The sequence below is a fragment of the Pararhizobium sp. genome, from assembly GCF_965279435.1.
GTDB lineage: Bacteria > Pseudomonadota > Alphaproteobacteria > Rhizobiales > Rhizobiaceae > Pararhizobium.
In genome coordinates this window covers 1,933,119-2,158,476 of sequence record NZ_CBDIHY010000003.1, presented here as the reverse complement: position 1 = coordinate 2,158,476, position 225,358 = coordinate 1,933,119, and the positions used below count along the sequence as shown (strand labels likewise).

Here is a 225,358-nt window from a genome sequence, read left to right as displayed (position 1 = left end):
TGGTGGTTCCCGCCAATGGCGGCGTGATCAATCCGGCGGTTCTGGCCGCCGCGCGCATGGCCGGCGTCGAGGAAATCTACCGCATCGGCGGCGCCCAGGCGATCGCGGCCCTTGCCTATGGCACGGCATCGATTGCGCCGGTTGCCAAGATCATGGGGCCGGGCAATGCCTATGTCGCCGCCGCCAAGCGCCAGGTTTTCGGCGCTGTCGGTATCGACATGATCGCGGGACCTTCGGAAGTGCTTGTTATCGCCGATCGCGACAATGATCCGAACTGGATCGCCGCCGATCTCCTCGCTCAGGCCGAACACGATGTCGGCGCGCAGTCCATCCTGATTACCGACGACGCGGCCTTTGCCGCTGCGGTCGAGGCGGCGGTCGAGCGCCAGCTGCGAACGCTTCCCCGGGCTGAAACGGCCAGCGCCAGCTGGCGCGACTTTGGCGCCGTCATCCTTGTGCCTGATTTTGACGCGGCCGTGCCGCTCGCCAACCGGATTGCAGCCGAGCATCTGGAGCTCGCTCTTGCCGATGCCGATGCGATGATCCCAAAAATCCGCAACGCCGGCGCCATTTTCGTCGGCCGCCACACGCCGGAAGTCATCGGCGATTATGTCGGCGGCTCCAACCATGTGCTGCCGACGGCACGCTCGGCGCGGTTCTCTTCCGGCCTCGGCGTGCTCGACTATATGAAGCGCACATCGATCCTGCGCCTTGGCGCCGACCAGCTGCGCGATCTCGGACCGGCTGCTATCGCACTTGCCCGGTCTGAAGGTCTTGAAGCCCATGCGCGCTCGGTTGCCATCCGCCTCAATCTCGGGGGCGAGGGATGACATCCAGCCACCGTCTCTGTGATGTCGTGCTGGATGAGACCATCGGCCGCTCGACGCCCGATGTTGAGCATGAACGCGCGGTGGCGATCTTCGACCTGATCGAGGAGAATTTTTTCGAGCCGGCCGGTCATATCGGCGGCCCCTATCAGCTCAAGCTGTCACTGGTTGATGCCAAGCTCGTCTTTGTCGTCACCACAGAGTCAGGCGCCGGGGTTGCCACCCATATCCTGTCGCTGACGCCGTTCCGGCGGATCGTGAAGGATTATTTCATGATCTGCGAAAGCTATTACGAGGCCATCCGTTCCTCGACGCCAAGCCAGATCGAGGCGATCGACATGGGACGGCGCGGCATTCACAATGAGGGCTCGCAGACGCTGATGGACCGGCTGTCGGGCAAGATCAAGCTCGATTTCGATACGGCGCGGCGTCTGTTCACGCTTGTTTGTGTGCTCTACTGGCGGGGATGACGGTGACGATCGCTGCTTCCCCCAACGAGCCGCAGCGGAGCGCGAAATCGCCGGGTTCGGTGCTGTTCATGTGCGGGATGAATGCGATCCGCTCGCCGATGGCCGAGGTTCTGGCCAAGGCGATGCTGCCGCCCGGCACCTATGTTGCCTCTGCCGGCGTCCGGCCGGGAGAGCGCGATCCCTTCGTCGATGTGGTGCTGGAAGAGATCGGGCTGACGGCCGGACGCCACCAGCCGCATACGCTGGACGAACTGGAAGATGATTATTTCGACCTGATCATCACGCTGGCGCCGGAGGCGCATCATGCGGCACTGGAGCTGACGCGGTCGATGGCAATCGATGTTGTTTACTGGCCGACGCCGGACCCGACGGTCGCCACCGGCACGCGCGAACAGATCATTTCGGCCTATCGCGAGGTTCGAAATCACATTGCCAACCTGCTCAAGCATCGTTTGCTTGGACAAATGCCGGACAAGATGGCATAGGGCACATGCAAAACCGGAAAATGAGCTCGCTGCTGTTCACAAAACAGCGGCGATTGTGTAGTTTCCGCCAAATTTTTAAAAGGTGCGATACGCGCCTCTATCGAAGCACAGAAAGAAATACCCTACATGGCGAAAGAAGAAGTCCTCGAATTCCCGGGCGTCGTTACCGAATTGCTGCCCAATGCAACGTTCCGCGTCCAGCTCGAAAACCAGCATGAAATCATTGCCCATACGGCTGGCCGCATGCGCAAGAACCGCATTCGCGTTCTCGCCGGCGACAAGGTGCTTGTCGAAATGACGCCGTACGACCTGACCAAGGGCCGTATCACCTATCGCTTCAAGTAAGCGCATTGCGGCCCTTGCGCCGCAAAACTCAAGATCGATGGCCCTGTTGCGATGGCATTGACACATAAGCTGATCCTGGCCTCCGGTTCGCCGCGGCGTGTCGAACTGCTCGCGCAGGCGGGCATCGAGCCCGCGCGCCTGATGCCGATGGATCTCGACGAGACGCCGAAGCGCACCGAGCATCCGCGCTCGCTTGCCTGGCGGCTGTCTGCCGAAAAGGCGAGAGCGGCACTTGCTGCCATCAAGGGCGAACCCGGCTGGGAGGGAAGCTATATCCTTGCCGCTGATACCGTCGTCTCCGTCGGTCGACGCATCCTGGGAAAGCCCGAACTGGTCAGCGAAGCCTCAAGCGCGCTGCATCTTCTGTCCGGCCGCAGCCACCGCGTCTATACCGGCGTTTGCCTGATCACGCCGGACAAGACGGTGCGCCAGAAGGTCATCGATACCAAGGTTCGCTTCAAGCGCCTCTCCAGCCACGACATCGACAGCTACCTGGCCTCGGGCCAGTGGCGCGGCAAGGCGGGCGCCTACGGCATCCAGGGCATCGCTGGCAGCTTTGTCGTCAAGCTGGTGGGTTCCTACACCAATGTCGTCGGCCTGCCGCTCTATGAGACCGTCAGCCTGCTTTCAGGCGAAGGCTATGACGTGCATGACAGCTGGATGAAGGGCTAAAAGGCCATGAGCTCAGACGAAACCAAGAGCGCCTCGAACGTGGCGCCGTTGCGCAAGGCAGTGACCTGCCCCGAGTGCAGGCGCCCGTCGCACCGTGAACATTACCCGTTCTGCTCCGACCGTTGCCGTAATGTCGATCTCAACAGATGGCTGACCGGCTCCTACGCGATTCCAGTGGCCGATGATGAATCGAAAGCCGACGGCGAGGATTGAGAACGGTCGGATTTCGCGGGATATCCGTTGTTTTTCAATTATTTGCACCAAATGATATTTTCCTGTCGAAAAAACGTCATTTGGTGCTGGACACCGTCGAACAAGATGTTATAACCCCGCTCGCTTCCGGGGCGCAACCAACCGCCCCACGGTTCTTAAAAAGGAACCACCGCCGCAAGGCAGGATGCCCGGATAGCTCAGTTGGTAGAGCAGCGGATTGAAAATCCGCGTGTCGGTGGTTCAAATCCGCCTCCGGGCACCATTTTTCCTCCTGGTGAACTGGTCCTTCTTAGTCAGAACCAAGCGCGGGGCTTAGCGCTACCCGTGCCTTGACTCTCACTCGAAAATAGAACATATAGTGAACATATGGAACTGTGCAGGCCGGTAGGCGTTGTGCTTTTGCTTGGCAAGCTCACTCCACCGGATAACCGTTGAGGCAAGACATGAGCCATGTTGATGAGATTACGGCGCGGACGCAGGCAGTGCTGGCACGCTCGAGGGCGTTCCGGGAACGGTCTCAGGCCATGCGGGAAGAGCACAGGGCATTGATCGAGCGCGCCTCGATCAAGTCGGGTCAGCTTCATTTCGTCTTTCCCGTCTCAAACCCGGACAGGCCGAAGCACTAAGACTCTTGCCCGAGGGTTGGCACCGCCTCCCAAGCGGCAAGCGTCGCCCCTACGACATGCAGGCGTGATCGTCATACCTCCTCTGCCAAGAGGCCCCTCGCCGTTCTTGCTGCCCGGTGCAGGCGGTGCGGACGAGACCGCCGATTGATTGCATTGATATTGATTGCGCTTCGGTACCGGTCTACTTAAGGCCGTATTGAAATGAAGCATTGAGTTCCGATAATGGCAATTTCCGATTTGATCCTGCAACTCCAGAACGCCAAGGAACCCAGCAAGGAACTCGATATCTCCATCGGGATCGTCATGGGTTACAAGCGTCATGTGAAGGCAGACAAGGAGAATGGCAGCGAACAGGAACGAAACGTCGTTTGGCTCTACCCCAACAATGGCGACGAGAGCAGCCTGCCTGCTTTTACTGCCGGGCTTGATGACGCCTATCTTCTCGCGCAAAGCCTTGCGCCGGGTTGTGTTGGCGGCGTCAGTTGGGATTCACAAGGTGGAACCGCCAAGATCGACGACGGCCCGTATTTCACGGCCCATACACCTGCCATTGCACTTTGCATTGCCGCGCTTAGCGTCAAGCTGAAGAAGGTCCCTGAGGCCAAATGAACCGACCGGCCTTGAAGGCGCTTCCAGGGCTGGGAAAGAAACGAAACACCGGCCAAACTTGAAAGCACCACCGATCACATTACGTGCTCTCAATAGACGCCCTTGCGGAGTAGGCTCGATGAAATCTCTCTTTTTTCTCAGTGCAGCCTTGCTGATGCTGGCCTCGTGCACAACGCCGGATGTGGAGCCGATCCCCGGCAGCATCACCTATGGCGGCCAACCCCGCACGAAACTGACGAAATCGCCGGTCGGCAGCGTCGTGCACAATTCGTTCCGCACCCTGACCGGGGTAGCCTATGAGACCTATACGATCCAGCCGGACCGCTCGTTGAAGCTCATCCGGCGTGAGATTCGCAGCGACATTTTCGATGAAAATTGAAGCCCGTCCACTGCCTTAGGAGGCAGAGGTAACCCGTGGGGACCGCGCCACCAGCCGTGCGTAGTCAATCGCCGACAGCATGTTGACGTGATTGGCCTTGCCGGTGCCGGCAATATCGAACGCCGTACCGTGATCAACGGATACCCGGTCGATCGGCAACCCGAGGGAGACGTTGACCGCAGTCTCGAAGGCAACCAGCTTGATCGGGATATGTCCTTGATCGTGATATTGCGCCACGACGAGATCAAAGGCGCCGCCATAGGCGCGGGCATAGACCGTATCTGCGGAGATCGGGCCGACCACATCGATACCCTTGGCTCGCGCCAGCTCGACCGCCGGTACCAGGAATTTCGTGTCTTCATCGCCGAACAGACCGCCCTCGCCGCAGTGCGGATTGATGCCGGCGACCGCGATACGGGCCTTGTGGCCGAGACGCAGGAAATGCCGGTGCCCTGCCTCGATCGTTGCCAGCACCCGCTCGACAGTCGCCCGCTCGATGGCGGTGCGCAGCGAGACGTGCGTGGAGACGTGGATGGTGTTCAGTCGCTCGGACGCCAAAAGCATGAAGGAGCTTTTCGATCCGGTCAGATGGGCGAGAAGGCCGGTATGGCCGTCGAAATGATGACCGGCGAGGTTCATCGCTTCCTTGTTGATCGGTGCCGTGACGATACAATCGACTGCGCCTGACAGCGCCAGTTCGACCGCGCGCTTGATATAGCGCACCGAGGCATCACCGGCGACCGGGCTCACCTTGCCGATCTCCGGCAGCTTTCCATCGATTACAACCTCATCGACAGCGATGGCGCCTGCGGCGGGGGTTGCAGAAAAATGCAATTCCGTTCCCGTCACCCCGTTTGCCCGCTCCAGCGCCTCGATATTGCCGACGACGATGAAGTTCGCCCGGTCGGCTTCCGGCAGGGACGCCAGCGCCTTGACGATGACTTCCGGGCCGACGCCTGCCGGATCTCCCAGCGTGACGGCTACGCGCGATGTGCTCATGTTCAGTCCTCCGTGCGGCGCTCGGGCCGTTCCTGCACTGCGGCTCTCCCGTGGCAGGATAGTTCCAATCAATAGGCGGCTTGATAGATCGAAAGAATGTCGGCACGCTCAAGATCGCGCGGATTGTTGTCGAGCAGGCGGCGGATGGCAAAGGCATCATCGGCCATGATACCGAGATCCGTCTCGGGCACGCCCAAGGCCGAGAGCCGCATCTCGATGCCGAGCCCGGCGCAGAAACCGAATGCCGCATCGAAGACCGAGGCCTGATCGGCGCCGGCTTGCAGATCCAGCGCCGCGATCACTATCGCCGTCTTTTCTGCGGCCGACGGCGTGTTGAACGCCAGCACATGCGGAAAGATCAAGGCATTGGCGGCGCCATGCGCCACATGCCAGCGCGTGCCAAGCGGATAGGCAAGCGCGTGGCCACCGGCGGTATTGACCGGGCCGAGGCAAAAGCCGCCATACAGAGACGCGAGCGACAGGCCGGCCCGCGCCTCAGCGTCCGAACCATCAGCCACGGCCCGGGCAAGATAACGCCCGACCAGACGTACGCCCTCGATCGCGTAGAGGTCGATCATCGGGTGTGCCTTGCGATTGGTAAAAGCCTCGACACAATGGGCCATGGCATCGACGCCGGTTGCGGCAGTCGTCGCGGCAGGTACGGTGAAGGTGAGGCTCGGATCTATGACGGCGATGTCGGCAAGCATATGGATGCTTTCCACCGCCAGCTTTGCCTGCGTTGCCGGGTCGGTGACCAAGGCGCGAATACCGGCCTCGCTGCCGGTCCCGGACGTGGTCGGCACCTGCGCCAGCCCAACGCGGCGGCGCGAGGCCACTTTACCGGCACCAACGACGTCGCGCAGTGTTTGCGTAGAGCCGGACAGCACCGAAACCAGCTTGGCCAGGTCCATGGCGCTACCGCCGCCGAAGCCAACGATCAGATCGGCCTGCGCCGCATCGGCTGCTGCCAGCACAAGATCAAGATTGTCCGCATCGGGCTCGGGCTTTACCTGTGAAAAAACGGCGACATTCCCCGGCAACTCAAGGATGTCGACGCGGGATGCATTGAAGGCATCCGACACAACGAGAATGCGTCCAAACCCTCGGTCCCCAGCCCATTTTCCAAGTCTACCGGCCACACCGACGCCAAACTCGATGATATCCGGACGGATGATCGTGATGGGTGCGCTCAAGCTGGTCATGGACATGTCCTCGTTGTTTTCGTTGCCGCATCCATTGAAGATCGCAACCAACATGTAAATTTGTTATATAAAACTACCATTCTTGGCAAGCACCAAGGCGTACCGAAGCCATGTTTTATCGCCGCTCACCCTCACATCCGTGTTCTGAAATACAATAAATATCTGTTTCTGTTGATTAAATTTAGAACTTTTCCGGGCTTTTAGTCTCTCTCAAAAAATCGGGACCGAGAAGGAGCCTTGTTAAAAACCGAGAAGATATCTTGTAAATAATCCTAAAATTCCCGCGCCAATCAGGATTGGACTGACAAACGAACCCATATCCATTCGTTTTCTGTTCGGTTGGCGCCCGATTTTCACAGTTGTAAAAATTACTGCTTCGCCAGCAGCGGCGACAAGCGCTACTCGAGCACGCAGGACGGCCTAAAAACCGTATCCGGGCTCCACCGCACATATTTGATCGCCCGGCGATAATAGGTGTAGGCGATATGGAGCGCGCCATCCGGCCCTTCGACGATTGAAGGGTAGGAGTATTCGCGGTTGAGGGCATCCTTGGAATTGTTGGTGAGGCAATAGCCGTCGCCGGTTTCCAAATGAACGGGAACACCAAAGGTCTCTCCAGCATCACCGGAAAAGACAAGACTCATCGGTGCACGAGGCACACCCCAGATCGCCTTCGGCCTGCCATCGGCTGCAGATACCGTTTCCGCTGGCACGGCCTGCGCCTCCTCCTCCGCCTCGATCTCGTCATAGAGGGAAAGGCGCCGATCGCTGGATGCCAGAACATTGGAATGATTGTAGACGATTGCGATCCGGCCATCCTTGAGGCCGGCCGCCTGGATCGATGAATTGTTGTTGGGCAACGCTGTTTCCACCGGCGCGCTCCAGGTAAGGCCATCGTCATCGGAACGGCTGCGCAGGATCTGCGTGGCAAAGCGATTGCGGAAGAAGGCCACCATACGCCCATCGCCACGCGGGAGGATATTCATATGAACGGCCCCGATACTCCCGGGCAGATCGACCATATCCCAGCTGGATCCGGCATTACGCGAGATCAGAACGGCGGCCGTATCGGCGTCACCTGTCCAGCGCTGGCCAGGCACGCCAATGCAGCGGAACACCGGCAGCAGCCAGTCGCCCCTGGCGTTGACGACGATCGGCTGGCGCACGAATGTGCCAGGGCTATCGCAGAGGATTTCAACGGGGCCGAATGTGCGCCCGCCATCAGCGGAGATCCGCCGCTTGACGATCGCGCCGTCCTGGTTTCCCGAAGTCTGCGAGGTAAAGATCAGCCAGACATTGCCATCCGGCGCTGTGAACATCAGTGGGTTCTGCTCGGACTCCTGCGGATCGTCTGACATTTTTTCCGCATCCGACCACTGGGCGGACCCGGCAGGCAGCCGCGACATGTAGATCGAGATGTCACCCATGCCCTCCATCGTGCCGCCAAACCAGACACAGGTCAGCGTGCCATCGGCAAGGAAAGCCAGATTGGCGGCGTGGTTCTGCACACAGGGCGACGGCAGGAAGGCATCAAAACGATAGCCCCCCTCGCCGCCCGGTCCAACCAAGCCATTCATAAGCGGCGGAATTTGCTCAGGTTTCAGGCCGGAACCGGATGTCATGATCCACCCCCCCCTTATGGCAATTGCGCAAACTTGACGGCGAGATCCGCTTGATCCGCAGCGCTCAGCGCCATCAGCGGCGGACGCGGGCGCGCCCAGGCGGCACTGCCGTTCTTCAGGCCAACCATTGCCTTGATCGTTGGGATCTGGACGTAGGAGTTGGACAGCGAGCGATAGGCATTGATGCGCGCCTGCGCCGTTTCGACATCGGCGGCACGGGCCGGATCATTGGCATGGTCATAGACGGTGCGCAGGGAGTTTGCGACCAGATTGGAGGTCGCGGTAATGCAGCCCGCCCCACCGGCCTTGATCAGCGGCAAGAGCAGCGGATCGGCACCTGCAAGCACGGAAAAACCCGGGAATGCGGCAAGAAGCGCCTCCATATTGGCGAAATCACCAGCCGAATCCTTGATACCGACCACCGTATCCGGGAAGGCCTGGATCAACCGGCCGATCAACGGCAAGCTTAGCAGAACGCCGGACACCTGGGGAATGTGATAGAGCACGACCTGCAGCCGGTCGTCGGCAATTGTCTCGATGATCCGCGCATAGGCGGCAAACAGCCCCTCGTCCGATACGCCCTTGTAATAGAAGGGCGGCAGCATGACGACGCTGTTAACACCGAGGGACAGCGCATGCCGTGTCAGCTCGATCGTCTCGGGAATGGCGGCAACGCCGGTACCCGGCATCAGCTGATCGCCGGATATGCCTGCCTTCAGCGCTGCCTCAAGGATATCGCGGCGCTCGGCGGACGAAAACGAATTGGCTTCACCGGTCGTACCCAGCAGCGCCACGCCGTGGCACCCTTCACTCAGAAGCCGCTGGCAATGGGCGGTGAAAAGGCCAAGATCAGGCGTGTCGTCAGCATTGAGCGGCGTCGTGGCGGCGCTATAGACGCCGGTAATCCTGTGAATCGTCATTTTTGCAAATTCCTCCGCGACCGTCCTGCCATCCCGTGGCTGCAGCCCTCCCGCTTTTTCCTCAACTATAACAACTTGTCAAGAAAAAATCCGCGTTGAAAATTTCAACAGAAAATTATCACATTGAAAAATATGAATTTTATTTATGAATCGCCATAAGAACCGAATATGACCAAGAATTAATGTTGACATATTTACAATAACGATCCAGTGTCCGGCCTCATCATGGCGCGGCAAGCTGTCCTGAACCGGCAGAAGGAGGGCGCGATGACAGCATCTATTGGAGGATCAGATGTCTAATCAAAACAATGAAGCCGGCGCGTCACAGCCGCAGATCACTCGCCGTAACGCCTTGAAACTCGGCCTTGGCACCAGCGTGGCGCTCGGCCTGTTCGGCCTGAACGCCCGCATCGTCATGGCTCAGGAAGGCCAGGTGCTCAAGGTCGCGCATCCGGCCTTCAACCAGGATTGGTCGCCACTGCGCGGCGGCGGTCCTCCGTATCGCTGGAATTCCGCCTGGTGGGCATCGCCGATGTATTTCGATAGCAAGGGCGATTTGCACCCTTACGTCTTTACAAGCTGGGAACCGGCCGCCGACAACAAGACCTGGACCTTCAAGATCGACCCGAAGGCCGTGTTCTCGGACGGCAGCAAGATCACAGCCGAGGACATCAAGGGCTCCTGGAACGTCTCGGCCATGCCGAACACCAAGAACCAGCGCGCCGACCAGGTGCTGAGCAAGGTCGCGGGCTATGCCGAAGTCGGCGCCGGCAAGTCCAAGGAAATTTCCGGCATCGCCACGCCGGACGAAGGTACGGTCGTCGTCACCCTGACAGAAGCCGATCCGATCTTCTTCATGCGGCTTGGCAACCATATCGCGCCGATCACCAAAGCCTCGCAGTCGCGCGGTGAAGATGGCGAGGAAGTCGCCGACTGGTACATGCCGACCAATGACGCCGTCTATTCCGGTCCGTTCAAGCTGACCAGCATCGATCTCGATGCCGGCAAGCTGGTGTTCGAGCCCAATGAAAACTTCTTCGGCCCGAAGCCGAAACTGGCCCGCATCGAGATCGACTCGATCGAGGACAACGTTACCGCGACATCGCTGCTGAAGTCAGGCGAATACAATGCCCATACGGAACTCGTCACCTCGACCATCATTCGGGACCTTGGCGCCAGCTTCGCCGAAGGCCCGCTGATCCCGACCAGCCAGCATTTCTGGTTCAATTCGGCGCGCGCACCGATGGATGATCCGAAGGTTCGCCAGGCGCTGATCATGGCCGTCGATCGCGAAGGCCTGATGAAGGCTTCGTTCCCGGATGGTCCGCACAAGAAGACCGACCAAGTCATCAACTCCGTCCCCGGCGCCGACACGTCCGGCTTCGAGCCCTACCCTTACGATCCGGGAGGCGCCAAGAAGCTTCTCGCTGAATCGACCTATGGTGGCCCGGAACGCCTGCCCAAGCTTCTCTTCGTCGGCATTTCCGGCCCGGCCATTGAGGCTGCCGCCCAGTTCATCGCCGAACAGTGGCGCCAGAACCTCGGCATTACCGCCGTCGATATGAAGCCGCAGCAGGATGCCTATGCAGGCCCCGACCAGAACGCGGTGCAGATCTTCCGCGACGACGTCGGCACCCGCGTTCCCGATGCGGTGTCCTATCTCGCCGGTTCCATCGCCTCGACCTCGTCGAATGCGCAGAACAAGCTTGGCGGTTACAAGAACGACAAGGTCGATAGCCTGCTGGCAGAGGCCGCCACCAAGTCTGTGGATGATCCGCAGCGTGTGGCACTGGCGCTCGAAGCCCAGAAGGCCTTCCGCGAGGACTGGAGCTTCATCCCCTGGTACGCCCAGGCGATGTCACGCTGGGCGACTGACAAGGTCACCGGCATCGACAAGAACCTCGACTGGCAGGTTGTAGCCCCCTGGGACATTTCCATCGCTTAAGGCAATTTCCACAACCGACATCTGCTGTGCGGAGGCGGAAACCGCTTCCGCACAGATTGCCATTGCTGGAGTATGATTGCGGATCTTTGCCGCAGGGCAAAGCTCGAAGCATCATCTTCTGAAACCAAGGGTGGGAGACTGCCATGCTGCGTTACATCGCGACCCGTTTCGTCGTCTGGGTCCCCTCCGTCCTTCTTGTCATGCTCGGCGTCTATGCGCTGGCCTATTTCGGTGCCGGCGATCCGATCAAGCTGATCTTTCTGCGCGCGCCCGGAGACGTCGCCTATAATCCCGAACGCATCGAGGCGATCCGCGAAAGTGCTGGCCTCAACCGGCCGTTCCTTGTCCAGTTCGGCAGCTATATCTGGAACCTTCTGCATGGCAATTTCGGCAATTCTCTGAGCTCCGGACGTTCCGTCTGGGCAATGATTTCAGCCGCCGCCCCCGTTTCCTTCAAGCTCGCGCTCTGTTCCGTCATTCTCACCGCCGTCGTCGCCATTCCGCTCGGGCTGATCGCGGCACTTAACCAGAATACCCGCACCGACTATGCCATCCTCGGCTCGGCGCTGTTTCTCTGGGCGATCCCGGCTTATGTCGCCGGCCCGATGCTGATGGTGATGCTGATCATGATCTTGCCCGGTTCGGCCGTGCCCTATGGCTGGGGCGGCATCTTTGATGTGCGGATCATATTGCCGCTGCTTGTTCTCTCTTTCCAGCCGATCGCGCTGATCGTGCGCCAGACCCGCGCTGCCGTGATCGAGGTGCTGTCTGAAGATTTCGTCCGCACGGCCCGTGCCAAGGGCGTTCCGGAAGTCGTCGTCGCGCTGCGCCATATCCTGCGCCCGGTGCTGACCCCCGTTGTCACCCAGCTTGGCCTGATCATGATCACCATCGTCAACGGGGCGATCTTCGTCGAGCTGGTTTTCGGCCTGCCCGGCCTTGGCCGCCTCACCGTTCAGGCGCTGACCAATACCGATTACCCCGTCATCCTCGCCATCACGCTGATCGGCTCGTTCCTGGTGATGATCTCCAACCTTTTGGTCGATGTGCTCTATCCGCTGCTCGATCCCCGCGCCAACGATACAAGAAGGAGCCGCTGACCATGTCCGTCGTTCCCATGACCAGCACCCCCATCGAGATCGAACCACCCGTCAGCCTCTGGCGTGACGCCTGGCACCGGCTGCGGCGCAACAAGCTTGCGGTCTTCGGCCTCGTTGTCGTCGTCATCCTGGCCTTCGCGGCAATCTTCGGGCCGTATCTGACCCCTTACGACTTTCTCAGCCAGGATCTGAATTCGCGCAATATCGCCCCGTCTTTGTCGCACCTGTTCGGCACCGACGATCTCGGCCGCGATGTCTTCAGCCGGGTCGTCTACGGCACGCGCACCGCATTCCTCGTCGCCATCGTCGTCACTTTCATTGCCGTCCTGATCGGCGTCACGCTCGGCGCCCTCGCTGGCTTCTTCGGCGGCTGGCTCGACCGGATCGTCATGTGGCTGACCGACATGACCATGTCGATCCCCAACCTTCTGCTCGTTGTCGTCATTAATGCCTCGCTGAAATCGCCGATCACCAGCTGGATGGAGAGCCGCTATCTGGCGACGCTCAATCCGGTCTATCGCGAAACCATCTGGGTCGACTTCCTACTGGTCTTCGGTTCGATGGCGCTGATCTCCTGGCCGCCCTATGCCCGCCTCGTCCGTGCGCAGGTGCTGTCGATCCGGTCGCGGCCTTATATCACCGCCGCCCAGGCGCTGGGGCTGACCAACCGCATCATCCTGATGCGCTATGTCGTGCCGAATGCGCTCGGCCCGCTGATCGTCGCGGTGAGCGCCGGGCTCGGCACTGCAATGGTACTGGAAAGCGCGTTCTCCTTCCTTGGCGTCGGGGTCAATCCACCGACCCCCAGCTGGGGCAACATGATCTCCGATGGCCTGCGCGTCTGGCAGCATTATCCGCATCTGCTCGCCGCACCCGCCGCCGTCCTTGGCCTCGCCTCTGTCGCCTTCTCGTTTCTCGGCGACGGGCTCAACGACGCCCTCAATCCGCGCGGAGCAAAATGATGCTGGCCAATTCACAACCATCGGCCAGGACCGGCGAGCGCCTGCTCGACGTCAAGGGCCTGACCATAGAGATCGAAACCCGCAATGGTCCCGCGACCATCGTCGATGGCATCGATCTGCATGTGAACAAAGGCGAGACCCTTGGCATCGTCGGCGAATCCGGCTGCGGCAAGAGCCTGACCATGCTGAGCATGATGCGGCTTTTGCCCAACAAGATCCGGGTCACCAAGGGCGAGGCGAATTTTGCCGGACGCGACTTGCAGAAAATGTCGAATTCCGAACTGCGCAAGGTGCGCGGCGGTGAGGTCGGCTTTATTTTCCAGGACCCGATGACCTCGCTCAACCCGGTGATGCGCATTGGCCAGCAACTGGCCGAACCGCTGATCTATCATCGTGGCATGTCGAAGGCCGATGCGCGCAAGCGGGCCGGCGAACTCTTGAAGCTGGTCGGTATTCCCGGCGCCGAGGATCGTCTCGATGCCTACCCACACGAACTCTCCGGCGGCATGCGCCAGCGCGTGATGATAGCCATCGGCCTGGCTTGCAATCCGCAACTTTTGATCGCCGACGAGCCGACCACGGCGCTCGACGTGACGATCCAGGCGCAGATCGTCGATCTGGTGAAGGACCTGCGCGACAAGCTCGGCATGTCCGTCGTCTGGATCACCCATGACCTGGCGCTGATTGCCGGTCTCGTTGACCGCATCAACGTGCTCTATGCCGGCACTGTTGTCGAGGATGCGCCGGTGGATGCGCTGTTTGCCAATCCGAGCCATCCCTATACGCAAGGGTTACTCGCCTCGATCCCGAAACTCTCCGACGAACGCTCGACGCGCCTCAGTTCGATCGGCGGCACCCCGCCGGAGCCCGGCCGCCGGCCAAAAGGCTGTCCGTTTGCGCCGCGCTGTCCGCTCGCGGAGGCGATCTGTCATGAGCGTATACCGACACTGGAAGGCCTGAGCCAAGGCGGAGTGCACCGCGTCGCCTGCTTCGTCGCCCAAAGAAAACTGGAGGCTGCGTGATGGCTGCCCAACCCTTGATGCGCATCGAACATCTGGTGAAGCATTTCCACGTCCGGCTCGGCGCCTTTGGCGAACGCGCCGCCACCGTGCATGCACTCGACGATGTCAATTTCGACATTTTCGAAGGCGAGACGCTGAGCCTCGTTGGCGAATCCGGTTGCGGCAAGTCCACCACCGGCTTCACCCTGCTCAACTTGCATCGGGCCACCGAGGGCAAGGTGATCTATCAGGGCAAGAATATCGTCGAGCTCGACGAAAAGGCGATGCGGCCCTACCGCCGCCAATTGCAGATCGTTTTCCAGGATCCCTATTCGACGCTCAACCCACGCATGACGATCGGCGAAGCCGTCGGCGAACCGATCCTGTTTCACAAGCTTGCGACCAAGGCCGAACTGAAGAACCGGATCGCCACACTGCTGGCCGATGTCGGCCTGCCGCCACGTTTTGCCTCCCGCTATCCACACGAACTATCCGGCGGCCAGCGCCAGCGCGTGGCGATTGCCCGCGCTCTTGCCTGCCAGCCCAAATTCATCGTCTGCGACGAGGCGATCTCGGCGCTCGACGTTTCCGTGCAGGCGCAGATCATCAATCTGTTGCTCGACCTGCAGCAGAAATACGGACTGACCTATCTGTTCATCGCCCATGACCTTGCGGTGGTTCGCCATATCAGCGACCGCGTCGGCGTCATGTATCTCGGACGCCTTGCCGAGCTTGCAACCCGTGAGGAGCTGTTCGAGCACCCGCTGCATCCCTACACCAAGGCGCTGCTCTCAGCCGTGCCTGAGGCCGACCCCGCGCATGAGCGCAGCCGCAAGCGGCAGGTCCTGCAGGGCGATGTGCCAAGCCCGCTATCGCCGCCCGCCGGGTGCCGTTTCCATACCCGCTGCCCGATCGCCATGGACGTTTGCGGCAAGGTGGTGCCGGAATGGCGCGAAGCCCGCCCGGGCCACATGGTTGCCTGTCATGCCGTGACGGAGGGCCTGCCCGGATGACGCTGCTCGTCGCCATCATTGCCGACGACCTGACGGGCGCGCTCGATACCGGCACGCCCTTTGTCGAGGCAGGCTTGAAGGTGGCAGTGGCAATCGACGTCGAAGCCGTGAGCGAGGCGCTCCAGCTCAACCCGGATGTCATCGTGATCAACACAGCATCACGGGCGCTGCCTGCTGATGAGGCGGCGCAGAAGATGCGGGCGGCGATTGGCTCGCTGGGTTCAACCAAGCCGCTTATTCTCTTCAAAAAAATCGATTCGCGGTTGAAGGGCAATGTCGCTGCAGAAAGTATTGCGCTTGCCGGGATGTCCGGCCGCAACCGGATCATTGTGGCACCCGCCATCCCGGATCAACAGCGCTTCACCATCGATGGCGCTGTCACAGGCCGGGGTGTCGAGATACCACTGCCGATCCGCACCCTGTTTCCCACAAACGCTTTGGCGATCGATGTTTACGATGCCAACACCGATGCCGAACTGGACGATTTGGTTCGACAAACCGACTGGTCCACCATGGTCTTCGTTGGCGCGCGCGGCCTTGGCAGCGCCTTTGCCCGCTCGCTGACAAGACCGGCTACCCTTCGCCCCCCGTTCCCGCCACCCACGGACACCCTGTTCGCCTTCGGGTCGCGCGATCCCATTACATCGGCCCAGATCGAACATCTCGCCAAACACCGGCAACTTGTGGCGATCGCCGATGCCCCGGCCGGCGAATTGTCGGCGAGGATCCATGGGCTTCCTGCGGTGGCCAGGTGCTCCGGCGAGCAGACATCGAACCCCGACCACGTCGTTTCCCGCTTTGCCGACGGCATTCGGCAGGTGGTCGAGCAGACTCACCCTGACATGCTGATGATGGGCGGCGGCGACACGGCGCTGGCGATCTTGAAAGCGCTCGGCGCCAGTGTGCTGATTCCCTCCGGCGAGATCGAGGCGGGCATTCCGTGGTTTCAAATCGAAACCCAGGACAGGCGGGTAATCTGCTGTGCAGTCAAATCGGGGGGCTTCGGTAGTATCGATTCTTTGCTAAAACTCGTGCCCGAGAATCTGCTAAGTGAAACAACGTCCCACAGGACAAGGATCGAAAAACAGGCGTGGTAAAAAAAATGGCGCAGGATGCCCCCGCAATCGAAGAGCCCGGCCCAAACGCCAAACCAGAGCGCGTCAAATCCGTGCGGCTGGTTGATCGCGTCTTCGACCAGCTACGCGAGCGCATCCGCTCCGGCAACTATCCGCCGGACTCTCGCCTGCCCGGCGAACATGAACTGGCATCGATCATGGGCGTTTCCCGTCCGATCGTGCGCGATGCGCTGGGGCGTTTGCGCGAGGAAGGCATGGTCTATTCGCGCCAAGGGGCCGGCACCTTTGTCAGCGCCCAGGCATCGCCCGCCACGCATCTTGCCTATTCGCCGGTCAAGACCATTGCCGATATCCAGCGCTGCTACGAGTTTCGCCTGACGATCGAGCCGGTCGCCGCCTTCTTTGCCGCCCAGCGCCGCGACGATGCCGCTATCCAGAAGATCGCCGCCGCCCTTGCCGACCTGCGCGAGGCAACCAGCCATCAACTGCACCGCACCGATGCCGATTTCGTTTTCCACAGAAGCGTCACCGAGGCCGCCAACAATCATTACTACACCGCCTCCATTGAAGCGCTGAAGCCCCACATCGCCGTCGGCATGCACCTGCACGGCCTGTCACTGATGGGGCCACGGCTCGGACTGGAAAAAGTCTTCGAAGAACACAACGCCATCTATCAGGCCATCGCCGATGGCCGCGCCGACGATGCGCAGAAAGCCATGCGCCTCCACCTCGAAGGCTCCCGTAACCGCCTGTTCGAAGACCGGGTGCTCGATCTCTCCTTCTGACCGAGCAGAGAAAACGTAATAGGTCAAAAAATGAAAAAACCAGCGCTCTGCTCGAGCGCTGGTTTTTTCATTGTGCGGATAGTGCTCCGTAGAGAGCAATCAGTTTTCGAGATCTTGAATATCCTGCGCGACATTCGTCACGCCATTTGCAATGCCGATTGGTCTAGCCACGAATGCCATGAATTTCGAAAGGTCGACGGACGGATGGCGGGATGCGTAGATCACGTCGCGGCTCTTGACCGGGAATGTCTGTCCAACAATCAAGCTATCCGGCTGGGTCATGTTGAGACGGTAAACGATCGGATAACGCCCAACGCTGTCCGGAGCCATGCCCTTGCGTAACATGGCATTGAACCGTTCGGTGCCCAGAAGGCTCATGACGACGTCCGGCTCTTCGTAGCGGAAGACAAAATAACCCTTGGCATCGATAGTGGTGTCATTACCGCCACCGGCAAGCGCCACAGCTTCGAGCAGATTAAGTTCGCTGGCGCCGAATTCGACACGTTTATTGATCTTGGTCGAACCGAGAACCGTAAACGTGCGGGGCTCGCGCGTCACGAAAATCTGGTCGCCGGGCTGGACCCGAACATTTTCCGACGGATTTTCGATGATCGACTTCAACAGTGCCGTACCGGTCTTCTTGCCACGGACCAATGTCACGTAGGTTTCGTAAGGCTGAGCAACCGGGCCGCCCGCCTTGGCAATGACTTCGTTAATCGTCTCGCTGACCAGGCTCAAAGGCACGACGGACGCGCGGCCGACCGCACCTGACACGGTGACGTTGCGCGATGCTGTCGACAAGCTGGTGACAATTACATCGGGTTCGACGGCCTTCTTCACAAGAGCAGCGAGAATTGTCTCGCGGGCCTGCTCCAGAGTCTTCCCTGCGAACTGGACCGGACCGACATACGGGATCGTCGCCATGCCATTCGGCTGCACGACCAGGTCCATATTCGTCTGCTTCGAATCTGTTGTAGAAAACAAGCCGTCACTGCCAGCTTCGAAGATCGTCACTTTGAGTGCGTCGCCAACACCGATAACGACGCGGCCAACGCCCCCGCCGATACCGAAGCGGCGATTGAGTGCCGTTGCCACATAGTCGGAAACGAGGCGTGCCGAACGGGCATCCACGTCGACAATGTCATAAGCGACCGTGTTTTGCCGGCCGATTTCCTGCGCCGAAAGGCCGGCATCCTTGGTAATTGCGGAAGAAAGGGGACCTTCGCCCGGAACTGCCTGACATCCCGTGAGAAGGGCGCAAACCAGGATTGCATTCAAACGGTTCAATTAACGCACTCCGAAATCGACCCTATTTTGGTATTTGTATTACCAAAGGTGCCGCTGCATTCTAATAATCGGAATTCCGATTGCCCTTGAAAAGCACAATCGTTGTCCCACAACAAGCCATTCACGGTCACATCCGCTTAAATAATTCGCAGTGCGCCTTTCTGGCAATAGGTTCTCCACAATGGGTTACGGCCTGTCGTTATAATTGTCTTGGGCCGCACAGTACCCCGTGTATGTTCCCACAAAAGGGTTGAAACCTCGTGAAGATGACTTAAAAAAGATGCTAATATAGCCGAAACCCAAAGAATGCCGAAATGATCCACGGATCAGGGGAAGAAGTTCAGGTTGCTTTTTCGTGTATCAAGTGCAATCAGCAAGATCATTCACAGCAGTTCAGAGCGTTCGATATAATATGACAGTTGAAATCATAGGGCGCGCATGTCTCGCCCCTGGCGCGAATTCGCCGCAGGCGTTGTTTCGAATCTTGCGCCAGGGCAAATGCACGGTCACGCGTATTCCATCTGATCGCTGGGACCTTGCACGCTTTTGGCACCCTGTCATCGGCAACCCAGGCAAGACCTACTCCTTTGCCGCCGGAGTGCTTGATAGTATCTATGATTTCGACCCGGCAGCCTTCGGCATGTCGCAGCGCGAAGCCATGCACATGGACCCGCAGCAGCGGGTTTTGTTGCAACTGGCCTGGCGCGCGCTGGAAGATGCCAACATTTCCGTCCCGTCGCTGCATGGTGAAAATGTCGGCGTTTATATCGGTGCGTCCAGCCTCGACCACGCCAATCTGACCGTGGAAGATCCCGCTGCCGCCGGTCCTTATTTCATGACTGGAAACACGCTTTCTATCGTTTCCAACCGTATTTCCCATATTTTCGGCTTGAGCGGCCCGAGCATGACGGTCGATACCGCCTGTTCGTCGTCCTTGGTTGCGCTCGATCAGGCGATGCGCGCGCTGAACGCGGGTGAAATCGATACGGCGATCGTCGGCGGCATCAATGTCCTTGCCCACCCGCTGCCGTTTGTCGGCTTTGCGCAGGCGCGCATGTTGTCGCCGGAAGGGCTCTGCCGCGCTTATGATAATGACGGCGCCGGTTATGTCCGCGCCGAAGGTGGTGTGGTGTTCGTTCTGCGCCGTTCCGACCGGGCACGGCAGGAAAAAGACCGCAGCTACGCCAAGATTGTTGCGACCGGCGTCAATTCTGCCGGACGCACCAACGGCATTTCGCTGCCGTCGCGAGAAGCACAGGCCAATCTCCTGCGCGCCATCTACGAAGGCAACAATATCGATTCCAACCAGGTTGCCTTCGTCGAAGGCCATGGAACGGGCACCAAGGTCGGCGACCCCTCCGAAGTCTGGTCGATCGGTACGGTGATCGGCGCCAACCGGCGGGCGCCGGTACCGATCGGCTCGATCAAATCGAATATCGGCCATACGGAGCCGGCATCCGGTCTGTTCGGCATGCTCAAGGCCGTCATGGCACTTGAAAACAACTATCTGCCAGCGTCTCTGCACTTCGACACGCCAAACGAAAACATCGATTTCGACGGTCTGAACGTTCGCGTGACCGGCAACCCGATTGAACTGCTGCGCGGCAAGCGCGCGCGCCTGGCAGGCATCAACTCCTTTGGCTTTGGCGGCGCCAATGCCCACGTCGTGATCAGCGATCCAGACCCTATTCAGGACGAACGCAGCCGTAACAACGCCACCGGCCATGTTTTCATGGCAAGCGCCCATACGGTGGGCAGCCTTGAGGAATTGCTGAAGTCGTATAAATCGACATTCGCCAAGACCTCCAAGGATGAAGCCCGGGCCGTCATTGCCGCGTCCGGTGCTAACCGTACGCAGATGCGCCACCGTTTCGCGGCGCGCAGCGACCATCCTGAAGACATTATTCGGGCTATTGCCAGCCACCTTGAAAAGCCGGCATCCGATATCGGCGAGACCGGCGAAGCGGTGACGAAGGATGCAAAGGTTGCGTTCGTCTTCTCCGGTAACGGCTCGCAATGGGCCGGCATGGGTGTCGAGGCCTTCCGCGAAAACCTGCATTTCCGCCAGTGTTTCACCTCGGTGAGTGCTCTGTTCAAGTTCCATTCGGACATCGTGCTGACGGATCTGCTGACAGATCCGGATCTGGACAGGAAGCTGTCCGACACCAAGTACGCCCAGCCGCTCTTGTTTGCGGTCCAGGCGGCGCTGTCGGATTCGCTTGTCGCCATGGGCATCAAGCCCACGGCCGTGTTCGGTCATTCGGTCGGTGAAATCGCTGCGGCTTATGCCGCCGGTGCTCTATCGCTGGTGGATGCTGTTTCGATCGTTGCCAAACGCTCGCTGCACCAGGATCTCCTGGCCGGTCAGGGCACGATGGCCGCCGCCATGCTCGGTGAAGATGCGGCAAATGCTTTTGCCAAGTCGCGCGGTCTTGAGCAAATCTGCGTTGCCGCTATCAACGCGCATAACTCCGTAACGATTTCCGGCCCTGCACACGAGGTTTCCGCCTTCCGCGATGCCGCCCGCAAGGCGAAGATCCCCGTCCAGATTCTCGACATCAACTATCCGTTCCACCACCCGATCATCGATCGGGCCAAGAAGGCCTTCCTCGCCGATATCCCGGATATTGCGCCGCGCAAAACGGAGCTTGCCTACCTGTCCACCGTCACCGGTGCGCGCATGGATGGCACGCAGCTCGATCCCGACTACTGGTGGAAGAACGTTCGCGAACCGGTCCGCTTCCAAGCTGCGACTGAGGCAGCCATTGAGCTCGGCTGCAGCCTGTTCATTGAAATCTCACCGCGGCCAATCCTCTCGTCCTACATCAAGGAAACGGTCAAGCAAGCATCAATTCCCGGTACGGTCGTTGCGACCTTGCTGCGCGACGGCGGTGAAAAGGGCCAGGATCCGATCTCCCGCGCAATGTCGCGTGCGATTGCCCATGGCGCGGCCTTCGACGAAGCGCGACTGTTTGGCAAGCGCAACGCGTTTGTCCGCCTTCCGAACCTGCCGTTCGAACAGACCGAACTGCGCCCGGCATCTACGAGTGACGCCACCGACCTGTTCGGCCGCGGCTCGAAAACTCCCTATACGCTGGCTGGCTGGCGGGCTGATCTTAATAGCGGCAGCTGGAAGAACCATATCGACGCGCATCTGTTTCCCGATCTGGCGGAGCATATCGTCGATGGCAAGGCTATCCTGCCGGGCAGTGGTTTCATCGAGATCGCCATTTCGGCTGCGCAGCAATACTATGGCACCACAGAAGTCGATATCACCAATCTGGAGATCGTGCGGCCGCTGGAGCTTGCCGACAACCGGATGATGGAACTGTCGACCATCCTGTCGCCGGAAACCGGCGATATCGAAATCCGCTCTCGTGAGCGTCTTTCCGAAGACGACTGGGCTGTGCATGCGGTCGCACGAAGCCGCAAGCCGATCCCGTCCGACGAGATTGCCTCCGGGAACGCCTTTGCCAACCTGGAAAAAACGGCCACTGTAACGCCTGCGAAAGCCTACGAGACTGCCCGTCAATTCGGCCTGGATTACGGTCCGCGCTTCCAGTTGATGGTAAGGGCCGTCTCCTATGGCGACCGTTTCATCGACGTCGAGCTGAAAGAGCCCGAGAAGACCGGGAACCCCTTTGTCACTTACAGCCTCAATCCGATTTCCGTGGATGCAACCTTCCATGGAATGGTCGCGCTGTTTGACCGCTTTACCGGTGATGCCGGCGGGGCACCCTATATTCCGGTGCGCTTCGGCTCAGTTCGCCTCACGAATTCCGGCCTGACCGTCAAGCGGGCCGTGGTCGAAATCGAGCGCATCAGCCCAAATTCGATCAAGGCAAAGTTCCGTTTCTTCGGCAAGGCAGGCGAACTCATCGCAGCATTCGACGACTGCCGCTTCCGCCGGACCTATCTGCGCCAGCACAAGACACTGGACATGCTGTCCTTCCACTACGAAGCCGTGTCTTCCGACCGTGCTGCGCCGCTTGCGGCATTGGAGCGATCGAAGACACTGCCGCTGCCGTTGCTTCCCGCAATGGAAGAGAACGGCATCGACAACACGACACTGCTGTTCAACGCGGCAATCTACCGCGCTTGCCACGAAATAGCACTTAAGCTCGGCAAGGACACGGCCAAGGTCGATACACGGTCGCTACCCGGCGATTTTGCATTCCGCTGCTTCCTGGCCAACTGTCTCTATGTCCTTGAAGACGCAGGCCTGTGCGACCACAAGGCCGGCAGCTGGAAGATTGCCGAAGAATACTCGTTACCTCCGGTCGGCGATATCCTCAAGGAGCTTTACGGCGAATGCTCGGAGCGCGCCGTTGAGGCGGTGCTGATCAACAACTCCTACGCTGAGGCGCTTGACAGGATCGACGACCTTTTTGCCTCCGAACTATCGGGCAACGAGGTTGAAGCGCTGAGCAAACAGCAAAGCTTCATCAGCGATGCGACGCTTGACCACCAGACCGTTCACTCCCAATCCACCCGCCAACGCATGGATCTGGTTCTGGCGGCGGTCGAAAAGGCCCTGACCAGCGAAAATGGCAAAACCGACCTGCGGATTGTCGAGGCGGGCACTGTCTCTGCCGGTTTCACCCGCAAGCTGGCAACTTTGGCTGCAAAATACAGTGCCAGCCTGATCGTTGTCGAACCACGCGAAAATGCCCAGCGCAATCTCGAAATCGCCTTCGAGGAAGACGCACATGTCCGTGTTCTGAAGAAGGACACTTTCTCAACCCTTCCCGCTTTCGATCTCGTTGTCAGTGCTTCGGACACGATTTTTACACTGATCGATGAAGATGGCGCCATCCGCAATGCCCTGCGCGTCTGCCTGCAGGAAAATGGGGCACTTATCGCTGCCACCAATGCACCGACAGTGTTCAGCGATTTTGCTTTCGGATTGACCGAGAGCTGGTTCGCCCGCACACAGGCCGTCGAGTTCCCCATTGGCAAGCTGGCAACGGTGACGCAATGGCAGAAAGATCTGACCGATCTGGGCTTGCGCAATATCACCGTTGAAGATCGCGAGCTATCGCACGGAAACATCATTACCGTCGAAGCGCAAGGTGGTCAGTTTACCGACGCCACCCAGGCTACTGATACGCAGCCGGGAGAGGTTGCAAGGCCGGTACTCGTTCTGCATGAAGGCAGTGTTTCAAGCCTGCAGAACAAACTGCCTTCGGGCAAGGATGCCATTCAGGCGCCTCTTATCCAGGTACAATTGACGGGTGATTTTGAGGCCGACAAGCGTAAGATCGCCGAGGCGATCGAGGGATTGAACGAGAAGCCGGTACGGGCGGTCTATCTGTCATCCCCGACAACAGCGGATCGTAGTCAGGATTCGGCTGCTCTGCAAAATCGCGTTCTGTCGCTCAGTGCCTTTGCCGAAGCGCTTCGCCAGCATTATGCCCATGCGGAGCCTGCAGCCGATCAACGTCCCTGCCTCGTGATCGCGGCTCAAGGTGGTGCACCTGTCACGCTGAGCACGCGCGACAAGGATGTGTCCGGCTCTAGCGTCAACAGTGGCCTGTGGGCATTCGCCCGCGTGCTGCAGAACGAATATGACTTCCTCGATATCCATTCGCTTGATTTCACTGGCCCCAAGGCCAGCGTCGGTAATCAGCTTGCCGCTGCGATCTCGATGCTTGGCGATGCCAGCGGAAACCGCGAATGGCTGCTTGACGGAAAGAGCGGTATCCTTTCGGAGATCCGTGCCGTCCCCGGTCCGGTCGACCAAAGCTTGCGCAAGACGATCGATTTCAAGGCTGCAACGATCCGCCAGCGTGTCAGTTCGCAGGTCGGCAGCATTGCCTGGGAGCAGTCCGAAATCCCGCAGGCAGGCCCGAACGATGTCGTCGTTGCGGTTGCTGCAACCGGTCTGAACTTCCGCGACGTGATGTGGGCGATGGGACTTCTGCCGGAAGAAGCGCTCGAAGACGGCTTTGCCGGAGCAACGATCGGCATGGAGCTTTCCGGCCATGTTGTTGCCATCGGCAACGGCGTCAAGGATCTTTCGGTTGGCGATGCTGTCATGGCGATCGCGCCTGCAGCCTTTTCCACCCATGTTGTCGTTTCACGCTCGGGTGTCGCCCGACTGCCGGAAACCGTCAGCCCCGTTGCGGCAGCGACCGTTCCGGTTGCCTTCCTCACCGCCTATTACGCAATGATCGAGCTTGGCCGCATCCGGGCAGGCGAAACGATCCTGATCCACGGCGCGGCCGGAGGTGTCGGCCTTGCCGCTCTGCAGGTTGCCAAACTTGCCGGGGCGAAGGTCATCGCCACGGCGGGAACGCGCGAAAAGCGCCGCTTCCTGAAAATGCTCGGCGCCGATCACGTCTTTGATTCGCGTTCGCTGGCCTTCGTCAACGACATCCTCGGCGTCACCGGCGGCGAAGGCGTCGATCTGGTGCTCAATTCGCTGTTTGCCGAAGCCATGGAACAGAGCCTGTCGTTGGTAAAGCCATTCGGCCGCTTCCTCGAACTGGGCAAGCGCGACTACTATGCGGACAGCAAAATCGGCCTTCGGCCATTCCGCCGCAACATCAGCTATTTCGGCATCGATGCCGACCAGCTGCTGGTCAATGCGCCTGATTTGACGAAGCGGATTTTCACCGAAATCGGTGCGCTGTTCGAAGAGGGCAAGCTGGTGCCGCTGCCCTACCGTGCTTTCGGGTTCGACGAGATTGGCAATGCCTTCCGCCTGATGCAGAACGCCGGCCATATCGGCAAGATCGTCGTACTGCCGCCCGTTGCAGGACGCGATGAGGTTTCCAACCGGCCGGCTGGCCGCATGTCGGTCGATAGCCTCGGCGTTCATCTGGTCGTTGGCGGTATCGGCGGGTTTGGTCTCGCCGCTGCCAACTGGATGGTCGAAAAGGGCGCACGCAACATCGCGCTTGCTACCCGGCGCGGCATTGCCGATATCGAGACCCTCGAAGTGATCAAGCGCTGGGAGAACATGGGCGTTTCGGCGACCATTCATGCCTGCGACGTGACCGACGAGGCCGCTGCGGATGCTTTGTTGAAAACACTTCGCCAGATTGGTCCCCTGAAGACCGTTGTTCACGCTGCGATGGTTCTCGATGATGCACTGATCAACAATCTCAACCGCGAACGCAACCGTCCGGTTATCGACGTGAAAGCGCAAGGGGCAGCCGTTCTCGACCGCTTGACACGCACGGACGCGCTTGAACACTTCATCATGTTCTCATCGGCAACGACATTGGTCGGCAATCCAGGCCAGGCCAACTACGTGGCTGCCAACGGCTATCTCGAAGGTCTTGCCCGCGCACGGCGGCTTGAAGGATTGCCGGGACTGGCCATCGGCTTTGGCGCGATCGCCGACAAGGGCTATCTGGCGCAAAACACCGACGTCAACGATCTGCTCTCCAAGCGTATCGGCAAGACGGCGCTGAAGGCTCAATCCGCCCTTAACCAGGTCGAGAGCTATATCCGCTCCGATCCGGGCACGGTGGATGCCGCCGTGGCAATGATCTCCGAACTTGATTGGGCAGCGGCGCGCAATCTGCCGGTTGTGCGCAACGCCCTGTTTAAGGTCATCCTGCGAACGGCTGACCAGCACACCGCAGGCAGCGATGGCACGACCATGGATCTCGTGGCGATGATCGAAGGAAAGTCGCCACAGGAAGCCGAAGACATTCTCTATGATCTGGTGGCCAGCGAGATTGCCGCTATCCTGCGCGTGTCGAAGGATACGATCTCACGCAACAAGATTCTCAAGGAAATCGGCCTCGATAGCTTAATGGCCGTGGAACTGGGGATCAGCTTCCAGCAAAATACCGGCTTCGACATGCCGCTGAGTGGCGTCGCCGATAATACGACCGTCGGCGATGTAGCGCGCAAGCTTTATGACAAAGTCAGCAAGCGGGATCAGGGCAGCAGCGAAGACAGCGAGCCAGCCGACAACAAGATCGTCAACGAGCTCACCCAGCGCCATGCCGGCAACGGTGTGGAGAAGGCAGTCGGCCAATGAGCGATAACGAGGAACATAACAGCGTCTCGAAGATGAACAGCAGCCTGAAGGAAAACCTTCTGGACAAGATGCGCAATGCGCATCAGTCGTCCGAACGCAACCGCATGGCTCGTTCCGAACGCGACGTTCCTCCCCCGGTCAGGCGCAAGCAGACGCGGTTCGAGGATTTGCCTGAATACAAGCAGGTGCAGACGCAGAAGATGGCCAGTGAGCAGCTGGGCATCGACAACCCGTTCTACCGCGCGCACCAGACCGCCGCCGGTGCAACGACGGTGATCGACGGACGCAAGCTGATCAACTTCGCGTCCTATGATTATCTCGGTCTCAACCGGCATCCGCATGTTCTGGCCCAGGCTCGCGACACCATCAACACTTTCGGCATCTCGGCATCGGCCAGCCGCCTCGTGGCGGGAGAACGTCCGGCGCACGCAGAACTGGAAGAACGCATTGCCGCCTTCTATGGCGTCGAAGCGTCCGTCTGTTTCGTCAGCGGCTACCTCACCAATGTCGCAGCAATCAGCTGCCTGATGGGGCCGAAGGACCTCGTCGTGCACGACGAGTTCATCCACAACAGTGCGCTTGCCGGCATCAAGCTCTCCGGCGCCACCCGGCGCCTGTTCAAGCACAATGACGCGAACGATCTGGAACATGTGCTGCGCACGGTTGCAGGCGACTACCGCCGTATCCTGGTGATCGTCGAGGGCGTCTACTCGATGGATGGTGATATCGCCAACCTTCCGGCCATCGTGAAGCTGAAGACCGAATACGGCTTCTGGCTGATGGTTGATGAGGCCCATTCACTCGGCATTCTCGGCAAGCGCGGCAAAGGCACGTTCGAATATTTTGGCATCGATCCGCGCCAGGTCGACATCTGGATGGGAACGCTCTCCAAGACGACATCGAGCTGCGGCGGCTATATCGCCGGTAGCGGCGCTCTGGCGGCTGTGCTGAAGGCAACCGCAGGCGGCTTCGTCTACAGTGTCGGCCTTGCACCTGTTCTGACCGCATCGGCGATCGCCAGCCTCGATATTCTGGAAGGCGAGCCGGAACGCGTCGCCGCCTTGAGGCGCAATGGTGCCCTCTTCCTCAAGCTTGCGCAGGAAGCTGGCCTCGACACGGGTCTGAGCGCGGGCTTTTCCGTAGTTCCGGTTCTGGTCGGCGATTCACTGCGGGCAGTGCAACTGTCGAACGATCTTCTTGCCGCCGGCATCAACGCACTGCCGATCATCCATCCGGCAGTTCCGGAAGGCATGGCGCGTTTGCGTTTCTTCATCACCAGCGAACATACCGAAGAACAGATCCGCCAGACCGTGGCGATGACGGCTGAGAAGCTCAAGGATCTCACCGAGCGGAATTTCGGTCTTGCATCGATCGATGTCCAGCAGATGATGAAGATGCTCGCCTCCCGATAACGCGCTCCAGAAACGGCTAGGCAACATCCATGAACCGAACCGGTCTTGCGGCATGACTCATGTGATCATTACCGGCGGCTCAAGTGGTATCGGTCTGGCGCTGGCGCGCATCTACGCCGTACGCGGCGCACGCCTATCGCTTCTGGCACGCTCCATGCCTGCGCTTGAGGAAGCGCAAGCAGAACTTGCAAGAGATCATGGCGAGAAATCCATCCGTATCGAAAGTGCCGACGTCGGCGACGAAGATCAGGCATTGGCGGCAATCCGCAGATGCGAGGATGCCTTCGGCCCCTGTGACATCCTGATCACGTCTGCGGGGATCGTCGAGCCCGGACGGTTCGAAATTCTGTCCTCAGCCGCCTTCAACCGTCAGCTTCAGACAAACCTGTTCGGCAGCGTCCATGCGGTACGCGCCGTCTATGCGGCCATGAAAGAACGGCGCTCCGGTAGGATCATGCTGGTATCGTCCGGTGCGGGCTTGATCGGTATCTATGGTTACACGGCCTATTGCGCCTCGAAGTTCGCCCTGCATGGGTTTGCCGATGCTCTCCGCTCGGAAGCAAAGCCGCATGGTGTCAGTGTTTCCGTCTGTTTCCCGCCGGATACCGAAACGCCGCAGTTTTCCCGCGAATTGGAACATCGGCCGCTGGAAGCAACGGTGATCATGGGGCGTGTTGCGCCTTGGTCCTCCGCGACTGTTGCGCTCCGGATCGCACGCGCCATCGACAAAGGCCAATTCGAGGTGTTTTTCGGCTGGACGCTGTGGGCGCTGGGGCGTTTCGGCACGGCAGTAAAGCCGGTTCTCAACTGGTGGTTCGACAGAGGTATTCAACGGATCGGCGGCGGCGCTGAACGGCCATAGTTGCTTGTATCCGCTGCGAATAGGATTTAAGTGTCGCTGTGTCGCGGCGGTGCATGACGCGTCGGCGACCGATGAAAGATCGAAGGTATCCGTTTGGCGTTGACGTCGCTCCACATGCACTACCATCCGCTAACGCTAACCTTTTTCTGCTACGCGCTGGCCTGTGCTGTCATCCTCTACACGGATAAATTTGCCCTGCCTGCACGCGAGCGCCGCAGACATCGGCCACCATCCAGCCGCCGGCGGACCGCCGTCGATCTCCTGTCACGGCTGCCGATTATCGCACTCGTGTTCGCGGGCTTCTTCTCGATCTCTTGGCGCCCTCTTTATGCCAGCGCCGGCACGATGAGCTTCTTCGTCATCTTCACCGGCATATCCCGGGCCAAATACAAGTTCATTCGCGAACCTTTGGTCTTTTCAGACATTGCCCTCGTCGCCGACGTCTTCAAGTATAAATCGATCTTCTACGCAAACTCGCTCAACATCGTGTTCTGGCTCGTCGCCTTCCTGTACGTCTTCGGCGTCTCGGCGCTATACATGTATTTCGAGCCCAGCGTCCTGCCCGCCAGCCACAAGCTCCTCTGGATCATCCTGGTGATCCTGATCGCGGATCTGCCCTGGATTTTGCTGTTCTATGGCCCGGTGAACAGGCCGGTCGCCGATTTCGTGCAACACCTTGTCGGCAAGCCGAACGTCAAGGTCAGCACCATCCGTTTCGGAACGTTCGCGTCCGTCATTTTCCATTTCATCCTCTGGCTCGGCCGCCGGCGCGAGAAGATTGTTGCCGAGTTGCAAGAACGCTTCTTCGCCGCCGTCCAGGACCTGATCGGTCACGATGCCGACAACAAGGCGCCGCTGGTCATTGTCTGGCAGTCGGAATCCTTCATCGACATGCGCCATTGCGGCGTAGACAGCGTCAAGCTGCCGACTATCGACAGGCTGCAGAAACTTGCTGTGCAATGGGGCCGCCTCGCCACAGTCTTCGAGGGCGGCTATACGCTGCGCACCGAGTTCGCCGTGTTGAGTGGCCTTGTCCCCGACGACCTGCATATCGATGCAAGCTATCCCTACCTCCGGGCGAGCCACTATACCGATGTGGTCTGGCCGACGAAGCTGAAGAATGCGGGCTGGAGCACGCATTTCATGCACCCTTATGACCGGACATTCTTCCTTCGCCATAAAGCCATGCCGCAGCTTGGCTTTGAAAAAATGACCATGCTCGACGAGTTCGACCATGATCCCGTCCGCGATGGTCCCTATGTCTCGGATGCAGCTCTGACCCGTAAGGTCATTGCTGACGTGGAAAGCCAAGCGGACGACAAGGGTAGTTTTCTGTTCGTCGCATCAATGGCCAACCATGGGCCGTGGGAGCCCAATCGCGTCGAAGGAATGGCCGATCCTGTCGCGATCTATCTCGAAATTCTGCAGCAATCCGACAAGGCACTGGGTGAACTTGTCGACCATTTGAACAGGCTCGATCGCCCCGTGTGGCTGGTTTTCTATGGAGACCATGCGCCCTTGCTGAAATCCTTCGCCGACCCTTTCCCCGACCCCCGAACCGATTACTTCATCGTGCCATTGGCGGACGCGCGCAAACCGCAGAATGCTCCGTCGTTTCCGCGTAATGTTGAACCCTGGAACCTGCTGGAAGCCATGTTGAAACATGCCAATCTGCAAAAGGATGATCTGCGATAGTGCCGGCGCCATTCTTCAAGGACCTGTGACGATGGCTTTGCCAGAAGCGCCGGAACGGCGCGTCTTCCTTTTTCTGCAAGGGCCATCCTCGCCGATCTTTGCCAAGATCGCCGACCGCCTGGAAGCCAAAGGCCATCACTGCCTGCGGATCAACCTCAATCCGGGCGATCAGATCTTCTGGCGCCGCAAGGGCGGGTACAATTACAGGGGTCGAGGCGGAGACGCTTGGCGCGACTATGTTGCCTCTTTCATGGATCGGCATGCGGTCACCGATCTCGTTCTGCTGGGCGAGGAGCGGCCCTACCATCTCATTGCGCTCAAGGCTGCCAAAGAGCGCGACATAGCGGTATCGGTCGTTGAAATGGGTTATCTGAGACCGGACTGGTTGACGCTTGAACGCAATGGAATGTCGTCCAATTCGCATTTCCCCAATGATCCGCAGCAGATCATCGACGCGGCCCGTACCCTTCCCGAACCGGACTGGACGAGACGCTATACGCAAAGTTTTACCGTCGAGGCGGCCTACGACCTTCTTTACAATTTACCGAACGTTTTCCTGTGGTTTCTCTTTCCACACTACCGCCGCCATGCATTGTTTCATCCTCTGGCAGAATATGCCGGTTGGATTATGCGGCTGGCGGGGAGCCGGAAAAGAGCATTGGCGGCAACAACACTCGTCGAACACGCGCTTGCCGACGAAGCCACGTTTTTCGTTTTCCCTTTGCAATTGCAAACCGATTTCCAATTGCGGGCACATTCCCCTTACAACGATCAGCGTGAGGCCATCACCGAGGTGATCACCTCCTTCGCCACTCACGCCCCTCGCACAGCCCGTCTCGTGATCAAAGTGCATCCTCTCGATAACGGGCTCATCGATTGGAAAGCTTATATTGAGGCACTGGCAACTGGGCTTAACATCGATGAGCGTGTCCAGTTCCTCGATGGTGGTGACCTGAATGCGCTGCTGGCAAAGACCACCGGTGTCGTCACCATCAACTCGACTGTCGGGCTTCATGCCTTACAGCTGGGCAAACCCGTGAAAGTGCTGGGAACCGCCGTATTCGACATTGCCGATCTCAGCGACCAAAGTGCGCTTGATCAGTTTTGGGGAGCGCCAACAACTCCGCACGAACCGATCCGCGCAGCCTTTTTCCGTCTGCTTGCGGCGGCAATCCAGGTTCGGGGCAATTTCTACTCGTCTGCCGGCACCGACGCCGGTGCGGAGGCGATTGCGGAAAGATTACACAACCAGTCGATCAATCAACCCGGCGGCTTCATCGATCCACCGCCGCGCCGGAAGCCAGAAAAAATCAGTCTTCGTCTTCACTAACCGGTTCGGCGACACGCCAGGCGTCCATTTCTTCCTGCGACCAACGGTGTTTGCGGCCCCGGCTCCATGTGACATCACGCTTGACGACCGTTGCGGGCGTTCCAGCGAGCACAACGCCGCTTTCGCTGAACGCCTTGTTCACAAAGGATTTGGCCCCGACGATACAATCTTCCGGAATGACCGTTCCCTTGTTCAGAATGGCTCCCAGGCCAACCCAGACATGGTCGCCGATCACGATAGAGGCAGCACGATTAAGCCGCCGTCCATCCCTTCGCCGGATCAGCGCATGTGCGTCACTGGTGCGCACCTCGATCCCACGGGAAAACATACATCCGCGCCCGATGGTAATATCGCAGCGCTCCAGACAGAGGACATAGACAGATTCGAACGTGGTTCCCTCTCCTACAGTCACCGTCTGATTGGATCCCTTGACGATGAACTCGCCTGCCAGACGGCAATTATCGCCGATCAGTATCCGGTTGCCCTGCCCACGGACGGTTATATGCCCCGTGAAAGAGGATGATTTGGGTAATTCAATCCGGTTCTGGCTGCCATACAGGCGCACTGTCGCCGTCAAACGCCCTTTCGCATCGACGACATTATTATGCCCCCAATCGAGCTGAATGGCGAAGGGCTTGAAGAAACGGATGCGTGGCAAAGACTTGATAAACCGGCAGGCCTTCGAAAGAAAAAACATTATTGTTTACCGCGCAAGCCTCATCCGGGCCGGAGTTCACGTACCATCGAAACAAACGTTGATGGCTCAGCGCCCAGACAAGTAACCAGAAAACCGAAACCAGGCAAGAAAGCCTCCCGGCTTGAGGTGATTCTCGATATCAAACGGAGCTTAGGTACGGTCACGAATGTTATAATAGCCCATGACAAAAACTGCCCATGCGAAGAGCAGGCCCAGTCCCACCAAGAATGAATTCATGAAGCGTGCCGGGTATTGTGCCAATTGCGAAAGCGTCGGCTCTATGAAGACGGCAAGGTATCGCTGCTTGTTGTTCGCATCGATACGCGCCTTTTCGAGGCTGCCGAGGGATACCGTATAGGCACGCTCGGCAAATTGGCGTTCCGTTTCCAGACTTTCGTATTTTTGAATCCGGCCGGCGACGTCGCCGTTGGCCTCCAAGGATTGTCCGTCCGCATTGCCACTGCCAAGGCGCTGACGCTCGGATGCGAGCTGCTCCTCGACGCTGGCAATACGGGCTTTAAGCACACGCATGCGCGGCGTATCATCGCTCATTTGTGTTTTCGCGGTTGCAAGATCGGCGTTCATCTGAACCAATTGGGACTCAAGCCCCCCGATCAGTTGAGCTGCCAGTCTAGCCCCCTCCACAGGGTCGACCTCTTGGGAAACATCGCGATATTGCCGTACAGCCACCTGCGCCTTGGCGAGACGGGTCTCTGCCAAATGCACTTCCCCCTGCGCGGCTTTAAGAACACCATCACGGGCCGACCCAGAAAGATCGTTGATCAATGTCTCACTTTGTTGAATAACGAATTTGGCAATCGCTTGCGATTGTTGAGGATCGAATGCTTTGACCTGCAATTGCATGATGCCCGACGCGTGATCGAAATTTATGTCAATCATCTTGCGCCAATATTCGAGTTTACTTTCCAATGGAAGGCCGGGTGCCATTCCGTAGAAGTAGTCCAGGCCTCGGGCTGCGTAGATTTTTTCGAGATCAAATTTTTTCTCGACTTCCGCCAGCATTCTTTCGCTACGCGCAAAGTCCATTAGGATGTAGCTATCGGAGAGCGTATTGCCCGTCGATGCCTGTGAAAACATCCCAAGAATATCAGGCGCACCGGCCGCCTCAATGCTGCGGACAGAAAACGACGCCGAACTATGATACTGATCGGAGGCAACGAAAATCATATAGATTGACGCCAGTGCCGCAGGGATTGCAACAAAAGCCAAAAAACTGCCTATGATCATGGCGTGACGCAGTCGAAGCGATCTCAGCCAAGTCTGCTTCTTGGCTTGCTGGGTTATAATCCTGTGAAGCTTGTTTGGAGCTTTTGCTTTTAGCTTAGGCACAAGCACACGATCATCGTTGCCAAGCAGTCCTTCAAGCAAGTGCACGCTTTTCGACTTGACGACATCGGTACTCTTCAGCTGATCCACAGCGCCATCCTTTTGCGCAGCACCTGGAGCCGCATTTCTGATGATCGCCATCTACAATTCCCTCATATTACCGTCGTGGGCGCTGATCGCGTCCTCAATATCATCATAATAGGTTAATTTGCCATTTTCCATAACCACCCCGCAATCACAATAGGCGCGAATGGTGGATGTGCTGTGCGAGACCATGATCACATCAGAATCCTGAAGCCTGCTCTCGAAAACGACCTGGCACTTCTTTTTGAAGTTTGTATCTCCGACAGCGGTAATTTCGTCCACGAGATAATAGTCGAAATTGACACCCATACTCAATCCAAAAGCAAGACGGGCCTTCATCCCGGAGGAATAGGTCCCAACCGGTGCCTTGAAAAATTGCCCCAGATCGGCAAATTCCTCGACGTAGGCGATCAATTCACGCGTGTCGACCCCATAGATACGCGCCACGAAGCGAACATTCTGTTCGCCGGTCATGGTACCTTGAAAGCTCCCCTGAAACCCGAGCGGCCAGGAGATCTTGCCCTTGCGAATGATCCTGCCGCTATCCAACCGGATCGTACCCGCAATCAAGCGGAGCAACGTGGATTTTCCTGCACCATTGCGCCCGAGCAGACCAATGCTCTTTCCCCTTTGCAAAACAAGGGAAGCACCATTGATAATCGGCTTTTTGATACCTTTGGTACGCGCGAACTTGGTCGCCTGCTCAAGCCTGATCATTGGTCATTTCTCAACAATGCGGACGATGATGTGAATAGGACCATTCCAATAAACAATGTCAAAAATGCGAAGGTATAAACATAAGGCATATCAAGTCCCGCTGCTCTGTACTCGCTGTAGAATCCGACCCGAAACTGCATGACCACATGAACAAGGGGATTGAAGAGCACGATCTCCCGGTAGGGGTGCGGGATAGCGTCGGGAAGGAAGAAGACGCCGGAAATCAGGAACAGAGGCCGATTGACAATACTGAATACCTGCTCATAGAGTGCATATTTCAGAAACATGACGTTGTTGATCAACCCCATGCCAAGCCCCAGCATGCTTGCCAAAAAAATTGCTTCGATGATGGCTGGCCAGGTCAACTCCGGAGGCGTGCGCATCCAGACGACAATTGCCCCGAGAACGACGACGCCCACGAGCACCGTCGTGCCGAGCTGAAGGAAATAGCGGGCAATCATGGTATCTATAGGGGCCACGCTTGGATAGCTGAGCAAGGATCTATTTGCCTTGACCGCACCATTCAAATAGGTCGCCATCGCCTGATAGAATTGAAACCCGATGTAGCCGGTCGCGAAAAAAAGCGGGAAGCTCACTCCGAGAGCAGGCGCACGGGCAATTGCCTGAAATATAATTGTCATCAGGAACACATGCGCTGCAGGATCGAGCATTGCCCAGACATACCCCCCCGGTTTGCTGCCGAACCGCGCGTCCATTTCACGAATGAGCAAGGCAGAAACGACCCGCATATGTGTTACGACATGTTCCAAATCCGGCTGCTTTCCTAACCACAGGATGCGTGAGTAACGATCATGGCGACTCACATCCCGGCACGCCGTGTGGCTTACCCGACTAGCTCTTACTCTCTTGAAGCCAATTTTCAAGTTGGCGAACAATTATAGCCGCTGCCGATAAACCACATTCGTCCGTAACCACAGCTATCCAAATGGATAAACTATGCGCCCGATAAGCCTAAACATCGGGCTGGACAACTCCCGGAAGAACATGATTGGATCCTGCCGGAATATCATTGCATCATGACTGTTGCCGATCTTGGAGATGATCAGCGCCAGAGGCGGCGTTATCAGATGTCTCCAGCCGAGGACGCCGTAAGGGCCCCACGCCTGCCACTGCGGACCAGACGCTTCCCACGACGGCTCAGCTTCCCTAGCCGTCGCGAAGTGCCGTGATATTCCATCTACCGTTTCTTCAAACGACAAGCTCTTCCCGCTCTGGGGATCATAGTATCGTGGATAAAGCAGATAGGCACCAGCAAACAAGGCTTCGATGCTGAGCGCCCGGCCGCGCCGCTCGTTCGGCTGGCGATCATCCGTCAGTCCCCAGCCGGCATAGAATGGACATCCATAGGTGGTGACTTTCAGACCCCGAAGCAAAGCTTCAAAACCGGCCAGCGACGTGATCGTATAGACATGATCGATCGTCTCAAACGCTTGGCTCATGGAAAGAGGCTGCGTAATGATCTGGCAGAGATCACGAACATCCTGAGGATCGGATTGTGCCAGACGAACCCGGTTGAGAATATCCGGATGCGGTTTGTAGATGATCTGTGCGCCTGGGTTCTCCCTGGCTGCCAATCGCACCAGGTCATTGTTGGTCACCGGCGAGAGGGAACCGAACTGAATGGACGCGTCATCCTCGACCTGGCCGATGACCAGGATGCGCTTGCCGGATTTCGGGCCGTAGAGACGATCGAGATCGGCCCTGGTGTCACTGTTGTATTTACTGACGCCCGTTTCAAGCAGGAAACGAATGCCCGCCGATGCGCGCGCCAGAAGCTCCGGCGCACCATCGAAATCATAGCTGCACAGCAGTCGCTCCAGATCGGACGGTTCGCGGCAATCGAAATAAGCCGTGCCCTGGTCAAGCGCCAGAGACAACGGCGGTGTGCGGCTGGCATTGGCTGCGACCGAACGAATGAAGCCATCTTCTATGTAGAAGACTGGAATATCATGCTGTGACGCAAAGGATTTAAGCTTTTTTGGCGCCCGCAAGCTCCAGACAAAAATCTCCGGATTGTCATCGCGAAGGATGCGCGCCGCCCAATCCTCGAAATCGGTTTCGCGCGCGTACATCGGAACGAACACAAACGTGCGGTCCGGAAAATACCGCCGGAAAATTTCCTGCTTCCAGCCGTGAATGTGGAAGGCATAAGTCGTAATCATCTTGATCGGCCCAGAGGCAAAAGACGCCGCCTCGCCTGACGGCCGCTTTGGATGCGCGCTCAGGGACTGTTGCTGCTCAGACAAGGATATCAGCTCGCAAGGCCATTTTCGAACTCCATCTCTTAAAGGAGCAGGATCAATACCATCGACGATACAATGGCTGAAACCCTGCCCACCAAGACCATGCCTTCAATTTAAGCGACGCCGGCACGCAACAGGTCGTGGATATGCAGTATCCCGCTCGGAATACCGTTATCATCGACCAGGAATAGCACAGTCACTTTCTGTGCCTGCATGATTTCCATGGCAGCGCTGGCCAACACGCTCCCCTTGATGACCCGCGGACTGTGCGACATGACCGTATCGACCGTTTCGACCAGCAGATCGTGCGACATATGGCGGCGCAAGTCGCCATCGGTGATGACGCCAGCGAGTTTGCCGGCCTCGTCGGTAATTCCGACGACGCCAAAGCCCTTCGATGACATTTGGATAACCGCGTCGCCCATCGGGCTGCCGAGCGGCAATAGCGGGATCGCATCGCCGTCATGCGCCAGTTCCTGAACGAGAAGCAGTTGCGAACCGAGCTTGCCACCGGGGTGGAATGTCTTGAAGTCCTGCGCAGAAAACCCACGCCGCTCGAGAAGTGCGATCGCCAGGGCATCGCCGACAGCCAGCTGCAGCATCGCCGAGGTTGTGGGCGCCAGTCCATGCGGGCAGGCTTCCTGCACCTTCGGCAAAGTGATGGCGACAGTGGAATTGCGCGCCAGCAGGCTTTCGGCATTGGACGTGACCGAGACGACCGGAACATTGAACCGCTTGGCATAGGCCAGCATGTTTCCAAGCTCGACGGTTTCTCCCGACCAGGACAACAGGATGAGCAGATCCTCGGACGTGATCATGCCGAGATCGCCATGGCTGGCTTCGGTCGGATGCACGAAATAGGCCGATGTCCCGGTGGATGCCATGGTCGCAGCAATCTTGCGGCCGATATGGCCACTCTTGCCGACGCCGGAAACCACCACGCGGCCCCGGCCGCCGGCGATCAGTTCAACCGCATCAACCAGGTTGCGCGCGAGGGCTTGATCCGCAGCAAATTGGGCTGCAAATGCGTTGATGCCGTCAACTGCCGTGGCGATCGACCGCCTCAGCGATTCAATGACAATTCCCTCTTGCGGAGGGTTCGTATCGACTTGCCTGAGACCCATGAGTGACACTCCAAAACCAAAACAAGGCATCCGGTTATAACCAGGGCGCCCTTAGATCAAATCAAAATGGCCGATCTCGCCCCTCGCCGGCAAAGCAGGCACAACCGCCAAGCCCGGCACTGTAGGAAGAGTGACAGCCGGATCAGCTTGCGCGCTGCGCGACGATCTCGTCTTCGCCGGCAATCATATGGCCAGGATTGCTGACGAACGCTTCCAGCGTCATCGTGTCGAGAATGTCGGCGATGGCATCGCGGACCGTCGTCATCGACCGGCGAACTTCGCAGGTATCCGGATCGTTGCAATCGTCACAGACTTCATATGCCGTACGGCTGGCACAGCGGATCGGCGCCAGGGGGCCGTCCAGCGTACGTACAACCTGACCGATGCGGATTTCGGATGCGGGCCGCGACAGCGAATAACCACCGCCAGGCCCTTTCTTCGAGCGCAGGATACCGGCATTGCGCAGCTCCAGCAGAATCGTATCGAGAAACTTCTTCGGGATATTGTTCCGGCTAGCAATCTCGGTGATGAAAGCTGTTTCACCCGGATCAAGACGCGCCAGATCAACCAGCGCCTTCAATCCGTATTTACCCTTTTTGGTCAGCATCGCAGTTCGCTCTTTGAACAAACAGGCCCTGAAAAGTGCGCCTGTCTGCTGATTGCCATCACGTAACCCGGCATATCACATGGGAAGCCGTGCCAATATACCGATTTAGGGAAAAGATGGCCAAACTGCGGTTTTCATACTTATTTGTGGCTTACGCGACAGCATAGACCGGAGATATGTCCTGAACCCGCAACACCGGCCTGCGGACAGCCTGTGTCGATATCAACTGACGCACCGCAGCCCTCGCTTCGTCGGCCGAACGGAAGTGCCGCGAATCAAGATCCCAGACATGATATTTAACGGCGACAAACTTCAGCCGGCCTGCGTCCGGAACGACGACACCGACAGCTTCTCCACCAAATTCTATAACCTGCTTGCTCATGGGATAGTACTCCTGCCGCGCCGTGGCGCGGATCATTCAAATCGTGCAATATTCAAGGAAAAGACGGCGTAGAATTCACATTCGCCAGAAAGTGCGAATGCAAAGGTCTTTCATTGTGCGACAATAGGAATGCGTGCCTCGGAAAGCGGCGATGCGGGCATTGTCAGACATGGCTCTCTCCTTCGGCAAGGCCCGGTGAATGCTCCCCGGGCGCGTTACAGGTCTCCGCTCCGGCTTCTGCCATCAGCGAACAACCACAAGATAGGATAGACCACAAATTTAGTCAATTAAATTTGTCTACCCGCGCAAAATAATACTACTTAGTTCATCATTTCAGTCGAATGCAGCAAGGCTTATTCGCAAAAACAGATACCGTAGAATGAAAAACTACTTTTCGGTAACAAACCGAATCGTCTTCACGGGTATTACGTAGGCGCATCATGAGACGAAAAAAGGGCAGCCGAAGCTGCCCTTTCGATTTTTCTCCATAGGACCCGGTCTCAGCTCTTGGCGAGCTCGGTCCCCGGTGCACGGGTTGCCTCGCGGTCCTTCCACCAGCGGCTGAGGAACAGCAGGATAGGGCCGCCGATATAGATCGACGAGGTCGTTGCGACGATAACGCCGAAGATCATCGGCCAGGCAAAGCTCTTCACCGCATCGCCACCCCAGATCGCCATTGGCACCAACGAAAACGCCGTGGCCATCGAGGTGAAGATGCATCGTGCCAGCACCTGGTTGATCGACATGTCGATCAGGTCGGAGAACGGCATCGACTTGTACTTGCGCAGGTTTTCTCGCATGCGGTCATAGACCACCACCTTGTCGTTCACCGAATAGCCGATCATCGTCAAAAGTGCAGCGATGGCCGTCAGATTGAAGTCGATGCCGGTCAGCGCGAAGAAGCCGATCGTCTTGGTGATGTCGAGAAGCAGCACAGCAATGGCGCCGACGGCAAAGTGCCATTCGAACCGCCACCAGATGTAGAACAGGATCGCCAGCATCGCGAGAACGACGGCCAGGAAGCCGGACCGGGCCAGTTCAGCCGAGATCGTCGGGCCGACGACTTCGGTCCGTTCGAAGCTCACATCCGGAATGACCTGGACCACGCCTTCCTTGATCTTGTTCAAGGCAACGGTCTGCTCCTGTTCGCTACCCGGCTGACGCTGGACGCGAATCAGCACCGACTGGTTCTGACCGAACTCCTGTAGCGCCACTTCGCCGAGGCTCAGCCCTTCCAGTTCCTCGCGCAGCTTGGGCAGGTCGAGCACGGATTTCGAGGTCGCCTCCACCTGGATACCGCCGGCAAAATCGATGCCGTAGTTGAGGCCCGGATGGAAGAACAGAACCACCGAGCTGACCGACAGGAAGGCCGACATGCCGATGGCGATGAAGCGGCCCTTCATGAAGGAGATCTTCGGAATATGCGGCACGCCGCCGAACAGCGACGGGATCTCCAGCTTCTTCATCTTGCGGCGGACGACAACCTCACGCATCGCCAGGCGGACGATGGTGATCGAGGTGAACATCGAGATGACGATACCGAGCATCATGGTGATCGCGAAACCGCGGACCGGACCGGTGCCGAACATGAACAACAGGATGGTGCCGGACAGGGTGGTGACGTTACTGTCGATGATGGTCGCATAGGCCTTGCTGAAGCCGATATCGAGCGCCTTCATCGCCCCTGCCCCGCCTTCGGTTTCCTCCCGGATACGGGCGTTGATCAGAATATTGGCATCCACTGCCATACCGATACCGAGAATGATACCGGCGATACCGGGCAGCGTCAGTGTCGAGCCAAGCATGCCGAGCACACCGATGGTGAGGATGGTGTGCAGAAGAAGGCCGAGATTGGCGATCATGCCCCAGGCGCCGTAGAGCACGACCATGAGCACGACGACGAGGGCAAAGCCGGCAAGACCGGTATAGATGCCCATGCGGATGGAGTCGGAACCGAGATTCGGGCCGACGGAGCGCTCTTCGATGATGGTCAGCGGTGCCGGCAGGGCGCCGGAGCGCAGCAGTGCGGAAAGAACGGTTGCTTCCTGAGCGGTGAAGTTGCCGCTGATCTGGCCTTGCCCGCCGGGGATCGGTTCGTTAATGCGCGGCGCCGTCAGAACCTTGCCGTCCAGAACGATGGCGAAAGGCAGGCCGACATTGTCGCGGGTGATTTCAGCGAACTGACGGGCACCCTGGCTATCGAAGGTAAAGGAAACGATCGGTTCGTTGGTCTGCTGGTTGAAGCCGGCCTTGGCGTCGGCGAGACGTTCGCCGGAAATCGCCACACGGCTTTCGACGGCGTATTTAGCACCGTCATTTGTGCCCGGCAGGATATCAACGCCGCGTGGCGGCGTGGTCGTGTTCGGATCAACCGAGGTATCGACCATGTGGAAGCTCATCTGCGCGGTCGAGCCAAGCAGCTGACGCAGGCGCGTCGGGTCCTGCAGGCCTGGCAGCTGGACCAGAATACGGTCGGAACCGACGCGCTGGATCAGCGGTTCGGCAACGCCGACCTGGTCGACGCGGCGGCGGATGATTTCAAGGCTCTGATCGACGGCAGCCGTCATGCGCTCGCTGAGACCAGCCTCCGTGAGCTTGACGGTGATGGTGTCATCTGCGGTGGAGACTTCGATATCGGACGTTGCAGCGCCGAAACCGAGGGTGCCGGCAGGGACCGCCAGTTCCTGGATCTTCGGCATGACCTTGTCGCGATCGGCCTGATCGGGGATCTTGACGGCGATGGAATCGCCAGCGATGCGCGCCGAGGATGTCGGGATCCGCTCCGCGCGAAGCGCGCCGCGGATATCGTCGAGAAGCGTGTTGAGGCGCGCCTGGCGCAGGCCGGCTGCATCGACCTCCAGAACCAGGTGGGAACCACCCTTCAGGTCAAGGCCGAGCGTGACCGGCTTGACTGGCAGGTAGGAAGCATATTGCTGCTGGACGGATGCCGGCAGTATGTTGGGCAGCGCCGCGAGTATCCCAAAAAGGGTAATCGCGACATAGGCCAGAACGGCCCATTTCGAAGTGCGCATGTTGAGGTTCCATTATAGCCCGCGCCCATCCGGCAGAGCCTGGGACGGCGGGTGTGATGCGTCAAGGAAAGTTGCGCCGAGGCGCAAAAGGCTGCCAAAGGCAGTCTCAGGCGTCAAACGCCGGGGGTCCGCGAGCGCGGGTCGTGTAACCCTTCACTCCCGTTATCGCAGCATGCAAAGAGCCGATGGATGGCATGCTGCCGTAAGAAATTGACGCGACGAGAACGGGAACCGGCAGCAAGAATGGCCCCGGCCCGCCCGGAGAAGACTTGCCGTCGTTGCGATCAGCCAGGAAACGCAGATCGGCAACCGGAAAAGCGCGAACCACATGACGCGCCAGTGTCGTGTCGGAGGTGCCGCCTTCCGGGGCAGCGACGTTTCCGGCGCTTGCCTCCGTCAGAAACCGCGACGAAAACCCTTGCGCCGAGGCGACGAACTGCATGGCAAGTGCCGCCGCCAGAATCCATAGCACGGCAAAAAGCTTGCCTGCCTGGTTCCGGTCGATGCTGTTGCCGTTCATGCCCATCGAGGACATTGTCCTTCCCGTTGGCGCGCTGTTTTCACAGCAAATCGCCGAACTGCACGCCGATTCAGCGTGCAAGCGGGCCTAAAAACCATCGCCCGCCGCCAAAGTCAAATCTTACCATCACACGGCGCCGTTGAACATCCTCGAGACCGTAGCGCTTATGCCGTGACGCCAGCCGTCCGCGTCTGATGGATCTCGATCAGCGAAGGACCGCCGCGTTTGCGCGCGTCTGCCAGTGCTGCCGCCAGCTCCCCCACCTTTGACAACCGCACAGCCGGTACGCCATAGGCGCCGGCAGCGAGCAGGAAATCCGGGGCAGACGGTTTTACGCCCTCCGGGGTAATCCCGGACTCGACCATGAAGCTCTCGATTTCCTGGTAACCGTCATTGTTCCAGACGACGAAGATGACATTGGCGTTGATGTCGGCGGCCGACCCCAGTTCGGCCAGCGAAAACTGGATGCCGCCATCGCCAACAAGGCAGATGACCGGCTTGTCCGGATCGGCGACAGCCGCACCGACAGCCGCCGGTGGCGCATAGCCTAGCGCACCGAAACCGGTCGCTGAGTTGAACCAGCTCTTTGCCCGTGGCGCATCGCAATAGAGGTTGCCGGCATAGACGGCCTGGGTGCTGTCCCCGACGATGACGCAATCGGGCAGCGCCTGATAGATCGCATCGATCACGGCGATTTCGGCCCGCATCTTTGCCGTCAGCTCGGCCATGGCCGACTTGCGCGTTGCTGCCGCACGCTCTGCGCCCCGTGCCGCCGGTTTTGCGGTGAGGAAGACGAGAATGCCGGATATCGCCGCCTTGGCACCCGACAGAATGGACAGAGCCGCATGCGGTCCACGCGCCAGCTGGGCTGCGTCGATATCGGTGCGAATGAGGTTTCCAAGGATCGGAAACCCGCCATCGGCATACATGTCATAGTCGGTCTGGCCCATTTCCGTGCCGAGCGCGATGACCAGATCGGCATCGGAAATCAGCGAACGCACGGCCTTGAGACTGGGACTTGCGGGAACCCTGAGCGGATGACCGGCGAGCATGCCGCGCGCATTGACGGTCATGACAACCGGCGCGCCGATACGTTCGGCCAGCTCCTGGATTTCTGCTTCCGCAGTGATCGCGCCGCCGCCGCAGATGATCACCGGGCGCTGTGCGTCACCGCAGAGGATGGCGGCCTTCTGCAATGTCTCGGCATCGGCCCTTGGCCGCGTTGCCGTGGCCTTCCGGAGCGGGGGTGCCGCGATGCGGGCCGTCATCACATCCGTCGGGATCTCGATATGCACCGGCCCCGGCCTGCCGGACGTGAGGATGGCAAAGGCGCGCTCGACCACGGGTCCGAGGTCGGCCGGGTTGAGTAGCGTCTGCGAATAGAGCGCCAGCGTCTTGATCATGCCGTGCTGGTCCGGCAACTCGTGCAGCAGACCACGGCCGTGACCCAGCGAATCGCGCCGGTTGACGCCGGAGATCACCAGCATCGGGATCGAATCCTGCCGGGCCTGCGCCATCGCCGTGATCGTATTGGTGAGCCCCGGCCCGGTGATGACCAGCGCCACACCCGGCTTGCCGCTGACGCGGGCATAACCGTCGGCCATGAAGCCTGCACCCTGTTCGTGGCGCGGCGTCACGTGGCGGATCTTTGAGGCAGCAAGGCCACGGTAAAGTTCGACCGTATGCACGCCGGGAATGCCGAACACGACCTCGACGCCATTGGCTTCGAGCAGGTCGACCAAGACTTCACCGACGGTTTTCAAGGCTTCACTCATGCCCGGCGCTCCTTCGGCGTCAGAAGCCGGATCGCCAGCTTGGTGATGCGGGCGCAGGCTTCCTGAATGACCGTGTCCGGTACCGTCAGGCTGACGCGCACGAAGGAGGTCGCTTCATTGCCGAACGAAGCGCCCGGCATCACCGCAACATGCTCCTGCTCCAACAGCATCCAGGCAAAGGCTTCGCCCGTCAGGCCAGTACCGCGCACGTCGATCAGCGTGAACATGCCGGCTTCCGGCGGCAGCGGCACAATGCCCGGCACATTCGACAGTCCCTCGACGATCAGGTCGGCGCGGGTCTTGTAGGCTGCGCGCATGGCGGCTGACGTGCCGATATCATGGGTCAGTGCATAGGCCGTCATATCGGCAATGAAAGGCTGGACGCCGAACAGCATGGTCTCAGACACCGGCAACAGGCGGCTGGCGAATTCGGCAGGACCGACAGCCCAGCCGCTGCGGAAGCCGGGGGCGGCGTGCGACTTGGAGATCGACGAGACAACGATCGTGCGTTCGGCCAGTTCCGGATCGTCAAAGGGCGAGGCAAAGGGGCCGTTGAAGATCAGTTCCTCATAGACCTCGTCGCAGACAATCCAGAGATCGTGCTTGCGGCAGATGTCGCCGATGGCCTTGATCTCGTCTGCCGTCAGCACGGCACCGGTCGGGTTGTGCGGCGTGTTGAGCAGCAGCACCCGGCATTTCGGCGTAATCGCCTTCTCGAGATCAGCGGCCTGCATGTGAAACCCGTGTTCCGGCTTCAACGGCACGGTAACGCGATGCGCACCGGTCGACTGGATGACCCCATCATAGGTGGCATAGAGCGGATCGCCGACCAAAACGCCGTCACCGGCCTCGACCAGCCCCAGCATGACGGAGAACAGCGCCGTCTGGGTTCCGGGGAAACAAAGGACGTTCTCGGCTGTCACATCCGGGCGGCGCTTGGCGTAGCGGGCGGTCAGCGCGTTGACCACCGAAGGCTCGCCACGGCCATTGGAATAGCGGTAGCGCCCGGCATTCATCGCCCGTTGCGCCTCGGCAATCAGCGAGGGATCGGCCGGCATGTCCGGTTCACCGATGGTCAGTTGGATGACCTCCGTTCCGCTTGCCTGCATCTGCCGCGCGCGGATGTGCAGCGCCCATTTTTCCGATCCGAGATCGGCCAGACGGTCGGTGATCGATGAATAGCGCATAGGGGTCTCCTACCCTCAGTCAGAATATTGCGGCATCCTTGCCGCGCTCAGCTGCTATGAAGCGGCCACGTGTTCGTCCCTGCCGAACGGCAATCCCAACAGGGCCTCGCTCGCCGACACTGCGATTGCCACAAGCTCGGCTTCTTCGAAAAGCTCGCCCGCAAGGCAAGCCTCCAGCCACAGCCCGTCTATCATGCCATTGATGGCAATCGCATGGCGGCGGCAATCCGCTTCTCCTGAAGGCCTGCCTTGCGCCTTCAGAAAGTCGCCGATCAAGCCCTGCAAATCATTGCGGAAACCGAGATAACCTTCGCGGTGGATCGCCGCAAGCTCCGGATCGAGCCGGACCTGGCTGATGAACGACGCCCAGAGCGACAGGCTGCGGTCATTGGCGACCGGTGCCGTCAGGTTGAGCGTGATGAACCGCCTCAGCCGGGTCCCCGGATCGCCGGAAACATCGGATGCCTTGGCGGCGAAGGTGGCGAGAACCGAGCGATAGGCCTCCTCCACCATCTGGTCCTTGGACGCGAAGTAATGCCGCACGAGGCCGGCGGTGACGCCGGCCCGGATGGCAATCTGGCGGACGGTCGCACCGCGCAGGCCAAGCTCGGCAATCGTGTCGAGGGTCGCCTCGATCAGCTCCTGCCGCCGCTCCCCCTCCGGCGCGCGGTGGAACGTCCGGCGGTTCATGTGGCTCGCCGCAGGACCGGCCGGGTCAGGCAGGTCGGGCCGCCTTCGCAGGCGATGCACAGCGCGTCGGCCTCGAAGGTCTCGACCTTGCAGCCCGCCGCTTCCATCGCCGCCTTGGTCTTGGGGAAACCCGCAACCATGATGACTTCGTTCGGCCGGACCGGCAGAACATTGAGGCTGAGGCCGTTGCTGGCGTGGAACTCGTCGGCCGGCGCCTCGATCAGGGTAATGCCCCACTCCTTCAGCAGCTGGTAGAAGGACGCCGGCAACAGCGGCGCGAAGACAAGCGCCAGATCGCGCGACAGCGGGCTCATCACCGACATCAGATGCAGGCAGGCCTCCTCGCCATGCCAGAGCGGCAAGTCATAACCCAGTACCGTGATGCCGTGCGGATCAAGCATCTCTGTGAGCTGGGAGATACCGTCTTCATTGGTGCGGACGCCGCGGCCGACGACCAGCGTTTCGGCGTCGAGCCAGATACAATCTCCGCCCTCAACGGTGCCCGGCGCAACGATGCGACCAAGGATCGGGATACCGGCTGCCTTGTAGGCGGCTTCATGCAGCGCCGTTTCCTTTTCGCGCAGCGGCTTGCCCATGCGCAGAAGGATGGCACCGTGGTCGGACATCAGCGACGGATCATGGGTGAACATGGCGTCGGCAAGCCCGTCGCCCTTGTCTTCCAGCCAGAGGATTTCGGCACCGGACTTTTCCACCAGGCGCGCAAATTCCTTATACTGATGCACTGCCTTTTCACCATCGAAGGTTGGCCCATAGTGCCATTTCGCAGGATCGGCGGTGGCAAGGCTGGCGCCCGGCCGGCGCATCAGCACGCGTGTCAGATTGGCCGACATCTCTTGCGAACCATAAGCCGTCATCATCTACTCCTGTTGGAAAATTGTTCATTTGGCGGGGCTGCCAAAAAAAGCAGCGTCGAAATTATTATACGGTTGAATAATTTCTACACAAGTGCCACGATGCGTTTCATGGAACAGCGTGACAGGCAAAAATGCCGCACGACAGACAAACAGGGGAACTGTTTTCATGCGTTCAGATTTGGCGACCTGTCTCGACAGGACTGACTTTTCATGACGAAACCAGCCCAGGCGATTGCGGTCACAAACCTCCACAAACGTTTCGGGCCGCTTGAAGTGCTCAAGGGCGTTTCACTGACCGCGAATGAAGGCGATGTGATCGCCATCATCGGCGGCAGCGGTTCGGGAAAATCGACCTTCCTGCGTTGTATCAACATGCTGGAACTGCCGACCTCCGGTTCGGTCACGGTGCATGGCGAAACCATCGCCATGAAAAAAGACGGTCACGGCGGCCTGATGCCTTCGGACCGCAAACAGGTGCAGCGCCTGCGCACCCAGCTCGGCATGGTGTTCCAGAGCTTCAATCTCTGGCAGCACATGACCATTCTCCAGAACGTCATCGAAGTTCCGATCCATGTTCTCGGCAAATCCAAGGACGAGGCCACCGTCATCGGCGAGGCGCTTTTGCGCCGCGTCGGCCTGTTCGAGAAACGCGACGCCTATCCGGCCTTCCTGTCCGGCGGCCAGCAGCAGCGCGCAGCGATTGCACGGGCCTTGGCGATCCAGCCTTTGGTCATGCTGTTCGATGAGCCGACCTCGGCGCTCGATCCGCAGCTGGTCGGCGAAGTGCTGACCGTCATCGCCGATCTTGCCAAAGAAAAACGCACGATGATCCTCGTCACCCACGAGATGAAATTTGCCCGCAACGTCGCCAATCACATTGTCTTCCTGGCCGAGGGCGTCATCGACGAACAGGGAACGCCGGACGAGATCTTTGGCAATCCGAAGTCTGAACGCCTGAAGAAATTCATCAGCTCCATCCACTAAAATTAAAAACCACGAAAACCAAAAAAGGGAACAGCATGAAAAAGACGCTCAAAACCATCGCCTTCTCGCTTGCTCTGGGCATTGTTGCCGCCGGTGCCGTTGCGGCCGAGCCCCTCAAGGTCGGCTTCGCGGCCGAGCCCTATCCGCCCTTCACTTCGCCGGACGCCTCGGGCAACTGGGAAGGCTGGGAAGTGGAGTTCGAGAAAGCTATCTGTGCTGAAGCCAAGCTTGAGTGCGTGATCACGCCGGTCGCCTGGGACGGTATCATTCCGGCACTGACCTCCAAGAAGATCGACATGATCATCGGATCGATGTCGATCACCGAGGAACGCCTGAAAACCATCGATTTTTCCGACAAATATTACAACACCCCGACCGGCGTTATCGGTCCGAAGAGCGAAACCTTCGAAGCCACCCCGGAAGGCCTGAAGGGCAAGACGATCGGCGTTCAGGTGTCGACCATCCATCAGGTCTATGCCAACAAGTATTTCGGTGAAAACGGCGCGACCGTGAAGGAATACCAGACGCAGGACGAGGCCAACAACGACCTCGCCGCCGGCCGTCTCGACGCGGTGCAGGCCGACAGCATCGCACTCGGCGCGTTCCTGAAGAGCGACCAGGGCAAGGAATGCTGCGACCTGAAGGGCATGGTCAAGGATGACCCGGCCATCCTCGGCGCCGGCGTCGGCATCGGCATCCGCAAGGGTGAGGACGAGCTGAAGGGCAAGCTGAACGCCGCCATCAAGGCCATCCGCGCCAACGGCACCTACGACACGTTCTCGAAGAAATATTTCGACTTCGACGTCTACGGCCAGTGATGATCTAACCGCCTGCGGAGGGCTCGCCCCCTCTGTCGGCGACGCCGACATCTCCCCCACAAGGGGGGAGATTGACCCCAACTATTGCGCCTCCCTGACATTGCAGCCGGTGCGTGAAAAGAATGATCTCCCCCCTGAGGGGGAGATGTCACGCAGTGACAGAGGGGGGTGATGCCGCAGACGCAGAGCCCCCCGGTAAAGAGGACCCATGGCCGATCCTGTATCCTTCATAAACTGGAGCCTTCTGGCACTTGAGCCGCCCGGCTGGGGTGGCGTGCTGTTGCGCGGCCTTTTGAATTCAATCCAGATCGCCATCGGCGGCTATGCCTTCGGCCTGCTGCTCGGCATCGGCGGCGCATGCGGCAAGCTCTATGGCGGCCCGATCACCCGCGACCTGATGGAATGCTACACGACCATCGTGCGCGCCGTACCGGAACTGGTTCTGATCCTGCTTCTCTATTACGCGGGCACCGACGCACTCAATTACGTCCTCGGCCTTGTGGGCATCGGCCAGGTCGATATCAGCGGGCTGGTTGCCGGTATCTTCGTCATCGGCGTCGTGCAGGGCGCCTATACGACCGAGGTGCTGCGCGGCGCGATCAAGGCCGTACCGGCGGGCCAGATCGAGGCGGCGCGCGCCTATGGCATGTCTCCCTACAAGGTGATGACGCGGGTGACCCTGCCTGCCATGCTGCCCTACGCCATTCCCGGCCTTTCCAATCTCTGGCTGATTGCCACCAAGGACACAGCCCTTCTCGCCGTCGTCGGCTTCTCCGAACTGACGCTGGTCACCCGCCAGGCGGCCGGATCCACCAAGGCCTATCTGCTGTTCTTCTGTGCCGCAGGCGTTCTCTATCTGATGCTGACGCTTGTTTCGGATGTCATCATCAGGATCATCGAACGCCGGGCCCGGCGTGGCTTTGTGGAGCAGTCATGAGCGAGACGCCCACCACCGACATTACCACCCATGCTATGGCGATCACACCGGAAGACCTGCCGACGGCTGCGAGCTTCTTCAAGCCGCACCGCATCGTTCTGTTGGCGATAGCCGCCGGGCTCGTCTTCTGCATCGTCTGGTTCATGCGCTGGGACTGGATACCGCAATATCTGCCGCGGCTCGGCTACGGCATCATGATCACGCTGGCGATGCTGTTCAGCACGTCGATCCTCGGCTTTCTTCTGGCTGTTCCGCTTGGCCTCGTCCAAGTGACAGGCCCCTGGCCGCTGAAGGCGCTGGCGAAAGGCTTCTGCACGGTTGTTCGCGGTACGCCGCTGCTGCTGCAGCTCTGGCTTCTCTATTACGGACTTGGCTCGCTGTTTCCGCAGTTTCCGGCCATCCGCCAGTCGTTCCTCTGGCCGTATCTGCGCGAATCCTGGCCCTATGGTGTTGCCGCGCTGACCATCTCCTTTGCCGCCTATGAAGGCGAGGTCATGCGCGGCGCCTTTGCCGGCGTTCCAGCCGGCGAGATCGAGGCGGCGCGTGCCTATGGCATGAGCCGCTGGACGCTGTTTCGCCGCATCTGGCTGCCGCGCGCCATTCACCGCGCATTGCCGACGCTCAACGGCGAAACCGTGCTGCAATTGAAGGCAACGCCGCTGGTTGCCACCATCACCGTCATCGATGTCTATGCCGTTATCTCCAAGGTCCGGCAGGATACCTACATCACCTACGAGCCGCTTTTGCTGCTCGCGCTGATCTATATGTGCCTGACAGGAATTCTTGTCTTCGTCTTCCGCTATCTTGAAAATCGCATACCAACCCGTGGTGCCTGATATGACTTTGAACGTGAACCTGACCAACTCCATGCCGGAACTGGTGGCCATCCGCCACGACTTGCACGCCCATCCGGAACTGGGGCTCGAGGAGGTCCGCACCTCCAATTTCGTCGCCACTTGCCTGGAAGGCCTCGGTTATACCGTGACACGCGGCCTCGCCAAGACCGGCCTCGTCGCCACGCTGAAGAACGGCACCAGCAATCGTTCGATCGGCATCCGCGCCGATATGGACGCGCTGCCCATCTTCGAGGAAACCGGCCTCGACTACGCCTCCAAGACCCCCGGCCTGATGCATGCCTGCGGCCATGACGGCCATACGACCATGCTGCTGGGCGCTGCCCGCGCCATCGCCGAACGCAAGAATTTCGACGGCACCGTGCATCTGATCTTTCAGCCAGCCGAAGAAAATTTCGGCGGTGCCAAGATCATGATCGACGAAGGTCTATTCGACAAATTCCCCTGTGATGCCGTGTTTGCGCTCCACAATGAACCCGGCCTGCCCTTCGGCCAGTTCGCACTGCGCGAAGGCCCGATCATGGCGGCCGTTGACGAAGCGAAGATCACCGTTCACGGCCTTGGCGGCCATGGTGCCGAACCACAGGAAACCGCTGACCCGATCGTCTGCGGCGCGTCCATCGTCATGGCGCTGCAATCGATCGTATCGCGCAACATCCATCCGATGGACCCGACCGTCATCACCGTCGGCTCGTTCCACAGCGGCTCGGCCAGCAACATCATTCCGGAACGCGCCGAAATCGTCGTCGGCATCCGCTCGTTCGATCCAAAAGTGCGTGACGAACTGGAACGCCGCATCCGGCTGATCGCCGAAAACCAGGCGGCAAGTTATGGCATGCGGGCGACGGTCGATTATCACCGCAGCTATGACGCGACGATCAACCACAAGGCTGAAACGGATTTCGTCCGCGACCTCGCCGTGCGCTTTGCCGGCGCCGACAAGGTCGTCGATCTCGAACGCGCCTTCATGGGCAGCGAGGACTTCGCCTATATGATCAAGGATCGGCCGGGCACCTATTTCTTCCTCGGCTCCAGCGTCACGGGAAATGAGAAATCGCTGCATCATCCGGGCTATAATTTCAACGACGACCTGCTACCGATCGGTGCCGCGTTCTGGACAGAGCTAGCGGAAGCCTATCTCTCCCGGCCGTAACGGCTTCCAAAACGAAAAGGCCGCAGGAAGGGACATTCCTGCGGCAAATCGGGACAGTGTAGGCACGTCTATCGCAAGATGCGATCAGTCGAATGTTCGGGCCTGCACGCGCGGCAAAGCCTTGACCGGCGGTGCAGCCCATCTAGATCGGAGTCTGGCAAAGGTGCGGTTGTCATCATGCAACGCGGACCGCTCGACAGGTTTCTATCTTCGATAAAAGCAACCATATGTGGTTGGGTTTTCGGGCCGCTTAAGCCGATTGCTAAAATTTTATCGATGTCTCTTTTAAAGACAGTCCCGCCCAAATATCTCTTGTATCGGAAGAGCTTTTTTGAGCCTCTCCGGATCGGATGCAACTTTGCCGCAGGCGGGCGATTGTCGCAGTGTGACACTATGGTTGCAACGATGTCATTGACCTTTACCCCCAATAGCGCAGATTATGGCGCACGGGTTCAGGCACCGAACACACCGCGAAGGCAGGGGACCCGCCGGAGCGGGATCGGACACAACGACGGCTGCCAAACCTTTGAAAGGATTGTGCCGTGTTCGAGAGTTTTGACGCGACGTTGCTCGCTCGCATCCAGTTTGCCTTCACCGTATCGTTTCACATCATTTTTCCAGCCTTCTCCATCGGTCTTGCGAGTTTTCTCGCCGTGCTCGAGGCGCTGTGGTTGTGGAAAAAGGATCAGGTCTACATGGACCTGTTCAACTTCTGGAAGACGATCTTTGCCGTTGCCTTCGGCATGGGCGTCGTCTCGGGCATCGTCATGTCCTACCAGTTCGGCACCAACTGGAGTGTTTTTTCCGACAAGGCCGGACCGGTCATCGGGCCGTTGATGGGCTATGAAGTGCTGACCGCCTTCTTCCTTGAAGCCGGTTTCCTCGGCGTCATGCTCTTCGGCCTGCAACGCGTTGGCCCAAAGCTGCATTTCCTCGCTACCTTCATGGTCGCCTTCGGCACGCTGATCTCGGCCACCTGGATCCTCGCGGTCAATTCCTGGATGCAGACACCGGCCGGTTTCGGCATCAACGAAGTCGGGCAGTTCATTCCGCTCGACTGGTGGAAAGTGGTCTTCAATCCATCCTTCCCTTACCGCCTCGTCCATATGGTGCTGGCCGCGTATCTCACCACCGCCTTCGTGGTCGGTGCCGTCGGCGCGTGGCACCTCCTGAAGAACACCGCTCCACGGCGTTCGCGCACCATGTTCTCGATGGCGATGTGGATGGCGACGATCGTCGCGCCACTGCAGATCCTGGCTGGCGACTTCCATGGCCTCAACACGCTGGAACACCAGCCGGTCAAGGTCATGGCGATGGAAGGTCATTTCGACAGCCATCCCAACGGTGCGCCGCTGATCCTGTTCGGCATTCCGAACACGGCGGAAAAGCGCATCGACTACGCGGTCGAAATCCCGAAATTATCCAGCCTGATCCTCAAGCATGATCTGAACGCGCCGCTTGCCGGCCTTGACACTATCCCGGACAATCTCGAGCCGCCCGTCGCTGTGGTCTTCTGGTCCTTCCGCGTCATGGTCGCCATCGGCTTCGCCATGCTGGGCATCGGCCTGTGGAGCCTGTGGTGTCGGTTCAGGGGCACGCTCGATAGCAGCGACTGGCTGCATCGAGCCGCCGTCCTGATGGGGCCTGCCGGTTTCGTCGCCGTGCTCGCCGGCTGGATCACCACCGAGGTCGGCCGCCAGCCCTATACGATCTACGGCCAGCTGCTAACGGCCGATTCGATTTCGCCGATCGCAGCACCTGCCGTCGCTGCCTCGCTGATCGCCTTCATCATCGTCTACTTCTTCGTCTTCGGCTCCGGCACCTTCTACATCCTGCGGCTGATGAAACGCCTGCCGCGCGATCCGACGCCCGATCTCGACGACGGACCGATCAGAACCTCGGGCATCATGCCGGGTCCGGCGACCGGACACACCCATGGGAGCGCACATCATGGCCATTGACCTTCCCTTCATCTGGGCCGCCATCATTGCCTTTGCGGTGCTCGCCTATGTCATCCTCGACGGTTTCGATCTCGGCATCGGCATCCTCTTCCCGTTCTTTCCGGAAAAGCGCGATCGCGACGTGATGATGAATTCCGTCGCCCCGGTCTGGGACGGCAACGAGACCTGGCTGGTGCTCGGCGGCGGCGGGCTGCTCGCAGTCTTTCCACTGGCCTACTCGGTCATTCTGTCGGCCCTCTACGCGCCGATCATCGCCATGGTGCTTGGCCTGGTCTTCCGTGGCGTCGCGTTTGAATATCGCTGGCGCACCAAGCGTGGCGAGTTCTTGTGGAACTGGGCTTTCGCCGGCGGGTCGATGGTTGCGGCATTCGCACAAGGGGTGGCGCTCGGCGCCCTCGTCCAGGGTATCCCTGTGGCCAACCGCGCCTATGCCGGTGCCTGGTGGGATTGGCTGACGCCGTTTTCCATCGCCACCGGCTTTGCCATCGTGATCGGTTACGCCCTTCTCGGCTCGACCTGGCTGGTAATGAAAACCACTGGCGACCTTGCCGAAAAAGCCCGCAAGATCGCGTTGCGCACCTGCTTTGCCACCATCGCCGCCATGGGCATCGTCAGTCTGTGGACGCCGTTCCTTGAGCCCATCTATCTGGAACGCTGGTTCAAATGGCCGACCGCAATCTTCAGCGTCGTCGTACCTGTTCTGGTGCTCGGCTGCTTCGCGCTACTGCTCATGGGTATTCGCAGCAAGCGTGATGTCCAGCCGTTTCTGGCGGCACTCGGCCTGTTCGTCCTCGGCTTTGCCGGCATCGGCGTCAGCTTCTATCCCTATATGGTGCCGCCGTCGGTGACCATCTGGGATGCCGCAGCGCCGGATTCGAGCCTGGCCTTCCTGTTGTGGGGGGCAGCCTTCCTCGTGCCGATCATCCTGATCTACACCGGTTACGCCTACTGGGTGTTCCGCGGCAAGATGGACCCCGAGGAGGGCTATCACTGATGCCAGACGAAAACAGCGTTTCCAAAAAGCTCCTGTGGTTCGTCGGCCTGTGGTTTCTCGGCGTGCTGACCGTCACCGTCATCGGCTTTGCGATCAAACTCTCGCTCGGCGCCTAAGTGCCGGGCAACCGTCTCTCCGTGCAAAGCCTCGCTCCAGTTTCCCGCGCTACGTTGGAAGCACACGTTAGCAGGCAATGGCTTCCGCTCAGAGACAGGACCGCACCCTCCTCCGCGCAGAAGGTACTTGCCTGCTGATGTGACCATTTTCCGGATTGGCCACGCGCAGTGACGGTTCGGCAAGGACCGCTGACGTCACGAGGCAAGCCATGACCAAACTCTCGATCTGCATTCCCGTGGAAACTGCAGCGCAGGACGCCCTGCCGCTGGTGACGTTGCTCCTGGAAAACCAAAGCGCAGACTTCGAGATTGTCATCGCAAAACCTGCGAATGTTGCACTCCCCGGCACCCTACACGAGCTTGCTGCCGGCGGCGCAAATATCGTGATTGCCGAGGCAACAGCAGGGACCACCCGCCAGCATCTGTGGCGCCAGGCGGCTCTTGCTGCCAAGGGCGAATGGGTGACGCTGGTCAATCCTGCAGACATGATCGAAAGCGATCTCGCAATGATGGTCGGCTTTCTCGAAACAACGTCGCCCGAGGTCGATGCCCTGGCATGGAACGCCTTCCAGATCGACCGTCATGCCGAACCCGGCAACGCAAGCTCGGTCGCCATCCCGGCCAGTTACCATATCGAAAAACTCGACAAGACGGTGATGCTGAAGGCGTTCTTCTATTGGGAAAACAGCCTGAACAGCCCGAAAATGCCGTTCGGCCTCTACCACGCCGCTATCCGCCGGTCGCTTCTGGATGCACTGTTGCAACTGCCAGAGCCGCAGGAGTGGTCGACGCCGGTACCGCAATATGAGTGGGCGGCCAAGGTTCTTTTGTTCGCCAATGAACTGGCCTTCTGCGCCCGGCCGATGTCGGCCATCAACGTTGCCCCGTTTATCGCCGAACACCCCCTTCATCCCTGGAATTTCCCGTTCCATTCGGGCATCGGCATCGCCGGGGCGGTGGCAGAAGTTCAGTTTCATGTGTTGCGCGACCTCGGCACACCCTGGTCCGGCGGCAACGAGGCCTTCGTGCGCGCGCTGATGATCGACTGCATGATGGAAACCGGCCGCGAAGCCTACAAGAACAAGGGCAACGCCTATTTCGCCGCGCTGAAGGAATTCGAAGGCGGCCACCTAGCCCCCTTCTTCCGGCCGGAATTCCACGAGGTGCGGCAAAAGGATCAGCGGCGCGGCCTGCATGACGGGGCGCTGCTGATCGATCGTTTCGTCGCCGGCGCGCGCGACGCCAGGGAATTCTATACGACGGTCAAGCTGATGCTGGCGCCGGTCGGGTTGATCTGCGGTGGCGCTCTTTACGGCAAGGACACCAAGGCCGCATGAACCAGACCGCCTCGAGAATCTCCTATACCAGGCCCTCGATTACCGAGCTGGAAGTCGCCTATGCCGCCGACGCTGCCGCCAACGGCTGGGGCGACCGCTGCTACGACTACATCGTCCGGTTCGAGGACGGTTTCCGCCGTCATCTCGGCGTCACCCATGCGATTGCCACGTCCAGTTGCACTGGCGCCATGCATATGGGGCTTGCAGCGCTTGGCATCGGTCATGGCGACGAAGTGATCCTTGCCGACACCAACTGGATCGCCACGGCTGCCCCTGTCTTCCATCTCGGTGCCACGCCGGTTTTCGTCGATATCCTCCCCGACAGCTGGTGCATCGATCCGGTCGAGGTCGAGCGCCATATTACGCCGAAGACCAAAGCGATCATTGCCACCCATATCTACGGCAATCTTTGCGACATGGACCGGCTGCTGGACATCGGGCGCCGCCACGGCATCCCGGTGATCGAGGATGCGGCCGAGGCGATCGGTTCCGAATGGCACGGCCGGCGCGCCGGATCTATGGGCACGTTCGGCACCTTTTCCTTTCACGGCACCAAGACGCTGACGACAGGCGAAGGCGGCATGTTCGTTACCAGCGACGATGCACTGTTCGAAAAGGTGCTGACGCTCAGCAATCACGGCCGCGCCCGCAACCAGAAAAAGCAGTTCTGGCCGGACGATGTCGGCTTCAAGTACAAGATGTCAAACATTCAGGCCGCCCTCGGCTGTGCCCAGCTTGAGCGTATCGAGAGCCTGATCACCCGCAAGCGCGAGATCCTCTCAAGCTATGCCGAAAGGCTGAAAGTCTATCAGAGCATCAGCCTCAACCCCGAGAACACCGGTACCGTCAACGGCGCCTGGATGCCGACTGCGGTGTTCGACCGCGACATCGGTATCACCCGTGAGATGCTGCAGCAGGCATTCAGCGCCGCCAATATAGACGCGCGCGTTTTCTTCCACCCGTTGACCAGCCTGCCAATGTTCCCGGAACGGCGCGACAACCGGCATGCCTGGGATATCCCCGAACGCGCCATCAACCTGCCGAGCTATCATGACATGACCGAGGACGAGATCGGACGCGTGACCGATGTCATCGTCGGCCTGATCGACAGCCGGGCAGCCGGCGAACCACTTCTGGCAAAATCCGCTTGAAAAACCGGCCATCAGTCCATGTAGCCTCCAATAGCCGTCCTGAATGACAAAGGCACACCATCCCATGACAACCAAAGACGATCGCCAGGAATTTGAAGCGCACCGGCAGGAAATGTGCCTGGCACTTGGCAAGGATACAGAGGTCTTCAAGCAGTCGATCGACACGATGCTGGCGCTCGACACCTATGACTACTCCTACCTCTGGAGCTGGATGGGCGTTCCGATCATCCAACTGCCGGCCGACATCATGGCGACACAGGAAATCGTCTGGAATACGAAGCCCGACATCATCATCGAAACCGGCGTCGCGCGCGGCGGCTCGATGATTTTCATGGCGTCGCTCTTGGCAATGACCGGCAACGACAAGGGCAAGGTCATCGGCGTCGATATCGACATCCGCGCCCATAACCGCGACGCGATCGAAACGCATCCGATGGCGAGCCGCATCGCCCTTATCGAAGGCGGCTCCGTCGATGACAGCACCTTGCAGGCCGTTCGCGATCTCATTCCGGAAGGTGCAAGGGTCATGGTCGTTCTCGACAGCGACCATTCCTACGGTCATGTACTGGCCGAATGCCGTGCCTATGGTTCTCTGGTGACACCCGGCTGCTATCTTGTGGTGGCAGATACGGCTGCGGGTCATCTGACAGAAGATCAAGCACCGAAGAAACGCTCGAAATCCTGGTTCAAGGGCAACGATCCGTTGACTGCGGTCAATGACTATCTGAAGGAAAACGATCGCTTCCAGGTCGATCCAGTCATCAACGGCAAGCTTGTGCTTGCTTCCTCTCCGGGCGGATACTGTGTCCGTCTGCCAGACACGGCCTGACGCGCAGTCTATTTCCCTTTCAAAGGCCCGTATCTTGCCGAGGCGAGATACGGGCCTTTGTATTTCTGTGCCCTGTTTGCGAATGAAACCCCGCGAGCAGGCCGACATATCCTGCAGTTAGACCGCCAGCGTGATCTTGTCGATCCGGCCCCCGATCTGCGCGCCGATATAGAGATTTTCGTAGCACTTCGCCGGAAACCCGGCTTCCTTCATGTGAAATGCGGTCTCGTCGATGTCGTACTCGACCCGGCGCAGCTCGACATGCCCATCCTCGAATGTCGCAAATGCGGCGCGCGGATCGCCATCGCGCGGCTGGCCGACGGCACCAGGGTTGCAGAAGGTCTTGCCGTTCACGTCGAGCAGCACCTGCACATGGGTATGCCCGGCAAAAAACGTCTCGGCCTCTGCGGGAATATCCGTCTCTGCAATCGCATAGAGGTACTGATCGACCGGATCCTGCCAGCCGCCATGGATGAAATAGGCCGAACCCTCGATAATGCAGGACCGCGACTGCGCCAGCCAGACGACCTGCTCCGGCGAGATGATGCCCCGCTGGTACTCGGTAATATCCGACACCAGCTTCGAGCGCGGGCAGCCCTCGCCGCTGACGATGTAGTGATCGTGATTGCCGAGGATATTGACGACGCCTCGGGCGCGTAGCAGATCGACGCATTCACCCGGTTGGGCATAATAGCCGACGACGTCGCCGAGCGAGATGATCGTTTCGCAGCGGAGCGCATCGATCTCTTCCAGCACCGCCTTCAATGCCGGCAGGTTACCGTGAACGTCCGAAATGATTGCGATCATGTCACCACAAGGTCTTCGTAATAGCGCCAGCCGCGCCCGGGGCGGATTTCGGGTGCTGGCGGTCTCTTGCCGTGCAGATAATACGCGACCGACATGGCGGCCTCGTTATAGCCGAAGGCGGCGCGCAGCGACGTGCTGCTGGAGAAACGCGGGTTGATCTCCAACAGATAAGGCGTCTCGCTGTCCATGCGGAACTGGTAATTCGTCGGCCCTACCGGCTTGAAGATCGCCGCAAGCCGGGTCACTGCTTCAGCCAAAACAGGGTGATCGACAACCTCGGCATATTGCGTATTACCGGCGACCGAGAGCTTTCGCCGGAAGATGATCGGTGGCAGCGCCGTGCCGTCGCCGAAGCCGAAGGAGCCGACGGTGAATTCCTGCTCGTCGCTGCCGATGAACTTCTGGATCAGGAATTCATCCCTGCTCTTGCGGCTCCAATAGTTGAAATCGTCCTCGTCGCGCAACACGGCGATGCCGCGCGAACCATTGCCTTGGCGGGGCTTCAAGAGCAGCGGCAGGCCGAGTTCCTGAACACATTCCGTCCAGCCTGCTCCGAGAAGCGCCGGAATGGCAGGCAGTCCAAGCCGCTCCAGTTCGATGCCGAAATCCCATTTGTCCTGCGCCAGCTCGATGACTGTAGGATCGTTGAGCACAATACGCGCATTGAGGTCGGCGAAAGCTATCCGGTTCCGGCTGAAGAACAGGACGTCGAGTTCGAGCCCCGGCAGCACGAGATCGACGGCCTCGGCGACCAGCAGGCTTTTCCAGAAGCCGAGATAGGCGTCCGAACTCTCGTCAACTACCGGCTTGGCAAAAAACGCATCGCACCAGTAGGGGCCGATGCCGTTCGGATCGCGGTCCACACCGATGACCCGCACCGAAAGCCCCGACAAACGCAGCGAGCGGATAATCCCCTGCCCGATCAGCGCACCGACCGCTGTGACCACGACAGTGATAACCGGAGATGAATTGTCTGGCTTCTCTGCCGTCATGTGATGTCCATCGGCCCGAAGGCCTTGACTGTACCGGCATCCCTGATCATATTGATACCTTGGCGCATGCCGATCGCAGGCCCTAAACCTAGCCGCTCAAAGGTTTCGGCAGCGTGGGGGAAATGAATAGGCCGGAAGGGTGGCTTTTCCGGTGCGATGACGACCTTGCCTCCTTCGCCGAAAACCTCGTAAGCGATGTGCGCTATCTCTTCGAACGTCAGCGATTCCGGATGCACGACATTGAGAATTCCCGTCGTGCCGCAGATTGCTGCCTGGATCATCATCTCTGCAGCATCCCGAACATGCAGGAAGTTGCGAACGCCATCGGATCGCGGCATGCGCATATCCTTCCCATCCGATGCATAGGCAATGACGCGTCCGAACCAAGGCTGATGCCCGCAGCAACAGCCGGCGGTATCGTACAGTTGCGCAAACCGAAGACTGGAGAAAAGCTTGTTCTTCCTCTCCAAAGCCCAGCTCATGACCTGCTCGGCAAGCCCCTTGGTGAGACCATAGGATGTGAAATTGCCGCGTCCTAGCGTCGGATCGGAAAATATTGATCCGGCGTAGATCAATGTCTTGGCATCCAGTTGCTGCACCAAATCCGCGACCGGTAGGGCACTTGCCGCATTCATTGAAAAATTCTGGCGAACCCCGTCATCGTCATCGCCGAAAAAGCTCGCTGCGCAGTGAAAAACCACATCGGCACGAAAGCCATTTTGTATGATCGCCCGCTCGCTGCGAAGATCGAAATAGATATCATCATCCGTCGATCGCCCGATCATTATCGTGGCAACGCCTCGTGCATTCAGCCGTTCAATCAACTGGCTACCAAGCATGGAGCGTGCCCCGATAATGGCAGCAGTCTTCATTGCACGGTGGCTTCCATCAGCAGGGCAACGCAAAGGTCGGGAAAATCGATGCCCACACGCAGCATCGCCTCAAGGTTCTCCTGAAAGTCCGGCAATGTCTTGAGAACGGCCAGCGGCAGCGGCTTGAGGTAAATCCCCTCTTCGAGGCTGACCGCATAGCCGTGGCTCTGCATCTCCTGCTTCAGCGTATCGCGGCAATATTGGCGCTTGTGCCCGAGAGCGTGATCGTTGGCATTGAGGCTGTAGATATCATCGATCTTGCCAAGTTCGACACCAAGCCGCCGGTTCATCGACTTGGCGTTGGGAACCGCGACGAAGATACGCCCGCCTGGCTTCAGAAACCGCTTGAAGCGGTCAAGCAGCACGCCCGGATTATCGACATGCTCCAAAATGAACCCCATGACGATGACATCGAAGCGCTCTTCCGTGTCAAAATTCTCGAAATAGGAGAACACGACTTCACCCGCGAAATCCGGGCTTCTTTCCTTGAACAGATCAATGACCAGCTGCGAGCCCTCAATGATCACATGGCGATCGCAGGCCGCGTTGAAAAGACCCGGCGTATAGCCATGGCCGATGCCGAGCTCCAGAATGGAACTGACCGAACCGAACCGCCGGATAATCCGCTCCGGATACCAGTTGAGGATAAGATCATTCTCAATCGCAGTCGCGGCATTCGGCAGATACTCGGATGAGACTGCATCGAGATTTTCTGTCGTCATTGCGTGAATTCCTTCCAACCGATCGTTCCCGAATGAATCAACCCGGCGCCCTCCGCACCGCAATTGGCGATCAGATCCAATGCGGTCACATAAGGGGTGAAGTCGCCGTGCAATTGTGGATAGGGCGTGCGCTCGTAACGCATATATTCGACGGAGATACCTTTCTCCTCGAACAGCCCATGGTTCAGATAGTTTCGGGCGCCGTGCCCGGTGATATAAGCTGTCCCTTGCAGATGCTCGACAATGTCGCAGACGCGCTCGCTGCTTGCGCCGGGAACCGGCAGTGCTTGCGACGAGAGGAACTGCGGCCGGTCCAGGCCGAAATAGGCGGCGAGCTCCAGCATGGACTGGCGAGATATGTCGGCGACCGACGATGCAGCCTGCGCGAAAACACTATCGACTAAGCCGAGCATATCGTCGCGAAATGGCGCTTTCAGATAAGCCTGACGCAGGATTTCGCGATGTTTGCTCCGCCAATCCGTCCGGTCGTCAAGCATCACTTCGTCAATCCGCTGGCCGAGATGATAGTCGCGCAAGGGCAGCGTCATCCAGCTGACGCCATTGACGCCCTTGACTTGGACACGGTTGCTGAAACTGCCCTTTGAATACTGCACGTCGTCATAGTGAACGAAGACATCCGCCAAGCGGATCTGCTCCAGCAGACCCACCCAGGGAAAGTACATAGACTGTGAAATAACGATATTCCGGCTCATGATCCGTTCAAGCTGGCCCGACTTTTACCGGAGGCCGCCACCATGGCAGCATCTCCAGACAATTTGACAGCGCGACCGTATCGCCAAAGCCTTTCGCGAGGCTGGTTGCCGGCCATCCGTTCAGCCGTCGATCCAGACGAGATCAAGGCCCGGCCGGTGGAGGGCTGCCTGGCCGGCAATGGCGGCGCGGGCCTTCAGCGGATTGAGGCCGACAAAGACGACATCGACGTCGTCATCGAGTTTCGATGGTGACAAAACCGGCCGGTTGAAATGCACGGAGCCTTGCAGCTTTGGATTCTGGTCAAGGAAGACGCGGAAATCGACATCCGCTTCGATCCGGCTGCAGATCCAGCTGCCGTAGAAACCGGAGCCATAGACCGCCGCGCGCTTGCCAGAAAACTGCTTGGCCGCGTCATCCAGGCGAATAGTCGCCTGCTTCCAGAAGGCGCAAATTTCCCTGGCTTTTTTTGCGGCATGGGCGGCTTCCTGGCGGTCGGGAGCACTTGTCACCGGCTGTTCGCAGCAGACCGCCACGATGAAGAATGCACCCGGAAACGCAGTACTATCCACCGTTTCCAGCATGAAACCGGACAGTGCCAGCGCCCGTTTGATCGACGCGATGCTAAAATGATTGAGATGGTCGGCAACCGTCATATCGCCGGGATTGGCGGCCACGTCCGGCATGGACAGGAGAAGTCGGCCGCCGGGAGCAAGCAGCCCGCGCAACGTCTTCAGGAAGGAAACGGGCTCGGCCACATGCTCGATGACGAAATGGCTGATGATCGCCTGGAACTGGCCAGCCCATGCATCCGGCACGCGATAGCTCGCTTGGTTCTCGGGTTTCACCCAGCTATTCCATGCCGGCACGTAGTCGCGGCTGACATCGAAGACGTGCGGATGTAGATCATCACGCGCCATGCACATCTTGCGCAACGTGTCCGCCTTGCCGGCACCATAGTCGAGGATGGAGGTGCCCTGCGGTAAGTCCAGAAGACGCAGGCCGATCGCGGCCTGATGGTCGGTCCTGAAGATCGGCGTTCCGTCCGCAGCCACGGCGAAGACCTGGTCGTGATCGTCCGATTCCAGGGAAATCCGGTAGGTCGTATCGTAAAAGCTCTCGATATCCGGCAGATCGGCGCATTGTGCGTGACCGCACTCGTCGCAGACATAGACCAGTGTCGGGATATCGATGAAGGCCATCATCGACGTCAGGGCAGGCGCAGAGGCCTCATAGGAGGGCTCGGAAATGTGCGATCCGCAGACCCGGCATGCGGTCATACCGCCCTCTCCCCATCCGTCACCAGTTCCGGCAGAACCTTCGCGAAATCGACGCCGGCGGCAAACGATCCGCACCAGCCGATGCGGGTACCGAGTGGATCGGCGAAATTGAAATAGCGGAACTGGATGCTCCAGCGCGGCATGGCCGATACGTTATGTCCACCCTGATGCATGGTCAGGAAGTCCATCAGGATCAGGTCACCCGGCTGGGTCAACGGTGCAACCTTCTCGTATTTCGCCAGACGTTTCTCGGCACCGTCCATGTAAAGCGCGTAGGCGCCGCTTTTGCCGAGACCAGCGTCGTCGCGGTAGACCGGGATCAGGCCTTCGGCATGGGAGCCTTCAGCAATCTGGACCGGCCCCATATCCTGTGTCACCGGCAGAAGTGGTGTCCAGAACACGATGCCATCGAGACTACGAAGCTGGCCCGGGAATTCCTGATGCCACTGCGCGCGGAATTTTTCCTCGCCCGGATTGTCGATACGGATGCCATAACCTCCAGCCGCAATGCCCGGAATGGAGCCCGGATGCAGATGCTGGAACACCGTCTGATTTACGGTCTTGGTGACGAGCTGCATGAAGGCAGGGATTTGCTTGACCGCATCATAGACCTCGCCGCCCCAGGCGCGGTTTTTGGCGATCAGGGCCGGATAGGCCTTGGTCATCGCATTCCAGGACGTGTCCGTCGGCGCATCGACATCGTATTTGCCGCAGAGCAGCTCCAGGATGACGCGGATACCTTCCTGGATCGGCGCCACATCGCGCTGCGCATCATAGAACTGCGGCAGCATCGTATAGCCCTTGGTGGCGAAATCTTCCTTGGCCGAGGCGGGAATGATGACTTCATTCTGAATCATGCTTTGCATCCTTTTCTGGGTCACGAAATCCGCGCCAATGTGACTGCGGAACATTGGCAACCCGGTTCCCAAACCGCAATCGAGCTCCGTTGCTGTATTCGCCAACCAGCCGATACGGTCATCAGGCAGCCCTGTAATTTTCGTTCAGATTCAGTTTCAACGTCTCTGGGGACACCAACATCTGAGCGACAAAATGATAAAGTTCGGCTGGTGTCTGAACCCCGCCAATCTCTTCGTCCATAAAGACTTGCTTGTCGGAAACACCCGTGAAGAACTGTCCTACCAACGGATCCACAAAATCAACCGGCTGGAAGCGCTTCAAATATTTTCCGCCGTGCCACTTTGCAAGGACGGCACGATAGCCTTCGATAGCTCTATCATTGTCTTGCTGAGTTGCCATGAGGCTGCAACTGTTGCCGCACGCTTCGGCAAAATTACCCTCCCAGCCTTGCATCGGGCTGTATCCATATCGTGTCAGGAACCAATGCTGCACCTGTGCGATGCAGGCTGTCAGTCCCAAGGGTGTGGGAAACGGAAAATCCTTCATATGGGGGTCGTCATCAATATTACGCCCGGTTTCGCGCGCGAATATCGCGAGTTGCTCCTTCACATTGTCAGCCGTTTTGATCTTCGCCGAATTGCTTTTCGCGCAGGACCCGAGAACCGAAAATGGGCGCCCCGAGTAAACCATATGCTCGGCAGTCACGAGCACTTTACAAATATTCTCGAAATCGACGACCGGATATTCACAGTATTTTCCGCCAAATTTTACCTTGATTTTGTCCATCACACGTTTCGAAACAGCGCCGTGATAGAAACCAAAGGCCATATTCGGAGTCGGGGCACCACCCTTCCAGGAAAAGAAATCCTGGTAAGCCGTTGCCCGTGGAACGGAGTACACCTCAGTATCCAGACTTGCGGCAACGTTACAACGCTGCGGCCGGTTTCCAGGCCAATTGAACGTTAGCCGACTCCAAATGAGAACGTCCGTCGCCGGTTGTTCGGCCTGGGAACGGCGGATCAGGTCGGCAACGTTGACATCGACGTAATCATCATCGCCGATCATGCAGATGAATTCGCCGGTGGCGGCCTCAACGCTCCGATCCCAGTTTTCGACCATCGGCAAGACCCGGTCCGCCGAAGGCAGATATTTCACGCGTGGGTCGCCAAGAAATTCCTCCATGAAGTCGTTCATGATCGAAGGGTCATCGGAATTATCAGCGAAAACATACTCGACATCCATGCGCATATTCGCCAGCTGGCTTCTGATCGTTTCCTGAAAATAGATCTGGCGGTTACGCGATGGCACACAAATCGTCAGTTTCGGCAGGGCGAACATGAAATTTCTCCGTTTGCCGCAGACTAGCGGCGAAGGCTTTTGCGAAGCTTGCCCGCGGCCCTTTGGCCATAAGTCCGGTTTTCGGCTTTCCAGCCGTGGCATGGCTTGATAAGCACCGTCGCATGCGGCCTTGCGATACAGCAGAGCCGTGATGACGTATCCGGAGGCCCCTATGCAGAAAAGCCCGGCAGACTGTGCCTCGATGGTCGAGATCCGCGCCGAGATCGACCGTATCGATGAAGCCTTGATGGCGCTTTTTAAGGAGCGCTGGGGCTATATCGGCCGCGCTGCAGAGATCAAGAAACCGGCCGGGTTGAAGGCCGATATCCCCTCACGCGTCGATGAAGTGCGGCTCAATGCCCGCCGCAGCGCCGCGATGGCGGGGCTCGATCCGGATTTCTACGAGGACCTCTGGGCACGCCTGATCCGGCATTCGATCACGCATGAGCAGATCATTCTCGGTGAAAACGGACAATAGCCGGACAACGGCGTTCAGCCTATCTTTACGCTGGCCGTCTCGGCTTTCTTGGCCGGCGCATCGACCGTGACGTCCGGCAAAACGGCAACAGAACCGTCAGCTACGGATGCACCGTCAGCGTCGGCACCGCTGTTACGAACTTGCCACCCCAATCGCTGATATACGAAAGCTGCTGTCTGATTTCGGCCTGAAGGTTCCATGGCAGTATCACCACTCTTTCCGGTTTTTCGGCTTTGAGGAATTCTTCCGTAACAACCGGTATCCGGCTGCCGGGAAGCAGGAGGCCCTGCTTGGCGGGGTTCTTGTCGACGACGAACGGCAACAGGTCTGGCTTGACGCCGGAAAAGTTGATCAGCGTGTTGCCCTTGGCTGCAGCGCCATAGGCTGCGACTTTCAGGCCGGCCCGCCGGCTCTCGATCAGGAATGTCAGGAAACCATCGCGCACGCTTTGCGCAGCCGTCTGAAAGTCAGTGTAGAAGGCATCGCTGAGCATTCCCGCGGCCTGCTCTTCAGCCAGCGTTGCCGCCACGGCTGCGGTGACCGCATGTTTTCCGGTATCGCTGCGTTGCGCGAATACCCGCAGGCTGCCGCCATGCCATGGCGTTGTCTCGACATCAAAGACGGACAGGCCATTGGCTTCGAAGACGCGGCTGACGGAGGTCAGCGACAGGTAGGAATAGTGCTCGTGGTAGGCAGTATCGAACTGCGCCTCGCACACCATGTTCAGCAGGTGTGGAAACTCGAAGGTCGCGACGCCGTTTTCTTTCAGCAGGCGCGCGAAGCCGGCGACGAAATCGTTGATGTCGGGAACGTGGGCCAGCACATTGTTGGCGGCCGTCAGGTCGGCGGAACGGCCCTCCGCTGCCAGCTTTTCGCCAAGTGCCTCGCCGAAAAACGCCTCGACGATCTCGATGCCCTTGGCCCGCGCCGCAGCCGCCGTGCTCGCCGTCGGCTCGATGCCGAGGCAGCCGATGCCGCGTTCCCTGGCATACTGCAAGAGATAGCCGTCATTGGCGGCGACCTCGATAATATGAGACGCTGCCGTCAGGCCGAAACGGGTCTGCATATCGGCGACATAGCGCTTGGCGTGATCAAGCCAGGAGGTCGAAAACGAGCTGAAATAAGCGTAGCTCGAGGAAAAGAACGTCTCGCGATCGGCAAAGTCCTCGGTCTGGACCAGGCGGCATTCCCGGCAGCAGCGGATGACCAGCGGATACCAGAGTTCCGGCAGGTGACGTTCACCGGGATTGACGTAGGAATTCGATGGAGGCGCTGTGCCAAGATCGAGGAAGGGCAGCATATGCGTCGATCCGCAGTGACGGCATTTCATGCGGCTACTCCACGATAGTCCGCCGACAGCAACGGATGCGCCGCATCGCGTGGCGACAGGTTGACGACCGGCAGCGGCCAGTCGATGCCGAGTGCGGGATCTTCCGGATTGAGCCCCCCCTCGGAGGAAGCCGCATAGGGCTCCGAATGGGCATAGATCATCCGCACGTCATCGGTCAGCGCCTGGAAACCATGCGCGAAACCCGCCGGAATCAGCAGGGAGCAGGCATTGTCTTCCGACAGTTCAACGGAAAAATGCTGCAGGAACGTCGGCGATTGCGCACGGATATCCACGGCGATATCGAGGATGCGGCCACGGGTGCAGGTGACGAGCTTGATCTCGGCATGGGGCGGGCGCTGGAAATGCATGCCGCGCACCGTGCCCTTGTGGAGCGTGCCGGTTTCGTTCAGTTGGGCGATGCGCCCCTGCCAGCCGAAGACCGCAAGATCTTCCTCGCAGAACAGCCGCGACAGGAAGCCACGATCGTCCGACATGGTTTTGCGGTTGATGACACAAAGCCCCTTGAGCGGCGTCGCATGCGCCGTGAACCGCGCGCTCATCCGGCTGCCCGCAAAGGTTCGTCCTTGGTGGCAAGCCCGGCAAAATCGCGGATATCGCCAAGGCACAGCTCAAGCGCTGCCTGTCCCTGCCCTTGCGCCCGGTACCATTCCATCGTCCGCTTGACGGTCTCCGCCAGACGCCAACGCGGCTGGTAGCCGAGATCGGCGCGCGCCTTGGCACTGTCGAGCACCAGGTAGCCCGCTTCGTGCGGTCCGTCCGTGCCATCGCCAAGCACCATAGCTCCGCCACCGAAGTGCCGCTCAGCCATCTTGAGGACTGCGCCAACAGAGGCCGCTTCACCATGATCCGGACCAAAATTGTAGCTCTCGCAACCATCCGGCATCTGCCACAGACGCTCAGCCAATCCCATGTAGCCGCCCAGCGGTTCGAGCACGTGCTGCCAGGGGCGCACGGCGCGCGGACGGCGCACCTGCAATGTCTCGCCGCCTTGCCAGGCCCGGACTGCGTCGGGGATCAACCGGTCTTCCGCCCAGTCGCCGCCGCCGATGACATTGCCGGCGCGTGCCGTGGCAAGACCGATCTTGCGGGCCGCAAAGAACGAGGCGCGGTAGCTTGCCGCGACGATCTCCGCCGCTGCCTTGCTGGCGCTGTAGGGATCGTGGCCGCCGAGTGGGTCGCTTTCCATAAAGGCAAGACCCGTCTCGGCATTGTGGTAGACCTTGTCGGTGGTCACCACGACGATCGAGCGCACATCCTCCGACACCCGCAGGGCGTCGAGCAGGTTGGCGGTACCGATGACATTGACGTCGTAAGTCTCGGCCGGATTGCGGTAACCCGCCCGCACCAGTGCCTGCGCCGCCAGATGGAAGACAATCTGCGGCTTGGTCTTCAGGACATGATGGGTAACGGCATCACGGTCGCGGATATCGATAATGCCGGGGCCGTCCATACCGCCACCAAGCAGCAGATGCAGCGAGGGGTCGGTCTGCGGTGCCAGCGACAGGCCCGAGACGTCGGCCCCCAGTTCGCGCAACCATAGAGCCAGCCAGCTGCCCTTGAAGCCGGTATGTCCCGTGACAAGAACCCGTTTTCCGCGCCAGAATTCATTCGTCATTGTCATCACCAGCTCTTCCAGGGTGGGGCGCCGCTCTGCCACAGGCTTTCAAGGTGGTTCTTGTCGCGCAACGTATCCATCGGCTGCCAGAAGCCGTCGTGGAAGTACGCCTGCAACTCACCTTCGCTGGCCAGTCCCATCAGGGGCTCCCCTTCCCAACTTGAATGATCCGCCTCGATCCGGTCGATGACGCGGGGTGAAAGCACGAAGAAGCCGCCGTTGATGAAGCCGCCCTCGCCTTCCGGTTTTTCGATGAAGCCCTGGACCTCGGTGCCCTCCAGCTGCAGCGCGCCATAGCGCGCCGGCGGCCGCACAGCCGTCACCGTTGCCTGCTTGCCATGGCTTTTGTGGAAGGCGATGGTCTTGCCGATGTCGACATTGCCGACACCGTCGCCATAGGTGAAGCAGAAGGCTTCCTCATCCTTGAGGTAGGATGCGACCCGCTTGAGGCGGCCGCCGGTCATCGAGCTTTCGCCGGTGTCGACCAGCGTCACGCGCCAGTTCTCGGCGCTCTGGCGGTGGAATTCGATCGAGTTTTGTGACAGGTCGAACGTGATGTCCGACATGTGCAGGCCGTAATTGGCGAAATATTCCTTGATCACATAGCCTTTGAAACCACAGCAGATGATGAAGTCACGCACGCCGTGGGCGTAGTAGAGCTTCATGATGTGCCAGAGGATTGGCCGCCCGCCGATCTCGATCATCGGTTTCGGCTTCAGATGGGTTTCTTCGGCGATGCGCGACCCGAGGCCGCCGGCAAGAATGACAGCTTTCATCCGCCCCTCCTGTTAGACGCAAAGACAATCGCGGGCGGCACCGGCGATGGCTTGGCGAGAGGAAGCAGGATTGCAGTTAGGCACCGATGGAGCAGAACCGGGGCCACGCGCCGCCTTCGACTGCAGGGGCCTAGCCCTTGCGGTCAAACGGTTTTTAAGGCGCGAAAACTCCATCATGCTCTAGGTCCAGTCAGTCTATTCTGACCGATACCCTAGAGGGTGAAGCTGTCGTCAAACTGGAGAGGCCGTATGGGCACAGCCGGCCGCCTGCCCGGCATCAACCGAACAGGCTCTAAACACACCGGATATCAGAAGGAATTCTTCCGCATCAGGTGCAATTCCCAATCCAGCGCGCTGCGGATGATACCGTTCAGATCGTCATACTGTGGCACCCAGCCAAGCTCCTGCTTGGCCAGTGCGGGATTGGCGACGATCATCGCAGGGTCTCCTGCGCGACGCTCGGAGAATGTGACAGGAAAGTCTTCGCCATGCACCTCACGCACGGCGTCGAGCACTTCGAGCACCGAGAAACCGTGGCCATAGCCGCAATTGGCGGCCAGCGATCCACCGCCGGCGCGCATGCGCTGCAGGGCCTTCAGATGTGCCTGAACCAGGTCCCAGACATGGATATAGTCGCGCACGCAGGTTCCGTCTGGGGTCGGATAATCAGTGCCGAAGACGCTCATCGACTGGCGTTTGCCAAGCGCGGTGGCGCAGGCGACCTTGATCAGATGGGTGGCAAGTGCGGAAGATTGGCCGCTGCGTCCTTTCGGATCGGCACCGGCGACGTTGAAATAGCGCAACGCGGTATAGGTGAATGCATGTGCAGCCGCAGTGTCGCGCAGCATGATCTCGGTCATCAACTTCGATGAACCGTAGGGCGATTCCGGCTTGAGGTTGACGCTCTCCGTCACCGGCTCCAGCACGTCCGGCGTGCCGTACACCGCCGCCGTCGAGGAAAACACGAAATAGGGGATACCGGCTGCGACCGCACTGGCGATCAGGCTGCGCGATTTGACCGTGTTGTTCTCGTAATAGCCGAGTGGATCGGCAACCGATTCCGGCACGACGATCGAGCCGGCGAAATGAATGATGGAATCGATGTCGTTGTCGGCAAAGATCTGCTGCATCAGGGCCGTGTCAGCGATATCGCCTTCATAGAAACGGGCTTCCGGCGCGATTGCCCAGCGAAAGCCGGTCGACAGGCGGTCGATAACGACGACCTGTTCGCCAGCATCGAGCAATGCCCAGACCATGTGGCTGCCGATATATCCGCCGCCGCCCGTTACCAATACCGCCATTGCCTGCTCCTGCGCTGTTCACGTGAGCGGGATAAAACCCGTTCACGGCGCGATGCACAAGGATTATGTGCACTATAGAGCGGTCAAAGCAGGATCAGAGCGCAGCGATATAGCCCGCCAGCCGTTCGGCCGCGATGGCGATCTGCTTGGGATCGCGCAGGAAACAGGCACGCATAAACAACGATCCGCCCTCGCCGAAGGCGGTTCCGGGTGCAAGGCCGACGCCGGTCTTGTCGACGATATCGAGGGCCGCGCGCCGGGCATCGGTGACGCCATCGATCTTCAGGAAGGCATAGATCGCGCCGTCGGGCTTCAACGTCTGCACCCGGTTGGTAGCGATCAGTGCATCGCACAAAAGGTCGCGGGAGCGGGTTGCCTTGGCGACGTTTTCCGCGACAAACGCATCACCCTGGTCAAGCGCCACCACGGCGCCCGCCTGGATGAACTGCGCCACGCCGGATGTCGAATACTGGATCAGATTTTCCAGCACCTGGCCGGCTGCCGGCGGCGCCACGATCCAGCCGGCCCGCCAGCCGGTCATCGACCAGTTCTTCGAGAAGGAATTGACGAACAGGATGCGCTCGTCCTCTTCCATCACGTCGAGAAAGGACGGCGCGCGATCGTCATTGTAGGAATAGAGCGCATAGATCTCGTCGGCGATGATCCAAAGACCATGTTTGCGCGCCAAAGCCAGAATGGCTTTCAGATCGTCATGCGTGGCTGTCCAGCCAGTGGGATTGGACGGCGTGTTGACGAACAGTGCCCGCGTCTTCTCCGTGATCGCCGCCTCTAGCTTGCCGATGTCGAGCTGCCACTTTCCGTCTTCGAAGCTGAGCGGCACGGCAATCGGGCGCACACCGGACAATTCGGCGCTGGCGGCAAAGTTCGGCCAGGCCGGGGTCAGAAACACCATGTCGTCGCCCGGAGAGGTCACAGCCTCGATGGCCAGCTTGATCGCCTGCATGCCGGATCCGGTCACATAAAAATTGTCTGATGACAGCGTCTTGCCGAAATGCCGCTGGTAATAGCGCGACAGGGCTTCGCGCAGTTGCGGAATACCGCGCTGCCAGGTGTAGAAGGTTTCGCCGGCCTTTAGCGAATCCTGCGCTGCCTGCGAGATGAAATCCGGCGTCGGCAGATCGCCTTCACCGACCCAGAGCGGGATCAGCCCATCGCGCCCGCGCGCATAATTGACCAGTTCAACGATGCCGCTTTCCGGGGCAGAAAGGGATCGGGGGCTGAGGCTGGCAAGTATGGTCATCGGCGGGCTCCTCGCGCATAACCCCGAAAATCGGAACCGATTTTTGGAAGGGTTATGCGCAGCTTAAAACTGCTAGAGCGACCTTTGCGCGCCCAATTGGGCACGCGACGCTCTAGTTGCCCGCCGCTTCTAGCCGTTTTTCACATCACGATCACGCGATATTCAGTGACGGATTTATCGATTTTGGTGATGTATCGGTATCGGCCGGACATCACCAAACCGTGTTTTATACGCGCTGCGTTTTCAACAGGTCGCGGATTTCGGTCAGAAGCTGAACATCCACCGGTGGCGGTGCTGCCGGCTCTTCGTTCTTCTGCTTTTCCAGCGAAACGCGCATCTTGTTGACGGCCTTGACCATCAGGAAAATGATCCAGGCGAGAATGAGGAAGTTGATAACCACGGTCAGAAAGTTGCCATAGGCAAAGACTGCACCCTGCTCGCGTGCCGCAGCAAGAGACGTTGCCGTTACTGCGGGGGAGAGCGCGAAGAAGAAATTAGAGAAATCAAGGCCGCCGGTGATGGCGCCGATGACCGGCATGATGATGTCGCCGACCAGCGAATTGACGATCAGCGTGAACGCGCCGCCGATGATGATACCGACGGCAAGGTCCATGACATTGCCCCGGGCAATAAATGCCTTGAATTCATTCAGCATTACTCTCTCCTTGTCTGTGGCCTAAAACCAACTGCGCCTGCCTGTTCTACGCAGCCGGATGCACAGTGGATGCTAGCCGAAATCGAAATCTTGTAAATCGCGCAATCAAAAATAGCGCGGCGCCCTCCTATCACGATTGAACGGAGAAAGAGGCGCGGTTTCTGTGACTTAAGGCTTAGGCCGCCCCGATTTTCTTCACGTCCGTCTTGTCCTATGCTCTGGTGGAGGACAAGGAGGAGACATGCTCTCGGGCTCGATCATTTTCGGGGCTGCCTTTGCTTATCTGCTGCTGTTGTTTGCGGTGGCAAGCTACGGCGATCGCAAGGCGCGCAAGACTGATCCTGCCGGAAAGGGCAGACCGCTGGTCTATGCCTTGAGCTTGGCGATCTACTGCACCTCCTGGACCTATTTCGGCGGCGTCGGTCTTGCCGCAGAGCGCGGCCTGGAGTTCACCGGCATCTATATCGGCCCGATCCTGATGTTCACCATCGGCCTGCCGGTGATCCGCCGGATCATCGCGCTCGCCAAGGCCGAAAAACTGACCTCGGTCGCCGATTTCATTGCCGCCCGCTACGGCAAGAACCCGATGGTCGCCGCCATCGTTGCGCTGATCTCGCTGATCGGCGCCATTCCCTATATCGCGCTGCAGCTCAAGGCCGTGTCGAGTTCGGTATCGGCAATGGTCGATACCAGCGGTTACGACATTGGTTCCGGCCAGGACTTCATCGACCTGCCGCTGCTGGTGACGCTCTTCCTTGCCTGCTTCGCCATTGTTTTCGGCACGCGCCATACCGATGCGACCGAGCATCAGGACGGGCTGATCTTGGCGATCGCCATGGAATCGGTGGTCAAGCTTCTGGCTCTGGTCACCGCCGGGATCTATGTCGTCTTCTTTCTGTTCGACGGCCCGAGCGACCTGTGGGCCAAGGCACTTGCCAACCAGCAGGTGATGACGGCGCTACACTACCAGACGCCGTTGCCACGCTGGATCCTGCTCATCGTCCTGTCGGCCTTTGCCATCATCATGCTGCCCCGGCAGTTCCATGTGACGGTGGTCGAAAACAGGACGGAAAAGGACCTGCGCACAGCCGGCATCCTGTTTCCGATCTATCTCGTCGCCATCAACCTGTTCGTGCTGCCGGTCGCGATCGGCGGCGTGCTGACCTTTGCCGGCACCGGCGATGCCGATCTCTATCTGCTGACGCTACCGCTGGCCGCAGATATACCGGTACTGACCATGATCACCTTCATCGGCGGTTTTTCCGCAGCGACCGCCATGGTCATCGTTGCGTCCGTGGCGCTGTCGATCATGATCTCCAACGATATCATCATGCCGGTATTCCTGCGGCGCAATCTGACGGGCCGTGGAGGCTCACAGGATGTGGCCGGTACATTGCTCAACGTCCGGCGCACGGCGATCTTCGTGGTGCTGCTGCTCGGTTACGCCTACTACCGCTCTGCCGATATGAGTTCGGGCCTCGCCTCGCTTGGCCTTCTCGCCTTTGCCGCCATCTCGCAGATGGCACCGGCCTTTTTTGGCGGCCTTGTCTGGCGCCAGGCAAACGCCCGTGGTGCTATTGCCGGCATGACGCTCGGCTTTATCGTCTGGGCCTATCTGTTGTTTCTGCCAAGTCTTGGCGGTCCGGATAATTCGCATGTCGCAGCAACCGTTCTCGGTTTCCTTTTCCCGTTCACCTCGATCTTTTCCGGCCCCGAAGCCGATCCGCTGGTGAATGCCTCGGCGCTTAGCCTGCTGGTCAATGTGATGGCCTATGTCATCGGCTCGCTCACCCGCGCGCCAAAACCGCTGGAGCGGCTGCAGGCCGGCGTGTTCATCCGCCGCAAATCGCGCACCGAAAAAGCGTTTCGCGGCCGCAAGACCAAGATTACCGTTCTCGACCTCAAAACGACGATTGCGCGTTATCTCGGCCAGGAACGAATGCAGCGCTCGTTCCAGACCTATGAACGCCAGTCGGGACGCTGGCTGGAAGATCACCTACCGGCCGATATGGGACTGATCCATTTTTCCGAACAGCTGCTTGGCAGCGCCATCGGTTCGTCTTCTGCCCGGCTGGTGCTGTCGCTGGTACTGCAGCGGCTGGACGACACGTCATCGGATACCGCGTGGCTGCTCGATCAGGCATCGGAGGCGCTGCAGTACAATCAGGACATGCTGCAGACGGCTCTGTCGCAGATGGACCAGGGTATTGCTGTTTTCGACAGCTCCAACAACCTGATCATCTGGAACCGCCGTTTCCGCCAGCTGCTCGACCTGCCGGAAAGCGCTGGCCAGGTCGGCTTCCCCTTGGCGGATATCGTTTCCATGCTCACCCAGCGCGGCGATATTCGCAGGGAGGACGGCAAGCGGCTGGTCGCCGACTTCCTCACCCTCGACAAACCGTTCCTGCTCGAACTCTCGGGCGGGGCGCGGATCATCGAGGTGCGCACCAATGCCATGCCCGACAAGGGCATCGTCACTACTTATACCGATATTACCCAGCGCGTTGCGGCCGATATGGCGCTGAAACAGGCGAACGAGACGCTGGAACTGCGCGTTGCCGAGCGCACCGGCGAGCTTACCCGCGTCAACAAGGAGGTGGCCGAGGCGCGTGCCGCCGCCGAAGAGGCCAATATCGGCAAGACGCGTTTTTTCGCCGCTGCCGGTCACGATATCCTGCAGCCGCTGAATGCCGCCCGCCTCTATTCGTCGTCACTGGTCGAGCGTCTCGGCGAATCGGAAAACAGTGTGCTGGTCCAAAATATCGATTCGTCGCTGGAATCGGTCGAAACCATCCTTGGCGCTGTTCTCGACATCTCCCGGCTCGATACCGGCGCGATGAAACCACGCCTGCAGTCCGTACCGTTGAACGACCTGCTGCGCCGCATCGAGACCGATTTTGCGCCGGTCGCCCGCGCCGCAAATCTGAAGCTGACCGTCATGCCGACATCGCTGACGGTGCGCACCGACCCCAATCTCTTGCGCCGCCTTGTGCAAAACCTTGTCTCCAACGCGATCAAATACACATTGACAGGCAAGGTTTTGGTGGGCGTGCGCCGTGAGGGTGGCGATGCCGTCATCCAGGTTCTCGATTCCGGCATCGGTATTCCGGCGTCCAAATTTCGCACCGTTTTCAAGGAATTCGCCCGCCTCGACGAAGGCGCCAAGACCGCATCCGGGCTCGGTCTTGGCCTGTCGATCGTCGACCGCATCTCGCGTGTTCTCAACCATAGCGTCGACCTGCAATCCAAACCCGGCAGAGGCACCCGCTTTCGCGTGCGGATGCCGATCGACCGCACAGCCGCCGGCAGCGTCAAGGCCGCGCCGTCCGAGCCTCTTCGCACTGCCGAGCCACTGCATGGCATGCGCGTGCTCTGCATCGATAACGAACCGCTGATCCTGGAGGGCATGAAACTGCTTCTGGAGGGCTGGGGATGCAACGTCGCAACCACGCCGTCCCTCGATATCTGGCAGCAGGACCTAACCGTCCAAAGCCATCGCCCCAACGCGATCATTGCCGACTACCACCTGGACAACGGCACCGGCATCGACATGATCCAGGCCATCCGGCTTTATTTCGGCACCGACATCCCGTCGCTGCTGGTCACAGCCGACCGCTCCCCGGAAGTACGCGCCAGCGCCGAGCGGGACGGTATCACCCTGCAAAACAAACCCGTCCGTCCAGCCTCGATGCGAGCCTGGCTGACACAGCTGTCGGTGTCGATGAAGGCGGCGGCTGAGTAGCAGATTTGTTTTGAGGGTGGAAAACTCCCCCTCCCGTCCTCCTCGCCCTTGTGGCGAGGATCCAGTGTGCCATGCCCATGACGCCAAAACTCGGCCGGCCGTTAAGAAACGGTCTTTCACCGCGCCGACGCGCGGTGGCTGGATGCCTGTGACCAGCACAGCCATGACGGAGGAAAGTTTCCAGCTATCAAAAAATGACCCCGGGCGACCGGCTTTGCCTCAAGCCGCCACAGCGGAAATCTTGCCCAGTTGAATGACTGCCTGCGTGCGGCTGTCGACGTTGAGCTTCAGGAGGATCGCCGAGACATGCGCCTTGATGGTCGCCTCGGAGACGCCGAGTTCGTAGGCGATCTGCTTGTTGAGCAGGCCTTCGGCGAGCATGCCGAGCACGCGTGATTGCTGCGGGGTGAGCGTCTGCAGCCGGTGCAGCAATGCTGCCACTTCCGGCTCGTGCTCCATACCGCGCTGAAAACCCGGTGGTGTGAAGATATCGCCGGCCATCACCGTATCTATCCCCTGGCGGATTTCGTCGATGCCTGCGGATTTGGAGAGGAACCCCGAGGCGCCGAGTTCGAGGGCGCGCTGGATGGTCGCCGGGTCGTCATGGGCAGAGACGATCATCACCGGCAGGCTCTGGAATTCGGCCCGGAGTGCAATCAGCCCCGAAAGTCCACTGACACCCGGCATCGTCAGGTCCAACAGCATCAGATCGACCGATATATTGTCGATCGCCGCCTGCCGTGCCGAGGTGAAATCACCGGCCTCGATGATTGCCGGGTTGCCGGGCATGCCCGCCAAAGCCTGGCGCATGGCGCCGCGAAACAGCGGGTGATCGTCCGCAATGATGATGGTCAAGCCTGACGTCATGACGCTCCCTCCCAAGAGCACGGCCCGCAGGCCCGTCACGGCGGAAAAATCCTCCAATTCATCCGCTGTGCCGTCCAGATCCGGTCAGGTCTTTTGAGGCACGTCCTCCGTCTTGTCAGACGGCGGCGTTTCCCCGCTTTCCAGATCTTTCACAATTCCCATGAAACTGCGCATCATTCTTTCCATGACGCCCATCGTCTGGTCAATCTCTTCCTTCGTCGGAAGCCGTGGTTTGATGCCAAATGGGCCTTCTGATGCGGTCTTTTCCAGGGTTTCGACGCGCTTGGTGAGCAAATCCAGTTCCAGCTCGAAGGCGGTGCGCTCGTCGGCCGCCATCCGGCAGACGATGTCGCCGTTCTTTTCCTGGCACAGCGATACCTCGCCGGTCTGCGTGTCCAGCCGCGCGATGCCGCTGTCGGTCTTCTGCATGGCATAGCGCCCGGGCGCCGGCTCCTGTGCCAAGGCGGCAAACGCCGCAAGCACGCCACCAAGGGTTACCACCGGCATCAGCATCCTGTTCATAACATTCTCCTCGCTCGATAAAATCCGGTGCCCCCCAAAAATCAGGGTCCCGTCACGCTTGCCGGTGGACATTCGCAGAAGATTGCGGCAATCCCGCAAAGAGTATCGTCCAAGCTTTCAGGAAACGGCGGCATGCGTAGCATCATTTATAAAATCGTTCCGGCAACTCTATGGCAGGATGCGCGCGAAAGCGGAGAATTCAAGGGCGCTCCGATCGATCTCACCGACGGTTACATCCATTTTTCGACCGGTGAACAGGTCAGGGAAACCGCCGCCCTGTATTTCGCCGGTCAGCACGGCCTGCTGCTTGTTGCCGTTGATGGCGAAAAGCTGGGCGACAGGCTGGTCTACGAGGCCTCGCGCGGTGGCGCCTTGTTTCCCCATCTCTTTGCCACTTTGCCGCTTGATGCAGTCATTTGGGAAAAGCCGCTGCCGTTTGGCGCTGATGGCAGCCATGTCTTCCCGGAGCTTGACCAATGATCGATGCCTTCCAGTCGCTTGCCCGCCGCGGTCTCTTTCTGCTTGATCCGGAAGCGGCCCATGGCCTGTCGATCAAGGGGCTGAAGACCGGCCTCGTTCCGGCCTGCGCAGCACCCGCCGATCCGCGCCTGACGCAGACCGTCGCCGGTCTCGCCTTCGCCAATCCGATTGGCCTTGCTGCCGGTTACGACAAGAATGCCGACGTGCCGGAAGCGTTGCTGAAACTTGGTTTCGGTTTCACCGAGATCGGGACTGTGACGCCAAAGCCGCAGACAGGCAACGACAAGCCGCGCATCTTCCGGCTGGTCGAGGATGAGGCGGTGATCAATCGCCTCGGCTTCAACAACGAGGGCCATCAGGCCGCGCTTCAGCGCCTCAAGGCCTGCGATCGCAAGGCGATGATTGGCGTCAATATCGGTGCAAACAAGGACAGCGCCGATCGCATCGCCGATTACGTCACCGGTATCCGCACCTTCTACGGCGTCGCCCGCTATTTAACTGCCAATATCTCTTCGCCGAACACACCGGGCCTGCGCGACCTGCAGGCGCGCGAAAGCCTGGGCGCCCTGCTCTCCTCGGTCCTTGCCGCCCGCGATGACGAAGCCAGGAAGGCTGGTATCCGCGTGCCGGTATTCCTGAAGATCGCACCGGATCTGACTGAAGACGGCATGGACGATATTGCCGTAGTGGTGCTGGAGCATCATCTCGACGGCCTGATCGTTTCCAACACGACGCTGTCACGCGACGGGCTGAAGGACCAGCGGCAGGCCAGGGAAAGCGGCGGCCTGTCCGGCAAGCCGCTGTTTGAAAAATCCACCGTCGTGCTCGCCAAGATGCGCAAGCGCGTCGGCCCCGATCTGCCGATCGTCGGCGTCGGCGGCGTCTCCTCGGCCGAAACTGCAGCTGAAAAAATCCGCGCCGGCGCCAATCTGGTGCAGCTCTATTCCTGCATGGTCTACGAGGGTCCATCGCTGCCGGGCAAGATCGTCCGGGGGCTGTCAGCGCTTTGCGACCGTGAAGCATTGACCTCGATCAGCGACATCCGCGGCAGCCGCACCGATTATTGGGCATCCAAAAACGCCTGAACCCGATCAACCGGTCGAGAGCACCATGGCCCAATAGGGCCGGTTTCCGGAGGCTGGGTTCCGCATCACGGCGACGCCGAGGCCGCTGTAGTTCGGCCCCAGCATATTTTCCAGGTGCTTGGGCGAATTGAACCAGGCGGCATAGGCCTTTTCGGCACTGTCCTGGCCGACGGCGATGTTTTCGGCCGCAGGCAGCGCCACACTGTCACCCTTCATGCGGGCGAGAAAACTGTCGCCCATGCCGATCAGATGCGACATCTTACCGGCCTTGGCCATGCGGGCGGCCTGCGACAGGGCCGCTTGCGCTGCTGCCGGATCGCGCGCCAGCGGCTTCAGGCCCTTTTGTTTTCTGAGATCGTTGATGTAGCCCAGCGTCGCGTCGGTCTGGTCGCTGCCATTGCCACTCGGGGTAATCTTGGGCGTACCGCAACTGGCGAGCAGACCAAGCGAGAAAATTGCGCCCGCCCGCAGAAACGTGCGGCGGGAGGCAAGAGAGTTCTGATCGTGCATGTTACCGCCGGTAGCTGAGGATACGCAGGATGATGAACACCGGGATCACCACGGCGGCACCGAGCAGTAGGTAATCGCCAACGCGGCCAAGGGCTGCGAAGCCGGAATGCCAGAGATCGAGGACGAAATCCCGGACGGTGTAGAAGATGCCATAGGGCGTCCAGCCGAAAACGGCCATGACAAAGCCGACGATGACCGAGACCACCAACAGCTTGACGAGCACCCGAAGGGGCGAATCGCCCAGAAACCTGTTCACTCCATCGGCCATGGCCCACAATTCTCCTGTTTTTCTTCACATAGGCCGCCATGGCGCCCGCTGCAAGCCGTCAACATTGCCGTCAAATCGCCGCTTGCCATTTCTGCACTTGCACGCGACAAGCGCATGAAGCCCAGACCGTCGATCGGCGGCGCATAACCGAGACCCGGAACCATGACGCTCAACCAGCTTTCTTCCGGCGATCTCATCGCCGACCGCCGCGCCGAATATGCGCATATGCTTGCCGATAGCGGCGATCATGCGGATGCAGCCGACCTGATGACCCAGGCGCTGGAGCTTGTGCCCGATTGGGCGGCCGGCTGGTTCCGTCTTGCCGACTATGAGGAGAAATCCGGCCGCAAAGAGGCGGCGGTCGCTGCCTTGCGCAAAGTTCTCGACCTCAATCCGGATGATATCTTTGGCGCCGGCCTGAAACTCGCCCTTCTCGGCGGCGCCGAAACACCCGACCAACCGTCGAGCCTCTATGTGGCGCAGTTATTTGACGACTATGCCGACCGCTTTGACAGGGCACTGGTCGAAAAGCTGGATTACACCGTTCCGGAGAAGCTGGCAGCACTGATTACCGGCCACACGGGCGAAGCGCGGTTTGCCAATGTGGTCGACCTCGGCTGCGGCACCGGCCTGTTTGGCGAGCGCATCCGTGACAGGGCGGCGCGGCTGGAGGGGTTCGACCTGTCCGGCAACATGCTGGCAAAGGCGGAGGGCAAGGGGTGTTATGACCGTCTCGCGCAGGCCGATCTTTCAATGCCGCCGGAAACCTCAGGGCTATTTTCGAACATGCCGGACCACCGTGCCGATCTGGTCAGCGCCGCCGATGTCCTGATGTATCTCGGCAATCTCGACAGCGTCTTCATCATCGCGTCGCAGCTCTTGGGCAGCAGCGGCCTGTTTGCCTTTTCCGTCGAGGATGCGGATGCGCAAGGCGATTTCATTTTGCGGCCGTCGCTGCGTTACGCCCATTCGGAAACCTACATCGAAGGCCTCTGCAAGCGCTTTGGGCTCGAAATTCTTGCGATCAGCAAAACGACCATTCGCAATGATGGCGGCAAACCGGTCTCTGGCATTCTGTTCCTTACGCGCACATCGGCTTGAGCGCAGTTTTCTTGCGAAGTTGAAATAGGTCAGCATTGCTTACGTATTTTGCTTGATTACGACGCACAGATTCCCGATAAATGCTGCACTGCACACAGGCGCCACGGTCGAAGGACTGCCGGCGCATCTGCACCTTCATTCATTCCCTTCACGGCCGTTCGGGTTTCCCCGGGCGCCGTCTGGCCGTCTTCGGAGATCGCGACATGAGCATCGTCAATGCCCTTGGTTTCTTGAATACCAGCGCGACGCGCCACACGCCCGTCGAGGACGTTCAGGGCATTTTTTCGGGCAGCCTCGTTGCAGCCCTTGGCCTCTATGTTCTCGCCAGCGCTGGCCTTTTGACGGGCAGCACCGCCGGTGTCGCGTTCCTTTTACACTATGCGCTCGACGTCAATTTCGGTCTGGCCTTCTTCGTGCTCAACCTGCCGTTCTTTTATCTGTCGTGGAAACGTCTCGGCATGGCCTTCACGGTAAAGACCTTTATCGCTATCGCCATCACCTCGCTTTTGACCAATGTGCAAAGCCAGGTGTTCGAGATTGCCAGCATCCATCCGGCCTGGGCGGCACTTCTTGGCGGTCTGCTTCTGGGTTACGGCGTTCTGGCGCTCTATCGTCATCGCGCCAGCCTCGGCGGCGTCGGCATTCTCGGCATCTACATGCAGGAGCGCTTCGGCATCCGCGCGGGTTTGGTGCAACTTGCTATCGATCTCTGCGTGCTAGCAGCCGCTTTCTTCGTCACCACACCACCGGTCGTATTCTATTCGGTGCTGGGTGCCGTCGTGCTCAATCTGTTCCTGACCATCAACCACCGCGCCGACCGCTATATCGCTTTGTAAAGCGCACGTCCTCCAGGCGGAGGAGACGTCGCGTACAAAGCGAGGTGATGAGGGGGCCAATGGCGCATTCTTCAAGGATTGCGCTGCGCCAACGCCAAGGGCGGCACCGGCTGCTCCCTCATCCAACCTTTTGCATCGGAAGTGAGAGCGGGACAAGCAATGAACCCTTCCCGCTCTCCGGCACCGCACCTGTTGCGGATGCGCAGCGCCGTAGCTGTTTTGATGATCAGGCGGCCTTTGCCACCTTGTCCAGCGGATGCTGCGAGCGGAAGCCGACAGCCAACCGGTTCCAGACGTTGATCGCGCCGATGGCAACCGTGATGTCGGTGATTTCGGCTTCGGTGAAACGCTCCTTCAGCGTATTGAAAACGTCGTCCGGCGCGCCGGTCTGGGCAATATTGGTAACGGCATCGACCCAGCCGAGCAGAGCCCGCTCGCGGACGTCATAAACAGGCGATTCACGCCAGACGCACAACAGGTTGATCCACTGCTCGCTCAGGCCGTCATGGCGGGATTCCTTGACGTGCATATCGACGCAGTAGGCGCAGCCGTTGATCTGCGACGCCCGCAGCTTGATCAGGTGGATGAAGCGGCGCTCAAGATTGCTCTCCTGAACATACTGCTCCAGCGCAGCGACGGCTTTGTAGGCGGCAGGCGAAACTTTGGCGAAGTTGAAACGGGTTTGCATGGGTCTTCTCCTGTGTTGATGGCTCAGCGAGCCGTTTTGCGTTCGTGAATTTCAAGGAAGGCGCAGCCCCTTGCTGCGATCGATCCATCGTCGATTTCGGCGAGTTGCACGCCGAGATCGGCAATCGTGGTCTTGGCCAGTTCTGCCCTGTAGACGCGCTCGGCTCTCAGCATGGTGGCCGAGATATTGCAGGGCTTGGAAAAGAAATGATTGGCGACCGGGTTCGGTCCGCGCTGACGGATTTCGCCGCACCGGAAGGCAGGTGCCGCACCTTCGACGGCAAGCACTATGTCGAGCAGTGTGATTTTCTCCGCCGGTCTCGCCAGCCGGTATCCGCCCTTCGGGCCAGGCACCGTATCGAGAATGCCGGCACCCGACAGCGACTGCAGATGCTTGAGCAGATAGCTGGTCGACACACCATGAAACTCGGCGATCGCAGCCGCAGACAAAACCCCGCCTTCGGAAAGACCGGACAGCATGGCAACGCTGTGAATAGCCTGCTCGACCCCCTCACCCATCTTCATCGCCTTACCTCCGTTTTGTATCGTGGATAATTTATATCTACGATTATTTCGGCCGTCAAGCGGTGAAATTCGTCACAGAGCTTGCGTTCGCAAAATCGGAGGATAGAAGGGCATGATACGGACGACGGGAAACAGTGACGATGATGGCAACACCAGCAAAATCTGCCTTTGCGGCTTTGATGAATTCGAGCGCCGAGCGGCATTCGGTTGTTGACGATGCACAGGGCGTGATCTCCGGCAGCATGCTGGCCGTGCTTGGCATCACGCTGTTCTCCAGCGCCGGACTTTTGACCGGCGGTACGCCCGGCATCGCCTTTCTCGTCCACTACGCGACGGGCTTCAGCTTTGGCGCCTGCTTCTTTGCGGTGAACCTGCCGTTCTATTATCTGGCCTTCCGTCGCATGGGCCTAGCCTTCACCGTGAAGACCTTCATTGCCGTCGCCCTGACATCCGCCATGTCCGAGGTCCTGCCGCGCGCGTTGGGGATCACCCATGTCGATCCGCTGATCGGCGCGCTGTTTGCAGGCCTTGTGGTTGGCGCGGGCTTGCTCGCCCTGTTCCGCCACCGCGCCAGCCTTGGCGGCATCGGCATTCTGGCGCTCTATCTGCAGGATCGCTTCGGCTGGCGCGCCGGCCTTGTCCAGCTCGGCTTCGACGGCGCCATCGTCGCCTGCTCGTTCTTCCTTGCCAGCCCCTACATCATCGCCTGCTCGATCGCCGGCGCCGTCGTCATGAACATCACGCTGGCGATGAACCACCGCAAGGACCGCTATATCGCGATGTGAGAAGGCGGGCCGTTACACCCCTGAAGGTGCTACGGCACGCAGGGCGGTGGCCACCACCGCATCGCCGAATTCCAGCGAAACCGGGCGATGCCCGACCAAAAGCCGGAAGAACACCGGCCCGTAGATCATGTCGAGCAGGGCCTCCAGATCAATCGGCTGCGTGATCTCGCCCCGGGCCAGTGCCTGCTCGAGGATGCCGCGGCCGGCATTGCGGCTCGACAGGATCACCTGATTGCGGAATGCCTTGGTGAATTCGCTTTCCGGGTCTGCCGCCGCCAGCGCCATGGTGATCTGGCGGCCGCGCGTGCTGGCGAATGCCGTCACCAGACCGCGCATCTGCGCATTAAGCGCGACGTCCGCCGTCGCCCCCTTCGCCTCGGCTTCCGGCATCGGACTGACCAGCAACGCAGCCATCGCCAGTTCCTGCGCATTCGCCCAGGAGCGATAGATCGTCGGCTTGCCGACGCCGGAGCGCGCCGCCACCGCCTCGATCGTCAGGCGGCCAAAACCTTCCGCCATCAGGATATCATGGGCGACCTCAAGCGCTCGCCTTTGTGCGGCCTCACTCGGCGGGCGGCCGCGTTTTTTCGGTTGTGTATTTCTGTCTTGACTCATATCATTACGATACGTAACGTTAATATACGACCCAGTCAAGGAGGATCATCCGATGATAACCATTGCCCGCAAAGTCAGTGCCTATTTCGTCGTGAAGAATGCGGCCCAGGCCATCGAATTCTACCGCCAGGCTTTTGGCGCGGAGGAGATCTTCCGGATGACCGACCCTTCCGACGGCCGCATCGGCCATGCCGAACTGCGCTTCGGCGAGACGGCGATGATGCTGGCCGATGAATATCCGGACTTCGGCGCCCTGTCGCCCGACACGATCGGCGGATCGCCCGTCACCTTCCACATCGACACCGGCTCAACTGATGCCGCCGTAGCGCAGGCCGTATCCGCTGGAGCGACGCTGTTGCGCCCGGCCGCGGATCAGAGTTTTGGCGAGCGTGTGGCGCAGGTGCTTGATCCCTACGGCCATCGCTGGATGCTGTCGCAGACCATCGAACAAGTGACACCGGAGGAAATGCAGAAGCGCTGGAACGCGGGGGCCTCGGCATAGGTGTTGTTGCCATCCCGTCATTGGCAGCGGCGCGCGCCAGCCTAGCCAAGGCTTTGCGAGCATATTTCAGGTTTCAGTAATCGAAGCATGGTACACGGCACCTCAAATGCCATAACCTTCGGATGACACCAGCCTTGGACCTCGCGACCGTACTGCTCCTTCACAAGTCGTCATTTTTCATTGGTGCGCTGTGCTTCTTGTATGTTCGCTGGCAATCGCCGAGCAGCCACGGGCTTGGCATCCTTGCTGTCGCCTTCATCCTTCTGGCCATTGCCTCGACATTCGCGGGCCTCGGTGAAAAGCAGGCTCTGCCGCTTTCCGTCTGGGCATTGTCGAGCTTTACCACCGGAACCCTCGGCTATGCCGTCTTCTGGATCGGAATGCGGATGCTCAGCAGCACCAGCAAACGGCGTTCATGGGATTGGCTGGCATTGGCAATTCCTGCAGTTCTCATCGTAGCGGCGCTCCTGAGCGGATTTCACCTCAATAGCGTTTGGCGCGCAAGCATCTTCCAGGGCAGTTCGATCCTGTTTCTGAGTGCCTCGGCCGTGACGCTTTTGCGCGACGACCGGCATGAAAAACTGTCGGCCAGATATGCTCTGGCTGCAGCGATCGCCGTGGCGGTGATCTTGTCAGGGTTCGTCGTTGTGGGTCTGGTGGCCCCGGACGCGGCCCCCGTTCATCCGCGTGAGGCATTCTTCCTGCTCATTCTCTGCCATTTCGCCATAGCCCTGTTTTCACTGATTTTCGTCAACGAACGAGTGGAGGCAACGCTGACGACACTGCTCGACACCGATGCGCTGACGCAGATCCACAATCGCCGCTGGTTCTTCCTGGCGCTGCCAGTCGCGCCACTTGCGGGCGATGCTTTCATCATCATCGACATCGATCACTTCAAGCGCGTCAACGACACCTTCGGCCATGCCGCAGGCGACATCGTGCTGACCTCAGCTGCCAAGGAAATGACGCTGAACCTGCGCCGCAATGAAATCTTCGCACGGCTCGGCGGTGAGGAATTCGGCCTCTACCTGCCCGCCGCATCCGGCCTTGATCCCCAGACTGTTGCCGAGAGACTGCGCACTGCCGTCCAGTCGTTGAAAGTCAAAGTGGGTGAGATCGATATTCCCATCACGATCAGCGCCGGTACAGCCATTGCCGGCACCGGCCTGCCGATGCAGGAACTGATGAGCAGGGCCGATACGGCGCTGTATGCGGCCAAGAGCCGTGGCAGAAACCGTATCGAAGCCTATCGGGCCGATGCGCCGTCTGCGCTCGCGACTGACCAGCGGCAAAATGCAAACCCGGCGCACACGACAAAGGCCGGACAGGCAGCGTAACCGGACTTCCCTCCTACACTCCTCTGGCGACCGGCACACCCGCCTGATTTCTCCGCTTGAATTGCCGTTGCGTGCCCCGCCCCGCTTCTTTTCCCCGGCATTTGCACTACATTTCGCTCTGTGAACCAGATCGATTCCATCCCGCGCGGGGAGACACACCTGCTCCTGCCCCCACCCTTCCTGCGCTGGTTCGCAGAGAAGGGCTGGCAGCCGCGTGCGCATCAGCTGGAGCTTCTCTCCCGCGTCCAGGGCGGCGAAAGCATGCTGCTCATCGCGCCGACCGGCGCCGGCAAGACGCTGGCGGGGTTCCTGCCCTCGCTGGTATCGCTGACAGAACGCGGAAAAATCCCGCCGGGTTCGGCCTTCACCGGTATCCACACGCTCTATATCTCACCGCTCAAGGCGCTCGCCGTCGATATCGAGCGCAACCTGATGAAGCCGGTCGGCGACATGGGCCTGCCGGTCCGCATCGAAAACCGTACCGGCGATACCCCTGCCGCCAAACGCCAGCGCCAAAAGCTCAATCCGCCGGATATCCTGCTGACGACGCCGGAACAGGTGGCGCTGCTGCTTGCCAATGGCGAGGCCGAGCGCTTCTTCAAGGACCTGAAATATGTGGTGCTCGACGAACTGCATTCGCTGGTCACCTCGAAGCGCGGCCATCTTCTCTCGCTCGGCCTTGCCCGCCTGCGTCAGCTGGCACCAGCGATGCAGGCCATCGGCCTGTCCGCCACCGTCGCCGATCCGATGGACCTGCAGCGCTGGATTGCCCCCCAGAGAGAGGGCGAAAACAATCATGCCGGGCTGATCACCGTCACGGGCGGCGCCCGGCCGGAAATTTCGATCATGCGGACGGATGAACGGGTGCCCTGGGCCGGCCATTCCGCCGCCTATGCCATCGGCGATATCTACAAAGCGATCGGCGAGACCAAAACGACGCTTCTGTTCGTCAATACCCGCAGCCAGGCCGAACGCGTCTTCCAGGAACTCTGGACCATCAACGACGACAATCTGCCGATTGCGTTGCATCACGGCTCGCTCGATGTCGGCCAGCGGCGCAAGGTCGAGGCAGCGATGTCCGAAAACAAATTGCGGGCTGTGGTCGCCACCTCGACGCTCGATCTCGGCATCGACTGGGGCGATGTCGATATGGTCATCCATGTCGGTGCACCGAAAGGGGCATCGCGCCTTGCCCAGCGCATCGGCCGCGCCAATCACCGCATGGACGAGCCAAGCCGCGCCATCCTGGTGCCGGCCAATCGTTTCGAAGTGATGGAGTGCCAGGCCGCCCTCGACGCCAACTATATCGGCGCGCAGGATACCCCGCCGGTCGGCAAGGGCGCGCTCGATGTGCTCGCCCAGCATGTGCTCGGCATGGCCTGTGCCGCGCCCTTCGATCCACTGGCACTCTATGCCGAAATCACCAGCGCCGCGCCCTATGCCACTCTGACCTGGGAAACCTTCGAGCGCATCGTCGATTTCGTCGCCACCGGCGGTTATGCCCTTCGCGCCTATGAGCGCTACGCCAAAATCCGCAAGACACCCGAAGGCTTTTGGCGCGTATCCAATCCGGTGATTGCCCAGCAATACCGCCTCAATGTCGGTACCATCATCGAATCGCCGATGCTCAACGTGCGCATGGTCAAACACAATGCCCGTGGGGCGCTCGGTCGTGGCGGCATGCCGCTCGGCAAGGTCGAGGAATATTTCATCGAAATGCTGTCGCCGGGCGACACCTTCCTGTTTTCCGGCAAGGTGCTGCGCTTCGAGGGCATCCGCGAAAGCGAATGCCTGGTCAGCCAGGGCTACAAGCTCGACCCCAAAGTTCCCTCCTACAATGGCGGCAAGTTTCCGCTCTCCACCTACCTTGCCCAGCAGGTCCGCAAGATGCTTGCAGACCCCAGCCGGCATGCCACCCTGCCCGATCAGGTGCGCGACTGGCTGTCGCTGCAGAAAAACCTCTCGATGCTGCCGAAGGAGGACGAGCTTTTAATCGAAACCTTCCCGCGCGGCAGCCGCCATTACATGGTGATCTATGCCTTCGAAGGACGGCTTGCCCACCAGACGCTCGGCATGTTGCTCACCCGGCGGCTCGATCGCGCCGGGCTCAAACCTCTGGGCTTCGTCGCCACCGATTATTCGCTGGCCGTGTGGGGGCTGGAGGATCTAGGCGAGGCCTTTACCTCCGGACGGCCGAGGCTCGCCGACCTGTTCGACGAGGACATGCTGGGTGACGATCTCGAAGCCTGGCTGAACGAAAGCTTCCTCTTGAAGCGTACCTTCCGCAACTGTGCCGTCATCGCCGGGCTGATCGACCAGCGGCACCCCGGCAAGGAAAAGAGCGGGCGGCAGGTGACTGTTTCAGCCGATCTCATCTATGACGTCCTGCGCAGCCACGAGCCGGATCACATCCTGCTGGAGGCCACCCGCAACGACGCTTCCACCGGGCTTTTGGAAATCGAGCGGCTTGGCGATATGCTGTCGCGAATCAAGGGCCATATCACCCATCGGCCGCTCGACCGCATCTCGCCGCTGGCCGTTCCGGTCATGCTGGAAATCGGCAAGGAAGCGGTCAATGGCGATGCACAGGACTTTTTGCTCGCCGAAGCGGCCGACGAACTGTTTGCGGACGTGCTGGCCACGGCATCGCCATAAACCTTGATCAAACACTGAAAAGCAACGCCGCGCCGGAACCCCTATGCACCGCATCGCCCATGCCATCTCTGCCCTTCCGGACAATCCGGCGCTGTCGGCCCGCATCGTCGTCAACGGTGTGATCGGCGTCTGCGATCCGCTCGGCGGCCTCTATCTGCCCGATCTCGATATTCTCGTGGTCTCCGATCTGCATCTGGAAAAAGGCTCGGCCTTTGCCCGGCGCGGCATGATGCTGCCACCCTACGATACGCTGGCAACGCTGCGTATCCTCGACGCGGTGATCTCGCGCCACAATCCGAAAACCGTCATCAGCCTTGGCGATAATTTTCACGATCGCGTCGGTTCAGCCCTGATGCCAGACCTTTTTCGCGGCATGATCGAAACCATGGCGCGCGGCCGCGAATGGATCTGGATCAACGGCAACCATGATCCCGACGGCACCACCGCCCTGCCCGGCACATCGATGGATGAGCTCGGCCATTCCGGCCTGATCTTCCGCCACGAACCGTCGCTGAACGCCACCGCAGGCGAAATCGCCGGTCACCTTCATCCCTCGGCCACCGTCCGCCGCCGCGAAAAATACATGCGCCGCGCCTGCTTTGCCACCGACGGCCGCCGCCTGATCATGCCCGCCTTCGGCGTCACCACCGGCGGCCTTGATCTGCGCCACCAGGCCATGCGCGGCCTGTTCGACCACCAGAACCTCGTGGCGCATATGCTCGGACGGGACCGGATCTACTCGGTGCGGTTTGCCAATTTGCTCGGCTAAGCCGCCGATTTCTCAGTCCCATATCGCAGGATAATTCCACCCGATGACAGCGGCTGGGATTCCAGCAGCTTGAACGACTTGCGCTGGTCTGCGGGCTTGAACAGCGGTGTCCCTTGGCCGAGCAGGACCGGTACGACGCAAAGCATGATCTCGTCGATCACATTATCTTCCTGCAAAAGCGAGGCAACGAGGTCGGCACTGCCGAAGATGTAGATGTTCTTGTCGGTGGCCTGCTTCAATTGCGCAAGTTCCCCGGCGATATCCTTGACGACGCGGGTGTTGTTCCAGTCCGATTCTTCCAGCGTATGCGAGGCCACGATCTTCGGAAGCGCGTTCATGTAGGCCTTAACCTCGGTGTCGTCGTCCGCGGTCGTCCAATAGGTCTTCATGCCCTCATAGGTGACCCGGCCAAAGACCAGCGCTTCGGCCTTCTTGCCGAATTCCTTGCTCAACGCCTCGAGTTCCGGCCCCCAGGCCTGCCTGTGGAAATCGAGATCCCATTTCTTCACCCCTTCGAAATAGCCGTCGAGGGTGACGAGATTCCAGACGATGACCTTACCCATATCAATCTTCCTCAATCAAAACGGAGCGCTACTCTCAAGCTGCCTGACGTTAATCAAACAGCTTGCAAAATGCAATCGGTTATCATGAAGGTGTCGAAATGCAGAGCTGCAGTTTCTCGACCCGGGTATCTTTGCATCGCGTTGGCAGTTCGAAGCGCTTGTCAGTTCCACCATTTTTAGGGCGGGCGAATTTTGCTGAGGAGCGGAGAGATTCCACCCCCCGTTCTTTTCACCTATTCGCTGGCGTGCGAACCTTCCGGAAGCTCAACAACCACATCGAGTGGCTCGAAGTGTCGTATATTCTCCGTGACGACCGTTAGACCATGTGCCTTCGCCGTGGCCGCGATGATGACATCGCCAAGCCCGGGATGCCGGCCCCTTCCGGCGGCCTCATCTTCGATTGCTCCGGCGGTCCTTGCAACTGTAATATCCATCGGCAGAATGCAGTCATCGAATGATGAGACAATCCCCTCCAGCCACTGGTGAAGCCGCGCCGACTTTTCGCTGGCGCCGCGCCGTTCAAGGTTCCGGATCCCCTTCTCAATCTCCGCAATTGTCATGGCGGACAGAAATAGCCTGTCTGCCGCGCCTTGCTCACGCATCCACGCGGTCAAGGCGACGGGCGGCCCCGGTTTGTCGGGTGCAAATTTCGAGATGACATTCGTGTCGAGCAGATAACCGCTCACGGATCGATATCTCTCATTTTCGACGGACTGCGTTCAAGCTCCACGCCACCGGGAAAGGTCATGAGATATTCGCCGAAATTCGGCCGCGACTTGTTCATGATTTTTTTTGCAGCTTCAGCCGCCTCGATACTGACGAGCGCTGCAACCGGTTTTCCGTGCCGAGTGATCGTCACGAACTCGCCCTTAATCGCCTCATCGACAAGGTTTGAAAATCCAGCCTTTGCGTCACGTAGACTTACCGTCGACATCCGCTTACCCCTTGTGGTCATTCGTGACTACATTGGACGCAAAAACACTAAAAATCAAGTTTTCAAGAGACCCTTTTTGCGAAAGCGGTCATCCGGCGCAGCATCCTGCCTCTAAACCTTCCTAACTCTCGTATCGCTCCACCCCAGCGCCTTGCCATCGGCCGAACGTAACTCCAGTTTCTCTACCGCGCTCCCCGTGGCAACGTCCACCAGGACGGAATGCTGCTCGCCGGGCGCGTAGAGATGGTCCTGTCCCCATTGCCGCAGCGCGACGACGACAGGGAAAAGCGCGCGTCCCTTTTCCGTCAGCAGATAGTCCTGATAGGCGCTGCCATCCGATGCCGGCGCTGTTTCCAGCACGCCGCAATCGACGAGATCGCGCAGCCGCGCCGTCAGCATGCCCTTGGCGATGCCGAGACTGCGGCGGAATTCGCCGAAACGGCTGATGCCGTCGAATGCGTCGCGAACGATCAACAAGGACCACCAGTCGCCGATCGCATCCAGCGAGCGGGCGACCGGGCATTCCGCCTGCGTCAGACTTGTTCGTTTCAAAACCTTTACCCCATAATCCATGGCTGGTCTTAAAATAGGACTGGACTCGCGTCAGTGCAACTGGTCTTATTATAAGACCAAGTGGAAAGGAAAATTGATGCGAGATGCCGTGACAGACACTGCGAGCAATGCCCCGGCCGGGCTTTCCCGCGTGATGACCATGATGTTCGCGGTGGCGGGCGGCCTGAGTGTGGCGAACGTCTATTATGCCCAGCCCTTGCTCGGCGCCATGGCAGGCGATTTCGGCATCAGCCCAGCCGCCATCGGCATCGTCGTGACCATGACGCAGATCGGTTATGCGCTGGGGCTGATTTTCATCACGCCGCTTGGCGACATTCTCGACCGGCGCCGGCTGATCGCCGTACAATCTCTCCTGCTTTGCGTGGCACTGGCGGCGGCGGCTCTGGCGCCCACAGGCGGCCTGTTCATGGCGGCCATGGTCGCGGTTGGATTATTGTCGGTGCTGGTTCAGACGCTGATCGCCTTCGCCGCTGTTCTCGCCGTCCCGGCAGCGCGCGGCAGGACCGTCGGCATCGTCACCAGCGGCGTGGTCATCGGCATTCTCTGCGCCCGCTTCATATCGGGTGTGCTGTCGGATATCGGCGGGTGGAGATCGGTCTATCTGACCTCGGCAATGCTGACGCTGCTGATGGCCATCGCGCTTTACCGTGTGCTGCCGGATCACTGCGAAAGCCAACCAAGGCCGCGCTATTGGAGCCTGCTGCGTTCCATCCCAGTGCTGTTCATCGAAGAGCCGGTGCTGCGCAGAAAGGCCGGTATGGCCTTCCTGATCTTTGCCGCTTTCAGCATTTTCTGGACATCGCTGGCACTGCCGCTCGGTGCCGAACCGTATGGGATGTCGCACACAATCATCGGCCTGTTCGGCCTTGCAGGCGTTGCCGGTGCGCTTGCCGCTGGAGGTGCCGGACGATTGGCGGACCGGGGTTTTGGCAACTGGACGACAGGCATTGCGCTCGGTCTGCTGCTCGTCTCCTGGGCTGGTATCGCCATGCTTCACACGTCGATCCTCGCCTTGATCGCCGGCACGGTGCTTCTCGATCTGGCGATCCAGGCCGTGCATGTCACCAATCAGAGTGCGATCCTGGCCATTCGGCCGGAAGCCAAAAGCCGGATTATCGGCGGCTACATGGTGTTCTACTCGGCAGGCAGCGCCACGGGCGCCATCGCATCGACGACAGTCTACGCCCATGCGGGCTGGACCGGCGTCTGTATCCTGGGCAGTGCCGTCAGCCTTACAGCCCTGATCTACTGGGGACTAACACTTCCGCGCCGTAAAAGCCTGACCCCGGCCGGTGCGGGCGCCTGCCAGGCGGGCTAGAAAGCGTTGAACGTCAGCGTCGTCAGCGACCGGTTGATGCCCGGCACGGTGGCAATGTTGTCGTTGATGAACTTGCCGATATCCTGCTCTTCGTCGACATAGACCTTGATTAGCAGATCGTAATCGCCGCTGGTCGAATACATCTCCGAGACGATCTCCTTCTTGTAGATCACGTCGGCAACTTCGTAGGTCCTACCCGGGGCGCATTGCAGCTGGACGAAAATCGGCTTCATGGCTCAGTCTCCTGATGTTTTGATCGCAAATAGCCTGTTTTGAAGACGAGGCAAAGCCGGATCCGGTTAATCCCTGCGGAAGACGACGCTGGCCAGCCAGCCGGTGACGACGGCGAGCAGAACGGCCACCAGACCGTAGAGGAACGGCTGCTGGTGCGCCGCAGTGGTAATCGCCTGCTCCAGGCCGGTCTTGACGACACGCAGTTCCAAGGCCTTAGCCGCAACGAAAAGGCCGTCGCGGAACAGATAGGCGCGAACGATATGCGATCCGTTCGGCACGTCGGCCGGCAGACGCAGCGAGGCCTTGAACAGGCTGGAGCTGATGAACTGTACACCACCGGGATCGCGCTGGTAGACGCCGGTGGTTTCGCGCAGCCGCCGGAACGCATCGCGGAATTCGGTGAGGTTGCTGCCATCACCGACAAAGCCGATCGGCGTCAGCGGCATGTGATCGACGCCGATGCCCATATTGTTCATATCGCCGGGTGGCGCGATCGTCTCGATATCGCGTGTGCTCGACAGAGAATAGGATTCCGGCACCATCTCGAAGGTCATCGAATTGGTATTGATCCAGATGCCGAAGACGCGCTCCTTCTTGCGCACCGTGGTATTTTCCTTCGGTCCTTCCAGCGCCACGACAATATTATATTTGCCCTGCGCCAGAAGCCCCGGGTCGGCACCGTCGATGGCGCCGAAGATCGTCAGATCAGCACCGCGGAAATCCGAGGTGATGGCGATCTCGTCGGTGGAGATGCCGATATCAAGCTTTTCGGTGAAGTCGACCGGTTCCGCCTGCGCGGCAAGCGGCGCGGACAACAGCAGGGCGGCAAAGAAGAGGCGCGAGACGATCCGCATCAGAAACCGAGCCCCGCGGATACGATCGAATAGACTTCCTTTGGCGGGATCACCAGCTCGATGGCAAGACGGATACCGACGGCCAGAACCAGAAGCGCCAGAAGTGCGCGCAACTGCTCGCCGCGCAGCCTCTGCCCCACCCGCACGCCGTACTGCGCGCCAATAACGCCGGCAATCATCAGCACGAAGGCCAGCACGATATCGACGGTATAGTTGGCCGAGGCCTGGACGATGACGGTATAGGCCGACACGAAGATGATCTGGAACAGCGAGGTACCGACAACAACATTGGTCGGGATGCGCAGGAGATAGATCATCGCCGGCACCATGATGAAGCCGCCGCCGACGCCCATGACCGACGTCAGGATGCCGATGCAAAAGCCCAGCACTGCGATCGGGATAACGCTGAGATAGATCTTGGATTTCTTGAACCGCATCTTCAGCGGTAGGCGATGGACCCAGTTGTGGTGGCCCGGCCGCTTGAGTGTGACGGTCTCGTTCTTGGCGGCCCGGCGCAAAGCTCTGATACTCTCCCACAGCATCAACGACCCGACGGTGCCGAGCAAAAGCACATAGGCGAGCGAAATCACCAGATCGAGCTGGCCGATGCGGCGCAGCAGGGAGAATATCCACAGACCGACCGTCGCCCCGACAAGACCGCCGCAGAGCAGCACGGTTCCGAGCTTGATATCGATCGTACCACGGCGGAAATGGGTGATGGCACCAGAGATCGAGGAAGCAACGACCTGGTTTGCACCGGTGGCGACGGCAACGACAGGCGGGATATTGTAGAAGATCAGGAGCGGCGTGATCAGGAAGCCACCGCCGACACCGAACATGCCCGACAAAAAGCCGACGGCCGCGCCCATTCCGAGGATGATGAAAATGTTCACCGACAACTCTGCAATGGGCAGATACACCGTCACGGCCAGACCTCTAAATATGCCAATAGCCCGCAAGGCGGGCGGAAAACATCAAAGTGGCAAGTGATTCACCACGGGAGATAAGGAATGAAACAGTCTTGAAAACCAATTGTTAAAATCGCGAATTCAACGTCGTTCCGTCATGCGCCCCGGGGCCTAGCCTGTCAACCTTTTGCAGGCCTTAACCCTAACCCCAGCACGACCCTGTGTCCGGCCGGTCTGCGGCATTATTACGGCCGCAGACGCCGTTCGCAGGCTTGACCGGCCAAATCCTTGGCCTGTGCCCGAATGGACACAGAAAGCCTTAGCCGTTCCGCTTCAGAAGTTCCTTGACGAGCGCATCGGTGATCTGCCCCGTCGGCTCCTGGTTGATCGATTTCTGGAAGGCCTTGATCGCGGCGACGGTCTTTTGGCCCATCTCGCCATCTGGCTTGCCGGCGTCGAAGCCATTGTTGTTGAGGATCGCCTGAATGTTGCGCAGCGCCTTCTTCATGTCGACCGATGCAGTCTTCGTGCCCTTGCCGACCCAGGTATCCGGCACATCGACCGAATTGGCCGCCGGCTCGAGCGGCGTCAGCTTCCACGCATCGAATTTCGCCTTGGCGCTTTTCAGCTGGTCGGGCTTCAAAGCCTTGCCGACCTCATCGCGCTTCTGGCCGGCATCGGCATCGCCGTCACGGGCAGCGATCGAAAACCACTTGTAGGATTCTTCGAGATCCTGGCTGACCCCGTTGCCGCGGGCATAGAGGATGGCGAGGTTGAACTGGCTGTCGCGGATGCCACGATCGGCGGCCATGGCAAACCACTTGCCGGCACCGGCGAAATCGGGAGCAGCACCGCCGCCGCTTGCCAGCATGACGGCAAGATTGTGCATGGCGCTGGCATTGCCCTTTTCGGCAGCCTGCTGGTAGAGCGTGCGTGCCTTGACCAGGTCACGGCTGACGCCTGTGCCCTTTTCATAGAGGCTGGCGAGACGATATTCGGCAGGCGTGACGCCGGCATCGGCAGCGCGCTGATACCATTTCGCCGCTTGGACGAGGTCGGCCTTGATGCCACGGCCTTCGGTATAGACGGCACCGATTTCGAACAGGGCGAGCGGATCACCCTTCCTGGCAGCTTCGGCCAGCGCTTCCGGCTTGATGTCGGCGGGAACGATCAGTGAAGTGTCGCCTGCAGCAGGCTGCGCCGCTGCCGTGGTGGCATCATCCTTTGCCGTAGCCAGGCCTGTTGCCGCTTCCGAACCTTCGATGACGGGCGACAGCATCCGGTTGTTGACAGCTCCGGTTTCCGGCATGGGCTGCGCGACGGCGTCCGGCAATTTTGCTTCCGGCTGAACGGGCTCGGACAGCGAGGTTTCCGGCTGCACCGCCTGCGGCTCGACGCCCTCAGTCTGACCGGACGTCTGCCCTTCGGCCTGCGGCTGCAACGTGCTCAGCGGCTCGACGTCGTTATCGGCAGCCTCCGTAGCAGGGGCCACATTTGCCATTGCCGGTGTTTCCGCAGTGACCGGCACTTCATTCGCCACCGGCTGCTCGATGGCAGCGACCGGTGCCTGGACAGGGGCCTGTTCACCACGGATCAGCGTATTGACCAGCGGATAGGACATGATTGCCAGAAGCACGGCGCCGACTGCCATCAGGATCGGACGGCGATGACGGGACAGAGCGCCGCCAATCGGCGAGGCACTGGCACCGCCCTTGCTACGGTTCATCGTATCGACTTCTTCGGCAGCCTGTTGGGCTGCACGGCGGGCGGCGGCGATGAAGTCCGCCTTGTCTGTTTCGCTCGGCGGTGCGGTGCGGCCGTTCTGGCCGGCGCGTACCCGCTCGAGAATCTTCTTCACATCCGGAACGCCGGAACCCGGCTCCAGCAGCTGGTTGGCCACATCCGGCTCAATGGCATCTGCGGCATCGATCGACGGTGTCGGGTCGATGACCTGACGCTCGACGGCGCGAACCGGCTCCGCCCGCTTGCCGGCAAACCGCTTGGCGATCCCGGCGAGAAGGCTGGGCTTGCCAGCGGGCAGCGGCGCAGTCTTGATATCGCTTTGATGCACGGACGCCTGCTCGGTAACCACGGCAACGGCTTCCGCGACCTCTTCACGCGAAGGGCTTGCAGGCTCCGCCTCATCGGCAAACCCGTGCATGTCGCGCTTCAGGTCTTCGTAACGGCGTCCAAAATCAGCTTCGGCGAAGGGATCGTCCTGCGTCTCGAAAACCGGCTGTACCGCACGGGGCATCTGGGCCTGATCGCGCGAACCGAAGGCGCGCGGCGCATCCTGGTCCTGGCCGCGCTCTTCCAGCCGCTCCAGCTTTTCGGCGATATGAACGAGCGTTTCGTGCAGCGCTTCGAACGTGCGTGCCGTGCGCTCCTCGCTCGAGCGGCTCATGTCTTCCAGAACCTTGAGATCGTCGGCAAGCGCCGAGATCGCCGCCATGTCCGTGCTACCGGCGGCGGATTGGCCCATGCCGTTCTTCGAATAGGCTTCCATCACCGCTTCGGCCGCCTGACGGGCCGCCTCGATGATATATTCGTCGCTGGTCGCCAGATAATCCTCAAGCGCGCTCATCCGGCCCTCGAACTCGGCAGGAACAACAGCTGGTGCCATTTCGCGCGGCTGGCTGACGAGGCTCGACAGGTTGGCGATCTGGTCCTGCAGGCTGCGCAGGATCTCGCTATCGTCGTAAGGCGCCGCGTGGGTTTCTTCCAGGCGGGTGGCGATGTCGGACAGCTGGCCTTCGAGCCGGTCAAACCGCGCATCGCCGACATAGGACGTGGCCGGCATATCCAGCTGGTCGATCCGGCGGGCGAGATCGTCGAGACGCTCGGCGAGCGCATCGTTGACAGAGCCCTGGTCGAGCGCATCGATCTTGCGGGAAATATCGGAGAGATAGCCGGTCAGATCGGGCTGGGTCGACACCTTCTGCGACCGTTCCAGCATCTGCGACAGCTGCTCGAGGCGCTCTTCCAGACGGACAGCAGCCTCCTCGTTGGCCAGTTCCTCGACACGGGCCGTCAGGGCCTCGATGCGGGAACCGACGCCATTGTCGGCCGGCCGCTGCAGGCTGTCGATCTGGCGGGAAAGGTCGGCAAGACGGCCTTCGACACGGGTCACCCCGGCACTATCGGGAACGGCAGTACGGCCGCTGGCAACGATGGCGCGGCTGATCTCGTCGAGACGCGCGTCCAGATCGGCGAATTGCGATGTCATCTGGCGATCGTCCGGCTGCATGTGACGGCCGATCATTTCGATCGCCTGCGCAACCGAAACCAGCTTGTCTTCCAGAGCGTGAATGGCTGGGCCGCTGTTCATCGAGCCGATCTGCGACTTGATTTCGTCCAGCCGGTAGGCCAGCGCCACCAGTTCGTCGTCGCGGTTGGAATCGAACGCATTCATCCGGTCTTCGACGCCGGTCCAGCGCGCTTCCATGCGGTGGACGCTGTCTTCGCGGGCAAGGCCATCGATCATGACGCGCAGCTCGTCAAACTCGACCTTTAGGGCATCGGCCTGCGACGGCGATGCCTGCCGGCCGAGCTGGTTGATGCTATCGGACAGGCGCAGCAGATCGCCGCGAATATCTTCCGCCATCGTCTGGTCCTGCGCCGCATCGGCGGTGATACCGCGAATTTCGGCGCGCAACGTGGTCATCTCGCGCGACAGGCCGTCGGCAATGTCTTTCTTCAATTCCTGGCGAAGACCGACCAGTGCCTGCGCAATTTCGGCCATGGCCGGATCCGGACGCTGTGGTTCGCTACGGTATTGTTCCGAGCGCAATGGCTCGCTGCGAACAGGTTCCGGGCGTTGGGCCGGCTGCTGGCGAATGGTTTCCGGGCGTAGGCTCTCTGGGCGCAGGCTTTCCTGGCGGATCGGCTCGCGACGGAACGGCTCGCTGCGATAGGTGTCGTTGCGTAGCTGTTCGCTGAGGGGTGCCGGTGCCACGGGCAACTCGCGGCGGGGCTGCACGGGTGCCTGAAATGCGGGAGCCTGGAACGAAGGAACGCTACGCTCCTCATAGGCGCGCGGTTCCGGGCGGGACTGGATGCGATCGCGAATGGCTTCACGGTCGCGAACGGTGTCGCGTTCGCGCGTCGCCGTCAGTGTCCGCTGCCGCTGCATGATTTCCGTCACCGGGTCAGGAACAGCCACCTGGCCATCGCGTTCGGCCGGAACGCGACCGCGCTGATCACGCCCCGCCGTTCCCATCAATCCTTCGATGCGCGCTTCCAAGCCTTCGATCGTGCGGTTCAGCGCGTCGAGGGACGACCTGTCGCCATAAGGCTGGGCGCCCGGACGTGGAGTGTTTGATCGCGATCCGTTCATCGTTCTTCGCCTCTTTCATCGGCCTTGATCGGAATCCGGGCTTCAGAAAGGCAAATCCCCGCCTTCCGGGAGTTCCGGTACCGATCCGGACAGAGCTGCAACGACGCGAAGACAAAACTATTGCAACTGTGACCATCTCAACACGCACTTTCACGAAACGTGGTAAATAACCCGTTAACCTGACTGAAAATTTTTTAACGATTTGCGCGCATGCTGGCTTTGGGAGGCTTCCGCACGACAGTTTCGGCACATCCGGTCCGCCGGATGAGGTGAGCGATCAAATTTTGCCACCCCGCAAACTTTGACGTTTACGCGCACGTCAAAGTTTTGTAGCATGCGGTAAATCACATGGAGCGACCTAGGAGACGCCGCCCCGTGACACGGTTACAGGTGAGGAACACGAGACATGCCCAGCTATAAGGCCCCGGTCGAAGACACGCTTTTCATTCTCAACGACGTTCTCGGCATCGAGCGCTACAACAATCTTCCCGGCTTTGCCGATGCCACACCCGACATGATCCAAGCGATCGTTGGCGAAGCGGCCAAGCTTGCCGAGGAAGTGCTGTTTCCGGTCAACCTTTCGGGCGATCAGGAAGGCTGCAAGCGCAACGACGATGCGACAGTCACCACGCCAAAGGGTTTTAAGCAGGCCTTCGACCAGTACCGCGAAGGCGGCTGGCTCGGGCTGTCGGTTCCCGAAGAATTCGGCGGCCAGGGCCTGCCCTACACGCTGCACACGGCAATCGGCGAATACATGTCGTCCGCCAACATGGCGCTGACCATGTATCCGGGCCTCACCCAGGGTGCCATCGCTGCCATCCTCGTCCACGGCACCGATGCGCAGAAGGCAACCTATCTGCCGAAGATGGTGGCGGGCGAATGGACCGGCACCATGAACCTGACAGAGCCCCATTGCGGCACCGATCTCGGCCTGCTCCGTTCCAAGGCCGTGCCGCAGGGCGATGGCTCCTACCAGATTTCCGGCCAGAAGATCTTCATCTCCGCCGGCGAACACGACATGGCCGACAATATCATCCATCTGGTGATTGCCCGTATCGAGGGCGCGCCGGAAGGCGTAAAGGGCATTTCGCTATTCATCGTGCCGAAATTCCATGTCGAGGCCGACGGCTCGATCGGCGCCCGCAACACCGTTTCCTGTGGCGCGATCGAACATAAGATGGGCATCCACGGCAATTCGACCTGCGTCATGAACTATGACGACGCAGTCGGCTATCTCATCGGCACGGAAAACAAGGGCCTCAACGCCATGTTCGTGATGATGAACGAGGCCCGCCTCGGCGTCGGCCTGCAAGGTCTTTCGGTCAGCGAAGTCGCCTACCAGAACGCCGCCAATTATGCGCGCGACCGTATCCAGGGCCGCTCGCTCTCCGGCGTCAAATCGCCGGACAAGAAGGCCGACCCGATCATCGTCCATCCCGACGTGCGCCGCACGTTGATGACCATCAAGGCCTTCAACGAAGCGGGGCGTGCCTTCACGTTGTGGACGGCGCTCAAATCCGACATCGCCCATCGCGGCGACAACGATGCGGACCGCCAGGCAGCCGACGACATCCTCGGCCTGATGACGCCGATCCTCAAGGGCGTCTTGACCGACAAGGGCTTTGACCACGCAGTCATGGCGCAGCAGGTCTTCGGTGGTCACGGCTATATCGAAGAACACGGCATGAGCCAGTATGTCCGCGATGCCCGTATCGCGATGATCTACGAAGGCGCCAACGGCATCCAGGCGCTTGACCTTGTCGGCCGCAAGCTGGCGCTGAACGGTGGCCGCGCGATCACCGCCCTGTTCAAGGAAATCGGCGACTTCTGCGAGGAAAACCGCTCCGACGAAAAACTGGCTGTCTACACCAAGAGCCTGAAGAAGGGCTTGAACGACCTGCAGGCGGCCACCATGTGGTTCATGGGCAACGCCATGGCCAAGCCCGACAATGCCGGTGCGGGCTCCACCGACTACATGCACCTCTTCGGCCTCGTCGTGCTCGGCTACATGTGGGCGAAGATTGCCAAGACCGCCGAAGAAAAACTGGCAGAGGGCGCTGGCGATCGCGAGACCTACCTGAAGAACAAGCTAGTCACCGCAAAGTTCTTCATGGAACGCATCATGCCGGAAACCGCACTGCGCAAAGCCCGCATCGAAACCGGCGCCGACACGATGATGGCACTGGACGCGGCGGCGTTTTGAGTAAAAACCTCTTCTCCCCAATGGGGAGAAGTGCCGAGCATAGCGAGGCGATGAGGGGGTCTTACGGCACATGCTGAGGTCCTGGCTCCCCCTCATCCGGCCCTGTGGGCCACCTTCTCCCGCGGGGGAGAAGAGGAAGCCCGACTGATTTGACACAGACGACGCGCGGTCTGATGATCGCTGCATAGGGAGAAAACAATCATGACCGACGTCTTCATTTACGACCACGTGCGCACGCCGCGCGGCCGGGGCAAGAAGGATGGAGCGCTGCACGAAGTGCCGACGCCGCGTCTGGCTGCCAAGGTGCTGCAGGCGCTGCGCGATCGCAACGGGCTGGATACATCCACCGTCGACGACATCATCATGGGCTGCGTCGATCCGGTATTCGAAGCCGGCGCCGTGATCCCGAAGGCTGCCGCCTTCGAGGCCGGTTATTCCAACAAGGCGCCCGGCATGCAGATCTCGCGATTCTGCGCCTCGGGCCTCGATGCCGTCAATTTCGCCGCCGGCAAGATCGCCGCCGGTGCCGATGACATCGTCATTGCCGGTGGTGTGGAATCGATGTCACGCGTCGGCATGGGCATGTCGGGCGGTGCCTGGTACATGGACCCGTCGGTCAATTTCCCCGGCTATTTCATGCCGCAAGGCGTTTCGGCGGACCTGATCGCCACCAAATACGGTTTCTCCCGCGATGACGTCGATGCCTATGCCGTCGAAAGCCAGAAGCGCGCCGGTCATTCCTGGGACAGCGGCTATTTCGACAAGTCGGTCATCCCGGTCAAGGACCAGAACGGCATCACCATCCTCGCCAGGGACGAGCATATGCGTCCGGCGACGACGATGCAGAACCTGGCCTCGCTCAACCCGTCCTTCCAGATGCCCGGCGAGATGGGCGGCTTCGAGGCCGTCGGCATCCAGGCGCATCCGGAAATCGAGCGCATCAACTACGTCCACCATGCCGGCAATTCCTCCGGCATCGTCGATGGCTCGGCCGCAGTCCTCGTCGGTTCCAAGGCCGGCGGCGAGAGCATGGGGCTAAAACCCCGCGCCCGGATCAAGCATTTCGCCAATATCGGCTCCGATCCGGCGCTGATGCTGACCGGCCCGGTCGATGTCACCGAAAAGCTGTTGAAGCGCGCCGGCATGACCATTGCCGATATCGACCTGTTCGAACTCAACGAGGCTTTTGCCGCCGTCGTACTGCGCTACATGCAGGCCTTCTACATTCCGCATGACAAGATCAACGTCAACGGCGGCGCGATCGCCATGGGCCATCCGCTCGGGGCCACCGGCGCGATGATCCTCGGCACCGTGCTCGACGAACTGGAACGCCGCGGCCTGCAGACCGCGCTTGTCACGCTCTGCATCGGCGCCGGCATGGGCACGGCGACGATTATCGAGCGGGTCTAGCCCAAGTCCTCCGTCATGGTCGGGCTTGACCCGACCATCCACGGCCCCGCGGCATGGATCCTCGGGTCAAGCCCGAGGATGACGGAAGCGAGAATGGCGAATGAGCAGCAATGAATTTCAGGGAGAGAACCCCATCATGAGCACCTACACCAATTTCACCATCGAAACCGACGCCGACGGCATTGCGCTGGTTACCTGGAACATGCCCGACAAGTCGATGAACGTCTTCACCGTCGAGGTGATGAAGGAACTCGACGCCATCGTCGATCAGACCGTTGCCGACGCAGCCGTCAAGGGCGTCGTCTTTACGTCGGGCAAGTCGACCTTTTCCGGCGGCGCCGATCTGTCGATGATCAAGGGCATGTTCACGTTCCAGGCCGAGCAGAAGAAGCTCGACCCGGACAACGCCGCGCAAAAACTGTTCGAGCTGACCGGCCAGATGACCGGCCTGTTCCGCAAGCTCGAAACCTGCGGCAAGCCGTGGGTCTCCGCCATCAACGGCACCTGCATGGGCGGCGCCTTTGAAATGTCGCTCGCCTGCCACGGCCGCGTTGCCGCCAATTCCAAGTCGGTGAAGCTTGCCCTTCCCGAGGTCAAGGTCGGCATCTTCCCGGGCGCTGGCGGCACGCAGCGCGTTCCGCGGCTCACCAATGCGCAGGACGCCCTGCAGATGATGACCACCGGCTCGTCGCTGACGCCGCAGCGCGCCAAGGCCATGGGCCTGATCCACGAGATCGCCGAGCCCGCCGAGCTGATCAATGCCGCCAAGGCGATGATCAAGAATGGCCTGAAGCCCGTCCAGCCCTGGGACGAAAAGGGCTACAAAGTTCCCGGAGGCGGCATCTGGACACCGGCTGCAGCACAGCTCTGGCCGGCAGCGTCGGCGATCCTGCGCCGCGAAACCTCCGGCAATTATCCGGGCGGCCTTGCCATCCTCAAATGCGTCTATGAAGGCCTGCAGGTTCCCTTCGATACCGGGCTTAAGATCGAGCAGCGCTATTTCACCGAGATCCTGCAGACCACCGAAGCCTTCTCAATGATCCGCTCGCTGTTCATCTCGATGCAGGAACTCGGCAAGGGCGCCCGCCGCCCGGCCGGTATTCCGAAGTCGGATCTCAAGCAGATCGGCGTCGTCGGCGCCGGCTTCATGGGCGCATCGATCGCCTACGTCGCCGCTGCCGCCGGCATCGCGGTCACCCTGATCGACCGCGACATCGAAGCCGCAACGAAAGGCAAGGCCCATTCGGAAGGCCTGGTCAAGGATTCCATCGGTAAGGGACGCCTGACGCAGGACGAGGCGGTGGCCCTTCTCGCCCGCATCACGCCATCGGCCGATTACAACGACCTGAAAAACGTCAAGCTCGTCGTCGAGGCCGTGTTCGAAGACCGCCAGGTCAAGAAGGACGTCATCGAAAAGGTCGAAGCGGTGCTTTCCGAAGACGCCATCTTCGCTTCCAACACCTCCACCCTGCCGATCACCGGCCTTGCGAAAAATTCCAGGCGCCCGGACCAGTTCATCGGCATCCATTTCTTCTCGCCGGTCGAGAAGATGATGCTGACGGAAGTCATTCTCGGCAAGGAAACCGGCGACGTGGCGCTCGCCACCGCGCTCGATTTCGTCGCTGCGATCAAGAAGACGCCGATCGTCGTCAACGACACGCGCGGCTTCTATGTCAACCGCTGCGTCTTCCGCTATATCCACGAAGCCTATGACATGCTCATCGAAGGCGTGCCGGCGGCGATGATCGAGAACATCGCCAAGATGGCCGGCATGCCGGTCGGTCCGCTGTCGCTCAACGACGAAGTGGCGATCGACCTGTCCCAGAAGATCCTCAAGGCCTCGATCGCCGATCTCGGCGAAGCCTCCGTCGATCCACGCCACATGACGCTGATCAACAAACTGGTCGACGACCTCGACCGCCGCGGCCGCAAGAACGGCAAGGGCTTTTACGATTACCCGGCCAAGCCCGCCAAGAAGTCTCTCTGGCCGGGCCTGAAAGACCTCTACCCGCAAAAGCCGGCCGAAAGCTTCGACGTCGAGACGATCAAGCAGCGCTTCCTCGTCACCATCGCCTTGGAAGCGGCCCGCACCATCGAAGAAGGCATCGTCACCGACCCGCGCGAAGCCGATGTCGGCTCCATCCTCGGCTTCGGCTTTGCGCCTTATACCGGCGGCACGCTGAGCTATATCGACGGCATGGGCGTCAAAACCTTCGTGGCGCTCTGCGAGAAGTTAGCCGCGACTTACGGCGAGCATTTCCAGCCGACGCCGCTGCTCAAGGACATGGCCGCCAAGAACGAGACCTTCTACGGCCGCTTCGACCCCTATGGGAAGAGGGAGGCGGCTTAGGCCGCCTCAGCTTAAACGGGAAAGCAGTATTTTCACCCCTGTAGGATTGCAGTGATGTACATCATGTTGCTATGCCTTTGCGATACACACATGCACTATGCGGGGTGAAAATGTCCGAGCTAAATTTCCTGGATTTGAGTGAAAGACATATCGGAGTAACTAAAGCGATCGCTCATGGGTATGGAGAAGCGGCTCGTGTTTGCTTGGACCGTCATCACTCCTCGCCGGTAACATTTCAGCTCATCGATAGATCCGAGTCTACCGAAGCCGGGGCAATGTGGCCTGCGGTGGACGCGCGAACTAAGAGCGCGTGGAACAATACGACAGATGCTACCGAAGACGGTGCGTACGCGCTCGCATTGGCTGCAGTTGAGCATTCTCGAGGACTGGTTGCGGTTAGGCGTGCAGAAACCAGAACCGGAGCCGATTACTACATCGGCTCTCCGGATGCACAAATATTAGATTTGGAAGAGAGCTTTAGATTGGAGGTATCCGGTGTTGATACCGGCAATATTAGCATGATTAAGACTCGCCTAAAACAAAAATTGACTCAGGCCGTTGCAGGCAACTCTAACTTACCAGCAATTGCATGTGTCGTCGGTTTCGCATCGCTCCAGATCATGGCTGATGATGTGAGTGAGACATCATGAACTGGGTAGAATCTCATCGTCAGAGTGAACAATTTGCGGTCGCTGCTCACGAGGCTCTGAGAAAAGGTGACAATAATCTGGCCGTTAGTCTTTTCGGTGAGGCAGCAGAACAAGAAGCCATCGCGTTTTCTGTCCTATCAGAAGACAAGCCACGCACTCTGGGCATCACTGCGATTAGTGCAACGGCACTATGGTACAAGGCTCGTTGCTTTTCAAAAGCGGAACGATTTGCTCACCAAGCACTATCAATGCAATCTTTACCTCCCTTTGCACAGATTGAACTTAGAGGCCTCCTGCAAGCAATCTGGAATGAGAAAGCTCAAGAATATGCCGGCATTGCATTTGCTCCCGGGCAAGTTGTCGTGTCCGTTCGCGGTGGTGAAGTCGTTACGGGTGGAGCGCCGCTCGATCTCATTCTGGGCAGAGTTCAAATAGTACAGAATCTTTTCTATCGAACTGCCGAATTTCTAAAATCGGTACCCTTGCGCATAAAAGGACCGCCATCAAAGGAAATTCAGGAAAAATACCGACCTTGGCTTTTTCAATCGGTACCCGGAAGCTATCAGTTTATTGTAGCCGTCCAAAGACCACAGCAGCACGAAATGTTTTCAACAGATGATCCCGAACCTGAAATTCTGACGGAAACTTTTTTATCAATTTTGCGCGGGGCATCCAACGAGTCGGCAGAGGTTTTGGAAAGTGTCGTTCCATCTTCAGACTATAGAAAAACTTTTCTTAAACTGACGAGGAACTTAGCGCCCACAGGAAAGTCCTTCAAGGAACTGGAGATAAGGGGAACGACGGAAGCGACGTCGGTTTTACTTTCTGCCAGTTCCCGAAAACAAATTTCGGATACGCTTCGGCCAGTTGCCGCCTCCAATGGAAAAGTTGGCGAGCAGGAGACAACAATTAGAGGCACACTGCGTGCACTTCATCTTGAGAACGATTGGCTTGAAGTAATTGTCGATGGGCAAAATATTCGGGTCTCTGGAGTTGGAGAGACGGTGGACGACTTAATCGGCCCCATGGTCAATCAACAAGTTGTCGTCCGGGCAAAATCCGGAAAAGGAGACAAGCTTTCATTTATCGATATCGAGCAGGATGAATAGCAATTGTGATGGCAAGTGCGGCTCCCACCCCTCCTCCGTCATTCCTGTGCTCGTCACAGGAATCCAGTGCGCCGCGTCTGCGGCGCGAAAGACTCCTTTCCTCTCCGCGATATGAAAGCCCCCTCACCGCGCGGACGCGCGGTGGCTGGATGCCTGTGACAAGCACAGGCATGACGGAGGATGGGGAGGCTGCCGCGTGCAAACCGCATCCTCCGAAAGCGGCCCGCAGCCTCTCGATGATGCCGCCGCCAACCACCATCCCTCAAACAACGACCACCCAGCCCCCTTGCCAGCCCGCCGCCCATGCCGCACCTTTCCCGCCATGAAAGGCTACGTCTACATCCTTGCCTCAAAGCGCAACGGCACGCTCTATACCGGCGTGACGAGCGATCTGCCGGGCCGGTTGTTCGAGCATCAGAACGAACTCACCAAGGGCTTTACCAGCCGCTACGGCGTCAAGACGCTGGTGTGGTTCGAGGAGTATGATCTGGTAACGACGGCGATCACCCGCGAAAAGACCATCAAGAAATGGCCGCGCCAGTGGAAGCTCAACCTGATCGAGGCGATGAACCCCAACTGGCAGGATATCGCGCACTATCTGCATGGGCTGTGAGAGGCCGTTTTGGCGGTTGGTGAAGACTGCGCATCGCTTCTCGCAGGTGCCTCATACTCGGCTCTTTCGATCGAGGCTCCTCCCTCTCCTCCGTCATCAAGTCAGTTGTCGGGGGCCGCTTGGGCGTCACGTATTCTTGCATTTGCGATAGTGATGATCTTCCGCATGATGGCGCCGAGCGCCAGGCGCTTTGGTTTTCCGGCGGACAGGAAGGCCTTGTATGCGGTGGCGAGCGGGTTGTCGCCACGGATGGCAGTGAGGGCTGCGATGAACAGTGCTGGCCGGAGATGCCGGCGTCCGCCGCAAACTGCCCGATAGCCATTCAGCTTTCCACTGTCTCTGGGATGCGGCGCGCATCCGGCCAGACTGGCCGCCTGCCGGCGGTTGATGCTGCCGAGTTCTGGCATGGCGGCGATCAGAAGTGCTGCGATGGTGGCGCCGATGCCGGGCACGGAGCGCAAAGCCTTTTCACGGCGCCGCAGCCCGGTGTCATCGCGGATGAGAGTTTCGATCTGCGCCTCGATGAGAGCAATGCGTCGGTCGAGCTCGGCGATATGGTCTTCGATATCGGCTGCGATCATGGCACTGCGGGGCGCCTTGAGCCGGTTTTTTTCCTGAACCCGCATGGCAACGAGATCGGTGCGGCGGGCACTCAACAGCCGCACCTGGCTCTGGCTGGCCTGCGGCGGCTGCCAGCGGACCAGGGTTTGACTGCGGTCGAGGCCATACTGCGCCAGCCAGCGCGCATCGATGGCATCCGTCTTGGCCCGCTTGCCGAAGGAACGGATATAGGCCTTGACCTTGGCGGCGTCGGCGCGGTGGGCGGAAATTCCAAGCGCCATCAGCACGGCAAGTACCTGGTCCTCATATCCCCCGGTTGCCTCGCAGACCGCCAGAATGTCTGTCCGTCCGCCATAGGCCTGAAGGGCAGAATGCAGGGCGTCGCGGGTATTGCCGATCGTCAGGGGGTGGCCAGTCAGGCTGTCGAACAGGGTGACGCTGTCACAGGACACGTCGAGACCGAGAACGGACTGGATTTTGTCATCGTCTGTCATCATGATGCTCCATGCTTTGCATTGTCTGCGGGCGCATCGTCGCGATGGCCCATTCAAGTCAGCAAGCGATGCGAGGCTGGAGCGGCAGTGTCCCCTGATGACGGCGGTCGCAAGGACCTATTCCTGTACGGGCGCCTGCCGCGGCGATCCCCGGGATGGCCATCCCGGGGATCGCATCGCCAACCTCAAGAGCAGTAAAGCACGAAAGTCACAGACAATTCCTGTGCCTGTCACAGGAATCCAGTGCGCCGCATCTGCGGCGCGAAAGACTCCCTTCGCGGAGTAGCAGTCCCCTCGCCGCGCAGACGCGCGGCGGCTGGATGCCTGTGACAAGCACAGGCATGACGGAGTTTTGGGGTTGTCGTCCACGCCAAACAACTGGCTCCGAAGAGGCAGCCTGCAACCGGCAATGACACCCCTAGCCATGCGCCGCACACGCGATACACTCGCCACCAAATCCAACCCGGACCACTCCATGGACACCCTCACCCCCCACGCATTCACCACCTCAGCCGAATGGGACGCCTGGCTTGCCGCCCACCACGCCCAGTCCCCCGGCATCTGGCTGCTGATCGCCAAGAAGAACGCCAAAAAGCCGCTGATCACCATTGGCGAGGCGCTGGATGTTGCGCTTTGCTACGGCTGGATCGACAGTCAGCGGAAGGGGTTTGACGCACACGCCTATCTGCAGCGCTATTCGCCCCGGCGGGGCAAAAGTCCGTGGTCGCGGTTGAATGTCGATCGGGTGGCGGCGTTGATCGAGGCCGGGCGGATGCGGGCGGCGGGTCTTGCGGAAGTGGCGGCAGCCAAGGCCGACGGGCGCTGGGCGGTGGCCTATGAGCCGCAGCGCAATGCCGGGCTGCCGGAGGACCTGGCGGCGGCATTGAGCACCAATGCGAAAGCTGCCGCAGCGTTTGCAGCGCTCGACAAGACCGGCCAGTACGCGCTGATCCTGCCGCTTCTGAAAGCCACCACGCCAAAGATCCGCCTGGCCCGCGTCGAGAAAGCCATGGCCCGGCTCAGCGGGGACGAATAATGCCTACCCTTGCCCGCCAAATGCCGCTGCGCCCGGCTTTTCGGATAAAAAATCATCCCCGTTCGTCCCCGGCCTGAAAAATGCGGCCATACTACTTCCCGTCTCCGCCGCCGGAGTGTTTCGCGAGACGGTCGCGGGCAGGTGGAGGCCGGCGCCCTGGTTTGACCCGTAACGTGCGGCAATGGCCAGGGAGGTGACAGCCATGGTGGTCCTGCCTTCGGGCAGCGCCGCCTATCAAGCCTCCCCCGGGCCGCCAGGTCCGGTTCGGTTGAGCCGTGCAAGTGGCCGGGCATCCCGAAAGGATGCCGTGAAGAAAGCCATGCAGCGAAGCGAGGCAATCACCTGTAGGGGCCGGACACCCCGAACGAACGCCGAAGGCCACGCGAGTGCGGAGCCACAGACTAAAACTCAAATGAGGTTCCGCACTCGTGTGGCTCTCCATGGATCAAACACGGGCAAAGCTGCCGCGTGACCGCAACAACGTGCGCGAAGGAAAGGCGAGATGAAGATCAGAACGCAGGAGGAGCAGCAGTGCGACGACGCTGAACGCGATGCCAAGCCCTATATTCCCGGTTTCACCTGGGGCGAATTCCACCGGTTGACGGAGCGCCAGCAGGAGCAGGAGTGCCAGAAAATACTACAGGTCAGCGCCAGTTCGCTTGGCTATTGGAAGACCTGCAGCCTCTCGCCCTGCCGCCGCGCGAAGGCCTGCCGGAGCTTGCTTTCGGAGGCGCAGGCAACGTCCGGCCGCTATCACCGGTGTTTTCCGCCCTGCATCCGCGAGGGGCCGCACCGTCAGTCGGCAACCTTGAGGGAAATGTTCAGACTTGCCGGCCTACCGGATGACACCGAGTACATATGAAAACCGCCGGCAGTGCCGGCGGTTTCAAATCGAAGTGGGGTGGGTGCAGCGCTTAGGCCGCCGCGCCCTGGATCGCCGAGACCTGCCAGTCGCCGCCGCGCTTGCGCAGGAACGTCCAGAGTTCGACGGTCTCCGTCAGGTTGTCCGGATCGCCCTCGACGACGCGGCCGGTGGCGCGGTCACGGGTGACGTCGATGCTCTCGTACCGCATGGCAACGGTGGCATAGTCATCGCCGTCCTCGTTCCAGGCTTCGGCGACATCGCCCTGCACCAGATGCACGTCACGGACCTCGTTCTTCAGGCCCTTGGTGGCATTGTCGCTCAGCTCTTCGGCCAGCCACGACATCGCTTCCGGCGTCGTCAACTTGCGCAGCGTGGCATAGTCCTCGGCGGCGTAGGCAGCCTGAACCTCTTTCAGCATCGTCTCAAACTGGCCAAGATCCTCTCCACCAACACCGATCTCGTCGGTCGTATCATCGGCCACGCGCGGCTGCGCCGGGCGGGCTGCGGCCGCACCGGCGGCTCCGCCACCGATCGACGGAATCTTGAAGGACGGCATGCCCGAGCCGAAGCCGGAGCCCGAGTTCTGACCTTGTGTGCCAAAGCCCTGCATTGGCGAGCTACCCGCGCCACGCGGTGCGTAGCCGGCCGGTGCTGCCGTCTGGCGATTGCGGAAAAAGCGCAGGGCAAGCATCACGGCGCCGCCGATCAGCGCGATCTGCAAGAGCATGCCGAGCATGCCGGCCATGCCGCCAAAACCGTTGCCCATCATCATGCCGATCAGGCCGCCAAGGGCGAGACCGCCGAGCATCGAGCCTGCGAAGCCGCCGAAGAAGCCGCCCGGACGCTGGGCGCCGGGACGGGCCGCCTGGCCCATGTTCTGCTGGCCGGCAGCGCCGGGCGTCGTCGCCTGGTTCTGCGGGGTCATCGTCCGGTTGATCGGCGTCGCATCCGCCGGCGCCGTCCGGGTAACCGGCGGTGCGGAGAACGTGCGGGTGCCGCGGCTGCCGAAGCTGCTGCCGCCACGTCGGGCCTCGGCCAGATCAACCACCGTCAGCATCACCATGGAAGCGACCGCAAAGGTCGCAAGAACGCGTCCAACTCTAAACATGAAACCCAATCCTGTTGTTCACTCCCGGCCCGCAACCGCGCGCCTCTTGGCAGACATATGGGGGCAATGCTTGCCGAATTGAAGGCTTTTGCGCTGCAGTTCACGGTAAAGCGGGCTTGCTTTCCGCCTTTCGACCGCCGGGAATTGACGGAAAGTCCGGTGAAGCGGAAGAATTGGCGCTGCCACCCTGCGGAATCCGCGAGGCCGCAGATATCATCGAAGGGATATGAGATGAGCCACGCACTGCCCGAAATTCATCTCGTCCGGCATGGCCAGACGGAATGGAGCCTTTCCGGAAAACACACCGGCCGCAGCGACATTCCTCTGACGCAGGCGGGCGAGGATGCAGCCCGCGGCCTGGCGGAGCGGATGCGTGGCCTGACATTCCCGATTGTCTGGTCAAGCCCGTCGCAAAGGGCGTTCAACACCTGCACGCTTGCAGGCTTTGGCGCCGGATGCGTGAAGAAGGACGACCTTGCCGAATGGGATTACGGCGCTTACGAGGGCCTGACGACGAAACAGATCCTTGCCGAGCGTCCCGGCTGGCAATTGTTTCGGGACGGCTGCCCAGGGGGCGAGACGGCGGCGGATGCCGGAGAGCGGGCCGGCAGGATCATCCGGCAGATCCGCGAGATTGACGGTGCGGTGCTGATCTTCTCCAGCGCCCATTTCCTGCGGGTGCTCGCCGCCCGCTGGCTCGGCCTGCCGCCCGGGGACGGCAGGCGGTTTGTGCTGGATACGGCCAGCATCAGCGTGCTCGGTTACGAGCATGACCGGACCGAGCCGGTCATCCGCCGATGGAACCAGACCTGACCGGCTATCAGCCGATAAAGGTATCGTAGAGCAGCTTGAGATTGAGCACGACGATGATCGAGGCGACGATCCAGGCAAGGGCTGCGACATATTTCGGAATGACGAAGGTGCCCATTTTCTTCTTGTCGGAGACAAAGCGCACCAGCGGAATGACCGCGAAAGGCAGCTGCATCGACAGGATAACCTGGCTGAAGACCAAAAGTTCGGCAGTGCCCTTCTCGCCATAGATCCAGGTAACGACGACAACTGGGACGATGGCGATACCACGGGTGATGAGGCGGCGGGCCCATTGCGGAATGCGCAGCCGCAGAAAGCCTTCCATGACGATCTGGCCGGCCAGCGTTGCCGTCACCGTCGAGTTGAGGCCGGAGGCCAGCAGCGCCACGGCAAACAGCGTCGAGGCGATACCGAGGCCAAGCAACGGCGACAGCAGTTCGTAGGCTTGGCCGATTTCAGCGACATCGGTGCGGCCATTGGCGTGGAAGACCGACGCGGCAATGATCAGGATGGAGGCGTTGATGAACAAAGCCAGCATCAGCGCGATCGTGCTGTCGGTGGTCGCCCACTTGATCGCATCGCGCTTGCCCTCGTCGGTGCGCTTGTAGTTGCGGGTCTGAACGATCGAGGAATGCAGATAGAGATTATGCGGCATGACGGTGGCGCCGATAATGCCGATGGCGATGTAGAGCATGGCCGGGTTGGTGACGACTTCGGTCGATGGCAGGAAGCCATGGAGAACGGCAGCGATCGGCGGGGCAGCGGCAGCGATCTGGACGACGAAGCAGCCGGCGATGACGATCAGGAGCGCAATGACGAACGCCTCAAGATAGCGAAAACCCTTGTTCATCAGCAGCAACAGCAGGAAGGCATCGGCTGCGGTGATCAACGCGCCGCCGATCAGCGGGATGCCGAACAACAGTTGCAGGGCGATCGCCGTACCGATCACTTCGGCAAGGTCACAGGCAATGATCGCCGCTTCACAGGCAAGCCAGAGCATGAAATTGACGGGTCTGGAATAGGTATCGCGGCAGGCCTGGGCGAGATCGCGGCCGGTGGCGATGCCAAGACGGGCGGCAAGCGCCTGCAGAAGGATCGCCATCAGGTTGGAAAGCAGGATGACCGTCAGCAGCGTATAGCCGAACTGCGAACCACCGGCGATATCGGTCGCCCAGTTGCCGGGGTCCATGTAGCCGACCGAGACCATGTAGCCGGGCCCCATGAAGGCGAGTAGGCGGCGGAACCAGATGCCGCCGGAGGGTACGGGGATGCTGGCATTGACTTCGGGGAGGCTTGGCCGCGCATCCTCGTCGGGGCTGGAAAAGGTCCAGCTTTTTTGGGGTGGAAGGGCGGCTTCGGTATTGGACATGCACGGTCTCCGGATGCGGAATGGGCTGTTATCCAAAAGCTATGCCAAGGCAAAACATTATGCAATAGGCTATATTTCATCGATCTTGCTTTTTTCAGCAAATGAAAAGGCACGAAGGACGGGAATGTGGAGGACGGGATAAATCATTATGAAAAATCCATCCCCGTGTTATGAAACTTCAAAACGCAACCTTAAGAAACTTGAGAGGATACCGCCCCCTTGCCGCGCCGCCCTGTTCCCCGCACGGACCCGCTCCCAGACGCGGACATTCATTCCGAGGGCTTCCGGCAGACCCGCGAAGCACGGCGGGGCGCGCTGATCGAGGATTATGTCGAGCTGATCGCCGACCTGATCGAGGATGGCAACGAGGCGCGGCAGGTGGATATCGCCGCCCGCCTTGGCGTGGCGCAGCCAACAGTTGCCAAGATGCTGGCAAGGCTTGCCGCCGAAGGACTGGTATCGCGCAAGCCCTATCGCGGCGTGTTTTTGACCGAGGCCGGCCAGAAGATGGCGCTTGAAAGCCGGGTCCGCCACCAGACCGTCGAAGCCTTCCTGCGTTGCCTGGGCGTCAGCCCGGAAACGGCCCGCATCGATGCCGAGGGCATCGAGCATCACGTCAGCGTCGAGACACTGGAAGCGTTCCGCCGATTCATCGACAAGACGGCCTAGCCGGCCCGCAGCCGCCGCCCAAAGCGTTCGCCCAGAATGATGATGATGCCGGCGGAAAAGATAAGGGCTGCGCCGGCAAAGACCTGGGTCGCGGGAATATCGCCCCAGATCAAGAATCCGAGCCCGAAAGCCCAGATCAGCGACGAATATTCGAACGGCGCCAGCATCGAGACCGGCGCCCGGCGCATGCCCTCGAACAGCGCATATTGTGCGATACCAGCGATCAGCCCCGTGCCGACCATCAGCGCGACATCCAGAAGGCTTGGTGTAACCCAGGTGACAATGACGGCAATGCCGGTGAACAGGATGAAGAAGCCGCTCGACAGCGTCATCTGCACCAGCGTCACCTCCTGCATCGCAGTCTTGCGCAAGAGTACCGTCGAAAACGCCCAGAACACCGCTGCCTGTAACGCCAGCCAGACCGGCAAAGACAGTTTCATGCCGGATCCCAATGGATCGGTTGCCACGAGCACCCCGATGAAGCCGATGATAACAGCGATCCAGCGAAGCGGTGGCACATCTTCTTTCAGGATCGGCACGGCGAGAATGGTGATCAGGATCGGTGCTGCGTAATAGATCGTCGTCAACTCGGCCAGGCCCAGATCGCGGGCGGCGGTATAGTAGGACAGCCAAGCGGCCAGCAGCAGCAGGTTGCGCAGGATCATCGGCTTGAGAACCGGCGAATGCAGCGAGCGGACAAGCAGCGGGCCACGGCCGATGGCGGCACAGATCGCAAAGATCGTCACGCTGCGCACGAATAGAATCTGCCAGACCGGCAGCGCCACCACCAGCCATTTGACCGAGGCGTCCTGCAGCGTGAACAGGAAATAGGAAAAGATCGTCAGCAGAATGCCTGAAAGCACGGAGGTATTCACGGAGGGCTCCCAGCGGACTGCACAAATCGTGCGCAGCTTGTGATATCGTGCGGCACGCGGACAAGGAAGAGGCATGACATTGAGACGTGTGGCGAAAAATGGGGGCACCACCCGAAAATTATACCAGTAGCGCCGCCGTCAAACCTGCGCGTCTACCCCCCGAATATCCTGCCTAAAGACCAAGAAATGACAGCATGACGAAGGTGGCGAACAGCACGAAATGGGTCATGCCCTCAATGGCATTGGTTTCGCCATCGTTGAGGTTGATGGCCGCAACGATCAGGGTGATCGTCACCATCACCGTCTGCACCGGCGTCATCGCCATGATGAAGGGCTGGCCGGTATAGAGCGCAATCGCCTCCATCACCGGCACAGTCAGAATGACGGTCGAGAGCGAGGCACCGAGCGCGATGTTGACGACGGCCTGCATGCGGTTGGCAAGCGCTGCCCGCATCGCCGTCATGATCTCCGGCGAGGCTGAAATGGCCGCCACAACGATCGCCGCCAGAACCGGCGGGGCACCGGTGCCCTTCAGGCCGGCCGTCAAAAGGCCCGACATGATTTCGGCCAACGCGCCGATGATGATGATGCCGATGATCAGGATGGTTATGGATACAGAAACCGGCTCGTTTTCCGACGGATGCTTTTCCCCGCCTTCGCGCTTGGGATAGCTGTAGCTAAAGAAATAACTGTGCACGCCCACCTGCATTTTCAGGAAGACCGCATAGAGTGTCACCATCGCGACGATGGTGAAACCGGAATAGAAGTGCCATTTGGCCTCCGGAACAAATTCCGGCACGATCATCGAGATACCCATCGCCGTCAGGATCATGACGCTGTAGGTGCGGCTGGAATCGTCGTTATAGGATTGCTCGCCGTGCTTCAGGCCGCCCAGCAGGGCTGCAAGGCCAAGAATGCCGTTTATGTCGAGCATGACGGCGGAATAGATCGTGTCACGCACCAGGGTTGGCGAAATCTCTTCGCCGCTCATCATGATCGCCAGGATGATCACCTCGACCAGCACCGCCGATAGCGTCAGGATCATCGTGCCGTAGGGATCGCCGACCTTAGCGGCCAGCACCTCGGCATGATGGGCGACGCGCAGCGAAGCGAGCACGATGGCAAAGACCAGTATAGCGGCACCGGCAAGAGCTGCCATCTGCCCCGCTTGAAGCAGCGCATGTTCGAGCAGAAAGCCGGCGGCAGCAAAAACAAGCGCGACGCCCAAGAGCATTTCGGACTTCAAAAGTGTCAACACGTGCGGCGCCTCGCAACCAGCGGAATAAGGTTCAGCGAAGTATAGGCGGCATGCGACGCATTTCAATCGGACCGGCACGATCGCACCGGACAGAAGACAGGATTATTTTCCTTTCGCACTTTACGGCAACACAGATTCTCGCTAATCTCTGCAGCTAAACAATCAAGACAGCAAGAAGCCAGAACACAGGAAAGCGTCACGCTTCACCGCTTGCAGGATGCGCAACGATGTTTTCACATGACCGGATCTGGAGTGCGATCGATGCGCTCGCCGAGCGGCATCAGCTATCCCCTTCAGGCCTTGCCCGAAGGGCCGGACTCGATCCGACCTCTTTCAACAAGTCCAAGCGCCATTCCGCCGATGGCCGCGAACGCTGGCCGTCGACGGAATCGATCGCCAAGGTTCTTGACGCGACCGGCTCGACGATCAACCAGTTCATGGATTTCCTGCTCCCGGGGCCAGCTTCCGGAGCGTTGCCGGAGGGTGCCTTTCCGCCGCAGGCCGGCTCCATTCCGCTGCTCGGTTTTGCCCAGGCCGGGGCCGGTGGCTTCTTCGACGATGGTGGTTTTCCCGCCGGCCAAGGCTGGGATGTCGTCGAGTTTCCGGCAGCCCCCGGTACCAAGGCCGGCGTCTACGCCCTGGAAATTCAGGGCGACAGCATGTTACCGCTCTATCGCGACGGCGATGTGCTGATCGTCGAACCGGGCGCGCAGATCCGCCGCGGCGACCGCGTGGTGGTCAAGACTATCGAGGGCGAAGTCATGGCCAAGGTGCTGGTGCGCCAGACGCCGCGCAGCATCGAGCTGCTGTCGCTCAACCCGGAACATCCCAACCGCACATTCGACCTCAGCGACGTCGAGTGGATCGCCCGCATCATCTGGGCCAGCCAATAGGACGGTTTTCCTGATGAAGCGGCATCTGCTCACCATCGGCGGCGGCCTCGCCGGAATTGCCCTGACCGTCGCCCTGCTGGTAACCGGCGCGTCGGTGATCCAGGGACAGCAAAGCGCCGATGTACCCGATTTCGCAATGGAAACACCTGATTTGGCCGATGTGCCCGATCTGAGCGGCGACGGGATGAATGCTGCGGAAGGCGGAACCGATGAGATCATGCCGGTCAATCCGGCATCCGGAATTCCCGACCCGCAGGCCGTTCGCGATATCGCGCCCGAAAAATTTGCCCTGCCGCAGGATGTGACGGCGCAGCCGCTGGAGCGCATCGAACCCCGCACGCCGCTGTCACAGCCTGTTGCGCGGCCGGAGCCCGTGCCGTCTGTGCTGCGCCATCCCATTGCCCTGTCGGCAGGCCTGATCCAGTTCGGCGACCGGCTGCTGCAGCTCGACGGGATCGAGCCGGAAAAGGCGGATCGCATCTGCGGCGAAACCGGCAAGACATGGCCCTGCGGCGTGGTGGCCAAAACTGCGTTCCGCAATTTCCTGCGGGCCCGCGCACTTTTATGCACCGTCCCGAAGAACGGCTGGCAGGGAACACTGACCGCCACCTGCAGTATCAACGACACCGATCCCGCTGCCTGGCTTGCCGAGAATGGTTGGGCAAATGCGCCGGCAGGATCGCCCCTCGCAGGTAAGGTCGCCAGTGCACGGCAATCCCGCCTCGGTTTTTTCGGTGACGATCCGCGCGATTTGAGCACAGCACCGCCACTGCCGGATGACATGCAGCTTCCCGGCGACGCGGATCCCAGCATTGATATGACCGATCAGGACTTGTAGGCCACGCTGACGGTTCATACTTCACAACACCGGCACAACAACACGGATATCCCATGCCTGACACCATGAACCATCATGAAGCCCTCATCTACGTCATGGTGATGATGTCGGCTGTCGATACCGCCATGACCGATGCCGAACTGGAACGCATCGGCAGGCTGACCAGCTTCCTGCCCGTGTTTGACGGTTTCGACCATGACCATCTGATGCATGCGGCCCGCGAATGCACTGCTCTTCTGGACGGTCCGGAGGGGCTGGACATCGCACTTGAAGTCGTGCGCGAAGCTCTGCCCCCGCGTCTCTACGACACTGCCTATGCGCTGGCAGTCGAGATTGCCGCCGCCGACTTTTCCATCGCCCAGGAGGAAATCCGGCTGCTACAATTGTTGCGCGACCGATTTGGACTGGACAAACTGACCTGCGCTGCAATCGAGCGCGGCGCCATGGCCCGTTTCCGCAAGTGAAGGGAGCGGATTTCCGCTTCACGCCAAAGTGCGTTCACCCTCGATCACCGTCCCGATAGACTGGCCGCCTGCGGAGCGAGGATGGGGAACGTATGACGGTACAGATATTCGGCTTTGGCGAACCGGTCTGGCGCCTGACCTTCTTTGCCGCAATCTTCCTGTCGCTTGCCGCACTCGAACTGGCGCACCCCCGGCTGGAGCGCCCGGAACTGGTGCGGGCGCTGAAAGCACGGCGCTGGTTCACCAATCTATCCATCCTCGTCCTGTCGTCGCTGACGCTGCGGATGATCTTTCCGGCGGCGGCCACCGGTGTCGCGCTCTACGCAGACGCGCACGGATATGGGCTTTTACCGATGCTCGGGCTACCGCCATTCGTCAGTGGTGTGCTCGCCTTCGTCATTCTCGATTTCGCCATCTGGCTCGAACATCTGATCTTCCACAAGGTGCCGCTGTTCTGGCGCATCCACCGGGTTCACCATGCCGATACCGGGCTGGACCTGACGACGGCGCTTCGCTTCCACCCGCTGGAAATCCTGCTGTCGGTCCTGTGTAAATCGGCCGTCATCCTTTCGATCGGCGCACCTCCGATCAGCGTGCTGATCTTCGAGATCGTGCTGAATGGCGCCGCGATGTTCAATCACGCCAATCTGAAACTACCTGCCCGCGTCGATGGCCTGTTGCGCCGGCTGATCGTCACGCCGGACATGCACAGCATCCATCATTCCGCTGCACCGGACGAGACCGATACCAATTACGGCTTCAACCTGTCCCTCTGGGACCGGTTGTTTTCGACCTACCGCGAGCGCTCGAAACTCTCGCCAGAGGCGATGCGGATTGGGCTTGCACAGTATCCCAACCCTTCGCCTGCCAGGCTCTTCTGGTCGCTGTTGCTGCCGTTTCGATAGGCCGCTTGATTTCAGATCAATAAATCCCGGCCGGGAAATAGCGCAGGTAGATCTCGTTTAGCCGGCCCTTGCGGGACAATTCCAGCAGGGCGTGGTCGATCGCCTGCGTCAGTGCCGAATCGCCCTTGCGGTTCATGATTGCCAAGCCCTCACCCAGGAAGCGTTGCGAGAAATAGGCGCCGTCGATCAACGCGCAGCAACCGGCAGCATCGCTGCCCGCCGTCCAGAACGACAATTGCATGCCGTCTGAAAACACTGCCGCAACGCTCCCCTGTTTCAGTGCGGCCAGCATGGCGTCGCGGCTTGGAAAAGATTGCGTTTCGAGTTTTGGGAAAAACGCCTTGAGCATCGCTTCATGCGTCGTTCCCGATACGGTGCCCACCGTCTTTCCGGCGAGCGCCGCCACCGAAAGCGTGCTTCCCATCGCCTGGCGGTTGGCTGCAAACCGGGCCGGAAGTTTCATGAATGCCCGCGAAAAGGCAAACCGCTGCCGCAGTTCCGAGCTGGTCCCGATCCCGGCAATGACGGCCTCTCCCTGCCCATCCTCGAGTGCCGGCTGCAGCTCGGCGAAGGTCACTGCCTGGATCTGGCACTTGGCGTCGATTTCCAGCTCCCGACAGATCTCGCGGACCAGATCCACATGGAGCCCGGCAAGCTTGCCCGATTGGTCGATGAAATTGAATGGCGGAAAATCCACGGTGGTCAGGAACCGCAGTCGCGCTAGGCCGCTCAAGTCCGGTTTTGCGATCCGCTCGCGCGCATCGAACAGCAGCGGCAGATCGTGAACCCCATCCGCAGCACGCGATACGGCCGGAAAAGGTGCAACCAGCAACACGCAAAGCGTGAAAATCCCATAAAATTTTAGAGATGCACGGAAAGCGCGTAACATTATGATTATTCCCGGGACGAGATAGGGGATATTGCCGCGGGGCGCGGCAATGGGGTTTTCATGCGGCTGGAAGAATATCCGGACAATACTGGAATGGCTACCGCGAATGAGCCATCGGTCAGGCGATTACCGCCTGATACCGTCGTGGGAGGATTCGCGCCTGCACTGAAGCATGAGGGCCGGTTGCTGCTGCAGATGGGGATCGGCAAACCGTCGATTGCACGGGCAATGCAACGCGCACAGGCGCACGGCACAACCGTCGAGGCCGAGCTGCTGGCATCCGGCGAAATCGACGAAACGATCTATTTCGAGGCCCTAGCGGAAACACTGGGGCTGGACTTCATGCCGTCGATAAATCCTGACCAGGTTCAGGACATCGAAGGGCTCGATAGCCAGATCGCCCGGCCGGAAATCTTGCGGGTCCATCATGCGAGCCGCCCGCCGGTGACCGTGATCGTTCCATCGCTGGACCGGCTTTCCGGGCTTGTAGCACTTTTGCAGCGAACGCCGCTGCTGCGCCCGTCGCTCGCCGTATCAACACCGTCAGCGGTGCGCGATGCCACGTGGCGGGCGGGCAGCCAAAGGCGGGTTTCAGCGGTGACGCGCGCGCTGTTCGAGACCGCGCCGCTCCACAGCGCCCGCATTACGTTCTGGGGCAAGCAGGGTTTTTACGCCGGCATCATGCTGTGCGCGATGATCGCGGCGGCAGTGGTTGTGCCGCTGATCAGCCTGCTGATCCTGCATATCGTGCTGACACTGTTCTATCTGGCCAATTTTCTGGTACGGCTCTACGCGCTCGGCTGCTCCATGCTGCAAGACGGCGGAGAGCGGCGGCCGCAACCACCGGACGACGGCCAGCCGCTTCCGGTCTATTCGGTGCTTGTCGCGCTTTACAAGGAAGAAAGCGTCGTGGCGCAGCTCGTCCAGGCACTCGACCGGCTCGACTGGCCGCGTTCGCGGCTCGATATCAAGCTGATCTGCGAGGCGGACGATGCAGCCACCATCGCGGCACTGCAGGCGTTACCGCTGGGGCACGAATACGAGATCGTGCTGGTTCCTGTCCACCAGCCCCGCACCAAGCCGAAGGCGCTTAGCTATGCCCTTCCCGGCGTCCGAGGCACGTATGTTACGGTCTATGATGCAGAAGACCGGCCACATCCCGAACAATTGCGCGAGGCCCATGCTGCCTTTATGGCCGCACCACCACAGGTGATCTGCCTGCAGGCGCCGCTGATCGTCACCAATGCACGGCAATCCTGGTGGAGCGCCTTGTTTGCGCTGGAATATGCCGGGCTGTTTCGCGGACTGCTGCCGATGCTGTCCCTGACCGGCCTGCCCCTGCCGCTCGGCGGCACATCCAATCATTTTCGCACGATGGAGCTGAGAAGGATCGGCGGCTGGGACCCCTACAACATGACGGAGGACGCTGATCTCGGGTTGCGGCTCTACCGGCTCGGTTACGGCTCGCGCGTCATCTTCAAGCCGACGCTGGAGGAGGCTCCGATTTCGCGATCCGTCTGGCTCGGCCAGCGCACGCGCTGGTTCAAGGGCTGGCTGCAGACTTGGCTGGTGCTGATGCGCAAGCCCGCCCAGCTCAAGGGCGAGATGGGCTGGTCGGCCTTCATCGTCTTCCAGATCCTGATCGCCGGCCTGCTGCTTTCCGCCCTCAGCCATCCCTTCATCGTCGGCTTCCTTGTCTATCTGACATGGCTGATGCTGGATGACGGCACGCATACGGAAGGGTGGCTGACCTTCTGGCTGTTCACCTTCGATATCGTCAATATTTTCGGCAGCTACGCGGTCTTCATCTCGCTTGGGCGAAGCCGGATGACCGTCCGCGAAAAACGCGCCGTCGGCTGGCGCTGGATTTTCGTACCAATCTACTGGCTGGCCATGTCCTTGGCCGCCTGGAGAGCCCTGCTAGAGTTGCAGACCAACCCCTTCTCCTGGAACAAGACGCCGCATGTTCCCGTCAGCGACCACATGGAGAGCTGACGTCGCCGGGCGTTTAGACGCTGGATATCCACCGCCGCGGTCTATTGGGCGGGAGGCTTTTCTCCGAGGAAATGCAGCGTGTCACCTTCCACCGGTGGAGCATCGATGTCGAGGGGCGGCTCCTCCGCCGGCGTGAACACCTCATCCTGGTAACGCTTCAGGATACGCTCAACCCGGTCATAACGTATCATGACCGCGATGATCTCAGGCAGCATCCCCTCGCGGAATTCATTGGTTGCGCTGAAGAATTTGAACTCGTTCGCCAACTCATTCTTGAGCTGATCGCGTTCTTCTTCCAAACGCATGCGCTTTGCGGATTTTTCCATGGCCGGAACGGCGCTTCCTAGGCCGCGCACTCATAAACCGGTTTTTCCAATCGGTTTGATTTTGATTCGCTGAAGCCTTGATTTGGAGGCTTCTGATGACCCGTCGCCGGTTTGATCTCACCGAGTTCGAGTGGACTGTTATTCAACCCTTGTTGCCGAATAAGCCGCGCGGCGTGCCCCGGGTTGATGACCGGCGGGTGATCAACGGCATCTTGTGGCGGTTCCGGACAGGCTCGCCCTGGGCGGACGTTCCGGATCGATATGGTCCGTATACCACCTGCTACAACCGGTTCGTGCTATGGCGCAAGGCGGGTGTCTGGGATCATGTTCTGGGCGAGATTTCCAAGGCTTTCGATGGCGATATCGTCATGATCGACAGCTCCTGTGTCCGTGTTCATCAACATGCGGCGACGGGGAAAAAGGGGATCAAGACCGTGGCCGTCGATACCGGATCAATACTCCCCAGAAGTGCCGTTTGAATCTTCCCCAGTTTAGCGTTGTCACCGATACTGCTCTCGATGGTCGAGAGGGGAATGTCGGTGATCAAACTCGGGGAGATAGTCATGATTTTAGATTTACACAGGCAAGGGGTTGCCGGTTTCGGCGATCGCCAGACAGACCAACGTCGATCGCAAGACAATCCGCAAATATATTGTGGATTTCGCCCAGTTTCAGGTCATCTTCACCGATGAGCCTTCAACGCCAAGGATCGTCTGGCTCTTTTCCATGGCGTTGGGCCACAGCCGTCTCATCTGGACTCGTTTCGCTATGCATCAGGATCTGCCGACGGTGCTGCGATGCCCATGTCGCCGCATTCGATACTATTGGCGGTGCTCCGCGCGAGATACTTTACGATCGAATGAAGACTGCGGTCATCGGCGAAGGGGAAACCGGTGGCATTGTTTATAACCGCGCTCTGCTAGATCTTGCCCGCCATTACGGCTTTCATCCAAAGGCCTGCAAAGCATATCGCGCCAAGAGCAAGGGAAAAGGTCGAGCGGCCATTCCGCTATATCCGGGAAGACTTCTTCCTGGCACGCTCGTTTCGCAACCTCGACGATCTTAACAGCCAACTGCGGTATTGGCTTGATACGGATGCCAATCCGCGTGTGCACGCCACAACCCAGCGTGTCCTCATGGAGGCCTTCGCCGAGGAGCGTCATCATTTACGGCCTTTGCCTTTGCCTCTGGCTCCGATCCGATCCGATCCGATCCGTATTGAGACTGGAGCGTAGAATCTCTCAAGACGGAATGGTCAGCGTCGGCGCAAACGCCTACAGCGTGCCTGACGCCACCAGAAGGCGGCTTGTCGAGGTTCATACTCTGGCCAACGAAGTTCAGATCTTCGAGGCCGGCCCCCTCATTGCTGTGCATCCAGCGTTGGAGGGGCGTCATCAGCGCCGCGTCGAACCCGGTCACAGAACGCTTCGCTCACAGCCGCAATCGCGACCGCACGTCAATCAAGATGAGATCATTCTTCATGGATCTGGACACAGAGTCATACAGCGACCGCTTGCCTTCTATGACGCTGTCGCCCGAGCCATGGCGCAGGAGAACCGCACATGAGCACCGCTCTTGAGCCCGTGCCATCGATAATCGACCGCATTCGTCATGATCTTGTCGGCTTGAAGATGCCGCGTGCCCTTGAAACACTCGACCATGTTGTCCGTCGATTGGAACAGGGTGAACTATCGGCTCTCGAAGCAATCGACACCCCTCCTTCCGAAGAGTCGACACAGCGGGAGAACAGTCGCATAAAGACCGCCCTTCGGATGGGACGCCTGGCGACCATCAAAACGCCGACCGGCTTCGATTTCACCTTTCAACCGTCGCTCGACAGAGATCAGATAGTAATCCCCCGGCAATTTTAGCGGGCTTCAAAAGTAGAATTTTCTCGGCAATATGCTCGAGGAGATTTTGATGACGCGAGCAGATTCAGCGAGCCACAAATCCTTGCAATCCTTCGCCAGGCAGAAGGTGGGGTCCCCGTGCCCGGGCTATGCCGGGAACACGGAATGAGCACAGCGTCCTTTTACAAATGGCAATCCAAATACGGCGGCATGGACGCCTCGATGATCAGCCAGATGAAGGCCCTGGAGGACGAGAACCGTCGGCTGAAGAAGATGTATGCCGAGATGAGCATGCAGGCCGATCTTCTGAAGGAGGCTCTTGGAAAAAAATGACGCGGCCATCTACACGCCGGGAGCCTTACGGCAAATGCAAGCATTTGCCTGTCGGCCAAGGGATGGCTGGGAAAGCAGTGGCGCTACGTGGGGTCAGCATTGCGTTGGCCTGCCGTACCTTCGATGTCAGCGAGACATGTTATCGTTACAGCGCAAAGCTGAACGACGAGAACGAGCACGGCGACAAACTGCGTTTGCGCTGAGATCGCCGATCTCCTGATCGGGCTGACGAGGGCGAAGAAGACCTGGGGCTTCGACCTGTGCTTTCTTTCCCTGCGCAATGTCCGGGGACATCGCTGGAACCACAAGCGTGTGTACCGCATCTACCGCGAGCTGGAATTGAACCTCAGGATCAAGCCACGCAAGCGTTTGAAGCGGGACAAGCCCGATGCCTTGACCGTGCCGGAAGCACCGAACCTGGTTTGGTCCATGGATTTCATGGCGGATCGTTTGGAAGACGGTAGGCAATTCCAGCTGTTGAATGTCTTGGACGACTTCAACCGCGAGGGGTTGGGCATCGAGGTGGATTTTTCGCTGCCTGCTGAACGCGTCATCCGCAGTCTGAACCAGATCATCGAGTGGCGCGGCAAACCGTTCGCCATTCGTGTGGATAATGGACCTGAATATGTCAGTGGCAAATTGATGGGATGGGCCGAAACGCAAGGAATTGCCTTGAGCCACATCCAGCCCGGAAAGCCGCAACAGAATGCCTATGTCGAGCGCTACAACCGCGCCGTCCGACATGAATGGCTCGACCAATACATCATTGAAAGTATCGAGGAGGCACAGGAATTCGCCACGCAGTGGCTATGGACGTACAACAATGAACGGCCCAATATGGGCATCGGCGGCATCACACCCGCACAGAAACTGAAAATAGCCGCGTGAATTCTACTGACGAGCCCCGTTAATTGGCGGGGGGATTACCATTCCTTCTGCCGGTCACACCGTGCTCATATGCGACGACTTCAACGAGCGGTGCGCCTGCCAAGGCGGTCCCTAATGAGCTAGCAGTTACAGCTAGGCAAGAGTCCGCGACGATCGGTACGATTGACTTTTGTTGCGCCGCAGATTTAGGCTCTGCGGATGATCAACGCATTTTTCTTCGGCTTTGCCCCTTGGAAGGACTATTTGCAGGCATGGTTTCCGGATCGCCATTGCGTCGTAGTCGGCCGAAAGACGAAAGATATTCTCCTTGGTTGGTGGCTGATTCGAATACTAATGACGCGAAGGGCGGAGGTGTACGTCTGGGGCTTCAAATATCCGAAATTTCTGAAAACCTTCTGCAAGATCTTCGGTATTCCATTTCGTCACATTGAAGACGGGTTTGTGCGCTCCATCGCACTTGGGGCATATGGGAGTGCTCCCGCCTCCCTGACCGTCGATTCCAAGACCTTGTATTTTGACGCGACTAAACCCTCCGATCTCGAAACAATCCTATGCACCTACGACTTCGCTAGCGATAGGGAACTGATGGAAAGAGCCAAGCTCGGCATTCAACTCATCCTCTCGAACCGCATTAGTAAGTACAACCTCGGAAAGAATGGCCAAAGCTCATTTTACGGTGCGAAAAACAAAAAGCGTATCTTGGTGGTGGGGCAGGTCGAAACTGATGCGTCCATTCTCATGGGCTGCGATCGTGCGATAAACAACAATGATCTCGTGCGCTTGGCAGCCGTCGAGAATCCAGATGCCCAGATCATTTACAAACCGCATCCAGAAGTGTTGCACGGCACGCGACCTGGAGTATCAAACCCCGAGGACGTTTCGGCAATTTGTGATATATTGAAGGAGGATATAGCGCCGGCCGATGTTTTTGAAACGGTTGACCACATATACACCATTACCTCACTTATGGGGTTTGAGGGGTTGTTGCGTGGCATAACTGTTACCTGTTGTGGCTCACCGTTTTATGCTGGCTGGGGCGCAACCGACGACCGCCAGAAAAACGAGAGACGTGTCAGAAAGTTGAGCATCGACGAGATTTTTGCTGCGAGCTATCTACTCTATCCTCGATATTTTGACCCGATATCGGGAGCGCCCTCTAGCTTTGAGGCTGTTCTGCTGCGTCTACAGGAATTGCGAAACACTGTTCTTCCCGAAATTTCTGAATCGCCTTTGGATACCAGCGCCTCGGCAGAGTAGACATTCCGAGCCAAAACAGTGCGCCGTTATCAATTCAAAGATACAAGACTTGCCAGAAACCTCCAATGACCTCCGCAAGCCCACCGCCGACCTGGAATTGCACAATCGAAAAGCCTGCTCGTCAGTTCAGCTTGCATCTATTCACTTCTCACCATATGACTTGCCTGCTTGAGGGTAAAGGTACCTTCGAGCACCTAGAAGCGCCGAGTGATGAGACTGTTGCACGGCCCATAGCGTGAAGCCAAGGAATCTTCGGATTCGGCTCCATCGCGGATTTAAAGTGTCGTTTCTGTTGAAGCGTCATCATTTGTCAGAGGATCTGATGCGAGAAGAAATTTCTCTAAAGCCGGTTCTGCATCCAATCGAACGGATACTTGTCCCCGAAAATGCGAGCATACTGGATGCTATCCGCATAATTGATGCCGGAGCACAACAAATCACAATTGCCGTCGACAACGATGGGCGATTACTGGGCGTGATAACCGACGGCGATGTAAGAAGGGCCATCCTTCGAGGAATTGATCTGGCCAGCCCGGCCTCGCAGATTATCAATACCCAGCCGAAGGTATGCAGGATTTCTGCAACGTTTGAGGAGATAGTAAGAACGCTTAACCATGATCGAATCAGCCGGTTGCCTGTGGTTGACGATAAAGGACTCTTAGTAGGATTGTTTCGGGCCGAAGACCTAGTCGCCACCCCGTTCCATCATGAAATCCCGGTGGTTTTGATGGCGGGCGGCCTAGGAACCAGGCTGCGCCCCTTTACCGATAATCTTCCCAAACCAATGATCGACGTTGGTGGACGACCAATCCTTGAACACATTATAAGGCGTTTTGTGAGTCAGGGATTCAAACGTTTCTATATTTCAGTCAACTACATGTCGCACGTCATCAAGGAATATTTCGGCGACGGAAAACTGTTCGGTGCGGAAATCGCATACCTTGAGGAGACGGAGCGGTTGGGCACAGCTGGCAGCCTTCGCCTACTTCCGAGCAACGTTCGGGGGCCTTTTATAGTCATGAATGGCGATCTTCTAACTGCGGCGAATTTCGCTGCTATCGCAGACTACCATCTTGAAACGGGTGCCGATGCAACCATGTGTCTCCGAGAATACACTGTTCAAGTACCTTATGGTGTGGTGGCACAAACTGACGGACGCTTTATTGGTATCGAAGAAAAACCCCTGCATCAGCACTATGTCAACAGCGGCATTTATGTACTCGACGCATCGATTTTGGATTTGTTGCCCGAAAGCGGATATTTCGACATGCCTTCCCTTTTCGATAACCTGATGCAGAAGAACCCTAGCGCTGCTGCGGTATTTCCATTGCGGGAGTACTGGTGCGACATTGGTCAGGTCGCCGATTTGGAACGAGCTCGCAGCGAAGTAGCGAAAATATTCGGTTCTTAAATGCACTTCATCGTTACTCGATCCCTATCTCGTAGGATCTCGCATCCATGGTGCTAAAGCCTCAAAAGGTGCAATAAAAGAATGCGTTCTTTGAAAGAATTTATCAACTACGCCGAGAAAATCGAGCGGGACTTTTCTCACATCTCACTTTATTTATTTCTAAGGCTATTTGGACCACGATTTACGCAGAAATACTTTACCTTTTCTCCAATAGTGCGCCGAACAAAAGCGCGCATACTATGGCTCCATAAACAAATTGTCGCGCGGTTTGGCCAAGAAGCCGCTGATTCTTTTGTATTTGACTATCTGACAGCGAAGCCAAGAGCATTGGACTACGCCATAACCCTGGTCGCGACTGGTGCACACTACCCAAGTACCGACGCGCTCTCGGCCTCGATCACTGCCATCTCGGCCACAGCCAAAAGGAACACTGATAGGTCAATCGCACTCGTGTCAGCCCTTCTTGAACGAGGTGATATCGAACTGGCTCTCGGAGTTGTTGCCGAGTTCAAGGACAATGCTCACCCAGTTTCATTTGTCGACTGGAATTCGCTGGTTCATTCGCTTGCGCCGCGATACCTTTTTGAGACTTCGCCTGCTAAGTCCTGGTCACCTGACAATATGCTTCCAGGACAATGCAAAAGTCGTCTCATTTTGATGGACGAAAAACTTTCACCTGCGGCAATCAAAAGCCTCGCTACAGGGGCGGAGAGAGTTACGCTTCTCCAATATGGGGACCTATATGGCCGGATCGACCTTGAGACGGTTCAGGCCGTTCTTCCGGGCATCGAGATCGCAGTGGAACATGGACGCTCACGAATCGACCGCTTTCAACAGCAATACTTTGATATACATAGGAAAACGCTTGAGGCGGCGGAGGCTTTAAGCAAGAGCTTCATCGAAAACTCCCCCTGGCTTGAACAATTCGTTCCTGGCATTCGGGATTTTGACAAAGACCTTACCCTCGAACTCAGTGATAAACTGTTCTTCAAGGCGCTGCGTATCGAAGCCGTGTATCAAGCGGTAATCGATCCAGCCTTTGATAGCGTCGTTGTATCTTTCGGAGAAAGTTTCGAGCTTTATCGCTTCTTTTTCTCTGATCCAATCCTCTGGCAAAGTTCGCGCATCAAAGGATGTTGCCGGACGCAAAAAATCAAGACCGCGACCAAGTTCTCTTCTCGTATTGCCGAGATGCAACGCCGCGCCACCGTCGGTAGTCGGGATCCAATTCTTGGAGAGATTGCCGCAAAGGAAGATCTAATTGAAATAAATGCTGACCTCGAACCTTCCGCGAAAGTTAAAGAATATCTGGAGTCCGCTGCGAAATCTAACGGAAAAACGACGAGAAGCGATTTGAAGGCCCGGAAAAATATCGCATTTGTTGCTCACGATTCGCGCGCATATATGGGAACATCCGTGCAAATCGCCACACACTTGAACGAGCGGTTTGATGTTGACATCTTGGCTACACAAGGGAACCCAGCTAATCTACAAAAGGCAATTAGGAGCGCTCAAAAGGACCCTTATTTAAGCGGCCCACAGGAAGGCAGGAGCCTGGGGCTGATTAAGGTGTCAGCCAAAGTACCCAGTAAAGTTATCGCCAAGGAGTTTTCCGATGTGTTCCTCCCGGCAGTAGCAGACGCCACCCGACGACTGTTTCTGTCTCACAATGGAGATTTGTCCTTCAGGACGACACTCGATTGCATGCTCACAGAAGGTTTGCCTGAAACGGTCCTGCACGTAATGGGCAATGCGCGCGCAATTGCCACGCATCTTGTCGATCAAAACTATTCCGCGATCGCTATTTCCCCGATCCGTTCGCCTCGCAACGCACAATTCGCGACAATAGCTCGCGCCGTTGGCATCCCCTCCATTGCGATTGAACCGCACTGCCTAACTGCCGCCTACTGCCGCTATGGCACAGTACTCAGCGACTATGCGGCCGTCTATTCAGACTATTTTGCGGAGGAATACGACCGTCATTTTGGAATTCCCCATGGTCGCTGCTACACGTTTGGCTCACCACGGATAATGCGGCCCACTGATTATAGCCCGCTCGATTCACGTAAAGAAGCCCGCAAGAAAATCGGACTCCATGAGGGCGATCCGCCTATCATAGCCTTTGCTACTCAACCAATGCCTGCGGAACATATTTTGGCCGTTTGGCGGATGATTATTCGCGCAGCGAAGGCTCTGGATATGCCGGTGCGCGTCATTCTTAAGAGACACCCAGAGGAGGGTCCTGGCCACATCGAACGTTACCGTCAGATAATCGCAGACGAAAATGCCGGTAACCTTTGCTATGTAGCGGACGTCGACATAAAGGACCTATTGATTGCAAGCGAGGTAGTCTTGACCTGCTATAGTACAACCGCGATAGAGGCTGCGATATTGGAGCGCAATGTCGCTATTGTTAGCCTAGATGGGATAGAATATCCCATGCCTTGGCACGAGGTCTTAGGTGTTCCGTTTTGCACTGATAGTGGCAAGATTTCAGAGTTGGTCTCTGATGTGTTGCTTGCCGGCCCTACGGGAACGACTTGGGTTACCAATTTCAAGGAAGCCAATCCGGAACTATTCGACAATTCCACGTTCAGTCGTCTTGCTGCCATCGTCGATGACGTTGTCGCCAAAGGCCCTCAGGGCATCCGCACTAGTGATGAGCTACCGTCCACACTTTTCGTAACCGCTCCATTTCGCGAGTATCTAGTATGACCAAAACATTCTCAATTGCCGATAAGATTATTGGTGGCAACAACCCCTGCTTCATCATTGCAGAGATTGGCGTCAACCATAACGGCGATCCGCAGTTAGCTGCCAAACTCGTTGATGCCGCGCGCGCTGCCGGGGCCGATGCGGTGAAGTTTCAAACATTCCGTGCGGACCAGCTAGTGGTTCGCGCGACGCCAACAGCTGCCTATCAGAAGGCCAATACCTCCCAGACAGATCAACATGCACTGCTGGCAGCCCTTGAGCTTGATGAATTGGCGCACCTCCGGCTCTTGGAGCAATGCCGTGCTGATGGAATCATATTCCTTTCCTCGCCTTTTGATCTGGAAAGCATCGACATGCTTGACCGGCTTGATGTACCAGCTTTTAAGGTCCCCTCGCCTGATTGCGTCTCGCAGTCTTACTTAGCTTACATGGGGGCTAAGCGGCGCCCAGTCATTTTATCGACTGGCATGTGCGACATGGAGGAAGTCGCTTTTGGCGTCAACACTCTGCGTGAAGCTGGCAGTGAGGATATTGCTCTCTTGCATTGCACGAGTTGTTATCCCGCGCCACTCGACGAACTCCACCTTCGGGTCATTCCCGCGCTTTCCGGCATCATGGGATTGCCTGTCGGCTATTCCGATCACTCTGACGGCATAGCAGTTTCCATTGCGGCCGTGGCTCTCGGCGCGAGTGTCATCGAAAAACACATCACTCTCGATCGTAATCTCCCGGGACCAGATCATAAGGCGTCGCTAGAACCCCATGAATTCGCGGCAATGGTTGCTGGCATTCGCGGTGTGGAAAAAGCACTAGGCAGTTCTGTTAAAGCTCCCCAGCCCTGTGAAATCTCTGCAAGGCAACTCGGGCGGCGGAGTGTCGCCGTCAACCGAGACTTGCCAGCCGGTTACACACTTACCATCGACGACCTCACCTTGTTACGTCCTGGTACCGGCTTGCCCCCTCGCCTAGAGGGCATGCTCCGCGGTCGTGTTTTGGGCCGCCCTGTCGTTGCAAATACCTTACTCACGCTTGAGGATCTAGCATGAGTAACCCTGGCCGATTGATCATTTTGGGAGCTGGCGGTCATGCCAAGGTTGTCGCCGAACTCGCACGTCTAATTGGGTGGCATGTAACGGGCTTTCTGGCACCGGCCGACCAGCGAGGTGCCGAAAATCTCGGTGCTCCCGTCCTCGGTGACGGAATTGATTTGTGCGCGGATTCCTCGTGGGTAGAGCGAAACGACATGTTTCCCGCTATTGGAAAGGATGAAATTCGTTGGCGTGAGTTTGTTAGATTAGCGGCTCTAGGGGCCCGCGTTCCGTCACTAATCCACCCGTCAGCCGTCGTTTCACCGTCCGCGCAAGTGAATGCTGGAGCGGTCGTCATGGCGGGTGCTATCATCCAGGCCGACTGTGTGATTGGTCCAGCGGCTATCATCAATACTGGAGCCCAAGTAGATCATGACTGCCGGATTGGCGCTGGAACTATGATTGCTCCGGGGGCGGTCCTATGTGGACATGTGCATGTCGGAGAGCACGCCTTTGTTGGAGCTGCAGCGGTTATCGTTCCAAATATCCGAATTGGTCGCAATGCGTTTGTCGGAGCGGGAACAGTAGTCGCTACCGATCTACCTGACAGCTCGTATCTCAAAGCCACCCGCCGTGTCTCCCAATTTCCTTCGATGGAGTAAAAGGCGTGATCGCTTTTCGACCTTATGAACCCGGAGACGAGGCCGCGATAACCTCGCTCTTTTGCCGCGTATTTGGCCGGCCGATGAGCATTGAGTTTTGGCGTTGGCGATTCCTCGATCATCCAATGGCTGATCCGATGATCATGCTTGCTTTCGACGACGAAATCCTTGTCGGACACTATGCCGCAAGCCAGGCACCGCTCAATATCGGGGGAGCCGTCCATCCGGCGGGACTGTCTGTTGGGACGATGACTCATCCAGAATGGAGGGGGCAAAAGCTGTTCGAGCGAACAGCGGAGGCCTTGTATGAAACGCTCCCATCCAGAGGGAAGAAGGCGGTTTATGGGTTCCCCAATACCGCAATTCACGCCCTACGTAGAAATAAGGTTGGGTGGGACGACTTCTGTGATGTCGCGAGTTTAGTGCTCGACATCGGTGGACTCCAGTCGGTTCCCGTTGCAGACACTGCCGTAAGAACGGCCTCCCACATCGATGATCGGTTTGGACGTTTCTTCGCGAATATAGCGTCAACGCTTCCGGTCTCCGGACATCGTGACGCGAATATTCTGCGTTGGCGGATCGACCATAATCCCGCGAACACCTATACCCGCCTCGTGCTGGAGGAGGGCACTGAGATAGCGGGCTATGCGTTCACTAAGCCCTACGGGACAGAAATACTTGATCTCGTTGAACTGCGATGCAGCGGCACGGTCGCGGCACGTGCATTGTTAAACACTGTCGTGGCGAACGCTGCAGCCCTCGGGCGCACCAAGATTTCCACATGGTGTTTGCCCCATGACGATCATCGGATCGCTCTCGAAATGGCTGGTTTTAAGGCAACCGCGCCCGTTACCTATTTTGGTGGCCGAACCTTTGCGCCCTTACCAGCCGATTTGACGGATGCACGCTTGTGGCGTCTATCCATGTTGGACTCCGACCTCTACTAAGCGAAAGCAATATGACCAGAACAGTTCACTTCCTGACCGGGATTCGCTCCGAATACGATATCCTGGCACCGATCATAGCAGCTGTGCGTGAGCAGCCCGGCCTAAGTGAGGGGGTGATCGTCACCGGCGCGCATTTGACCGGCTTACATGGGCATTCCGTCCGCCAAATTGAAGCCGACGGTCACCGTATCGTCGCTCGTATCGACTCTCTCCTAGCCTCGGATGGTCTTGGCGGACGCGTCAAGGGGATGGGCCTGCAGCTTACCGGTCTCACCGATCTTTTCGCTCGCGAAAGACCTGACTTCCTCGTCGTGATGGGTGATCGGGAAGAAGTGATGACTGGCGCACTGGCTGCTATCTATCATCACATCCCGGTCGTGCATGTCGGCGGCGGGGATCACGCCGATGACGGTAATGTCGATAATCTCGTCCGGCACGCCGTCTCCAAAATGTCCCATCTACACATGGCAACCACCGAACTCAGCGCCAGCCGCCTGCGCGAACTCGGAGAGGAGCCTTGGCGCATTCACGTCACCGGCGCATCGGGCCTTGACCGGATTCATGCGACCCCGGACATGCCTCGAACCGAGGTCGAGGCAGCACTCGGTGTCGAATGGAATGGCCAGCCCTATGCAGTACTGCTCTATCATCCGACGATTACCGACTTTTCGGAAGCTAGGGCGCATATGGCCTCGATCACCCGCGTGCTTGAAGCGAGCGGATTGAACATTGCCGTCATGGCCCCGAATACCGATCCTGGCAACAAAGCGATCAGCTTGGAAATCGACGAACTGATCGCGCGCTATCCGAAAGCAAAAGCTTTTACTTTTCTGGAGCGAAAGGCCTTTATCAACATGCTCCGCCACGCGCGCGTGATGGTCGGAAATTCCTCCGCAGGGATATTGGAAGCGCCTAGCATGGGTCTGCCTGTGGTCAATATTGGCATACGCCAAAGAGGCCGGGAGCATGGCGACAATGTGATTTTCACGGACTACGATGCGCAGGAAATCGCAGCGGCAATTACCAAAGCGACGACGGACGAGAGCTTTCGCGCGCTGGTCGCAAAAAAACGGACCCCCTATGGCGACGGCGAGGCCGGGCAACGCATAGCTGAGGTCTTGTGCAATGTTGAGCTTGGTAAACACCTGCTCGATAAGAAATGGGTTAGGGGAATACGCTAATGCTGCTGGAAAATGGAAAAGGCCCGATTCTGGTCATCGCCCCTCATCCTGACGACGAAACACTCGGCGCCGGCGGCTTGTTGTTGCGCGCCCAAGTGGCGGGAAGGCCAATTCACTGGCTGATTGTTACCGGCATCACGACCGAGCAGGGCTGGCCTTCCGAAAAGGTAATGCGCCGTGAAACCGAAATCGATGCGGTCGCCAAAGCCTACCGCTTCGCCGGTGTTCATCGATTGAATCTACCCTCGGCCCAACTCGAAACCCTTCCTCTTGGCGACATTATTGGTGGCATAGGTAAGGTGGTTACAGCGATCAAGCCGGAAATGATCCTTATCCCCCATCGGGGTGATGCCCACTCCGATCACCACGTCGTGCACGCTGCAGCAACCGCGTGCGCCAAATGGTTCCGCTATCCTTCGGTCCGCTGGGCTTTGGTCTACGAAACGCTTTCCGAGACCGACGCAGGGCTTTTCCTAAGCGACGTCTTCAATCCCAATATCTTCATAGACATCAGCGAACAGCTGGAGGAAAAGCTGAGAATCACGGCAATGTTTGGAGATGAGATCGGCGAATTTCCGTTTCCGCGTAGCGAGGAAGCTCTTCGCGCTTTGGCCATGACGCGCGGCGCAGCATCCGGTACGCGGGCTGCGGAGGCCTTTATGTTGTTGCGTGGCAGGTTTTGACGCGAACATGACGAACACATGTTCCTTTCAGCAAGTGCTTAGTCTTGCTACTCAACCATGCATCCATTAAGTCACTGTGCAATATCGCGGCGCCGAAAGTAGTCACTATTTCGGCACTCGCGGCGGCAACAGGATAGCCTAACCCGATGTTTCCTACTTACCCACATATTCTCGGCCGACTTGGCCTGGAAGATGGATTGCATAAGATCGGCCAAACCGTTCGTTGGTGGATGGAAGGTGCTCCCGGTCGGCAGGAACGTAAGAAATATCTGCGGCTATATGAACAGGGCCAGTTCGAAGAGGCGGCGCTCGCGCTGCGGCATGCACTCACAGCCACGCCGAACGATCCCGAATTGATGATGCAGGTGGCTAGCCTCTCACGCTTCGGGCTCCTGCCCTTTGAGGAAGCCCTACCTCTGCTGCAAACGATCGTATCCAAAGCACCGCCGATCTTGGCGAAGCAGGCGCTCATTTACCTCATCAATCTGCTGTGGGAGCGCAAAGGCGCTGGCGTAGCGATGGAGTGGTTTCCTCGCCTCATCCGTGAAGGAGAGACGTCAGCACGCGTTTTGTTGAGAGCCGCCGCGCTGGCTAACGATGCAGGCTATCCCAGGGATGCATTCAACCTGCTGGCTCGGGTCGGCCGAAGCAAGCCAGCAGCCCTGTCTTCAATGGGCTACTTGGATCTCATACTGGCGACCGCTGCGGACAATAGAACGCTTGTTCTCCCCCAGGCCGCGCGCGCGCGCGCCGTCGCCGCGCATCTGTCCCGTTTCGAAGCTCTTTTCGCCGAGCTAATTGAGCGGCACGCCGGTAGCGTGGCAGTAGTCGCAAATGGCCCCTCTTTGGAGCGGCGAGGCCTCGGAAATGTAATTGACTCACACAAACTGGTCGTCCGTTTCAACAACCATGCTGCGGCGCCCAAATCGGTAGATCAGGGAGAACGAACGGATATCTGGTTCCGGGCCGCCGAATCGACCCATGTACCCATAAGGGAGATGGCGCCTGACCGCCTCATTGTGCTGACTGGCTGCAATATCAGGAACCGCTATTCCACCGGTCTGCAACTTCTCGAACCTTATGTGCAGATGAACCTGCCGGTAGGGCTCTTGCCAACTGCCCTCTGCCAAACGCTATTCGCTGCGCTTGACGCATCCCCTAGCGCCGGATTAATCGGGCTTGCCTGGATAGCATCGCTCTCTAAGGGGCAGTTAGCGCCTCACCAAGTTATGGGTTACTCGCTGGGCCAAAACACGTCTGCAGTCTCTTACTATTATGGGAAATCTAACGTTGGCGCTTGGCCTAGCCGACACAACTGGCAGGCCGAACAATCCTACTTCGACGCTCTTTTAGGTCTGCACATAAATTGACTTGCCCAGAAAAACACCACGCTGTGGGGGGCCCGAAACCATCCGCGACGGCAGTCGCTCCAACATATAAGGACAAACCGGAATGACTAACCTGTCAGGGAAAACTATTCTTGTGACCGGTGCCGATGGCTTTATTGGCTCGCACCTGGTCGAACACCTGGTGCGCCAAGGCCTGAAAGTACGGGCTTTCTGCCTCTACAATAGCTTTGGTAGCTGGGGCTGGCTTGACCGCGTTGCGCCCGACGTCAAGAATTCGTTCGAGGTGTTCAGCGGTGATATTCGCGATCCGAACGGGGTTGCGACGGCCATGCGCGGTTGCGATGTCGTGCTGCATCTCGCCGCATTGATCGCGATCCCCTACTCCTATCATTCGCCCGATACCTATATCGACACGAACATCAAGGGTACGCTCAACGTGCTTCAGGCTGCACGCCTGCTCGAAACCGAGCGGGTCGTACACACCTCGACCAGTGAGGTCTACGGCACTGCCCAGTTCGTTCCGATCACCGAGGAACACCCGCTGGTGGGCCAGTCTCCCTACTCGGCATCGAAGATCGGCGCGGACCAACTGGCCCTATCGTTCTACCGCTCCTTCGGCACGCCCGTGACGGTGATCCGCCCGTTCAACACCTTTGGTCCACGCCAGTCAACGCGCGCGGTCCTGCCGACAATCATCACTCAGCTCGCGGCCGGCCAGAAGGAAGTTCGCCTCGGCAAGCTCAGCCCGACACGGGACTTCACCTACGTCGCCGATACCGTCAAGGCGTTCCAGGCCATGGCCGAAAGCCCCGAGGTTCTGGGCGAAGTTGTCAATTTTGGCAGCGGCTTTGAAATCTCGATCGAAGATGCCGTCAAGACGATCATTGAAATCATGGGAGTAGACGCCCAGATCGTCTCGGAAGAGCAGCGGCAGCGCCCGGAGCTGAGCGAAGTCGATCGCCTTTGGGCCGGCATCGACAAAGCCAAGCGGCTCACCGACTGGAAGCCCGGTTTTTCGGGTCACGAGGGTTTCGCGCGTGGCATTCGCGAAACAATCGAATGGTTCAGCAATCCGAGCAATCTGGCCCTGTACAAGGCCGAAACCTACGGTATCTAAGATGGCAAACCTGGATATTACACGTGCCGTGCAAATTTTGCGCGAAGCTGCAGCGCCCGACGGCAAATCTATTGTGCTGCATGAACCGCGTTTTGCCGGCGCTGAATGGGAATATGTCAAGGATTGCCTCGACACCGGTTGGGTCTCATCGGTAGGCGCCTATGTCGATCGTTTCGAGAAAGAGCTGGCAGAAGCATTCGGGGTTCGGCGTGCGATAGCGGCCGTCAACGGTACAGCAGCTCTGCATATTGCCTTGATGCTCGCCGGGGTAAAACCGGGAGACGAAGTCCTTATCCCCGCACTGACGTTTGCCGCGACTGCGAATGCTGTTGCGTATTGCGGTGCCGTTCCCCACTTCGTCGATAGCTCGATGGAGACACTGGGTCTCGATCCGGACGTGCTCGACGCATGGCTCACAGAGATCGCGGAACCAGGCGAACATGGGCCACGCAACCGCAATACGGGCCGCCGGTTTGCAGCTGTCGTGCCGATGCATACCTTCGGACATCCGGTGGCTATCGACCGGCTACTCGAAGTGACCCAAAAATGGGGTATCCCTGTGGTAGAGGATGCTGCGGAGTCGCTCGGCAGTTTGTCCAACGGACGCCCGCTCGGCGGCCGGGGCTTGGTCGGCATTACCAGCTTCAACGGCAACAAGATCATCACCACAGGTGGCGGTGGTGCAATCCTGACGAACGACGAACAGCTGGGCGATCGTGCCAAATACCTGACCACGACAGCCAAGCGGCCACATCGTTGGTCCTTCTGGCACGACGAACTCGGCTACAACTACCGTCTGCCCAACCTCAACGCGGCGTTGGGCTGTGCTCAACTGGAACAGCTTCCCACCTTCGTCGCTGCCAAGCGCCGGTTGGCGGCGCGCTATAGGGACGCATTCGCGTCGGTCGAAGGCCTTCGCTTCTTCGTCGAACCGGCTGGTACCCAGAGCAATTACTGGCTTAATTCAGTGATACTCGACGAAGCCAGCATCCGCGACGATTTCCTCGCGGCAACGAACGATGCAGGCCTGATGACACGCCCCTGCTGGACGCTTATGTGCGACCTGCCAATGTATGAAGGGAGCCCTTCCATGCCCCTGCCGGTCGCTCGGGAAATCGAGCAGCGACTGGTCAGCATCCCGAGCAGTGCTATCCTCGCCTTGGGCTAACAAAACCCTGCAGGCTATCAACGGCCGATGCGGCAGGAATTATCATCACCAACGGCTCATCGGGTGTCTACCTGGGGGTCACCTGCATTTACTCTTGAAGGCGCTGAGTTGGACATCGCCTGTCGTGCGGGAGTGTCGAATTGCTAATATTAGATATACGGGTTATGGGTGCCGCATGTATTTTCTAAAGCAACATTTTCGCGTCACTTCCGCACTGGTTATTCGCGAGATGGAGGCCCGGTTTGGCAGCAAACCAGGCGGTTACGTATGGGCTATAGCGGACCCGCTTGCGCATGTGATGACAATGACCGCTCTTTTTTCGGTCCTTGCTCGTGTACCACCGCTTGGAACCGACTTCGCGCTATTCTTCGCATCCGGCTATTTGCCGTTTGCATTTTATCAGGCGATGGCTGCCTATGTCGCTGCCTCTGTAAAAGCGAACAAGCAGCTTTTTTCCTACCCTATTGTTTCTCCAGTTGACGCGGTGACTGCCAGATACATCCTTCAATTGATGACATCGGTCGTCGTCACCATCGTCGTTCTTGCGATATGTACTACAGAAATCCGTCATATAGGCGACTTGGACCTATGGACAGCGATCGAGGCAGTTACTTTGGCATCGATGATGGGGCTTGGCATTGGTATGGCTAATGTCGCCCTATTTGCCGCATCCTCATTGTATGAACAGATTTTCAATATGATCAACCGACCGTTGTTCATGGTTTCTGGGGTCATACTTGTGCCGGATTCGATGCCTCATCCCTTTTCCGATTACATGATGTGGAATCCCCTCGTCCATGTGATCATGTGGTTTAGAAGTGCTATTTACCCAGAGTACACGGCCACCGGGCTCGATAAATTCTTCGTTATCAAAACAGTGATGATCTTGATTTTCTGTGGGCTCAGCTTATTCACTGGGTCTAGAATTCTCCGCGAGGAACGTCTTTAACACACATGCCTAACCTCTTCTTTACTCTGATTCCCTCCCCAAGTGAAATATAGTTCATATATTTAAGCAAGCCCTTGCATCACGCAAAGCCGTTTCGGTATCATGTACTGTTTTGTATATTCGCACTGACCCGTTGGGCGCGGTCAAGCGCCGAGTTTAAAGTGGCAATTTATGGGCATGCTCTGAATATGAGAGATCAATACTTATGAAAACCATCGCTGTCATTCCTGCCCGTGGAGGCTCAAAAGGTCTGCCAGGAAAGAACATCATCGAGTTTCACGGCAAACCGCTGATATGCTGGACTGTTGAGGCGGCACTCGACAGCCGTTGCTTTGACGCTGTTCTCGTTTCAACGGATAGCCAAGAAATAGCTGACATAGCGGTCGCCAGTGGTGTGTCCGTGCCTTGGCTTCGCCCACCCCATCTCAGCACCGACGAAGCAACCACAATGGATGCCGTAGTTCATGCGTTGGACCAGTCCCCTGCAGACACCGTGGTTGTGCTGCAACCAACGTCGCCATTGCGCACCGCAGAAGATATTCGTATTTGCGTCGAAATGCACCGTGAAACCGGAAAGCCAGTGGTATCGGTCACCGAAGCGAAACCATGGATTTTCGTCAAGGCTGGAGACAGCGTTAAGCCTGCATTCGATTTTGCTGCACGTCGGCAAGATGCCGACTATGTTTCCCCAAATGGGGCAATTTACGTGTTTAGCGCAGACTATGCACGGTCAGGCCGGCAATGGTGGCTTGATGCTATGCCCTATCTGATGCCGACGGCTCGCTCCATCGATATCGACACGCCGACCGATCTCGTTATCGCCAGGGCACTGTACGTTAAATAGTGAAAAGTCAGCAATTCACCCGCCAAGCTGTTGCAACCGTTGGGACGGCGCGTCGCGCTTGTGCACGAACACTAATAATTTCTTGAAGTATATGCGCCCGTGACTTACTCTGCGTCGGTTAATTGGACATACCCACAACAATTCCACTTAAGGCGCGATAATAATTTCTCAAGTGCACCGAACTTCATCCATTTAGATCTCGATAATTCCACGCCTATTTATTAGGCCATTCACGGGAGAATCACGATGGCATGGCAGATTCCCTTTGCAAATACCAATACCACTATAGATTTGACAACGCTGGACAACATCTATGTGGGTTCGAGTATTCAAGTTGCTGCTGTTCGCGGAAGTGGAAATAACCAGAAAATAATCATTGACGGTACGGTTGCTGTAGCATCCGACGCAATTTGGTTTACGGGCGGCCCATCGACAACCTCTGGCCATACAGTCACAATTGGTGAGGGCGGCATCGTTCGGTCCCTGATATCCAGCGGAATCGTCTTCTACGCATATAACTCGACCGTGGAGAACAAAGGACATATATACGCGGCTGGTGTCGCCGGAATAGCCTTTTACGGTATCAATGATACGACGACATCCACGTTGAAAAACAGCGGTGTTATCGAGAGCGATAGCTACGGAGTTACGAGGTATTCCAACAGCACCGAGACAGTGACCGTCGTGAACACGGGCACAATATCTGGAACATTATTTTCATACGGACAGTATTTCCAAACCGAGATAGCGAAGGACCTAATTACCAATAATGGTGCAATGATTGGCAAGATCGATCTTGGGCTTGGTGACGACCTGTTTGACGGCCGTCTAGGAACCGTGCAGGGCGATGTTCTTGGTGGCGGCGGCAACGACCGGATTTATGCGGGATCGGGCAACAATGCCCTTTTCGGGGGAGACGGCGACGATACGTTAATTGGTGGGGCGGGCGCTGATTTTCTAAGCGGTGGCAACGGCTCAGATCGAGCCACGTACACGTCCGCGACGAAGGCTGTAGTTGTAAACCTCACAAGCCCTTCAACCAATTTCGGCGATGCCGCAGGCGATACTTACAATTCAATCGAGCACATTTCGGGCTCCAGTTTCAATGACTACCTGAGTGGAAACTCGGCCGCAAATGGCATCAATGGCGGCGCAGGAGACGACAAAATTCAGGGGTTTGCAGGGAACGATATATTCACAGGTGGTGCTGGTAAGGATGTTTTTATCTTTAGCACCGCCTTGAATCCGGCGACAAATGTAGACCGAATTACGGATTTTATTGTCGTTGATGATACGGTTTATCTCGAGAATGCAGTTTTTACGGCTTTGACAACAAACGGTACGCTTTTGGCGGCATCATTCGCCAAAAATGGCACCGGTAATGCTGGAGATGCCAGCGACCGCATCATCTACGAGACGGATACGGGCAAGGTCTATTATGATAGAGACGGAACTGGACTTGCATTTGATAGTGTTCATTTTGCCACACTGACACCGGGGCTCGCGGTAACAAATACCGACTTTTTCGTAATGTAAAGCACAACCGAAGTGACCGGTGTGAATGTTACGAAGGCTCCGATTGAGCGTCGGCGCCAGCATGCGAATAAGCGGCATTATGGAGCAGTTGCCACAAGACAACCAGACTGAGGGGTGCCGCGAACCAAAGTGGCTGACCGCAACCACCTATTGTGGATGAAAACTGTCTATTTCGGTGTCCGTTTCATTGGGCATAGTACCCGAATTGGCGCTATAAAAATGGGCCACGGGTATAATATATGGCCTTGATGTTCATTAAAGACCGCTCCGAGATAATCCCTTTTATTTTTCCCTCTGTGTCGCGGATCATATACCCACGACCGAGGTTGTCATGCTCCACCACTTTGAACAGCGAGTGGATGCCGGTTGGAACATGAGTTGCCTCGAAAGTCGTGTTCCCTGCTGCTCTCAGTCTGAATATCTTTGAATAGGCTCCCTCTGCCCATGTCGCTTCCGATGTGACTTTCCAGAGGTAGCGGGAGGTTGCGAGAACAGCGTTGATCATCGAGAGCGGCCTTGTTGGTCGTTGCTGGCAGTAGCTTGCCACGTCATCAATGGTTGCTTTGAAACCGCGATCTACACAAGTCCCTGAACACAGAAACATCCTCGACTCTGTCCGCTCAGCCTGGTATGGGACCTGGATGTTCAGATCGATACGAATAGAGCGCTGACCTTTTACATCCGTCCTTCCGACGGAGATGTCCGCTTATGTCCTGCGTATCGAACGGAAATTTGAACATGCTCCAGAAGCGAATTCCCATCCTGAGGCCGAACACCTACGACCCCTTCTCTGCAGGAGACCGGAGGTTCGAAATACGACCGTTGCGCCTGGCCTGATCCGAAGCAAGGCTTCGGACAGCATCCACTTCTGCGCCCGGATGGCCGCGATCTCGACCCCGAAAAGGTCTGGTCGCTCACCGAGGATGACGCTTACGGCTTGTTCGTCGATTTCCGTTGGGCCGACAACGGTGGCAAGCCTTACTGCCCCCGCTGCGGCTGCCTGGAGCCTTACAGCGTCCGCCGTCGGCGCTTCCGATGCTCGGAGCCGGAATGCCGCGCCGAGTTCTCGGTGACCTCTGGGACGGTGTTCGCCAATCGGAAGCTGTCGTTCAAGAAGATCGTCATGGCGATCTGGGAGGAGATCACGGCCGCCAAGGGCATGGCGGCGCTCCATCTGAGCCGAAAAATCAACGTCCAGTACAAGACAGCATACGTCCTGCTGCAAAAGCTGCGTGAGGCCGTCGGCCTCCGTCGCAGTGCCGTCACGCTTCAGGGACTGGTACAGATCGACGGGAAGTACGTCGGTGGCGTTCTCCGCAAGGCGAACAAGAAGGAAGAGCGAAAGGACGGCCGCAAGAGGGAAAATCAAAACGGCAAGCGCATGTGCGTCCTCGCGCTGAGAGAGGCAAACAAATACGCCCCGAACAGGACGTTGACGCGTGTGATCATGGATGAGAACGGCAAGGATGCCTGGGCGGCCGTGGCCAAACACGTCGATCCGAAGGCGCTCCTCATCGCCGACGAGCACAAGGCCTACGACGATCTTATCGGCCTTGTCTCCATGCACCGCGTGAACCACAGCCTTCAGTACCAGGAGGACGACGGGACGAACTCGAACGTGATCGAGAGCTTCTTCAGCCGGGTCGAGAAAGCCTACAAGGGCATCAACCACCGCTTCTCAACGAAGTACCTTGATTGGTACATGGCGATGCTCTCCTGGAAGGAAGATACGCGCTATATGGGGCTACGGTGGCAGTTCGCCGATCTCTTGCGAACGATCACCTCAAGGCCGACGTCGCGAAACCTCTGCGGATATTGGCAGTGCGCGGCCCAGAACATCGTCGACCAGGTCTGGCTACAGGGCGAACCGCCAGACTAGCGGCTGATCTCCCAGAGGTGGCGACGGCCGTCTGCGGTGCCAGCCTGGCGAACCAGTCCCTGCTTCACCAAGCCGTTTAGCGTTGCAGAGAAGCGGCTCGTGAGGGCAGATTCCAAGCGTGCAGCCTCGCTCCCGAGGTCAGCCTCGTTCGCGAACCGCTCGGCGATCTCTGCCGTCGTCGCCGGGCGCTCGGCGCGGCGCAGGATGTCGAGTACGATATGACGGTTGTTCTTGCCCTTGAGAATCTCGGTGACGCGACCGTTCGCCGTTTCGCGGGACGAGGCGCTTCGCATCCTCGCCGAATGCGGCGCGGCCAGTTTGAAACCTGGGTCATAAACCCTGATCACCATCTCGAATGCGGATTTCTGAGCTTCGAGGACGGCGATCTCGCGCCGTAGCTCCTGCATCTTGCCGTCGATCTCGACCAGCTTCGCCTTTAATTCCACAACGACTTCAACCATACGCAACACTCCCGAGGCACCCTCAGGAGATAGCATCAGCCGTCACGGGAATCTTGTGGCACTTGCTCCATAATGCCGCGAATAAGGCGGGGATCGTTCCGGAACGAGTGCAAAGCGGGACAACAGCGTAGTGCTGCTACGAGCAATCTGCACCCGGCCACTTGGATGTCGGCGAACCGCGTTTAAATAACATTTGAGCGCGGAAGGACGGCGGTTACTTAAACCAAATAAACGTCCTTGTTGTTTGACGAAGTTCCGGTGATGTCAGGCAGTAAAGTTCCGCGCGCCCTCACCGGTTGTTATTTTTAACCTGCACGATAAGCCCGGCCGATAAACGAAGGATCCCTCCCGATGCTCCAGAAAAGGACCTTTCCACGCTGGTCCAAGCACCAGAAACGTTCTCTGGCTAAAGGCTCGAACATTGGCCGCGAAATGTTTGATCCCGGGAATTGATGGTGCAATCTTGTCGCAAGCCTGGAGGGATTCGCTATGGGCAGATTTTACATGGTAGCGCTAAGACGACAGAGGCAATCCGTTGAGCGATACAGCATAGTCAAGAGAGCCTGAGAGCACTTTCCAAGCGCTACGGGATTGGGCTCAGGCCCTATTGATTAAGGGCCTTCCCAATTTGGGATTGTTTTGATTCACTCATGGCAGGAGGATTTTGCCATGAGTGATTTGTTTTTGCTGACGCCATCTCAGTTCGGCCGGATCAGGCCCTATTTCCCGCTGGCTCATGGCATCCCACGCGTTGACGATCGCCGGGTTGTCAGCGGCATTATTTACGTGCTGAAACATGGGCTTCAGTGGAAAGATGCGCCGAAAGAATATGGTCCTCACAAGACGCTCTATAATCGCTTCATTCGATGGAGCGAGTTGGGCGTCTTCAACCGGATTTTCGAGGCCCTTGGGAGCCGTTGCAAAATTCTGCGGTTGTGATTCTCTGTGGTTACGAGCAGCGGAGATGATGCGATGTCGGTTCGGGATGGTGGCCAGTTCAGTTTCGTGGATGCGCTGATGCCGCAGGGTAAGGGTGCCGGTCGTCTGGAGCGGCTGTCGTCGCTGGTGAAGTGGTATCGTTTCGAGAAGCATCTCAACCGTCTGCGCGACGCCAAGAGCGCCGGTCGTCCGGCCTACAAGCCGATTGTGATGTTCAAGGCGCTGCTGCTGCAGTCGCTCTACGGGTTGTCCGACATGGAGATCGAGGAGGCGCTGTGCGACCGGCTGTCGTTCAAGCGCTTCGCCGGCCTTGCACTGGATGAGACGGTTCCCGATCACTCGACGCTCTGCCGCTTCCGCAACCTTTTGGTCAGCGAAGCGCTGCTCGACACGCTGTTTGCCGAGCTCGACCGGCAACTTGATGCCGCCGGCCTGATCCTGCCGCGCGGCACGATGCTGGATGCGACCATCATCGAGACGGCGGCGGCAAGGCCGCCCGAAGGCCGCAATCGCGACCTCGACGCCGCTACCTCCGGCATGGACCGGGACGATCCTGCCGATCGGTTGAAGCGTGAGGCGCCGAGCGATCCGGATGCCCGCTTCACCATGCGCAAGGGCAAGGCCGGTTCGGCCTATGGCTACAAGGCCCATGTCGGCGTTGACGAAGGCTCCGGCCTGATCCGCAGGGTTGTCACCACGCCGGCCAATGTCAACGACACCGTCGTCGCTGACCGCCTGATCATCGGCGACGAGGCCTGCGTGATGGCCGACAGCGCCTATCATACCCATGCCCGCGAACAGACCTTGAAGGATAGCGGCATCAAGCCACGGCTGATGCGGCGGCCCAGCCGTCACCATCGCGTTCTGCCGCCGCGGCTGGCGCAGTTCAACCGGCTGATATCGCGGCGGCGGGCGGCCGTCGAGACGACCTTCGCCACGCTCAAGCATCGCATGGGTCTTAGCCTGATCCGCTATCGTGGCCTTGCCAAGGCAGAAGCCCAGGTGCTGATGGCAACGATTGCCTTCAACATGCGCCGCTGGGTGACGATGGCTGCTTGACCAAGGCCGCACTGCGCCTGGAAACTGAAAAACCACCCCGAACCGGCCCAGAACCTGCTTAGGACACCTGAGCGAGGGCAAAAGGACTCGTTGATCTACCTCCCAATCAGAAAAGTCGATGATTATGCAACGGCGCCCCTTGCCGGCAAGGGGCGCCAACCCGACAGGCTGATGATCGATGCCACCCATCTCAAAGCCCATCGCACCGCAGCCAGCCTGCTAAAAAAGGGGCTCTTTCCCGCTTTATCGGACGAACAAAAGGCGGCCTGAATTCCAAGCTGCACGCCGTCACCGATGGGCTGGGCCGACCCTTGCTGTTTTTCCTCACGGCTGGCCAGACCAGCGACTATCAGGGGCCCGGCACCTGCTCGATCGCCTGCCCAAGGACAGGGAATTGCTGGCAGATCGTGGCTACGATGCCGACTGGTTCCGCAACGGATTGAAAGACAAAGGCATTTCGCCCTGCATTCCATCACGCAAAAAGCGCAGCAACCCGGCCGACTACGACAAAATCCTTTACAGGCAACGATATCGTATCGAGAACATGTTTGGCAGGATCAAGGATTGGAGGCGCATCGCGACCAGATACGACCGATGCGCTCATACTTTCCTATCCGCAATCACCATCGCCGCAACGTGCTGCTATTGGCTCGATTAATGAGTCCTGAGCCTAACCAGAAGACGGTTGCCAAATGGAGTAAGCGGGCTTCGGTCTGTGATCTTCCGACTGGTCCCAAGGAACCGCGTTCGACGGTTCTATTGGTCAAGGAAGAGGCGGTTATCGTCGCCCTTCAGGCGCTATACGCTGCTACCTCTCTACGACTGCCTTTACGCTCTGCAGCCCCCATCTGACGCGCTCCTCCCTGCGGCGCCAAGGCCGACATTGAACACCGGACCACTAATACCAACCTTCATTGATACTGACTCTCGGGGTTCCCAAAAGCCGACGAATCTTAATCGATAGCGCAAGCAGGAGGTTTGCAATGGGTTCAGCAACTTCTTTGCGATCAGACTTTGGCGGAGACGGGCTGCGGATTCTGGCCCGACGGACAAAAGGATGCCGACCAGGCGCGGCGGCTCCTGGCGCTTGCATCGATCTATGATGGCGGCTCTCGCGCTGATGCTGCACGGCTCGGCAGCGTCACGGTGCAGATCGTGCGCGGCTGGGTGGTGCGGTTCAACGCGCGCGGTCCCGATGGGTTGATCAACGGCAAGGCTCCGGGCAAGCTGTCGCTCTTGAACGGCCATCAGCGCGCGGCCTTGGCGCAAGCCATTGAGCACGGCCCCCTATCTCGACGGAGTCGTGCGCTGGCGTTTGTACGATCTGGCCCAGTGGCTTTGGGAGGAATTCCGTGTGTCGATGAGCGAGCAGACTTTGGGCCGCGAAGTGCACGCGATGGGCTACCGCAAACTCCCGGCTCGCCCGAAATATCATGCGCAGGATGCCGAGGCGGCCGAGGCGTTTAAAAAAACTTCGCCGCCGCATTGGCAGAGATCGCCGACGGTCACGCCAAGGGCAAGGTGATCGAGGTCTGGTTCTAGGACGAGGCGCGCATCGGCCAGAAGAATAAGATCACGCGCCGCTGGGCCAAGCGCGGATCAAGGCCATCCGCACCGCACGGCCAGCGAACCCACTCGGCCTATATCTTCGGTGCCATCTGCCCCAAACACGGCAAGGCCGCCGCTCTCGTCATGCCTTGGTGCGATACCCATGCCATGAACCAGCATCTGACCGAGATATCCCGAAACGTCGCCGGCGATGCGCACGCCACCCTCATCATGGATCGGGCAGGATGGCACATGTCAAACAACCTCCTGGTTCCTGCAAACATCACCATCCTGCCTTTGCCGCCGAAATCGCCCGAACTCAATCCCGTCGAGAGCATCTGGCAGTTCATGCGTGACAACTGGCTTTCGAACCGCGTCTTCAAATCCCACGACGACATCGTCGACCACCGCTGCCTGCCTGGCTAACACTGCAGAACCGTCCCTGGAAAATCAGGCCCATCGGGCGCCGGAAATGGACCAATGGGTTCTGATCAATGAGGATTGGTGTTACAGAGCGTTTGCGCCATGTCAGGCCCACGGCCGCCAGGTCGATCTTGAACAGACCTTCCGATCCCGTTCCAAAACAGGCCGTGGGCGACAAGCCCCGCCCCAAGCGCATGGAACTAGCGACGCCGAATCAATCGAACGCACCCAGAGCGTCGCGAACGGAGGCAAGGATTTTCAGGGCGACACCAGGGCCGCCATCGCCTCCATAACATACTGCCATGATGGCGCCGCCGATATCGACGGCTCCGACAATTACAGCCCGTAGTGCAGAACCAATCCCGTCGCCAAAGCCGCTCCAGTTGATTGGCAGGAAGATGGCAGTGATCGCGTCCTAAAAACCAGAGATACCGGCACCAAGGTAACCCACACTGCCCCAATCAATGGGCGACATCGACGACACAACCGCGTCGCGAAAAGAGACAATTGCACCGACCGAATTCGTAACACCACTGTTGATGCCGGCGACGATGGTCGTTCCGATCAGCCCAAGCTGATCGTCATGAAGTGGTCGAGGTAATCACTCCCGGAAGGCCTGCCATCAAACGACGGTCGAGACAACGGGTCACCCATGGCCTTACCGGCGTTGCGGCTCATGGCGATCCATGACTGCCCCAGACCATCGATCGGGCCAAGCAAGTTCGAAACTCAACCGTACTGCTACCGAGCGCCGTCGCTGACATGCTGCAGGATGGGCATGATCGGATCAAGGGCGCTCATGAACAACGATCCGAAAGCACGCGGAACTGCCGCGATAAATTTTATCTCGCCTGGCTCTCGATACAAGTTATTGCGGAGATTCTGGGTTGGGAAGAGGACGCGGTAGACAAGATTATTCGGCGATATTTAAGCCGATCTGCTGCGACCGAAGCCGTCAGCAAACAGATGAACGAGGCCAAACCCAGAACGAAAAACGTAAAACCGCCTGTAAAAGGCACTTCGCACTCATGGCCGCAAAGCGCTGAGAAATAAAGTGGAGCGGGTAGCGGGAATCGAACCCGCACGATCAGCTTGGGAAGCTGACAAGCTACCACTACATCATACCCGCCTTGCGCCCGAGGTTTCCACCAAGCACGGCTGCCTGTCAAGGCAGTAGCCGGTTTTCGGGGCGTCTATTTACTCCGAGCGGAAATGCTTGGAGAGTTTGAGGCCCTGGGCCTGGTAGTTGGAACCGAGACCGACGCCATAAAGGCCCTCGGGGCGTTCCATCATGTGTTCATAGATCAGGCGGCCGACGATCTGGCCGTGCTCGAGGATGAACGGCACTTCGTGGCTGCGGACTTCGAGAACGGCGCGGCTGCCTTTGCCGCCAGCCGAAACGTGGCCGAAGCCGGGGTCGAAGAAGCCGGCATAATGAACACGGAATTCGCCGACCAGCGGATCGAAAGGCGTCATCTCGGCGGCATAGAGTGGCGGCACATGCACGGCTTCGCGCGAGACGAGGATGTAGAACTCGTCGGGATCGAGGATCAGTTCGTCGCGGCCACGGCTGTAGAGCGGCTCCCAGAAATCGAAGATGCCATGCTCGGCCTTCTTGTCGACATCGATAACGGCGGTGTGGTGCTTTCCCCGATAACCGATCAGGCCGTCAGCGCCGGTGCCCTTAAGATCGATCGACAGGGCGATACCGGCGCCGGAGACGTTCGGCTTGTCGCTGGCGACCAGAACGTCACTTTCATGCAACGCCAGCACTTCCGTCTCGGCGAGCAGCGCATGGCCGACGCGGAAGCGGATCTGCGACAGGCGCGAGCCGCGCCGGACGATGACCGGGAAGGTGCGCGGGCTGATTTCGAGGTAGAGCGGGCCCGAATAGCCGGCCGGGATCTTGTCGAATTCCTGGGCACGGTCGGTGATGACGCGGGTAAAAATGTCGAGGCGGCCGGTCGAGCTTTTCGGATTGGCCGAGGCCGACATTTCCGGTGAAAGATCGAGGCTTTCCATCAGCGGCACGATGTAGACGCAGCCGGTTTCGAGCACCGCCCCTTCGGACAGATCGATGACGTGCAGCTTCAGCCGGTCGAGCTTGTCGGCCACCAGATGGCCGGGACCGGGCATGAAGCTGGCACGCACACGAAAGGCAATCGAGCCGAGACGCAGGTCGAGGCTGGCCGGCTGGATCTGGTCGGTATCGAGATCTGCCTCGCTTTTCAACCGTCCCGCATCAAACAGCGCCGCAATGGCGCGATCGGCTAGAATGCCTGTGGCCCTGGTCATTTCCATCGTCCTCTTTGCCGCACCCGGCACGTCATAAACCAAATTGTCCCTGTGACATATCTTGTTGTTCACGGGAATTGACGCAAGCGCGGCTAATCAGTAAATACTGACTTATCCCGTGGTGATTTGGCCGGTCGGCTTGCAGCCACGTAAAACAAATAGCTAAAAAGGCCGGGTTTGAAACCGGCTTGCTTTACGCGGCCGGTTTTTTTGTTTTGAAAGAGACAATCGATGAGCAACAATTGGCGCCCCGCGACACAGCTCGTTCATGGCGGCACGACCCGTTCAAACCATGGTGAAACCTCCGAAGCCATCTTCATGACGCAGGGTTTCGTCTACGACAGCTCGGAAGCGGCGGAAGCGCGCTTCAAGGGCGAGACAGACGGCTTCATCTATGCCCGTTATGGCAGCCCGACCAACGACATGTTCGAAAAGCGCATGTGTATGCTGGAAGGCGCAGAAGACGCACGCGCCACGGCATCCGGCATGGCTGCGGTCTCCGCCGCCATTCTCTGCCAGTTGAAGGCCGGCGACCATATTGTTGCGGCCCGCGCCCTGTTCGGCTCCTGCCGTTGGGTGGTCGAAACGCTGGCGCCGAAATACGGCATCGAATTCACGCTGATCGACGGGCGTTTCCTGGAAAACTGGGAAAGGGCCGTCAAGCCGAACACCAAGGTGTTCTTCCTCGAAAGCCCGACCAATCCGACACTGGAAGTGGTCGATATCGAAGGCGTCGCCAAGATCGCCAATCAGATCGGTGCCAAGGTCATCGTCGACAACGTCTTTGCGACGCCGCTGCTGCAGAAGCCGCTGGAACTGGGTGCCCATATCGTCGTCTACTCCGCCACCAAGCATATCGATGGTCAGGGCCGTTGCCTTGGCGGTGTGATCCTCTCCGACAAGGAATGGATCAACGAGCACCTGCACGACTATTTCCGCCATACCGGCCCAGCTCTCTCGCCATTCAACGCCTGGACGCTGTTGAAGGGCATCGAAACCCTGCCTTTGCGGGTGCGCCAGCAGAGCGAGAACGCCTCGCGCGTTGCAGACTTCCTGGCCGAGCAGAAGCAGGTCGCCAAGGTGATCTATCCCGGCCGCAAGGACCATCCGCAGGCCGATATCATCGCCCGGCAGATGAAGGGCGGCTCGACGCTGGTCTGCTTCGAGATGAAGGGTGGCAAGGAGGCGGCCTTTGCGCTGCAGAACGCGCTGGACGTGGTCCTAATCTCCAACAATCTCGGCGATAGCAAGAGCCTGATCACCCATCCGGCAACGACGACGCACAAGAACCTTTCGGACGAAGCCCGCGAAGAGCTCGGCATTTCGCCGGGCACCGTGCGCTTCTCGGCAGGGATCGAGGACAGCGAAGACCTGATCGAGGATTTCGCCCGCGCGCTGAAGTCGGTTCAGGCCTGATTTCTGGATTTTGCGAAACGCCCGTGTCCTGCCGGATGCGGGCGTTTTTTTATGCTTGGATTTCTCGCCTGAAGCTCGCCCGTGCCAAGACGATGCGTGACAGAGCCGTGTAGAAACAGACGAGCGCAAAGATCACCGCGATCTCGAAAAACCATTGCGGGAACAGGCAGAACGCCAGAAAGACAGCAATCGTCTCGGTTGCCTCGGCAAGACCGGTGGTGAAATAGAGCGACTTTGCGCCGCGCGCATCCGTCAAGAGACCGCGCTTTTCAGCCATGATCGAAAAGGCGAGGAAGCTGGCGCCATTGACATAGAAGGATAGCAGCAGAAGCCCGCCGGCAACGCCGTTCTCATACGGGTCAGCAAGGATGAAGGCGAACGGGATGAGACCGTAGAAGGCAAAATCGAGCACGATATCGAGGAAGCCGCCGAAATCGGTTTTTTGGGTGGCCCGCGCGACGGCGCCGTCGAGGCCATCACACATCCGGCTTATGCCGATCAGAACAAAAGCCCAGACATAAGCATCGAGAACGATGGCAATTCCGGCGGCCAGGCCGATCCCGAAGCCCAGAATGGTGACCGTGTTCGCCCCGATACCACGCACCGCCAAACCTTGACCTGCACGATCCAGCCAAGGGTCGAGCCGCTTCCTGAAATGACCGTCCAGCATGCTGTGCCCTATCCAGACAGTTTACGCTGTCCATTATTCTTGACGAAACCATCTTGCTGTAGAATATCGCCTATAGACTTGAAAAGGGTTTGCATATGTACCGCGCGCTGACACGCGACATCGAGGTGACCGTCGAGCCTTATTATCTGGAGGAGCAATCCGATCCGGATGACAGCCGCTATGTCTGGGGCTACCGGATCCTGATCTCGAACCTGTCCGAAGAGACGGTCCGGCTGATGACGCGCTACTGGCATATTACCGATGAAAACGGCCAGGTGGACGAGGTCAATGGACCTGGCGTTATCGGTGAGCAGCCGGTTCTCAACCCCGGCGATACCTATGAGTATTCTTCCGGCTGCCCGCTCGATACGCCATCAGGCGTGATGTTCGGCCACTATTCGATGGAAACCACGCAAGGCGTGTCCTTCAACGTTGCCATTCCCGCCTTCTCGCTGGATTCGCCCGGCCAGAACCGGACGCTGAACTGATGGCCGCAGCGTCTTACTGCGGCTTCACTTCCGTTGCCTCGAAGCTGTATGTCGTCGAACAGAACTCGCAGCTGACCGACACCATTCCGTCTTCCGCCGCATGATCGATATCGTCCTGGCTGAGGGCTGCCAGCACATCGCGCAACCGCTCGCGTGAACAGCTGCATTTGTCGTAGACGGCTTGCGGCGGATAGACCTTGACGCCACGCTCGTGGAACAGCCGGTAAAGCAGACGCTCGGTGCCAACGGTCGGATCGGTCAATTCATCGGCATCGATGGTCTGGACCATGACACTGGCCTCACCCCAGAGATCATCGACCTCGAAGTCAGCGCCGGCATCCGTCGCGTCGCCATCTCCACCGTGCAGGTCCCTCTGGCGCATGCGCTCAGGCGTTTCCGGCAGAAACTGCGCGACCATGCCACCCGCCCGCCAGCGATGGCGTGGCTTGCCGTTTTCATCGCGATCGAGCAGTTCGGCAACGCCGAGACGGACCTTGGTCGGGATCTGTTCCGACTGGCGGAAATAGACGCCGGCAATCTCTTCCAGCGAGGCGCCGTCCAACGGTACGATGCCCTGATAGCGCTGCATATGTGCCCCCTGATCGATGGTGAAGGCAAGGATGCCCTCGCCGAGCAGATGCTGCGGCTGGGTCAGGCCATTCTCTTCCGCAATCTTCAGAGCTTCCTCGTTGTAACGGGCATAGGCACGTACCCGGTCCGGTGTCGCGAAATCGGCGACGACCAGATCAACCGGGCCGTTGCTCTTGGTCTGGATAATCAGCTTGCCTTCAAATTTCAGCGAGGTACCGAGAAGCACCGTCAGCACCACCGTTTCGGCAACGAGACGGGCGACCGGCAGGGGGTAGTTGTGGCGTTCGAGGATCGCATCCAGCATCGGGCCGAGCTGGACTGCGCGGCCGCGCACGTCGAGGCCTTCCACCTGAAACGGCACGACATGATCGTCGCCGGCAAAATCGAACTGGCCGAGGCCAAAGTCTTCTTCCGTCATCACTCTGCTCCTAGCCCTCGGACCTTTACCCGCCATGAAGGCCGGGGCGCTGTCCGATGCTTTCTATTGATCCTGCGCAAGCCGGCCTTGTCCAGATCGCTCCTGAAAAACCGGCCGTTTGGTCTGCCGCCTCCATGAAGGACGGCGGCGAGGATGGATGGATACTTCTGAATACGAATGACCGGCAAAGGAGGACACGCCGCCTGCCGGTCATCAGCTTGTTGCATAGATCGTGTGCCGCCACCCGGTTTTCAATATCCCGGGCAAGGCGTTAAAGCGCGCCAAGGCACCATGCAAGAACGGACTTTTGTGCGTGCAGGCGGTTCTCTGCCTCGTCGAAGACCACCGACTGCTTGCCATCGATGACGTCGTCCGTCACCTCTTCGCCGCGATGGGCCGGCAGGCAGTGCATGAAGATCGCGTCCTTGTCCGCCTTCGCCATCAGCTGGGCATTGACCTGGAAAGGCTGGAAGACGTTGTGGCCGCGCGCGCGGTGTTCCTGGTTCATCGACACCCAGGTGTCGGTGACCACACAATGGGCGCCGTCCACGGCATGTTCCGCATCGTGATAGAGCTTGATCTCGCCGCCATTGTTGCGAGCCCAGTTGAGGATCTTGTCGTCCGGCTCCGAGCCGAGCGGCACGGCCATGTTCATCCGGTAGCCGAAGCGCGCCGAGCCTTCGATGAAGGAATGCAGCACATTGTTGCCGTCGCCGGTCCAGGCAATCGTCTTACCCTTGACCGGGCCTGCATGCTCCTCGAACGTCATGATATCAGCCATGATCTGGCAGGGATGCGTGGCATCTGTCAGGCCGTTGATCACAGGCACGGTGGCGTGCTCGGCCAGTTCCAGCAGCCGGTTATGATCGGTGGTGCGGATCATGATCGCATCGACATAGCGCGACAGGACCTTGGCCGTGTCACCGATGGTCTCGGCGCGGCCGAGCTGCATTTCAGTACCGGACAGGAACAGCGTCTCGCCGCCGAGCTGGCGCATGCCGACATCGAAGGACACGCGGGTACGGGTCGAGGGCTTCTCGAAGATCATCGCCAGCATCTTGCCGGCCAGCGGCTTTTCCGCGGTTCCGGCCTTGGTGTCGGCTTTGCGGACGCGGGCGTCCTCGATGATTGACCTTAAGTCAGTTGTCGTCATGGCAGAAAGATCGAGAAAATGTCTGGTGCCGGCCATTCTATTCAAAGTCCTGTGTTTTTTCAGCGTGTAAGCGAAGCGTCGTTCAGGCCGATGCCTGTCGTCGCTCCGCTGTCAGCTGTTCGGCGGCGCGTTCAAGCCGCGCCAGGCCTTCACGGGCTTCCTCGGCCGTTGTCACGAGCGGCGGCAGCAGGCGGATGACATTCTCACCTGCAGGCACCGCCAGCAGTCTTTCTGCGCGGATGGCCTTCAAGAGATCGGCAGACGGCACCTTGGCCTTGATGCCGAGCATCAGGCCTTCGCCGCGGATTTCCTCGATAACGTCGGGGAACCGATCGGCAAGCGAGGCAAGGCCCTGCCGGAAGACCAGAGAAACATCGCGGACGTTCTGCAGGAAATCGTCTGCAAGGATAACATCGAGAACGGCATTGCCGACGGCCATGGCCAGCGGATTGCCGCCGTAGGTCGAGCCATGCGTGCCGGCGACCATGCCGGATGCTGCTTCCTCGGTCGCAAGGCAGGCACCGAGCGGAAAACCGCCGCCAATGCCCTTGGCAACCGCCATGATGTCCGGCGTGACACCGGCCCATTCATGCGCAAACAGCTTGCCGGTCCGGCCAACGCCAGTCTGGACCTCGTCGAGGATGAGCAGCAGGCCGTATTCGTCGCAAAGGGCACGCAGTTCCTGCATGAACTCCTTCGGTACCGTGCGGATGCCGCCCTCGCCCTGGATCGGCTCGATCAGGATTGCGGCGGTCTCTTCGGTTATGGCGGACTTCAGCGCACCCATGTCGCCGAATGGCACCTGATAGAAGCCAGGCGCCTTCGGGCCGAAGCCTTCCAGGTACTTCGCCTGCCCACCGGCAGCGATGGTCGCAAGCGTGCGGCCGTGGAACGCACCTTCGAAGGTGATGATGTGGAATTTCTCCGGCTGGCCCTTGGAAAAATGATAGCGCCGCGCCGTCTTGATGGCGCATTCCAGCGCTTCCGCACCGGAATTGGTGAAGAACACCTTGTCGGCGAAGGTCACCTCCGTCAGGCGGCGGCTGAGGCTTTCCTGGCCCGGAACCTCATAGAGGTTCGACAGGTGCCAGACCTTGTCTGCCTGCTCTTTCAATGCCGATACAAGATGCGGATGTGCATGACCGAGCGAATTGACCGCCACACCGGCAGCAAAATCAAGATAGCGGGTACCGTCCTCGGCGATCAGCCAGACGCCTTCGCCGCGCTCGAACCGCAAGGGCGCGCGTGCATACGTGTCATAAAGCGGCGTGGCATCGGCCATGGCGCATGTCTCCTCAAACCATCACGGCAATTGTATAATCGGCGTCGTCGACAGGGCTGTGACCAGCCCGTAAAAAATCAAAATGCCGCCTTTCGGCGGCAGAGGCACTATCTTCACTTCGCACTGCGATGTCAACAAAAGCCCATGATTTCCGGCAATTCGCGGCTATACAGCGGAGGCAAATTTTTTAGCCGGATACCCTTGCAAAAATGCCACGCATCGCAAGCAAGTTGGGGAAAACTCAGAAATTGATTCGGTGAGATTCCCCGGACTCTTGTCAGAGAGTCCCCCGGCCTCTACGTTAAGAAATAATTACTAGAGCGCATGCGGCGGACCTAGTCACCAAAAGTGTTATCGCGTTTCAGCCTCGGATCACATCCAGGGCTCGGTGGAGGATTCGACCATCACCAACGCTGGGAATGGAGACAAGACCATGAATTGGACTGACGAGCGGGTCGAAAAACTCAAGAAATTGTGGGCCGAAGGCTTGAGCGCGAGCCAGATCGCTGCACAACTCGGCGGCGTCAGCCGCAACGCTGTCATTGGCAAGGTCCACCGTCTCTGCCTTCCGGGCCGCGCCAAGGCCGGCGGCAGCACCGCAACGGCACGTGCAAAACGCCCAGCACCGTCCGCTGCCCCGCGCGCACCGAACTACACAGCATCGCGCATGACCGCCACCCGCACCGTGACGCGCACCGCCGGTGCAACCGTTATGAAGGAAGAAGTGGAAATCGGCGCGATCGAGGATCAGGAAGCAGCACCGGCCGGCAATAACGTTGTTATTCCGATGTCGCGCCGCCTGGTCCTGACCGAGCTGACCGACCGCACCTGCAAGTGGCCGATCGGCGATCCGATGAAGGAAGAGTTCCACTTCTGCGGCAACGATTCCCCGGATACATCGCCTTACTGCACATTCCACGCCAAGCTTGCGTACCAGCCGTCCGGCGAGCGTCGCCGGGCACGCTGAGGCCGGGCCGGTCGTGCGGTTCGTCAATCCCATCCCGTTCGTGCGGGATATCGGCATCTCGAAGACGTTCTACAGCGAGATACTGGGATTGGCAGTCAGCCGAGACTTCGGCAATTTCGTTATGTTTGAAACGGGATTTGCCATCCATGACGGCAAATCCCTGGAAACGACGGTCTGGGGACAGCCGTCTGTCATTTCCGAGCCCTATGGCCGCCAAAATATCCTGCTCTATTTCGAACATGATCATCTGGATGCGCTTTTCGAGCGCATCGTCGGCAATGTGAACCTCATCCACCCCATCGAGACGCAAGCCTGGGGGCAGCGGGTCTTCCGCTTTTATGATCCGGATGGCCACGCCATCGAGATTGGCGAACCGCTCGGCAACGCCTGACGGTCCTTCCGCATACGGAACTTAGCTTTCCAGCGAATAGCCCGCGCCGCGCACCGTGCGGATCACGTCCAGCATGTTGGAAAAATTCAGCGCCTTGCGCAGGCGGCCGACATGGACGTCCACCGTGCGTTCGTCGACATAGATGTCGTGACCCCAGACACCATCCAAAAGCTGCGAGCGCGAAAAGACGCGGCCGGGCGAGGCCATGAAGAATTCCAGCAGGCGGAACTCGGTCGGTCCGAGACGGACTTCGCGGGTTTTGCGATGGACGCGATGGGTCTCGCGGTCGAGTTCGATATCGCCGCATTTCAGCAGCGTCGATAGCACCTCTGGCTTGGCACGGCGCAGCATCGCCTTGACCCGCGCCATCAATTCCGGCGTCGAGAACGGCTTGACCACGTAATCGTCGGCACCCGTGGCGAGCCCGCGTACCCGCTCGCTCTCTTCGCCGCGTGCCGTCAGCATGATGATCGGCAGACGTTCAGTTTCCGGGCGCTGGCGCAGCCGGCGGCACAGTTCGATGCCGGAAACGCCCGGCAACATCCAATCAAGGATCAGGAGATCGGGAAGGCGTTCCTGCAGGCGCATTTCCGCCTCGTCGCCACGATTGATCGTATCGACTTCGAACCCTTCGGCCTCAAGATTGTATCGAAGGAGGACGCTGAGCGCCTCTTCATCTTCAACAACGGCAATTCTTGGCAACATTCACTTTGGCTCCTTGGCGCCCGGCCGGTTGGCCGAAGGCTTGCCGAGCGGCTCCAGCGGCCGCTCGCGCAACTATTGCGTAGGCATATACTTACCCTATTGCGTGATCAGTTACCGACCGCGCCGACCGTGTTGGCCGTATCGTCCTTCGGACGCTCGCCGACAGGCTGCGCGCCGGTCGCCATGTAGTAGATGGTCTCGGCGATATTGGTGGCGTGGTCGCCAATGCGCTCGATGTTCTTGGCGCAGAACAAAAGATGCGTGCAGGGCGTGATGTTGCGCGGATCTTCCATCATGTAGGTCAGGAGTTCGCGAAACAGCGACGTGTAGATCGCGTCGATCTCGTTGTCGCGCTCGCGGATGCTGTTGGCCTTTTCCGGGGAACGGGATGCATAGACGTCGAGCACTTCCTTGAGCTGAACCAGCGCAAGCTCGGCCAGATGCTCGAGGCCACGGGCCAGCTGACGCGGCAGGCTGGCGGTCGATACGGCGATGACGCGCTTGGCATTGTTCTTGCCAAGGTCACCGACCCGCTCGAGATCGGCCGCAATGCGGATCGATCCCATGATTTCCCGTAGGTCAGCCGCCATCGGCTGGCGCTTGGCGATGGTGACGATCGCCTTTTCGCCGATCTGGCGCTCGGCCTCGTCGAGGATGGCATCGTCGGAGATGACCTTCTGGGCAAGCGCCAGGTCGGAATTGACCAGAGCGCGCACGGATTCGGCCACCATTTGTTCGGCCAGGCCGCCCATCTCGGAGATGCGCCGGGTCAGGTACTTCAGATCTTCGTCGTAGACGGAAGCAATGTGCGTAGACATGATTGTTTTTCCTTGCGATCACAATCCGGGTTGGAAGACCACCACCCTGCCCTTGCGGCAGGGTGGCAAGCTCAATCCTCAGCCGAAGCGGCCCATGATGTAGTCCTGGGTCCGCTGGTCGTCCGGATTGGTGAACATCTTGTCGGTGTCGTTTTCCTCGACAAGATTGCCGAGGTGGAACATGGCGGTGCGCTGCGAAACGCGGGCGGCCTGCTGCATCGAGTGCGTGACGATGACGATCGTGTAGTTCGTGCGCAGTTCGTGGATCAGTTCCTCGACCTTGGCGGTCGCGATCGGATCCAACGCCGAGCACGGCTCATCCATCAGGATGACTTCCGGGCTGACGGCAACGGCGCGGGCAATGCACAGACGCTGCTGCTGACCACCGGAAAGACCGGTGCCGGATTCATGCAGGCGATCCTTCACTTCGTTCCAGAGACCAGCCTTCTGGAGGCTCGACTCGACGATCTGGTCGAGCTCGGCCTTGGTGCGGGCCAAACCATGGATCTTCGGACCGTAGGTGACGTTCTCGTAGATCGACTTCGGGAACGGGTTCGGCTTCTGGAAGACCATGCCGACGCGGGCGCGAAGTTCAACGACGTCGATGCTCGGATCGTAGATGTCACCGTCATCGAGGGTGATCTTGCCGGTGACGCGGCAGCTGTCGATCGTGTCGTTCATGCGGTTGAGTGTCCGCAGGAATGTCGACTTGCCGCAGCCCGACGGGCCGATCAGAGCGGTGACGGTGTTTTCGCGAACGTTGAGGTTTACATCGAAAAGCGCGCGCTTCTCACCGTAGTAAACCGAAACGTCCTTTCCGATCATCTTGAAGGGAACAGTGTTCATTTTCTGGTCCAGCGCCTTTTCAACTGCTGCTTCTGACATCATGTTCATGTTTCTACCTCACTACCAGCGCCGCTCAAAGCGACGCCGCAACAGGATTGCGCCAAGGTTCATGACGACGAGGAAGATCAAGAGGATCATGATCGCACCCGAAGTCCGTTCGACAAATGCACGTTCGGCTTCGTTGGCCCACATGTAGATCTGGACCGGCAGAGCAGTGGACGGGTCCATCGGCGAGCCCGGATAGTCGACGACGAAGGCCACCATGCCGATCAGGAGCAGCGGCGCGGTTTCGCCAAGCGCGTGCGCCAGACCGATGATCGTGCCTGTCAGGACGCCCGGCATGGCGAGCGGCAGGACGTGGTGGAAGATCGTCTGCATCTTGGAAGCACCCAGACCCAAAGCAGCAGAGCGGATTGACGGCGGAACCGCCTTCAAGGCTGCGCGGGTGGCGATGATGATCGTTGGAAGTGTCATCAATGTCAGCACCAGACCACCGACGACGGCAGCCGAACGGGGCATGCCGGCGAAGTTGATGAAGATCGACAGGCCGAGCAGACCGTAGACGATGGACGGAACAGCCGCGAGGTTGTTGATGTTGACCTCGATGAGATCGGTCAGCCGGTTCTTCGGCGCGAACTCTTCCAGATAGATCGATGCCGCGACACCGATTGGAAGGGCAAGCACCAGGACGATCAGCATCATGTAGAGCGAACCGAGAGCGGCGACGCCGATACCTGCAGCTTCAGGACGGCTCGATGCGCCGTAGGTGAAGAGGCCGGTGTTGAACTGCTTGGCCATCGCGCCGGTCTCAGTCAGCTTTTTCATCCATTCGAGCTGCTGATCCTTCACCTTGCGGTTGGCTTCGGCAACGGTCAGGTCGATCTGACCCTTGTTGGCGCTATCGATATTGCCTTCCGCCAGAAGAGAAACATTGGCGGTCGTGCCGATGATGGCCGGATTGGCAACCACCAGATCACGAAGCTGGGTGCGGGAGCTGGCCGAAACCATGTCCGTCGCCTGCTTGACCAGCGGCTTGTTGGCCGGATCGATACCAAGAACCTTGACCAGCGCATCACGCACCAGAAGCGGATAGTTGGCCGTCATCAGCTTGGCGGGATTGGCGCCACGCTCGTTCTTCGGATCGATGATCTGCTCCGAAAACTCGATCGGCAAAGTGATCGCGGTCTGCTGGAAGGCCGTGTAGCCCTTGGAGACGACGGTCCACAACAGAACGAACAGGAAGAACAGGCCGATCAGGATGGCTGCAAGGCCGTAAGCCTTGAAGCGGCGCTCGGCGGCATAGCGCTTCTTGATGCCGATATCACGTCTTGCCTGCGCCGGGCGCACGAAGGTGGACTGTACGGAGGATGTCATGTCGGTCATTCGTACTGTTCCCGATACTTGCGCACGATGTAGAGTGCATAGATGTTGAGGCAGAGCGTGATGGCAAACAGGGTGATGCCGAGAGCAAACGCCACCAGTGTCTGGGGCGAGTTGAACTCAAGGTCGCCCGTCAGCTGATTGACGATCTTGACGGTGACCGTGGTCATCGCCTCGAACGGATTGAGCTGCATGCGGGCGGCAACACCGGCAGCGAGCACAACGATCATGGTTTCACCAACAGCACGCGATGCCGTCAGCAGCAGCGCGCCGACGATACCCGGAAGTGCAGCAGGCAGGATGACGCGCTTGATGGTCTCAGAACGCGTCGCACCGAGGCCGAGCGAACCGTCGCGCAGCGAACGCGGAACCTGTGTGATGATGTCATCCGACAGCGACGACACGAACGGGATCAGCATGATGCCCATGACGAGACCGGCTGTCAGAACGCTCTGCGCCTGGATGAAGTTGACGTAGTTTCCGGTCACCAGGCCGTTCAGCTGCGCCGAGATATCGCGCAGGAACGGCCCAACTGTCACCAGCGCGAAGAAGCCGTAGACGATGGTCGGAATGCCGGCGAGAATTTCCAGCAGCGGCTTGGCAATACCGCGCACGACAGGCCGCGCATACTCCGCCATGTAGATGGCGGCGAACAGGCCGACCGGCACGGCAAAGAGCATGGCGACGAAAGCGATGTAGAGTGTGCCGGCGAGAAGCGGCAAAAGACCGAACTGACCTTCCGTGCCACCACTACCGGCGGCCGAAAAGCGTGGGTCCCAGACCGTACCGAAGAAGAATGTGCTCGGGGAGACCGACTGGAAGAAGCGGATGGCCTCCGACAGCATCGAGCCGACGATCCCGACCGTTGTCAGGATCGCGATCGAAGAGGCGAGCAGCAGCGTGCCGAGCATGACCCGCTCGACGCGGTTTCTGGCCCGGAACGGGGCGCTGATACCGCGAATGGCAAAGACCGCACCGGCAATGGCGATGATCAGCACGACGGCACTCATGACCCACCGGCTGCTATCTCTCAGCGAATTATAGTGCTGCGCCGCTTCGACCATATAGGGCTCACCGGCATTTGCCATCGGCACGCCCTTGGCGGCCAACGCATCCCGAAGGTTGCTGGAGCCGCTGGTGACCGCCGCAAGCTCATCACTGTTCAGCCGCTTCAGGCCGTTGGCGACCTGCATGACCTGACCGAGCATCAGCTCGGTGGTCGCACTGCCCTGGCTGTGCACCGATTCCGGCAACGCGGATCGAACGGAATTTTCAATGAAGAACGGGCTGGCGAGAAGCCACAGGGCTAGAACGAACGCCGCAGGCAGAACCGCCCAGATAGCGACGTAGACGCCGTGATAGCCCGGAAGAGAATGCAGCACGGACAGCTTGCCTTTGGAGCTGGCCATCGCCCGTCCGCGCCCGGCAAAATATGCCGCAAGGCCAACGATCAAAATGATCAAAAGAATAAGAGAAGTGCTCATCGATATGTCCCCCCGGCGTGTCAATCATCGACAGCCGGCAAATCCGCATACTCGGGATGTCCGGCACGGCAAAGCTGCCGTGCCGGCTTTTGCACTAAATTAGAGCATGTTGCCGTCGGTGAACGCCTTGCGGTCAGCTTCGCGCTCAGCATCCGGAGCCGGAACGAGACCGTAGGCTGCCAGCGGGCTGTCCGGGCCGACCATCTGGTCGTCGAGGAAGAATTCAACATATTCCTTCAGGCCCGGGATAACGCCGAGGTGAGCCTTCTTGACGTAGAAGAACAGCGGGCGGGAAACCGGATATTCGCCCGAAGCAATCGTTTCGGTCGACGGAACGATGCCGCTGACGGTCGCAACCTTCAGCTTGTCAGCGTTGTTTTCATAGAAGGACAGGCCGAAAACGCCAATGCCGTTCTTGTTGGAAGCGATACGGGCGAGGGTTTCGGTGTAGTCGCCGTCGATGTCGATCGCCAGACCGTCCTTACGAACGGCGATGCACTTCTTGGCAGCTTCCTTTTCGTCGGCGACGAGGCCCTTGATGGCAACGTCAGCACCGGTGTCCTTGCAGCCGTGCGCCAGCATCTTCTCGTCGAAGACTTCGCGCGTGCCGTGCTTTTCGCCCGGGATGTAAGCGGCGATTTCAACGTCCGGCAGGTCCTTATTGACTTCCGACCACTTCTTATAAGGGTTGGCAACGAGCTTGCCGTCGATGACGAGCTCAGCAGCGAGAGCGAGGTAGATGTCCTTCGGCTCAAGCTTCAGGTCAGCATTGCTGCTGTCCGTTGCGAAAACGATGCCGTCATAACCGATCTTGACTTCCTGGACTTCGGTAACGCCGGCTGCCTTGCAGGTTTCCAGCTCGCTGTCCTTGATCTTGCGCGATGCGTTGGCGATATCGATCGTGTCCGGGCCAACGCCCTTGCAGAATTCCTTCAGGCCAGCACCGGTGCCGCCGGATTCAACAACCGGGGTCTTGAAGTCAGGGAAGGTTTCGCCGAACGTTTCGGCAACAATCTTTGCGTAAGGCAGAACGGTCGAGGAGCCGGCAACCTGGATCTGGTCGCGAGCAATGGCAACGCCTGCAAAAGCGGCGGATGCAACCAGAGCTGCAACAGTAAGTTTCAAGGACTTCATCAGAATACTCCCATAATGGGCTTGTGTGGGTGCGCTTTTCACCAGCGCTCGCTTTCGCCGTGTCGATCGGCCGCCCTAGTTAGCGCCCGATGCCCACACCTTTTATGTCAACTTGACGAAACATTTGTGACAATCCAAGCAGCTGAAATAGTTCACTATTTTTCAAAAATGATATTTCAGGCGACAGGTTTGTGTCAAAACCTCACGGTAAAGACCGTGCCCTTGCCGACTTCGGACTGAACAAGCAGTCTGGCGCGGTGCCGGGTGAGGATGTGCTTGACGATGGCGAGCCCGAGGCCCGTGCCTTTTTTCGACCGGCTGGCCTCGACATTAACCCTGTAGAATCGTTCGGTAATACGCGGAACATGCTCGGCCGGAATACCAGGCCCGTGATCGCGAACGGAAACTTCAGCCGGCGTACCGTCACCACCCGAGAGCGTGACCTCGACTTTTTTACCTTCCTGGCCATACTTGCAGGCGTTTTCGATCAGGTTCTCGAAGACTTCCGTCAGTTCGTCCCGATCTCCCTGCACGATAACGGGCTCATCCGGCACGATCAGTGAAATCTCCACACCAACATCCTCGGCAAGCGGCGCCAGGGCATCACGGACATGGCCAAGCAGCGGTGCCAGATTGATCGCCTCGTCGGGTGCGATATGGGATTTGAGCTCCAGCCGCGACAAAGACAGGAGATCATCGACCAGCCGGCTCATCCGCGTCGCCTGCTCGTGCATGATGCCGAGAAACTTTTCGTGCGCCTTCTGGTCGTTACGGGCAGGCCCTTGCAGGGTCTCGATAAAGCCACGCAAGGAGGCCAGTGGCGTTCTCAGCTCATGGCTTGCATTGGCGACAAAATCGGAGCGCATCCGGTCAATCCGCCGCGCCTGCGAAATATCGCGGTAGGACAGGATATAAAGCCGCTCGCCGGTCTTTTGACCGATCTCGGCCGGTGCCACCCGAACGATATAGACCGCCTCGGACGGCAGCCGTTCCGAATGTTCGATCTGGTTGACCTTGCCGGTGACGATGGTCTCCCGCACCATATCGAGGATGCCTGGCGAGCGGACCCGGGCCGACAGATCGGTGTTCGGCGGAATAGTACCGAAGGCCTTTTCGGCCGCCTGGTTCTGCAACAGCACCGTTTCATCGGGGGCCACCACCAAGATCGGTGTGTCGAGCGCATTGAGGCCCGCCGCGAGCATGTCGAGATCGGTGTCTTCCACCACAGACGGCGCAACGACCGGGACCGGCGGCTTGGGGTTGGCGGAACGATTGAACAGAACGATCATCCAGACAAGCCAGAACAGCAGCACAGCTGCCGTATGAATACCGAAAAGAACAAGACCTGCGGCAGCGGCAACGGACAGGCCGATGACCCATATCTCCGACTTGGCTGCCGCCTTCAGTCGCTCCCAGATTTTTGCTGTATCTTCCAAAATCGTCTCACGTGCACGGTGCAATTGACCGGTAATAGCGGAGGTTCATGACATGATTTTCACGGCATGCTTGAATTCGCAATGCAATTGTGGCCTCCTCCCGTGAAATCGGCGGCCGGCCGTCCAATACATTCAGGAGGACACGTCATGACGGATATTCAGGAAAACAAGCCGGTCGAGCTGGTGATCAACGGCAAGGAGCGCATTTTCGACATCGACAATCCGGACCTGCCGGGCTGGATCGACAAGCAGGCGCTGGCCTCGGGCGACTATCCCTATGACAAGAAGCTCGACAGCGACACTTACGACAAAATGCTGGAAAAGCTGCAGATCGAGCTCGTCAAGGTTCAGTTCTGGCTTCAGGCGACCGGCAAGCGGGTGTTGACACTCTTCGAAGGCCGCGATGCAGCAGGTAAGGGCGGCGTGATCCTTGCCACGAATTCCTACATGAACCCGCGCTCCGCCCGCGTCGTCGCTCTGACCAAGCCAACCGAAACCGAAAGCGGCCAGTGGTATTATCAGCGTTACGTCACGCACTTCCCGACTGCGGGCGAATTCGTGATGTTCGACCGCTCCTGGTATAACCGCGCCGGCGTCGAACCGGTCATGGGCTTCTGCACGCCGGAACAGCACCAGCATTTTCTCAAGCAGACACCACGGTTTGAAAAGCTGATCACCGGTGATGGCATTCATTTCTTCAAGTTCTGGCTGGATATCGGCCGCGAGATGCAGCTGAAGCGGTTTCACGACCGGCGCCACGATCCGCTGAAAGTCTGGAAACTGTCACCGATGGACATCGCGGCGCTGACCAAATGGGACCTCTATTCCGACGCCCGCGACCAGATGCTCAAGCAGACCCATAGCCAGCACGCCCCCTGGACGGTGGTGCGCGCCAACGACAAGCGCCGTGCCCGGCTGGACCTTATCCGTCACATCCTCAAGACACTGGATTACGACGGCAAGGACAAGGCCGCGATCGGCGAGATCGACGATAAGATCCTCGGCTCCGGGCCTGGCTTTGTGAAATAGCCGCCCGGGATATGGGCCAGGGCGGCATGTGTCATCACTGGCCGGGGAGAATCCTGACAGCATAGACGCTGAGACTATTGCCAGCGCCGGTCACGTCGCTGTTGATCAGGATGCGTCCCGGTGAACTCGGCGCAAGACTGCGGTCGAACGTCACCTTGAACAGCATGTCGTTCTTTTCCTCGTTCACCGTGAACCGGTGGCGGCCGCAATCGCCGAGCGAGGAGAAATCGCATTCGACGGAAAACTGCGTCTGCTTGCCGCCATCTGCCTGGACGCTCAGGGCAACGGTCGATGTCTTGCCGGAAATCTGCTCAAGTACCGACGCTGGTATCGCGATCGACACGTTGCCGTCGTCATCCGCCGTCGCCGACGTGATCCGAAGACGCTGCCCGCGCTCGTCGCTGACGGGATCAGCCGCAGCACGGCTGCCCGCCTTGACATTGCTCGCATCCGCAGGCGTGAAGACATCAACCCAATCGCCGGAAAAGCCTGATTGAGGCCCGAGCGTCTTCAGGCCGGCTGCACCGTCGAAATCCTCCGACTGCACCGTCGAGGGCGGATTGGCGACGCTGGTATCGCGCTCCGCTGCGGTTTTCAAAAGCCCACTGGTTTCAACCCACCAGGCACCCATCACGACAGCTGCCACCAGCGTCGTAGTGACCATGACGAATGAGAGAAAACTGCCCCGCTTGCGCCGCCGGGGTTTTGCCGCCGCCGTGTCGGCCTTGGCGGCCTTGCCGCGCTTGCCCGCCACCGGCTGAGCCGGTGCTGCCTCGACAACACGCGGCCCATCACGGCGCTCCGGACGCAATCCGGAAAGCCCGCCGTCGATGCCGGGGCTATCTGCCCGATCGGCATTACGGTCGGACGGCATGTGAATGTCGTGATCAAGCTCCGCCGATGGCACCGGGGTGTCGATGGTCTCAACACGGACCGGCGGCGGCACGGATGCAATGGCTTTCAGGCTGGCGCGCTCTTCCAGTTCGATCGCGTGGATGACACCTTCGAGCCGGTGGCGTTGCTGGGCGACCACGTCGGGATCGTGCACATCCTGCTTCTTGAGGCCTGCCTCCAGCGCGTTGCGCGCCGATTGATAGATGCGCGCGCGCGTTTCGGAATTCGCCCTTTCGGAGCGTTCCAACGCCTGTCTGATCGCAGTTTCCAGTCCGCTCACTCTTCGTCCTTCTTGGTGCAGGCATCAGCGCCCTGGCAAGGCATACCACACGCCTCGAAACCCGAAGCGCCGGATCACTATCACCCAAAAACCATGCACGCCCGGCTATAGGCCTTACGAACAAACCATTCTCACGGCCGGAGATTCCTGACGAAACCCGGCACGCTTTTGGATGTGTTAACAATTGGGTAACGGTTGACGCTGCGATCTGCAAGCCTTGCGCGTCAAACGGCCCGTCTGCGCCGGGGAAAACCCGGTGGTTTTGGCAGAACCATCTGTATCGGCCCTGACAAATCGGCCTTTGCAAAACACAAAGCCGCTGCTAAAGTTCTTACGTTTACGGAAACGTCAAAATAAAAACCGGGAGTAAACCTTGTCCCTGCCAGCCATTCTCAACGGCACAACGCGCCTGCCCGTCATCGCAGCACCGCTCTTCATCATCTCGCATCCGGCCCTGACGCTTGCCCAGTGCAAGGCTGGTGTCGTCGGCTCGTTTCCGGCGCTGAATGCGCGGCCGGAAGCCCAACTGGATGAATGGCTCGCCGAGATCACCGAGGACCTCGCCAACTACAATTCCCGCAACCCCGGCAAACCGGCAGCCCCCTTCGCGGTCAACCAGATCGTTCACAAGTCCAACAAGCGGCTCGAACACGACCTGATGCTCTGCGTCAAATACAAGGTGCCGATTGTCATTTCTTCGCTCGGTGCCGTACCCGAGGTCAATGCCGCGATCCACTCCTATGGTGGCATCGTGCTGCATGACGTCATCAACAACCGCCACGCCAATTCGGCCATCCGCAAGGGCGCCGACGGACTGATTGCGGTTGCGACCGGTGCCGGTGGCCACGCAGGCACACTCTCTCCCTTCGCGCTCGTTCAGGAAATTCGCACCTGGTTTGATGGCCCGCTACTGCTGTCCGGCGCGATTTCGACCGGCGGCGCGGTTCTGGCGGCGCAGGCGATGGGGGCAGACATGGCCTATATCGGCTCGCCGTTCATCGCCACCACCGAGGCACGCGCCAGCGATGCCTACAAGCAGATGATCGTCGACAGCAGCGCCAGCGACATCGTCTATTCCAACTCCTTTACCGGCATCCATGGCAACTACCTCAAGCCCTCGATTGTCGCCGCAGGCATGGACCCCGATCATCTGCCGGAAGCCGATCCGTCCAAGATGGATTTCGAGACGGCCACCACCGGCGCCAAGGCCTGGAAAGATATCTGGGGCTGCGGCCAGGGTATCGGCGCCGTTACCGACATCGTCCCCACCGCCAGCCTCGTCGATCGGCTGGCTGCGGAATATGCGGCGGCGAGACAAAGGCTGGCGCTTTAAAAGGCGCCCCTCCCCTTGCCCAAGCTTTTTTCCCGTTCTCAAAACTGATGGCTTGAAATCACGCCCGTTTGCAGGTATCAGCCCCTCACACATCGTTTCGCAACCGTGCGGAACGCATGCTGGCCGCTTTAGCTCAGGTGGTAGAGCACATCATTCGTAATGATGGGGTCAGAGGTTCGAGTCCTCTAAGCGGCACCACTCTCATGTCACTGAAATGATTAGATAAAATGGCTTTTGCCAAAATGGCTCCGTGAACTACGTCTCCCGAAACGTCTCCCGATTGAAGTTAGGTCTCACTAAGTTCAAATCTGAGGGACGATAGACGGAGACGTTACAGGTGGCTGATCTGGAGCAGCCATAGTCGTCAGTCAATTTTGAACTGAAGACCACGTAGTTTCATTTCCGGGATGTTCGTTATTGGATTCGGTTTGCAGTTGAAGGTCTCGTCGGTTGCCCGTAGCCTCTTCTTACTCGACCGCGGTGCCCTCATGAGAGCTGTACGTTCACCGACGACGCGGTAGAGTCTAAACATCCCCTGTTCCCTGCAAGATTCGACGTCGCTGAAAACGTAAAGACCCCCGAAGTTGCCCTCGGAGGTCTTGGACGGCCGCAGCCCTAGTTTGATCGTCTTTCCGATCTGTCAGGTCAACCACGCCAATGGTCAGGAATCCTGATTGCGCAGGATAGGGATTCGAACCCTTTTCTCACCTGATCTCGACCACCGAGGCGGAATTGAACCGCACCACAGATTGTATGATTGCCGCCGGCGGTGCCAAGCGCAAGTCCTAAGCAGCCAACTGCCAGAGGCTCGTCTTGAATCGGTTGGCGGCAGCACTGCCGATCTTCTTCTTGGCGATGCCAACATCGAGGCCTGCCGCTTCCATCGTGTCAGACTCCTCCTTGACGACATCTCCGACAACCCACCGTGCAAAGTCACCCGTCGACTGAATGGCGATAGGCAGTCCATGTTCCTTCAGAAATTCGATACCCTGCTCTAGGCGACGCGCTGAAAGAGCGTCTTCGACGAAGGCGGCCATCGTGCCGGGGTTCTCGGCCGTGATGGCCGCCAGTGTGCGGACGCGGTGGCTGGAATGCTTGTCTCCCTTCACCTTGAACCGGATCCTGTGGCCGAGGACATCCGCCGACCAGACCACGCCCTCGCCCACGCCAGACACGCCGAAATGTTTCCCGACCGGACATTCCTCTTCGACGGCCAACGTGATCGCAACCAGCTCATTCTGGACGAGCTGTGGATTTTCCATGTCAACGGCGACAGTCCACGTCGGGAAGTCGGTTGACTTGAATGTTTGGGGCGGCAGTCCAGCCAGCTCAGCAATATCGATGTAGTCGCCGTCGACGACGTGACCTTCGAAGATGACGAACATAGTCGGAAGACCGGTGAGCGCAACGCCATGTTGGATCGTCCCGCCGCACCATTCGCCGTAGACGATCAGGTTTCCGAACGGCGCCGCCATCTGCTGCCAGGCGGCCTCGTGCTGAGATGCCCAGGCCGCGAAGCCAGCGTTGTCGTCATCAGGAGTAAGGTCACGGTTGCGGGACTGGTAGCCAACCACACCGTCGCGGACGACGACAGCGGCATTGGTGCCGTGGAGCTTCACCGTTCCTGTGAAGACGACTTCTGGAAATTTCCAGTTGCGTAGCATCCCCTCGATGGGGTTGCCGTCGGCATCACGGCGGCAGTTCTGCTGGAAAGACAGCTTGTGTACTGCCCCGATTGCGTTCCTGAATTGGTCGATGCTGGGGTATCTGATCATGACAACTTCCTTCTGTTAGAAGAAAATTGTCAGTCGGCCGGCGGAAATTCCCCAACGCTAAGATGTTGACAAGAAAGGGCTATTCAGAAATCGTCGGACGACATCAGACTCCGCTTGACTCCTGAGGCTGCGAGAACAAAATAGGAACAAATTCCGTTGACCACGGAAGCCGCCATCTAGGAGATCACAATGCAAAAACAGCTCACCCTCGAAGAAACTGTCACCCAGTCGCTCGATGAGGAGGATCTGGCCGCATCTGTATTGGCGGCCGCAGGTGGTGATCCGCTCGTCGCGATCCGCTCTTTGATAGACGACGCCGATTTTTTCAGGGATCAGCTCTATGTCGCATCGACGCTGATGAGCGCCGGGATCAGCCGCGGGTGGAAGCCCAAGTTCGAACGTGGCTGATGAAGCACCGAAAGGGCATCGACTTGGGAACGCCGCGGGATCAGTTTGTCCACACGCTCAGCCAGGAGGAAACCGCTTGGCTGACGTTTGACAGGCTCGAGGAATGGTATGACCTCGGAGTACGATGCAGCCGGTGTGAGCGTGAGGGATGGGTTGACCGCCACGAGCTTGCAAAGAGGTGGCCGGGTGTCGTGTTCATATCCCTGGTGTCACGCCTTCGCTGTCGGAAGTGTGGCAACAAAGGCGGAGGCTCCTTCATGATCCGGAAGCAGCCTCGCTGACCCGATCGTGAGTTGTTAAGCCTACGATCGCGTCAGGGGCTCACAACAACTTCGGGTCCCTGTATCGATGTCTTCGACGAAACCAGGAGCCGCGCACATGTCCATCTACACTTCCAAAAATCCGGCAGGAACAGCGGCTCTCGAACTCGGTCTCCTGACCGTCGGCCTTGTGAACAGCTTCGCAGATGCGCATGAAGCCGGGAAGCGTAATGCCGATGCCGCCCGCGCTCGTCGCAAAGAACACGAATACGACTGCTCGCTCTTCGCAGCTCGTATTCGTGCTGACGACCTCGGCCGGGAAGCCATCGCGTCCGCGAAACGGGTGGCAGCGCTTGAAGCTGAAAACCGCAATCTCCGCATGGCTCTTCAACAGCGTCAGACTATCATCTCCCGCCTGACGAAGGCACGCGCCGCATGAGTGGCCTTTCAGACGAAGACCTGTTCGACCGCGTCGGCGACCTGATGCACGAGATCCCTGAACTCGCGCGGTCGATCCGGCAATTCGAAATGCAAAAGCGCCCGGCTTTAACCTCGGGCGCTTTCAGTTTCAGTTCCGACTGGGTGACAGTTTCAACCGCGGCTGAAGGGCTTCTTGCTAAGATGAAGGCCGCGAACGACTTCTATGTACCGCTCTCGGATTAGATTCTCCTTCGTCTGCAACACGATCGGCTCCGGGGCTGCCTCCGGGGCCGATTCTGCGCGGAGCTTGGTAAGATACGGGATGGCCTTCAGGGCCCTCAACGACATCTCGCACGACGGGTGGCCTGATGCCGACAGCAGGGCCAGGTCGCCGTCGGACAGGCTGACAAGCCAGTCCTGCTGCTCCGGCGTGAGCTTTCCGAGATCGACCGTCGGTCTATCCATCAGTCCTGCAGACGCATAAGCCAGAACTACGTCGGCCGGTGTCATCTCCGCATTCATCAGATCAGCCAAAGCTTGCTTGTCGGCCTCCGCCGCAGCCGCATCGTCGACGTCGCCGAGCTTGATGTTCTCGTGCGCGCCGCGGGGAGCGGTCGGATGGATCCCGAAGATCCCGAGGATAGCCGTCCATATCCCGCTCAGCACGCTCCAGATCGCTTCCAATGCGAATTGCATCCACGAGACCGGGTTCCACCATTTCTTCTGCATCGCCGTCCTCCTTGTTGAAAGAAGAGCGTGCGGCCGTCGGCGGAAACCCACAAATCGCCATCCGCCGGCGGCGGAAATAGACAAGATTTGTTGCATCCTGGTTAGCCAATGTAGCCACAAATGTTGACAACCTAAGTTATTGCTATGGTTTCACAATTCGGCAAAAAATAGTTGAGATTAAGGGTTGTCTACTGCCGGGTATTCGGTCACCATTTCTATACCGGATGCGCGGCAGTAGACGAAACAAGGAGAACGACGATGACCACACTCAAAAATTTTGCGGTCGCAGCCAACGGCACTCATCTCGGCATCTATCAAGCTGTCGACGCTGATGCAGCCGTGCTCGAGTATGTCCGTGCCGCTGGCTACAAGACGATCGATGAAGCCGCATTTCTGCACATTGATGAAAAATACGAGTTGACACCTTGGGAGATCGACTTCCGACGTCAAGGCTGGCTTGCAGAGCTGGAGGTCGAAGAGATCCTCGAGCATACCGACCGATCTCTCATCAAGCAGATCAGGGCCGCCTGACGATGGCCCCGTGGCTGGGGCCGAAACCTCCCCTTGGGAGGTCGCGGTAGCCAATCTACCCGGAGGAACACAACAATGGAGACAACTCCAACATACAAAATGCGCCCCGCAGACATCACGTTTCATTACCGCGAGGTCTGTAGCTATCTGACGCGTCACGATATCGATGCCGAAGCTCGCGCCAAGATCTGTGGCCTGGCCGAGCAGACGATGAAACAGTACGGCGCGCTTGACGGCACGACCGCACACCGCAAGATCCCTCTTGCTACTCTGAACTTGCTCCGGGAAGCCGCGATAGAGGCTTACTGGACGGCTGCTGAGAACCCATACCGGACATCCGCCAGGTTCTTGCATCGCGACAACTACATCGTGCCGACATTGATTGCGCTCCGCGCCGACGGCAGCATGTGCGAAAGACACCCGCACCCGCTTCGCGTCCGCGAGCGTGCCGACAACCACGGCGGGTATGTCATCGACACCACCGGAACCCCATCTACGGCGGTTTTCGACGAACCCGCCGAGCTTCGAAGCCGGTGGCGCAAGGCGGCATACAGGTGCACGTGGCCGCCGACAGAGGGCTATCTCACCGTCGAAGAATTCCTGTGCCAGCAAGCTGACTGTTGTCCGTACAGCCTCTGGCGGATCGGAACTGAGTTTGGATTATGGGCTATCCAGCCGACGAAGGCGATGGTCAAGCGGCTTGAGAACGCGATCCGGGATCTTGAAATGCCGGAAGAAGGAGTAGCCGCATGACACGAGCATTCACCAGGAACAAGCCCCTGTCGAAGACCGCTACCAAGGCCGCCGCAAAATTGGCCAAGTACGATGCCGTTCCAAAATCTGGACCAATCGTACCGAAAACGAGACCGATTTTCGTCCGCCACCGCTGGGATGGTGAGAGGGACTGCGTCGTTACCCAGCGCCGTTATTTCTTCACGCCGTCGTCGAAGGAAAAGGATTGGCATATCCTCGGCTCGATCGATGAGATCGAAGCTAGGGAGAACGCCGGTCAGATATCAATGTTCTGACGAAGGTGGACGACAGGGAAAAGGCCGGGAGATGATCCCGGCCTTTCTGATTCATGGCTTCCAACCGCAGTGACTTTCGCCGTACCGATTATGCTCGAGGAGCTGTCGAGCAGTACCCGACGACATCGTGACCACGTCCTCGGCCGTCGTCCGGATAGCCCGGTTGCCGGAACACCAATCAGTCGTGGCGCACCCACCGAGCAAGCTCGTCACGAACAGCAACATCATCCATCTTGCTAACGTGGTCATCGATCTTCTCCCGATCCTTGGCAGCCGCTGCATCTCGCGCAAGCTGTGTGGCCTTCTCGGCGGCCTGACCGTCGGCATAGATTTTCCAGTAGACGGCGACCGCGATGGCAACGATCGACGTCCATTTCGCAACCGTCTGGCCGATGGTGGATGTCAGCCAGGTCAGCATGGGCGTGCACAGCGAGGCTTGCGGGACAGCTTGCCGGACTTCTTCTTTTCCCAGAGTGACCACGCAACGCCGACGGCGGTAATGAGAACACCTGCGAGCTGTGTCGTCACGTCAGACATCTGTGAATCCGTCATGCCTTCGGCGAAGATGCCTCCGGCGATCAGCATGAGACCATGCCGGAGCACGAGTGCGAGGATGGTTACAAAGGGGGCGAGCATTCCGTTCATGCGAGTTCTCCAGAGGCGACGGCGGCGTAGGCTTCTGCACGCGCAGACTGCGTGCGGGAGCGGTGAATGAGGTAGATTGCGAGAGCGACGAGGCCTGCGGCTGCGGCGAGAAGCAGGATGGATTCGATGCCGGTCAGATTCGACCAGTCGGCCTGAGAGGCAGCCCCGCCGGATGCGGCTCCAGAACCTGCAGATGTCGTCGCCGCCGACTTCGAGTTCTTCGAAGCGACATCGGATTCGATGGCTGCGGCCTTGAGGATCGACGACTTCGATGCGCCCTTCGACGACAGCGCCATTCCGACAGCCGAAGCTTCGACACCTGCTACGCGGGAAGTCCAGCCACGTCCGAACGTCGTGAAGGTCGACAGCCCCCGGAGAAACCCCATGCGCTTCGCACACATGGCCTTGATCGTCTTGACAGCATCAGCCTTGGTAGCCGCGGCGACGGTGCCTGCGCCGACCACTCCGTCAGAACTGACACCCAGTGCCGACTGAAGCCACTTGGCACCACGGCTGACACCGCTGTTAACGGCTCCGTCGAACGTGGCGTAGTCCAGCCCGGCAGGAAGATCGTCGAAACGCACCTTGTCGGCATAGTTCCTGCGATAGATGGCTGCCACCTCTGCCTCGGTGGCTGTGAATACATCGCGGAGCGCCTGCCCCTTCGACTTGCGCCAGGAATCATAGACCGCCTTCGTGATGCCACGGGACGTACGTCCGCCTGGATCCTTGGGATGGTCGACGTTGCCGCCTTCGTGCTTGAGGACGAGCTTGAGAGATGCAGGATAGTTGGAAGCTGTCATGTTGCGTCACCCACACTGATGTGGATCGGCAGTCCCAGAGCTTCGATGATGGCCGTGCACATCCGGAAACCAAGGGGCTCACCGCGCCGGAGAGCGTCGATGTGAGCCTTGCGGATGGACTTGTAGCGAGGACGGATATCCTTCGTGCCGAGACCTCGGCTGTCGATGTGATGGAGGATCGCTTTGCCAAGCGTGTCCTCGATATCAACCGCCGTGTAAGGTTTCCACGGCTCTGGAATGTAAGTGCAGCCCATCGAATGAACGTCTCCCCAATAGACGTTCATGTTATGTTATAACGTATGCAACTTTCCAGCGCCGGCGGCGTTCACGCGCGATATTTGTCGCCGACGAGCAAGCCGACCTGTCGGTTTCCGTCGCAATGACCGATGTGCCATGCCCCAGCCCATGCTGTCGGCCCTTTGGCGTAGGCCGCACGGAAGATCAGGTTGCCCATGGAAATCACCCCGTCGAGCCAGGAAAGGATATGGTCGTGCGCTTTCGAGATGTTGATACCGAGGCGGGCGAGACCGACGGTCGACCCTTTAGATCCGCCGGAACCCTGGTCGCCGTGGAAGTTGTAGAATGTCCCATAGACGTTCAACGGATCGTCTGACGTGATCAGCGTGAAATCAGCATCGGGAACAGCACGCCGCAATACCCAGTCGAAGACGTCAAATTTGGCCGCCTGATCGACAGCCGCCCTGTATTCATAGTTGGCCTGGTGCCAGAGCTTGGAATTCTCGACGGCAACCTCGGTGGACGGCTTCTGAAGCCAGCGGTGCAGGAAGTCGTCGTGGTTGCTATAGATGATGTAGCTCTTGCACCATTCGCGACTTGTCTCGGCAACAAAACGGGCGGCCTGTTCGATCTCAGGCTCGACGGCCGTACGCTTCTCAGAATGCCGACGGTACATCGCCAACGGATTCCGTTCTTCGTGGTGGTTGATGGCAGCGCCGTCGAAAAGATCGTTGAACGCCTGGCCTGATGCCTTCACAAGATCGATCAGCGGGATGTCGTCGACAGGATTTCCACCGTAGCCCCACAAGGCACGCGCGTATGGATCATGTATTCCGGCGCGATGGGTGCAGGGAATACCCATGAACGGCCGCTGGATCAGGCCTGCGATGTCTATATCTACCGCTTCGTCGACAGTATGAACTTCTGCGCCGCTGACGATAAGATCCAGGTCGAAAAAGTCGCCGTTATCGTCGGCATCCACATTCCTGATGAAGACTTCGTCATTGTTGTCGATCTCGACAATGACGAAGCCCATCGTGTGATTCTGAAGAGCCTTCAGCCCGGCTTCCTGGGTCACATAGTTGGGGACCGTGCAGGCTCCCGTCGACCACATGGTGATTGGCTCGTCGTACTGCCCTCTAGGAACGGATGTGATGGCACGTTTGGGGTGCGCAAAAAGAGATGTGATGCCGCGGATGTATCGGTTTAAGCCGGTCAGCGGATTGGATTTTGTCGGCCGCATATTCATCTCGGCGCAAAACTGGATCTTGGGATGAAGCTCCACACGTTCGCGGGTCACGAGATCGGCTATCAGAGATGACCATGGCGCGACTTCCATGATATCGGCCTTACGGCGCTTCGCGAACAATGATTTGCCGTACGTGGCGCCGCCGATGATGATGTCATAGCCACCTCGAGCTTCTGACAGGGCGCACATGTTGATGAGAAGTGGTCCATGGACAGGCGTGAGCGCCTGGGCCATCGAGATGATGTAACCGCGCTTCAACGAGGTCCTAGGTGCAGGTACATTCGGTGAGACCCAGATTCCGTCGGTGTCCTTCGCGGCATCGTAGTCGTCTGGCCACATCACGCCCGGATCGACCTTGAGGCCGACGAGTTGCTGATGTCCGTCCTGATCGGTTTCGTAGATCTCCTGAGGCTCGGCGAATTCGCGATACCAGCCCCGGCCCAACCAGTTGGAAAACGGAACGGTCAGCTCGTCGGTGGCGACGCGGCTGCGCAGATCGTCGATAAGGGAGATGGGCGTTTCGGTGGTGATTTCCTGCGTCGCGGCAGGCTGGACGACGGTTGAGGACTTCGACGCGAGAGCGCTGACCTTCTTGATCCGCGATACGTGACAGCCGAGCTTTTCGGCGATCTGTGCAAGTGTGAAGCCCTTTTCACGGAGTGCTACAACGGCTTCGAGGTGGACGGAATACGGAATTGTGCTGTGTGCGATGTGTGACATTTACTTACCTTCCTTGCCCGTCGTTATTCGCAGGCTTAAGAAGACTGTTGCCGTCGGCGGAGCGCTACGCAAATGGTCAACTCCTTATTTTTAAAGCCGTTTTATCAACTTTGTTGACCTTTCAAGCCAGCGTCTGATTACATCGCCATGTATTTTTCGAAGAAAAATTTGCCGACTACTACTAAAGCCGATGCAATAGCGCCTGCGAACGTGACCAGTCCGGCAAAATAGCCGGCAGACACCCTCTTCTGGATCTTGATCTCGGCCACATCAGACTTCACGGAAGCGATGTCGGACTTGAGATTGTCCATCTCGGCACGCACCGCCGTCTGTGACAGCGAATGGAAGCTGAATTCGACAGCGATCCTCGCGTAATTCTTATTCAGCTCTTTCACATCAGCGCTGAGCGACTTCAAGAGGTCGTAGGTAAGGTCCGTCATCATCAGGTGTCTCGTCATGGGAGTGCAATCTTCCCCGAGCAGACACGACTGTGGTGCAAGTTTCGAGGACGATCAGGATGTCGGCGGCACGAAAACGACACGCGTCTGAACAATGCAGGATGTCGCGTCGACCGGGGTCGTCGAGCCGATGACGATCCCGCTCTCCTCGTCGATGTCGCGCCTGGACATGACATCGTAGGTGATGGCGGTGACGCGGCCGTCGAGGGCTGATCGCACCTTCTTCACGATCAAAGCGCTCAGTGGCATTGCAAGCTTGCTCATGGTGTCCTCACATAACTGGCGACAGGTTGATCTGCATCGGGAGAGGAAGAGGCTCACAGATGACCGTCCCGCGGCGCGACAGCAGGTCTTCCTCGCGGAGAGCCTTGAACGCGATCGAGAGCCGGGTTGGGTTAGCACCGATGGCGGCGATAGGATCGGACGATGCGTTCGCGGCGGCAAGCTGGTCACCCCACTCGTTTTCAAACTCGAAGATCCTCGGAGACTGTGCCTGAAGAGCGAAAGCATCGACGGGGATATTCACGCCGCGGTAGTCGGTGACATAAACAACATCGGCAGTCTGCTGCTCCCCCTCCTCCGGGATGCCTGCGGGCAGACCCTTTCCGGGGATCGACAGCATCGTGATCCGGCCACGGCGTTTCCCGCCGGGCTGGATGGACAGCTCGATCGAGGAGACCTTGCCCGTCATCTCGCCGCCTGGAAGACTCCGGTGGGCGATCCAACAGGAATCTTCCGTGGTGATGTTCCTCGACAGCACCCACGGCAGTTCGAATGTGACCTCTGCACATTGGGCACGTAGCAGCACCTGACGCTTGAGACGACGAATGGCATGCCTGATGGCACGGACACCGCGCGGCAAGTCTACGAATCTCGGATTCCGGGTTGTGCCGATGGGCGCCCGCTTTTCACGGCGCAGCCAGATGAGTTCCTGCGTGACAGGATCGCGCGGCATGAAGTCGATCTGTGCGTCGTGTTCAACCTGGCACGTCCATGCGCGGCCGTTGGCAAGTACTTCCTGGCCGACAACGTAGTGCCGACGGACGAGCGTCTCAGGGTTCTCGTACTGCCATTCCGGCGTGGATGTATCGAGCGTCAGGCTGCCGAGCGTGACGGTATCGACTGGCTCGACTTCCTCGTCGTCAGCAGGAACGTCCTGCAGGCCAGAGGCCAGGCGGATGTCGATGATCTCCTCGCGCTGTTGCTGATAGTCATAGGCAGCCGTCATCAGATACGAGATCCTCTTCGGGCGCACTTGAAGCATACCCCCTGCGGCCGTCCCGAATTTCGGATCAAGGATGGACACCCAATAGGCGGGCTGATCGTCGACGGAGGTGATCTCCGCCTTAGCTAAAGTCCAACCTGTGTCGGAGCCAATGCCGCTTCCGGCTTTCGGGAAACCTGCGATGAAGTCGTCATACGTGAAGGTCGTCACGTCGCCCTGTTCGGCAACCGACTGCTGACCTCTGGCTCTTTGCGTCCAGTTCGCGACGATACGTTGCTGAGTCCACGGGCGTGGGGGATCGTTGATCGAGAGCATCGGAGGCTGTCCCAGACCGTCGGCTCCGATGCTATACGTGATGTCGCTCTCCACGATATGCGTACGCCGAAGAGCCAGGGTCTTGCGATCCCAACGCCACAGCTCCGGGCGACCGCCGAGAGCGGTGTCTGGGTCTTCCTCTGCGGCCGCGCCGTAGAACAAGGGGTCATAGGCCTCGGCGGCCTCACGGTCGGCGGCCGGAGCATCCGGGTCATATGCTACTTCGCGGACACGCAACGCGATCGCAGCCGCCTTCTTCACGATCGTCGACTTGGGCGGGAGGCACTGAAAGCTGATGTCGATGCGACGGTCTGCCATGCCGGTCGGCAAAGGAACAATACGGCCGCGTGCAAGCTCGACAGGAAGATCGTCTTCCTGTCGCTGTTCCCAAAGGACGTAATATCTCTTCGCCGACGTGACGATGCCCGATGATCCGGGATTTTTGACCGTGGCCTTGAAGAAAGATGTGATGGTGTCGCCGACGCGGGTTTCCGTGATCGTCGCCGAGAAGACATCGAATGCGGTGTCAGTGCCATGAATGGCCGGATTGAACGGCACGTCCCACGTGTCGAGTTGTGCGAGTCCGAGCATCAGATGATTCCTCCGACTTCTTCCGTCCCGAGCGACCAAGATACGGATGCTTTGGTCTCTTGATCAGTGATCGACCACGGCTCCGTGACGATGACCTCAAGCTCATACCGGGCAGAGACACGCACCGGGGTGGCTGCGGGCGACGACAGGGTGACAGTCCGGCCGACGACCGTGAACGGCACGTCGTTGAACTCAAGATCCAGACAGCGCACGCTACCAGGATGGATCAGGCGCTCGAAAACGACGGTCGTGCCGCCGACAGGAATCATATCCTCGAACGGTGTCGACGGAACGATCGTGAAGACCGTACCAGGCCACAGCCGGGCAAGCGCAGGTGCGCGCATCTCAGCGTCGCCGGACGTGATCCGGACGCTGAAAAGCCGAAACTCAGGCTCAGACAGGTCTACATACTTCCCGTTCCAGTTACGTTCGATGTCACCAGAGGCGGCAATCGGCGTGATGGTGACGGACAGATCGAAACCCGTCTGCCACCCGATAGCCAGGCGGTCGCAGATGATCTTGGTGGGGGACTGTTGCTCTGACATCAGTTGAACCCCTGTGTTGCAAGCTTAAGTTCTTGCATGACCGCACGCATGTTGGTGTCGCCGGAGCTGACCGTCGCGGACTTGCCGTTGATGTCGATTTTGTAGTTGAACGTCGCCGAAGGTTGCTGAACAGCCGCCTTGCGTTCTGCCTCCTCGCGTTCTTTAGCTTCGCGCTCGGCCTTGTAGATCGGGAACATCACTTTGCGACGCTCGGCGGTTTCCGCACTTTCCTCTTCGTCCTTCCGGTACTGAGCTGCGGCATCTGGTCCGTAGTATCGCGCATTGCCGACACCCCAAATTTGTTCGTCCATCTTTTGACGGAATTTGAACTTCCGATCTTCCGCAGTCACTTCTCCGCCGACCTGCCCCATCGATTCACGTAGGCGGTTACGTACGGCAACACCCTCATCGTCACGACGTGCGAGGAGCTTGTTAACGTATGCGCCGTCCTGTTTCCTGATCGCGTCCGTCTGCATCGCGAAGTGATCTTCCCAACCCTTCTGGGCACCTGTCAGGGAGTAGAAAGCTTCTCCGGCCAACTTGCCCAACGAGAACCCGGCAACCAGCGACGCGCCGAGAACGCCGGCAGCTCGTGTCGCGGCGGCAAGCAGGCTGATGACGCGACCGAGTGTGCCGAGCAGTCCGACCGCGCCGACGGCCGCTCCGGCTGTCGCGGCTCCGGTAGCAGCCCCAGCGCCTGCTGCGGCCGCAGTGGCCGCGCCGCCGAACGCGAACAGCTTTCCAGCCGTGCCGATGACACCCATGAAGGCGAGCTTCAGGACTCCGAGCAGACCCGTCAGGCGCAACATTCCGACAAAGAGGGCGAACGTCGTGATGTCCAGGCTGAAGAAATTGAGGATGGGCTTGATGAGCTCATGCAGCCCCGACAGGACGCTCTTGAACATCTCGAAGGCTTCCCTGACCTTCCCCGCGAAGGCGACGACCTGGTCGCGCAGGCCGTTCATGAACTTGAATTCTTTCGCATCGCCCCCGGTGAAAACGGCAAACGCGTCCATCGCGAAGGCCTTCACAACGAGGAAGCCATCGCGGATCTTGTTGATCCACGCGTAGTCGGAATCCTGTCCCGACATCAGCAGTTTGAACTGTCTTTTGATATCACGCCACACGTCGCGGACGACGACGGACTTCTTGATCAGCGCATCGAGCCAGCCCGTCTGGATGTCGGTGGTATCGCCCTGCAGGAGGGAAATGATATCGGTGACGAACGTCTTCACCGCGATGAAAGACGACGTCACGTACTCGGCGATCTTGACGCGCGACGCTACCACCCAGTCCGTAATCTCGACGTTGGTCTCGGTCAGCACAGGCAGGAGGCTGCGCGAGATCTCAAGCTGTAGGCCTTGGCCAGCAGTCTTAAGATTTCGCTGGGAAACCTCGTATGCCGTAGCCTTCGCTACGTCCGCAGGCGTGGCTACGCCACCCAGACGCTCGAGTTCTTTCCGATATGCTTCGATGCTCTTCCGGCCACCTTCGAGAACAGGGATCATGCCCGGCCCGGCCTCCTTGCCGAACAGCCGGACGGCCGTACGCGACCGCTGAGCAGGGTCTTCGATGCGAACGAAGGCCTCACTGATGGCGACAAGCCCTTCGGCTCCGCCCTTGGTGGCAGCCTCGAAATCGAGACCATACGCCCGAAGGTCGAACAAGCCTTTTCCGACCTCGCCGTAGCCGTCGATGATGGCCTGACGCTGATCGAGGAGCTGTTGTTGCACTTGGACATAGGAGAGATCTCTCAGTCCCTGCGCCTGTTGTGAGTTCCGACGATCGCCAAGGGCATATGTCTGGTTCTGCGCGACAGCGTTGCGATCCATTGCGGCTTCGACGGCCGCCAGCGACGATCCGAAGGCCGCGCTGTATTCGGCGGTCGAAGCATCAGTCATCTCGGAGACATCGATGCCGGGGTTCTTTTTGCCGAATGCGCGGACGGCACGACCTTGCGTGTACCAGAGCTGGAGCTTACGGGAGGACTCGTCGACAGAACGGCCGATCTCTTTGAATTGATCGCTGATGTCGGCTAGGCCAGATACGAAGCCTTCTTTCTCGATGGAGTTTTGGTCGGCCGCGAAGCCGAGGACGGACAGATCCTGCGTCGACATGCGGAGTTTTTTCGCGTCGCGCCCGAGCTTGTCGAGCATCGCCGCGGTGTCCTTGGACGCACGGATGGCAGCCGCTGAAATGGCGGTGACTTTGAGAGCAAGAAGCGCCACAGCCGCCGTAGCAGCCAGAGCGCCTGTCTTCAGAACCTTGAGTCCGCCGTGCGCGCCGAGCTTGCCCAGCTCCTTGCCGACGATCTTGGCTTTTTCACCAAGCGCGGTCAGCGATTTCGTCATCGGCTCGAAGGCTTTAGCAGTGCGCTCGCGGACACGGACGAACGTGTCGGTGACCGACTTCTGAAACGCACGCAGTTTGGCTACGGCATTGGTGATGCCGTCTAGCGCAAACCGCGTTTTGATTTCAGATTTCACTGCCATGCCGTCACATCATCTTTCCTGTCGCCGACAGCACGGCGATCTGTGCCTGTTCCATCAGCTTGCGTTCGTCGGTCGCTTCCATCACCTTCATCGACCAGATCAATCTGGCCGGTGTCATTTCCATGCCGCTGCGCCCCGTCCGGTTTTCGTATTCCGTGGCCAGTTTTAAGAGGCCGACGAAAGTTCCTGAGAGCCAGACTCCGTCAGTAGAGCGTCGACCGCTCTGTCGATCTCGGCCTGCGCCGGGGTCTTCTTTGTCGGCATCTTGGCTGTTTTGATAAGTCCCGCCTGAACGAGCTTGAGCGAGATCTTTTGAAAAAAAACCTCAGGATCAGACCCTCCGAACATGAGCGCCGCAGCCATGATGGCCATGTCGACGGCAACACCGTCCGGAGCGTCGGCGAGCCAGACTTCGAAACGCTCGTCACGCTCGCGCCCGGCGGCACAGGCAACGAAGGCCGCAACGGCTTCATCTCCGGCATCGAACAATGCGTCGACCGGATTGGCTCCATCGAAGACGGCGAGCAGGCTGCGGTAACGCTTGCAGAGGCGGACGGCCTGCAGAAGTGTCGGCGCGCGTAGCGGCACTACCTGGTCAGAGCCGTCGGCTGCGGTGTAGTGGAAATCGGTATACTCATGCGCAACCGATGCCATCAGAAGCTCGACTGCATCCATCTGGACTTCGACGAAGTTTGGGGTTGGCAGGGCGGCGGTCTTGTAGTTGGGATTCAGTACCATGGGGGATCCTCCTTAGTGATCATGGGCGGAGCCTGCAGAGCGCAGGCTCCGATTCTTGGTTATGCGTTGACGATTTCTTCGCGCAGCTCGATGGAGCCGTATCCGAGCGTCGACGTCGAATAGACGTCGCCAGTCAGCGACCCGGCGTTCGCAGCCGACGCATCACCGTTCGAGATCGCCCCATTCGGTGCGAATTCGACTGAAGGCAGGTACAGCGTCAGCGGAGTGCCATTGCCGTCGGCCGACATGCCGATGTACTTGAACTCGAGCGTGGTGCCGGACTTCTCCATGATCTGAAGATCAAGGATCTTGTCGGCTTCGGTGACAGCAGGCAGGTCGTAGCTGAATTCGATTTCAGTCCCGGCGGTCACTCCGGTCGGAAGTGCGATGATTTCGCCGTGCCGCGTCGATGGCGAGAAGATGAAATGGACATCTTCAACCAGCTCGACTGTGCCGTCGGAGCCGCCCGTGACCATATCGATCGTCGCGTCACGGCCGGGAAGTTCGAAAACGTCACCGATCTGCACATCCGGCCAAATGAGCGTCTGGTTGGTCAGAGCGGCCTGCGTCAGGTACCGCTTCGCAGCCAGATACAGAAGCTCATACGTCTCCTCCGTCCATGCCTGCATGCCGGTGAGGACGACCTGCGCCGTATCTTCGGTGGCAATTTTCTTGATCAACCGACGCTTGCCGGTCTCTGCAGAGAAGATGTCGACCTTGGTGATGTTCGGTGTGAATTCTACCGCGTCGATCGGACCGGTCTTGGTCCATTTCTTAGTGCCGGGACGACGGACGAGACCGATGCCACCCATGAGGCGGTGCATTGCGACGAGCGGGCGGATTGGAAGAGTTGCCATTTTGTTCTCCTAAGCAGAAAGGTTTTTGTCGGGGGCGCTGTCGAGCGTCCGAATGGTGCAGGAATATGTGAGCGTCTGAGTGAGCAGCAGGCCTGAGGCGGATGGCTGACCGATGACCCTCGTGGTGCCGTCGTACGACCAGTCCTGAACGCCTTTAATGCCGATGTCCGGCACGCACAGAGCCTTCTCGACGGCGACACAGGCCTCGTCGAGGATGTCTTCAGCGTCGTCGACAGCCTCTTCGACACCGATCTGGATCGAGATCACAAGGCGGCGTTCAATGGGCTTCGAGCCAGGGAAACTGCCGGTGGTCGGAGTGCTGGTCTCGGCGATGCCGATGAGAGCCATCGGGAAGTTGTCGGTCTGGAATTTGCGGAACAGACGGGACGACGCGTAGACGCTGTTGATCACCGAAACTGCTTCCAGCTTCGTCATCAAGGCATCTCTAATCTGCGTCCGTACATGCGTCATCAGGCGGCTTTCGGCTCGATCAGCTCGATCGTGCACATACCGTGACTGTCCTCGGTGCAAGATTCTACGCCGTATGCCCGGCCGCCGATGATGAGCTGATCGCGCCCCTCGTTGCGGAAAAGCAGGCTCAGATCGACAGCCCGCAGAGGCTCGATGAGCAGTGCGGACTCCACGCTGACGAACGCAAACGGAGCCGGGTCGGTCAACTCGATGCCGTCCGCACTACGCACGACGTACGCCGAGTTAAAGATGACGTCGATCAGGTCGACGGACGCGCCGTCGTTCCTTGCCCATAGAGCAGACACCTCTTCGCCGAAGGATCTCATGAAGATGCGCGGGAGGTCACGGAACATGCGCGCGGTCATCAGACGACCTCTGGCTGCGTGTCTGGAGTCTGATCGCCGACGCCGATGAACCTGTTCTGTCGGTCGAACGGCTCGGCAGACTTGATGAATTTGCCGTCCGAATAGCGGAAGCCGGCACACACAGGCTGAGTCTGAGGGGTCGCCGGCACGAACAGAAGTCCGGGTACGTCCGGGTTTCCGATGAAAACCCCGATGACGATTCCCGTCGTCGTGTTTACCGCGATAAATCTGTTAGTCATGCGAGCTCCCAAATCGAAAACTGAATATCCACACACCCATCCGCACCGCTGCCACCAACACCCGTGTTGGTGAACGAGGCTCCGCCGCCAGCGCCAGGGAACCCGCCAGCGCCGCCATCAGGTGGGTAAAACTCGTTGTTCACTGTCGGAGCTCCGCCAGCCCCGCACGAACCAAACTGCGCAGGATTACCCACGCCGCCCGCGGCACCTGGATCATAGCCAGGCTCGGTCGTCAGCATCGGATCAGCCGAGTACGCAAATCCTCCCGCAGAGAAGTAAAACTGGCCATCATCGTCCGTCACTGCAACGCCGCCTGGTCCAGGCCCGTTTTGATTTCCAAAGGTGCCGCCGTAATTCCTCAGCGTAGGATCAGGCATACGACAGTCGCCGAACGAGCACATATCGAACCAAGCCTCTCGCATCGTGGCATCGTCGATTGTCCCGCCATATCCACCTAGCGCGGCTGGATCGTTGTAATTTGACTCCGTGTAGAGATAAAACTGGGTGGCGGAACCTGCATTTGCGCTGCCGTCTGACCCGCCACTCGGGACTGTCCCTCCGGGCCCCCCCGAGCCAACGAAAATGTAAAATGTCGGTGTCATCTCGGAGAGCAATGACTTAAATTTGTATACCCCACCGCCGAACCCTCCGTATGCGCGACCGGGCTCAGCGTAGGGTCTAAGCGCGCCGCCACCCCCGCCACCGATTAGCACGACCTCGGCCTCAACGATTCCTTTCGTAAGAGTTAGAGGTCCATCGTACTCGGCTTGGAGCAAATTAAGCCAGTTGTCTGGATGGGGCAAAATCGTGGTCGATTCCGCGATTCTGAGAAAAGGCTTGCCGCCGTCGACGGTCAGGATGCGTTTGCGCACGAGAGAGCCAGCAGAAGCGCCGGGTCCACCGTTCGCGATCTTGGCAACATTAGGTACCATCATGATCAATTCTCCTGGATCACGACGACTGTGTCGGTGGGCGCAACGATGTGCAGAATCCGGGCACCGCCGGGGACGTTGAGGGGGAAGTAGCTGGGGGTGAATGGAAACGTCTTCGACCCGTCGAATTCTTCACCGCGGAAGATGCCGACGCTGCTCACGTCAGCCGAGACGGCGACCATGATCAGTGTGGTTTCCGGCAGTAGAGTGTGCACGGTGGGAACATCGCCACCCGCTACGAAGATCTGAAACACGCGCTCGCTGTCGAGGAGCATCGCCTGAAATGCATCGCCGCTCGTCGAGACTGAAGTGTCGATTGTGTTGGTCATGGAGCAGCTCCGCGGATGGAATAGGAGGAGCGACACCGGGTAAAGGAGGAGGAAACCCCGGTGTCGCTGAGGTGCCGGTCGCTTATGCGGTCTGCACAACCTTGGTGATCGCCTGAAGGCGGGTGACGTAGGACAGAGGATTGGTCTGCGCCCGGAATTCCACGCCGTCCCCGAAGTCGAGGAACTTGCTGTCGACGTACTGCGGCAGACCGGTGGAGCCGAGGTCGGCCATCGATGTGCCCGGCGCGAAACGCGTCTGGTACATGTCCGGGGCGATCGGGCAGACGTACATATCGTCATCACCGATGAGCTGAACGCCAGCCACCGTCGAGCGAGAGTACTTGACCACCTTCATGTCGGAGGCGATCGAGAAACCGTCGATGCCGAGGTCGTCACGAAGGGCGGAGCCGTCGTTGTAACGTTCGAATGACTTCTCGAAGCTCTGGTGATCGGTGATCGACCGGAAACGGTTCTTGCCGCAGATCGCGACCCAGCCCGTTGCGGAAATGTCGCCGAGATGCTCTTCAGCTTTCTCTTTGGCGGCGATCAGCTCGGAGCGGATCTTGGTGTTGGCGTTGGCGAAATTCACCGAATGCGTCGTCTGGGTCAGCGGGGTGCCGTCTTCGTCGCGGAAGACGTTGAACCAGTTCTGGCGGATCGAGCCGTTATGTCCGCGGACAAGGCCGGTGATCGCACCGAGGCGGCCGATTTCCCAAATGAGCTTGTTGTGCTTGTCGATCTGAGCCATGAGCTGGTTGGTGGCGTTCTGGATCGTCTCGTCCAGCTCGGAGCCAAAAGCGCGTACGCCTTCGAACTGCTTTGCCAGCAGGGACTTCTTCATCGGAAAGTGCGGCACGATGACAGGGATCGCGGAACGCACGTCAGCGTCCGGCGTGAAGCCCGGCGCGCCGACTGGAGCTTCCGGGATGATCGCGAGGCTGCCCTCGTTAAATTCCAGAATCAGTGTGCGCTTGGTCTCGCCCTGCGTATTCCACTCCAGCCATTTGCTGGTGTGCTCGGGGACGTAAGGTTGCGTGTTCACGCTTCCCGTAAGGGCCGCCTTGGTGAACATGGCGTTGCCTGGGTTGAAGATGTTGAGGAAGTCGGTCATTACATATGCTCCATGTTCACGATTTGTTCTTAACGCAGCACGATGCCGGCTGCGGTGATGAGGGCGACGACTGCGGCGCGGGTCGCCGTGGACAGCTCGTCGATATCGGTGAGATGCTCGACACCTTCGAAGGCGCGCTCGAGGACAAGCACCTGCGTGTCGACCTCTGCGAACGTCCGGTCGCGCAGGAAAACGGCGCGTGTGATGTCGGCGATCTGCTCAACCGTGGCTTCGGAAGCTCGGATGAACTTCTCGCCATCGTCGACGAGGATGGTGCCGACTTCGTATGCGTCGACCGTATCAGCGGTCAGGGTGACGACCGACAGCGAGCGGTCGCCGTTGGCCTTGGACGAGATGAAAACGCCGTCCTGCCTCTTCATTGTTACTCTAGTCATGGTGGTCTCCTAAAATGGGTGTGGCTTACTTGCGCTTGTTGAGAACGTCGTAGATCGAGCGGACGGACGGCATCGCCGGAGCAGCCGAACGCTTCTCAGCAGGCTTGCGGTCGGAGGCAGAGGTCGTCGATGCGGACGCGGAACGACCAGCGATGGCCGTGCGGAGTGCCCGCTTCATTTCTACCGGGCGAGCGCCGAGGCTGCGCATGTCCTTGACCAGTTTGGTCAGGCCGTACGAACGGGCGATCGAGCGGATCTCTTCCTCTTCCTTGGCTTCAGCCTCGGTAGGCTCGTCTTCTTCCTCGTCGGCGCGTTTACGCTCCTCGTCGTCGGCCTTGTCAGCATCGTCTTCGTCGGCACGCTTGCCGCGTAGGGCACGAGCACGCTCGAGTAGCTCTTCCGGAGCATCCGTCGCACCGTCTACGATTTCGTCGACAGCGGCGATTGCCTCTTCAGCCGCGGCCACAGCGTCTTCAGCGGCCGATACGACGGCTTCCAGGTCTTCCGATGCAACAGCAACATCCTCGCGGACGCTCCGCTTCTTGTTTCTCAGCTTGGTCATGGTGGTCTTCTCCTGTGATCTGGGTTTCCCGGTGGCCTTCAGCCGTGTCTGGGGGGATTTGGGTTTGGCGGCCGCGCGGAAGGTGACTGTCGACTTGGGCGGTGGCCCCGCGCTCCGGATGAATGCGTTCTCATCGGCTGCCACCGTCACGATCGACGCTTCGGTGAGGAGCCAGGACTTCACGAGGGCGAGAGGAACGTCGCCGTCACGCTCCACGATCTCCGTATCGAGCGGCGTGTAGCCCGCTGAAATCTGCCCGTAGATGCCGTCGGCAATATCTTCGAGGAGATCAGCCCGGCGGCGCGTCAGCGTGGCACGAGCGACAATGGATTTGTCTTCAGCGCGAACATCGGTGACCTTGCCTAGCACTTTGTCTACGGAGCCGGTGTCGTGACCGTCGCATAGGCTCATGCGCGGCGTGCGAGAGTAGTCGAGCCCATCAGTCAGAAGGACTTCATCGACTTGAAGCTCTTTGCCGGGCTCACGCGGGTCGTCGATCCATGTGCGGACAGGTGTCTCTGTCGTCACGATGATGTCGAAGCTACGGGTCTCGCTGTCGACCGATGTCGGCGCTCCTGCCATTGCACGCACGGAAACTGCACGCGCTGTGCGCTGTGCTTCCGGCTGCGGGCGAAGGGGCTTTTTCATGCGGACCTGTCTCAGAAATCTGTTTCTGAGAGGGAGCGTGCCCAGGCTCCGTGCAAGTTCCGAGCGCTCTTGGCATAAAAAGCGCTGTTCGGTAGCAGGTGCCAACAACTGAGCCGAGAGGCGTGGTCACGACATGACGGCAATGATACTATAATGACCTGAAGAAGGGAGCACGACATGGAACACGATCGTGTCTCGGCGGAGGATTTCCTCGATTGGGTTCTCAGCCAGGAGGGCCGATTCGAGCTGGTTGATGGTTATGTCATCGAGATGATGGCTGGTGCAAAGCAGGGCCATAACGTCGTCGTTTCGAACATCGTTTCCTCACTGGGGCCGCAATCGAAGTCTGGCGGCTGCCGAACGACTTCAAGCGACACAGCCGTCCAGACGCTGGCGAGCACCATTCGGTACCCCGACATCGTCGTGGACTGCAGTCCTCCCGACCCGGACGCGATGGTTGCCGAAAGCCCCACGCTTGTTGTGGAGGTCTCGTCCCCCGGCACGAGTTCAGTGGACACCACCGACAGGCTCGACGAATACCGGGAACATCCGGCGATTCGGCTCATCATGTTCGTCGAGCCGAGCAGTGTCCTCGTCAAGCTCTACAGACGCGACAGTGAAGGAGCGTGGGGGTCCGAGAAGTACGATGACCTTGCAAGCGTGGTCGACATGCCGGAGATCGGCGCTTCTCTCGAGCTGTCCGAAATTTATGACACGCTCATGCTTGCACTCTAGTGGGGCAAAAGGCCTCCCTAACCCGGAGGCCTTGATGCTGTTGCTAGTCTGCGATTTCGAGGAGGAAGTCCTGCCAGCTCGGTGCGCTGATCATCTTGAGCAGATCTGACATCGTCCGCACACCGTGTTCGTACGGCATCAGATCGTAGCGAACGCGCCCGAGCTCATGGACTGCATCCGGTGTATGCCTGACACGCACATGATATGACGCCCTTTTCCGGTTGCCAAGATCGACGAAGCGGATCATCAACTCCAGAGGAATGGTTTTCGCGAGACGCGCCTTGCTCATTACGGAATATTGCCGCTCGAGCACCGCAGAGTCGGACATCAACTCGGGAAGGCATCGCGTGTCACGATCAGGATCCTCAGCCTGAACGACAGCCAACAGCATGGCCTCGACGGCCGCAACACCTGCGGGGCTGTATGCCGTGTCCGGGAGCTGCAGAAAAGGGCGTGACCGCATCAGATCTTCGATCATTTCGTACTCGACGTATTCGTCGACACGCAATTCAATCGCGGCACTGTACAAGTGGAATGACTTATTGTTCTTCGTGATCAGATCGACGAACGGCAGTCGATCGTTCCGCGGACCGATGACAAGCTGGTTGGTTCGACCGATGTACGCGGGATTTACAACCGTATGCTCGGCATACTTCGGCTGGAACTTGGTCTTCAAAAGCAAATCGACCGCTTTCACGACGGGGTCGATGGGTAGAGTGGTCGATGCAGTAGAGGCAATACGGCTAGAATTGAACACAAGGGTCTCCTTTAGTTGTGTTGATTCATCAGCATTCCTTTCGTTGCGGTGGGATCTACCCCACCTGCTGCCATCCGATAGGATCGACCCTATCTGGACGCGGTCCGTCGGTGGGATCGACCCGCACCTGACGTAAGTCAGTCTTTATAATCCGCCGAAGCTGTTGCTAATCGCGTCGAGGATCTTCTTCCACCGAGGCCGCGCCGCTAGGCGAAGCCTCTCGTCTTCGTAGTACTCTTTCAGGAACCAGGGACTGGGCAGGGTCGATTTTCGGCGGTGTCGGCGTGCCATCGTTGCTGCCATCCCTCTCATCATTCCAAGACAAAGGGACCGATACACGCCTAGCATGTCGGTTGCAAGATCCTTATCGGAGTATTTCTAAATTAAGTTGACCATCTATACGTCAAACGGCGGTATCTAGGCAAGTGTAATTGTTGACAATGACGAGTTGGTTAACGGATTAACTCTCTCAGTGTCAGTTTGATACACCGATATACATTGTTGACAATACCGCGATCTGGAAATCGACGTCGATGTGAATCCTTGCCGACGATCACCGGCAAGGACAGGTCAGGCAGCCTCCGCTTCGCCCATCTTCATGAGCGCATCCATTACGGCCTGTTGCACGAGCACCTTCAGCGCCGCAGATTCGGGTGTCTCAGCCATGGCGGCCTGACCGTCGTACACGGGATAGGCGACGCGAAGGGTCTCGGCGCGGATGCCGTCCTTGGCGTTCTCGAGATCGATCTCTTCGATGTCGTAGCCCATCTCTGCGGCCACCTTGGACCGCGACGTGAAGCCGTTCTGGACGGCGCTGATGAAAGCATTGACCTCTTGGAGCGGGTGGATGTGCCCGCGTGCTGGCGGCATCCACTCAACACGCATGTATTCCTCCGGACGAGCGCCTTCCGGCGGTGTCCAGCGTCCGGCGAGGATGGCAGCCGAGACGAAACGTTTCCACACTGGCGAGCAGAACTGCTGAATCATCATGTGATGCTGTACGGACAGCACGAAACGACCGACTTCGAGCATCATGGCGCGATAGACGCGGTCGTTGATGCCCGCGAAATCATTCGTGATCGTCTCGACGCACAGGCCAAGGCAGACCGCGACCTCGCTCATGTTGAAACGAGCAAAGGCGGCATAGTTGGCATCGGTCGCAGGCTGTGCCGGGAACTCAACTTTGTAGCCCTCAGGCACTTCGACTGCGCCTCCGGCAGGCACGGTCTGGAAGACGAGGTCGTCGCCGTCGTCCTCGGTGCCCTGGAAGGCGGCGCCCTCTTCGTCGAGGGGCTTGCTGTAGAATACGGTAAATTTCGCCTGGTGCTGCTTCTTGATCAACTCGGAACTATTGTAGTCCTTGAGCTGCTCGATGACATCCAAGACCGGAGCACCCCACGGCACGCCACGTTCCGATGTCGGCGACTCTGGAATGAAAAGATGCAGGATGTCTTCAGCCGGAACGGGCTGTGGCAGGATCGCTGTCATCGTCCCACGCCAGTCTTTCGGGTGATACGGATACAGCCAGTACGATGTCACGCGCTCGATGCTGTTGCGCTCGACCCCGTCCACAATCCAGTTGCCGATCGGCGACTGTTTCGTCCAACCTAGCGGCAGGTGGTCGGCTTGCATGATCTGCAACTGCAGGGGAACACCGGACAGCATGTCACCGTCGAGACGATCACGCATGCGGAACAGTACTTCGCCATCGGTGGCTACCGTCTCACAGCCCTGCCACATGAGACTATAGAAATCATACCGTCCGCGAGCGTCGGCTTCCTCCGACCAGACCTTGAACAGGGCTTTGAGATCGGGATACGGGATGATCGGCGTGATGCCATAGGCGACGATGTTGTTCGCAGTGGCGCGCATGCCGTTGCGGTAGAATCCGTTGTTGGCTTTCATGTACCTGGACGCGCGGCGCAGGGCTTCGATCTCGCCGTTCGAACCATTCGGGCCTACATCCGTGACCGGCTGCCGACGGAGCGTGAGGTCGGCTGCCTTGTAAAAGGTGCGGGCGATCGACTGCGATGTCGAAAACAGGTTGTCGAACATGCCGCGGACACCGCCACGGCGTTGCTTGCGTGTAGGAACTGATGGAGGGGCGGACGGGGGCATGGTGATAACGGCGCGGGTCTGGGTGGGTGTGGATTTCGCGGCCATGATTATGCTCCCCTCGATACGAGGCCGAGGAAACGCATGCCGTTGCGACGAGGCTTACGGCCGTCGAGTTCGGCGATGCGGGCGGAGAGTAGCCGGACGAGGGCTTTGGCTTCAGCTTGGGTGATGGGTGTCGAACTGCCACCGGCATACGACACAGACGCGACCGCAGTCAGGATCTGCTTCTCGATCGACTTGCGTTCCTTTCGGAGCTCGGCGATCGTCCAGTCTTCAAAGTAAATTACGTCCATCGTTCCCTCGTCACCCGTAGCTGACGATACCGCCCCTACGCCGTTTCTTCGTTGGCCTGGCACCCCCGCCTGATGGAGCCGCCACCGGCTCCAGACGCTGTGCCGCGGCTGTTGGTTTGTTCACTCGTTGCTCCTTTTTCAGCACTGCAGCCGGGTTCGGAACATCGTCGACTGCCGCGTCGATGGAGGCCATGGCTGAAAGATCGGGACCGGCATAAGGCTCGTCCTGAATCTCGCCGGTGACTGGATCGTGCGGCACAAGACTGATTCCGAGCTTCTTCCCTGCAAGATTCAAGTCGCGCCAACGGAGGTATGAGATCTTCAGACCCTGCAGTGCGGCATAGCAGTAGACGAAGGTGTCCCACTCTTCAGACGACCTGCCGCCCTTCGGGTGATCCCAGTGATACGAGCCGTTTTTCTGCTTGAATGGACGCTCGCAGAACAGGCGATCGAAGTAGCCGTCCGGCAATGACATCGGGAAACGTGGCCCACCTGGGCCTTTGACAAGAAGCTTCCTTGCGATGGCATCCTTCGCGAGCTGGGTGCAGATCATGTACCAGGCATCAAGCGAATTCTTCGCGTTCTTCGACACCTTCTTTGGCCAGATCGTGTTTGCTCGCTTGCCCTTCTGGGGATAGGCCCGGCCTTTGATGACCCAGACGTTCATGGATTTCGGATAGCGTTGTGCCTCGGTCTTCACCTGATCCGGGAAGTGGCCACCCATGTCGCAGACCGTCGCCTGGATAAACATCTTGGTGCCGTCCCGCTTGGTGTACGGGCGGCGGATGATCTCATCGAACTGACGACGCGCCTCAGGATCGCTGGGCTCGCCGAGAACGGTGTAGTACGCGATGACAGCAGGCATCTCCTTCTCGTTCCAGCCGATGATCTGGCATTCACGAGATGCGATCTTCTCGAGGTCGGAGCCTTCCTTGTTGGTCTGCATGTCCCAGGCGCTGGTCAGGACGAGGATGTCATCTGGAACCTCGGCCGCGTACAGCACCTGCTGTGAATCCGTGGTGCTGGCATCGAAACCAAGATGGGTCAGGTCATCCCACGGCTCCGCCATCACGTTGTTCACGAAAACCTTCCGGGCTTCTGGATCGCCGCGTGCGTTCACGTCCTGCTGCGCAAGGATCATCCATCGAGCCTTGGGTGCCATGGAGTGCCAGGCAGGCCAGTGATACCCCCGATGTCCGGGGCGGTTGGGAGACATGTTCTGGGCGATGAATTCACCACCCTCGACCATGTCCTCCTTATGATCTTCGTCGATCCTGCAGTGATCGGGTCCCTCGCACATGTAATAGCAGTCGGTCACCGTGCCGCCCTTGTCGGTGGTGTACTTGAATCCATACGGGCTGTTTCGGTCTCCCCACTTCATGTACTGCGGAAACTGGCAATGGGGGCATTTCACGAACAGGCGGCGCTGATCGGAGCGTGTCCACTCCCGCCAGATGATCGAAGTGTCGCGAACGAGTGGTGTGGATCCCAGCCACAGGATAGAATCGTAGAACGCCGTACCGCGAGCACGGTACAGTTCAATCTTGTCGCCTTGGGATGCTGTCAGAAGAGCCGCCCAGCCATCGGCATCCACTTCGTCGCCGAATAGCCACTTGGCGCGGATACGACGGAACGCATCGTCGGCAGCCGCGCCGCGCATGAACAGGCCGGAGCCGTTCGCAAAACGGTGTTCCTTCCACGTGTCCTGCACTTCGCCTCGACCGGGATTGCGCATGATGGCCATCATGGGTTTCACGTCACGGAAACGCGGCTCCAGCTCGTCGTTGTAGTACCCTTGTGCGTCCCCGATGGTCGGTTGCGCGACGATGCACTTGATCGCTAGATATGCGAGTGCGTAGAGGATCATCGCCTTGATGAAAGATGAGTATCCGACCTGTACGCCCTTGAGGATCGTGATCTGATCGACGTCACCTGACATGGCATCCATGGCTACCGGCCGTTGATAGCCGTTGAACATCATCCATCCGACACGGTTACTGTCTTGCGTCTTCAAGCGGATGCTCTCGAAGACCCATTCAACAGGGCTTTTCCATGCGGGGAGCTGCAGAACCTCGTTGCGGAGACTATCGATGGCAGCGCGGAACTCAGCCTCGCCGTCGGCGATGGCCTTCTCGAAGTCTACGACAGCATTAGGAGAAAGCATGTCACTCTCCAGCCGGAGGCGGAGGAACGACATTCTCGATCTTCAACGACTCAAGCACCGTCCTGATCTGCTCGTCGGCAATCTTCCGCACTCGGGGTGCTATCTTCGCGTCGACCCTTCCGGCGATAGCGTCAGGCACGAGCTCCAGACCACTTCGAATCTCCGAAAGCAGGTTCGATACGCATTCATATACCGGCCTCCACCTAACGAACGAGCGGAGCGACTCCTCGGCTTCCTTTTCATCCAAGTGCATGAGCGCAACCTGGCGGCGGCGCTTCGCTTCTTCGATCGAGGTCGAGCCGTCGACGGTCGATCCAAACTTCTCAGCCGTGACGGTTGCGCTACGTTCCTCGAGCCACTTGACGATCTCGCTTAGATCGAGCTGCCACGGCAGACCAAGTTTCTTGTCGCCCTTCGTCACATAAGGACAACCGTTATCGAGCCATTTCTCGACAGTGCCGCGTGACCGATTGAGCAAGGCGGACGCATGCTTGACTGAGACTAGGCGGATCTTCGCGGCTTCACGCTTGGTGATCGGTGCAGACCCGTCGTCGTCAGGAAATTCGTGGGGTGCCAGCTCATCGACGTCAATTTGAGCACCCCCCAACAGAGGATCTGGATTTTTTTTTGTGGCCATGAATACGAAACTCCCAACGATTACAGGGATCATTGGGAGCGCGTGCCGTGCAAGTTTCTATAATTTTCGGAGGGGGTGCTGATGCTTGCGGTGAAATAAAATTTTTGTAACGAGAGATGGGGTGCCGTCGCGAATTACCCCCACTGCGATTTATTTCCCAGGGTCCCCGGCATTGTCATGCCGCATCTACCTTCCTGATCTTCGCCCAGAACTTAGGGTCAGTCCGATAAGCGCGCTCGGCGATGCCGGACTTGCCGATCTCCAGATATAGGCTGAAGGTCGAGGCCATCAAAAGCATCAGGTATAGCGTGCGTAAATCGGTGATTGCCGTCTTGCCAAGAGCGAGATCGCTGAATGAGCCGTGGCCCAGCAGAACGTCGTTAGACAGGATGACGAAAAACAGCATCCAGGCTGTGCGCCACAAGACGAAACAGGTCAGCACAATATAGGCATAGACGGTGTACGTAAGGTTGAGACGGAGCTTTTTGTGGGTCATGACCTTGCCTCCCCATGATAGAACACGGTCAGAAGCGACCTCATCTTCGAATGTTCGTAAAGGAGGTCCGTCATCACCCGGTCGTATTCGAAGAACTCGCGGGCCTTGTAGATAGCGGAGGAAGCAAAGCTGTCATCTTCTGTTGAGCCTGGTGCCGATGTAACGGTGGAGGTCCATTCAGACCACCTCGGGATGGTCGACACGATTGGCTCAAAAGACCAACAATCGGGGCCAAACTGAATGAAACTGCGCCGACGCTGGCGAGCACGCTCACGAACGCTGACGCGTTTGGCTTTCATCTGTGGCTGTGGTCTGTAACCCATGGTCATCCTCCTCGCGTCCAAGGACAATGATGTGTGCCGGCGACGCACCGTGCAACTAGCCGGTAGCTTTCATGAAGGTCTCGCTTTCCAACGACGAATAGGGATACAAACGTCTAGGTTGATGGAGGGGTCAATGCAGCTTTCTGAATACGATTATGGCAAGTATGAAACACATCCGAAGATTTCTTCTCCAGGTAAATGCATCTACTGTTACCGGGTATTTCCACCAGAAAAGCTGACTGACGAGCATGTCATTCCGTATGCTCTCGGCGCGAACACAATGATTTTCCTAAAATCTTGCTGTGAGGAATGCCAAGGGAAGATCAACCCATACGAACAATCAGTATTGAAGCATCAACTTGGCGTGTTTCGAGCACAGGTCGAAGCGCCGAGCCGAAACAAAAAAGATCGACCTACTGACGCGAACATCCAATTCTTTGAAGTTGATGAGTCGATGACGCTGGTTAGAGATCTCGGTCATAGGATCATACCTCTCGCTGACGCTCCGCTGATGTTCAATCTCTGGCAGTCTCCACCACCTCGAATCCTTGAGGAAACGGTTATCCGTCCCAGCAAGCCCTGGACTTTCGTTGAAAAAGAAGTTGCAGTGCCACTGTGCCGGAAGATTGCCGACGAGACAGGTTCTCTTCATGTCGCTATGAAGGTAGGCGACGTAAATAGACTCAACTATCTGCGTTCACTTGCGAAGACCGCACATGCCTTCACGGCTGCCAAGGTTGGTCTTGATGCCTTTGAGCCATGCCTGAGTGACATCATCCTGAATCGCTCAGACGACGTCGATATGTACGTCGGTGATATTCCCGGCATTGGGCCGTTCGAGACCCACCTCGCGCAAACGATGCAGATATCCCTTGGCGGAATACCGGACGGCCCAGCGGAAGGCTATATGGTTGTCCGTATCCAGCTTTATCCGAGCTTAGGCAGTCCAGAGCATTTGATCGTGGTCGGCAGACCTTTAAAGGACATAGCCGCTCTGTTTCCTGATCCAGCCGAAATCTCGCCAACGGCTACCGACTGAATCACATCGGGCATCGTGCAAAAGCGCTACAAGGACAAAGAGGGCCACAAAGGTCACTGAATTCCTTAGGGAGGCCGACATGAGCACTGGCGCGACAGCCAACAGCAAACCGAAACTGGCCATGGAGCCTGCAGACGGCAACTTGATCATCGACACCAACGACCTTCTGGTGGGAGACATCCTGCTGTATCGCCCTAGGGATCCGAAGATTTTTCAGCGCGGGATTTCGAAGGCGACGGACAGTCCCTACACCCACGCAGCCATCTACATCGGTGATGGATTCACCGCGGACTCAAACTTCAAGCCAGGAGTAAGAAAAAATCCGCTTTCCGATCTCCTGGTTACAGCCAAATACGTTGCCGTGCTGAGAAGTCAGGCGGTCTTCGGTCAAGGTCGAAAGCAGGCGCTACAGGACTTTGTCGATGACGTCGTCAGGAACAACAAGTTCTACAACATCCTGAGCTTGTCGAACTTCATCGGCTCCCAGGATGATCATTTCGCAAACCAGCTACAGTACATTGCCGAAAACTACGGAAAATCGTCATCCAACGACGAGCTGGCGATTCAGCGCTTCATCTGCTCAGCATTCGTTGTTGCCTGCTACACCGCTGTAGGGATCATCGATAAGACCGCCCAAGTAGCCTACACGCCGGAATATTTCTCGCCAGGTCACCTTGCGGCGGATCCGACGTTTGGCTGGCTTCTGGGATATCTCGTCCCCCACGGTGAGACAGTGCCAGATGACGATCCGTGCAGGTCGTCTGCCGCTTGGAAGGATACCGGGTCGAGGTGGTGGTAGCCTGACGCGTAATCGTGGACGCGGCCAAATGGGACGCATAGTGGAATAGTCCTAATTTGCGCTATCGTGCTATTGCGTACTCTATCGCCCTCTGTTACTACGACAGCAAGAGACAACTTGGTGTGTCCATTGCAACCGATTTCGATCCACTTTCCGGCAGACCTCTTCATCGATCTCGCCAAGCGCGTGAAAGGCGACCCGAGCGAATTTATCGAGGCTCTCGTCCGGCGGCATCTAGCCAAGCTTGATGAAGTGGTTGTGGACACCAGGACATTCGACAAGGTCACGAACAAGGAGTTTAGCGATGGAGATCCTAGCGGAGGCATGGAATGGTCGCCGCTATGGCTTCCTAACGGCTCCGACTTGCGCATGCGATATCGCCGGAAGACGTTCCTCGCCAAAGTCAGGTTTGACGCAATCCACTACGAAAGCGTCGAGTACCATTCGGTCAGCCAGTGGGTACGCCACGTTGCTCGCGGAACGGCACGGAACGCATGGCACGATGTTTGGGTGAAGTTTCCGGATGGAGACGATTTTGTATATGCCGATACCCTACGACAGCCGTCACGCGGCGGGATGCCCAGTGCACTCGACCTGCCGTTCGATGACGACGACAAGAAAGAATAAAGGGGCCTCCACTGGAAGCCCCTGAACAGATGGGAATGACGACCTCGAGACTGCAAATCAGATGTCGTCGATCCCTAGGATGCACTCAAACGAAAGGAGAGATCATGAACTGGCAATTCAGCATCAGAAGAGTCTGATAGCAGCCACGGCCTAGACGTACGTTACAAGAGTGGCTGTCGCACGGCTTCAAGAGCTTGCGACAGTCCCGACCATTATAAGGGTGTCGATGTAACCTGTCTATACCGCCGCTGCCCCGCGCAGAACGCAAATCGGCCGCCGGGTTTAAGCGGCGGCCGTGGAATGTGTTGGCCTGAAAGATCAGTAGCCCCTAGTGAGAGCTTTCAGGAAATTCCGGAGCCCTTCGTCTCCGGTCGACACTGAAGCCGATCCGTCGCCCAGCTTGATCGTGTAGATGGTGGCATGATCTTGTTCGGCGACCTCCGGCAGGGGCGGAAGTCCGATAGCCGCGGCGCGCGCCCGGTCGCGTTCATTCTCTGCATCCACCTCGTCAACATCAACTCCGAAATCCGCAGTCACACGTTGGCGAGAAGGGCTGCCCTGTCGAATGCCTGAGAAGGCCTTCGACAACGAGGCGAAGAACGGGGTCAGCTCGATGTTCGGAGTAGTCTCGTCTGGCTGTTCGACAGCGGCTGCCGAGTGGATCCAGCCGTGTACGTGATGCCAGACCGGGGTAGGCTTGGCGATTACCGCGTCGATACGGCCGTCATCCTCAGTAAGGCGGCTGGCAACGTCGAGTTCCGTGAGGAACATGTTTGCAACGATAGTCCGGCGGCGCGCTTCCTCGACTGAAATGATGTCTTGGTCGTCGACCCCGGCATTGGTGGTCACGACCACCTCCCCATCGACTGACTGGATGTCGTATCCTGCAGGAAGGGTCACGAAGCTAGAGACAAAGACATTCTGCTTCGCGAGCTCGCGCATCTCGTCCGCTGCTTTCAGCGCGCCTTCAAGGTAGGTAATTGCGTCGAGGCCAATGTTCGGAAACGCAACAAGCAGCTTATGCACGTTCTTGAAGTCGCGGTCGGTGACCCAGTCATAGTTCTTGCTCGCGTTCCCGCGCATTACCCGGCTGTACGAATTGAACAACTCTCCGATCGTTTCGAAATTCTCCGACATCTCATCCTCCTCGATTGTGTCCGAAGATGATTGTGTGCGTCGGCGGCGCGTGGCGCAAACGCCGGCCGTTTTCCGGTGTCGTCGTCCGAAGTTGCAAACGTTTGCAAGTTTGTCGTTTCGTTCGTGCAACCTGTTGCACCGCTGTCGTTGATTACATTCGTTTGTCGTTTCGACAGCGTTTGTCGAAAATCCGATTATCAACCATTATTCGATTCGTATTAAATCACCCATTATGTGGATAATATCCACGTAGTGCGTAGGATATTTCCTATGCGTTTCGTATCAACGTTTGTCCACCGTCGTTTGTCGTCGGTCGTTCATTCGTTCGTATCACCGTAACATGCAGTATTTGCAGTGCGTACAGCCGTTGTCGAATCGTAGCCGCGTCGTTGTCGTGTCGTCTCCGTGTCCAGCATGCATAAGGGATTTTTCCCGTTTAGTCTAACGGAGCACGGGATAACTTCGCTCACGTGTGAGACGCATGAGGTTTGCTATTGCGCTGGGGGAAGAGATCTGATTTAAAGATCCGCATGATCGACAAGGTTAACGATTCCACCGCCGAACACGAGCTGCTCCGCAAGATTGGGCGGCTGAGGCAGAAGCGTGCCGACCTGCAGAGCGAGATCAACTACATCTCGATCCAGCTCGAAAGCTATGAAGATGCCGCGAAAATGGTCTACGGCCAGGCGCAGTTCAACGCTTTCATGTCTGCTCTGATGGGTGAGACGGTGCCTTCGAAAACACCGTCATACGGCCCGCAGCCGCAGACAAAGGTTCAGAAGCGCAAGAGGTCGATCTCGGTCAACTGGGCTGTCATGCTGATGAGCCTGAAGGAAATGCCGACTTTCGGGTACCCGGAGATCGTCTCCGTATCCGACTTGAAAGACCTAGGGATCACCATCGCGGCCGCCCGGTCGCAGATGAAGACTTATATCGACACCAAGCTGGTCGAACGTGTCGGCGACGGAAAATTCTCCGTGACCGATCATGGTCATCAGGTTGCGATGGAAGCGTTGAACAAACTGGCCGCCGACACCTCTAAGTTGGATCCAGAACAGCAATCGGATGCCGTCAAGCGATACGGAAAGCTTTTCGACGACCTACTCGGCGAAGACGACGATGTGAATCCTAACGAGGTGGAAACCACCGAGAAAGCATCGGACGTATTCGGATAATTCGGCCTTAGGGCTGAAACGAAAAGAGGCCCCGTAAGGGACCTCTCAAACTGGAAGGGCAAGCCGCTACGAACGGCCCAACCTTCTAAAAACATAACCCGCGTCGTGCTGGCGCATATGAGAAAGGACAGATCATGGCTTGGCATCGCCGGACCATAATATCGGTGTCCGCCTAACGGCGGCTCCGCCTGACCCCTTCCAGAAGGGTTAAGGATGCGCGTCGCATGGTCTCCAAAACCTTGCGACGCGCTGCATTACCTTATGAGGTAACTTTCCACGTGTCCAGAGCGCGGCCTCAAAGATGGAGCCGTTCGGCTCCTCGGGTACGTCGACCTGCCTGTCGACGGCAACGCACACGCCGGCGGATTTCAGGATCGGCCTATGACAACGCCCGCGCTATATTCACGATTTTCGCGATACATGATTATACGGCCTGGTAAAGCAGTGGCCTGCCAGCCTGGGGGAAGAACGGACAGCACGGCATTGAAGACCTGACGGGTAGTCGATGGCTTGGTCTCAAAGGTCGGCACAATGGCATGCACCAGATCCGGGTGGGGCTTTCGGATCTTGCCTGCCTCGCCTTCAGCGCGAAGCGTAAACGGCAACTCAGCACGCAACGCTTCAAGGACTCGTGCTGCAGACACGCCGCCGTCCGTCTTGATGTCGACGGGATGATCGAGGTCGATGGGATATTGGGCGTCAAAGCCTGCGGCCTTCAGCTCCGTCTGGTCTCGATTACGTCCGGGATCGTTAGATCCGAAGCCTGAAAAATTCCACCAGACTTGGCCAGAATGCTCAGCATAGTGTCTGATCAAGAGCTTTTCGAGATCCAGCGCAGTGAAGACGTACACGCGCGCCGCCTTGAACTGCACATCCGACGCTTTTAGGTTCTGCCTGTGTTGGATCGTCCATGCGTGTTTCCGCAGGCGGCCTCTCAGACCGGAGTCGGCATCCGTCTTACCGACGTAGACCACCTGACCGCCGACGAGAAGCTGGTAGACACCTTGTTCGTCCGGCACCTTCTGTGTGTTCTCGTGAATGAGGGATGCCGGTTCCATCTTCGCGAACTCGTCGACAAGGCTTTTTAGCAAGGCCGAAGGCAGGTCAAATTCAAACTCGACGTAGCCCTCTGCCAATTTCAGACCCCTAGCTGCGCGGCGACACTGCGTCCGACGACGGCTGCCAGTTCCACGGGAACGGCATTGCCGAGCTGCCGCATGGTTTCGGTCCAGCTCCCATGGAAAACATAGTCATCGGGGAACGTCTGCAGGCGCGCGCTCTCACGGACAGTGAAATACCTCACCGACCCATCAGGACGACGAAGCATGTTCTCCCCGCCTGGCACGCCATGAACTCCAGCCTTCAAGGTCTTGGCAGGCTCATGAAGGGGGCTGCCAGTGTGGCCTTTATAGGAGCGTGCACCGGCTTGGAGACGGTGGTTGTGATAGATTTCGTCGGTGGGCATTTTCTTAGTCGGATCAGGCAGACCCACCAGCGCGTCGGCTACTGTCCGCCACGGCAACTCGTCCGGCATCGACATTTCTTTAAGCCTAGTGCTCGCAACTACGTCAGGGCGGTTCTTCTTCGCGACCCGGTGCCGCTCCCAGTATTCACCGTTAACCTGGTCCCACAGCAGGGATTCGCGAGAATGGGTCTCTTGGGGAAAATGGAATGATTTACCGAGGTCTTCACGAATCCCAATAAAGAACACGCGCTCGCGCTTCTGAGGGATGCCGTAGTTGGCCGCATTGAGGAGTTGTGTCACGACTCGGTAATTGAGTCCTTCACGGCTACCGCTGGTGTGGTGCTGTTCGAGCCGCGAAAGATGATCATGCCAGGATTCGTCGGTCGCCTTGACGATATCCGGGTGCGTCAACTGCAGGCGGATATACTCAAAATAATTGCGGAAGGACGCGCGCGTGAGTCCTTTGACGTTCTCGAAAATGAATGCCTGTGGCGACGACTGCCGGACAGCGCGGATCGCCTGAGGGAACATATCGCGCGCGTCATCATAGGCCGCATGCTTGCCACCCATCGAGAAAGGCTGGCATGGAGGGCCGCCTGATACGAGTCCGATCTTCTCCTTGAAGACGCTGAAATCGACGTCGCGCACATCGCCATGCTTGACCTTCCAGCCCTTCACAGCCTGCATGCCCAAGCGTTGGTTTTCCCGGATGGTATCGACGCAATAGTCGTCCCACTCGATCACGCTGGCAGGCTTGAATCCTGCTGAGTGCAATCCGAGTCCTAAACCACCAGCACCTGCGAACAACTCAATCGATCTCATCACACAGGTATTTCCGTATTCTATCGCGCAGGACTGGCAAGTTGGTTTTTGCCAGCTCGCATTCCCAGACGATCATTTCATCCCACCCCAGCGCGTCTAATCGGGCACTGTTATCAGCATCGCGTTCGACGTTTCGTTCAAGCTTTGGCAGCCAGAAGTCAAGTCTCGACTTCGGCAGGCGCGCCAGCTTGCACGACGAATCATCGTGTCGATGCCAAAAGCAACCGTGCACGAAAATTACTTTTTTACGATTACCAAAAACGATATCTGGCTTGCCAGGCACATCTTTTCGATGAAGGCGATACCGAAATCCCATAGCGTGAATAAGCCGGCGGACAACAAGTTCCGGCTTTGAATCCTTGCTGCGGATCCGGGACATGCGCTCGGAGCGCTCGGATGGATTCAATGTGTCGGTCATCCGGCTGGCTTTACCCGTTCGAAACGATAGTGTCACAGTCAGGGATTCACATAAGGCGACGCGACATGAAGCAAAAGATCTCATCGGCGACGAAGAAAGTTTCAGCGGCCGCGAGGGCGAGACCTTCGGAAACCCGGTGGTCGCTGATCGGAGGGGCAGCAGGCGCTGTTCTCGGTCTTATGGTCGGCGGTGTCGGGATCGCGGCCATGGGCGGCGGCGCGGGCGTACCTGCTGCTGTCATCCTTGCCGTCGTAGGCGGCGTGATAGGCAACCGGTACGGGATTTCGAAGGATCGTCCTGTTCCATGACGGAAGGTTTCTTCAGCACGGAGGCAGGTGGATACGCCAGTATCGCAAAGCAATTTCTTGAAGGTGCTCTCGTTCTAAGCGAGGCGCAGCGCGACCGAGGCAAAATTTTGTTCCGTCCGACGCTCGCACTTGCCGGGCAAGGACTGGAGGTATTGCTCAAGGCATGCATGTCCTTGAATCGCGAAGCACCGAAGACAAAAGGTCGGGATGGGCACGACATCGTCGGCATGTGGAATTTGGATGTATGCGAGCCGGTGCGTGGACATGTGCTTGCGAATGCTGTCAGGGTTGCCGCAGAGAGCCGCCAGGATGTCGGGTACCTCGTTGTCCCTGCCGAGGACGAGGTGCTCCCACTTATTCAGGAATATGTGCGCACGCTTGGTGAGCTTCACGGCGGCGGCGGATTTCCACTAAGATACCCATCTGCCGCCCATACGCAGGCACCAAGGACACCGTTCTTGGTTCAAGCACTTTGGACAACGGCAGATGACTTCGTGAAGCGTCCAGGTGATTTTGAACTTAAGCGATTTCGCGGTCAGACAACCTGATTACATTGTCGGCCGTCACCTCGAAGATGGCATCGATCGTCACGATGCATCTGCGAGCGTCTTCCAGCTCGGTCAAAGGCTGCGGAGCGTCATCGCACCTGACCCAGTCCTTGATGTGATCGAACCATTCGTATCGGTCGGGGTGGTGCTCCTCGGCGAGCAGATCGAAAAACCAATCAACCCCATCCCTCAGCTCTTTCAGCCGACGGCGGTCGACCTGGACAGCTCCGTTATTGATCCGGATCGTGTCGCGACGTTGCGAGTGAAACAACACGTTGGTCAGGCACCAGTAGACATCCGAGTTCTCAGGAATGTCCTGAATTTGGAATCTGTAAACGCCGTCCCACGTCTTCATCAGATGCTTGATGTCAGCTTCGGAGCCGATGGTCACCCATACTCTGTGGTGGGCGCTGGGCATGCGGGTGACGGTGATATCGTCGATAGTCCATGACTGCTGTGTCTGCATGATAATTCCTCCTGTGTTAGAAGAATCTTGTGTGCCGGCGACGCGTGATGCAAACAGCCGGCAGCTATTTTGACTTGCCGACGGCGCGCGCCAATTCTGCGGCGAAGATGGCGGTCAGATCCTGTTTGGATACGGACTTCGTCACCACACCGTCCCAGTCGAAAGACGGTTCGTGCACGGCCTCGTCGGCGAAGCGTGTGAGCAGGGTTAGGTTCATCTGCCAGTTGTCGGGGTCGGGACGCTCCCAGTAGCCCCTGATGCCGTTCACTTCGGCGAAGAATGTTCCGGGCTCGCCCTTGCCCTGTACGTTCCACTCGAAGGCGGTCGCATCCTTGCCAGCCGACGACATCTTCTCGCGCTTATCCCTCAGCCGTGTTCGCTTGATCCGCTCGGCTTTGGCGGCCTTGGCTGTGCGTTTGAGGAATCCACGTTTGACGTTGCCCTGTTCCGTTGTCTCGGCACCTTCGACCATAATGTCGTACTGCCCGGCACCTGGATCGCCTGCACGCCTCACACCGCCGTCGATGATGTACCGCAGGTATCTGGCTTGGTTCGGCAGAATCTTCACTGCGGAGGCCATGTTAACGGTCGTCGGCATGGCGCGGTCGACGACGAAGCCGCGGCGCGTGAAAGCAGTCGGGCCGCCCTCGATCGTGTCGTCGGCGTGCTTGAGGAGAGCCTTGCGGACGTTGAATGCAATCGTGTTCAGCGTGCCTGCCTGCGCACGCGGCAGCAGCTTGCGTTCCAGGTCGTTGATCTGTGCGACGAGACCGCGAAGATTGAATTCAAATCCGTCAGACATCAGAACCTCCATAAAGAAAAGTACCCCCGGCGAGCGGGGACGCTCAGCGCAGGGGTAAGGTGAAGGTGTCGAAATGTGAAATCGACCTCATCATGGTGTGCTGTCGATTCCGTCGGCGCAAGTGTCATGTGCATTCCTTGCTGGACGATCGGCTGATTTCTGACCGGCGCGCGCGACATAGATCAGAGAGTGCTGCCGACGGCGCCCGGTCGCAGACGTAGTCGTCGATCGCGGACTGCAAGACGAGAAGCTCCAGCGACATCGTCGAAAGGCGATCAGTCGGCTTGAGCTGGCTCTTGTCGTACTGGTCGATCTCGAAAACACTTTCGAGGCCGTAGTAGACCTGGGCGACGGACGAGCGCAGGACGTGCGGGTCTACAGGGTCACCGCCGAGATATGAAAGGATCGCTTGGCGCGGGGTCAGGTCGGTCATCAGTGACCTCCTGCAGTGAGACGAGACTCAACGTTGTTCAGGCGCGTACCCATGGCCGACTGCTGGCTCGAAAGAGTAGTAAGCAGCGTCCAGATGTCATCGATCTGATCCTGCAGCTCTTCGACCTTCGCGGGTAGCTCGGTGTTGCGCAACGCGTTGACGGATGTCTGAACGTCCGCAATCCTGGCTACGATCGTCTTCGCAGGAGTCGGGGTCATCGTCGCGGCTGTGCCCCATACGCTCTGCGCCAAAGACCAGCTCTTGCCACGGAGCGCGGCCGTATAGCCGTCGGCGGCCGTCCCGACGATGTCGTCAGCCAGACGACGGGTTGGATTGCTGTTGTTCCACCGGGTGTCGCCGACGCTGAAAATCCAGTTGTAAAGAGGCTTGTTGCTCAACGCTGTCGGAACTGCCGTGTCTTCTGACATGATGCAGTAGTGCAAGGACGTGCCGAGCGTCTCGTAGACAGAGGTCGTCGTCCAGGGATCTTCGGTCAGTGCCGAATTGTCATAACGCAACACATTCCGCCAGAGCTTTTTGATCAGGTCCGTGAGACCGTCGCCTCCCCCGCCTTCGCTGGGCTTGTCTTTGAGATACGCGTACGCGTCCTCGACCCACGAGAGCCGGGCTGCCACCGTCGACATGTCGGCCGATTTATCTGTCATCTGACGGCCACCGGCTTTGCGCGCCTATCCTTTTTCTTGATTAGGATCGGCGAGACAGGCTTGGGGGCATCGGGCTTAGGCGTGGGTTTTTCGGTCATGCGTCATCATCCGTTTCTCAAAAATGATGACGCATCATGCGTGCAAGATTCCAGCGCCGGCGGTTTTCAGTCTTTGGTATTAGCGATGGACGACGCTTGTCGACTGTACCGACGAGCGAGCCTCAGAACGTCGCGCTCCGCCTGTCCATCACGAGACACGTCAGACACCGACATCTGCGCCAGCCGATGTCCTGCCGAGCTGTCGGCCTTGCTGTACCCCCGGCCGTTTATGTTTCTGGCATGGTCTTCGTCCTCGCGGGCAACGGCACGGAGAACTTCAAGCGCCGCGGCGAGACGTTCCCTGCTGTCGAGTTTCGCCCGGAACTGAGGCCACGCCCATGGCGACAGTGGCAGCGGCAGGGTGCCGGGTAGCTCATGTTCCAGTTCGATGGTGTACTGCCGGGATGACGCGGCAAGGCGGTCGAGCAGCGGCCTTTTCGGGAGCGGGGCAAGGATGTATTTCATGTCGACACTCCCGATGGCACGTCACTAAGTGACTGCGAAATCCCCGATTCAATCGTGTGAAGTAATGGGAGGAGTAACCTCCCCAGCCGCATCCCGATAGTGCCTCTTAGGCCGGAGCCGTTTTGCAAGCTTGAGGGTAGCCTCATCTTCGGTCGAGCCGGAAGCTACTAGAGTCTTGGTCGCCTCCTTGGAGATCGTCTCAAGAAGATGAAACCGGGGATCGTCCTGGGACATCTGCCCGGCCTTGATCCTGGCCCGGAGCCACCGGAAAGCTGTCGCCGTAGCCGCCGCAACAGCGACGTCGACTTTTGAGGCTTCCGGCCGACCTGCTTCCTGCAGACGCGCACGGTACCTGGCCTGCCGCTTCTGCTTGCTGACCAACCTCGGAACATTGCTCTTCGCTCTCGGCATGACACCCTCCCATTTCCTACCCGTCACTACGTGACGCTGACCTCCCGTCACTACGTGACACCCTAGATTCGGCCACCGGCGTGAATCCCACAAGCCTCTGAAAAATAAAAGTTAGTTGACCCCACGAGTGAGCACGGGGGCTGACGCGACGGCTGGCGACTTCCTTCCGGCAGGCTGCCTTGCCGCGTGCTCGGCCGACGCAAACGATGATGATGGAAGACCCAAGAAGAGGTCTCCGAAACCTTCATTCTTTGCCGCCGGGGACCAACATGCACGAACGTAAACACCATTCCGTAGACGAAAATCGCGACCGTCCGCTGTCCTTCAAATGGCGCGTCGATGGAGCCGCGCTCCGTGAGCTGGTCGATCTTCCTCCCGTCAAGAATGAGCGCATCGGAAGAGCAATGGAATCGGCTGTGGCGCATGCCATCCTGTCCGCGCGCGAAGATCCTACCAAGCGGACATCGTACTCACGCCGACGCGACTGGTATGCGGGCATGGAACGCTACAACGGTGACGGCTACACCTTCACGACCGTTGTTCCCGCGATCGATGCTCTGGTTGATGCCGAAATCTTTGTCGAACCTGACCGCCGCCCACCAGGCACAGCATCCACCGGTGTGCAGTCTAGCTTCCTGCCAGCAGCGTGGCTCGCCGAGCTGAAGGTACCCAAGATCAAGCGGGTGCCCGGTGAGCTGATCCGACTGAAGGACAAGAACGGCATCCTGCAGAACTACCGCGACACTCAGCGCACTTCTGATGAGAGGAAGCTCCTCGTGAAGGCTAACGCTGTCATCGCGAAGACCGACATCCGCCTCGACGCTCCTGGTGGTGTCGTTGACGGCGAGGCCATCCGGTTCGACGCTCATACGGTCTATCCGGACATGATCGAGATGTACCGCGTCTACAACGGCGGCTGGACTTCCGGAGGACGTTACTACGGCGGCTGGTGGCAGTCCGTGCGATCAGAAGATCGGCAGCACTTCATTCTCGACGGCGAGCAGACAGTTGAGATCGACTACGAGCAGCTCCACCCACGTCTGCTGTACGCACTTGCCGGAAAGCACCTGGACGGCGATGCCTACACGCTCGACGGCTGGGAGAGAAAACTGTGCAAGCGCGCTTTCAACATCCTGATCAACGCCACCGGCTACCATCAAGCACTTGGTGCAATCCTCCCATATGTCGACGGCTGCGACGTGACGGCCAGAGAACTCATCGCCGACATCAAGAATAAGCACACGGCGATTAAGGACTACATCCACTCCGGCGCGGGGCTACGGCTTCAGAACATGGACTCGGAGATGTGCAGGTACGTCCTGGCACAGATGACCGTCAGACACGGCATCCCAGTCCTTCCCGTGCACGACTCGTTCATCGTACCTCAGTCGGCCAAAGACATGCTGATAACGGTCATGAAAGAGGCATTCGAACGTGAGAGTGGACTGCAACAGATACGGCAATAAGATCATGAACTTAACATGTTTCTGTCCCACATACGGAACCCTCCTCTTCTCCCTGCCTGCCCCCCTACCTCCGGCCGCCACCTTCTGAGTCAGAATCTGATTCCAGAATCTTATACGTCGGAATCAGATTCTGGAATCCATCCTCACACTCTGCATGACTGTCTCTTCCCCCTTCCAACTGAAACTCTTTCTTCCTACCGTTGGGAACCAACGCCAACCTGACGACCTATACAGCCACGTCGACGGCAGCACTCTATTAGATCTGTTTTCCGATAGTGCAGATCACGGGCTCCAATCCTACCAAGGACCGTCTACAACGTATCCAGCAACGAGAGACCACCGACATGAGCGCACTGCGAATAGCCCAACCGATAGCCTGACCCCCCGACCGGGTCGCTTCCGATTGTTCTGTTCCAGGAGTCCTGCATGTCCTTCACCGCGAAATACTACACCGCTGATCTGCACCTCGGCCACGCTTCCATCCTTCGCTCCTGCGCCGCCACAAGGCCGTTCAGCACCACAGAGGAGATGGATGCCGTCATCATCGACAACATCAACGCACGCGCCCGTCAGGACGACCTGCTGTACATCCTTGGCGACTTCACGCAGTCGCGGAACTCGGAGTACGTGGAGCATCTGTTCCATTCGATCCGCGCTCGCAAGGTCTTGATCCTGGGCAACCACGACGTAGACAACCGCGGCGAGGTTAAGACAGTCATTGCAGGCCTCCCATGGGATCGACCACCTTCCGATACGCTGGAAACTAAAGACGGCGGCAAGCGGGTCTGGCTGTCTCACTACGCCCATCGTTCTTGGCCAGCGATGCATCACGGCTCGTACCACCTGTACGGCCACTCACACGGCAACCTGCCTGGCTACAGCCGCAGCCGCGACGTGGGGATCGACTGCCCGGATACGAAGCTTGCCCCAATGACATTCGCGGAACTGATCGCCAACATGCCAACCGATTCCGAAGCCGACTGGCATTCGCACCTCGTCCGCCACTACGGCCGTCGCGTCCCAGCCGTTGGCAGTATCCTTGTGCCTGACGGCATGCGCGACCTGATTGAGGAGTTCTACGCCCGGCTCGCCGTGCTGCTCCCCGACGAACGCCTGTGTCACGTCAAAGACATCGACGCGGATTTCGGCCGGTTGCGTATCGGCTTGTACCTGTCGTGGTCGCTGGCACCGGACGTAGTCGCGCAGGCTCACGCGATCGTCGACGAAATTCAGGAACGCTCGGGAGATCTGGCATGAAGATGTTGTACGACACACGCGACGCTCGCTACGAATCCATCGTCCGCAAGCATGCCGACCGCCTGCCAGAATATGGACACCCGATGGTCCGTGCTGGATGGTATCCGCTCGTCGAGGCGATGCTGAATCAGGTCGCACGTGATCACCCGACCGTCATCTTCAGCCGGATCCAGGCGGGCGGGGGCTGGCTGCATGTGGACATCGACAACGGAAGTCGTCCTTTCGATCCCATCCGTGATCACCGACTGTCCCGCCTCATTCAGAATTTTGTCACCCTGTCTCTTTCGACTTGCGAAGAGTGCGGCAGCCACCACGGTCGTCACGTCGATGCGACCGCCCACGGATGCGGCACCTCGATGAACCGGACGTTGTGCGAGGAGTGCGTTCCTGTTTTTGCGGATCTGGCCGTTACCGCACTCGGCCGTCCGAAGAAGGAATCCTGCAATGCGTGATGATCTGCACGAACTTGTATGTGACGCGGCTTTCCGGCATGCCGATCTTCTCCATGACGCAGGCCTGACCAGTATTGTAGGGCCTCCGGATGAGATCGCAGAAGCCATTGGCCGCATCCTCATCCGACAGGTCGGCATGCCGTTCCGACGTGGCCGTGCGATCCTGACTGCGCTGTCGCCTGACGGCTATCTTCTGCCGCCGCCCGAGTTCCGTTTCTGCCGACTGCACCCGCCACCGCCGCGGCGAGAAGACGCGCCGGAGCTTGATCCATGGAGCGCGACGCTCTGGCAGTCCGGCCGCGTCCCGGCGGTGTGGCAGATCGGCGGCATCCTGAGATATCCCGGAGGCTACGAAGAGCGGAGATGGTTCAGGCTCCTCCACATCGACGTCGGCCAGGGCTGGGCGCGAACGGCTGAGGGTTGGCTCAGGCTCGGCGAGAGGATGCATTCGTGATGTCGACGATAACCGACGGAGGGACGATCAATGTCTGAGATTTCCGACAAGTTGAAACAAAGGGTGGCGGAGACGATTGCCCGGATGGATCGCAGCGACATGATCGTCGCGAACGTGAAAGGGAGCCGTATGCCTGAGGCCTTCGACGATTTCGCGGCGCTTTACGATGGCACGCACGACGAGCTGATGCACGATGTCATGCGTGCTGTCAGATGTGGACTCAAGGTGGGTGATCTTCAACGGCATGATGTCGTCGAGTATCTTGCGACGCATCTGCCGCGAGGCTTGCGCGTCCGGGCCGCCCGCTACTGCGAAATCCAGGAGAAATTCGGCGATGAGAGACACTGACGAAAGACTCCGGACGAGCGTCGCTGGCTACGTCCAGAAACACGACGACGATGTCTTCGACGAGATCTCGGCCGAAGACTGGATCCGGGCCGATGTGGAATCGTGGGAAATAGTGTCACCCAGTCGGCGCGCCGAGCTGATCGCAGAGGGTGTACGGATGGTGCATGCAGCAGTGGAAGTCGATAGGGTGACAGACTACGACCTCAGTCGGATCGGCGCGCAGAAGTTGGGCAAATTCTTGGTCGATGTCGCTGACCTCCAGAGGGATGCAGACGCGCTCGATAGCCGTAGTCGTGACCTGTTGCATACTTATGCCGGACATCTTGTCGATGCGGCGCAAGGGTCGCTCGTCAAAGAGGAATATCTCCGCGGCTACGTGTCAGGCGAGGTCGCCGGCTGGCCGGATGTTGAAGTCCTGCCGACTGGTGATCGATATTGGCTCGAGGCCTGGCTAATGAAGATGATCGAGGCGGAATACAAACGCGTCCGGCGAAAACAGGGGCACCCGTAGGATTCATCAATTTATGTTTTGACGTCGTTAAACAGACGCCGTTTAAGAGGGCACATCATTATTTCGGGAGACCCTATGACTGATGCTCCGACCACCGTCATCGACCTAAGGCCATTTAGCGCCCGAGAGAAGAATTTGAACGCCCTCGGCCGAGATCCTCGCGACGACGAAGCCGACGCTGCGGCGTTCGATGCACTTGTTCGAGCGACAATGCGGCCGGGTGATGACGACGTGCCCGATGACGACGGGACGATCCCGATCTGGATGCGTGAGATGTCGGTGATGGAAGACACTATCGCCGAGTTCGAGACGGCCGCCGCTAGACAGGCGCAGACTCACGATGATCTTGTGGCTGCCCTCAACGACCTCCGCGAGATCACCTCGACGCGGACGGAGCGCGTTCTCCACGATGATGAGCAGCTCACTGTCGCGGAAGCATGTTGTCTGCCGGAACTCGGCGGCCGTCTCTATGAAGATGGAAACGGAGTGGCAGGAAGACACGTTCGGGCGAAAGCGCTCTACGACGAAATCGAGGCCGGCAGGCTCCGGCGTGTACCGCCCATGATGAACGGCAAGTTTTTCGTCTCCCGGCGCACTATCAAAGAATGGATGACAACAGAATGGCACGTAGAAGAGAAGCCCCGCATCTCATCTGGGTTAAACCCAAAGTCGACAAGGTCACAGGCAAACTCAGGTCGCGCGGCTACTGGGCCATCGCAGACGGCGAGAAAAGACTTAGCACGGGATTCGGCCTTGAGTTTCGTGCAGACGCTGAGAAAGCCAGGCACGACTACGAAGTAAAACTGTATGCAAGCCGCTCGGTTTCTGCGGTCATAAATGAACGAGGAAAGGGTCCGCGCGATGTACTTGTGGTGGATCTAATCAGGTTCTACCTCGAGCGTAACGCTGAAATGATCCAAGCAAAATCCAAAGAGAAGTTGCGCGATTATCTGCATATGGTCGAGCGGTTGATCAAATTCTGGGACGGCAAAACGGTCTTCGAAATAAACGAGAACACGATCCGGGAGTACCAGGCGACCTCTCGAGCCGGGACTCCTCTGTCCGACAATACGGTTCTTCGTGACTTCGGTAGCTTTCGTCCGATGATCAACTTCGGCATCGAAAAACAACGGCTCGAACTCGGCGGGCATCTCATTGACTGGGAGCTTCCTGCTCCACCGCCGCCGCGCGAAGCCTATTATACGCGTGACGAAGTGGCTGCTCTCCTCATGGCCGCCTGGAAGAAAAAGAATATGGCCTTCGAGGAGGTTGAAAAGAATGGCATTGTCAAGAAGCAGAGGGTGGTCAGCAAGACTGGGAAAGGCATCTCAACGTCACGGCACATAGCTCGTTTTATTCTGATCGCAGTGTGGACCGGTACGCGGTCGGAAAAGATCGAGCAGGCATCCTTCGTCGAGACTGATGATCGGCCCTGGATGGATCTGGATAGCGGCATCTTTTACCGCGGCGGCGTTGAGAACAAGAGCCCGACAAATAAGCGGGCTGATCCGGTAAGAATTCCTGATGAGCTGTTAGCGCACCTGCACCGGTGGCGCGCGCTGAACAAACACACCGACAATGTGATAGATCACAAGGGTCGCGCAGGTAGCACGCGCGGTGCGTTCCGCAGGCTGAAGCTCGAAGTCCTTCCTCCTGGTCGGGTCGAAAAAGTCAACCGACATACTTTCAAGCACACATGCGCGTCCTGGTTGATGTCGAAACGCGCCCCGGTCAGCATCATCGCAACTTATCTGTCGACCACCGAGGCTGTGATAAAAAAACACTACGGACATTTCCATCCTGACTTCCACAAAGAGATCAACGATGTCCTGAAGATTGCCAAAGCAGAGCGGCTGGCGAAAACAGTGGCCGAGCGGAAAGCAAAAAAGGCCGCCGAGGCCAAGAAGGCTGCTTAGGCTGAAAAACAATCTGTCGCTATTCTAGCGGTCTGATGGTAGTGCGTGGTGCCGAAGGTCTACATTAGGTCTCTTTTACGTCTCCCGATATCTCCGGAAACACCGGAAATTATGCGGAACAAGACAGAATGAGATGGAATGAAAAGCCTTATTTCGTGGGCTTTTTGCCTCTCGATCCCTTCTTTCGTAATGATGGGGTCAGAGGTTCGAGTCCTCTAAGCGGCACCATAATCCTTGATCGAATAACAGCACCTTGCGAATCTCACCGGATTTCGAGCGTTAATCCTACGTTTCAAGGCGTGATAAACGCGCGCCGCTCAGTTGGGCAACTGGTAATAGGGGTCTTCCCTGTAGGTCGCACCGACGTAGCAATTTGTCCCGAAGCATCGCGGACTTCTGCGGTCTCCCGTTTGAACGTAGAAAACTCGCGGCCTGCCCCGATGATTATAGCTCGCCCCTTCCCTGACGTCGTAAACGCGCCGCTCTATGACCACCTGCTCGCGATAAGCAGTGGGCACACGCGCATTGGTATAGAGGTATCCACCTTCATCGACGCAACCCGACAGGATCACGCTGGACACACCGAGGGCACTGAGAATCATAACTAACTTGTGGCTCATGCTTCCTCCAGAATGGAGAGATGGCGTGCTGTTGAAACAAGGCAAGTCCTTCTGCCCGGCCATTTTTCCAGATTTCCGGCTGATCTGCAAATCCAATGACCGCGCGCAGGCACTGAGCGTGAAAAATACGCAACAGGACTGTTCAAATCCTTAATCGAAGGTTAATGCGGGGGAGTAGCACCACATCGGGATGTTCAAGCCCGGCGCAAGCGACGCAGCCTATCTTGCCCTCACCTCCGGCATGATGCCGGGCAGTAGAGGACAATGATATGTCGAACATCATCGAATATTCCAGCGAACCCAGCGATGCAGCCATCGCTCTTTTTCTGCAGGACGAGAACGGCGACAAGCTGACCGATATTCTGGTGGACGCCCTCGACGAGGCCTTCCGAATTCTGAGCGACGAACTGGTCTCGGGGCCGCTCAACTAGGCGTTTCGCCCCAGTCCGGTTTTTTTAGAACGCGACTGACTCATGGATGTCTTACATCACCCGTAAGATGGCCCTCCTGGCACGCATCGCTTTCGCGGCCGCGATTCCTCATGCGAACATGGTTAATTTTTTAACTATTTTTCGGCTATGAGCGGAACGGTTCAACGGATCAGCCGTTGATGCGAAAACCCGGGAGGACCTTCGATGATCTTCAATCTGCTCAAGGGCAAGCGCGACCAGTCGGCAGACACCGGCACCTATGCCGATGGCGCTTTTGAATTGACGGCATACGAGATCAAGTCCGAACCGCGCCGTCTTCGCGGCCATATGGCGCATCAGCGGGACTATGGCAGCGACCGGACGATCGCGCCAATCCCCGCCGGATTTGCCTGAAGCTTTTCCAGCAGGGACGCTTTGCAATTATGTGGCCGCTCAGGCGCGCGGCTTCAACTTCATGTGGCGGTTGACGTCCTTGTAGAGCAGGTAGCGGAACCTTCCGGGGCCGCCAGCATAGCAGGCCTGCGGGCAGAAGGCGCGCAGCCACATATAATCACCCGCCTCGACCTCGACCCAATCCTGATTGAGCCTGTAGACCGCCTTGCCCTCCAGCACGTAGAGCCCATGCTCCATGACGTGGGTTTCGGCGAACGGGATTACCGCGCCCGGCTCGAAGGTGACGATCGTCACGTGCATGTCGTGGCGCAGGTCGTTCGGATCGACAAAACGCGTCGTTGCCCACTTGCCCTCGGTGCCTGCCATCGGCGATGGCGCGATATCCGCTTCGTTGAGGAAAAGAGGCGTCGGAACATCAAGACCCTCAACGGATTCATAGGCCTTGCGCACCCAGTGGAACCGTACTGTCTGGCCGCTTGTGTTGCGCACCGACCATTTGCTCGCTGGCGGAATGAAGGCATAGCCACCCGGACGCATCTGATGCGCTTCGCCGTCCAGCGTCACCGTCAGTTCACCCTCAACGACGAACAGCACGCCTTCGGCAGCGTCATCGAGCTCCGGCCGATCGCTACCGCCGCCGGGGGCGACTTCCATGATGTATTGCGAAAAGGTCTCGGCAAATCCGGAGAGCGGGCGCGACAGAACCCAGAGCCGGGTATTGTCCCAGAACGGCAGGAAACTGGTGACGATATCCATCATCACCCCCTTCGGAATGATGGCGTAGGCTTCGGTAAAGACGGCGCGGTCCGTCAACAGCTGGGTTTGCGCGGGCGCGCCGCCCTGCGGGGCATAATAAGTGCGGTTCATCTGCTTCCCTGAACTTTCGAATGGATCAGCCATGACGGCGGCGGGATGCCGTCGGGCATGGAGAACCATTAGCGCAACACGGCACGCAGATCACGCGGCAATTCCCCTTGATCTCTGGATTCACTTTCACGCAGAAGAAGGAAGTAAGCGCAGATCACTGCAGACCGATGCCTCAACCGGCCATTCCGTCTTTTCCTGCCGGGGATCTTGTCGAAGCCTGTTGTGCTTTGAGCGCCGCACTATCTATGCTGCGATAAATCAATAGGCGGGATGGATTGCATGGACGAACTGTGGGGGACGGTGGCTGAACTCTGGCGCTATCCGGTCAGCTCCCTGCGAGGAGAACGCATCGATACAGCGCCGCTCGATGCAGACGGCGTCCTTCATGATCGCGGCTGGGGCCTGATTGACGAGACCGGCGCCGTGGCAGCTCCGGAAACCGAGCGCCGCTGGCGGTTCGTGCCCGAAATACTGTCGCGCACCGGCGGGGCTGGCCTTGAGATCAGCACAGACGGTGCGGCATGGCTGGCCGTTCCATCCCAAACGGCCAACGCCGCTGCCTCGAAACGCGCGGGATTTCCTGTGACGTTCCGTCCGCTGGCAATCACCATGGAAACAGCAAGTACCGGCAAAGCACCGCCACGCTATGATCGGGGCCATCTGCATATCCTGACCACAGCGTCGCTGAAAGCCCTTGCCGACCTTGTGCCGCCGGGTTCTCTGGTGGATGTCAGACGGTTCCGGCCAAACATCGTCATCGACATGGATGCGGCCGAGCCTGGCTTTCCCGACCGGCAGCTGATCGGCAGGCGGCTGCGGATCGGCGATGCGCTGGTTGCGGTCACCGAACCCTGCGAACGCTGCAGCTTCACGGCGCTGGCGCAGGGCGAACTGCCTTTCGCCAAGGACGTTCTGCACGCAATTGCCCGTCACGGCGGCGGCGGTTTTGGCGTTCTTGCCAGCGTGGTAGAGGTCGCCCCGATCCGGCAGGGGGATACGGTCAGTCTTATTTGATGATCGTGCTTGGTGGCGTTGGGGTCGTCACCTCGCGCAGCCATTCCCGCCAGATCGACACCAGCAATGCCATCAGCACCGGTCCGACGAACAGGCCAAGGAAGCCCATGGTCTTGACGCCCCCGACAAGTCCGAAGAACGTCGGCAGGAAAGGCAGTTTGATGGGGCCGCCGACCAGTCTTGGCCGAAGCGTCTTGTCGACGATGAACAGTTCAACCGTTCCCCAGACGAACAGCGCCGCGCCGGCCACGGGTGAGCCGCTCGCAACGAGATAGACCGATACGAGCGTGAAACACAGCGGCGCGCCGCCGGGAACAAGGGCCATGATGCCGGTGATGATGCCGAGTGTGACCGGTGACGGGACGCCCGCTATCCAATAGGCGATCCCCAGCACGATGCCTTCGCCGATGGCGATGACACCCATGCCGGTCACCGTCGAGCTGATGGTCAAGGGCACGATGCGCGAGACGCGCTCCCAGCGCATGGGCAGGATACGTTCGCCGAGGTGATCGAGTTGGGCGACGAGCTTTTCTCCATCGCGATAAACGAAGAAAAGCGTGATCAGCATGAACAGCAGCGTCAGGATCGACTGGAATGCCGATGCGCCGACGACGAGCACGCCACGATAGATATTGCCGATGTTGGACCCGCTGACGAGCTGCACCAGTTCGCCGAGCGCGCCTGGATGACCGATATATTTCGCCCATTGAACGCCCAGCCACACACCAAGCCCCGGGATCTGAGTGAGCCACATCGGCACAGGAGCACCGGCAGCGTTGGTTTCGATCGTCCAGACAGCCCAGTTATGAACTTCATCGACGGCATAGACGGCTGCAAGCGAGATGGGCGCGACAATGAAGGAAATCACCGCAATGATGGCAATTGTCGCCCCGATCGTCCGGTTGCCGCCGATCGCGCCAAGGAGCCAGCGATAGATCGGCCAGCTGGCAAAACCGATGACGAGCGCTGCCAGCACCGGCACGAGAAATCCGTGAAAGAAGTAGACCCCGGCCAACAGGACAAAGACCAGAAGCCAGCGCGCAGCCGCAATCGGGCCGACAAGCGCTGAGCGTTCATAGGCCGTACGGCCAAAAAGGCGCGGTTCCGAAGGCAGTTCGTCCCGTTCACGATTGCTCAGTTGCAAAAAGCGTTCCTCCAAGTGTCACTCAAGATGACAGCAAAACCCACCGCGAGCCAGTATGTTTCCGTCGTGTACGGTAAACCGGTGCGCATGCGGCATAGGTAAGTATGACCGCATGGTCAACACAAGCGGATGACAAACGTTTTTGAGTGGAGGGAGCAACGGCCGACCCCGGCCTCAATGCACGCAAAGCACCGCCTTCAGGCGGCTGCCCGCTTTGAGCGGTCGAGGAAGACCGACGACAGGAAAATGCCGATACCGGCCACCGCCATCATCGCACCGACAAGACCGGTCGATGTCCAGCCATAACCGGCCGCAATAGAGAGGCCGCCAAGCCAGGCCCCGAGCGCATTGGCAAGATTGAAGGCCGAATGGCTTAGCGCTGCAGCCAGTGTCTGCGCCTTCCCCGCCACATCCATCAGCCGCATCTGGATACCGGGCACGACGGCAAAGCCGCCGCCTATCAGAAGAACGTTGATGACCGCCATCCAAGGCGTCGTCATGGTGAAATAGAACAGCACATAGGCGACGAGGTTGAAGACCAGCGCAATGCCGATGGCCGGCATCAGCTTCCAGTCGGCCAGACGCGAGCCGACGATATTGCCGAGGATCATGCCGGCGCCGAAGACCGAAAGCAGGATCGGAACGGTTCCGAGCGATACGCCGGCAACCTCGGTGAGGGCCGGAGTAATATAGCTGAAGACTGAGAACATGCCGCCACAGCCGATGGCGCAGATGCCGAGCGTCAGCCAGACCTGGGACTTGCCCAGTGCGCCAAGCTCCGTCAGCGGCGACGCCGACGGGTTGCGCCGATCCTTCGGCACGTAGAACCAGGTCAGGACGACCGTCAAAACGCTGATGGCGCCGACGATGGCAAAGGCCGCACGCCAGCCAAGCGCCTGGCCAAACCAGGCCGCAAGCGGCGTGCCAACCAGGGTTGCGACCGTCAGGCCCATCATGACGCGGCCAATCGCGCGAGCCCGCTGGTGTGGCGCTGCCATGCCGGCCGCAACCAGCGCAGCGACGCCGAAATACGCGCCGTGCGGCAGGCCGGCGAGAAACCGGGCCGCAACCAGAAGGCCAAAACTACCGGCGACGGCGCTGGCAAGATTGCCGAGCGCAAACAGGCTCATCAGGGCCAACAGCACATTGTGTCTTGAATACCGCGCAGCAAGAACGGCGATGAGCGGTGCGCCAACGACAACGCCGATCGCATACGCACTGATGACGTGCCCGGCATAAGGAACCGAAACCGACAGATCGCCGGCCACCTGCGGCAAAAGCCCCATAATGGCGAATTCACCAGTACCGATGCCGAAGCCGCCAACGGCCAAGGCCAATTCAGCGCTGGACATGCCACCCCGGCGGGTCGCCGGAAGGGTAGAAAGAGCGTCGTCTGACATAGGAAGACCTGCCTGGAGCCGTACGGCCCGAAGGATTTTCGTTCTGAAATGGGAAGCCGAGGCGGAAATGGGAGGAAACCTTGGCGTTATTGCAACGCAATATACCCTTTTGCGCCTGCTCGCAAAGGGATTGATGCGGATAGAAACCCCGAAATCTGGCCAGATATGCGCCGCTTATTGACGTTTACGTTAAGGTTATATAATCCGGAATACGCTTGATGGCGTGCAACAAAAGCCCCATCTTGATTGGGCGAAGAATCTGGAGGGATTTTTTCGTCTGTGCGCAAATGCTTGTCTGAGACATTTTCGGACAGCATGCGTATGGAGAGGGTGAAAGGCCGCGCTTACTTAGTGGCGCCGCGACGGATCGATGAGGGAGAGATAATGCCTGACACATTGATGCAGACCCCCGGCCCGCAAGCGGCCAAACCCTGGCTGCAATCCTACCCCCCCGGCATGCCGGCCGATATTGCTCCCCTGCCCTACGCTTCGATCGGCGATCTCTTCGCGCAATCCTGCAAAAAATATGCGGGCCGCGCCGCCTTTACCTGCATGGGCAAGACGCTGACCTTCAGCGACCTCGACACACAGAGCCGCAAGATCGGTGCCTGGCTGCAATCGACGGGCCTTGCCAAGGGCGATCGCGTCGCCGTGATGATGCCGAACATCCTGCAGAACCCGGTGATCGTCTTCGGAATTCTTCGGGCCGGCTATACGGTCGTCAACGTCAATCCGCTCTATACGCCGCGCGAGCTGGAACACCAGCTGAAGGATTCCGGCGCCAAGGCAATTTTTGTCCTTGAAAACTTTGCCCACACCGTCGAGCAGGTCGCGGCACGCACGGATCTGAAGCACACCGTCGTCGCCACGATGGGCGACCTTCTTGGCTTCAAGGGCCTGATCGTCAACATCGTCGTGCGCAAGGTGAAGAAACTAGTGCCCGCCTGGTCTCTGCCGGGGCATCTGTCCTTCAAAGCAGTCCTTGCAAAGGGTGCCGGACAGACACTCACGGCCGTCGATGTGAAACCTGGCGATGTCGCCTTCCTGCAATATACCGGTGGCACGACCGGCGTCTCCAAAGGCGCCACACTGACCCATTCCAATCTGCTGTCGAACATGTCCCAGATGGGTCTATGGCTCGAAACGGCCTTCCTGGACAAGAAACGGCCGGAACGGCTCGTGTTTCTCTGCGCCCTGCCGCTCTATCATATCTTCGCCTTGACGGTGAATTCTCTGATGGGGCTCAGCACCGGCGGCGAGAATATCCTCATCCCCAACCCGCGCGACATTCCGGCCTTCGTCAAGGAGATCGCCAAGTACAAGGTCAATATCTTCCCTGGCCTCAACACGCTTTTCAACGCGCTGATGAACAATGCGGAATTTCAGCGGCTGGATTTCTCCGACCTGGCGCTGACTTTTGGCGGCGGCATGGCGGTGCAGCGTCCGGTCGCGGAACGCTGGGAAAGGATGACGGGATCGCCAATCAAGGAAGGCTATGGCCTGTCGGAGACCTCGCCGGTCGCCACCGCCAACCGGCTCGACGGACGCGACTTCACCGGGACGATTGGCCTGCCACTGCCATCAA

Annotated in this window: 217 protein-coding genes, 3 tRNA genes, 9 pseudogenes and 1 riboswitch (2 of these 230 only partly in view); of the genes and pseudogenes, 116 read left to right on the top strand and 113 right to left on the bottom strand. The window is 58.9% G+C overall.

Features of this window, described 5'->3' with window-relative positions; translation table 11 throughout:
- From hisD to ACQY8Q_RS15975, 10 genes are all read left to right on the top strand, one after another.
- Nucleotides 1-830 carry the 3' portion of a histidinol dehydrogenase gene (gene hisD / locus ACQY8Q_RS16020; RefSeq protein ID WP_428427480.1) on the top strand. The gene continues 475 nt to the left of window position 1, outside the view, so only the last 830 of its 1,305 coding nucleotides appear in the window; the start codon falls outside the window, past its left edge; its stop codon occupies nt 828-830.
- Nucleotides 827-1,297, top strand: a complete 471-nt coding sequence (locus tag ACQY8Q_RS16015; protein WP_428427479.1) for a UPF0262 family protein — start codon at nt 827-829, stop codon at nt 1,295-1,297. The genes hisD and ACQY8Q_RS16015 overlap by 4 nt, the downstream gene beginning before the upstream one ends.
- Complete coding sequence (locus ACQY8Q_RS16010) at nt 1,294-1,782, top strand: low molecular weight phosphatase family protein (RefSeq protein WP_428427478.1); 489 nt, start codon at nt 1,294-1,296, stop codon at nt 1,780-1,782. Before ACQY8Q_RS16015 ends, ACQY8Q_RS16010 begins: the two co-directional genes overlap by 4 nt.
- Nucleotides 1,783-1,908: 126 nt before the next feature.
- Nucleotides 1,909-2,127, top strand: a complete 219-nt coding sequence (gene infA / locus ACQY8Q_RS16005; protein ID WP_037105236.1) for a translation initiation factor IF-1 — start codon at nt 1,909-1,911, stop codon at nt 2,125-2,127.
- A gap of 51 nt (nt 2,128-2,178) precedes the next feature.
- Entirely contained in the window at nt 2,179-2,799 is a 621-nt protein-coding gene (locus tag ACQY8Q_RS16000) for a Maf-like protein (protein WP_113242772.1), read from the top strand.
- A 6-nt stretch (nt 2,800-2,805) separates the two neighbouring features.
- The gene (yacG, locus tag ACQY8Q_RS15995; RefSeq protein ID WP_428427477.1) at nt 2,806-3,012 is read left to right on the top strand and encodes a DNA gyrase inhibitor YacG; all 207 of its coding nucleotides are present in this window, start codon (nt 2,806-2,808) and stop codon (nt 3,010-3,012) included.
- 186 nt (nt 3,013-3,198) lie between these two features.
- Nucleotides 3,199-3,274, top strand: a tRNA-Phe gene (locus ACQY8Q_RS15990).
- Nucleotides 3,275-3,455: 181 nt separating this feature from the next.
- A complete protein-coding gene (locus tag ACQY8Q_RS15985; RefSeq protein ID WP_428427476.1) occupies nt 3,456-3,638 on the top strand; it encodes a hypothetical protein in 183 nt (60 codons plus the stop codon).
- A gap of 222 nt (nt 3,639-3,860) precedes the next feature.
- Nucleotides 3,861-4,247, top strand: coding sequence for a hypothetical protein (locus ACQY8Q_RS15980; protein ID WP_428427475.1), 387 nt, complete (start codon nt 3,861-3,863; stop codon nt 4,245-4,247).
- Between the two features lie 118 nt (nt 4,248-4,365).
- Entirely contained in the window at nt 4,366-4,626 is a 261-nt protein-coding gene (locus ACQY8Q_RS15975) for a hypothetical protein (protein WP_428427474.1), read from the top strand.
- A 15-nt stretch (nt 4,627-4,641) separates the two neighbouring features.
- On the opposite strand, the gene pdxA is transcribed toward ACQY8Q_RS15975, so the two are convergent.
- The 4 genes from pdxA to ACQY8Q_RS15955 all read right to left on the bottom strand — a co-directional run bounded on the left by pdxA (nt 4,642) and on the right by ACQY8Q_RS15955 (nt 9,369).
- Nucleotides 4,642-5,625, bottom strand: coding sequence for a 4-hydroxythreonine-4-phosphate dehydrogenase PdxA (pdxA, locus tag ACQY8Q_RS15970; protein ID WP_428427473.1), 984 nt, complete (start codon nt 5,623-5,625; stop codon nt 4,642-4,644).
- Between the two features lie 68 nt (nt 5,626-5,693).
- Nucleotides 5,694-6,827 (bottom strand): iron-containing alcohol dehydrogenase, encoded by a 1,134-nt coding sequence (locus ACQY8Q_RS15965; RefSeq protein WP_428427472.1) that lies wholly within the window; start codon nt 6,825-6,827, stop codon nt 5,694-5,696.
- A gap of 398 nt (nt 6,828-7,225) precedes the next feature.
- Complete coding sequence (locus ACQY8Q_RS15960; RefSeq protein ID WP_428427471.1) at nt 7,226-8,449, bottom strand: sialidase family protein; 1,224 nt, start codon at nt 8,447-8,449, stop codon at nt 7,226-7,228.
- Between the two features lie 14 nt (nt 8,450-8,463).
- A complete protein-coding gene (locus ACQY8Q_RS15955) occupies nt 8,464-9,369 on the bottom strand; it encodes a dihydrodipicolinate synthase family protein (protein WP_428427470.1) in 906 nt (301 codons plus the stop codon).
- Between the two features lie 292 nt (nt 9,370-9,661).
- Between ACQY8Q_RS15955 and ACQY8Q_RS15950 the strand changes: the two genes are divergently transcribed.
- The 7 genes from ACQY8Q_RS15950 to ACQY8Q_RS15920 all read left to right on the top strand — a co-directional run bounded on the left by ACQY8Q_RS15950 (nt 9,662) and on the right by ACQY8Q_RS15920 (nt 17,251).
- The gene (locus ACQY8Q_RS15950; protein ID WP_428427469.1) at nt 9,662-11,314 is read left to right on the top strand and encodes an ABC transporter substrate-binding protein; all 1,653 of its coding nucleotides are present in this window, start codon (nt 9,662-9,664) and stop codon (nt 11,312-11,314) included.
- A 143-nt stretch (nt 11,315-11,457) separates the two neighbouring features.
- Nucleotides 11,458-12,414, top strand: a complete 957-nt coding sequence (locus ACQY8Q_RS15945; protein ID WP_428427468.1) for an ABC transporter permease — start codon at nt 11,458-11,460, stop codon at nt 12,412-12,414.
- Between the two features lie 2 nt (nt 12,415-12,416).
- On the top strand, nt 12,417-13,376 hold the full coding sequence (locus ACQY8Q_RS15940; protein ID WP_428427467.1) for an ABC transporter permease: 960 nt from the start codon (nt 12,417-12,419) through the stop codon (nt 13,374-13,376).
- A complete protein-coding gene (locus ACQY8Q_RS15935; protein WP_428427466.1) occupies nt 13,376-14,398 on the top strand; it encodes an ABC transporter ATP-binding protein in 1,023 nt (340 codons plus the stop codon). The genes ACQY8Q_RS15940 and ACQY8Q_RS15935 overlap by 1 nt, the downstream gene beginning before the upstream one ends.
- On the top strand, nt 14,398-15,390 hold the full coding sequence (locus ACQY8Q_RS15930) for an ABC transporter ATP-binding protein (RefSeq protein WP_428427465.1): 993 nt from the start codon (nt 14,398-14,400) through the stop codon (nt 15,388-15,390). Before ACQY8Q_RS15935 ends, ACQY8Q_RS15930 begins: the two co-directional genes overlap by 1 nt.
- Nucleotides 15,387-16,487 (top strand): four-carbon acid sugar kinase family protein, encoded by a 1,101-nt coding sequence (locus ACQY8Q_RS15925; RefSeq protein ID WP_428427464.1) that lies wholly within the window; start codon nt 15,387-15,389, stop codon nt 16,485-16,487. Before ACQY8Q_RS15930 ends, ACQY8Q_RS15925 begins: the two co-directional genes overlap by 4 nt.
- Nucleotides 16,488-16,492: 5 nt before the next feature.
- Nucleotides 16,493-17,251, top strand: a complete 759-nt coding sequence (locus ACQY8Q_RS15920) for a FadR/GntR family transcriptional regulator (RefSeq protein ID WP_428427463.1) — start codon at nt 16,493-16,495, stop codon at nt 17,249-17,251.
- Nucleotides 17,252-17,350: 99 nt separating this feature from the next.
- Here the strand turns inward: ACQY8Q_RS15920 and ACQY8Q_RS15915 are convergent, their stop codons facing one another.
- A complete protein-coding gene (locus ACQY8Q_RS15915; protein WP_428427462.1) occupies nt 17,351-18,538 on the bottom strand; it encodes a polysaccharide biosynthesis/export family protein in 1,188 nt (395 codons plus the stop codon).
- Between the two features lie 412 nt (nt 18,539-18,950).
- Here ACQY8Q_RS15915 and ACQY8Q_RS15910 point away from each other — a divergent pair, with 412 nt between their 5' ends.
- The 5 genes from ACQY8Q_RS15910 (at nt 18,951) to ACQY8Q_RS15890 (ending at nt 31,836) form a co-directional block, all read left to right on the top strand.
- Nucleotides 18,951-26,537 (top strand): type I polyketide synthase, encoded by a 7,587-nt coding sequence (locus tag ACQY8Q_RS15910; RefSeq protein WP_428427461.1) that lies wholly within the window; start codon nt 18,951-18,953, stop codon nt 26,535-26,537.
- Entirely contained in the window at nt 26,534-27,949 is a 1,416-nt protein-coding gene (locus ACQY8Q_RS15905; RefSeq protein ID WP_428427460.1) for an aminotransferase class I/II-fold pyridoxal phosphate-dependent enzyme, read from the top strand. The genes ACQY8Q_RS15910 and ACQY8Q_RS15905 overlap by 4 nt, the downstream gene beginning before the upstream one ends.
- A 52-nt stretch (nt 27,950-28,001) precedes the next feature.
- Complete coding sequence (locus ACQY8Q_RS15900; RefSeq protein WP_428427459.1) at nt 28,002-28,811, top strand: SDR family oxidoreductase; 810 nt, start codon at nt 28,002-28,004, stop codon at nt 28,809-28,811.
- 114 nt (nt 28,812-28,925) lie between these two features.
- Nucleotides 28,926-30,506: an LTA synthase family protein gene (locus ACQY8Q_RS15895; RefSeq protein ID WP_428429797.1), complete on the top strand. Its 1,581-nt coding sequence runs from the start codon at nt 28,926-28,928 to the stop codon at nt 30,504-30,506.
- Nucleotides 30,507-30,537: 31 nt separating this feature from the next.
- Nucleotides 30,538-31,836, top strand: a complete 1,299-nt coding sequence (locus tag ACQY8Q_RS15890) for a capsule biosynthesis protein (RefSeq protein WP_428429796.1) — start codon at nt 30,538-30,540, stop codon at nt 31,834-31,836.
- Here ACQY8Q_RS15890 and ACQY8Q_RS15885 read toward each other — a convergent pair.
- The 14 genes from ACQY8Q_RS15885 to ACQY8Q_RS15820 form a co-directional block, all read right to left on the bottom strand.
- Entirely contained in the window at nt 31,817-32,533 is a 717-nt protein-coding gene (locus tag ACQY8Q_RS15885; protein ID WP_428427458.1) for an acyltransferase, read from the bottom strand. The genes ACQY8Q_RS15890 and ACQY8Q_RS15885 overlap by 20 nt on opposite strands.
- Before the next feature lie 150 nt (nt 32,534-32,683).
- On the bottom strand, nt 32,684-34,021 hold the full coding sequence (locus ACQY8Q_RS15880) for an RkpR, polysaccharide export protein (RefSeq protein WP_428427457.1): 1,338 nt from the start codon (nt 34,019-34,021) through the stop codon (nt 32,684-32,686).
- Nucleotides 34,022-34,681 (bottom strand): ABC transporter ATP-binding protein, encoded by a 660-nt coding sequence (locus ACQY8Q_RS15875; RefSeq protein WP_428427456.1) that lies wholly within the window; start codon nt 34,679-34,681, stop codon nt 34,022-34,024.
- Nucleotides 34,678-35,451: an ABC transporter permease gene (locus tag ACQY8Q_RS15870; RefSeq protein ID WP_428427455.1), complete on the bottom strand. Its 774-nt coding sequence runs from the start codon at nt 35,449-35,451 to the stop codon at nt 34,678-34,680. Before ACQY8Q_RS15870 ends, ACQY8Q_RS15875 begins: the two co-directional genes overlap by 4 nt.
- A 168-nt stretch (nt 35,452-35,619) precedes the next feature.
- Nucleotides 35,620-36,864 carry a capsular polysaccharide biosynthesis protein gene (locus tag ACQY8Q_RS15865; protein WP_428427454.1) on the bottom strand — a complete coding sequence of 415 codons (1,245 nt, stop codon included), beginning with the start codon at nt 36,862-36,864 and terminating at the stop codon, nt 35,620-35,622.
- 194 nt (nt 36,865-37,058) lie between these two features.
- Nucleotides 37,059-38,069: a KpsF/GutQ family sugar-phosphate isomerase gene (locus ACQY8Q_RS15860; RefSeq protein ID WP_428427453.1), complete on the bottom strand. Its 1,011-nt coding sequence runs from the start codon at nt 38,067-38,069 to the stop codon at nt 37,059-37,061.
- 142 nt (nt 38,070-38,211) lie between these two features.
- Complete coding sequence (locus ACQY8Q_RS15855; protein WP_428427452.1) at nt 38,212-38,676, bottom strand: RrF2 family transcriptional regulator; 465 nt, start codon at nt 38,674-38,676, stop codon at nt 38,212-38,214.
- A 151-nt stretch (nt 38,677-38,827) separates the two neighbouring features.
- Nucleotides 38,828-39,058 carry a hypothetical protein gene (locus ACQY8Q_RS15850; RefSeq protein WP_428427451.1) on the bottom strand — a complete coding sequence of 77 codons (231 nt, stop codon included), beginning with the start codon at nt 39,056-39,058 and terminating at the stop codon, nt 38,828-38,830.
- A 500-nt stretch (nt 39,059-39,558) separates the two neighbouring features.
- Complete coding sequence (gene secD / locus ACQY8Q_RS15845; protein WP_428427450.1) at nt 39,559-42,090, bottom strand: protein translocase subunit SecD; 2,532 nt, start codon at nt 42,088-42,090, stop codon at nt 39,559-39,561.
- A 106-nt stretch (nt 42,091-42,196) separates the two neighbouring features.
- Entirely contained in the window at nt 42,197-42,625 is a 429-nt protein-coding gene (locus tag ACQY8Q_RS15840; protein WP_428427449.1) for a hypothetical protein, read from the bottom strand.
- Between the two features lie 149 nt (nt 42,626-42,774).
- On the bottom strand, nt 42,775-44,385 hold the full coding sequence (locus tag ACQY8Q_RS15835) for a 5-guanidino-2-oxopentanoate decarboxylase (RefSeq protein WP_428427448.1): 1,611 nt from the start codon (nt 44,383-44,385) through the stop codon (nt 42,775-42,777).
- Nucleotides 44,382-45,572: a pyridoxal phosphate-dependent aminotransferase gene (locus ACQY8Q_RS15830; protein ID WP_428427447.1), complete on the bottom strand. Its 1,191-nt coding sequence runs from the start codon at nt 45,570-45,572 to the stop codon at nt 44,382-44,384. Before ACQY8Q_RS15830 ends, ACQY8Q_RS15835 begins: the two co-directional genes overlap by 4 nt.
- 54 nt (nt 45,573-45,626) lie before the next feature.
- The gene (locus ACQY8Q_RS15825) at nt 45,627-46,262 is read right to left on the bottom strand and encodes a TetR family transcriptional regulator C-terminal domain-containing protein (protein ID WP_428427446.1); all 636 of its coding nucleotides are present in this window, start codon (nt 46,260-46,262) and stop codon (nt 45,627-45,629) included.
- Nucleotides 46,259-47,137, bottom strand: coding sequence for a dimethylarginine dimethylaminohydrolase family protein (locus ACQY8Q_RS15820; RefSeq protein ID WP_428427445.1), 879 nt, complete (start codon nt 47,135-47,137; stop codon nt 46,259-46,261). Before ACQY8Q_RS15820 ends, ACQY8Q_RS15825 begins: the two co-directional genes overlap by 4 nt.
- 210 nt (nt 47,138-47,347) lie before the next feature.
- Between ACQY8Q_RS15820 and ACQY8Q_RS15815 the strand changes: the two genes are divergently transcribed.
- From ACQY8Q_RS15815 to ACQY8Q_RS15770, 10 genes are all read left to right on the top strand, one after another.
- Nucleotides 47,348-48,121, top strand: coding sequence for an ABC transporter ATP-binding protein (locus tag ACQY8Q_RS15815; protein WP_428427444.1), 774 nt, complete (start codon nt 47,348-47,350; stop codon nt 48,119-48,121).
- Nucleotides 48,122-48,156: 35 nt separating this feature from the next.
- Nucleotides 48,157-48,939, top strand: coding sequence for a transporter substrate-binding domain-containing protein (locus ACQY8Q_RS15810; protein WP_428427443.1), 783 nt, complete (start codon nt 48,157-48,159; stop codon nt 48,937-48,939).
- A gap of 208 nt (nt 48,940-49,147) precedes the next feature.
- Nucleotides 49,148-49,876 (top strand): ABC transporter permease, encoded by a 729-nt coding sequence (locus ACQY8Q_RS15805; protein WP_428427442.1) that lies wholly within the window; start codon nt 49,148-49,150, stop codon nt 49,874-49,876.
- Nucleotides 49,873-50,712, top strand: a complete 840-nt coding sequence (locus ACQY8Q_RS15800; RefSeq protein ID WP_428427441.1) for an ABC transporter permease — start codon at nt 49,873-49,875, stop codon at nt 50,710-50,712. Before ACQY8Q_RS15805 ends, ACQY8Q_RS15800 begins: the two co-directional genes overlap by 4 nt.
- A 1-nt stretch (nt 50,713) precedes the next feature.
- Complete coding sequence (locus ACQY8Q_RS15795; RefSeq protein WP_428427440.1) at nt 50,714-51,883, top strand: M20 aminoacylase family protein; 1,170 nt, start codon at nt 50,714-50,716, stop codon at nt 51,881-51,883.
- Nucleotides 51,884-52,425: 542 nt separating this feature from the next.
- A complete protein-coding gene (locus tag ACQY8Q_RS15790; RefSeq protein ID WP_428427439.1) occupies nt 52,426-53,844 on the top strand; it encodes a cytochrome ubiquinol oxidase subunit I in 1,419 nt (472 codons plus the stop codon).
- Nucleotides 53,834-54,838 carry a cytochrome d ubiquinol oxidase subunit II gene (gene cydB / locus ACQY8Q_RS15785; RefSeq protein ID WP_428427438.1) on the top strand — a complete coding sequence of 335 codons (1,005 nt, stop codon included), beginning with the start codon at nt 53,834-53,836 and terminating at the stop codon, nt 54,836-54,838. Before ACQY8Q_RS15790 ends, cydB begins: the two co-directional genes overlap by 11 nt.
- Nucleotides 54,839-55,163: 325 nt before the next feature.
- Nucleotides 55,164-56,291 (top strand): hypothetical protein, encoded by a 1,128-nt coding sequence (locus ACQY8Q_RS15780; protein WP_428427437.1) that lies wholly within the window; start codon nt 55,164-55,166, stop codon nt 56,289-56,291.
- On the top strand, nt 56,288-57,442 hold the full coding sequence (locus tag ACQY8Q_RS15775; protein ID WP_428427436.1) for a DegT/DnrJ/EryC1/StrS family aminotransferase: 1,155 nt from the start codon (nt 56,288-56,290) through the stop codon (nt 57,440-57,442). The genes ACQY8Q_RS15780 and ACQY8Q_RS15775 overlap by 4 nt, the downstream gene beginning before the upstream one ends.
- A 64-nt stretch (nt 57,443-57,506) precedes the next feature.
- Entirely contained in the window at nt 57,507-58,271 is a 765-nt protein-coding gene (locus tag ACQY8Q_RS15770) for a cephalosporin hydroxylase family protein (protein ID WP_428427435.1), read from the top strand.
- Nucleotides 58,272-58,388: 117 nt separating this feature from the next.
- Here the strand turns inward: ACQY8Q_RS15770 and ACQY8Q_RS15765 are convergent, their stop codons facing one another.
- The 8 genes from ACQY8Q_RS15765 to ACQY8Q_RS15730 all read right to left on the bottom strand — a co-directional run bounded on the left by ACQY8Q_RS15765 (nt 58,389) and on the right by ACQY8Q_RS15730 (nt 65,851).
- Entirely contained in the window at nt 58,389-59,078 is a 690-nt protein-coding gene (locus tag ACQY8Q_RS15765; RefSeq protein WP_428427434.1) for a metallophosphoesterase family protein, read from the bottom strand.
- Nucleotides 59,075-60,070 (bottom strand): ATP-grasp domain-containing protein, encoded by a 996-nt coding sequence (locus tag ACQY8Q_RS15760; protein ID WP_428427433.1) that lies wholly within the window; start codon nt 60,068-60,070, stop codon nt 59,075-59,077. The genes ACQY8Q_RS15765 and ACQY8Q_RS15760 overlap by 4 nt, the downstream gene beginning before the upstream one ends.
- A complete protein-coding gene (locus tag ACQY8Q_RS15755; protein ID WP_428427432.1) occupies nt 60,067-60,942 on the bottom strand; it encodes an NAD-dependent epimerase/dehydratase family protein in 876 nt (291 codons plus the stop codon). The genes ACQY8Q_RS15760 and ACQY8Q_RS15755 overlap by 4 nt, the downstream gene beginning before the upstream one ends.
- On the bottom strand, nt 60,939-61,664 hold the full coding sequence (locus ACQY8Q_RS15750; protein ID WP_428427431.1) for a class I SAM-dependent methyltransferase: 726 nt from the start codon (nt 61,662-61,664) through the stop codon (nt 60,939-60,941). Before ACQY8Q_RS15750 ends, ACQY8Q_RS15755 begins: the two co-directional genes overlap by 4 nt.
- Nucleotides 61,661-62,377 carry a WbqC family protein gene (locus ACQY8Q_RS15745; protein ID WP_428427430.1) on the bottom strand — a complete coding sequence of 239 codons (717 nt, stop codon included), beginning with the start codon at nt 62,375-62,377 and terminating at the stop codon, nt 61,661-61,663. Before ACQY8Q_RS15745 ends, ACQY8Q_RS15750 begins: the two co-directional genes overlap by 4 nt.
- A gap of 120 nt (nt 62,378-62,497) precedes the next feature.
- Nucleotides 62,498-63,655: a class I SAM-dependent methyltransferase gene (locus tag ACQY8Q_RS15740; RefSeq protein ID WP_428427429.1), complete on the bottom strand. Its 1,158-nt coding sequence runs from the start codon at nt 63,653-63,655 to the stop codon at nt 62,498-62,500.
- A complete protein-coding gene (locus ACQY8Q_RS15735) occupies nt 63,652-64,512 on the bottom strand; it encodes a phytanoyl-CoA dioxygenase family protein (protein WP_428427428.1) in 861 nt (286 codons plus the stop codon). The genes ACQY8Q_RS15740 and ACQY8Q_RS15735 overlap by 4 nt, the downstream gene beginning before the upstream one ends.
- Before the next feature lie 121 nt (nt 64,513-64,633).
- Complete coding sequence (locus ACQY8Q_RS15730; protein ID WP_428427427.1) at nt 64,634-65,851, bottom strand: glycosyltransferase; 1,218 nt, start codon at nt 65,849-65,851, stop codon at nt 64,634-64,636.
- Nucleotides 65,852-66,023: 172 nt separating this feature from the next.
- On the opposite strand from ACQY8Q_RS15730, the gene ACQY8Q_RS15725 reads away from it, so the two are divergent.
- Complete coding sequence (locus tag ACQY8Q_RS15725) at nt 66,024-66,329, top strand: chorismate mutase family protein (RefSeq protein WP_428427426.1); 306 nt, start codon at nt 66,024-66,026, stop codon at nt 66,327-66,329.
- A 100-nt stretch (nt 66,330-66,429) separates the two neighbouring features.
- Here ACQY8Q_RS15725 and ACQY8Q_RS15720 read toward each other — a convergent pair whose 3' ends face one another.
- The 7 genes from ACQY8Q_RS15720 to mscL form a co-directional block, all read right to left on the bottom strand.
- Nucleotides 66,430-67,659, bottom strand: a complete 1,230-nt coding sequence (locus ACQY8Q_RS15720) for a methyltransferase domain-containing protein (protein ID WP_428427425.1) — start codon at nt 67,657-67,659, stop codon at nt 66,430-66,432.
- Complete coding sequence (locus tag ACQY8Q_RS15715) at nt 67,656-68,219, bottom strand: dTDP-4-dehydrorhamnose 3,5-epimerase family protein (RefSeq protein WP_428427424.1); 564 nt, start codon at nt 68,217-68,219, stop codon at nt 67,656-67,658. The genes ACQY8Q_RS15720 and ACQY8Q_RS15715 overlap by 4 nt, the downstream gene beginning before the upstream one ends.
- Nucleotides 68,216-69,301 (bottom strand): CDP-glucose 4,6-dehydratase, encoded by a 1,086-nt coding sequence (gene rfbG, locus ACQY8Q_RS15710; protein ID WP_428427423.1) that lies wholly within the window; start codon nt 69,299-69,301, stop codon nt 68,216-68,218. Before rfbG ends, ACQY8Q_RS15715 begins: the two co-directional genes overlap by 4 nt.
- On the bottom strand, nt 69,301-70,071 hold the full coding sequence (gene rfbF / locus ACQY8Q_RS15705; protein ID WP_428427422.1) for a glucose-1-phosphate cytidylyltransferase: 771 nt from the start codon (nt 70,069-70,071) through the stop codon (nt 69,301-69,303). Before rfbF ends, rfbG begins: the two co-directional genes overlap by 1 nt.
- Nucleotides 70,072-70,379: 308 nt before the next feature.
- A complete protein-coding gene (gene galE / locus ACQY8Q_RS15700) occupies nt 70,380-71,372 on the bottom strand; it encodes a UDP-glucose 4-epimerase GalE (protein WP_428427421.1) in 993 nt (330 codons plus the stop codon).
- A 94-nt stretch (nt 71,373-71,466) separates the two neighbouring features.
- Nucleotides 71,467-72,633: a pyridoxal phosphate-dependent aminotransferase gene (locus ACQY8Q_RS15695; protein WP_428427420.1), complete on the bottom strand. Its 1,167-nt coding sequence runs from the start codon at nt 72,631-72,633 to the stop codon at nt 71,467-71,469.
- Nucleotides 72,634-72,859: 226 nt separating this feature from the next.
- A complete protein-coding gene (gene mscL, locus ACQY8Q_RS15690) occupies nt 72,860-73,288 on the bottom strand; it encodes a large conductance mechanosensitive channel protein MscL (protein ID WP_428427419.1) in 429 nt (142 codons plus the stop codon).
- 241 nt (nt 73,289-73,529) lie between these two features.
- Here mscL and ACQY8Q_RS15685 point away from each other — a divergent pair, with 241 nt between their 5' ends.
- The gene (locus ACQY8Q_RS15685) at nt 73,530-77,030 is read left to right on the top strand and encodes a NahK/ErcS family hybrid sensor histidine kinase/response regulator (RefSeq protein WP_428427418.1); all 3,501 of its coding nucleotides are present in this window, start codon (nt 73,530-73,532) and stop codon (nt 77,028-77,030) included.
- 219 nt (nt 77,031-77,249) lie between these two features.
- Here ACQY8Q_RS15685 and ACQY8Q_RS15680 read toward each other — a convergent pair whose 3' ends face one another.
- Nucleotides 77,250-77,897 (bottom strand): response regulator transcription factor, encoded by a 648-nt coding sequence (locus tag ACQY8Q_RS15680; protein WP_428427417.1) that lies wholly within the window; start codon nt 77,895-77,897, stop codon nt 77,250-77,252.
- Nucleotides 77,898-77,981: 84 nt separating this feature from the next.
- A complete protein-coding gene (locus ACQY8Q_RS15675) occupies nt 77,982-78,419 on the bottom strand; it encodes a hypothetical protein (RefSeq protein ID WP_428429795.1) in 438 nt (145 codons plus the stop codon).
- Nucleotides 78,420-78,551: 132 nt separating this feature from the next.
- Between ACQY8Q_RS15675 and ACQY8Q_RS15670 the strand changes: the two genes are divergently transcribed.
- The gene (locus tag ACQY8Q_RS15670; protein ID WP_428427416.1) at nt 78,552-78,899 is read left to right on the top strand and encodes a DUF952 domain-containing protein; all 348 of its coding nucleotides are present in this window, start codon (nt 78,552-78,554) and stop codon (nt 78,897-78,899) included.
- Nucleotides 78,896-79,984, top strand: coding sequence for a quinone-dependent dihydroorotate dehydrogenase (locus ACQY8Q_RS15665; protein WP_428427415.1), 1,089 nt, complete (start codon nt 78,896-78,898; stop codon nt 79,982-79,984). The genes ACQY8Q_RS15670 and ACQY8Q_RS15665 overlap by 4 nt, the downstream gene beginning before the upstream one ends.
- 6 nt (nt 79,985-79,990) lie before the next feature.
- Here ACQY8Q_RS15665 and ACQY8Q_RS15660 read toward each other — a convergent pair whose 3' ends face one another.
- Complete coding sequence (locus tag ACQY8Q_RS15660; protein WP_428427414.1) at nt 79,991-80,494, bottom strand: CAP domain-containing protein; 504 nt, start codon at nt 80,492-80,494, stop codon at nt 79,991-79,993.
- 1 nt (nt 80,495) lies between these two features.
- Nucleotides 80,496-80,762, bottom strand: a complete 267-nt coding sequence (locus tag ACQY8Q_RS15655) for a DUF6460 domain-containing protein (RefSeq protein WP_428427413.1) — start codon at nt 80,760-80,762, stop codon at nt 80,496-80,498.
- 162 nt (nt 80,763-80,924) lie between these two features.
- On the opposite strand from ACQY8Q_RS15655, the gene ACQY8Q_RS15650 reads away from it, so the two are divergent.
- Complete coding sequence (locus ACQY8Q_RS15650; protein ID WP_428427412.1) at nt 80,925-81,863, top strand: tetratricopeptide repeat protein; 939 nt, start codon at nt 80,925-80,927, stop codon at nt 81,861-81,863.
- Between the two features lie 203 nt (nt 81,864-82,066).
- The gene (locus ACQY8Q_RS15645; protein WP_428427411.1) at nt 82,067-82,699 is read left to right on the top strand and encodes a YitT family protein; all 633 of its coding nucleotides are present in this window, start codon (nt 82,067-82,069) and stop codon (nt 82,697-82,699) included.
- Between the two features lie 226 nt (nt 82,700-82,925).
- On the opposite strand, the gene ACQY8Q_RS15640 is transcribed toward ACQY8Q_RS15645, so the two are convergent.
- Together ACQY8Q_RS15640 and ACQY8Q_RS15635 are read right to left on the bottom strand one after the other, a co-directional pair.
- Complete coding sequence (locus ACQY8Q_RS15640) at nt 82,926-83,387, bottom strand: carboxymuconolactone decarboxylase family protein (protein ID WP_428427410.1); 462 nt, start codon at nt 83,385-83,387, stop codon at nt 82,926-82,928.
- A gap of 23 nt (nt 83,388-83,410) precedes the next feature.
- Nucleotides 83,411-83,911 (bottom strand): RrF2 family transcriptional regulator, encoded by a 501-nt coding sequence (locus ACQY8Q_RS15635; RefSeq protein ID WP_428427409.1) that lies wholly within the window; start codon nt 83,909-83,911, stop codon nt 83,411-83,413.
- A gap of 143 nt (nt 83,912-84,054) precedes the next feature.
- Here ACQY8Q_RS15635 and ACQY8Q_RS15630 point away from each other — a divergent pair, with 143 nt between their 5' ends.
- Nucleotides 84,055-84,696: a YitT family protein gene (locus ACQY8Q_RS15630; RefSeq protein WP_113317514.1), complete on the top strand. Its 642-nt coding sequence runs from the start codon at nt 84,055-84,057 to the stop codon at nt 84,694-84,696.
- 12 nt (nt 84,697-84,708) lie between these two features.
- Here ACQY8Q_RS15630 and ACQY8Q_RS15625 read toward each other — a convergent pair whose 3' ends face one another.
- Nucleotides 84,709-85,311, bottom strand: a complete 603-nt coding sequence (locus ACQY8Q_RS15625; RefSeq protein WP_428427408.1) for a TetR-like C-terminal domain-containing protein — start codon at nt 85,309-85,311, stop codon at nt 84,709-84,711.
- A gap of 52 nt (nt 85,312-85,363) precedes the next feature.
- Here ACQY8Q_RS15625 and ACQY8Q_RS15620 point away from each other — a divergent pair, with 52 nt between their 5' ends.
- The 4 genes from ACQY8Q_RS15620 to pdeM all read left to right on the top strand — a co-directional run bounded on the left by ACQY8Q_RS15620 (nt 85,364) and on the right by pdeM (nt 90,574).
- On the top strand, nt 85,364-85,813 hold the full coding sequence (locus ACQY8Q_RS15620) for a VOC family protein (protein WP_428427407.1): 450 nt from the start codon (nt 85,364-85,366) through the stop codon (nt 85,811-85,813).
- Between the two features lie 134 nt (nt 85,814-85,947).
- Nucleotides 85,948-87,150, top strand: coding sequence for a GGDEF domain-containing protein (locus ACQY8Q_RS15615; RefSeq protein WP_428427406.1), 1,203 nt, complete (start codon nt 85,948-85,950; stop codon nt 87,148-87,150).
- Between the two features lie 120 nt (nt 87,151-87,270).
- Complete coding sequence (locus ACQY8Q_RS15610) at nt 87,271-89,805, top strand: ligase-associated DNA damage response DEXH box helicase (protein WP_428427405.1); 2,535 nt, start codon at nt 87,271-87,273, stop codon at nt 89,803-89,805.
- A 43-nt stretch (nt 89,806-89,848) separates the two neighbouring features.
- Entirely contained in the window at nt 89,849-90,574 is a 726-nt protein-coding gene (gene pdeM, locus ACQY8Q_RS15605; protein WP_428427404.1) for a ligase-associated DNA damage response endonuclease PdeM, read from the top strand.
- Here the strand turns inward: pdeM and ACQY8Q_RS15600 are convergent.
- The 4 genes from ACQY8Q_RS15600 to ACQY8Q_RS15585 all read right to left on the bottom strand — a co-directional run bounded on the left by ACQY8Q_RS15600 (nt 90,571) and on the right by ACQY8Q_RS15585 (nt 92,623).
- On the bottom strand, nt 90,571-91,137 hold the full coding sequence (locus tag ACQY8Q_RS15600) for a dihydrofolate reductase family protein (RefSeq protein ID WP_428427403.1): 567 nt from the start codon (nt 91,135-91,137) through the stop codon (nt 90,571-90,573). The two genes, pdeM and ACQY8Q_RS15600, sit on opposite strands and share 4 nt — an antisense overlap.
- A gap of 233 nt (nt 91,138-91,370) precedes the next feature.
- Complete coding sequence (locus ACQY8Q_RS15595; RefSeq protein ID WP_428427402.1) at nt 91,371-91,823, bottom strand: type II toxin-antitoxin system VapC family toxin; 453 nt, start codon at nt 91,821-91,823, stop codon at nt 91,371-91,373.
- The gene (locus tag ACQY8Q_RS15590; RefSeq protein WP_428427401.1) at nt 91,820-92,071 is read right to left on the bottom strand and encodes a type II toxin-antitoxin system Phd/YefM family antitoxin; all 252 of its coding nucleotides are present in this window, start codon (nt 92,069-92,071) and stop codon (nt 91,820-91,822) included. The genes ACQY8Q_RS15595 and ACQY8Q_RS15590 overlap by 4 nt, the downstream gene beginning before the upstream one ends.
- A gap of 111 nt (nt 92,072-92,182) precedes the next feature.
- Nucleotides 92,183-92,623 carry a winged helix-turn-helix transcriptional regulator gene (locus tag ACQY8Q_RS15585; protein ID WP_428427400.1) on the bottom strand — a complete coding sequence of 147 codons (441 nt, stop codon included), beginning with the start codon at nt 92,621-92,623 and terminating at the stop codon, nt 92,183-92,185.
- 97 nt (nt 92,624-92,720) lie between these two features.
- Here ACQY8Q_RS15585 and ACQY8Q_RS15580 point away from each other — a divergent pair, with 97 nt between their 5' ends.
- The gene (locus ACQY8Q_RS15580; RefSeq protein ID WP_428427399.1) at nt 92,721-93,962 is read left to right on the top strand and encodes an MFS transporter; all 1,242 of its coding nucleotides are present in this window, start codon (nt 92,721-92,723) and stop codon (nt 93,960-93,962) included.
- On the opposite strand, the gene ACQY8Q_RS15575 is transcribed toward ACQY8Q_RS15580, so the two are convergent.
- The 4 genes from ACQY8Q_RS15575 to ACQY8Q_RS15560 all read right to left on the bottom strand — a co-directional run bounded on the left by ACQY8Q_RS15575 (nt 93,959) and on the right by ACQY8Q_RS15560 (nt 100,294).
- Nucleotides 93,959-94,195, bottom strand: coding sequence for an Lrp/AsnC ligand binding domain-containing protein (locus tag ACQY8Q_RS15575; RefSeq protein ID WP_428427398.1), 237 nt, complete (start codon nt 94,193-94,195; stop codon nt 93,959-93,961). The two genes, ACQY8Q_RS15580 and ACQY8Q_RS15575, sit on opposite strands and share 4 nt — an antisense overlap.
- Nucleotides 94,196-94,261: 66 nt before the next feature.
- Nucleotides 94,262-95,050, bottom strand: coding sequence for a TIGR02186 family protein (locus ACQY8Q_RS15570; RefSeq protein WP_428427397.1), 789 nt, complete (start codon nt 95,048-95,050; stop codon nt 94,262-94,264).
- Entirely contained in the window at nt 95,050-95,976 is a 927-nt protein-coding gene (locus ACQY8Q_RS15565) for a sulfite exporter TauE/SafE family protein (protein WP_428427396.1), read from the bottom strand. The genes ACQY8Q_RS15570 and ACQY8Q_RS15565 overlap by 1 nt, the downstream gene beginning before the upstream one ends.
- 301 nt (nt 95,977-96,277) lie before the next feature.
- Nucleotides 96,278-100,294, bottom strand: a complete 4,017-nt coding sequence (locus ACQY8Q_RS15560) for a peptidoglycan-binding protein (RefSeq protein ID WP_428427395.1) — start codon at nt 100,292-100,294, stop codon at nt 96,278-96,280.
- 406 nt (nt 100,295-100,700) lie between these two features.
- On the opposite strand from ACQY8Q_RS15560, the gene ACQY8Q_RS15555 reads away from it, so the two are divergent.
- The 6 genes from ACQY8Q_RS15555 (at nt 100,701) to ACQY8Q_RS15530 (ending at nt 108,629) form a co-directional block, all read left to right on the top strand.
- Nucleotides 100,701-102,497, top strand: a complete 1,797-nt coding sequence (locus ACQY8Q_RS15555) for an acyl-CoA dehydrogenase C-terminal domain-containing protein (RefSeq protein WP_428427394.1) — start codon at nt 100,701-100,703, stop codon at nt 102,495-102,497.
- Nucleotides 102,498-102,698: 201 nt separating this feature from the next.
- The gene (locus ACQY8Q_RS15550) at nt 102,699-103,907 is read left to right on the top strand and encodes an acetyl-CoA C-acetyltransferase (RefSeq protein WP_428427393.1); all 1,209 of its coding nucleotides are present in this window, start codon (nt 102,699-102,701) and stop codon (nt 103,905-103,907) included.
- A gap of 136 nt (nt 103,908-104,043) precedes the next feature.
- Complete coding sequence (locus tag ACQY8Q_RS15545; protein WP_428427392.1) at nt 104,044-106,257, top strand: FAD-dependent oxidoreductase; 2,214 nt, start codon at nt 104,044-104,046, stop codon at nt 106,255-106,257.
- A 110-nt stretch (nt 106,258-106,367) separates the two neighbouring features.
- Entirely contained in the window at nt 106,368-106,907 is a 540-nt protein-coding gene (locus ACQY8Q_RS15540; protein WP_428427391.1) for a hypothetical protein, read from the top strand.
- Nucleotides 106,904-108,016: a hypothetical protein gene (locus tag ACQY8Q_RS15535; protein ID WP_428427390.1), complete on the top strand. Its 1,113-nt coding sequence runs from the start codon at nt 106,904-106,906 to the stop codon at nt 108,014-108,016. The genes ACQY8Q_RS15540 and ACQY8Q_RS15535 overlap by 4 nt, the downstream gene beginning before the upstream one ends.
- A 322-nt stretch (nt 108,017-108,338) precedes the next feature.
- Complete coding sequence (locus ACQY8Q_RS15530; protein WP_428429794.1) at nt 108,339-108,629, top strand: GIY-YIG nuclease family protein; 291 nt, start codon at nt 108,339-108,341, stop codon at nt 108,627-108,629.
- Between the two features lie 101 nt (nt 108,630-108,730).
- On the opposite strand, the gene ACQY8Q_RS15525 is transcribed toward ACQY8Q_RS15530, so the two are convergent.
- Nucleotides 108,731-109,687 carry an IS110 family transposase gene (locus tag ACQY8Q_RS15525; RefSeq protein WP_428423744.1) on the bottom strand — a complete coding sequence of 319 codons (957 nt, stop codon included), beginning with the start codon at nt 109,685-109,687 and terminating at the stop codon, nt 108,731-108,733.
- A gap of 8 nt (nt 109,688-109,695) precedes the next feature.
- Here ACQY8Q_RS15525 and ACQY8Q_RS15520 point away from each other — a divergent pair, with 8 nt between their 5' ends.
- The 3 genes from ACQY8Q_RS15520 (at nt 109,696) to ACQY8Q_RS15510 (ending at nt 111,582) form a co-directional block, all read left to right on the top strand.
- Entirely contained in the window at nt 109,696-109,782 is an 87-nt protein-coding gene (locus ACQY8Q_RS15520) for a DUF2180 family protein (protein ID WP_113313656.1), read from the top strand.
- Between the two features lie 311 nt (nt 109,783-110,093).
- On the top strand, nt 110,094-110,720 hold the full coding sequence (locus ACQY8Q_RS15515; RefSeq protein ID WP_428427389.1) for a YdeI/OmpD-associated family protein: 627 nt from the start codon (nt 110,094-110,096) through the stop codon (nt 110,718-110,720).
- Nucleotides 110,721-111,222: 502 nt separating this feature from the next.
- Entirely contained in the window at nt 111,223-111,582 is a 360-nt protein-coding gene (locus ACQY8Q_RS15510; protein WP_428427388.1) for a hypothetical protein, read from the top strand.
- A 52-nt stretch (nt 111,583-111,634) separates the two neighbouring features.
- On the opposite strand, the gene ACQY8Q_RS15505 is transcribed toward ACQY8Q_RS15510, so the two are convergent.
- Complete coding sequence (locus tag ACQY8Q_RS15505) at nt 111,635-112,693, bottom strand: Tim44 domain-containing protein (protein WP_428427387.1); 1,059 nt, start codon at nt 112,691-112,693, stop codon at nt 111,635-111,637.
- 231 nt (nt 112,694-112,924) lie between these two features.
- Between ACQY8Q_RS15505 and ACQY8Q_RS15500 the strand changes: the two genes are divergently transcribed.
- Nucleotides 112,925-113,506 (top strand): histidine phosphatase family protein, encoded by a 582-nt coding sequence (locus ACQY8Q_RS15500; protein WP_428427386.1) that lies wholly within the window; start codon nt 112,925-112,927, stop codon nt 113,504-113,506.
- Nucleotides 113,507-113,513: 7 nt separating this feature from the next.
- Here the strand turns inward: ACQY8Q_RS15500 and ACQY8Q_RS15495 are convergent, their stop codons facing one another.
- Nucleotides 113,514-114,872 (bottom strand): Nramp family divalent metal transporter, encoded by a 1,359-nt coding sequence (locus ACQY8Q_RS15495; RefSeq protein ID WP_428427385.1) that lies wholly within the window; start codon nt 114,870-114,872, stop codon nt 113,514-113,516.
- Nucleotides 114,873-115,091: 219 nt separating this feature from the next.
- Here ACQY8Q_RS15495 and mntR point away from each other — a divergent pair, with 219 nt between their 5' ends.
- The gene (gene mntR / locus ACQY8Q_RS15490; RefSeq protein ID WP_428427384.1) at nt 115,092-115,541 is read left to right on the top strand and encodes a manganese-binding transcriptional regulator MntR; all 450 of its coding nucleotides are present in this window, start codon (nt 115,092-115,094) and stop codon (nt 115,539-115,541) included.
- Here the strand turns inward: mntR and ACQY8Q_RS15485 are convergent.
- Nucleotides 115,538-116,416 (bottom strand): DMT family transporter, encoded by an 879-nt coding sequence (locus tag ACQY8Q_RS15485; protein WP_428427383.1) that lies wholly within the window; start codon nt 116,414-116,416, stop codon nt 115,538-115,540. The two genes, mntR and ACQY8Q_RS15485, sit on opposite strands and share 4 nt — an antisense overlap.
- A 172-nt stretch (nt 116,417-116,588) precedes the next feature.
- Nucleotides 116,589-117,674, bottom strand: a complete 1,086-nt coding sequence (locus ACQY8Q_RS15480; RefSeq protein ID WP_428427382.1) for a calcium:proton antiporter — start codon at nt 117,672-117,674, stop codon at nt 116,589-116,591.
- A gap of 227 nt (nt 117,675-117,901) precedes the next feature.
- Between ACQY8Q_RS15480 and ACQY8Q_RS15475 the strand changes: the two genes are divergently transcribed.
- From ACQY8Q_RS15475 to ACQY8Q_RS15460, 4 genes are all read left to right on the top strand, one after another.
- Nucleotides 117,902-118,567, top strand: a complete 666-nt coding sequence (locus ACQY8Q_RS15475) for a S24 family peptidase (protein ID WP_428427381.1) — start codon at nt 117,902-117,904, stop codon at nt 118,565-118,567.
- A gap of 13 nt (nt 118,568-118,580) precedes the next feature.
- Entirely contained in the window at nt 118,581-119,405 is an 825-nt protein-coding gene (locus ACQY8Q_RS15470; protein WP_428427380.1) for a thermonuclease family protein, read from the top strand.
- A 53-nt stretch (nt 119,406-119,458) separates the two neighbouring features.
- Nucleotides 119,459-119,869, top strand: coding sequence for a tellurite resistance TerB family protein (locus tag ACQY8Q_RS15465; protein WP_428427379.1), 411 nt, complete (start codon nt 119,459-119,461; stop codon nt 119,867-119,869).
- Nucleotides 119,870-119,961: 92 nt separating this feature from the next.
- The gene (locus ACQY8Q_RS15460) at nt 119,962-120,774 is read left to right on the top strand and encodes a sterol desaturase family protein (protein ID WP_428427378.1); all 813 of its coding nucleotides are present in this window, start codon (nt 119,962-119,964) and stop codon (nt 120,772-120,774) included.
- Between the two features lie 16 nt (nt 120,775-120,790).
- On the opposite strand, the gene ACQY8Q_RS15455 is transcribed toward ACQY8Q_RS15460, so the two are convergent.
- Nucleotides 120,791-121,663, bottom strand: a complete 873-nt coding sequence (locus tag ACQY8Q_RS15455) for a transporter substrate-binding domain-containing protein (RefSeq protein WP_428427377.1) — start codon at nt 121,661-121,663, stop codon at nt 120,791-120,793.
- Nucleotides 121,664-121,756: 93 nt separating this feature from the next.
- Between ACQY8Q_RS15455 and ACQY8Q_RS15450 the strand changes: the two genes are divergently transcribed.
- A complete protein-coding gene (locus ACQY8Q_RS15450; RefSeq protein ID WP_428427376.1) occupies nt 121,757-123,658 on the top strand; it encodes a glycosyltransferase in 1,902 nt (633 codons plus the stop codon).
- A gap of 41 nt (nt 123,659-123,699) precedes the next feature.
- Here ACQY8Q_RS15450 and ACQY8Q_RS15445 read toward each other — a convergent pair whose 3' ends face one another.
- Nucleotides 123,700-123,984, bottom strand: coding sequence for a hypothetical protein (locus ACQY8Q_RS15445; RefSeq protein WP_428427375.1), 285 nt, complete (start codon nt 123,982-123,984; stop codon nt 123,700-123,702).
- 95 nt (nt 123,985-124,079) lie between these two features.
- Here ACQY8Q_RS15445 and ACQY8Q_RS15440 point away from each other — a divergent pair.
- The 18 genes and pseudogenes from ACQY8Q_RS15440 to ACQY8Q_RS15355 form a co-directional block, all read left to right on the top strand.
- Nucleotides 124,080-124,409, top strand: a pseudogene (locus ACQY8Q_RS15440) (IS5-like element IS869 family transposase); the annotation flags it as partial.
- Nucleotides 124,410-124,523: 114 nt separating this feature from the next.
- Nucleotides 124,524-125,550, top strand: a pseudogene (istA, locus tag ACQY8Q_RS15435) (IS21 family transposase).
- Nucleotides 125,547-125,834, top strand: a pseudogene (locus ACQY8Q_RS15430) (ATP-binding protein); the annotation flags it as partial. The pseudogenes istA and ACQY8Q_RS15430, both read left to right, overlap by 4 nt.
- A 99-nt stretch (nt 125,835-125,933) precedes the next feature.
- Nucleotides 125,934-127,055: pseudogene (locus tag ACQY8Q_RS15425) on the top strand (IS3 family transposase).
- A gap of 198 nt (nt 127,056-127,253) precedes the next feature.
- Nucleotides 127,254-128,312 carry a capsular polysaccharide biosynthesis protein gene (locus ACQY8Q_RS15420; RefSeq protein ID WP_428427374.1) on the top strand — a complete coding sequence of 353 codons (1,059 nt, stop codon included), beginning with the start codon at nt 127,254-127,256 and terminating at the stop codon, nt 128,310-128,312.
- A gap of 280 nt (nt 128,313-128,592) precedes the next feature.
- Nucleotides 128,593-129,723, top strand: coding sequence for a nucleotidyltransferase family protein (locus ACQY8Q_RS15415; RefSeq protein ID WP_428427373.1), 1,131 nt, complete (start codon nt 128,593-128,595; stop codon nt 129,721-129,723).
- 81 nt (nt 129,724-129,804) lie between these two features.
- Nucleotides 129,805-132,438, top strand: coding sequence for a CDP-glycerol glycerophosphotransferase family protein (locus tag ACQY8Q_RS15410; RefSeq protein WP_428427372.1), 2,634 nt, complete (start codon nt 129,805-129,807; stop codon nt 132,436-132,438).
- The gene (locus tag ACQY8Q_RS15405) at nt 132,435-133,484 is read left to right on the top strand and encodes an N-acetylneuraminate synthase family protein (RefSeq protein ID WP_428427371.1); all 1,050 of its coding nucleotides are present in this window, start codon (nt 132,435-132,437) and stop codon (nt 133,482-133,484) included. The genes ACQY8Q_RS15410 and ACQY8Q_RS15405 overlap by 4 nt, the downstream gene beginning before the upstream one ends.
- Nucleotides 133,481-134,128 (top strand): acetyltransferase, encoded by a 648-nt coding sequence (locus ACQY8Q_RS15400; protein ID WP_428427370.1) that lies wholly within the window; start codon nt 133,481-133,483, stop codon nt 134,126-134,128. The genes ACQY8Q_RS15405 and ACQY8Q_RS15400 overlap by 4 nt, the downstream gene beginning before the upstream one ends.
- A 5-nt stretch (nt 134,129-134,133) precedes the next feature.
- Complete coding sequence (locus tag ACQY8Q_RS15395; RefSeq protein ID WP_428427369.1) at nt 134,134-135,075, top strand: GNAT family N-acetyltransferase; 942 nt, start codon at nt 134,134-134,136, stop codon at nt 135,073-135,075.
- A gap of 11 nt (nt 135,076-135,086) precedes the next feature.
- Entirely contained in the window at nt 135,087-136,256 is a 1,170-nt protein-coding gene (gene neuC / locus ACQY8Q_RS15390; RefSeq protein ID WP_428427368.1) for a UDP-N-acetylglucosamine 2-epimerase, read from the top strand.
- Nucleotides 136,256-136,939 carry a PIG-L deacetylase family protein gene (locus ACQY8Q_RS15385; RefSeq protein ID WP_428427367.1) on the top strand — a complete coding sequence of 228 codons (684 nt, stop codon included), beginning with the start codon at nt 136,256-136,258 and terminating at the stop codon, nt 136,937-136,939. The genes neuC and ACQY8Q_RS15385 overlap by 1 nt, the downstream gene beginning before the upstream one ends.
- A 146-nt stretch (nt 136,940-137,085) precedes the next feature.
- Nucleotides 137,086-138,309 carry a glycosyltransferase family 29 protein gene (locus ACQY8Q_RS15380; RefSeq protein ID WP_428427366.1) on the top strand — a complete coding sequence of 408 codons (1,224 nt, stop codon included), beginning with the start codon at nt 137,086-137,088 and terminating at the stop codon, nt 138,307-138,309.
- Nucleotides 138,310-138,391: 82 nt separating this feature from the next.
- Nucleotides 138,392-139,405 carry an NAD-dependent 4,6-dehydratase LegB gene (locus tag ACQY8Q_RS15375; RefSeq protein ID WP_428427365.1) on the top strand — a complete coding sequence of 338 codons (1,014 nt, stop codon included), beginning with the start codon at nt 138,392-138,394 and terminating at the stop codon, nt 139,403-139,405.
- Between the two features lie 28 nt (nt 139,406-139,433).
- Entirely contained in the window at nt 139,434-140,573 is a 1,140-nt protein-coding gene (locus ACQY8Q_RS15370) for a LegC family aminotransferase (protein WP_428427364.1), read from the top strand.
- 175 nt (nt 140,574-140,748) lie between these two features.
- Complete coding sequence (locus ACQY8Q_RS15365) at nt 140,749-141,522, top strand: ABC transporter permease (protein ID WP_428427363.1); 774 nt, start codon at nt 140,749-140,751, stop codon at nt 141,520-141,522.
- Between the two features lie 205 nt (nt 141,523-141,727).
- Nucleotides 141,728-142,366 (top strand): cytidylyltransferase domain-containing protein, encoded by a 639-nt coding sequence (locus tag ACQY8Q_RS15360; protein WP_428427362.1) that lies wholly within the window; start codon nt 141,728-141,730, stop codon nt 142,364-142,366.
- A 246-nt stretch (nt 142,367-142,612) separates the two neighbouring features.
- Nucleotides 142,613-143,902 (top strand): calcium-binding protein, encoded by a 1,290-nt coding sequence (locus ACQY8Q_RS15355; RefSeq protein ID WP_428427361.1) that lies wholly within the window; start codon nt 142,613-142,615, stop codon nt 143,900-143,902.
- A gap of 211 nt (nt 143,903-144,113) precedes the next feature.
- Here ACQY8Q_RS15355 and ACQY8Q_RS15350 read toward each other — a convergent pair whose 3' ends face one another.
- Nucleotides 144,114-144,407 carry a hypothetical protein gene (locus tag ACQY8Q_RS15350; protein WP_428427360.1) on the bottom strand — a complete coding sequence of 98 codons (294 nt, stop codon included), beginning with the start codon at nt 144,405-144,407 and terminating at the stop codon, nt 144,114-144,116.
- Between the two features lie 432 nt (nt 144,408-144,839).
- On the opposite strand from ACQY8Q_RS15350, the gene ACQY8Q_RS15345 reads away from it, so the two are divergent.
- The gene (locus ACQY8Q_RS15345; protein ID WP_428427359.1) at nt 144,840-145,781 is read left to right on the top strand and encodes an IS1595 family transposase; all 942 of its coding nucleotides are present in this window, start codon (nt 144,840-144,842) and stop codon (nt 145,779-145,781) included.
- On the opposite strand, the gene ACQY8Q_RS15340 is transcribed toward ACQY8Q_RS15345, so the two are convergent.
- Nucleotides 145,778-146,242 (bottom strand): hypothetical protein, encoded by a 465-nt coding sequence (locus ACQY8Q_RS15340; protein ID WP_428427358.1) that lies wholly within the window; start codon nt 146,240-146,242, stop codon nt 145,778-145,780. The two genes, ACQY8Q_RS15345 and ACQY8Q_RS15340, sit on opposite strands and share 4 nt — an antisense overlap.
- Before the next feature lie 669 nt (nt 146,243-146,911).
- On the opposite strand from ACQY8Q_RS15340, the pseudogene ACQY8Q_RS15335 reads away from it, so the two are divergent.
- The 6 genes and pseudogenes from ACQY8Q_RS15335 to ACQY8Q_RS15310 form a co-directional block, all read left to right on the top strand.
- Nucleotides 146,912-147,151: pseudogene (locus ACQY8Q_RS15335) on the top strand (transposase); the annotation flags it as partial.
- Between the two features lie 63 nt (nt 147,152-147,214).
- Nucleotides 147,215-148,240, top strand: a complete 1,026-nt coding sequence (locus ACQY8Q_RS15330; protein ID WP_428427357.1) for an IS5 family transposase — start codon at nt 147,215-147,217, stop codon at nt 148,238-148,240.
- Nucleotides 148,241-148,405: 165 nt separating this feature from the next.
- A pseudogene (locus ACQY8Q_RS15325) lies at nt 148,406-148,898 on the top strand (IS5 family transposase); the annotation flags it as partial.
- Nucleotides 148,835-149,112, top strand: a pseudogene (locus tag ACQY8Q_RS15320) (hypothetical protein); the annotation flags it as partial. The pseudogenes ACQY8Q_RS15325 and ACQY8Q_RS15320, both read left to right, overlap by 64 nt.
- Before the next feature lie 78 nt (nt 149,113-149,190).
- Nucleotides 149,191-150,279 (top strand): annotated as a pseudogene (locus ACQY8Q_RS15315) (IS630 family transposase).
- 749 nt (nt 150,280-151,028) lie between these two features.
- Nucleotides 151,029-151,201: pseudogene (locus ACQY8Q_RS15310) on the top strand (tyrosine-type recombinase/integrase); the annotation flags it as partial.
- Between the two features lie 65 nt (nt 151,202-151,266).
- Here the strand turns inward: ACQY8Q_RS15310 and ACQY8Q_RS15305 are convergent.
- A tRNA-Gly gene (locus ACQY8Q_RS15305) sits at nt 151,267-151,340 on the bottom strand.
- A gap of 68 nt (nt 151,341-151,408) precedes the next feature.
- The gene (locus ACQY8Q_RS15300; protein WP_428427356.1) at nt 151,409-152,506 is read right to left on the bottom strand and encodes a 2'-deoxycytidine 5'-triphosphate deaminase; all 1,098 of its coding nucleotides are present in this window, start codon (nt 152,504-152,506) and stop codon (nt 151,409-151,411) included.
- A 108-nt stretch (nt 152,507-152,614) separates the two neighbouring features.
- Nucleotides 152,615-152,693, top strand: a riboswitch (SAM riboswitch).
- A gap of 44 nt (nt 152,694-152,737) precedes the next feature.
- Between ACQY8Q_RS15300 and ACQY8Q_RS15295 the strand changes: the two genes are divergently transcribed.
- Nucleotides 152,738-153,922, top strand: a complete 1,185-nt coding sequence (locus tag ACQY8Q_RS15295) for an O-succinylhomoserine sulfhydrylase (protein ID WP_428427355.1) — start codon at nt 152,738-152,740, stop codon at nt 153,920-153,922.
- Between the two features lie 49 nt (nt 153,923-153,971).
- On the opposite strand, the gene ACQY8Q_RS15290 is transcribed toward ACQY8Q_RS15295, so the two are convergent.
- Entirely contained in the window at nt 153,972-154,592 is a 621-nt protein-coding gene (locus tag ACQY8Q_RS15290) for a CDP-alcohol phosphatidyltransferase family protein (RefSeq protein WP_428427354.1), read from the bottom strand.
- Nucleotides 154,593-154,687: 95 nt separating this feature from the next.
- Here ACQY8Q_RS15290 and apaG point away from each other — a divergent pair, with 95 nt between their 5' ends.
- Nucleotides 154,688-155,080, top strand: a complete 393-nt coding sequence (gene apaG / locus ACQY8Q_RS15285) for a Co2+/Mg2+ efflux protein ApaG (protein ID WP_428427353.1) — start codon at nt 154,688-154,690, stop codon at nt 155,078-155,080.
- A 13-nt stretch (nt 155,081-155,093) separates the two neighbouring features.
- Here the strand turns inward: apaG and ACQY8Q_RS15280 are convergent, their stop codons facing one another.
- The 3 genes from ACQY8Q_RS15280 to ACQY8Q_RS15270 form a co-directional block, all read right to left on the bottom strand.
- Nucleotides 155,094-156,089, bottom strand: a complete 996-nt coding sequence (locus ACQY8Q_RS15280; RefSeq protein WP_428427352.1) for an Hsp33 family molecular chaperone — start codon at nt 156,087-156,089, stop codon at nt 155,094-155,096.
- Between the two features lie 271 nt (nt 156,090-156,360).
- Nucleotides 156,361-157,278, bottom strand: coding sequence for an ornithine carbamoyltransferase (gene argF, locus ACQY8Q_RS15275; protein ID WP_428427351.1), 918 nt, complete (start codon nt 157,276-157,278; stop codon nt 156,361-156,363).
- Nucleotides 157,279-157,324: 46 nt separating this feature from the next.
- Entirely contained in the window at nt 157,325-158,524 is a 1,200-nt protein-coding gene (locus ACQY8Q_RS15270; protein ID WP_428427350.1) for an aspartate aminotransferase family protein, read from the bottom strand.
- A gap of 433 nt (nt 158,525-158,957) precedes the next feature.
- Between ACQY8Q_RS15270 and ACQY8Q_RS15265 the strand changes: the two genes are divergently transcribed.
- Nucleotides 158,958-159,491 carry a GcrA family cell cycle regulator gene (locus tag ACQY8Q_RS15265; RefSeq protein WP_428427349.1) on the top strand — a complete coding sequence of 178 codons (534 nt, stop codon included), beginning with the start codon at nt 158,958-158,960 and terminating at the stop codon, nt 159,489-159,491.
- A gap of 13 nt (nt 159,492-159,504) precedes the next feature.
- Nucleotides 159,505-159,882 (top strand): VOC family protein, encoded by a 378-nt coding sequence (locus ACQY8Q_RS15260; protein ID WP_428427348.1) that lies wholly within the window; start codon nt 159,505-159,507, stop codon nt 159,880-159,882.
- 21 nt (nt 159,883-159,903) lie between these two features.
- On the opposite strand, the gene phoB is transcribed toward ACQY8Q_RS15260, so the two are convergent.
- From phoB to phoR, 7 genes are all read right to left on the bottom strand, one after another.
- Entirely contained in the window at nt 159,904-160,587 is a 684-nt protein-coding gene (phoB, locus tag ACQY8Q_RS15255; RefSeq protein ID WP_037104885.1) for a phosphate regulon transcriptional regulator PhoB, read from the bottom strand.
- 107 nt (nt 160,588-160,694) lie between these two features.
- Nucleotides 160,695-161,405: a phosphate signaling complex protein PhoU gene (gene phoU, locus ACQY8Q_RS15250; protein ID WP_428427347.1), complete on the bottom strand. Its 711-nt coding sequence runs from the start codon at nt 161,403-161,405 to the stop codon at nt 160,695-160,697.
- Between the two features lie 78 nt (nt 161,406-161,483).
- Nucleotides 161,484-162,299, bottom strand: a complete 816-nt coding sequence (gene pstB, locus ACQY8Q_RS15245; protein ID WP_060636187.1) for a phosphate ABC transporter ATP-binding protein PstB — start codon at nt 162,297-162,299, stop codon at nt 161,484-161,486.
- 12 nt (nt 162,300-162,311) lie between these two features.
- Nucleotides 162,312-163,634 (bottom strand): phosphate ABC transporter permease PstA, encoded by a 1,323-nt coding sequence (pstA, locus tag ACQY8Q_RS15240; protein ID WP_428427346.1) that lies wholly within the window; start codon nt 163,632-163,634, stop codon nt 162,312-162,314.
- Entirely contained in the window at nt 163,631-165,115 is a 1,485-nt protein-coding gene (pstC, locus tag ACQY8Q_RS15235) for a phosphate ABC transporter permease subunit PstC (RefSeq protein WP_428427345.1), read from the bottom strand. Before pstC ends, pstA begins: the two co-directional genes overlap by 4 nt.
- A gap of 99 nt (nt 165,116-165,214) precedes the next feature.
- Nucleotides 165,215-166,249: a substrate-binding domain-containing protein gene (locus ACQY8Q_RS15230; RefSeq protein ID WP_428427344.1), complete on the bottom strand. Its 1,035-nt coding sequence runs from the start codon at nt 166,247-166,249 to the stop codon at nt 165,215-165,217.
- Nucleotides 166,250-166,443: 194 nt separating this feature from the next.
- On the bottom strand, nt 166,444-167,688 hold the full coding sequence (phoR, locus tag ACQY8Q_RS15225; protein ID WP_428429793.1) for a phosphate regulon sensor histidine kinase PhoR: 1,245 nt from the start codon (nt 167,686-167,688) through the stop codon (nt 166,444-166,446).
- Between the two features lie 144 nt (nt 167,689-167,832).
- Between phoR and ppk2 the strand changes: the two genes are divergently transcribed.
- A complete protein-coding gene (gene ppk2 / locus ACQY8Q_RS15220; RefSeq protein WP_428427343.1) occupies nt 167,833-168,714 on the top strand; it encodes a polyphosphate kinase 2 in 882 nt (293 codons plus the stop codon).
- A gap of 34 nt (nt 168,715-168,748) precedes the next feature.
- Here ppk2 and ACQY8Q_RS15215 read toward each other — a convergent pair whose 3' ends face one another.
- Complete coding sequence (locus ACQY8Q_RS15215) at nt 168,749-169,888, bottom strand: biotin transporter BioY (RefSeq protein WP_428427342.1); 1,140 nt, start codon at nt 169,886-169,888, stop codon at nt 168,749-168,751.
- Between the two features lie 373 nt (nt 169,889-170,261).
- Between ACQY8Q_RS15215 and ACQY8Q_RS15210 the strand changes: the two genes are divergently transcribed.
- Nucleotides 170,262-171,221 carry an NAD(P)H-dependent flavin oxidoreductase gene (locus ACQY8Q_RS15210; RefSeq protein WP_428427341.1) on the top strand — a complete coding sequence of 320 codons (960 nt, stop codon included), beginning with the start codon at nt 170,262-170,264 and terminating at the stop codon, nt 171,219-171,221.
- A 122-nt stretch (nt 171,222-171,343) separates the two neighbouring features.
- Nucleotides 171,344-171,419, top strand: a tRNA-Thr gene (locus ACQY8Q_RS15205).
- Between the two features lie 587 nt (nt 171,420-172,006).
- Here ACQY8Q_RS15205 and ACQY8Q_RS15200 read toward each other — a convergent pair.
- Nucleotides 172,007-172,996, bottom strand: coding sequence for an RNA ligase family protein (locus tag ACQY8Q_RS15200; protein WP_428427340.1), 990 nt, complete (start codon nt 172,994-172,996; stop codon nt 172,007-172,009).
- Between the two features lie 189 nt (nt 172,997-173,185).
- Here ACQY8Q_RS15200 and ACQY8Q_RS15195 point away from each other — a divergent pair, with 189 nt between their 5' ends.
- Together ACQY8Q_RS15195 and ACQY8Q_RS15190 are read left to right on the top strand one after the other, a co-directional pair.
- Nucleotides 173,186-173,404: a hypothetical protein gene (locus ACQY8Q_RS15195; protein ID WP_428427339.1), complete on the top strand. Its 219-nt coding sequence runs from the start codon at nt 173,186-173,188 to the stop codon at nt 173,402-173,404.
- Nucleotides 173,405-173,782: 378 nt separating this feature from the next.
- Nucleotides 173,783-174,103 (top strand): hypothetical protein, encoded by a 321-nt coding sequence (locus tag ACQY8Q_RS15190; RefSeq protein ID WP_428427338.1) that lies wholly within the window; start codon nt 173,783-173,785, stop codon nt 174,101-174,103.
- Nucleotides 174,104-174,255: 152 nt separating this feature from the next.
- On the opposite strand, the gene ACQY8Q_RS15185 is transcribed toward ACQY8Q_RS15190, so the two are convergent.
- Nucleotides 174,256-174,813: a hypothetical protein gene (locus ACQY8Q_RS15185; RefSeq protein ID WP_428427337.1), complete on the bottom strand. Its 558-nt coding sequence runs from the start codon at nt 174,811-174,813 to the stop codon at nt 174,256-174,258.
- Nucleotides 174,814-175,071: 258 nt separating this feature from the next.
- Here ACQY8Q_RS15185 and ACQY8Q_RS15180 point away from each other — a divergent pair, with 258 nt between their 5' ends.
- The 3 genes from ACQY8Q_RS15180 (at nt 175,072) to ACQY8Q_RS15170 (ending at nt 176,372) form a co-directional block, all read left to right on the top strand.
- Entirely contained in the window at nt 175,072-175,344 is a 273-nt protein-coding gene (locus ACQY8Q_RS15180; protein WP_428427336.1) for a hypothetical protein, read from the top strand.
- A gap of 75 nt (nt 175,345-175,419) precedes the next feature.
- Complete coding sequence (locus ACQY8Q_RS15175) at nt 175,420-176,097, top strand: hypothetical protein (RefSeq protein WP_428427335.1); 678 nt, start codon at nt 175,420-175,422, stop codon at nt 176,095-176,097.
- Entirely contained in the window at nt 176,094-176,372 is a 279-nt protein-coding gene (locus ACQY8Q_RS15170; RefSeq protein WP_428427334.1) for a hypothetical protein, read from the top strand. Before ACQY8Q_RS15175 ends, ACQY8Q_RS15170 begins: the two co-directional genes overlap by 4 nt.
- Before the next feature lie 178 nt (nt 176,373-176,550).
- On the opposite strand, the gene ACQY8Q_RS15165 is transcribed toward ACQY8Q_RS15170, so the two are convergent.
- From ACQY8Q_RS15165 to ACQY8Q_RS15070, 20 genes are all read right to left on the bottom strand, one after another.
- The gene (locus ACQY8Q_RS15165; protein ID WP_428427333.1) at nt 176,551-176,790 is read right to left on the bottom strand and encodes a hypothetical protein; all 240 of its coding nucleotides are present in this window, start codon (nt 176,788-176,790) and stop codon (nt 176,551-176,553) included.
- A complete protein-coding gene (locus ACQY8Q_RS15160; protein WP_428427332.1) occupies nt 176,784-177,017 on the bottom strand; it encodes a hypothetical protein in 234 nt (77 codons plus the stop codon). The genes ACQY8Q_RS15165 and ACQY8Q_RS15160 overlap by 7 nt, the downstream gene beginning before the upstream one ends.
- Nucleotides 177,014-177,820, bottom strand: coding sequence for a glycoside hydrolase family 108 protein (locus ACQY8Q_RS15155; protein ID WP_428427331.1), 807 nt, complete (start codon nt 177,818-177,820; stop codon nt 177,014-177,016). Before ACQY8Q_RS15155 ends, ACQY8Q_RS15160 begins: the two co-directional genes overlap by 4 nt.
- Nucleotides 177,817-178,074, bottom strand: a complete 258-nt coding sequence (locus ACQY8Q_RS15150; protein ID WP_428427330.1) for a hypothetical protein — start codon at nt 178,072-178,074, stop codon at nt 177,817-177,819. Before ACQY8Q_RS15150 ends, ACQY8Q_RS15155 begins: the two co-directional genes overlap by 4 nt.
- Nucleotides 178,075-178,145: 71 nt before the next feature.
- A complete protein-coding gene (locus ACQY8Q_RS15145) occupies nt 178,146-180,026 on the bottom strand; it encodes a hypothetical protein (protein ID WP_428427329.1) in 1,881 nt (626 codons plus the stop codon).
- Between the two features lie 137 nt (nt 180,027-180,163).
- Nucleotides 180,164-180,484, bottom strand: coding sequence for a hypothetical protein (locus ACQY8Q_RS15140; RefSeq protein ID WP_428427328.1), 321 nt, complete (start codon nt 180,482-180,484; stop codon nt 180,164-180,166).
- 54 nt (nt 180,485-180,538) lie between these two features.
- On the bottom strand, nt 180,539-180,748 hold the full coding sequence (locus tag ACQY8Q_RS15135; protein ID WP_428427327.1) for a hypothetical protein: 210 nt from the start codon (nt 180,746-180,748) through the stop codon (nt 180,539-180,541).
- A 7-nt stretch (nt 180,749-180,755) separates the two neighbouring features.
- A complete protein-coding gene (locus ACQY8Q_RS15130; protein ID WP_428427326.1) occupies nt 180,756-182,615 on the bottom strand; it encodes a hypothetical protein in 1,860 nt (619 codons plus the stop codon).
- Complete coding sequence (locus ACQY8Q_RS15125) at nt 182,615-183,160, bottom strand: hypothetical protein (RefSeq protein WP_428427325.1); 546 nt, start codon at nt 183,158-183,160, stop codon at nt 182,615-182,617. Before ACQY8Q_RS15125 ends, ACQY8Q_RS15130 begins: the two co-directional genes overlap by 1 nt.
- Nucleotides 183,160-185,652, bottom strand: a complete 2,493-nt coding sequence (locus ACQY8Q_RS15120; RefSeq protein ID WP_428427324.1) for a hypothetical protein — start codon at nt 185,650-185,652, stop codon at nt 183,160-183,162. Before ACQY8Q_RS15120 ends, ACQY8Q_RS15125 begins: the two co-directional genes overlap by 1 nt.
- A gap of 165 nt (nt 185,653-185,817) precedes the next feature.
- Nucleotides 185,818-186,390 (bottom strand): hypothetical protein, encoded by a 573-nt coding sequence (locus tag ACQY8Q_RS15115; RefSeq protein ID WP_428427323.1) that lies wholly within the window; start codon nt 186,388-186,390, stop codon nt 185,818-185,820.
- A 59-nt stretch (nt 186,391-186,449) separates the two neighbouring features.
- Nucleotides 186,450-187,247 (bottom strand): hypothetical protein, encoded by a 798-nt coding sequence (locus ACQY8Q_RS15110; protein WP_428427322.1) that lies wholly within the window; start codon nt 187,245-187,247, stop codon nt 186,450-186,452.
- 9 nt (nt 187,248-187,256) lie between these two features.
- Nucleotides 187,257-187,682, bottom strand: coding sequence for a hypothetical protein (locus ACQY8Q_RS15105; protein WP_428427321.1), 426 nt, complete (start codon nt 187,680-187,682; stop codon nt 187,257-187,259).
- A 35-nt stretch (nt 187,683-187,717) separates the two neighbouring features.
- Nucleotides 187,718-188,083 (bottom strand): head-tail joining protein, encoded by a 366-nt coding sequence (locus ACQY8Q_RS15100; RefSeq protein WP_428427320.1) that lies wholly within the window; start codon nt 188,081-188,083, stop codon nt 187,718-187,720.
- The gene (locus ACQY8Q_RS15095) at nt 188,083-188,322 is read right to left on the bottom strand and encodes a hypothetical protein (RefSeq protein WP_428427319.1); all 240 of its coding nucleotides are present in this window, start codon (nt 188,320-188,322) and stop codon (nt 188,083-188,085) included. The genes ACQY8Q_RS15100 and ACQY8Q_RS15095 overlap by 1 nt, the downstream gene beginning before the upstream one ends.
- Entirely contained in the window at nt 188,319-189,257 is a 939-nt protein-coding gene (locus tag ACQY8Q_RS15090) for a glycine-rich domain-containing protein (protein ID WP_428427318.1), read from the bottom strand. Before ACQY8Q_RS15090 ends, ACQY8Q_RS15095 begins: the two co-directional genes overlap by 4 nt.
- Before the next feature lie 2 nt (nt 189,258-189,259).
- Nucleotides 189,260-189,583, bottom strand: coding sequence for a hypothetical protein (locus ACQY8Q_RS15085; RefSeq protein ID WP_428427317.1), 324 nt, complete (start codon nt 189,581-189,583; stop codon nt 189,260-189,262).
- A gap of 82 nt (nt 189,584-189,665) precedes the next feature.
- Nucleotides 189,666-190,694: a major capsid protein gene (locus tag ACQY8Q_RS15080; RefSeq protein ID WP_428427316.1), complete on the bottom strand. Its 1,029-nt coding sequence runs from the start codon at nt 190,692-190,694 to the stop codon at nt 189,666-189,668.
- Nucleotides 190,695-190,723: 29 nt separating this feature from the next.
- Nucleotides 190,724-191,089, bottom strand: a complete 366-nt coding sequence (locus tag ACQY8Q_RS15075) for a hypothetical protein (protein WP_428427315.1) — start codon at nt 191,087-191,089, stop codon at nt 190,724-190,726.
- A gap of 25 nt (nt 191,090-191,114) precedes the next feature.
- Nucleotides 191,115-192,299 (bottom strand): hypothetical protein, encoded by a 1,185-nt coding sequence (locus ACQY8Q_RS15070; protein ID WP_428427314.1) that lies wholly within the window; start codon nt 192,297-192,299, stop codon nt 191,115-191,117.
- A gap of 177 nt (nt 192,300-192,476) precedes the next feature.
- Here ACQY8Q_RS15070 and ACQY8Q_RS15065 point away from each other — a divergent pair, with 177 nt between their 5' ends.
- Complete coding sequence (locus tag ACQY8Q_RS15065; protein WP_428427313.1) at nt 192,477-193,034, top strand: Uma2 family endonuclease; 558 nt, start codon at nt 192,477-192,479, stop codon at nt 193,032-193,034.
- A gap of 43 nt (nt 193,035-193,077) precedes the next feature.
- Here the strand turns inward: ACQY8Q_RS15065 and ACQY8Q_RS15060 are convergent, their stop codons facing one another.
- From ACQY8Q_RS15060 to ACQY8Q_RS15030, 7 genes are all read right to left on the bottom strand, one after another.
- Nucleotides 193,078-193,791, bottom strand: coding sequence for a hypothetical protein (locus ACQY8Q_RS15060; RefSeq protein ID WP_428427312.1), 714 nt, complete (start codon nt 193,789-193,791; stop codon nt 193,078-193,080).
- Nucleotides 193,792-194,361: 570 nt separating this feature from the next.
- Entirely contained in the window at nt 194,362-195,954 is a 1,593-nt protein-coding gene (locus ACQY8Q_RS15055; protein WP_428427311.1) for a phage portal protein, read from the bottom strand.
- Between the two features lie 2 nt (nt 195,955-195,956).
- Nucleotides 195,957-196,202 (bottom strand): hypothetical protein, encoded by a 246-nt coding sequence (locus ACQY8Q_RS15050; protein WP_428427310.1) that lies wholly within the window; start codon nt 196,200-196,202, stop codon nt 195,957-195,959.
- Nucleotides 196,203-196,212: 10 nt separating this feature from the next.
- A complete protein-coding gene (locus ACQY8Q_RS15045; protein ID WP_428427309.1) occupies nt 196,213-198,366 on the bottom strand; it encodes a terminase gpA endonuclease subunit in 2,154 nt (717 codons plus the stop codon).
- Nucleotide 198,367: 1 nt separating this feature from the next.
- Complete coding sequence (locus ACQY8Q_RS15040; RefSeq protein WP_428427308.1) at nt 198,368-199,003, bottom strand: hypothetical protein; 636 nt, start codon at nt 199,001-199,003, stop codon at nt 198,368-198,370.
- A 175-nt stretch (nt 199,004-199,178) separates the two neighbouring features.
- A complete protein-coding gene (locus ACQY8Q_RS15035; RefSeq protein WP_428427307.1) occupies nt 199,179-199,499 on the bottom strand; it encodes a hypothetical protein in 321 nt (106 codons plus the stop codon).
- A complete protein-coding gene (locus ACQY8Q_RS15030) occupies nt 199,496-199,822 on the bottom strand; it encodes a hypothetical protein (RefSeq protein WP_428427306.1) in 327 nt (108 codons plus the stop codon). Before ACQY8Q_RS15030 ends, ACQY8Q_RS15035 begins: the two co-directional genes overlap by 4 nt.
- A gap of 133 nt (nt 199,823-199,955) precedes the next feature.
- On the opposite strand from ACQY8Q_RS15030, the gene ACQY8Q_RS15025 reads away from it, so the two are divergent.
- The 3 genes from ACQY8Q_RS15025 to ACQY8Q_RS15015 all read left to right on the top strand — a co-directional run bounded on the left by ACQY8Q_RS15025 (nt 199,956) and on the right by ACQY8Q_RS15015 (nt 202,287).
- Nucleotides 199,956-200,861: an HNH endonuclease gene (locus tag ACQY8Q_RS15025; RefSeq protein ID WP_428427305.1), complete on the top strand. Its 906-nt coding sequence runs from the start codon at nt 199,956-199,958 to the stop codon at nt 200,859-200,861.
- A gap of 79 nt (nt 200,862-200,940) precedes the next feature.
- Nucleotides 200,941-201,660, top strand: a complete 720-nt coding sequence (locus ACQY8Q_RS15020) for a hypothetical protein (protein WP_428427304.1) — start codon at nt 200,941-200,943, stop codon at nt 201,658-201,660.
- Nucleotides 201,661-201,789: 129 nt separating this feature from the next.
- A complete protein-coding gene (locus ACQY8Q_RS15015) occupies nt 201,790-202,287 on the top strand; it encodes a hypothetical protein (RefSeq protein ID WP_428427303.1) in 498 nt (165 codons plus the stop codon).
- 318 nt (nt 202,288-202,605) lie between these two features.
- Here the strand turns inward: ACQY8Q_RS15015 and ACQY8Q_RS15010 are convergent, their stop codons facing one another.
- Nucleotides 202,606-203,424: a hypothetical protein gene (locus ACQY8Q_RS15010; RefSeq protein ID WP_428427302.1), complete on the bottom strand. Its 819-nt coding sequence runs from the start codon at nt 203,422-203,424 to the stop codon at nt 202,606-202,608.
- Between the two features lie 494 nt (nt 203,425-203,918).
- Here ACQY8Q_RS15010 and ACQY8Q_RS15005 point away from each other — a divergent pair, with 494 nt between their 5' ends.
- Nucleotides 203,919-204,599 carry a hypothetical protein gene (locus ACQY8Q_RS15005; RefSeq protein ID WP_428427301.1) on the top strand — a complete coding sequence of 227 codons (681 nt, stop codon included), beginning with the start codon at nt 203,919-203,921 and terminating at the stop codon, nt 204,597-204,599.
- A gap of 368 nt (nt 204,600-204,967) precedes the next feature.
- Here ACQY8Q_RS15005 and ACQY8Q_RS15000 read toward each other — a convergent pair whose 3' ends face one another.
- The 3 genes from ACQY8Q_RS15000 to ACQY8Q_RS14990 are packed head-to-tail and all read right to left on the bottom strand — an operon-like array spanning nt 204,968 to nt 207,304.
- On the bottom strand, nt 204,968-205,735 hold the full coding sequence (locus ACQY8Q_RS15000; protein WP_428427300.1) for a GIY-YIG nuclease family protein: 768 nt from the start codon (nt 205,733-205,735) through the stop codon (nt 204,968-204,970).
- 2 nt (nt 205,736-205,737) lie between these two features.
- Nucleotides 205,738-206,886: a DNA cytosine methyltransferase gene (locus ACQY8Q_RS14995; protein WP_428427299.1), complete on the bottom strand. Its 1,149-nt coding sequence runs from the start codon at nt 206,884-206,886 to the stop codon at nt 205,738-205,740.
- The gene (locus ACQY8Q_RS14990; RefSeq protein ID WP_428427298.1) at nt 206,873-207,304 is read right to left on the bottom strand and encodes a very short patch repair endonuclease; all 432 of its coding nucleotides are present in this window, start codon (nt 207,302-207,304) and stop codon (nt 206,873-206,875) included. The genes ACQY8Q_RS14995 and ACQY8Q_RS14990 overlap by 14 nt, the downstream gene beginning before the upstream one ends.
- Nucleotides 207,305-207,369: 65 nt before the next feature.
- On the opposite strand from ACQY8Q_RS14990, the gene ACQY8Q_RS14985 reads away from it, so the two are divergent.
- Together ACQY8Q_RS14985 and ACQY8Q_RS14980 are read left to right on the top strand one after the other, a co-directional pair.
- Nucleotides 207,370-207,612 (top strand): hypothetical protein, encoded by a 243-nt coding sequence (locus ACQY8Q_RS14985; RefSeq protein WP_428427297.1) that lies wholly within the window; start codon nt 207,370-207,372, stop codon nt 207,610-207,612.
- Entirely contained in the window at nt 207,609-208,160 is a 552-nt protein-coding gene (locus ACQY8Q_RS14980) for a hypothetical protein (RefSeq protein WP_428427296.1), read from the top strand. The genes ACQY8Q_RS14985 and ACQY8Q_RS14980 overlap by 4 nt, the downstream gene beginning before the upstream one ends.
- Here ACQY8Q_RS14980 and ACQY8Q_RS14975 read toward each other — a convergent pair.
- The 5 genes from ACQY8Q_RS14975 to ACQY8Q_RS14955 form a co-directional block, all read right to left on the bottom strand.
- The gene (locus ACQY8Q_RS14975) at nt 208,132-208,626 is read right to left on the bottom strand and encodes a hypothetical protein (RefSeq protein ID WP_428427295.1); all 495 of its coding nucleotides are present in this window, start codon (nt 208,624-208,626) and stop codon (nt 208,132-208,134) included. The genes ACQY8Q_RS14980 and ACQY8Q_RS14975 overlap by 29 nt on opposite strands.
- A gap of 64 nt (nt 208,627-208,690) precedes the next feature.
- Nucleotides 208,691-209,428 (bottom strand): hypothetical protein, encoded by a 738-nt coding sequence (locus tag ACQY8Q_RS14970; RefSeq protein ID WP_428427294.1) that lies wholly within the window; start codon nt 209,426-209,428, stop codon nt 208,691-208,693.
- A 124-nt stretch (nt 209,429-209,552) separates the two neighbouring features.
- Nucleotides 209,553-209,861, bottom strand: coding sequence for a hypothetical protein (locus tag ACQY8Q_RS14965; protein ID WP_428427293.1), 309 nt, complete (start codon nt 209,859-209,861; stop codon nt 209,553-209,555).
- Nucleotides 209,861-210,526 (bottom strand): hypothetical protein, encoded by a 666-nt coding sequence (locus ACQY8Q_RS14960; RefSeq protein ID WP_428427292.1) that lies wholly within the window; start codon nt 210,524-210,526, stop codon nt 209,861-209,863. The genes ACQY8Q_RS14965 and ACQY8Q_RS14960 overlap by 1 nt, the downstream gene beginning before the upstream one ends.
- Nucleotides 210,527-210,690: 164 nt before the next feature.
- Nucleotides 210,691-211,089: a hypothetical protein gene (locus tag ACQY8Q_RS14955; RefSeq protein WP_428427291.1), complete on the bottom strand. Its 399-nt coding sequence runs from the start codon at nt 211,087-211,089 to the stop codon at nt 210,691-210,693.
- Nucleotides 211,090-211,769: 680 nt separating this feature from the next.
- On the opposite strand from ACQY8Q_RS14955, the gene ACQY8Q_RS14950 reads away from it, so the two are divergent.
- From ACQY8Q_RS14950 to ACQY8Q_RS14905, 10 genes are all read left to right on the top strand, one after another.
- Nucleotides 211,770-212,966, top strand: coding sequence for a hypothetical protein (locus tag ACQY8Q_RS14950; protein ID WP_428427290.1), 1,197 nt, complete (start codon nt 211,770-211,772; stop codon nt 212,964-212,966).
- A gap of 426 nt (nt 212,967-213,392) precedes the next feature.
- A complete protein-coding gene (locus ACQY8Q_RS14945; protein ID WP_428427289.1) occupies nt 213,393-214,223 on the top strand; it encodes a metallophosphoesterase in 831 nt (276 codons plus the stop codon).
- The gene (locus ACQY8Q_RS14940) at nt 214,220-214,675 is read left to right on the top strand and encodes a hypothetical protein (protein WP_428427288.1); all 456 of its coding nucleotides are present in this window, start codon (nt 214,220-214,222) and stop codon (nt 214,673-214,675) included. The genes ACQY8Q_RS14945 and ACQY8Q_RS14940 overlap by 4 nt, the downstream gene beginning before the upstream one ends.
- On the top strand, nt 214,668-215,129 hold the full coding sequence (locus ACQY8Q_RS14935) for a hypothetical protein (protein ID WP_428427287.1): 462 nt from the start codon (nt 214,668-214,670) through the stop codon (nt 215,127-215,129). Before ACQY8Q_RS14940 ends, ACQY8Q_RS14935 begins: the two co-directional genes overlap by 8 nt.
- Before the next feature lie 30 nt (nt 215,130-215,159).
- Nucleotides 215,160-215,477, top strand: a complete 318-nt coding sequence (locus ACQY8Q_RS14930) for a hypothetical protein (RefSeq protein ID WP_428427286.1) — start codon at nt 215,160-215,162, stop codon at nt 215,475-215,477.
- Entirely contained in the window at nt 215,464-215,988 is a 525-nt protein-coding gene (locus ACQY8Q_RS14925; protein ID WP_428427285.1) for a hypothetical protein, read from the top strand. The genes ACQY8Q_RS14930 and ACQY8Q_RS14925 overlap by 14 nt, the downstream gene beginning before the upstream one ends.
- 75 nt (nt 215,989-216,063) lie before the next feature.
- Nucleotides 216,064-216,789: a hypothetical protein gene (locus tag ACQY8Q_RS14920; protein WP_428427284.1), complete on the top strand. Its 726-nt coding sequence runs from the start codon at nt 216,064-216,066 to the stop codon at nt 216,787-216,789.
- A 68-nt stretch (nt 216,790-216,857) separates the two neighbouring features.
- Nucleotides 216,858-217,904 (top strand): phage integrase SAM-like domain-containing protein, encoded by a 1,047-nt coding sequence (locus tag ACQY8Q_RS14915; RefSeq protein WP_428427283.1) that lies wholly within the window; start codon nt 216,858-216,860, stop codon nt 217,902-217,904.
- Between the two features lie 889 nt (nt 217,905-218,793).
- On the top strand, nt 218,794-218,955 hold the full coding sequence (locus ACQY8Q_RS14910; protein WP_428427282.1) for a hypothetical protein: 162 nt from the start codon (nt 218,794-218,796) through the stop codon (nt 218,953-218,955).
- A 204-nt stretch (nt 218,956-219,159) separates the two neighbouring features.
- Nucleotides 219,160-219,348 carry a hypothetical protein gene (locus ACQY8Q_RS14905; RefSeq protein ID WP_428427281.1) on the top strand — a complete coding sequence of 63 codons (189 nt, stop codon included), beginning with the start codon at nt 219,160-219,162 and terminating at the stop codon, nt 219,346-219,348.
- Nucleotides 219,349-219,387: 39 nt separating this feature from the next.
- Here ACQY8Q_RS14905 and ACQY8Q_RS14900 read toward each other — a convergent pair whose 3' ends face one another.
- Nucleotides 219,388-220,215 (bottom strand): bifunctional allantoicase/(S)-ureidoglycine aminohydrolase, encoded by an 828-nt coding sequence (locus ACQY8Q_RS14900; protein WP_428427280.1) that lies wholly within the window; start codon nt 220,213-220,215, stop codon nt 219,388-219,390.
- A gap of 279 nt (nt 220,216-220,494) precedes the next feature.
- Here ACQY8Q_RS14900 and ACQY8Q_RS14895 point away from each other — a divergent pair, with 279 nt between their 5' ends.
- The gene (locus ACQY8Q_RS14895) at nt 220,495-221,229 is read left to right on the top strand and encodes an MOSC domain-containing protein (protein WP_428427279.1); all 735 of its coding nucleotides are present in this window, start codon (nt 220,495-220,497) and stop codon (nt 221,227-221,229) included.
- Here the strand turns inward: ACQY8Q_RS14895 and ACQY8Q_RS14890 are convergent.
- Entirely contained in the window at nt 221,222-222,373 is a 1,152-nt protein-coding gene (locus ACQY8Q_RS14890; RefSeq protein ID WP_428427278.1) for an AI-2E family transporter, read from the bottom strand. The two genes, ACQY8Q_RS14895 and ACQY8Q_RS14890, sit on opposite strands and share 8 nt — an antisense overlap.
- A gap of 197 nt (nt 222,374-222,570) precedes the next feature.
- Nucleotides 222,571-223,773 (bottom strand): MFS transporter, encoded by a 1,203-nt coding sequence (locus ACQY8Q_RS14885; protein ID WP_428427277.1) that lies wholly within the window; start codon nt 223,771-223,773, stop codon nt 222,571-222,573.
- Between the two features lie 384 nt (nt 223,774-224,157).
- Between ACQY8Q_RS14885 and ACQY8Q_RS14880 the strand changes: the two genes are divergently transcribed.
- Nucleotides 224,158-225,358 carry the 5' portion of a long-chain fatty acid--CoA ligase gene (locus tag ACQY8Q_RS14880; protein ID WP_428427276.1) on the top strand. Its footprint extends 500 nt past the window's final position, so the window shows 1,201 of its 1,701 coding nt (coding positions 1-1,201); the start codon lies at nt 224,158-224,160; its stop codon lies off the right edge, out of view.

Bases quoted from the DNA above. Each gene is read 5' to 3' on its own strand.
- ACQY8Q_RS16015 (WP_428427479.1), top strand. From the start codon at position 827: ATGACATCCAGCCACCGTCTCTGTGATGTCGTGCTGGATGAGACCATC.
- ACQY8Q_RS16010 (WP_428427478.1), top strand. From the start codon at position 1,294: ATGACGGTGACGATCGCTGCTTCCCCCAACGAGCCGCAGCGGAGCGCG.
- infA (WP_037105236.1), top strand. From the start codon at position 1,909: ATGGCGAAAGAAGAAGTCCTCGAATTCCCGGGCGTCGTTACCGAATTG.
- ACQY8Q_RS16000 (WP_113242772.1), top strand. From the start codon at position 2,179: ATGGCATTGACACATAAGCTGATCCTGGCCTCCGGTTCGCCGCGGCGT.
- yacG (WP_428427477.1), top strand. From the start codon at position 2,806: ATGAGCTCAGACGAAACCAAGAGCGCCTCGAACGTGGCGCCGTTGCGC.
- ACQY8Q_RS15985 (WP_428427476.1), top strand. From the start codon at position 3,456: ATGAGCCATGTTGATGAGATTACGGCGCGGACGCAGGCAGTGCTGGCA.
- ACQY8Q_RS15980 (WP_428427475.1), top strand. From the start codon at position 3,861: ATGGCAATTTCCGATTTGATCCTGCAACTCCAGAACGCCAAGGAACCC.
- ACQY8Q_RS15975 (WP_428427474.1), top strand. From the start codon at position 4,366: ATGAAATCTCTCTTTTTTCTCAGTGCAGCCTTGCTGATGCTGGCCTCG.
- pdxA (WP_428427473.1), bottom strand. From the start codon at position 5,625: ATGAGCACATCGCGCGTAGCCGTCACGCTGGGAGATCCGGCAGGCGTC.
- ACQY8Q_RS15965 (WP_428427472.1), bottom strand. From the start codon at position 6,827: ATGACCAGCTTGAGCGCACCCATCACGATCATCCGTCCGGATATCATC.
- ACQY8Q_RS15960 (WP_428427471.1), bottom strand. From the start codon at position 8,449: ATGACATCCGGTTCCGGCCTGAAACCTGAGCAAATTCCGCCGCTTATG.
- ACQY8Q_RS15955 (WP_428427470.1), bottom strand. From the start codon at position 9,369: ATGACGATTCACAGGATTACCGGCGTCTATAGCGCCGCCACGACGCCG.
- ACQY8Q_RS15950 (WP_428427469.1), top strand. From the start codon at position 9,662: ATGTCTAATCAAAACAATGAAGCCGGCGCGTCACAGCCGCAGATCACT.
- ACQY8Q_RS15945 (WP_428427468.1), top strand. From the start codon at position 11,458: ATGCTGCGTTACATCGCGACCCGTTTCGTCGTCTGGGTCCCCTCCGTC.
- ACQY8Q_RS15940 (WP_428427467.1), top strand. From the start codon at position 12,417: ATGTCCGTCGTTCCCATGACCAGCACCCCCATCGAGATCGAACCACCC.
- ACQY8Q_RS15935 (WP_428427466.1), top strand. From the start codon at position 13,376: ATGCTGGCCAATTCACAACCATCGGCCAGGACCGGCGAGCGCCTGCTC.
- ACQY8Q_RS15930 (WP_428427465.1), top strand. From the start codon at position 14,398: ATGGCTGCCCAACCCTTGATGCGCATCGAACATCTGGTGAAGCATTTC.
- ACQY8Q_RS15925 (WP_428427464.1), top strand. From the start codon at position 15,387: ATGACGCTGCTCGTCGCCATCATTGCCGACGACCTGACGGGCGCGCTC.
- ACQY8Q_RS15920 (WP_428427463.1), top strand. From the start codon at position 16,493: ATGGCGCAGGATGCCCCCGCAATCGAAGAGCCCGGCCCAAACGCCAAA.
- ACQY8Q_RS15910 (WP_428427461.1), top strand. From the start codon at position 18,951: ATGACAGTTGAAATCATAGGGCGCGCATGTCTCGCCCCTGGCGCGAAT.
- ACQY8Q_RS15905 (WP_428427460.1), top strand. From the start codon at position 26,534: ATGAGCGATAACGAGGAACATAACAGCGTCTCGAAGATGAACAGCAGC.
- ACQY8Q_RS15900 (WP_428427459.1), top strand. From the start codon at position 28,002: ATGACTCATGTGATCATTACCGGCGGCTCAAGTGGTATCGGTCTGGCG.
- ACQY8Q_RS15895 (WP_428429797.1), top strand. From the start codon at position 28,926: ATGCACTACCATCCGCTAACGCTAACCTTTTTCTGCTACGCGCTGGCC.
- ACQY8Q_RS15890 (WP_428429796.1), top strand. From the start codon at position 30,538: ATGGCTTTGCCAGAAGCGCCGGAACGGCGCGTCTTCCTTTTTCTGCAA.
- ACQY8Q_RS15885 (WP_428427458.1), bottom strand. From the start codon at position 32,533: ATGTTTTTTCTTTCGAAGGCCTGCCGGTTTATCAAGTCTTTGCCACGC.
- ACQY8Q_RS15880 (WP_428427457.1), bottom strand. From the start codon at position 34,021: ATGGCGATCATCAGAAATGCGGCTCCAGGTGCTGCGCAAAAGGATGGC.
- ACQY8Q_RS15875 (WP_428427456.1), bottom strand. From the start codon at position 34,681: ATGATCAGGCTTGAGCAGGCGACCAAGTTCGCGCGTACCAAAGGTATC.
- ACQY8Q_RS15865 (WP_428427454.1), bottom strand. From the start codon at position 36,864: ATGATTACGACTTATGCCTTCCACATTCACGGCTGGAAGCAGGAAATT.
- ACQY8Q_RS15860 (WP_428427453.1), bottom strand. From the start codon at position 38,069: ATGGGTCTCAGGCAAGTCGATACGAACCCTCCGCAAGAGGGAATTGTC.
- ACQY8Q_RS15855 (WP_428427452.1), bottom strand. From the start codon at position 38,676: ATGCTGACCAAAAAGGGTAAATACGGATTGAAGGCGCTGGTTGATCTG.
- ACQY8Q_RS15850 (WP_428427451.1), bottom strand. From the start codon at position 39,058: ATGAGCAAGCAGGTTATAGAATTTGGTGGAGAAGCTGTCGGTGTCGTC.
- secD (WP_428427450.1), bottom strand. From the start codon at position 42,090: ATGCGCACTTCGAAATGGGCCGTTCTGGCCTATGTCGCGATTACCCTT.
- ACQY8Q_RS15840 (WP_428427449.1), bottom strand. From the start codon at position 42,625: ATGTCCTCGATGGGCATGAACGGCAACAGCATCGACCGGAACCAGGCA.
- ACQY8Q_RS15835 (WP_428427448.1), bottom strand. From the start codon at position 44,385: ATGAGTGAAGCCTTGAAAACCGTCGGTGAAGTCTTGGTCGACCTGCTC.
- ACQY8Q_RS15830 (WP_428427447.1), bottom strand. From the start codon at position 45,572: ATGCGCTATTCATCGATCACCGACCGTCTGGCCGATCTCGGATCGGAA.
- ACQY8Q_RS15825 (WP_428427446.1), bottom strand. From the start codon at position 46,262: ATGAACCGCCGGACGTTCCACCGCGCGCCGGAGGGGGAGCGGCGGCAG.
- ACQY8Q_RS15820 (WP_428427445.1), bottom strand. From the start codon at position 47,137: ATGACGGCTTATGGTTCGCAAGAGATGTCGGCCAATCTGACACGCGTG.
- ACQY8Q_RS15815 (WP_428427444.1), top strand. From the start codon at position 47,348: ATGACGAAACCAGCCCAGGCGATTGCGGTCACAAACCTCCACAAACGT.
- ACQY8Q_RS15810 (WP_428427443.1), top strand. From the start codon at position 48,157: ATGAAAAAGACGCTCAAAACCATCGCCTTCTCGCTTGCTCTGGGCATT.
- ACQY8Q_RS15805 (WP_428427442.1), top strand. From the start codon at position 49,148: ATGGCCGATCCTGTATCCTTCATAAACTGGAGCCTTCTGGCACTTGAG.
- ACQY8Q_RS15800 (WP_428427441.1), top strand. From the start codon at position 49,873: ATGAGCGAGACGCCCACCACCGACATTACCACCCATGCTATGGCGATC.
- ACQY8Q_RS15795 (WP_428427440.1), top strand. From the start codon at position 50,714: ATGACTTTGAACGTGAACCTGACCAACTCCATGCCGGAACTGGTGGCC.
- cydB (WP_428427438.1), top strand. From the start codon at position 53,834: ATGGCCATTGACCTTCCCTTCATCTGGGCCGCCATCATTGCCTTTGCG.
- ACQY8Q_RS15780 (WP_428427437.1), top strand. From the start codon at position 55,164: ATGACCAAACTCTCGATCTGCATTCCCGTGGAAACTGCAGCGCAGGAC.
- ACQY8Q_RS15775 (WP_428427436.1), top strand. From the start codon at position 56,288: ATGAACCAGACCGCCTCGAGAATCTCCTATACCAGGCCCTCGATTACC.
- ACQY8Q_RS15770 (WP_428427435.1), top strand. From the start codon at position 57,507: ATGACAACCAAAGACGATCGCCAGGAATTTGAAGCGCACCGGCAGGAA.
- ACQY8Q_RS15765 (WP_428427434.1), bottom strand. From the start codon at position 59,078: ATGATCGCAATCATTTCGGACGTTCACGGTAACCTGCCGGCATTGAAG.
- ACQY8Q_RS15760 (WP_428427433.1), bottom strand. From the start codon at position 60,070: ATGACGGCAGAGAAGCCAGACAATTCATCTCCGGTTATCACTGTCGTG.
- ACQY8Q_RS15755 (WP_428427432.1), bottom strand. From the start codon at position 60,942: ATGAAGACTGCTGCCATTATCGGGGCACGCTCCATGCTTGGTAGCCAG.
- ACQY8Q_RS15750 (WP_428427431.1), bottom strand. From the start codon at position 61,664: ATGACGACAGAAAATCTCGATGCAGTCTCATCCGAGTATCTGCCGAAT.
- ACQY8Q_RS15745 (WP_428427430.1), bottom strand. From the start codon at position 62,377: ATGAGCCGGAATATCGTTATTTCACAGTCTATGTACTTTCCCTGGGTG.
- ACQY8Q_RS15740 (WP_428427429.1), bottom strand. From the start codon at position 63,655: ATGACCGCATGCCGGGTCTGCGGATCGCACATTTCCGAGCCCTCCTAT.
- ACQY8Q_RS15735 (WP_428427428.1), bottom strand. From the start codon at position 64,512: ATGATTCAGAATGAAGTCATCATTCCCGCCTCGGCCAAGGAAGATTTC.
- ACQY8Q_RS15730 (WP_428427427.1), bottom strand. From the start codon at position 65,851: ATGTTCGCCCTGCCGAAACTGACGATTTGTGTGCCATCGCGTAACCGC.
- ACQY8Q_RS15725 (WP_428427426.1), top strand. From the start codon at position 66,024: ATGCAGAAAAGCCCGGCAGACTGTGCCTCGATGGTCGAGATCCGCGCC.
- ACQY8Q_RS15720 (WP_428427425.1), bottom strand. From the start codon at position 67,659: ATGAAATGCCGTCACTGCGGATCGACGCATATGCTGCCCTTCCTCGAT.
- ACQY8Q_RS15715 (WP_428427424.1), bottom strand. From the start codon at position 68,219: ATGAGCGCGCGGTTCACGGCGCATGCGACGCCGCTCAAGGGGCTTTGT.
- rfbG (WP_428427423.1), bottom strand. From the start codon at position 69,301: ATGACAATGACGAATGAATTCTGGCGCGGAAAACGGGTTCTTGTCACG.
- rfbF (WP_428427422.1), bottom strand. From the start codon at position 70,071: ATGAAAGCTGTCATTCTTGCCGGCGGCCTCGGGTCGCGCATCGCCGAA.
- galE (WP_428427421.1), bottom strand. From the start codon at position 71,372: ATGGCGGTATTGGTAACGGGCGGCGGCGGATATATCGGCAGCCACATG.
- ACQY8Q_RS15695 (WP_428427420.1), bottom strand. From the start codon at position 72,633: ATGACCATACTTGCCAGCCTCAGCCCCCGATCCCTTTCTGCCCCGGAA.
- mscL (WP_428427419.1), bottom strand. From the start codon at position 73,288: ATGCTGAATGAATTCAAGGCATTTATTGCCCGGGGCAATGTCATGGAC.
- ACQY8Q_RS15685 (WP_428427418.1), top strand. From the start codon at position 73,530: ATGCTCTCGGGCTCGATCATTTTCGGGGCTGCCTTTGCTTATCTGCTG.
- ACQY8Q_RS15680 (WP_428427417.1), bottom strand. From the start codon at position 77,897: ATGACGTCAGGCTTGACCATCATCATTGCGGACGATCACCCGCTGTTT.
- ACQY8Q_RS15675 (WP_428429795.1), bottom strand. From the start codon at position 78,419: ATGAACAGGATGCTGATGCCGGTGGTAACCCTTGGTGGCGTGCTTGCG.
- ACQY8Q_RS15670 (WP_428427416.1), top strand. From the start codon at position 78,552: ATGCGTAGCATCATTTATAAAATCGTTCCGGCAACTCTATGGCAGGAT.
- ACQY8Q_RS15665 (WP_428427415.1), top strand. From the start codon at position 78,896: ATGATCGATGCCTTCCAGTCGCTTGCCCGCCGCGGTCTCTTTCTGCTT.
- ACQY8Q_RS15660 (WP_428427414.1), bottom strand. From the start codon at position 80,494: ATGCACGATCAGAACTCTCTTGCCTCCCGCCGCACGTTTCTGCGGGCG.
- ACQY8Q_RS15655 (WP_428427413.1), bottom strand. From the start codon at position 80,762: ATGGCCGATGGAGTGAACAGGTTTCTGGGCGATTCGCCCCTTCGGGTG.
- ACQY8Q_RS15650 (WP_428427412.1), top strand. From the start codon at position 80,925: ATGACGCTCAACCAGCTTTCTTCCGGCGATCTCATCGCCGACCGCCGC.
- ACQY8Q_RS15645 (WP_428427411.1), top strand. From the start codon at position 82,067: ATGAGCATCGTCAATGCCCTTGGTTTCTTGAATACCAGCGCGACGCGC.
- ACQY8Q_RS15640 (WP_428427410.1), bottom strand. From the start codon at position 83,387: ATGCAAACCCGTTTCAACTTCGCCAAAGTTTCGCCTGCCGCCTACAAA.
- ACQY8Q_RS15635 (WP_428427409.1), bottom strand. From the start codon at position 83,911: ATGAAGATGGGTGAGGGGGTCGAGCAGGCTATTCACAGCGTTGCCATG.
- ACQY8Q_RS15630 (WP_113317514.1), top strand. From the start codon at position 84,055: ATGGCAACACCAGCAAAATCTGCCTTTGCGGCTTTGATGAATTCGAGC.
- ACQY8Q_RS15625 (WP_428427408.1), bottom strand. From the start codon at position 85,311: ATGAGTCAAGACAGAAATACACAACCGAAAAAACGCGGCCGCCCGCCG.
- ACQY8Q_RS15620 (WP_428427407.1), top strand. From the start codon at position 85,364: ATGATAACCATTGCCCGCAAAGTCAGTGCCTATTTCGTCGTGAAGAAT.
- pdeM (WP_428427404.1), top strand. From the start codon at position 89,849: ATGCACCGCATCGCCCATGCCATCTCTGCCCTTCCGGACAATCCGGCG.
- ACQY8Q_RS15600 (WP_428427403.1), bottom strand. From the start codon at position 91,137: ATGGGTAAGGTCATCGTCTGGAATCTCGTCACCCTCGACGGCTATTTC.
- ACQY8Q_RS15590 (WP_428427401.1), bottom strand. From the start codon at position 92,071: ATGTCGACGGTAAGTCTACGTGACGCAAAGGCTGGATTTTCAAACCTT.
- ACQY8Q_RS15580 (WP_428427399.1), top strand. From the start codon at position 92,721: ATGCGAGATGCCGTGACAGACACTGCGAGCAATGCCCCGGCCGGGCTT.
- ACQY8Q_RS15575 (WP_428427398.1), bottom strand. From the start codon at position 94,195: ATGAAGCCGATTTTCGTCCAGCTGCAATGCGCCCCGGGTAGGACCTAC.
- ACQY8Q_RS15570 (WP_428427397.1), bottom strand. From the start codon at position 95,050: ATGCGGATCGTCTCGCGCCTCTTCTTTGCCGCCCTGCTGTTGTCCGCG.
- ACQY8Q_RS15560 (WP_428427395.1), bottom strand. From the start codon at position 100,294: ATGAACGGATCGCGATCAAACACTCCACGTCCGGGCGCCCAGCCTTAT.
- ACQY8Q_RS15555 (WP_428427394.1), top strand. From the start codon at position 100,701: ATGCCCAGCTATAAGGCCCCGGTCGAAGACACGCTTTTCATTCTCAAC.
- ACQY8Q_RS15550 (WP_428427393.1), top strand. From the start codon at position 102,699: ATGACCGACGTCTTCATTTACGACCACGTGCGCACGCCGCGCGGCCGG.
- ACQY8Q_RS15545 (WP_428427392.1), top strand. From the start codon at position 104,044: ATGAGCACCTACACCAATTTCACCATCGAAACCGACGCCGACGGCATT.
- ACQY8Q_RS15540 (WP_428427391.1), top strand. From the start codon at position 106,368: ATGTCCGAGCTAAATTTCCTGGATTTGAGTGAAAGACATATCGGAGTA.
- ACQY8Q_RS15535 (WP_428427390.1), top strand. From the start codon at position 106,904: ATGAACTGGGTAGAATCTCATCGTCAGAGTGAACAATTTGCGGTCGCT.
- ACQY8Q_RS15530 (WP_428429794.1), top strand. From the start codon at position 108,339: ATGAAAGGCTACGTCTACATCCTTGCCTCAAAGCGCAACGGCACGCTC.
- ACQY8Q_RS15525 (WP_428423744.1), bottom strand. From the start codon at position 109,687: ATGATGACAGACGATGACAAAATCCAGTCCGTTCTCGGTCTCGACGTG.
- ACQY8Q_RS15520 (WP_113313656.1), top strand. From the start codon at position 109,696: ATGCTTTGCATTGTCTGCGGGCGCATCGTCGCGATGGCCCATTCAAGT.
- ACQY8Q_RS15515 (WP_428427389.1), top strand. From the start codon at position 110,094: ATGACACCCCTAGCCATGCGCCGCACACGCGATACACTCGCCACCAAA.
- ACQY8Q_RS15510 (WP_428427388.1), top strand. From the start codon at position 111,223: ATGAAGATCAGAACGCAGGAGGAGCAGCAGTGCGACGACGCTGAACGC.
- ACQY8Q_RS15505 (WP_428427387.1), bottom strand. From the start codon at position 112,693: ATGTTTAGAGTTGGACGCGTTCTTGCGACCTTTGCGGTCGCTTCCATG.
- ACQY8Q_RS15500 (WP_428427386.1), top strand. From the start codon at position 112,925: ATGAGCCACGCACTGCCCGAAATTCATCTCGTCCGGCATGGCCAGACG.
- ACQY8Q_RS15495 (WP_428427385.1), bottom strand. From the start codon at position 114,872: ATGTCCAATACCGAAGCCGCCCTTCCACCCCAAAAAAGCTGGACCTTT.
- ACQY8Q_RS15475 (WP_428427381.1), top strand. From the start codon at position 117,902: ATGTTTTCACATGACCGGATCTGGAGTGCGATCGATGCGCTCGCCGAG.
- ACQY8Q_RS15470 (WP_428427380.1), top strand. From the start codon at position 118,581: ATGAAGCGGCATCTGCTCACCATCGGCGGCGGCCTCGCCGGAATTGCC.
- ACQY8Q_RS15465 (WP_428427379.1), top strand. From the start codon at position 119,459: ATGCCTGACACCATGAACCATCATGAAGCCCTCATCTACGTCATGGTG.
- ACQY8Q_RS15460 (WP_428427378.1), top strand. From the start codon at position 119,962: ATGACGGTACAGATATTCGGCTTTGGCGAACCGGTCTGGCGCCTGACC.
- ACQY8Q_RS15455 (WP_428427377.1), bottom strand. From the start codon at position 121,663: ATGTTACGCGCTTTCCGTGCATCTCTAAAATTTTATGGGATTTTCACG.
- ACQY8Q_RS15450 (WP_428427376.1), top strand. From the start codon at position 121,757: ATGGCTACCGCGAATGAGCCATCGGTCAGGCGATTACCGCCTGATACC.
- ACQY8Q_RS15445 (WP_428427375.1), bottom strand. From the start codon at position 123,984: ATGGAAAAATCCGCAAAGCGCATGCGTTTGGAAGAAGAACGCGATCAG.
- ACQY8Q_RS15420 (WP_428427374.1), top strand. From the start codon at position 127,254: ATGATCAACGCATTTTTCTTCGGCTTTGCCCCTTGGAAGGACTATTTG.
- ACQY8Q_RS15410 (WP_428427372.1), top strand. From the start codon at position 129,805: ATGCGTTCTTTGAAAGAATTTATCAACTACGCCGAGAAAATCGAGCGG.
- ACQY8Q_RS15405 (WP_428427371.1), top strand. From the start codon at position 132,435: ATGACCAAAACATTCTCAATTGCCGATAAGATTATTGGTGGCAACAAC.
- ACQY8Q_RS15400 (WP_428427370.1), top strand. From the start codon at position 133,481: ATGAGTAACCCTGGCCGATTGATCATTTTGGGAGCTGGCGGTCATGCC.
- neuC (WP_428427368.1), top strand. From the start codon at position 135,087: ATGACCAGAACAGTTCACTTCCTGACCGGGATTCGCTCCGAATACGAT.
- ACQY8Q_RS15385 (WP_428427367.1), top strand. From the start codon at position 136,256: ATGCTGCTGGAAAATGGAAAAGGCCCGATTCTGGTCATCGCCCCTCAT.
- ACQY8Q_RS15380 (WP_428427366.1), top strand. From the start codon at position 137,086: ATGTTTCCTACTTACCCACATATTCTCGGCCGACTTGGCCTGGAAGAT.
- ACQY8Q_RS15375 (WP_428427365.1), top strand. From the start codon at position 138,392: ATGACTAACCTGTCAGGGAAAACTATTCTTGTGACCGGTGCCGATGGC.
- ACQY8Q_RS15365 (WP_428427363.1), top strand. From the start codon at position 140,749: ATGTATTTTCTAAAGCAACATTTTCGCGTCACTTCCGCACTGGTTATT.
- ACQY8Q_RS15360 (WP_428427362.1), top strand. From the start codon at position 141,728: ATGAAAACCATCGCTGTCATTCCTGCCCGTGGAGGCTCAAAAGGTCTG.
- ACQY8Q_RS15355 (WP_428427361.1), top strand. From the start codon at position 142,613: ATGGCATGGCAGATTCCCTTTGCAAATACCAATACCACTATAGATTTG.
- ACQY8Q_RS15350 (WP_428427360.1), bottom strand. From the start codon at position 144,407: ATGATCAACGCTGTTCTCGCAACCTCCCGCTACCTCTGGAAAGTCACA.
- ACQY8Q_RS15340 (WP_428427358.1), bottom strand. From the start codon at position 146,242: ATGGTTGAAGTCGTTGTGGAATTAAAGGCGAAGCTGGTCGAGATCGAC.
- ACQY8Q_RS15330 (WP_428427357.1), top strand. From the start codon at position 147,215: ATGTCGGTTCGGGATGGTGGCCAGTTCAGTTTCGTGGATGCGCTGATG.
- ACQY8Q_RS15300 (WP_428427356.1), bottom strand. From the start codon at position 152,506: ATGACCAGGGCCACAGGCATTCTAGCCGATCGCGCCATTGCGGCGCTG.
- ACQY8Q_RS15295 (WP_428427355.1), top strand. From the start codon at position 152,738: ATGAGCAACAATTGGCGCCCCGCGACACAGCTCGTTCATGGCGGCACG.
- ACQY8Q_RS15290 (WP_428427354.1), bottom strand. From the start codon at position 154,592: ATGCTGGACGGTCATTTCAGGAAGCGGCTCGACCCTTGGCTGGATCGT.
- apaG (WP_428427353.1), top strand. From the start codon at position 154,688: ATGTACCGCGCGCTGACACGCGACATCGAGGTGACCGTCGAGCCTTAT.
- ACQY8Q_RS15280 (WP_428427352.1), bottom strand. From the start codon at position 156,089: ATGACGGAAGAAGACTTTGGCCTCGGCCAGTTCGATTTTGCCGGCGAC.
- argF (WP_428427351.1), bottom strand. From the start codon at position 157,278: ATGGCCGGCACCAGACATTTTCTCGATCTTTCTGCCATGACGACAACT.
- ACQY8Q_RS15270 (WP_428427350.1), bottom strand. From the start codon at position 158,524: ATGGCCGATGCCACGCCGCTTTATGACACGTATGCACGCGCGCCCTTG.
- ACQY8Q_RS15265 (WP_428427349.1), top strand. From the start codon at position 158,958: ATGAATTGGACTGACGAGCGGGTCGAAAAACTCAAGAAATTGTGGGCC.
- phoB (WP_037104885.1), bottom strand. From the start codon at position 160,587: ATGTTGCCAAGAATTGCCGTTGTTGAAGATGAAGAGGCGCTCAGCGTC.
- phoU (WP_428427347.1), bottom strand. From the start codon at position 161,405: ATGTCTACGCACATTGCTTCCGTCTACGACGAAGATCTGAAGTACCTG.
- pstB (WP_060636187.1), bottom strand. From the start codon at position 162,299: ATGAACATGATGTCAGAAGCAGCAGTTGAAAAGGCGCTGGACCAGAAA.
- pstA (WP_428427346.1), bottom strand. From the start codon at position 163,634: ATGACCGACATGACATCCTCCGTACAGTCCACCTTCGTGCGCCCGGCG.
- pstC (WP_428427345.1), bottom strand. From the start codon at position 165,115: ATGAGCACTTCTCTTATTCTTTTGATCATTTTGATCGTTGGCCTTGCG.
- ACQY8Q_RS15230 (WP_428427344.1), bottom strand. From the start codon at position 166,249: ATGAAGTCCTTGAAACTTACTGTTGCAGCTCTGGTTGCATCCGCCGCT.
- ppk2 (WP_428427343.1), top strand. From the start codon at position 167,833: ATGACGGATATTCAGGAAAACAAGCCGGTCGAGCTGGTGATCAACGGC.
- ACQY8Q_RS15200 (WP_428427340.1), bottom strand. From the start codon at position 172,996: ATGATCAGATACCCCAGCATCGACCAATTCAGGAACGCAATCGGGGCA.
- ACQY8Q_RS15195 (WP_428427339.1), top strand. From the start codon at position 173,186: ATGCAAAAACAGCTCACCCTCGAAGAAACTGTCACCCAGTCGCTCGAT.
- ACQY8Q_RS15190 (WP_428427338.1), top strand. From the start codon at position 173,783: ATGTCCATCTACACTTCCAAAAATCCGGCAGGAACAGCGGCTCTCGAA.
- ACQY8Q_RS15185 (WP_428427337.1), bottom strand. From the start codon at position 174,813: ATGCAGAAGAAATGGTGGAACCCGGTCTCGTGGATGCAATTCGCATTG.
- ACQY8Q_RS15180 (WP_428427336.1), top strand. From the start codon at position 175,072: ATGACCACACTCAAAAATTTTGCGGTCGCAGCCAACGGCACTCATCTC.
- ACQY8Q_RS15175 (WP_428427335.1), top strand. From the start codon at position 175,420: ATGGAGACAACTCCAACATACAAAATGCGCCCCGCAGACATCACGTTT.
- ACQY8Q_RS15170 (WP_428427334.1), top strand. From the start codon at position 176,094: ATGACACGAGCATTCACCAGGAACAAGCCCCTGTCGAAGACCGCTACC.
- ACQY8Q_RS15165 (WP_428427333.1), bottom strand. From the start codon at position 176,790: ATGCTGACCTGGCTGACATCCACCATCGGCCAGACGGTTGCGAAATGG.
- ACQY8Q_RS15160 (WP_428427332.1), bottom strand. From the start codon at position 177,017: ATGAACGGAATGCTCGCCCCCTTTGTAACCATCCTCGCACTCGTGCTC.
- ACQY8Q_RS15155 (WP_428427331.1), bottom strand. From the start codon at position 177,820: ATGACAGCTTCCAACTATCCTGCATCTCTCAAGCTCGTCCTCAAGCAC.
- ACQY8Q_RS15150 (WP_428427330.1), bottom strand. From the start codon at position 178,074: ATGGGCTGCACTTACATTCCAGAGCCGTGGAAACCTTACACGGCGGTT.
- ACQY8Q_RS15145 (WP_428427329.1), bottom strand. From the start codon at position 180,026: ATGTCACACATCGCACACAGCACAATTCCGTATTCCGTCCACCTCGAA.
- ACQY8Q_RS15140 (WP_428427328.1), bottom strand. From the start codon at position 180,484: ATGACGAGACACCTGATGATGACGGACCTTACCTACGACCTCTTGAAG.
- ACQY8Q_RS15135 (WP_428427327.1), bottom strand. From the start codon at position 180,748: ATGAGCAAGCTTGCAATGCCACTGAGCGCTTTGATCGTGAAGAAGGTG.
- ACQY8Q_RS15130 (WP_428427326.1), bottom strand. From the start codon at position 182,615: ATGCTCGGACTCGCACAACTCGACACGTGGGACGTGCCGTTCAATCCG.
- ACQY8Q_RS15125 (WP_428427325.1), bottom strand. From the start codon at position 183,160: ATGTCAGAGCAACAGTCCCCCACCAAGATCATCTGCGACCGCCTGGCT.
- ACQY8Q_RS15120 (WP_428427324.1), bottom strand. From the start codon at position 185,652: ATGGCAGTGAAATCTGAAATCAAAACGCGGTTTGCGCTAGACGGCATC.
- ACQY8Q_RS15115 (WP_428427323.1), bottom strand. From the start codon at position 186,390: ATGGTACTGAATCCCAACTACAAGACCGCCGCCCTGCCAACCCCAAAC.
- ACQY8Q_RS15110 (WP_428427322.1), bottom strand. From the start codon at position 187,247: ATGGCAACTCTTCCAATCCGCCCGCTCGTCGCAATGCACCGCCTCATG.
- ACQY8Q_RS15105 (WP_428427321.1), bottom strand. From the start codon at position 187,682: ATGACGAAGCTGGAAGCAGTTTCGGTGATCAACAGCGTCTACGCGTCG.
- ACQY8Q_RS15100 (WP_428427320.1), bottom strand. From the start codon at position 188,083: ATGACCGCGCGCATGTTCCGTGACCTCCCGCGCATCTTCATGAGATCC.
- ACQY8Q_RS15095 (WP_428427319.1), bottom strand. From the start codon at position 188,322: ATGACTAACAGATTTATCGCGGTAAACACGACGACGGGAATCGTCATC.
- ACQY8Q_RS15090 (WP_428427318.1), bottom strand. From the start codon at position 189,257: ATGATGGTACCTAATGTTGCCAAGATCGCGAACGGTGGACCCGGCGCT.
- ACQY8Q_RS15085 (WP_428427317.1), bottom strand. From the start codon at position 189,583: ATGACCAACACAATCGACACTTCAGTCTCGACGAGCGGCGATGCATTT.
- ACQY8Q_RS15080 (WP_428427316.1), bottom strand. From the start codon at position 190,694: ATGACCGACTTCCTCAACATCTTCAACCCAGGCAACGCCATGTTCACC.
- ACQY8Q_RS15075 (WP_428427315.1), bottom strand. From the start codon at position 191,089: ATGACTAGAGTAACAATGAAGAGGCAGGACGGCGTTTTCATCTCGTCC.
- ACQY8Q_RS15070 (WP_428427314.1), bottom strand. From the start codon at position 192,299: ATGAAAAAGCCCCTTCGCCCGCAGCCGGAAGCACAGCGCACAGCGCGT.
- ACQY8Q_RS15065 (WP_428427313.1), top strand. From the start codon at position 192,477: ATGGAACACGATCGTGTCTCGGCGGAGGATTTCCTCGATTGGGTTCTC.
- ACQY8Q_RS15055 (WP_428427311.1), bottom strand. From the start codon at position 195,954: ATGGCCGCGAAATCCACACCCACCCAGACCCGCGCCGTTATCACCATG.
- ACQY8Q_RS15050 (WP_428427310.1), bottom strand. From the start codon at position 196,202: ATGGACGTAATTTACTTTGAAGACTGGACGATCGCCGAGCTCCGAAAG.
- ACQY8Q_RS15045 (WP_428427309.1), bottom strand. From the start codon at position 198,366: ATGCTTTCTCCTAATGCTGTCGTAGACTTCGAGAAGGCCATCGCCGAC.
- ACQY8Q_RS15040 (WP_428427308.1), bottom strand. From the start codon at position 199,003: ATGGCCACAAAAAAAAATCCAGATCCTCTGTTGGGGGGTGCTCAAATT.
- ACQY8Q_RS15035 (WP_428427307.1), bottom strand. From the start codon at position 199,499: ATGACCCACAAAAAGCTCCGTCTCAACCTTACGTACACCGTCTATGCC.
- ACQY8Q_RS15030 (WP_428427306.1), bottom strand. From the start codon at position 199,822: ATGGGTTACAGACCACAGCCACAGATGAAAGCCAAACGCGTCAGCGTT.
- ACQY8Q_RS15025 (WP_428427305.1), top strand. From the start codon at position 199,956: ATGCAGCTTTCTGAATACGATTATGGCAAGTATGAAACACATCCGAAG.
- ACQY8Q_RS15020 (WP_428427304.1), top strand. From the start codon at position 200,941: ATGAGCACTGGCGCGACAGCCAACAGCAAACCGAAACTGGCCATGGAG.
- ACQY8Q_RS15010 (WP_428427302.1), bottom strand. From the start codon at position 203,424: ATGTCGGAGAATTTCGAAACGATCGGAGAGTTGTTCAATTCGTACAGC.
- ACQY8Q_RS14995 (WP_428427299.1), bottom strand. From the start codon at position 206,886: ATGAGATCGATTGAGTTGTTCGCAGGTGCTGGTGGTTTAGGACTCGGA.
- ACQY8Q_RS14990 (WP_428427298.1), bottom strand. From the start codon at position 207,304: ATGACCGACACATTGAATCCATCCGAGCGCTCCGAGCGCATGTCCCGG.
- ACQY8Q_RS14985 (WP_428427297.1), top strand. From the start codon at position 207,370: ATGAAGCAAAAGATCTCATCGGCGACGAAGAAAGTTTCAGCGGCCGCG.
- ACQY8Q_RS14980 (WP_428427296.1), top strand. From the start codon at position 207,609: ATGACGGAAGGTTTCTTCAGCACGGAGGCAGGTGGATACGCCAGTATC.
- ACQY8Q_RS14975 (WP_428427295.1), bottom strand. From the start codon at position 208,626: ATGCAGACACAGCAGTCATGGACTATCGACGATATCACCGTCACCCGC.
- ACQY8Q_RS14970 (WP_428427294.1), bottom strand. From the start codon at position 209,428: ATGTCTGACGGATTTGAATTCAATCTTCGCGGTCTCGTCGCACAGATC.
- ACQY8Q_RS14965 (WP_428427293.1), bottom strand. From the start codon at position 209,861: ATGACCGACCTGACCCCGCGCCAAGCGATCCTTTCATATCTCGGCGGT.
- ACQY8Q_RS14960 (WP_428427292.1), bottom strand. From the start codon at position 210,526: ATGACAGATAAATCGGCCGACATGTCGACGGTGGCAGCCCGGCTCTCG.
- ACQY8Q_RS14955 (WP_428427291.1), bottom strand. From the start codon at position 211,089: ATGAAATACATCCTTGCCCCGCTCCCGAAAAGGCCGCTGCTCGACCGC.
- ACQY8Q_RS14950 (WP_428427290.1), top strand. From the start codon at position 211,770: ATGCACGAACGTAAACACCATTCCGTAGACGAAAATCGCGACCGTCCG.
- ACQY8Q_RS14945 (WP_428427289.1), top strand. From the start codon at position 213,393: ATGTCCTTCACCGCGAAATACTACACCGCTGATCTGCACCTCGGCCAC.
- ACQY8Q_RS14940 (WP_428427288.1), top strand. From the start codon at position 214,220: ATGAAGATGTTGTACGACACACGCGACGCTCGCTACGAATCCATCGTC.
- ACQY8Q_RS14935 (WP_428427287.1), top strand. From the start codon at position 214,668: ATGCGTGATGATCTGCACGAACTTGTATGTGACGCGGCTTTCCGGCAT.
- ACQY8Q_RS14930 (WP_428427286.1), top strand. From the start codon at position 215,160: ATGTCTGAGATTTCCGACAAGTTGAAACAAAGGGTGGCGGAGACGATT.
- ACQY8Q_RS14925 (WP_428427285.1), top strand. From the start codon at position 215,464: ATGAGAGACACTGACGAAAGACTCCGGACGAGCGTCGCTGGCTACGTC.
- ACQY8Q_RS14920 (WP_428427284.1), top strand. From the start codon at position 216,064: ATGACTGATGCTCCGACCACCGTCATCGACCTAAGGCCATTTAGCGCC.
- ACQY8Q_RS14910 (WP_428427282.1), top strand. From the start codon at position 218,794: ATGTCGAACATCATCGAATATTCCAGCGAACCCAGCGATGCAGCCATC.
- ACQY8Q_RS14905 (WP_428427281.1), top strand. From the start codon at position 219,160: ATGATCTTCAATCTGCTCAAGGGCAAGCGCGACCAGTCGGCAGACACC.
- ACQY8Q_RS14900 (WP_428427280.1), bottom strand. From the start codon at position 220,215: ATGAACCGCACTTATTATGCCCCGCAGGGCGGCGCGCCCGCGCAAACC.
- ACQY8Q_RS14895 (WP_428427279.1), top strand. From the start codon at position 220,495: ATGGACGAACTGTGGGGGACGGTGGCTGAACTCTGGCGCTATCCGGTC.
- ACQY8Q_RS14885 (WP_428427277.1), bottom strand. From the start codon at position 223,773: ATGTCAGACGACGCTCTTTCTACCCTTCCGGCGACCCGCCGGGGTGGC.